This window comes from Anaerotignum faecicola (assembly GCF_003865035.1).
GTDB classification, from domain to species: Bacteria; Bacillota; Clostridia; order Lachnospirales; family Anaerotignaceae; genus Anaerotignum_A; species Anaerotignum_A faecicola.
Map to the genome: position 1 here is coordinate 863072 of NZ_BHVZ01000001.1, position 230686 is coordinate 1093757.

Consider the following 230686-nt stretch of genomic DNA (forward strand, 5'->3'; position numbering starts at 1 on the left):
GGGCGGTCATTGTCCGGCTGATTATCTACACCAAAGGCAAGAACGCGAAGAAATACCGCCGCGGGACAGAATACGGTTCGGCGCGTTGGGGCGGGGCTGACGACATAAAGCCGTACACCGACCCGGTATTTGAGAACAATATCCCCTTAACGCAGACGGAACGGCTCACCATGAACAGCCGACCGAAGCAGCCGAAATATGCAAGAAACAAAAATATCCTTGTAATCGGCGGTTCCGGCAGCGGCAAGACCCGGTTCTTTGTGAAACCGTCGCTCATGCAATGTACGTCAAAGGATTTTCCAACGTCGTATATCGTCACTGACCCGAAAGGAACACTGATTTTGGAAACCGGGAAAATGTTGCAGCGGTACAAATACCGTATCAAAGTGCTAAATACGATTAACTTCAAAAAATCCATGAAATACAATCCCTTTGCCTATCTGCGGAGCGAAAAGGACATTTTGAAATTAGTCAATACCATTATCGCCAACACCAAAGGCGACGGGGAAAAATCCGGCGAGGATTTCTGGGTGAAAGCGGAAAAGCTCTACTACACCGCACTAATCGGCTATATCTGGTATGAAGCCCCAGAGGACGAGAAGAACTTCACGACGCTGCTTGAAATGATAAATGCGTCGGAAGCCCGCGAGGACGACGAGGATTTCCAGAACCCGGTTGACCTCATGTTTGAACGTCTGGAAGAAAAAGACCCGGAACATTTTGCAGTCAAGCAGTACAAAAAATACAAACTGGCGGCGGGTGATATATGCTCTAAGTGACTTCTTAATCATGATTTTGTCATGGTTAGTGAAGCAGTCACTTAGAGTATTTTTGTTTCAGGAGGTACAGCCATGAGAAATGAAAAAATTACCCCACTGTACGAGCGCCTGAGCCGGGACGATGAGTTACAGGGTGAGAGCAATTCCATATCCAACCAAAAGCAGATGTTAGAGGATTTTGCCCGCCGGAATGGGCTGCCCAACCCTACGCACTTTACCGATGATGGTATCTCAGGCACCCGTTTTGACCGCCCCGGATTTTTGGCGATGATGGAGGAAGTGGAGGCAGGGCGTGTAGAGGCAATCGTCATCAAGGACATGAGCCGGTTGGGGCGCGACTATCTAAAGGTCGGTCAGGTCATGGAGGTTTTGCGGCAGCGCGGAGTTCGGCTGATTGCGATCAATGACGGTGTGGACAGTCTGAAAGGCGATGACGATTTTACCCCGTTCCGCAACATTATGAATGAATTTTACGCCCGTGATACCAGCCGGAAAATCCGCTCTGTGTTTAAGTCAAAAGGCATGAGTGGCAAGCACCTGACCGGCACTGTGATTTACGGCTACTTATGGGACGAAAAACGGGAGCATTGGCTGGTAGATGAGGAAGCTGCCGAAGTGGTACGCCGTATATTCTCCCTCACGCTGGAGGGATATGGGCCTTACCAGATCGCCTGCAAATTATCCACAGACCGGATTGAAATTCCTGTCGTACACCTTGCCCGCTTCAACGAGGGTGTGAACCGTTCAAAGCCGGTCAAAGACCCCTATGGATGGGGATCATCTACCATCGTGAACATTTTGAAAAAACGAGAGTATTTAGGGCATACCATCAATTTCAAGACCCGCAAGCACTTTAAGGACAAGAAAAGCCACTATGTTTCTGAGGATGAATGGACGATCTTTGAGAATACCCATGAAGCCATTATCGACCAGCAGACCTTTGATTTGGCGCAGAAAATCCGCAGCAATGTACGGCGTTATCCAAACGGCTGGGGCGAAGCGGCTCCCCTCACAGGTTTGCTCTATTGTGCCGATTGTGGCGGCAAGATGTATGTCCACCGCACCAACAATGGCAGGCGGATTTCTCAATATACCTGTTCCAATTATACCAAAGTTCCGTGTGGGACACTATGCCCTACACAACACCGTATCAATGAGAGTGCTGTTCTGACATTGGTTTCCGACACGCTCCGGGCTATCGCTGAATATTCCAAAAATGACCAGACGGAATTTATTCACACCGTTCAGGAAACGCAGGTTGTCCAACAGAGTGCCGATATAGCGAAAAAACGCAGGCGTCTGGCCGCTGCTCAAAAGAGAGCCGGAGAACTGGAAAAACTGATTTGCAAAATCTATGAGGACAATGCCCTCGGCAAGCTGCCGGATGCACGATATAAGGCGCTTGATGCACAGTATGCCAAAGAACAGGACGCACTTGAGATTGAAATTGCGGAGCTGGAAAAGGCTGTTACCGGCTATGAGCAGAGCCAGAAATCCGCAGAGAAATTTATAGCCCTAATTGATAAGTATGAGAATTTTGACACTCTGACAAACACCATGCTCAACGAGTTTGTAGAGAAAATCCTTGTCCACGAACGCGCCCGAAAAGGCAGTCAGGACACCACGCAGGAAATTGAAATCTACTTCAATTTTTTAGGACGCTATATCCCACCATCCTTACAGCCGGTTCCTTTAACCCCGGAGGAACAGGAAGAATTGCGAAAAAAAGAAGAACGCAAGGACAGGCTCCATCAGAACTATTTGAAACGAAAAGCCAGCGGCGCACAGAAACGGTATGAGGACAAAATCAAGGCGCAGAAAAAAGCGGAAATGGACGCTAAGAAAGCCCTGATCCGGGCTGAGGATATGAAAAAAGGTGTTTTTTCTACTATCGGTCAGCTGCCGAAAGAAGAACCGCGCAAAGGCAGCATAGCAGCCAGCGCAGCAGTCTAATCATCACGAAGCAAAGGAGAATGAAAATGAGTAAGTTGACTTACATTCGTTGTGGAGATTATGATATACCCAACCTAAAACTTTCTGAACAGCCGGAAACTTCTATCGGCAAGTACGGCAGGATGAGAAAATCCTACCTAAAGAAACATCGCCCCATTCTCTACAACCAACTGCTGATGAGCGAGAAGCTGTATCCACACCTGTTAGAGATTGACCGGACAGCGCAGGAGCGCGTGGACACCATGTTGCCTCACATGATGGAAGTTGCGGGTGTCACGGAGGAACTGAAAGCCTGTGACCCTATGCGGTGGGTGGGGCTGATGAACACATTAACGGCACAGATTGAGGAAATTTTAATCAGGGAACTGATTTGCAGCTGAATGGGAGGTGCGGGAAATGCTGACCTTTGAAAAGATTTTGAAAGTGTTTCAGGCATATCTGGATGATGATCCACTGTATGAGGTGGTTCAGACCAGCCACGGTTATACATTGATGGCATGGGAACCCCACCGGAATGACTGGTACAGCGCTGAAATACAGAAAACCCCGGAGGATTTACGGAACGCCTTGCTGGGTACATACGCCAACTTTCTGGAAGATAAGATTACTGGAAATGACCGTGACCTGACTGTGACAGAAACCGGAGAAATCCAGCAGAGGTGTCGGGAACTTTTGGAAAAGTGCCGGGAACCTTGATATAGAAATGCCAGAAGGAGGCCGCGATTATGCGTCCTCCTTCTGCTTCGCAGTCTGTTCCATTTTGAGCGCCCCGTCTATGGCACCTTCGATAATCGGCAGGTATTCTTCAGGGCAGAGCTTCAACTTGTGGCTGACCCGCTGCCGCTGTTCGCTTTCTTCCCGCATGATTTCCGGGTTGAAGTAGCGTTCCACAGGAAGTCCGCAGACCTTAATCAACTGGATCATCACAGGCAGGCTCGGAATCGCACCTTGATTCTCAATGTTGGCAAGATACCACCATTCAATCCCAACCATTTCTGCCAATGTTTTTCGTGCCAGACGCTTTGCCTCTCGTGCAGCTTTGACATCTGCGCCGAAGGTTTCAAAACCGGGACAATCTTCAACTTTCGCCATATAGCATCACCCGGTTACATTGTATAATTCATACTTCGCCCGTGAAATGTTGCTATATGCAGGTTAGTTGAAGTTTATAATTCATATTCCATTTCTTGCATTGTTCGAAAAAGAGAACTATAATGTATTCTGTGAAGGTGCGAAATGGACTATATGACATTGAAAGAGGTCGCCGAAAAGTGGGGCGTGACACCTCGTAGAGTAAATTATTATTGCGCTGGTGGGCGTATCCCAGGCGCTGTGAAAATGGCTGGTGTTTGGCTGATCCCTAAAGCTGCGGAAAAGCCGATTGATGGCCGGACAAAACAAGGAAAGGAGCAAAAGCATGAGTAATATATTACTTCTTGAAGATGATTTGAGCCTGATTAACGGGCTTTCTTTTGCGTTCAAAAAACAAGGATTTGAATTAGTTGTTGCCAGAACCCTCAAAGAAGCAGATAGTTTGTGGGTGGATGGAAAATATGATTTGCTGGTGCTTGATGTATCCCTGCCGGATGGCACCGGATTTGAATTTTGCAAAAAGGTGCGGCAAGTTTCCAAAGTCCCCATCATTTTTTTGACGGCGGCAGATGAAGAAATGAACATTATCATGGGTTTGGACATTGGTGGAGATGATTATATTACAAAACCGTTTAAGCTGGGAGTGTTAGTATCCAGAGTAAATGCACTGCTTCGTCGGGCAAAAGATTTCAGCTCCGCAGATACACAACTGGAATCCAACGGAATGAAAGTGCTTTTGCTGCAAGGGCAGGCGTTTAAGAATGGAAAGCTATTGGATTTGACTGCCGCAGAATATAAGTTGCTGTGTCTATTTATGAAAAACCCGAACATGGTACTTACCAAAGAACAGATTTTAGATAAGCTATGGGACTGCGATGGGAATTATATTGACAGCAGTACCCTTACCGTATATATGAGGCGGCTGCGTATAAAGATTGAGGATAATCCGAGTGAACCGCAAATGCTCCTGACAGTTCGGGGAATGGGATACAAATGGAATGTGATTGGGTGAGGTAGTCTATGAAAATATTTGCAAACAAAGAAATCAAAAAATTGTTTCTTGCAATATCCGTTATTTGGGTAGCCTCCCTTCTGTTGACACAAGGGTTTTTATGGTTGTGCTATCAGCGGTTTTCTTTGTTCCTATTGCTTGTTTTCGTATTGTCAGGAGGAGCGATATTGGCGGTGGGTTGTTCTTATTTCAAAAAGCAAAATCAAGTCATGGAACAGGCGGTATCACAGATCAATGCGTATCTTGACGGCGATCACAATGCCCGTATTGAATGTGATGATGAGGGCGAACTATATCGGTTGTTTCATACCGTCAATTCTCTGGCGGCTGTCTTAAATGCTCACGCAGATAACGAACTCCGGGAAAAGGAATTTTTGAAAAATACAATCTCTGATATTTCCCATCAACTGAAAACACCGCTGGCTGCTTTGAATATTTATAATGGTCTGCTTCAAGACGGGGATATGGAATTAAGTGCTGTAAAAGAATTTGCTGATTTATCCGAACAGGAACTTGACCGCATTGAAACGCTGGTGCAAAACTTGCTCAAGATTACAAAACTGGATGCCGGTGCCATTGTGCTGGAAAAGGCCACAGAGAATGTGGCGGATATGATGCGGGATATTGAACTGCATTTTGCATATAGAGCCAGACAGGAAAAGAAGAAAATCATTCTGTCTGGCTCGGATTATCTTTCTCTTTTCTGTGATCGTGATTGGCTGTCTGAGGCAATCGACAATATTGTGAAAAATGCGTTTGACCATACGGAAAGTGGTGCTGTCATTGGCATTACATGGAGGGCGTTGCCATCAGGTATTCAAATTGTGGTAAAGGACAATGGATGTGGCATCCACCCGGAAGATATACACCATATTTTCAAGCGTTTTTATCGCAGCCGTTTTTCAAAAGATACACAGGGTATCGGTCTGGGCCTTCCGCTTGCGAAAGCAGTCATTGAAGCACATGGAGGAGCAATCGAGGTAGACAGTGAATTGGGCAGAGGGACAAGTTTCACGATAAATTTTCTGATTCCTACAAAATTGTAGGATGATTGTAGGGTTACAGTAATATTTCAGTGCTATTCTTTCAATCGTAGACAGGAAATGAACTTACCTGTCTACATCGCAAGAACATAAGAAAGAGGTGTTTGCACTATGAATTTATTAGAGGTCAAGAATATTTGTAAGACATATGGCAGCGGTGAAACTGCTGTAAAAGCGCTTAGGAATGTTAGCTTTTCTGTTCCTAAGGGAGAATATGTGGCAATCGTCGGAGAATCTGGTTCGGGTAAAAGCACACTGCTGAATATGATCGGTGCGCTGGATATGCCAATTTCGGGAAAGGTGCTGATTGATGGTAAGGACATTTTTTCCATGAATGACCGAAAACTGACGGTATTTCGCCGCAGGAATATCGGCTTTATCTTTCAGGCGTTTAACCTTATCCCGGAGTTGACGGTGGAACAAAATATGATTTTTCCGCTGTTGCTGGATTATCAAAAGCCGGACAAGAGATATTTGGAGGAACTGCTGACGGTTTTGAATTTGAAAGATCGTCGTAATCATTTACCCAGTCAGCTTTCCGGCGGTCAACAGCAGAGAGTGGCGATTGGCCGCGCATTGATTACCCGTCCTTCTCTGATTCTGGCAGACGAGCCAACAGGAAATTTGGACTCACAAAACAGCAGTGAGGTCATAGCATTGCTCAAAGAAACATCGAAAAAATACGAGCAGACCATCATTATGATTACCCACAACCGCAGTATTGCGCAAACGGCAGACCGGGTATTACAGGTGTCGGATGGCACTTTGACTGATTTTGGGAGGTGCCGTGAATGAAAAGCTATCTTAGTCTCATTCCCATCTCCGCAAAGGTGCGCAAGCGGCAAAATCGTATGACTGTCTTGTGTATTATCATTTCGGTGTTTCTTGTCACAGCTATTTTCAGTGTTGCTGACATGATGATACGAACAGAAAGCGATTTTATGATAAGTAACCACGGAAACTGGCACATTGCAATAAAAAATATTTCACAGAACAATGTGGATGAAATCAGTAATCGTTCAGATGTTACAGCAGTTGGTGTAGCTTCTCAATTTAATTTTGAAGGAGAACAACCGTACCGAGTCAACGAAAAACGAACTGTTTTGTATGGCACCGATGAAGTCTATATTACTCAGATTTCAAATGGAATTGTAGAAGGAACATTTCCGGCAAATGATGAGGAAGTTATGCTTACACCTAATTCTGTAACTGCTTTAGGAGTACAGCTTGGGGATAGTGTAACCTTACATACCCCTGCTGGAGATCGGACATTTACAATCTCTGGCTTTGGCACAGATGATGAAAGCTATTATAACAATCAGACTTATTTGATAGGCTCGTATCTGACACAAAGTGCATTTACTTCTGTTATGGCACAAAACGGAGTAACAAACAATGAGTTGACTTATTATGTGCAGTTTGAAAGTGCAGCGAAAGCGGCAAATGCAATAACAGAACTACAGACACAGTACCAATTATCCGATGGGAGTATTTCTGAAAATACCGGCGTTATGGGCATGGCTGGGCAAAGCAACAATACAGCGATGCAGAGTATGTACGGATTGGCAGCAATTCTATTTGTTTTAGTGTTGTTGGCAGGAATATTGATGATTTCTGGCAGTATGAATAGCATCATTGCGCAACGAACTCAATTTTTTGGAATGTTGCGTTGCATTGGTGCAAGTCGTCAACAAATTATCCGCTTTGTCCGTTTGGAGGCATTGAACTGGTGTAAAACCGCGGTACCTATTGGAGTGGTTTTTGGAACAATAATTAGTTGGATTATTTGTGCCACACTTCATTATGGAATTGGTGGAGAATTTTCTACAACACCAGTCTTTCAGATCAGCCCTGTTGGACTTATCAGTGGTGTAGTTGTTGGAGTGGTAACAGTATTTTTAGCAGCACAATCCCCAGCAAAGCGGGCTGCTAAAGTTTCACCCATATCTGCGGTTTCTGGCAATGTAGATAATAAATCTTCTGTTAAACACGCTATCAAGTTTAGCTTAGGAAAAATTGATAATTCACTTGGCATACATCATGCGGTTGAAAAAAAGAAAAACTGGTTTCTGATGACGGCTTCCTTTGCACTGACTATTATGCTGGTTTTTTCTTTTTCTGTAATTTTAGATTTTGCAAAGCAACTTGTTCCATCGTTGAGTGTCACATCAGCCGATATAGCATTATCCAGTTATGCAAATAAAATGGATATTGAGCGCAACCTGGTCGATGAAATCAAAAAAATAGATGGGGTTGCAAATGCTTATGGAAGTAGCTATGTAGAAAACATTCCTGCAACATCTTCAAGAGCAGGAATAGACCATATCAATATTGTTTCTTATGATGATACACTTCTGGATTACTCAAAAGGTAGTATTGCTCAGGGATCATTAGATACAGTTTACGGGAACAGTAACAAAGTGGCAACCGTATTTAATAGAAACAATTCCTTGCACATCGGTGATACCATCCAGTTTGCAGGCGAAGAAGTTGAGATTACTTGCGCTCTATCACAAGGGTTATTCGGAGATGATTTGATTATTATTTGCTCACAGGAAACATTTGACCGTATCATGGGCGGTACAAAGTATGGTCTTATTGGAATTCAGTTAGATTCAAACGCTACTGAAGAAACAATAGCAGAAATTAGAAGTCTTGAAAACGATGATATTATCATTACAGATCAGCGTGAAGGCAATAAACAAAATAATGCTACATATTGGGCTGCACGAATTGTTTGTTATGGCTTCTTAGCTATTATCGGAGTTATTTCGCTGTTTAATATCGTCAATAGTATCTCTATGAGTGTATCTGCACGAATTAAGCAGTATGGTGCAATGCGAGCTGTTGGTATGGATAATAGGCAGCTTAAACGAATGATTTCTGCGGAAGCGTACACCTATGCAATTTCTGGTTTGATAGTTGGATGTGGCATTGGACTCCCGCTTAGTCGATTTTTATATAATCGTCTAATTACACATTATTTTGGAATTGAGTGGAGATTTCCTATCCTTTGGTTTGGAATTGTCGTTGCCTTTATCTTCATATCTGCTATTGTGTCCGTTTATGCTCCTGCAAAGAGAATTCGCAATATGCCAATTACTGCAACCATCAACGAATTATAGTTTCATATGTTAATCTGCCGGACGACGGCAAAAGAAAAAAAGCCGTCGTAGAGCAGACAATTTGACACGCCCATTTGAAACGGCGGCTTTGATTTTCAGAGCCGCCGTTTCTTTGGTTTGCGCGCCATGGGCGCGCTCTAATGGGTGCGAGTCCCGAACATGCCCGGGTGGTGGGAAATGTATAGCCGAACAGCAAGGGTGTTCATCGTGAGGTGGAATCTGAAGGAAGCTGTAGGCAAATCTCTGGTCCGACGGACAGAAATCGCATATAAGGCTAGGCTACGAGAGATAAGTTGGCCAAAAGCAACAAAGTCTAATAACTACCACATTTGTAGTAGCAGAGTAGATGCGGCGGATATATGGAGAGAAAGAGCGTGCACCTTAAGCGTGGAGGTCTCACAGGGGTTTCATTAGCCTAGTAATAACGAACTGTGAGAAGTCAGCCGAGCCCATAGTAGTGAAGAAGTTTCTGTAATGGAGATGGAGCGAAGGGGCGAACAATCAATAAGTTTGAGTATGTCTCGCATTGCAGAAATGACAACATCTGCCGTAACCAATCGGGTAAAGGGTGGTCAAATCAAGCGAGGCGGAAAGGAAAGAACGCATGGACACAAGCAATCTAATGGAGCAGATACTCTCTAGCGATAATCTCAACAGAGCATATCTGCAAGTCGTACGAAACAAAGGTGCAGAGGGAGTGGACGGAATGAAGTACACAGAACTCAAGGAGCATCTGATAAGGAGCGGCGAAATCATCAAGGAACAGTTGAGGACAAGAAAATATAAACCTCAACCAGTACGAAGAGTGGAGATACCAAAGCCTGATGGTGGTGTCAGAAACCTAGGAGTACCAACAGTAACAGATAGATTCATACAACAAGCTATTGCACAGGTCTTAACACCAATATATGAGGAACAGTTCCATGACCATAGTTATGGATTTAGACCGAATAGATGTGCACAGCAAGCAATCCTAACAGCACTAGATATAATGAATGACGGTAATGATTGGATTGTAGACATTGACTTGGAAAAGTTCTTTGACACGGTAAATCATGACAAACTTATGACTATCATAGGTAGAACCATTAAAGATGGAGATGTTATTTCTATCATTAGAAAATATCTTGTCAGTGGAATCATGATTGATGATGAATATGAGGATTCCATCGTGGGAACACCACAAGGAGGAAACCTTTCGCCACTATTGGCAAATATCATGTTAAATGAACTCGATAAGGAAATGGAGAAAAGAGAGCTTAACTTCGTACGATATGCAGATGACTGTATTATTATGGTTGGAAGTGAAATGTCTGCTAACAGAGTCATGAGGAATATCTCACGATTTATTGAAGAGAAACTAGGGCTTAAGGTTAACATGACCAAAAGTAAAGTAGATAAACCGCAAGGATTAAAATATCTCGGATTTGGATTTTACTTTGACCGAAGAGCACAACAGTTTAAGGCTAAACCACATGCAAAATCAGTAGCAAAGTTTAAGCGAAGAATGAAAGAACTCACATGCCGTAGCTGGGGTGTCAGCAACAGTTATAAAGTTGAGAAACTCAACCAGCTCATCAGAGGGTGGATTAACTACTTCAAGATAGGAAGTATGAAAACACTCTGTGCAAAGCTTGATTCGAACATTCGATATAGACTGCGCATGTGTATATGGAAACATTGGAAAACTCCACAAAACCGTGAAAAGAACCTTATAAAACTTGGAATTGACAGAAATACGGCAAGGCGGGTTGCTTATACAGGACACAGAATCGCTTATGTTTGTAATAAAGGAGCCGTAAATGTTGCAATAAACAACAAGAGATTAGCCTCGTTTGGATTAGTCTCAATGTTAGATTACTACACCGAAAGGTGTGTTACTTGTTAAGTTGATTGAACCGCCGTGTACCGAACGGTACGCACGGTGGTGTGAGAGGTCGGAATTTCTCAAATTAAGAGAAATTCCTCCTACTCGATCGTCTACGCTAAACCAACGACGACCTAACACCGTGTAAATCCACGGCGGCACATAGGAGGATTGCCGCCGTGTCTATTTTTGCCTTTTTTCACAGTCCCCATGACCTGCACCAGCTAAAAAAAGCCTGTTCCCAGCAGCGGAGCAATGCGGTCAGAAGTATGCACTATACCATGTAACTAAACAGCAAAATATACTCTATTACGCTCGTATGGCTTTATGCCGTCCGGGCGCTTTTTTGTCTCTATGGAGCCGGAACATCGGGTCAGCATGGCCCGAACTTTATCCCCGGTGCCGTTCTCCGCCGCCCCATTCAGATTTTCCCGAAAAAATCTGAATGGAGGAAAGGCAGATGGAAGTTACCATCAATTATAACGGACAAGCTGTGGCCGTGGAGGTCACGCTGGAAGTCTATGAATTTCTTGACCGGGCCGATCACAAAACGGAGAACCTGTTCCATGAACAGCGGCGGCATTGGGATGGCCGGGAGTTTGACGAGTACATCATTACCACCGAGGGTATAGGAGCCTACGGCGAAACGCCGGAAGAATACCTTTGCCGCATGGAAACGCTGCATGAGCTGATGGCTGTTCTGGACACCTGTACCGAGGCCCAGCGCCGCCGGTTCCTGCTCTATGCGCTTGACGGGCTGAGCCTTGCAGAGATCGGTGTGCTGTGCGGCTGCTCCAAAGTGGCTGTTTATCAAAGTGTGGAGGCGGTCAGAAAAAAATTTATAAAATTCTTTGAAAACAGGCTTAACGAATGACCTGTTTTCTGGCTACCAAGTGAAAGGGATCAGTTCCCTTATCTCAGCGAGGGGCGGACAGCGGACGAGCTGTCCGCCTCTCCGATTTTCAGGAGGTAAGCCTATGAAAACAATCAATCTGCGGTGGATGTATCCACACTACCGGCATGACGAGTTTGTGGATGTTACGGACGAGGTATGGGCAGCGATGTATCAGGCCCAGCGGGAGATGGAGAACTATGAGCGTCGGAAAGTCTACCACCGCGCCTACTACTCTCTGGACGCATACAGCTGGCTGGAAAATTACGCACTGGAACACAGCAGATCACCGGAAGATATTTTGCTGGAACGAGAAGAAATGACCACGCGACTGCGCCTGATTGCAGCTCTGCCGGTGGCTCTGGCTCATGCCACTCCGGCACAGTCCCGCCGTGTTCACGCCTACTACATTGCTGGTATCAAGCAGCCGGAAATCTCTCGGATAGAGGGCGTCCACAGCAGCAAGGTTAGCGTTGCCATCCGCCGGGGTCTGCGGAATATGCGCCGCTGCTATGATGACCTTTTTCAAACAGAGTGAGGGCATGCCTATGCAGACCATCAATCTCAAACAATATTATCCATTTTGCAAAGAGGACATTTTTGTGGAGGTGTCCGATGAGATCATCGAAGCGTTTCTTCTGGACAAGAGAGCCGAGGCCGCCAGAGATCGCAAGATGTTCCGGTATAAGGCGTTTTATTCCCTCGATTGTAACGATGGAATCGAAAATGCCGCCATCGGCTGGGCGCAGCCATCGCCGGAGGACTACCTGATAGAAAAAGAAGAATTAGCCGAATACGAAGAACTGATACGGCGATTGTATGAAGCAATTTCTTCCCTGCCGCCTATGCAGGCCCGCCGTGTCCACGCCCGCTATATGCTGGGTATGAAAGTGAAAGATATTGCCGCAATGGAGGGTATCACGCCATCACAGGCGGGAAAATCCATCCATGCCGCACTGCGGAGGCTGCGCCGGTACTTTGCTCGACAGAAATGGACGGTCAATCTATGAGTATTTCCAAAGAAAAGAGGTGCCTGACATGAACGAAAAAATTACAGCCCACTCCTCAAAAGAAGAACGGGAGAAAGTCCTGAAGGAGATTCGGCAGCTTGAAAACCGAAAGAAGATTTTGGAGAACAAGCAGCGGAACGAAGAACGCAGGGTTCGCACCCGCCGCCTGATTGAGCGTGGGGCCGTTTTGGAGGGCATTTTCCCTCTGGCCCCCGACCTTCCCGGCGTAGAGGTCAAAGCGTTCCTGATTGCCCTGTCCCATCTTCCGGGGGCGGCAGAACTGGCCGCAAAACTGCCGAAATCCGGGGACAAGCCGTAAGTCCCTTGTTTACAAGGGCGCACTTATACACCGTTGCCGGTGTCGTGCGCCCTGCCGGGGGCTGTTGCGCTCTCCGAGCGCGATGGGGCGCTACACTCCCCAAACCCCTTGTGCGCTCTGCGCAGCCAAACACCCGCTTTGCGTTTGTCCGGCTCCACAGAGCCTGTCATCCCTCACTGAAAGGAGGTGTTCCCCATAGATTTCTGTCATATCCCCGTCAGTATTATCAAACGCAGCGCGGGCCGTTCTGCCGTTGCCGCAGCTGCTTACCGCAGCGGAACCAAGCTGATAAATGAATGGGACGGCATGACCCACGACTACACCCGGAAAGGCGGCATTGTCCATGCGGAAATCATGCTGCCCGCCCACGCCCCGCCGGAATTTGCAGACCGTTCTATCCTCTGGAACAGCGTGGAGCAAATCGAGAAAGCAAGGGACAGCCAGCTTGCCCGCGAGATTGAAGCAGCCCTGCCCCGTGAACTGTCCGGCGAACAGCAGCTTGCCCTTGTGCGTGCCTATGTGAAGGAGAACTTTGTAGACAAAGGAATGTGCGCCGACTTTGCTATCCATGACAAGGGAACCGGCAACCCCCATGTTCATATCATGCTGACCGTCCGGCCCTTAAAAGAAAACGGCGCATGGGGCGCAAAGTGCCGCAAGGCATACGATCTGGACGAAAACGGCCAGCGTATCCCGGATGGGAAAGGCGGCTGGAAAAATCACAGAGAGGATACAACCGATTGGAACGATAAAGGAAATGTGGAGATTTGGCGGGTAGCGTGGGCGGCCTACACCAATCGAGCGCTGGAATCTGCCGGCAGACCGGAACGCATTGACCATCGCAGCTACAAGCGGCAGGGCATTGATAAAATTCCCTCTGTCCATCTGGGGCCAGCCGCCAGCCAAATGGAAAAGCGCGGTATCCGCACCGACAAGGGGGAAGCAAACCGGCAGATTGCTGCTGACAACAAGCTGCTGAAAGAAATCAAAGCCCGCATTACCCGTCTTTATCGCTGGTCGAAAGCCGAAACGGAAAAACCACAAACACAGCAAAGCAGCTTGACAGCTTTGTGGGAGGCCCAGCAGCAGTTGGACGATCCCCACACCCGCACCGGCAAAATCCGGGCTTTGCAGGAAAGCGCTGCACTATTCAGCTTTTTGCAGGCAAACGGCATCCAGTCTATGCAGCAGCTTCATGAAAAAATCGCTGATATGAACAGCCGTTACTATGACCTGCGCGGAAAGATCGTCAAGGCCGAGCGCCGGATCACTACCCTCACCGAGCGCGGGGAGATGTGGGAACAGTACAACCAGTACAAGTCCATCCACAAGCAGCTTGCCAAAGTAAAGCCGGAAAAGCGGGAACAGTTTGAGCAGCGCCACAGCCGGGAACTGATTCTGTATGACGCAGCGACCCGGTATCTGAAAGAACTGAAAGACAACGGCGAGGCAATCACCCCGAAGGCATGGCAGCTGGAAATTGACCAGCTGGCCGCTGGAAAGCAGACGGACACGCTTGCCATGAAATCCATGCGGGAGGATTTGAAAGCAGTGGAACGGCTCCGCAAAACCGCCGAGCAGCTGTCCCGACAGGAAAGGGACAAGCCTCACGACCGTGGGCCGGAGCGGTAAAGGCTACCGCGTTTTGGCGTACCCCTGTCAAGTGCGTCGCATTTCACGACATACTTTTGCACACAGAAAAACCGCCGTACAGGTTTCCCCATACGGCGGCAGACTGTTTATTTGCCGAACAAGTCGCTGTGTGTGCCGGTGCGGGCCAGCGTCAGCACCAGAACATCATCTTCTATGCGGTAGACAAGCAGCCAGTCCGGGAGAATGTGACATTCCCGATGGCCTGCCCAATCGCCGGACAGGTCATGGTCACGGTTCTTATCCGGCAGCGGTTCGCCCATCGCCAGCAATGCTACGACCTGCTCCAGCAGCTCAATCTTCAAGCCACGCTTGATGGCTCGTTTGTAGTCCTTTTTGAAACTGGTCGTGTACTTGACGGTATATTTGGTTTCTTTCATCTTTTCAGGTCAGCAAACAACTCGTCAAGGTCATTGTAGCCCTTTACAGACGGGTCTTTTGCAATCCTTTCCGCTTCCAGCATGGCAGCAACCGTTTCTTTGTTCGGCTGTTCCAGCCTTACTTCAAAGGGAATGCCGCCTTCACGAAGCGACTGGCGCACAAAGATGTTAAACGCCGTAGTCAGGTTCATGCCAAGTTCAGTAAACAGTGCGTCCGCCTGCGCTTTCAAATCTGCGTCCATGCGGATACTGATGTTTGTGGTATTTCCAGCCATACGATCAACCCCTTTCTGCTGGCAATTATAGTATATGCCTTTTGCACGAAGAAAACAATACTTTGCACGAATATTTAACAATAAATTCATTCAAGGAGGTTACCTGCTTTGTGAGAGAAATCATTTATGAAGAACGACAAGACTGAACCTATCCCCGTCATGGATTACCGCCAGTACCGCAGAGCGCGGAGGCTGGTGCATGAGTGCTGCAACTACATCGACGGAAATTGTATCGCCCTGGACGATGGGGAGGAATGTGTCTGTGTCCAGTCCATTTCCTATTCCCTGTTGTGCAGGTGGTTTCGGACGGCGGTATTGCCGCAGGATAAGGAACTGGAAACGGCGCTGTTCCACCGGATGAATGCGAAGAAATGCGCCGTATGCGGGGCGCTGTTTACCCCCGGTTCCAACCGGGCCAAATACTGCCCGGAATGTGCCGCACGCATGAAGCGGATCAACGCCGCAAAGCGCAAGCGGAAACAACGGGAGAAATGTCACGCTTTAGGGGCTGAAAAACCCTTGTAAATCAAGGATTTTTTCGAGGGTGTCAAAGGCAGGCTGATAGATTTATCCTCCGACCCCTAAAACGGCCTTAAAATGCGTACAGAATCCCAAGAGAAACCCCAAGGAGGAACCCTATGTCAGACAACCGAAAATATTATTACCTGAAACTCAAAGAAAACTATTTTGACGATGATTCCATCGTGCTGCTGGAAAGTATGCAGGATGGTGTGCTGTATTCCAACATTCTGCTCAAGCTGTATCTGAAATCGCTGAAACATGGCGGGCGGCTCCAGCTTGACGAGGACATTCCTTACACGGCGCAGATGATCGCCACCATTACCCGCCAGCAGATCGGCACTGTGGAGAGAGCCTTGCAGATCTTTTTGAAGCTGGGTCTTGTGGAAGTGCTGGACAGCGGCACATTCTACATGAGCAACATCGAACTTTTAATCGGCCAGTCCTCTACCGAGGCCGAGCGAAAGCGGGCTGCAAGGCTCCAAAATAAGGCTCTTTCTGCGCCCCGGACAAACGGCGGACATTTGTCCGACATTCGTCCACCAGAGATAGAGATAGAGTTAGAGAAAGAGATAGAGATAAAGAGAGAGATAGAGAAGGGACACCCCGCCCCCGCCTATGGCCGTTACCAGAATGTTTTCCTGACGGACGGGGAACTGGCAGACTTGCAGGCCAGTTTTCCCACTGTATGGGGCCAGTACATCGAAAAGCTGTCCGAGTACATAGCTTCTACCGGCAAGCGGTATCAGAGCCATGCCGCCACCATCCGGCGCTGGGCCGGTGAGGACGCTAGGAAAGCGGCCCCGCCCACCCGCAACCGGGATTACAGCGTAAAGGAGGATGAAACCGTATGATTGAGATTACCGCAGAAATCCGGGCGCTGATCGACAAGGCAGCCGCCGGTGTGGAACTGGCCGGGGACGAGTATATAGACCCGTCAGACGGGCTCATTCACTGTAAGAAATGCGGCGGCCAGAGGCAGACCGTTGTGCCATGCTTCGGGAAATCCGGCTACTTTATGCCGCGCTGCATCTGCCAGTGCCAGCGGGAGGCTGAGGAGCAGCGCAAGGCTGCTGAAGAACGGCAGCGCCGCATGGAGCGTATCAAACGCCGAAAGGCACAGGGCTTGCAAGACCGCTATCTCTATGACTACACCTTTGCCAACGACAACGGCGAAAACCCATTGATGGACAAGGCCCGCGCCTATGTGGAGAACTGGAAGGAGGCATATAAGAGCAATATCGGGCTTTTGCTGTTTGGAGATGTGGGAACCGGCAAGTCTTTCTTCGCCGGATGTATTGCCAACGCTTTGCTTGACCAGGATGTGCCGGTGCTGATGACAAACTTCCCCATCATTCTGAACCGCCTGACCGGGATGTTCTCTGAGGACAGGTCGGAGTTTATTGCCAGCTTTGACGAGTATGACCTGCTTATCATTGACGATCTGGGCGTAGAGCGCAGTACCGAATATGCTATGGAGCAGATGTTTTTCGTCATCGACAGCCGCTACCGCAGCCGCAGGCCCATGATTATCACAACAAACTTGAAACTGTCCGAGCTGAAAAACCCGCCTGACCTGGCCCACGCTCGTATCTATGACCGTATTCTGGAACGGTGTGCGCCGATTCTCTTTGACGGGAATAATTTCCGGGAAGAAAATGCCGGTGCTACCCGACAGGCAGCAAAAGACATTGTAAACAGTAAGCACGATTGATTTTTTACCGGGCGGCACAGACCCGTTCGGAGAAAGGAGCGCCATGAACAAAGAACCCCGTACTATGCAGGCGGCAGACGCCGCTGCTGTGTCCAGAGCGCCGGAAAACACGCCAGCGATTGTAAAGAAAATCGGCAAGACAACCTACAAGGTTCATGTCCATTTCAGCAATACCAGCACAGAAACCATGAGCGATAAAATCAAGCGTATGCTCAAAAAGGAAATTCAGCAGATGTGACAGACTGATAAACGAAGCTGCCTTGTGCTAAACTGATGATGGTACGCACCAAAATTTTTGTCAAGGAGGACACGAAAATGCTTTACACAGAAAAAGAGAAGCATGAAATTGAACGAGTAAAGGAGGTCTTTGCGGAACATCTGCGGCAAAGCCCTGATTTTGAACTGCTCTGGTCGGACAAGGTAGGCTATGTTTGGCTGACGATTGGCGTAAATCCAGTCTATGTGGATACCGGCATCAGGATAGAATCTGCCGCCGATCTCTGCTGCAAGTGTTTGGATGATGTTACTATGGATGTTTTGTATATGACGGGCAACGATCATGCACTGGAAGCAGCCGATCCGCTGGAATTGGCCGAAATCAAGCGGCGCTGGGAGCCATATATCAACCAGCTGCCAGACTATGCCTATCTCTGCAAAGACCTGCTGAACGGAAAAATGTAATCTATCAAACGAGGTGTCAGGAGCCATACGGTGCTTCTGGCACCTTTTTTGTAGATTTTTGTGAATTTGATTAAAAAGTCCTTGACAATTTGTCTCTGGCAAGACCGCAAAAAGCATACTTATCTCATGCGGCGCGAGGTTAGCCCCATTCGACATTAAGGAGCTGCGGGAGCTTATGGAAACCGACGAAATGGAGCTTGACACCATAGGTGACAGAAAGACCGCCCTTTTCGTGATTATCAGCGACACCGACGACACCTTTAACTTTGTCGTGAGTATTCTCTACACACAGCTATTCAACCTCTTGTGCGACAAAGCAGATGATGAATACGGCGGGCGGCTTCCCGTCCATGTACGGTGCTTACTTGATGAATTTGCGAATATCGGGCAAATCCCCAAATTTGAGAAACTAATCGCAACCATACGGAGCCGGGAAATCTCCGCGTCAATCATCTTGCAGAGCCAGTCACAGCTAAAGGCAATCTACAAGGACAACGCCGATACCATAGTCGGCAACTGCGACACCACGCTTTTCTTGGGCGGCAAGGAAAAAACCACGCTCAAAGAAATATCGGAGATTTTAGGCAAGGAAACGATAGACAGCTTCAACACTTCCGAAACAAGGGGGCGGGAGCTTTCGCATGGGCTGAACTATCAGAAATTGGGAAAGCAGCTTATGACGGAAGATGAAATCGCAGTCATGGACGGAGGGAAATGTATCTTGCAGCTACGCGGGGTGCGCCCGTTCTTTTCGGACAAATTCGACATAACGAAACACCCGAAATACAAGTACCTATCCGACGCAGACCCGAAGAACGCCTTTGACATGGAAAAGCACCTTAAACGCCGCCCCGCCATTGTCAAGCCCGACGAGGTTTTTGACTATTACGAGATTGACGCAGCAGACTTACAGGAGGACGCAGACCATGAGGAAACGTAGCGCAGAGGAAAAACAAAAGCAGCTTGAACGGTTTTTAATGAATGTTGCGGAAGCCGCCGACGCTGCATTATGGGAGTATTGGCGGGAAAAGGAAGCGGAACACCGCCGTTTTGCAACGGAGTATGTCACGCGCCGGGGGCTTATCCCTCAACAGTGACAGCATGGCAGACCGCCGGGGAGGGGGGGACAGGGGAAGCTACACTTCCCCTACGCTGCCTTGCGGCAGCTACCCCTTTGTGAACTTGCGGGAAGCGAACACCTTGCTATGCAAGCTATTCACTTCCCGCAAGTCTGAATAATACCCGTCCGGCAGCACAGCGGGACACCGAAAGGAGGAATCGAAGCAATCACATATATCAATATCGGCTACATGATACGCGCCCCTACTTTCCGGCGCAGCACACAGCGGCAGGAGCCGCACCCCCCTACAACTGAATACCGCCGCGCCGCAGAACTTACGCAGCGCGGGGACAGCCGCCTTTACCAGAGGGCGGTTTTTTTATGCGGCGGCATACGCTGACCGCCTTTTGTCCGCTTGCCGGACAGCCGCAGACGCGGCAGAAAGGATTTATTTATGGCATTTTTCAATAGCGCAGTAGACGTTTTGCAGACCCTTGTTGTAGCACTTGGAGCCGGGCTTGGTATCTGGGGCGTTATCAATCTCATGGAGGGCTACGGCAACGACAATCCGGGCGCGAAGAGCCAGGGCATGAAGCAGCTTATGGCGGGCGGCGGCGTTGCCCTTATCGGCATGACCCTTGTACCGCTGCTTTCCGGCTTGTTCGGTTAAGAAGCGCGGGTAAAGGCTTATGCAGAGCATACTTGACGCGATTAACGAATGGATAAAGGAAATCCTCATAGGAGCCATAAACGGTAATCTGTCAACTATGTTCGGGGACGTAAACGAGAAAGTCGGCACTATCGCCGCAGAGGTAGGGCAGACCCCGCAAGGGTGGAACGCAAATATATTCTCCATGATACAGACCCTTAGTGAGAATGTAATCGTACCCATTGCGGGGCTTGTCATTACCTACGTCCTATGCTATGAGCTTATCAGCATGGTAACGGAAAAGAACAATATGCACGACGTTGACACTTCCATGTTCTTCAAGTGGGTGTTCAAGGCGTTTGTGGCAGTCTACCTTGTGACGCACACCTTTGACATCACTATGGCGGTGTTCGATATGGCGCAGCACGTTGTTTCCGGCGCGGCGGGGGTAATCGGCGGCAGCACAGAGATTGATGTTGCCGCCGCCCTTGCTTCCATGCAGGACGGGCTTGACGCTATGGAAATCCCCGAACTGCTCTTACTTGTCATGGAAACAAGCCTTGTGAGCTTGTGCATGAAAATCATGTCCGTACTGATAACCGTTATCCTCTACGGGCGCATGATAGAGATTTACCTTTACTGTTCGGTATCGCCTATCCCGTTTGCAACAATGACGAACCGGGAATGGGGGCAGATAGGAAACAACTACCTCAAATCCCTGTTCGCTATCGGTTTTCAAGGCTTCCTCATTATGATATGCGTCGGCATTTACGCGGTTCTGGTAAACAACATGATAATAGCGGACAATCTGCACAGCGCGATATTCTCCCTTGCAGCCTATACCGTTATCCTCTGTTTCTCCCTGTTCAAATCCGGCGCACTGGCGAAGTCGATATTCTCCGCGCATTAGCGGCGTGTCAAGGGCAGGGTGGAGATTTTCAGAGCGAAGCGGCGAAAATACGACCCGACCTTGACGCGGATAACCCCCATATAATACGGGCGGGCAAAGGGCATAGATTGACCTTTGCCTTGATTACCCTTATGGGAAGTTACAGCAACACCAAACCCAGAGAAAGGAGGTTTTCACTTGGCGTATGTACCCGTACCCAAAGACTTATCCAAAGTCAAGACAAAAGTAGCGTTCAACCTTACCAAACGGCAGATTGTATGTTTTGCGGCGGCTCTCCTGTTCGGCTTGCCGCTTTTCTTTCTGCTCAAAGACAGCACAGGCACAAGCCTTGCGTCTATGGCTATGATTGCCGTCATGCTGCCCTGTTTCCTCTTTGCCATGTATGAGAAGCATGGACAGCCCCTTGAAGTGGTGGTGAAGAACATCATTCAGACGAAATTCATAGCCCCCAAAGAACGACCATACAGGACAGACAACTTTTATTCCGTCTTAGAACGGCAGAGAAAACTTGAAAAGGAGGTATCAGCGATTGCAAAAGGAAACACGAAGAAACAGCGCGGCGGGAAGCGCAAAGCCTAACCCGCCCCGCAAGCTCACCCGCGCCGAGAAAAAGCAGATTGCGGAAATCATCAGACAGGCAAAGGGCGACGGGAAAGCGCACACCGCGCAGCAGACAATCCCTTATATCCAGATGTACCCGGACGGTATCTGCAAGGTTACGGGACGGAAATACTCAAAGACCGTCGCCTTTGAAGATATTAACTATCAGCTTGCACAGGCAGACGACAAGACCGCCATTTTTGAGAACTGGTGCGACTTCCTCAACTACTTTGACGCTTCCGTTTCGGTGCAGCTCTCTTTCATCAATCAGGGGACGCAGCGCGGCGAAGCGGAAAAGGCGGTCAATATCCCGGCACAGGAGGACGCTTTCAATTCTATCCGCACAGAATACCGGGATATGCTGAAAAACCAGCTTGCAAAGGGCAACAACGGGCTTGTCAAAGCAAAATATATCACCTTTGCCATTGAAGCCGACAGTCTGGGCGCGGCGAAATCCCGCCTTGCCCGTATCGAAACGGACGTACTCAACAACTTTAAGCTCTTGGGCGTGTCTGCCCGCCCCATGACAGGCTATGAACGCCTTAAAATGCTGCATGGCATTTTCCACCCGGAGGGCGGGCAGTTTGCCTTTGATTTTTCATGGCTTGCCCCGTCCGGGCTTTCCACAAAGGACTTTATCGCCCCGTCCTCTTTCCGTTTTGGCGAGGGGCGGTATTTCCGCATGGGGCGCAAAATCGGCGCGGTTTCATTCCTTGAAATCCTTGCGCCGGAATTAAACGACCGTATCTTATCTGACATTCTGGACTTGGAAACGGGCGTTATCGTCAATCTGCATATCCACAGTATCGACCAGACCGAAGCCATAAAGACAATCAAGCGGAAAATCACCGACCTTGACAAAATGAAAATCGAAGAACAGAAAAAAGCGGTACGCAGCGGCTACGACATGGATATAATCCCGTCCGACCTTGCCACTTTCGGCAGCGAAGCGAAGAACCTCTTACAGGACTTGCAGAGCCGGAATGAAAGAATGTTCCTCTTGACGTTCCTTGTGGTGAACATGGCAGACACAAAAAGGAAACTGGAAAATGACGTATTCGCGGCGGCGGGCATTGCACAGAAGAACAACTGCGCCTTAACCCGCCTTGACTACCAACAGGAAGCGGGGCTTATGTCCTCTGTACCGCTTGGGGAGAACCTTATCCCCATTCAAAGAGGGCTTACCACGTCAAGCACCGCTATCTTTATCCCCTTTATCACGCAGGAGCTTTTTCAGACGGGCGCGGCTTTGTACTATGGCTTAAACGCCCTTAGTAACAACATGATACTCTGCGACCGCAAGCAGCTAAAGAACCCCAACGGCTTAATCTTGGGTACGCCGGGAAGCGGGAAATCCTTTGCCGCCAAACGGGAAATGACAAACGCTTTCCTCATTACCGACGACGACATAATTATCTGCGACCCGGAAGCAGAGTATTTTTCCCTTGTGCAGCGGCTTGACGGGCAAGTGATACGGTTATCGCCTACGGGCAAGGGCATTGACGGGAAGCCCCAGTATGTGAACCCTATGGATATTAACCTCAATTACAGCGAGGACGACAGCCCCCTTGCGCTGAAATCCGACTTTATCCTCTCCCTCTGCGAGCTTGTCATAGGCGGCAAGGAGGGCTTGCAGCCCGTCGATAAGACCGTCATTGACCGCGCTGTTAGGAACGTGTACCGCCCTTTCCTTGCAGACCCCGACCCGGAGAAAATGCCTATCTTGGGCGACCTCTACAACGAGCTTTTGAAGCAGCCGGAGCCGGAAGCGGCGCGTATCGCGGCGGCGTTGGAGCTTTATGTTTCCGGGAGCCTTAACGTCTTTAACCACAGGACGAATGTAGAGCTTTCAAACCGCCTTGTCTGCTTTGACATCAAGCAGCTTGGGAAGCAGCTCAAAAAATTAGGTATGCTCATTGTGCAGGACCAGGTATGGAACCGCGTCACCGTCAACCGGGCAGAAAGGAAATCCACCCGGTATTTTATGGACGAATTTCATCTTCTCTTGAAAGAGGAACAGACCGCCGCCTATTCCGTTGAAATCTGGAAGCGTTTCAGAAAATGGGGCGGCATACCCACAGCAATCACGCAGAACGTCAAAGATTTGCTTGCTTCCCGCGAAGTGGAGAATATCTTTGAAAACTCTGATTTTGTCCTCATGCTCAATCAGGCGGCGGGCGACCGGGCTATCCTTGCAAAGCAGCTCAACATCTCCCCGCAGCAGATGAAGTATGTCACCCACACCGAAGCGGGCGAGGGGCTTATCTTCTACGGGAACGTGGTGCTGCCCTTTGTAGACCGCTTCCCGAAAGACACCGAGCTTTACCGGGTAATGACGACGAAGCCGGAGGAAGTGGGCGAAGCATGAACGGGCTGAAAACTGACACAATCATCAACCGGGACGCGCTCTATGCCTTGCGGGAGCTTCCAGAGGAAAGCGTACACTGTTGCGTCACAAGCCCGCCCTACTATGCGCTTAGGGATTACGGGCTTGATATGCAGATTGGGCGGGAGGACACGCCGGAGCAGTACATTGACAGGCTGACCGAGGTTTTCCGCGAGCTGCGCCGGGTACTGCGTTCTGACGGTACGCTCTGGCTGAATATCGCGGACACCTACTGCGGCACAGGAAATAAAGGCTACCATGCAGACCCGAAGAACCCGAAAGGCAGAAACGGACAGCAGATTGCAAGAAACAACCGCGTTTCCGGCTGCAAACAAAAGGACTTAATCGGTATCCCTTGGCTTTTAGCCTTTGCCCTACGCGCTGACGGGTGGTATTTACGGAGCGACATTATCTGGCAGAAAGAAAACCCCATGCCGGAGAGCGTGAAAGACCGCCCTACCCGCTGCTATGAACATATCTTTCTGCTTACGAAGTCAAAGAAGTATTTTTATGACGCAGCCGCCATAGCCGAGCCGTTAGCCCCCACAACGGCGGCGCGGTACCGCACCGGGCGCAGCGCGGGACAGAAATATGCGGACGAAGTACCCGGACAGGGGAACGTACAGGGGCTTAACCGGGCGCGAAGCGGCAGCTACTACGACGAAGCCCTCATGCCGACCATGCGGAACAGGCGGGACGTGTGGCTTATCAATACCGTTCCCTACAAGGGCGGGCATTTCGCCGCGTTCCCGCCAAAACTTGCCGAAACCTGTATCAAGGCGGGCTGTCCGAAAGGCGGCGTTGTGCTTGACCCCTTTTTCGGCAGCGGCACGACGGGGGCAGCCGCAAAGCAGCTTGACAGGCATTATATAGGCATTGAGATAAACGCCGAGTATTGCGCCCTTGCAAGGGCGCGGATTGGAGGGACAGACACATAAAACAATATAAGGCGCGTGAAAAAGTCACGCAGAAAATGACCCGCGAGGGGGCTGTCGAGGTAAACGCCGCTACCGGGAAAAAGAAACGTATCAGCAAGCGGATAAGGGACGCGGACTTTGCAAAGACCGAAGCCCCACCGCAGCCGGAACAGGCAGCGCAGCCCCTACCGGGCGGCGCAACTTCCCCGCCCTTAACCGACACGCCGCCGCTTCCCCATGCGCCGGGGGCAGAACGGGAACAGGACACCGCAGCAGCCGAGCGCGTCTTGGAACGTATCGACGGGGCGCGTACCAGAAAGGCGAGCAAAAAGGCGGCGAGGAAAGCACAGGCAGAAGCCACAGCAAAAGAAAAATCTTCCCGCTTGCAGTTTACCGACGAGGAACGGGCAACGCCGGAGCTTGAAAGGTATATCCGAAAATCGGACAAAGCAGCCGACCGTCTGGACGCGGCAAAGGCGGCTATCCCCAAAGAAAAGAAACTTGTACGGGAGCGCACCTTTGATGAAGCCACCGGGAAAGGCAAGACCCGCCTACATTTTGAGGAACAGGAAAAGCCCATAGGAAAGAATAAGCCCCACAATAACCCGCTATCCCGCCCCGCACAGGAAGCGGGTATTTTCGTCCACAACAAGATACATTCCGTTGAAAAGGACAATTCCGGCGTTGAGGGGGCGCACAAATCCGAAGAACTGGCAGAGCGCGGCGCAAAGTACGGGGCGCGGAAAGTCAAGGAGGGCTACCACAGCCACAAGCTCAAACCCTACCGGGCGGCGGCAAAGGCAGAGAAAGCGGCGTTCAAGGCGAATGTGGATTTTCAGTACCATAAAGCCCTGCATGACAATCCGCAGATTGCGGGCAATCCCCTTTCCCGCTTCATGCAGAAGCAGCAAATCAAGCGGCAGTATGCAAAGTCGGCAAGGAAAGGCGGCGCAAAAACGGCGCAGAAAGCCGCAGAGAACACCCGCAAGGCGGCAAAAAAGACCGCCGAGGAAACAAAAAAGGCAATCGCTTTTGTAGGGCGGCACCCGGCGGGCGTATGTATCGCCGTTGCCGCGCTACTCTTATTCATCATGGTATCGGCGGGGCTTTCCTCTTGCGGTTCCATGTTCTCCGGCTTGATGAACGGCATACTTGGGACTTCCTACACGTCGGAGGACAGCGACCTTGTGGCGACGGAGAACAATTACGCCGCAAAGGAAAACGAGCTTCAGCAGCAGATTGACAATATCGAAAGCACCCACCCCGGCTATGACGAATACCGCTATGACCTTGACAGTATCGGGCATAACCCCCATGAGTTAGCGTCCTACCTCACCGCCCTTTTACAGACCTACACCCCGCAGAGCGCACAGGCAGAGCTAAATCGCGTCTTTGCCATGCAGTACACTTTGACGCTGACAGAAGAAACGGAAATCCGCTACCGCACAGAAACAAGCACAGACCCGGAAACAGGGGAAACGACCACCGAGGAAGTACCCTACGAGTACCATATCCTCAACGTGAAGCTGACGAACAAGCCCATTTCCGAGATTGCGGAGGAACTTCTAACGCCACAGCAGCTTGAAATGTACCGCGTCTATCTGGAAACAAGCGGAAACAAACCGCTGATTTTCGGCGGCGGCTCCCCCGATATGGGCGCGTCCGAGGATTTAAGCGGCGTACAGCTTGTAAACGGCACACGCCCCGGCAACACCGCCGTTGTAGACCTTGCGAAGCGGCAAGTCGGCAACGTGGGCGGGCGACCCTTTTGGAGCTGGTACGGATTTAACAGCCGCGTGGAATGGTGCGCCTGTTTCGTTTCATGGTGCTACAATCAAGCCGGAAAGAGCGAGCCGCGCTTTGCCGGGTGCCAGTCACAGGGCGTACCCTGGTTCCAGTCACGCGGGCAATGGGGCGCGAGGGGCTATGAGAATATCGCCCCCGGCGACGCTATCTTTTTCGACTGGGACGGGGACGGGAGCGCAGACCATGTGGGGCTTGTTATCGGAACGGACGGGGAGCGCGTCTATACCGTCGAGGGCAATTCCGGCGACGCCTGCAAGATAAAGAGCTACCCCGTCAATTACTCCTGTATCAAAGGCTATGGGCTGATGAACTGGAATTAACATATTTTTGAGCAAAGAAAGGAGAAATTTATTGATGGCTATGAACAAAATTGAACGTATCGACAAAGAGATTGCAAAGACCCGCGAGAAAATCACCGAGTACCAGAACAGATTAAGGGGGCTTGAAGCGCAGAAAACCGAAGCGGAAAACCTGCAAATCGTACAGCTTGTGCGCTCCATGCGCCTTTCCCCGCATGAGCTTTCCGCTATGCTTTCCGGCGGCGGTATTCCGGGCATGGAAGCCGCGCCGGGCTACCCCGCAGAACCCGCAGACCACGACACCGAAGAAATGGAGGACACCGAGAATGAATAAGAAAATCCTTAGAACCTTGACCGCACTCTGCGCCGCCCTCATGCTGACGGGCGGCTTTTCCGTCACCGCCTTTGCACAGACCCCGGAGGGACAGGACGCGACCGACGACAGCGGCGTTGTCTATGAGGAACCCGAAAAGGAAGAACCCCTTACCCCGGACGGGAACGCGACCCTTGTAGACGATTTCGGCGGCAACAAGCAGCTTATCACAGTGACGACCAAAAACGGCAATTACTTTTATATCCTTATCGACCGGGACGACGAGGGCGAGGACACCGTACATTTCCTTAATCAAGTGGACGAAGCCGACCTTATGGCACTCATGGAGGACGGAAGCACCGAAGCAGCCCCGCCCGCCGTTTGCAGTTGCACCGATAAATGCGAAGCCGGAAAGGTAAATGTGAGCTGCCCTGTCTGCAAGGACAACATGACCGCTTGCAGCGGCAAGGAAGCGGAGCCGGAAACCGAGAAACCAACAGAGCAGCCCAAAGAGAAAGGCAATACAGGCGGGCTTGTGCTTTTCCTTGTCGTGGCACTTCTTGGCGGCGGGGGCGCGTTCTATTATTTTAAGTTTATGAAGCCAAAGCAGAACGTCAAGGGCGACACCGACCTTGAAGATTTCGATTTTGACGATTACGACGAGGACGAGGGGGACGGGCTTTCTGATGAAGAACAGGAGGACGAGGAAGCATGACGCTTTTTACCGAAAACCCTTTAGAAAAAATGATGGTACAAAGACCCACCGGGCGGCGTGACAGTGCGCCGCCCGTTCCAAAATCCCCGGCGTGTATGCGTTGCCCTTATAAGGCGCAATCCCCCTGTATCGGCTATTGTCTGAAACAGGCACAGGAGAAGAAGCACACCGCGCCGGAACGCTGAAAGGAGGATTTTTTCATGGCATTTAGACTTGTGATTGCAGAAAAGCCGAGCGTGGCGCAGACTATCGCCGCCGCGCTTGGCATTAAGGGGAAACAGGACGGGTATATCGAGGGCGGCGGCTACCTCATTTCATGGTGCGTCGGGCATTTGGTACAGCTTGCGGAAGCTGCCGCCTACGGGGAGCAATATAAAAAATGGAGTTTTGACAGCTTACCCATTCTGCCGGAGGAATGGCAGTACGCCGTTGACCCGGACAAGGGGAAGCAATTCAAAACCATTAAAGAGCTTATGCACCGCGCCGACGTTTCCGAAGTGGTAAATGCGTGTGACGCGGGGCGCGAGGGTGAATTGATTTTCCGCTTTGTCTACGAAGTGGCGGGCTGCAAGAAGCCCATGCGCCGCTTGTGGATTTCTTCAATGGAGGACGGGGCGATTAAGGCGGGCTTTGCTTCCCTCAAAGACGGGCGGGACTATGGCGCGCTCTTTGCGTCCGCCCTCTGCCGCGCAAAGGCTGACTGGCTTATCGGCATTAACGCCACCCGGCTTTTCTCCTGCCTGTATGGAAAGACCTTGAACGTGGGGCGCGTCCAGACCCCGACCTTAAAAATGCTCACCGACCGGGACGCGGCTATCTCCCATTTCCAGAAAGAAAAATATTATCATGTTCGCCTTGATTTATCCGGCGCGGACGCGGCAAGCGAAAGGATTTCGGACAAGGCAGAAGCCGACGCGCTGAAAGGGGCTTGCGAAGCGGGAAAGGCGGTATGCGTTTCCCTTACCAGAGAGAAGAAAACCGCAGCCCCGCCAAAGCTCTTTGACCTTACCTCTTTGCAGCGGGAAACGAACCGCATTTTCGGTTACACCGCAAAGCAGACCCTTGACCTTGCACAATCCCTTTATGAAAAGCGGCTCCTTACTTATCCGAGGACGGACAGCAGCTTTCTTACTGACGACATGGGCGGCACCGCAGCGGACATTATCGCGCTGCTCTGCGAAAAGCTCCCCTTTATGGCGGGCGCGGACTTCACGCCGGAGATTGCAAAGGTATTAGACAGCAAGAAAGTATCAGACCACCACGCAATCATTCCCACTATGGAGCTTGCAAAGGCTGACCCGGACGCGCTGCCGGAAAGCGAGAAGAATATCCTTACCCTTGCGGGGGCGCGTCTGCTTTTTGCCACCGCCGAGCCGCATATTTATGAAGCGGTTACGGCGGTTTTCTCATGCGCCGGGACAGACTTCACCGCAAGGGGAAAGACCGTACTTGCGGAGGGTTGGAAAGAGCTTGAACGCAGATACCGGGCGACGCTGAAAGATAAGCCCGAAGCAGAGGACGGGGAAAATGAGGGCGTGACGCTGCCGGAGCTTTCCGAGGGACAGAACTTTCCTAACCCCGCCGCAAAAGTAACGGAGCATACCACAACGCCGCCGAAGCCCCACAGCGAAGCGTCGCTTCTCTCTGCTATGGAGCGAGCCGGGAACGGGGACACCGACCCGGACGCGGAACGCCGGGGGCTTGGCACTCCCGCCACCCGCGCCGCCGTCATTGAAAAACTGGTAAAGGGCGGCTTTGCAGAGCGCAAGGGGAAGCAGCTTATCCCCACGCAGAACGGAGCCGCCCTTATATCAGTCTTGCCGGATATGCTCACTTCCCCGCAGCTTACCGCAGAATGGGAAAACAATCTGACGCAGATAGCAAAGGGAGCCGCAGACCCCGGCGAATTTCTGTCCGGCATTGAAGCTATGGCGCGGGAGCTTGTGCAGACACACGCCGCAGCACTGGACGGGAAAAAGGATTTGTTCCGGGAGGAAAAGCCCTCTGTCGGCAAATGCCCCCGTTGCGGTTCCCCCGTCCATGAGGGGAAGAAAAACTATTATTGCAGCAACAAAGAATGTGCCTTTGTCATGTGGAAGAATGACCGCTTTTTCGAGGAACGCAAGACCGCTTTTTCCGCGAAGATTGCCGCCGCGCTCCTTAAATCCGGCAAAGTGAATGTGAAGAAGCTCTATTCCCCGAAAACAGGCAAGACCTATGACGGAACTATCGTTCTGGCTGACACTGGCGGGAAATACGTCAACTACCGTATCGAAGTACAGAAGAACTAAAAACTTGAATAGCAAGCATAGGAAGCGGGTACCCACTTCCGTAAATCCCTGTCCTGCCGCTGACGCGCCGGACGGGGATTTTGCTTGTTGGGAAGTTTCCCAAACCCTCTAAAAAAATGAAAAAATTGTTGGCATAACGCACAGCCCACCGTAGTACGGGGCGAACCCCAAAAGCGCGGCGGTGCGCCGCCATTTCAGAAAGGAGCGAATGAATGGAAAAGAAAAAAGGTTACTCCATGTTTGAGCGTGACAAGTTAGACCCGGCTGACAGTATGCGGATAGAGCGAAATATTTATTTTGAGGAACAGACCGCTGACCTTTCCGGGCTTACCGCCCTGCCCTTAGAACAGTTACAGGCATTGCGGGAAGAATACGCGGCGGCTGAACAGGCAGCTTTTGAAGCCTTGCAAGAACAGGCGGCGGCATGGGACGAACAGGCGGGAAAGACCCTTGCCATTGACAAAGCCATTGAGTATGTGAGGACACCCGAAGCTACGCATACCGCGAACCAGTGGGAAGCTACGGACTACGGGAAGCACATCAGCAACCGCGTCTACCAAATGCGCTACCACATATCCGAGAATACCCGGTATGACAGGGAAAAAGAGAAATCCATTCCCTATTCGTGGACGCTTTCATGGAGTATTTACACCAACAGCCCCCACAATTACGGACAGGCAAAAATCGCCGGACAGGAAAGGAAAGTCTTTGCAGACAAGGCAGCTATGGAAAAATATCTGAATGGGCGTATCAAAGCCTATCAGCATTTATTCACCGAGGTATCGCCGCCTATCCCGCCAGAGTATGCAGAGCATTTCAAAGTAAACGGGCAGCTTTTACCGGGCTATGCTATCGAGGGCGAGGAACGGGCGCAGCCTACCGCTGAAAAAGCAGCCCCCACCACAGCAGAGCCGCCACAGGACACCGAACAGAGAAAGGAGCGTGAAACCATAAACGAGCAGTTTTCAATTCTTATCGACAGCCGCAGCCGCTTTGAAACAGGCAAACCGGGCGGCGTGTGGCTTCCCATGCCGACCACAACAGAGCAGCTTCATGCGGCTATGGAAAGCGTCGGCATTACCGCAGACAATCCGCAGGATTTTTTCATCAACGGGTATTCTTCTACGGAGGACTGCCCCTTTGACTTGCCGCTTTCCGTTATCCAAAGCGCAAGCATGGACGAGCTGAATTATTTTGGAAAACTTCTGGAAATGCAGAGTGACGGGGACAAGGATAAATTTGCGGCGGCGGTTACACATGGCGAGTATGCCGGAAGCATGAAAGACCTTATCAACCTTGCACAAAACCTTGACTGTTACTGGCTCTATCCCACTGTCCGCAGCGAAGAAGATTACGGTTATTATCTTATCGACGAACTGGACGAGCTGGAGCTTCCCGAAGAAGCAAAGAAATATTTCAAGTATGAAGAATACGGGCGGGACGCAGTTAGCAAGGATAAGGGGCAGTTTACCGAACAGGGCTATATCTATAACAATCAGAACACCTTTACCGAATGGTATCGGGGAACGGAAAACGAGATACCCAAAGAATACCGCGTTATGAGCTTCCCACAGCCGGAACGCGGCGGACAGGACAAGACCTTTATGGACGCAGCCGCCACAGAGCAGACCGCCCGAACCGCCGCAGAGCAGCCACAGGAGCCGCACCCGGTTATCCCTATCGTGCTGACAGCCGGGAAGCCCGCCGAGAAATTAAAAGAGATTACCGACCGTCTGGAACAGGGCATTACGGAACTCTTTGACAGCGAGCGTTACAAGGAATATCTGAAAGTCATGTCAAAATTCCATAATTACAGCTTCCGAAACACCGTCCTTATCGCCATGCAGAAGCCGGACGCTTCCCTTTTGGCGGGCTTTTCCGCTTGGAAGAACAACTTTGAGCGAAATGTGATGAGAGGGCAAAAGGGAATTAAAATCATTGCCCCGTCGCCCTATAAAATCAAACAGGAAATGCAGAAAATCGACCCGCACACGCAGAAGCCCATAATCGGCAAGGACGGAAAGCCCGTCACCGAGGAAAAGGAAATCACCATACCCGCCTACAAGGTGGTATCCGTCTTTGACGTTTCCCAGACCGAGGGAAAGGAACTGCCGGACATTGCCGTTGACGAACTGACAGGCGACGTTGACCGCTATAAGGACTTTTTCGCAGCCCTTGAAAAGACTTCCCCCGTTCCTATCGCCTTTGAGAATATCGAGGGCGGCTCTCATGGCTACTACCACTTGGAGGACAAGCGCATTGCTATCAACGAGGGCATGAGCGAATTACAGACCTTAAAGACCGCCATTCACGAAATCGCCCATGCGAAGCTGCACGACATTGACCTCAACGCGCCAAAGGACGAGCAACCCCGCGTTGACCGCCGCACCCGCGAAGTCGAAGCGGAAAGCGTCGCCTATACCGTCTGCCAACATTACGGGCTTGACACGTCGGACTATTCTTTCGGCTATGTCGCCGGGTGGAGCAGCGGGCGGGAGCTGTCCGAGCTGAAAAGCTCCCTTGAAACGATACGCAGCGCAGCCGCCGAGATTATCAATTCCATAGACGCGAATTTTGCGGAGCTGCAAAAGGCACAGGACAAGGAGCAGACCGCCGGACAGGAGCAGCCCACCAGAGAGGGACAAGAAGCCGCGCCACAGCCGGAAGCCCCGAAAAAAGCAGATACAGCCGGGAAAGAAAAGCCGGAAGCAGCCCCGAAAGAAGCCTTTACCCCGGAAACGATTTACAGAGTGCGCCGGAACCCTTACAGCGACAGCCGGGAAAACAGCCACCTCTTGCAAGCCTATGTGACACAGGAGAACGGGCGGGCGAAAATGGGCGACGTGCTTTATACGGGAACGCCGGAGAAATGCCGCGAGCTTATGGGGCAGCTCAAAAGCGGCGAGCTGACCGAGGGCGACGTAAAGCAGCTTTACGCAAAGGCACAGGAAACGGCGCAGACCACCGGACAGGACAAGGACACCTTTTCCATTTACCAGATAAAGGGCGGGGACGAAACAAGGGACTTCCGCTTTGAGCCTTACGACCGCCTGCAGGCGGCGGGAAATGTGGTTGATAAAGCGAACTATGAGCTTGTCTATTCCGCGCCCCTTGCGCCGGAAACTTCCCTTGAAGATATTTATACCCGCTTCAATATCGACCACCCAAAAGATTTTAAGGGACACAGCCTTTCCGTTTCGGACGTGGTAGTGCTTCATCAGAACGGACAGGACACCGCGCATTACGTTGACAGCGTAGGCTTCCGGCAAGTGCCGGAGTTTTTACAGGAGCAGAAGCAGCTTACCCCGGACGAGCTGACAACGGGCGAAACAATCCAGACACCGAGGGGGACTTTCCATGTGACCGCCATGAGCCGGGAGCAGATAGAAGCCGCCGGATATGGCTTTCACCACCAGTCGGACGACGGAAAGTATCTGATTATGGGGAACGGGACGCGGGCGTTTGCTGTTGCCGCAGAGCAGCCGGAAAAGGCAAACCCCTTGAAGCATATCGAGGACACCGTAGAGCAGAACGACAACAACTTTGACGGTATCATCAACAACACCCCTACCGTTGACGAACTGGAAGCAAAGGTTAAGGCGGGAGAAACAATTTCCCTTGTTGACCTGGCTAACGCGGTCAAAGCCGACAAAGAGCGCGGCAAGGAAGCGAAGCCGGAAAAGAAGCCCTCTATCCGGGCGCAGCTTAGGGCTGACAAGGAAAAGGCGCAGAAGAAAAACGCAAAGCAGAAATTACAGGATTTGGAAAGGAGCTGACCCATGCCGAAACAGAGTAAATTTGAGAACGTGGATTTGTTCGCTTCCCTCAATGCGGTTATGAAGCAGAACACAGGCTTTTACCAGAGCGACTTGGAGATTGACAAGGAGATTATCGCAAAGGCGGCGGCAAGCCCCCGCAAGGAGGACAAGACCCTTTTGTGGTTCTGCCGCCCGTCCGGGACGCATTGCTTCCGGGAGCGCGACGTTTTCCTCAAAGACACCGCGCCCCACAACACATGGCGTTTCTACATGGAGCAGACGAGCGACCGCGTCCTTGCCTATGCAATCGAGCTAACGGGGACGGAGCGCGGGAAAATCAAGGGCAATCTGTACGAACTGGACTACGCTAAACATTATGAGCGCGTCAAGGAAAAGGAGCTGCCCGCCGATACGGTGAAGCTGATTTATGAGCATGGGGAACGGGAGATACCCGCCGGACAGTTTTTCAACGGCAATCCCGATTATGAGCTTGGAAAGTTTGAACGCTTTGAAGCCGTACCCAACGACCCGGACGCGCTGCAATCGCTCTTACAGGAAGAACGGCGCAGCCGGGAGCAGCTTCCGCCGGGGGATTTCAAGGCGCATATCGCCGCATTGCGGGACGGGCTGATTGAAACGGAAGCGCGGCGCATTGTACGGGAAATGAAGCGGCACGACACGCCGAACAGCCCCAACAAGACCCATTTCATGGTAGAGCTTTCCCCGGCGTTCATGCAGCTTGCAGCCACAAAGGACACTGACCGCCTTTTCTCCATGCTGCCCTACAAGACCCTTGCCTTTTCCAAAATCGAGGGCAGACATGGGACGTATGCGCTGATTGACAAGGGGGAGAACCGGGACAGGAAGATAAGGAAGCCCCGCCCCTCTATCCGGGCGCAGCTTAAAGCAGACAAGGCAAAGACCGCCCCGAAAAAGGCGGCGGCAAAAACAAAAAATCACGATATGGAGGTATGAGCATGATTAGACTGACTGTTGAAGAAACAAACCTTTTGAGCATTTACAACGAGGGCGGCAAGCGGGCTTTGATTGAGAATGTCAACGCCGCGCTGCCCTACATGGACGCGGATATGCGGGAGCTTGCAAAGCGCACCCTTTCCAAAGTGGACGCTTTGACCGAAGCGGAATTTGCAGAGCTTCCCATTTACGCCGCTGATGAAGTATGAACGGGGTTAAGCGGCTGACGCCGCCCCAGAGCCGGAAAGTCAACGCCCTTGTGCGCCGGACGTGCTGCAATTATGATAACGGGAACTGTATCTTACTGGACGACGGGGACGAGTGCGTTTGTCCGCAGCTCATTTCCTATTCGCTTCTCTGCAAGTGGTTCCGGGCTGCGGTGCTTCCCGCCGACAGGCTACTCTATGCGGAGCTTTACCAGACAGGGGACAAGAAGAAGTGTACCGAGTGCGGCGCGTTCTTTGCGTCAACCTCTAACAGTGTCAAATACTGCCCCGTCTGCCGGAAGCGTATCACCCGCAGACAAGCTGCCGAGCGCATGAGGAAAAGACGCACCCCTGTTACGCAGTAGGTGCGGAAAATCCCTTGATTTACAGGGCTTTCCGGGCGTGAAAATCGGATAGGCGATACTTTATACCTTTACCCCCGAAAATGGCGTTCTACTGCGTAACATTCACGAAAACAGCACCCATAAAAAGACAGGGCGCGGAAGTCATATACTGGCTTCCGCGCCCTGTTCTTTTTTTGCCTATCTGACATTTCCCTTTTCCATTTCTTCAAGCGGGAACTGCGGGAGGGCTTCTATCAGCTTCTTTGTGATAGACTGGCGCATATCTTCGTTGATTTCCTGTTTCGTGCTTCCGTCTGGCTGTCTGACCGCTACCGTCGATAGCCTGTCGATTTCGTCCTTGTAGCAATCCACGACTTTCTCCACCGCCCATTTCTCCCCGGCAACGGCGGCGCGTATGGTTTCATATTCCGGCATTTTCTGGTTTTCCATGCTCAACGCTCCTCTGCTTTTTGATAGCCCTATCATAGCACAGCGGCGGGGATTTTGCTATCCTTATCCGCGTTCTGTTTCCTTTTCCCGTTCCGGCTGTCTGTCTGCCTGTAAAATGCTGTCAATGTTCTGCTTGATAATATCATATTCCCGGACTTTCTTTTTCAATTTTCCATAGTCGGCGTAAAGGGCTTCTTTCTGCGCTTGGAGGGCTTCATACTCCGATTGCAGCGCGGCGAGGTTCGGGAGCTTCGCAATGCCCGCCGCTTTCAGTGACCTTACGGCGGCTTCATGGAGGATAATTGCCTGTTCCTGTCCGGCGCGGTACTTCTCCCTGTTCCTTGCCTTGCGGTATGCGTCATAGACAGGCTTTGTCTTTTGATAGGTGGAAACATTCTTGATAAGCACCGCCATTTCCGCAAGCCGCTTTTCGGCGTTCTTCAATGCGTCTGCCGCCTGTCCGCTTTCCGCTGCCATTTCCTCAATCCGGCTGACTAAATCCGCGTACTGCTCAATCTTATGTTCCGTCAAGAAATTCATTGTTTTAGCTGCCTGTTTCAGATTGTGGATTTTCGCCCACTGTTCATAGCCCTTACTCTGCGCTGCCTTGATACTGTTCTCAATGTCGATAAGCAGCGACACGCCGCGCTGCTCTCTGGGAGCTTTCGCCACCTTTGTCCGTCTGCCCGCTATCCGTTCCCTTACGGCTTCCTCTGTATAGTCTGCGCCGAGGGTTTTAAGGCGGGTGAAGCGTTCCTGTCCGGGGGCGCGGCATGATACATATTTCCCCGGCTTTATCTCATAGCCCGCCGCCTGTAACCGCGTTAGCAATTCCTCAAAACTGGAAACTTGGGGGATAAGCGCGTCAACAGTGGTTTTCAGCTTGCCTTTCCAACTTGTACCCGTCTTTTCTGCCTGGTACTCCGCATAGCTCTTTCCCTTGCTGCCCTTGCCGGGGACGACAACGGACAAGCCATTTTCCCGGCACAGCTTGTCGCTCATGTTCCGTATGCCGTAATAGCTCCTTTTGTTGGAATTGTATTTATGGTGGTCTACAAAGTTCACCGCGCAAAAAATGATATGGTTATGGACGTGTCCTTTGTCAATGTGCGTCGTGAGTACATACTCATGCTGCCCCTTTGTTACCGCGTCGGCAAGCTGCTTTCCGATTTCATGGGCTTTCTGATAATCGACTTCCCCCGGCTCAAAGGACTGTATCAGATGAAAGGCTAAATTGTTCCCCTTTTGGAGTGCTTGCGACAGGGTATATTCAAACTCAATATCTGCCGTTTCATAGGAGCAACCGAAAGAGGACACAAGCATTTTCCCGTCCGTCTTGTCCGGGTTTTCGATATAGTCAAGGGCTTTGCTTAGAGTGCTTTTAATAGGCTTAATCTTTGTAACCGCCATATCTCCGCAAGCACCCCCTTTATTTCCTCTATGTCCTCTTGGTATGCGTTCCCCGTCGCGTTTACGCGGCGTGCTATCTGGTTGACGTTGACACCGATTTTCTGTATCTCTGCGGTCATAGCCTTTATATCGGCGTGGTCTATCTGAATGATATACCCGTCAATGGCAATCTTCCGCAGATACGCCGCCATGTTCCGGGTGGGTACGAGCTTCATTTTTTCCAGTATTAAATCCCGTTCCGCTTCCGTCACTCTGAATTTGATTTGCACTGTCCTTTTGCGTCCGTCCATGTGTTCGCTCCTTTCCTTTCCGTTCCGAGGGTTTGGGACACTTCCCAACAAGCAATTTTCAACCGACGCGCCGCAGCGCGGGAGGGCGAAAATACGGAAGTGGTACCCGCTTCCTATGCTTGCTACGAATGTTTTTATCCTTTAGGCTCTTATCACCTACTACGGAGAAAAAGCGATTTTGCCAAACTTACGCAAAAGAAAAACGCTGCAACCTCAAAAAAGATTACAACGCTTTCTAAATCCTGTTCAGTTTTAAGTCGGACATTCCTATTCGCCCTCTTTTTCGACTTCGGAAATCTCCTTTGCCGTTGCGGTTACAATCCGTATGCCTGTATCGCTCATACCGTCAAGAAGCGCGTCAAGCTGCCGCCGCTGCGTGTTCTTCTCCGGCGGCGTTTCTAAAAGGAATTGGTCTACGGATATATGGTAACGCTGTATCAGCTCAAAGAATATCTGTAAACTTGGGTGCTGCCCCTTGTTCTCAATGTTCGCAAGGTAGCGCGGCGAGATAAACATTTCGTCGCCTACTTTCTTGCGGCTCTCCTTGCATCCCTCACGCGCTGCCTTTATCGCTGCCCCAAAAGCCTTAAAGTCGTATCGTGGTACTGGTCTTTTTGCCATAGTTATTCACCCTATTACATTTTACTGTTCCCCTTTCTTCTTGGATATGTCTACGTAGTTCTATCAGTTAGCCAAAATAATTCATATATATATATGTTGACAACAAGCTGCTTTTGTATATAATATTATATAAAAGGGGGGGAATGTTTATGTTACATAGCATGCGTATTCGATAAGCATTGAAATCAAAAAAGATTTTTCCCATTTTCAATATGGGCTTTTTTGTCATGCTTATTTTGCGTATGCTATACAACAAAACTAACGACGTATAGACATAGTATAAAAACTATGCCTTAATTTTGTTGTAGTATTATATGTATAAATGCAGGTCAATGCTCATGTTGAGAATTGACCTGCATTTTTTTGCGCAAAAGGAGAAATATTATGCTTGAAAAATATTGGATAAAATGTCCAATTTGTAACGGAAAGACGAGGGTTCAAGTATTTTATAATACGGTATTAAGAAATTTTCCTCTTTTCTGCCCTAAATGTAAATTAACGCATATCGTTGATGTTGAAAAACTAGAAATCATAATCAAAAACTCTGAAAAACAAACTTTTTAATTTTGAAAAGGAAGGATATTTAAATGAAACACTTACCTAAAAGTACACCTACGGAAATATTGAATGACCCATACGGATTTACTTACAAAGAAATGTCGGAAGTAATTGGAGAGGATAAAGCAAGAGCCTTATATACGGAATTGTATAAACAGCCATTTCACAAAGAAAATCTATCAATATCAACAAAAAAAGTCTATAAAAGTAGCGATACTGAAAAGTATGTTTATGAATTGAAAGATAACAGGTATATTGAAACGGTTTTTATTAAACGGCGAGATGGTGGGACTGTTTGCGTAAGTACGCAAGTTGGTTGTTCTGTTGGCTGTATTTTTTGTGAGTCCGGACGCAATGGTTTTGTTCGTAATCTAACACCGTCTGAAATTGTGCAGCAGGTTGTATTGATACGTCAAAAAGTAAATCGTATCGTTTTTATGGGAATGGGAGAACCTTTATTCAATTACGACAACTTGATTGCAGCAATCCATATTCTTCGAGATAGAAATGGACTTAACTTTCCAACCGACGGCATTACCGTATCAACAGTTGGTCCAGTTAATCAATTAAAAAAATTGCGCGAAGAACATCTAAAAATTCAGTTGACAATATCTTTACATGCAGCAACACAGGCTGCGAGAAACTGTATCATTCCTCATATGCACATGTACGCTATTGAAGATGTTGTTAAGCAAGCATTGTCCTATTCTCAAAGGCATAATCGAAAAGTGGTATTTGCGTATTTGCTTTTACCAGGTATAAATGACCGTTCCTCAGATATAAGGCAACTTGCAAAATGGTTTAAGGGCAAAAATGTTATGATTAACGTGCTGCAATACAACCCGACGAGTAATTCAAAAATTAGAGCACCACAAAAACAAGAAATGGTTGCGTTCAAACATCAATTAGAGCAAACAGGACTTGAAGTTACCATGAGAGTTTCTCATGGTAGAGAGATTAAAGCAGCTTGTGGACAGTTAGCTAATACATATAATAAAGCCAAAAAACAACAGAAATAATTTAATTAAAAGAGCCAGACGCACAGACGCAGAGCCGATAATATGCAGTTTGAAATACTGCTGTTATCGGCTCTTTTTTGATTTTAATTTGTGCCCCTAATAACCATATTGGAGCAAAATCAGAACTGTTGCTTGTCGTTCTTTGATTTCCGCAGCAGCTTTGAAAAATCAAAGCCGCCGTTTCTTTTTATCTTCTAATGAAATGACGCGGTATCACTGTTGAAATCGGCGGCTAAAGGAGGTAGCCGCCATGAAGCAAAAAGCATATCGACAAAATCCGACAGTTATTGACTTATCAAAAAAAGCCCGCCCACCACCGGGGGAAACTACGCTTATATATATGAACTGTCTAATCATCTGGATACTGCTTACAATGCCTATGCGCCCGTCCGGGCTTTTCGGACGGGCGCATTTTGTACGTTCAAAAAATTTTTGAAGAAATTTCAAAAAATCTTCGGCGTTTTTGAAAAACGCCGTATTGCCCCGCGAAAAGGGGGGAAGCACCACCAACTTTCCAACGAGAAAGGAGGTGAGAATGTGGAACCTAATAGCAGGGAGTTTTACAAACAGTGTGCTTTTCAGAAGTTTTGTAATACGGTATTGCACAATGAAGCTTGCGACACCCATAGAGAACTTCGCAGACACAAGGCAAAGGAAGTGACCTTTTCCGACATGACCTTAGACGAAGCGCGGCAGCTTCATACGTTTGATGAATATTTCAAACGTGAAGCCGCCGAAACCGTCTTTGAGAAAGCCGGGAAGAAAATCACGCCAAAGCTGCTTCTTGAAGCAATCCGTACTTTGCCGGAAGAAAAGCGCAAAGCCATATTGCTGTATTACTTCGAGGGAATGAACGATACCGAGATTGCGGAGCTGTTCAACACGTCGAGAAGCACGATACAGTACAGGCGGACAAGCTCTTTTGAGAAATTAAGAAAATATCTGGAGGAAAATGCTGATGAATGGGACGAATGGTAACGAACCCGGCTACCCGGAAAATGCCCTTGTTCCTTATCCTGTCATTGTGGCAGCGACAAAGGGCGACCCGGACGCCATGAAGATTGTCTTGCAGCATTTCAGCGGCTACATAGCCCGCCTCTCCATGCGGAAGCTGTACGACGAGCGCGGGAACGTCTATTTTGGCGTAGACCACGACATTCGGGAACGGCTGCAAGCAAAACTGATGATGGCTGTCCTCACCTTTAAGGCAGAGGAATAAACCGCAGCGGCGGCGGGACGCTTTCTCTCTCCCCCTTTTCCGTTCCGCTGCTGACGCGGCAGCAAAGCCATTCTGAACCTTGACAAAGAAAGCGGCGCAAGATAACGGCGGCGCAGCATAGGGCAAATCGGATACGTTCCTTTTGCGCCGAGCCATACGGCGGGTGCGCCATGACGCTATCCGGGTGAGGTTATCCCCGCCCGGACAGCCGAGCGACCAACACCGCGCCGGAAAGCAAGTGTAGCGGCTTGCGGGCGACGACACGCAGAATATACAATGATACTTCCTTACAGCCACAGTCCGAGCGTTAAGAGCGTCGCAGGCAATGGGTAGGGCGGCATGAGAACCATGCCGGGGTGAAATTCCCATGAGGTTATGCTAATAACCGTCCGATTAAAGCCTTTGTTTTATTGAATAGTGGACTTGCTGCTATTCATAGACTATATTATATGTTTGCGAAAGAAAGGGGGATTTTCTTTGACGCAAAACCAAACGCCCGTTACCACAACGGAGCATAAAATAGGAAAAGTTACTTACCTTGTATGTTCGTCCGCAAGTGAACGCGCAACGGACACACTGGATAAAAAGATAAAAAAACTCATTCGCAAAGACATGGAACTGAACCCCGCAAACGCCCGGAAATAGGGCGTTTCTTCACATTTTATACATGACACAGGCAGCGGTATGTGGTATAATATAGACAGTACAAATACCATGCTTGTCTGTCGTCGGAAAGGAGGACAAAATGTTACAGACAGACAAGATTACCGCTTTATATTGCAGATTGAGCCAGGAAGATATGCAAGCCGGGGAAAGCGAGAGCATACAGAACCAAAAACTGATTTTACAAAAGTATGCTGACGAACACCACTTTTTCAACACGCGCTTTTTCGTAGACGACGGATTTTCCGGCGTGAGCTTTGAGCGTGAGGGGCTTCAAGCCATGCTGCATGAGGTTGAAGCCGGGAACGTGGCGACCGTCATAACAAAAGACCTTTCCCGTCTGGGACGTAATTATCTGAAAACCGGGGAGCTGATAGAGATTGTCTTTCCCGAATATGAAGTGCGCTACATTGCCATTAACGACGGTGTAGACACAGCAAGGGAAGATAACGAGTTTACCCCTCTGCGGAACTGGTTCAACGAGTTTTACGCCCGCGACACCTCAAAGAAAATCCGGGCTGTCAAACAGGCAAAGGCGCAGAAAGGCGAGCGCGTCAACGGCGAAGCTCCTTACGGCTACCTTATCGACCCGGATAACCGCAATCATCTGATACCCGACCCGGAAACGGCGCACGTCGTAAAACAGATTTTTGCAATGTATGTACGGGGCGACCGTATGTGTGAAATCCAGAACTGGCTGCGGGACAATGAAATACTGACCGTCGGGGAACTGCGCTACCGCAGGACAGGGAGCAAACGCCACCCCCGCCCACAGCTCAACGCATGGTACAACTGGCCGGATAAGACGCTGTACGACATTCTGACAAGGAAAGAATATTTAGGGCATACCATAACCGGGAAAACCTACAAGGTATCTTATAAGTCGAAAAAGACGAAAAAGAACCCGGAGGAAAAAAGGTATTTCTTCCCCAACACTCACGAACCTTTGATTGATGAAGAAACCTTTGAACTTGCACAGAAGCGGATTGCCACCCGGCAACGCCCGACAAAGGTTGATGAAATTGACCTGTTTTCCGGGCTGCTCTTTTGCGGGGACTGCGGCTACAAAATGTATGCAGTACGCGGAGCCGGGACGCTTGAACGGAAACACGCCTACACTTGCGGCAACTACCGCAACCGGGCAAGAAATGATATGCTCTGCACTACGCATTATATCCGCAAAAGCGTATTGAAAGAACTTGTCCTTGCAGACTTGCAGCGAGTAACGTCTTATGTGAAAGAGCATGAACAGGAGTTTATCGAAACAGCCAACGAGTGCAGCGCAAAGGCAGTACAAAAGACGCTGACACAGCAGCGGAAAGAGCTTGACAAGGCGCAGAACCGTATTAACGAGCTGAACATCTTATTCCGCAAGCTCTACGAGGACAACGCTTTAGGGAAACTTTCAGATGAACAATTTGCTTTTCTGACTTCCGGCTATGATGAAGAAAAAAAGACGCTGACCCGGAGGATTGCGGAGCTGTCACAGGAAATCGACAACGCCACCGAGCGCAGCGCGGACGTAAAAAGGTTTGTCGCACTGGTACGCAGATACACAGCGATTGAAGAACTGACCTACGAAAACGTCCATGAATTTATTGACCGTATTCTTATTCACGAACTGGATAAGGAAACGAACACCCGCAAAATCGAAATCTTTTATAGCTTTGTCGGCAGAGTTGATACAGGTGACAAGCCTACCGAAAGTATCTCCTATTTCAGACAGATAGGAGCCGACGTAAAGAGTTATGCTATCTAACATACATCAAAAAGAGGTAAGATAACACCCTCTGCAAAAAAGGTATCGTTATCTTACCTCAACAAAATTTGTACCAGAATAACCATCGTCCACATACGTTTTTGCTATGTGCCATCCCTGCTTTTTCACATAATCCGTGAGGATGGATTTCTGTGTCGCAATGCTCGCACTCTCGTTATCCGTACCATCGTCTTTAGATAAGCGGCAATAAATGCCGACTAAATAGATTTTCTTTTCTTCTTTGATTCCTGCCATACTGTAAAACCTCCGTATCTGTCCTATCTGTTTTCATGTCCCATTGCGTACATTCTAAGCGGACAGCCCCTCATTGTCGAAGGTGTCGCCCTCGGCAATCTTCTTCCGAATATCCTCGGAGATAATCGGGACAAACGCTTCTGTAACGGTCTGTGTGCCGACATATTCACGGCTGATTATCATCTGCACTGGTGCTTTTGGCACGATACGCTTTCTCTTTTTATCTGCTTTCTTATCCTCGCCCATACTTAAATCTTCCTTTCCAGACAGGGCAGGGAAGAGTTTGGAAATGTCCCCGCCCTGCCAATCAGATACCATTAATCCTCGCTGTTTAATTCTTTCTGTAATGCTTTAAGGAGTGCCGCCGCTTCATCAGCGTTCAGCGTGATTCCCTTGCCGCACTTTTCACGGTTCGGGGAAAAGCTGCGGATGTCATACTTCGGCTCTTTCCCATTCCATGAAATGAGATTGATTTCCTTTGTGTAGCCACTGTCGCCCGTAGACAATACTGCGATTTCCTTTACGATTTCATACTGGATTTCTCTCATTCTCCATACCTCAACTCTCTGTATTTACTTCCCGAAAAAAGAAGATTAGCGGCTGTCACGGTTGCGTTTCCTCTGCAACTCACGCTCCAAAAGTTTGATGATGGTTTCCTCCATCTGCTTCGGCGTTGTGTTCTTCGGAAAGTATTTTTTCAGCTTGCTTGTGTTGATTTTCAAGGTTTCTTTCTGGTTGCCCTTTTCCTCCGTCATAATCGCAAATATCGTATCCATGTCAAGCCGCCCGCTCTGGCTTAACTGTTTCATCCGCTGTGCCTGTGAGAGTGAGGGCGTTGCTTCTTCGCTCTCCATCGTGGCAAAGAGGTTTTCCTGCTCGTCTTTCTTCAAGAAGGACAGTTCCACCGCAGGCGTGAGGGCGATTTTCCCCTCGTCCACCATCTGCAAAATCGGCGGTATCAGTTCCGTCAGGCGGATAAAACGCTGCACGGTCATCCTGCCCACGCCGAAGCCCTGTGCCACCTTGTCGTCCGTCCGCAACTTCGTCACAACTTGTGACGAGGTTAAGTCTGTGCGGAAACCCTGCCGCTTCATGGCTTCGGATTTCATCTTGTAAGCAAACGCCCGCTCCGATGGCAGGATATTCTCACGCTGCAAATTGCTGTCTACAAGGGTGATGATGGCTCGGTCACGGTCTAAGGGCAGGACAAACGCAGGCACGGTATTTATCCCTGCAAGTTCAGAAGCACGGACACGCCGCTGTCCTGCAATCACTTCATAACCGTCCCCGTCCTCTTTCGGGCGTGTGATTATCGGCGTGACAATGCCAAATTCCTTGATGCTTTCCGCTAACTCTGACAGTGTTTCATCTTCTGCCACATGAAACGGATTGTCGGGGAACGGGTACAAGTCTTTGGTCTTTAACACCTTAAAATCCTGTTTCTTCATTCACATATCTACCTTTCTTTCGCTCTGCTTCTATGATTTTTCTGCAATTCTTCCAACACTTCGGGCGGTATTTTTGACAGCAGCCGCCCCATCTGCTCGTTGGTTCTCTGCAATTCAAATATCTTCTGATTCGCTTTCTGCACCTTTAGTTCCTGCTCGTACTTTTCATCACGCATACGCCCCGCATAGTCTGATTCCTGCCCAATTCTCTCTTTCAAACTGTCGATATACGCCTGCTGTTTCCCGATTTCCTTAGAGAATTTCTCCACGTCTGGCAGCCATGCAGAGAGTAAATCTAACGCTTTATCCCTTTTCTTCCCTGCGTTAAAGGCGTTGATGTCGGATAGGGCAGACACGATTTCTTCATACTGTTTATCAAGCCTGCCGCCTAATTTATAGAGCCATGTGGGGACGTGTTTCCGCTTGGTTTCCATTGAGGACTGCCCCCGTTCAAGCTGATTCCACCGTGAGGACATCCGCTCATGGTAGGCGGTCTGCCACTCGGATAATGATTTCTGGTTGCCTAAGATAGCTTTCGCTGACAGCTTATTGTCTGGCGTAATCGGCACAAAGCAGAGGTGCATATGGGGCGTTCTCTCGTCCATATGGACGACAGCGGAGAGGATATTCTGCTTTCCAACACGCTCCGAAATGAAGTCAAGAGCCGTCTGGAAATACGCTTTTTGTTCTTCGGGCGGTAACTGGTTCATAAATTCTGGTGAAGCTGTGATGAGCGTTTCCACCATCATCACGCTGTCTTTCCTTGTCCTGCACCCCGCTTCGGCTACCATGCGGTTAATCTCTTTCTTGTAGGTGTACTTTGGTGGTGCTATGAGATGGTAATTGTTTTTAGAGCGTTCCATATCTATATCTGGGTTGCTTTTGTAGGCTTCTTTCTTCCGCTCGTTGTGGCGTTCACAAGCCGCAACGCCGCCCGCTTTTCGTTTCTGGAAACGCAGGATTGCATAAGGCATAGGCGGATTCCTCCTTTCTTTCGGCGGGTGACCGTCCTTTGGGGTGACAGCGGTGACGGTGGTGACAGCAGTTTTGGGATACCCCCTGCCGACTGCCGCAACTGTCACCCTCACCCCCTGCATGACGGTCATGTCGATGATGACGGTGTTTTTGGGATACCCCCCCCCCTCGCAAGAGCCGTCACCGTCATGCCGCCATTCTTTTATCCGAAGCCGTAAGGCGTAGGATAGCAGGGCACAGCCCTGCCTTAAGGGAGTCCAGAGGGAACGTCTGGCACACGACTTTGCAGGGCAAAGTGTAGTGTGTTACACCCTGTAAACGCAGTCGGAAAAATCGGAATGATTTTTCTGACCGCAGGGGTGGTTTTACACGACCGAAAAGGGCGAGTAAATCTCACGCCTGCATTTTGCGTTTACGGGGTGTTCTCCCGTAGGGATGACAGCGGCAGGGTATCCTAAAATCACTGTCACCACCGTCACTGCTGTCACCCGCAGGGCAGAGCCGCCAGCTTTACATGGCTTTAAGCGTCAATGACAGTAACAGGGGGGTATCCTAATATCGCTGTCACCACCATCACCGCTGTCACCCGCCCTCCTTGCAAGGGCAATCCGCCTGCCGTCTTTCCTGCGGCTGTACTGGTAGCAGATACGGTTCTCGCTTAAAAATGTGGTGCGGTATTCATTCAGCCATTTCGTAATCACCGTGGGTATGGTTTCCGTTTCCCCCATAGCGGCTAACAGTTCCGTTGCCGTGCCTATCCATTCTTCCTTATCCCTCATAAAATCCACCAACCGAAAAAGGACATCTGGTATCGTTTCTTTCGCAAGCTGCTCCTGCGTTTTCCGCTCCACAAGCTCCCAACGGCAATCACGGAAACGCAGCGTGTATTCCTGATAAGGCGTGTCCCTGCCCGTCACATACAGCTTGGCGGTGTCAGACGCACGTTTCTCCTTTTCCAGAACAAAGGTAGCGTCCGCACTCCCCGTTAATCCTGTCGTCCCAGACACCTTGTTGAACACGTCGCTGTCATTCTGCTTTCGGATGTGGTGTACGACAATGACCGCCAGAGAGTGCCTGTCGGCAAAGTCTTTGATGAGGGAGATGTCCCCATAGTCGCTTGCATAGGCATTGTCTTTTGAAGCTGTACGGACTTTCTGCAAGGTATCAATGACAATGAGCCTGCTGTCTGGGTAATCTTTCAGATAATCTTCAAGCTGCACGATAAGACCGTCTGACAGCTTGCAGCTTGCCACGGCAAAGTGGAGCCGCCCGCTTGCTTCGTCCGTCAAACGAAATAACCTGTCCTGTATGCGGCAGAACGTGTCCTCAAGGCAGAGGTAAAGCACATCGCCCTCCATTGTCGGCATATCCCATAAAGGGATTCCCTGCGACACGCATAAGCATAGCTTCAGCATGAGCCAGCTTTTGCCTATCTTCTGTGAGCCGCAGAACAGCGATAAGCCTGTCGGGATAAGGCTGTCCACCACAAAGGATGGTTTCTCAAGCGGTTCATAAAGGAGCGTTTCGGCGTTGACTGTCTGTAACTTCTGCATGGCTTTCCTCCTTTCGGGCGGTGTCTTTGTTTTCGTTGCACATAGGCGTTGACCTCCTTAAAAATAGATTTACTCCCACGGAAAAAAGTGAGAGTATGTAATGCCGCCAATCCCACACAAATAAAAAACAGATTTCTTTTTCGGGCGGTGTCGGTCACGGTTGGAGATATTTCTTCAATTTCCGCCTTTACTTTCTCCTTTGCAATCGCAACAGATTTCTGTATTGCCGAAGCGGTGCAATGCTCCATAGCGGCGATTTGGTAAAAATTGAACTCATACTCGTAGTAGAGCAGGAAACGCCGCCTTTGTATCTCTGGAAGGCTCCCAACCGCCTTATAGAGCGTTTCATTCCGTTCTTCCTCAACCATGCGTTCATCAAGGCTCTTAGGCACACGCAACGCCCGTCTGTAAAGGGTTTCGTCCCATACCTCGTTAAACTCCCTGTGCCGCTCGTCCCATTAGAAAAGATTCCTGTTCCTGCGCTCCATCTGCCGAAACTCCATAAAGAACTGTTCCGACACTTCCAACTCGTGGGATTTGCCCTGCCCGTCCTTAAAGCTGATAAAATACCTTGTGCCGCTTTCCGTGGATTCCTCCCGAAGCGTGTACGCCTTAACTCTGTATGCCATCCCGCTTGCCTCCTGCAAAAAATAAGTGAGGGGATTTCCATCCCTCACCCAGTAGCCCGCAGGACGGCAGGCTGTTTTAGACGCTATAAAATTTTCGTAGCTTCTTCCGCAGATGGTCTAACCTCGCATAGATGGCACCAGTCGTCAAATGCACGAGCGGGGCAATCTCCTTTGTGGAATACCCCTGCATTTTCAGCAGGACGATTTTCAAGGTACGCCCGTCCACCGCGACTAATACTTGATAGAGATTTTCGCTCTCAATCTCGTCCAGTAACTCCGCAACCGTACCCACTTCCGTCTGCCGCTCCCTGTCTGCCATGTCCTCAAGGTATTCCGCAATGTCATTCGTCCATCGGTAAAACCGCCTGTTGGAATTGAAGTCTGCCCTGTCCGCAATGCGTATCTGCTCAATGGTCGCTTCATCAACGCCGCACTCACGCAGCAGCTTTTCCTCCGCTTCTTTCCAGATACGCCATTTCCTGTCCTCCCGTCCGTGGTTATATGCCATGCTTCTTTTCCTCCAATCAGAATTGATTGAGAGGGCAGAGAAAAACCCCCTCATTTTCCCAAAGGAAAAAACAAGGGGGCTGAACGCCTTAAATTTTAATTTTCTATTATCTTTCTTAGTTTTCTTAGGATTCTGGCTTTGCGTTTGTTCACAACGCTCTGGGTTATGCCGAACCTCGCCCCGACTTCACGCTCAGAAAGTCCGTCAAAAAAGATTGCCTGTATCAATTCCTGTTCACTATCCGACAGCAAAGGCAGGGCGGCTTTCAGCCTGTCCACCATAACCGCATTGACAACGGTTTCCGCAATGTCTGCCGCTTCATCAGCGATAAAGTCTAAAGGCTTCCCCTCGCTGTCCGTAAATCCATCCAGAGAAAGCAGGCTGTTCTTCGTATCTAATTTTTTCAGATAACGCCACCGTTCCTTATCTCGGTAGAAGTCCGTGTATTGCTCCCTCACGACTTCAAGCAGACAGCCTTGAATGGGGATAAACAGCTTGTCCATATAGGTCTGGTCGGATTCCCTGCGGCGGCAGAAATCCGTATAGGACAGTTCCACATATCTGCCGCTTTCCTTGATATATACCTTTCTCGGTGCGTATTTCACTGTAAGTACCTCCCATCTGAATTTTTGAAATGTTCAAAATCCAGATGGAGAGGTGGCGAACGACACCTAACACCACTAATAGCCCTATGGCACTTTCCAACAAAAATCGACAAAAGAAAAACCGCAAAGGCTCTATGACCTTTACGGTTATGGGAAATATTAATTCTGTTGTATGGAGATTGTACTTCTACATTCAAGGCAGGAAGTGCCGTTGCATAGGCAGAAATTTTTTTAACTGGTTTCCTGCCGTTCTCTGATATGCTATGTATTGATAAATTTTGCTTCGTATGAGCAGATAGATAACTGCCCGAAAAAAGGACATAAAAAAATCCCTCCAAATTTAAAAACAAATTCAGAGGGTAATTTAGGGTATAACAAAATAACCCACCCGAATATCGTTTTTTTTATTTGGTGAGTTTGTTCTTTCAAATACGAAACAAAAAGAGCCGATGATTCGTGAATTGTTCCACAATTTCATCGGCTCTGCGTCTTAAGCGTCTGGCTCTTTGATGACAGTTATCTTCAAGTTGTCAACTTTAATCAATCTTTCTTGTCTGCATTTTGGACAATAAAGGGGATAATTCTCCAAAACAGTGTCCTTCCTAATTTTATTACGGGTTTTGTTCCCACAAACAGGACACAATATCCATTCGCATTTCATCATAATTAGTCTCTAATCCTTTCAAATCTCATTTTATATGACTTTTGCAAGCTGTTAAGCTAACTTGTGGAACATATGCCGAACCTTATCTATACGGCTATTCGGGCGGCGGGGTTGGCAAATAAATTTACCAATAGCTGGCTGGTATCCTTTTAACTCTGTCAAGCAGACTCCCTGCCCATTTGTGAAATAAGTTAAATCGTTCCTGTATTCTTGAATACATCTAGCAGGGATTTCTCCTTTCAGAATGACCTCGTCATTCTTTATCTGAGTACTTACAATATCTGCACAATACCTTGGAGCATCATGATACGCCCGTGAGAGATATTCCTGCGGTGCATAAATTTCAAAGTGGAGATATGGCTCTAATAGTTCTGTCCCTGCTTTTTTTAAAGCCTGCTCCAATACGATAGGGGAAAGCAGCCGAAAGTCTGCGGGGGTACTTACAGGACTATAATACAATCCATATTCAAAACAGATTTTACAGTCTGTCACTTTCCATCCATACAGCCCCTGCTCGCAGCCATAAAGAACCCCCTCCATAACCGCATTTTGGAACGATTGGTTTAAATATCCAAGTGAAACTCTGCTTTCATACTGCACTCCGCTTCCAATAGGGAGCGGCTCTATGGACAACCCGACAGAAGCCCAGAAAGGATTTGGCGGGACTTCTATGTGGATGGTATATTCTGCTTTTCTAAGCGGTCTTTCCATATATATAACAGTAGGCTCTTTTATTTCTGCCTCCACATGATATTTTTCCTCAAGGATGGCACAAATGACTTCCATCTGCACTTTCCCCAAAAAAGAAAGTATAATCTCATGCGTTGTAGTATCCACATAATATTTTAAAAGAGGGTCGCCATCTGAAATTTCTGTAAGTGCCCCAAGCAATATTTCCCGCTGTTCAGATTTCTTTGCCGCAATCGTTGTTTGGAGCATAGGGAGAGGATTTTCAATAAATGTTCTCTGCGGCAACAGCATTTCGTTCCCCAAAATACTGTTTAGCTGCAAAACATCATTTGGTAAAATTACAATATCACCAGAGCAGGCTATATCGGATGAACATAATTCCCCGTTTATCGGAACACACATCTCTGTGATTTTTATTTTCTCTTTTTCAGATATTCTAATAACATCCCTCAAATGCAATGTTCCGCTATATATACGCACATAAACAAAACGCCGCCTTTTCTCTGAATATTCAATCTTAAAAACCTGCCCGCATAGTTCAGATTGACCTTCAGGCGTTGATGAATAAAACTTACTGGCAATCACTTCTATAAGCTTCCGAATCCCCAGATTGTTTTTAGCGCTTCCGTGATAAACGGGAAATAACGTTCCGTTTTGGAATCTCCTGTTTTCTTCCTGTTCCAGTTCTGACATTTTAAACGGTTTCCCTGACATATATTTCTCTAATAGTTCATCGTTTCCCATAATTACCGCATCCCACTGTTCCATATCGTCATTGTCCGTTACATTTATATGGGGATGCTGCCCAACCTTTTGCTTTACTATAATTTCCGAAGAAAGCTTTGCTTTCATTTCCCGATATACCATTGGCAAATCAATCCCCTCTTGGTCAATTTTATTGATGAAAAAAATTGTCGGAATCTTCATTGTCTGTAGTGCATGAAACAGTATGCGGGTCTGTGCCTGTATGCCATCCTTTGCAGAAACTAATAATACTGCTCCGTCTAATACGGATAAAGAACGGTATACTTCCGCCAAAAAATCCATATGGCCTGGCGTATCTATAATGTTGACTTTTACATCCTCCCACTGAAAAGATGTCACTGCTGTCTGGATAGTGATTCCCCTTTGACGCTCCAAATTCATTGTATCTGTCCTTGTTGTGCCTTCATCTACGCTCCCTAGTTCTGCAATTGCACCACTGGTATACAATAAACTTTCCGTTAATGTTGTCTTTCCTGCGTCAACGTGAGCCAGAATGCCTAAGTTAATTATTTTCATGTGATTTTCCTCCTATCAACACCCAAAAAAGGGCATAAAAATACCCAGTGATAAATACTCCTATCACTGGGTAAATAACTCCAATAGCCCCAAAACACTTATATGTTTTCGGGCATATAAAATTACATGATAAAAGTATTCTTAAACTGGGTACAAAAAACTAAGCCCCATATTAAAAGTGAAACGAGACTGCTACTTTTTGTTCCCACTATCAAATTGACAGTTTATTTAAGAATACCTTGCCGCATATTTATTAACTCCTTGTATAATACTGAATCTAATTATATTCCTTAACCCTTTATTTGTCAAGCTGACAAACTAAAGCAGAAAAAGCGGCAGGATTTCCCCCTGCCACTAATCATCTGTTTATGCAAAAATAATTTCCTTTTCCACAATCTCCCTCGCACAAGCCCTTATGTTATTGAGGCATCCTGTCCATTCTAAGGCGTTTTCTGCCTTTAGCTGTTCCGTTATGCCCTGTGCCTGTTTCATACCCTCTATGAGCCTTTCAAAGCGTTCCTGTGCCTGTCTGTTGATGTCGGCAAGGTAGGCGTTTAGCCTGCCGCTTGTAAGAAGATTGGTGTATGTAACTTTACGGTACTGTTTTAGATAATCTAAATGCCGTTGCCCCCAGATGCCTATTGCCTGTTCTTCTTCGGCGGGTACAGTTAAGCACGGTATCAAATAATCCCCTTGCCTTTCGTATTTGCCGCCCAGTTCCTCAAATAATGATTTTGCCATTGTCTGTTACCTCCACATTCTTTTTTATTTTGAATGTCCGCAAAATCCGTCCTACATCTCCGGGTCTCCACGGACAATCCAGATCATGAAGTGCCACCAGACGGTCCTGCACATTGGTGCCTGCGCCCATCTTGGCGGTGCTGCCCACAAGCACACGCACCTGACCGGTACGGACTTTAGAAAACAGCTCCTTTTTCCGCACTTCGGTGTTTGCTTCATGGATAAAAGCGATCTGGTCGGCAGGCATCCCCTGAGCAATGAGTTTCTGACGAATATCGTCATATACCGTAAAGGCCGGTTCCTGCTCCGGCAAAGGCACAGTGCTTTCCAGTGCGTGAAGCAGTGGATTATCCAGCGTTTTCGCCGCCTTGCTTGCAGGAGCTTTTGCCTGTGGTGTAGAAATGTCGCAGAACACCAGCTGGGTCAGCTTGTCCGCTTCGCCGTCCCGCCAGATCTGCATGATGTTGTCCACACACTGATTGACCTTTGTGCCGGGTTCATCCGGCAGCATCTGGTTGACGATCCTCTGGTCAAGCCCCAGCTTGCGGCCATCCGAGGTAATCTTGAGCATATTGTCCTGGGACGGGTCAACGGTTCCGCTGTGTACCAGCGATGCGCGCTCCGAAAGGGCCTTGACCATTTCCTGCTGATGTTCGGTAGGCTGCGCCACGATGTTGTGGTATTCCACTTCCGGGGTAGGTAGATTCAGCTGGTCGGCAGTCTTAATGTCGGCCACTTCTTTGAACAGGTTCATCAGCTCCGGCAGGTTAAAGAACTTGCTGAATCTCGTTCTTGCCCGGTAGCCGGTGCCTTCCGGTGCCAGCTCCAATGCGGTAACGGTCTCCCCAAATCGGGAAGCCCAGCAGTCGAAGTGGGTCATGTTCAGTTCTTGCAGGCGTTCATATTGAAGATAACGCTGCATGGTGTAAAGCTCGGTCATAGAGTTGCTGACCGGTGTGCCGGTGGCAAAGATCACGCCACGGTTTCCGGTGATCTCATCCATATAGCGGCACTTGGCAAAGATATCGGAGGATTTCTGCGCGTCCGATGTGGAAAGACCAGCCACATTCCGCATTTTTGTGTATAAAAACAGGTTCTTGTAGTTGTGGGCCTCGTCCACAAACAGCCGGTCCACACCCAGCTGCTCAAAAGTTACCACATCATCTTTTCGCCCCTCGGCTTGCAGCTTTTCCAGTCTGGCTTCCAGAGACTTTCTGGTACGCTCCAGCTGCTTGACGGTAAAACGCTCGCCGCCGCTGGTCTGCACCTCTGCGATCCCCTCGGTGATCTCGTCGATCTGCTCATAGAGAAGCCGTTCCTGACGCTCCCGGCTGATGGGGATACGCTCAAACTGGCTGTGTCCCATGATGATGGCGTCGTAGTCACCGGTCGCGATACGGGCGCAGAACTTCTTGCGGTTATGGGTCTCAAAGTCCTTTTTGGTGGTAACTAAGATGTTGGCGGAGGGATAGAGGCGCAGAAACTCCGACGCCCACTGCTCGGTCAGGTGGTTGGGAACCACAAAGAGAGATTTCTGGCACAAGCCCAGGCGTTTGGCTTCCATCGAAGCAGCCACCATCTCAAATGTTTTGCCTGCGCCTACTTCATGTGCCAACAGGGTATTTCCTCCATACAGCACATGGGCGATAGCGCTTTTCTGGTGTTCCCGCAGGGTAATGGCCGGGTTCATGCCGCCAAAAGTGATATGGCTGCCATCATACTCGCGGGGACGGGTAGAGTTCATTTCTTCGTTGTACTGGCGCACCAAAGTCTGGCGGCGCTCCGGGTCTCTCCAGATCCAGTCCTTAAAGGCTTCCCGGATAGCCTGCTGTTTTTGTGCAGCCAGGGTGGTCTCCTTGGCGTTCAGCACGCGGCGCTCTTTTCCGTCTGCGTCCTCTATGGTGTCATAGATACGGACATCTCGCAGGTTCAGGCTGTCCTCCAAAATCTTGTAGGCATTGGCACGGCTGGTTCCGTAGGTGGTGTAGGCTGCCACATCGTTGTAGGATACGGAAGATTTCCCCTTGATCTGCCATTCAGCGGTAAAGGACGAATAGTTGACCTCGATACTGCGCTGGAGATAAAACGGGGTGTTGAAGGTCTCATACATAAACTGCTGGATATATTCCTTGTCGATCCAGGTGGCACCAAGGCGCACCTCGATCTCCGACGCGTCCAGGTCTTTGGGCTGGGCGGCGGTAAGAGCTTCCACATTGACTGCAAAAGAAGGGTCCTGCTGCGCCGCCCGCTGCGCCTGACGCAGTTTGCGGCGTACATTGCCGGAAAGGTATTCATCAGCAGTCACAAAATGGGGTGTGCCGTCTTTCTCCAACTGTCCCGGTACACGGAAGATCACGCCTTGCAGCTCTCCGGCCAGTTCTTCTTTTGTTTTTCCGGTAAGCCGACTCATATAGCTCATATCTACGCAGGCCTTTTCCGAGATGGACACCGCCAGTGCTTCGCTTGCCGTATCCACAGTAACCACTGCCTGATGGGGCTTGATGGTCCGTTTGGTGAACATATCCGCCTTGCGCTCCAGCTTTCCGTCCTCGTCGATAACTTCCAGCGCACAGAGCAGGTAATAGGAAGAATCATCTGCATAGGCCAGCCGATTTGCACGGTCGTTGATGAGACCGTATCTGGCAGAAAAGCTATCATAGAGCCGGTTCAGTTCCGCCTGTTTTTGGGTAATGGTGCTGTCTGGAACCGCTGCATCCATCTGAAGGTCGATCAGCTCCTGCACACAATCACGCAGTCCCACAAGACCTTTCACGCGGGCTTCGGCGGTGGCGTTGAGGTCAGGGCGCACCATACGACTGTTTTCCCGGTAGTACACCTGCCCGTCTACAATGGCATAGGAATAGTTCTTCACATTGGGGTCGGCAGGAATGGAGGTGTCAATGGCTTCGCCTTCGCCCAGCTCCGGCAGCTCTGCCTCCTGATAAGTGCCATGAATATACTTCACCGCATCATGCAGCTGGTCGGAAAGCTCCAGTCCCTCGATAGGGTTCACGGTGTAGTCCATACCATGAGCAGTGCTTACCGGCTCCTGTCTGCCCAGCACCATTTCCGGATGGTCGATAAAATACCGGTTGATGGCAAACCCATCCTCTGTCTGTCCGGTCTGGGTCCATTCCGGCACGATGTCCAGCGGGCGGTCCCGCTTTTGGAGGAAGATGATGTCCGATACCACCTCGGCACCGGCATTCTTTTTGAACGCGTCATTGGGCAGACGGATCGCTCCCAGCAGCTCGGCACGCTGGGCAAGATAGCGGCGCACGGTGGAATCCTTGGCGTCCATGGTATAGCGGGAGGTTACAAAAGCCACCACACCACCGGGACGCACCTGGTCCAGTGATTTGGCGAAAAAGTAGTTGTGAATACTAAAATTCAGCTTGTTGTAGGCTTTGTCATTGACCTGATACTGACCGAAAGGCACATTGCCGATGGCAAGGTCAAAGAAGTCACGCCTGTCGGTGGTCTCAAAGCCGCCTACTGTGATGTCCGCCTTGGGATAGAGCTGCTTTGCGATGCGCCCGGAAACCGGGTCCAGCTCCACACCGTACAGACGACTGTTTCGCATTTCCTCCGGCAGCATACCGAAGAAATTGCCCACACCCATAGACGGCTCCAGAATATTTCCAGTCTCAAACCCCATACGGCCCACCGCTTCATAGATGGCCTGAATGACCGTAGGGCTGGTGTAATGGGCGTTGAGGGTAGAGCTTCTGGCGGCGGCATATTCCTCCGGGGTCAGCAGCTCTTTCAGCTGGGTATACTCGGAAGCCCATGCCGGTTTCTCTGGGTCAAAAGCATCAGGAATACCGCCCCAGCCCACATAACGGGAAAGAATCTCCTGTTGTTCGGGGCTTGCCTGCTGCCCGGCAGCTTCCAGCTCTTTCAGCAAACGAATGGCATTAACATTTGCCTGGAACTTGGCTTTTGGACCGCCTTCACCCAAATGCTCATCGGTAATGCGGAAGTTTTTTGCATTGCGGCGCAGGTTAGCCTTGTATTCCTCATAAGATGCTTCCTCGGCAGCTTTGGCATTGGGGAAGGTCTGCCACTGGCCGTTGACCTGAATGGAAACCGGGTGTTCATCCAGAACTTCCTCAAAGGTTTTCTCCGGCTCTGTTACAGGGGCTGGCGGCTCCGGCTCCTCAATATGCAACCGTTCCACCACCACATCATAAGGTAGATGGTTCTTATCGCCCGGATAGACGGCCATGGTCTCGGAATGGAAGGTCGGGGATTCGGTAGCCGGTTGGGGCTGTTCCTGTCCCAAACCGTCCTGCTGACGGGCGTACATCCCGCGCAGCAAAGGTGCAACCTCATCCCAGCGGAAATACAGCATAGCCAGACGCTTTTCCTCTGCATCCATGACTTCCAGCTCTATGCCCTGTGCCGTGGTACGGTAATCGGCAATATCGCCAGTCTCCAGATTCAGTGTCTCGATCTCACCGGAATAGGCTCTGCTCAGCCAGTAGGCGATCTCGCTGTTGCTCCTGCCGGATTGCAGCAGCGTGGAAATCTGCTTTTTATCCGCTTCATCCATCAGTCCATGAGCCAATACATCCCGCAAGTCCTGATCTGCCTTGTCCGGGTCAATAGGAAGAAACTCGGTATAGTAAGCATTGCGGCGGTCTGCCCGAAGCAGCTGCTCGAACTGTTCTTTGCGCTCTGCCCGGTAGATGGGATATACCATCCCGGTGGGCAGAAGCTGTACGGTGTCCTCCCGCAGCTCTGTGATCTGATAGGCGTCATCCTCGATATACACGGTATCGCCCACGGCATAGACCGGGGCGGCTGGGTCATAGGAGGTTCTTTGCGGAATTGGACTGCGAACGGCATCATATTCCTCATCGGAAATGGAAATCTCGGAAGTCTGCTCTGCCTCGGCAGCTGCGATCTGCTCTGCATCTGACATCACCTGTTGGATAAATGGGTCATTGTCCAGTTTTTCCGAGTCTGCCACCTGGCCGTTGACGATGCCCCTTTCCTCCAGGGCTTCCCGGATGGCGATGGGGTCGATATTGTCAAAACGGTCCTGTTCTTCTTCGGTATAGAACCGGTCCTCCTGAATGAGCTGGGCAAGCCTGCGCTGTACCTTCGGCCAGGGCAGCTGCGTTTCCTCCGGGCTGCCGGCACGGACAACAAACAGGCTGTTGCTGTTACTGCCGCCGTATTCCTGAGCCAGCCATGCGGCGGTATCTTTTTCTCTTGCATGGTCTTTCATATAACGGACGACAGCGTGTTTACTCTCGATATTGCCGTTCCATGCACAAAGGGCAGTATCAATATCTTCCTGAGAAAGAGGGCGCAGAAGCTCATGGAGCTTTGGATAGGTTTCGTCGATCACTTCCCGGTGCAGGCGCTGGCGGAACTCCGGCACATCCGAATAAAGGCGGATCAGCTCCATATCCTTAGAGCCAAGAATCGCACGGCGCACAGCGGCATTGCCCTCGATGACAGCATTTTCACGGTCGGAATGACCGCAGGCATTGCGATATGCGGTATCCTCGTAAATGGCGGCAGTCACCACAGGCTTATACTGCTCAAACTGCTCCCCAAGGGTAGGCTTTGGTGTTCCTTTCTCCATCTCCGGCTGCTGGGCTTGAATGGCATCTTCTTCGGCCAGTTCCTGTTCAGACTGGATCTTGTCATACTGTGCCTGTTCCTGTTCGGTAAGATAGCGGTCTTTCTGGACAAGTGAGGTAATGCGCTTGGCAACCTTTTCCCAGTTCAAGTGAACATCCGGGCAGTCCTGCTTTTTATAGTGCAGTCCTTTCCCATCGTGATCTTCGCCGCTGTGTGTTGCGCCGGACAGGGCATGAGAGCGTCCGCCAATGCCATACTCGTCTTTGAGGAATCTCACTTTCTCCTTATCCGTATGGTTTGCCATGAAGAACGCATAGATACGGCCTTTTCCTCCGGCGAAACTGCTGCCGCCGGTCATAGCGGCGTCGATCTCATCCTCGGTAATGAAGTGCTGAACGGTTGGCACTTGAGAAAGATCCGAAGAAAAAGTCCTGCGGGGCAGGTCAAGGTCCTTCAGGTTCTCCCAGATTTCCTTTGGTCTGTGGTAGTGAAAGCGCAACAGGTCACGGTCCTGCTGATAGGCAGTCCAGAAGGCGGCATATTCTTCCTTGAGGGTCTGGCGGAAAGCCGGGTCACTCAGCTGCTCCGTCAGGCGGCGAGTCTCCTCCGGGAAACCATTGCCTTTGATCTCTGACAGGCAGGACAAATATCCGGCTTCTCTGGCACCCTCACTAAGATCGTGATACAGATACCAGAGTTTTTCTGCAAGGAGGGAGCGTTCATAGCCTGCCACTTCTGCAAGCTCCACATTGGAGGCAAACTGGCCGCTCTCCAAAAGCTCCCCGATACGCTCTGCGGCGCTCTCCCAGGAAATGACCTGGGCAGACCTGTCATAACGGACAGACTTCCCATGTGAAAGATGGATACCATCCTCGGCATACCATGCGCTCACACTGCCAAGACCATTGCCGCCGTGGTACAGCGTTTTCAGTATCTCGGCAATCTCAGCGGTGGTTTTCTGCTTTTCAAAGGCTGCAACCACACGCTCCCTTTGACGGTCTGTATTGCCGCCCAAACGCAGCACATGGTCGATGTCATTTTGGGCAAAAGAAAAAGCAGAGGATGTATGCGCTACATTCTCTGCTTCATCTATGGATTGGATCTGTTCCGCTTCGGAGAGGAACAGGTTTAGGGTCAGCTGTTGATAAGCTCCGCCATCAGGATTTCCTCGGCCTGAGCTTTGCAGGTGTTCATCAGCCCCACCCACTTCATGGGATCGCTGGCTTTCAGTTCCTCGGTGGCTCCCGCTTCCTTCGCCAGCTGGGGCATCATCTGCTCCAGTCTGCTCTGGGCGGTCTCGTCGATCTCCAGAAGGTGCGGGTACAGCTTCTCGCTCAGCAGCATCTGGTTGTAGAGGATGGGACGGTGTTCCTTCAGATAGGTTTTCCTCATCCTGCCGTACTTGCCCAGGGATTTCTCCGGCTGCTGGCTCAGCTTCAGGTCGGGAATCAGATAGTCTCCGTTCTGGATATAGGTCATGGGATTGTTCATCTTGTTTGCTCCTTTCTTGGTTGGCTTCGCGCTCTGCATTTCGGACGGTGACGCCGATCTGCCGCAGCACCTGCTGGTTGATCTGACTGACCGCTGTTCCCAGCGCCCCGATGGTGGACGGGGTGTTGAAATCAAAGATCGCCATGAAATCTTCGTGGTCGAAGTAGCGTTCCGGCTCCAGTCCACAGCGGGACATCAAAGCGTAAGTGATGCTGACGGTGGCGGCTGCCTTGAACTGCACTCCGATGTTATACTCATCATATTCCTCCAAAAAGGAACCGTCAACGATATAGAAGAAGTCCTGCTGATGCTCCGTCCAGTATTCCTCAGCCAGTTTTCCGGCTACCTCAGTGAGCTGTCCGGCAAGGTCATCACCGGAAACATCATAGATGCGCTCCAGCATGGCCTGCACCGAATCCAGATGGCGCTCCTCCAGCTGCCACAGCCAGGGAGTGCGGGAATGTTCACGGGTTCCGGTGTCAGAAATATCAAAAACATAGCGCAGGCGGGGCCTGTCCCCGGAATCGTCCACCAGAGCGATTCCCTTGGAGCCGCGCCTTACATACCGGCCCATCTTTTCATTCCACAAATCGTACTCTGCACAGGCGGTAGCGTCCGGGCGCTGGGCATAGATCATCAGTTGCTCATGGAACGGGTACTTGTAAAGGCGGGAAGCAGTAGTGAGAAACCCTGCCCATTCCTGCCAGCTTCCCGTGAGTTGCGTCGCCACCTTCTCCGCCATCTGTGCATATAGTTCAGCTTTGGTTGGCATGGTATTCTGTCCTCCTTTCAGTTTTGGGGTAAAAGGTGGGGTGGCAAATTGCCACCCCATCCCTGCGGTTATGGTGTTTACTGGTCAAAATCCGGGTACAGCTCCAGCTGGGCAAAGTCCTCATCGGTCATCGCACAGAGCTTCGTAAGGGCGCTGTCGGTTAGCTCCCTCAGTTCCGTTTCCTCCGGCGAAAGCTCGCCGCGCATCTCACGCAGGCTGTCGATCAATCCGGTGCGGCTGCCGGTATTGTAAATGCACATCAGGTTCATTTCCTCAAAAGTAAAGTTTCCCATATCAAATCTCCCTTTCCGCACTCTTTTTTGGTGCTGTCTTTTTGTGTTCTGTCTTGGGCTGGCCTTTCAGCTGCTCCATGACGGACTTTTTCTTTTCCCGTTCCTCCCGATGGGTGGCGGCTGCCAACTCCATCAGGGAAATGGGCTGACCGCTTCGGGCCTGCTGTTCCAGCTCTGCCACCGTAGGCTCTTTTGCGCCATTGTTGATGATACCGTCGATCATGCCATAATCGTCCTCCAGGGCCATTTCCGCATTTTTCAGCGGATTTTCCGGCAGGAATCCGGGGATCTGGGTAAAACCAACGCTGTCGCAGTAATGACAGGATACCTTACCGTCCTGTTTGATCGCAACGATGTCGCTGACGCTCATGGAGGGACTGTGAAAGTCTACGGGTTTTTCCAGATTGAATTGCTGATAGAGTTTTTCCAGCTGCTCCGGCACAGTGCCAGACTCACTCAGCGGAGCGGTGTAAATGAGGTCATAATTGCTGCGGTCTACGGAAACATCATGGGACTCTAACCAGTCCAGATTCATAAAGCGCACATTTTGCGGATCGTTACGGCTCACCTGGTAGATGGCAAAGCAGTTTCTGTTCTGGGAGAGAAATGCCTGTTCTCGTTCCTGCTGATGTTCCTGACGCTCCATGACCTTTTCGTGGAACTGAGGGCTTTTCTCCCATTCCTCGCGGTCCACACCGAAAAGACCGCCATGCTCCATGATTTCCTGCGGGTCAAACACCATGCTCTCCGTATTGTCCTCATGCAGCACATAGACGGTCAAACCGGCAGCATCCAGTTCCAGCGCCCGTTCTCTTGTAACAGGGAGCATCCCGTCATAAGAGTAACCGTATTTCTGCATATCCGGTGTGGAGACCTGCTCATCGGGCGTTGGGTATTCATCCAGCGCCTGCTCCTGTGCCTCCGGCAGCTGGGAAGAAGCGGCCATCTGACCGACCTCTGCCTGCATCTGCTGATAGGCAGCTTCCTGCAAGGTCTCGATCATAGACAGGGGAGCGTGTCTAAGTGAAGTGCTGTCCAGATCGTTGTCATCACAAATCTGGAGAACTGCCTTCATGCGGGAAAGCTCCGGCATATCCAGCTGACCGCCATCCAGCTCTTTCATGGACGCGGCATCGTAAAGGGTGTAGTCCCAGCCGCTGTCACAGGGCTGAATATGAAGATAGGTGGCATCGTCAATTAGAAACAAAGCCTCCTGCTGGTTTGCCTCCGCATCAAGAACCGCCATTTCCGGCTCTTTTTTTGCATTGGGGTCAATTCCACGCTCTTTGCAGATTTCCTTATAGTGGTGCTCAATGTCAGAGATCAAAGTGCCGGAGGTCTTATTGATGGTCTCCAAACTGGCTCTCAGCTCTTTCAGTTCCTTGCCCTGACTCCAGCTGGCAATATAGCCGAAGCTGTTTTCTCCGGTTTCAATGCCAAAATATTTGCAGACTGCATAGGAGATGCTTTCAGCCTCTACTTCTTCCGTGTGACGGTCTTTCTTCTGTTCCTGCAAAAACTGGGCGAGAGTAGAAAAGCCGCCAACAAAATTCAGTCCTTCTTCCTCGGTCAGCATCAGGCGTCCATTTTCCGCCAGCTCCAGCGGATCTGTCAGCAGAACGGAACCTGCATGGTTTACAACCACTCGTTCTTCTACACAGACCGGCTCTCCGGGGTCGTAGTCAGAACCGCGCAGGTCATAGCAATAAACGCCCTCCGGCAGATTATCACGGGCAATCCGTCCGTTGGAGAACAGACCGGGTTTATCAAACAGCTCGATCTCCTGATATTGCTCGTCATTGGCAATCTGAATCTTTTTCTGATTGTGGAGCTTGCTGTGGGCAATCTCGTGAACCGTGGCCGAAACCGTCTGCACCTCGCTCATGCCCTGACGAATGGCGATTTTCTGATGATCGGCAGAAAAATAGCCGTCCGTATCGGCGGCCATTGCTTCAAAAGTGATCGGCATCGGCGCACTGCGGCGCAGGGCCTCCATGAATGCCTCATAATTGGGCACATTGCCGGAAAGGGAGGAGGCAAGCTCCGGCAAAGGTTTCCCATCGGTCTGGCTCACATCAAAGACCTTGACCGGGCGAAACATGGGGATCTCGATTTCTTTTTCCTCTGTGATGATCTTTCCGTCTTTATCCAAAATCGGAGCCTTGGTATCCGGGTCCAGTTTCTGCTCCTCGATTTTCTTCTTGTACGGTGTGGGGGCGATGATGGTAATGCCATGTTCTCCCTTTTTAACATGACGCTCAAACTGGTCTTTCCACTTATTGTATCCGGCTACCAAAGTGGCGTCCGGCTTCTGCATATAGATGAGCATGGTGTTGTTTACCGAATAGCGGTGGAAGCGGGACATAACGGACAGATAGCGCATATACTTTTCACTCTCAAACAGTTCCTTGATGCCCTGCTCGATGCCGTCTGTGATTTCCCTTAGCCGCTCTCGGTTGGTGGGTTTGTTCTCAGCCATGATTTTCAATCTCCTTTCCAAGTGTGTGATTTCTGCTGTGTGTTCTGCAATCCATGCCTTTTGTTCTTCTTCACTTTCATAAAGAAAAAGATCCAGCAGGTACTCCACATAGATTTTCTTATGGATTGCTTCCACAAAGCGGGGGTGCGGTTTCTCCTCCGGTGTCCGGGGAGAATGGTCGGCCTCCCATTTTTTCAGCAGATAGTAGTAATCGGACAGTACGCGATAACACTGCTGCCGGTCCTCCCGAAACTTTTGTGCCTCGGTTTTCTGCCGGACATACCTCCTGCGGGGAGGGGCCTGACTGTCATAGATCAGGCCAAAGTCCTGTGCCAGTTTCTCCGCCGCTTCTTTTGGGGAGAGGTCAAAGAGCTTTGCGGTAAAGTCGATCACATCCCCATCTGCACCGCAGCCAAAGCAGTGGAACCGCTGATCTACCTTCATGCTGGGGTTCTTATCATCGTGAAAGGGACAGCAGGCCATACCATTTCGTTTGACCTCGATCCCATAAAACGCTGCCGCTTCTCTGGTGCTGACCGACTGCTTGACTGCTTCAAATACATTCTCTGCCATGTGCCTTTAACTGCTGGACTTTCTCACAGGGGGCTGGTATCCGGCAGCTTTCGCACGCTCACTGGCAGCTTTGCGACGCTCGGCGCTGTATGGCTCCCTGACTGATACACACCGCTTGGGGACGGTAAAGTTATGGGCGTCCTTTCGGGTGATCTGGTCGGGGTGCTTTTTTGCCAGCAGTTCCAGCTTCTCCATCAAACGGGGATCGTGGGTGTAGACCTCAGCCATTGGTTCTGCCTGGTTATAGAGGAGAATGGTTTCCCGTTCCGCTAAAGAGAGCTTCATCGGCTGCCTCCTTTCCGCTGGTCAAATTCCAGCTTGAAGTTGGCGTACTGTCCATCGTCCTCCAAAACCACAGTGGCATCGTAGGTCTTGCCGGTTTTCTCCGAATATAGGCCCGTTACACGGACACGGCCATCTTTCAGCAGTGCAGACACCACAGCCTTGGTCGGCTGTTTTTTCTTGGCAGCCCACCATTTGTTATTTTTCCAGATTGCAAATTTGCAAGAATCATTCTGACAGAAGAAGCCTTTTTGCAGTTCTGCAACTTCACCGCCGCAGCGGGGGCATTTGCCTACCACCTCACGGGGCGGGGAGAACAGGTACTCGGTTCCCTTGATGACCTGATAAGTCCCCACCAGGTCTCCCAACATGGTGCTGATCCCGTCCAAAAACTCCTCCGGGGCAAGCTGCCCGCGCTCGATCTCGCCCAGGCGGTACTCCCACTCGGCAGTCAAAAGCGGCGATTGCAGCTGTTCCGGCAGAACGGTGATAAGGGAAACTGCATCGTGGGAAGGGAGAAGCTGCACCGTTTTCCTGCTCTTTTTTCGTTCCAGAAAACCGGCAGATACCAGCTTTTCCAAAATACCGGCACGGGTGGCCGGTGTCCCCAGACCTTTTCGTTCGGCATCCTCCGGCATATCTTCTTTTCCGGCAGTCTCCATCGCGGACAATAGGGTGTCCTCTGGTACGTTTTGTCAAGGGTGTTTAAGAACTTTTTTCGCTGTCATTCAAAATCAGACGCTTGATTTTGTCGCTCATGGTTTCTTTGCTCGTTTCACTGAAATGGATTTTGACGCGGTAGGTGGTCTTTCCAATTTTCTTTATCATTACAGGTGGCGCGGCTTCCTTTACGGTCAGAGGGGAAGCGGTTGCGGGGGTGCTGCGGTTGCTGGTGTCGTTGTTCATAGGCTCTCCTTTCCATGAGAAAAGCCCCATGCGGTCATACATGGGGCGGTGGTTTTGAGGTTGAAGTGGCGAAGTGGCAAAGTGGCAAGGTATCTGGGTTTTGCCACTTGGATTTTGCCGTTTCACTTTTTAAGAGCGTGATACCATGCCGCGCCAATGCGCTTTGAGGTAATGCGCCCGTCAAGGTTTCTCTTTGCCGCCCGGACGGTACGGGCGGATATGCCCGCTTCTGTGGCGGCTTTCTCTATGTCCTCGCTGGCAAGCTCTTTCCCGTCTGCCAACAGGTCAAGTATCAGCCTTTCAGCCTGTTCGGTCTTGGTGGCGGTGTTGCCGCCCGCGCCGGACAGCAGCTCATCGGCGGTAATGTCATACTCGCCCATCCACTCAAAGCCTGTTTCCGGGTCAAGGCAAAAGGCAACGGGCTTGCCCTCCGGCGCAAGGGAAGATTTGTCATGGACGATAACGCGCACATTCGGTTCTCGCTTCACGCGCCCGATCAGCAGGACGCTCCTTGCTGCGGCGCGGAAGTCGATAGAACCTAAGCCCCGGTATGCGCTCTGCCCTCCGGCTGATTTGTTTAAGTGTCCGATAAGCACAACGGCGCACCCGGTACGCTCGGCAACATCGGCAAGGCGGCGGAACATGGGGCGCACTTCGTTCGCCCGGTTCATGTCGGTTTTCTCACCCACATACGCCTGTATGGGGTCAAGAATAATCAGCCGCGCCCCGGTCTGCATGATGGCTTTCTCAATGCGTTCATCGGATAGGGATAGCTCGCGCTTGGCTTCGTCAATGACAAGTACCCGGTCAAGGTCGGCGGCGGCTTCGATAAGGCGGGGCTTGACGGTATCTCCCAAACCGTCCTCGGCGGTCTGGTAAATCACATTGAACGGGGGCAAGGGCTGTCCTGTGGGAAGCTCGCGCCCGGTGGTGCAGGCGGCGGCAAGGCGCAGCGCAAAGGTGGTCTTTCCCTCACCGGGGTTGCCCTGTACTATCGTAACCTTTCCAAAGGGGATATAGGGCTTCCATAGCCATTCAACCGCCTGTGTGTCAACCTCGCTCATGCGGATAATCTCAATGGTTTCCTCCTGCGGCAGCGGCTCACGCAAGCCATAGACAGCTTCCCGGAGATACTTCCCGTCTGTGATTTCCTGTCGGCGCGTCTGTACCTCGTTCCAATCTTTGAAAAGAGGGATAAGGCGGTGGACGGTCAAGCCCTCCGGCATGAGCTTCACAAGGCGGCTGCAAGCATCGTTTCCGGCGTTGTCGTTGTCAAGGCAGAGGTAAACGGTCTTGATGTTTAGACTGTCAGAGAGAAAGCGCAACAGGGCTTTTTCTCCCACGCCGCCCAATGACAGATAGCTTTGCTTTTGCCAGTCCTTTTTGAACAGGCAGAGGAAAGATAAGAGGTCTATCGGGGCTTCAAAGACAAACAATCTTTCGCCCTCGCCACGGTAGCAGAAGTTAAAGGCTTTGTCGCTGCCTTTCACATCAAGCCGAAAACTCCCGGCTGTGCCGCGCTGATGGGCGTATCGCGGTATGCCGCTTTCATCTCTGCCGACGAATACGGCGTTATGGTGGGTGGCTTCCTCGTAAATATCCCCGGTGGAAAAGAAAAAGCCCGTCACATCTTCATCAATGCGGCGGGCGGCTGTGAGGTAGTTCCTCGCTATGCTGTTGTCGGTGTTGCGGGGCGGTAGTCGGAAGTCAGAAAAGGACGCGGGGCTTGGTCTGTCCGGCGGCGGGGCGGCTCCTTTTTCGCCTGTGAGAAGTTCAACGGCTTCGGTGAAGCTCTTGCCGAAAAACTCCATGGCAAAATCAACGGGGCCGCCGCCTTTGCTCTGGCTGTGGCGATACCATTTGTTTCCCCGGACGGTCAAGCTGTCGTGCCGCTTCCAGCGGTATTCATTCCCGGCGCGGGTAAGCTGCTCGCCCTGTGATTGCAGGAAAGAAACAAGGTCGGCTTGGTTGGCGTGGTCTATCTGTTCTTGGGTGTAATACATGGCTGATACCTCTCTTTCTGTGGTTGAATTGTTCATAGTTTTGATGTAGAATGAAACCGAAAAATCGGAAGTTAGTGAGGTGCTGGATTGTGAATGAAAGAGAAAGAATTATTCACTTATGGTTTGAAATGTGGCTTACAAAACAGGATTTAGGTATTGATAATATTTTTGCAGAAGATGTAATTTATACTGAAAGTTGGAGTCCAAAATATAATAACCGTCAAATCGTAAAACACTGGTTTCAGGAATGGAATACTCGTGGCAAAGTCGTTGCTTGGGAAATCAAACAATTTTTCCACAAAGGAAATCAGACGATTGTGGAGTGGTATTTCAAAAATGAAATGAACAATGGGAGCATAGAGGAATTTGATGGAATTTCCCTAGTTGAATGGACAAAGGATAATAAAATAAAATCATTGAAAGAGTTTGGCTGCAATTTGAATAATTATAATCCTTATGAGCATAGTGACCTGCCCGAATTTAGGGACGAAAGAGCAAGTTGGTTTTAATATTAGGAATCAATAGCGTCCATTTTATCGGAAAACATTTAGGACGGACAGGCAAAGTAGCTTGCCCGTCCTTTTCTTTATCGCTCCTGTTCCTGCCGCTTGGTGCGGCTCTGCGTCTGCTCCGGTTGGTCGGCGCGGAGTGCAATATCCACGCACCTGCGGATTTTTTGAAGCTCGGCAACCTCGGCGCGGGTATCTTTCAGTTTGGTATAATCGCTGTCCCTCTGCGTTTTGAGGTCAGCATATTCCTGTTCCCATTCCGCAATAGGCAAGGTCTTTGTTCCTTTCGGCAGATTTGCATGGAGATAGCGGTTTGCCGCGTCCCATAGGGTAAGCTCGGCGCGGCGGGCTTCCGCAAACTTCTCCTGTTTTCCTTTCCAGCGGATTTGCCTATACTCGTCCTGTATGGGCTTGTAGGTTTGATAATTTCTGCCGTACTCCATGAGTTTTTGCAGTTCTTTCATGCGCTGCTCGGCGGTTTTCATTCCCTCCCGGATTGAATAGGCTTTATCGCTGACAGAGGAAAGAGAAGCGTCCAGCTCGTCAAGATTAGAGATACCATGCTCGGAAAGATAGTTGACCGCCGCCGCTATGGTTTTCAGTTCATCGGCTGTGTGCTGCTGTTGCCAACTCTGCGAATACTTCCGGCTCTTTTCTCTCTGAACGCTCAAATACTTCATCAACAGATTTGCAAGGTTGGGAGATTGCGGCGGCTGCTCTGGGGCGGTTTCCCGCGCTTTGAACAGGTCGGCAATCCATTCCTTGAGCTTCCCAATCTGCGCCCGGATTTCCCGGATAAGGCGGTTTGTCTTTTGAATACTGCGGTTCAGTTCGCCTTTCTCGGTGGCGATACCTTTCTTCTCCATCTGGCAAGCCGCCACGCCCATGTGGACGGTAGGCAGCTCGTCAATTCCTCTCTCGGCGTTGCTGCGGTGGTCGATACGCTCCGGGCTTCCGTTCCTCTCCAAAAAGTCGTTGGTATAGTCAGCCCATGCCTTGCGCCACAAGAGGGTGTTGTCCTTGTCGTTCCAGCCTGTAAGGTCAATTTTGTGCGTCTTGTATCTGCCACTTGGCAAGCGGATACGCTCGCCGTTTTCGTCAAGGTCATATTCCTTTTTGGATTTCGCCGCCCATGCTCCGCGTTCGTCAAGGGGGCGCATAGTCAGCATGATATGACAATGGGGGTTGCCGGTGTCGGTGTCGTGGATAACAAAATCCACACACATTCCTCTGGAAACAAATTGAGAGGAACAGTATTCCCGGACAAGCCGGATCTGTTCCTCTCTGGATAATTCTATGGGGAGCGCCGCGTCAATCTCACGCGCAAGCTGGGCGTTCCCGGCTTTCTCGTAAAGCTCCACGCTGTTCCACAAGGTTGAACGGTCAGAGAATGAGGGTGGCGCGTGGGGTGGCAGCATGATTTCTGTATGGACAACGCCGCCTTTGCGGGTGTAGTCATGTGTCATTCCGTCCCATTCGTTTGTCAGCTTTTCGCCGCTTCGGTAGGCGGCTGCGGCAACGGCTGATTTGCCTTTTCCTCGGCTCACAATGCCGATGTTCCAATGATAAATGGCTATGGGTATCACCTCCCGGATAGGATAATAAAACCCGCAAAAAAGGTACAGACGCCAACGGCGGGTGTACTGTTTTTGTGGGTGTGCAGGGATAGCCGCGAAGCGGCGCAAGGGGTGCAGCCCCTTGTTGCGGCAAAGCCGCCATATCGGAGCGCGGGGAAATCTCCCTGTGCGGAGATAAGCCCTCGGCAGAGCGCACACGCCCGTAAGGGTGTATAAGTGCGCCCTTAGTTCCTAAGGGATTTATTCGGCGTTCCTGCTTTCGGCTCGTTTTTTCAGATATTCCCGCGCTGGTTCACTCGTCAAGGCAAACCTAAGAAGTGCTGCGGCTTCCTCGTCGGTCATGTTCTTTGCTTTCGGCACAATGCTTTCAAAGACCGCGCCCCGGACAATAAGGCGGTGGCTGCGCGTTCTGCGTTCCTCTTTGGATAGCTTCTGACGCAACATCTTTTCTCGGTTCTCAAACTGCCGGATTTTCTTCTTTCCGTCCTCAATCTCGGCTTGCAACTCCTCGCGGGTTTTCTCTCTCGGTTTCGTCATGGGTGTCGCTCCTTTCTGCCCGTAGGCATGGAAAAGGGCAGTCGATTTTCTCGGCTGCCCTTGTAAAATAGAAAACTTATTTACTTTGCAAGAAGGTTTTGTTCGGATACTTTTTCATCAGAAGTATGGCTTGTTTGGGCGTGGGGCATATCAGTCTGAGTTTCCGTCAAAGTCTGTGTTATGATAGTGTTCATATAACCAGTATTTTCCCTCAAACTCAACGACAATGTTATCGCCGTACTGATAAACCGCAGCTCCTACAATATCATCATTTGCTTGGAAATTTTCTTTTGGTTCTTCCGAAGAACTAACTGTGTTTTCGATTTTTCCTAACAAATTGAAAGAACTTTTTTCATCTGCGAAGTTGGGTTGAGAGTCAACGATTTGATAAAGCGTATCATTTACATAGACCATAGGAGCAATATCTCCAGAAATGGGAACCAATGCCTTTAGCAAATCTTCTCCTGTTACACCTAATTGTGCTTCATCGCTTGCAAAAGGAATACGCAGCAGGTATTGTTGGTCTACTTCGTAAAGATATATATAAATGCCTGAGCCAACATCTTGTGTGTCACCTAAAAGAGAAAGAACATCTTCTCTTGTCATGGTCGGTGTTAGTTCTTTAATTTGCTCAGATGTTACCTGCGTCGGTGTATCGAGCGGTTCTTTGTTTTCTGGTATTAGACTAAGGATTTCTTCAGTCAACGGGTTACTTTCTCCTGCGTCAATCGTTTTTGCAGCTTCTTTTATTTCTTTATGAGAATAGTCGCTCAAATCTTCAACAGCAATGCCGAGAGAATTGAGATAATCAACCGCTGCATTATATTGAATTATATCAACGGCAAATGCGGTCAATGGTATCATCAAGCACAAGCAAGCTGCAATAGCCCCCCACTTTACCCAAATGGGTTTTTTGGCTTTCTTCTTGTAGTTGAGAGCTTCATCGACATATTTTGTGTCAAGCTCGCTCATAGCGTCGGAAAACTTCTTTGCATTCATACGAATACCTCTCTTTCAATCAAATATTGCTTCATCTTCTCGCGGATACGGGTCAGCCGGACAGAAATGTTTTTTTCTGAAAGCCCCATAAACTCGGCTATGTCCTTATAGCTGTCGGAAAACCAATAGCGGCGCATGAAAATAACGCGGTTTTCGGTAGTCAGCGTGTCTAAAAATGCTTCAATGATACGGGCTAACTCTTTGGCTTCGATTTCTGCTTCTACTGTATTCGGGGCTGCTATACAGGCTTCAATTTCTTCCAAAGCAATCGTGTAATGGCTGCTCCGTTTGGCTGCTTCCTTTCTCCAATAGATTTTGAGTGAAATGTTCCGAACGATTTTAACAAGATAAGATAGCAGCGGGTTAGGTCGTGCCGGGGGAATGGCGTTCCATGCGCCTAAATAAGCGTCGTTTACACATTCCTCCGCGTCTTGTCTGCTGCCTACGATATGGTAGGAAAGATTGTGGCAGACCTTTCCGTATTTTATATCCAGCTCTCGTATGCCTTGTTCTGAACGTCCAAAAAACATTTCTATGATTTTTTCGTCGTCTATCATCTCACCGCCTCCTTTCGGGCTTCACCTATGTACTACGGTTTCAGCGGCAAATACTACATCTAATCCGAAACTTTTTCAAAAAAATTATAGCACATCTTTTTGAATAGGGTGTGTCAAGTTGCCGGAATGTTTCTTTGCCGCTTTGCTGGCGGCGTTCCTCCGTTCCTCGCTGTATGGGGCGGTCAGACGGAAAGAGAAACGCCCCTTGCGGATTTCAAACTCCATGCAGCCCGTGTCCGGGTCTGCGTCGGTCTGGCGGCACTGGTCAGGGTGCTGTCCGGCGTAGGCGGCAAGCCGCTTCTTTAAGTCGGTGTTGTGGGTGCGGATATGGATAAGCGGTTCTTTCTCGTCAAACCAAATGTCGGTAGTCTTTTCCTGCTTAGTAAGCCCTGTTCTCATAAACTCTCCTTTCTGCGCCCCTGTTACGGGGTAGGGGCATTTTTCGGGTGTTTTTCCCGGCTCTTGACTTGGGGAAAATGAGGATTTTCAAATAGAAACCGCCCGGACAGGGAAAGGTTCGTCAGGGCGGCTGTTATCGCAAGATTTCTGTTTTTTCCGGCTCTTGACCGTCAAGCATAGATTAGCTCATATTTTACGATTTCTTCTGCCTGTGCTTTGCAAGCGTTCATCAGTCCTACCCACTTCATAGGGTCGGCGGCTTTTAATTCCTCGGTGGCTCCCGCGCTCTTGGCAAGCTCCGGCATGATAAGGTCAATCCGGCTCCGCGCTGCTGCGTCGATCTCCGCACAATGCTCATACAACTTTTCACTGGCGGCAAGGGCGGTATAGAGGTCGGGGCGGTAGCCCTCAAGATAGGATTTCCGCAAGTGTCCGTAATGTCCGATATGGGGCAATCTGGCGGGCGGGGTAGTGCCATTGTCAATCAATCTTCTCATGCGCTTTTTTCTCCTTTCTTGTCTGCGACAGGGGGAAGTTCATGGGGCTTTTGTTCCTGCTCCCGTTCCCGCTGTTCTCTCCATTGTCTGCGTTTTTTCTCCATATAGCGGCGGTTGTATTCGGCTTTTTTTGCTCTGCGCCGTTCCTGCTCTGCCAATGCCGCTTTTTCTTCCTCTGTCAGTACGATTTCCTCATGGGGGATTTCTACCTTGCCGACAAAGTTAAAGAAAATCTCAACCTCCTGTGTGCGGCTCGCCCCTTTTCCCTCTGCTTGGTGGACAAGGATTTTTTCAACAAATTCATTTATCATGGCGGGGGTAAGCTCGGAAAAATCCGTATATTTTTTGACAAGGGCAAGAAATTTTTCAGCGTTGACGGTTTCCCAGCTTATACGGTCAAGCTCCTGCTCGTCTTGGGTAACGCTCTCGGTTAAACTCTCTAACTCCGCTTCAAAATCATGCAGCATTTGTTCAAAGAGCTTATCGGAAAGTCTGCCGTTTACATTGTCCTCATAGAGCTTGCGGATTAAGCGGCTCAATTCGTCGGCTCGTTTCTCGCTGCGCTGTTTTCTCTGCCGGATTGCCTTTGCCGCTTTCGCCTGCCGCTCGCTGGAAGCAGAGCAGACCTGCTCCATAAATGCCGCTTCATTGTTCAGCGCGTAGTCGCATACTTCCTTGATAGCTTCGAGCAGAAGCTCATTTACAACGGCTGTGCGGATAAGGTGCGTCGTGCAATATCTATCATAGTGCTGGTTGCCTAAATCATAACGGGAACAGTTGTACTCGTCGCGTTCTGGACGCTTCCTGCCGTTGGGTCGCCCCGCCCAGTCCCGCGCCAGTCCAGCCCCGCCCCTGTGGTTATACATCTTAGCCCCGCAATCCGCGCAAAACATCAAGCCCGTTAAAGGATTTGCCGCGCCTATGGTGTCCGTCCGGCGTATTGTTTTTCGTAAGCTCTGGACGCGCTCCCATGTTTCCTTGTCAATAATGGCTTCCTGCGTATTTTCAAAAATGACTAAATCCTCTTTGGGTGTCGTTCTGGAGCGTTTGTCTTTGTAGCTTTCTTTATAGGTACGGAAGTTTACTGTATGCCCCATATACTCCGGCTTGGACAGAATATCGGCAACTGTGCCGCCGCGCCATGTGTACCGTTCAGCGGGGTTAAAATTAGACTGATGTTTCCCCACGCCGCGCTGTGCAAGGTAATAGGACGGCCTTTCAACCTTTTCCAAAGCAAGGATACGGGCAATTTCATACGGACCTTTGCTCTCCAACGCCATGCGGTAAATCCGGCGTACTACCTCGGCGGCTTCCTCGTCGATAATCCAGTGGTCTTTGTCGTTGGGGTCTTTCTTATAGCCATAGATACAATGGCTGTTTGTATGCTTGCCGGACATTCCTCTTGCGCGGAGAACGCTTGTTATTTTTCGGCTGCTGTCACGCACATACCATTCGTTCATAATGTTCAAAAACGGGGCAAACTCGCTGCTTTCGCGCTTGTCGCTGTCAACTCCGTTTGCTATGGCAATAAAACGGACGCCCCGCTCCTTGAACATGACTTCTGTGTAAAATCCCACTTGCAGATAATCTCTGCCGACACGACTTAAATCCTTTACCAGTACATAGCCGATTTCGCCGCTTTCAATTCCCGCAATCATGCGTTTCCAGTTCGGACGCTCGAAGTTTGCCCCAGACCAGCCGTCATCGGTAAAGTGGACGCAATTCGTAAAGCCATGTTCCCTTGCATAATCTTCAAGCAGCTTCTTTTGATTGATTATGCTGTTGCTGTCGCCTGTGAGGTCGTCGTCGCGGCTCAACCTCTCATATAATGCGGTTATTTTGCCTTTATCGGTTTTCCTTGCTTTCATTAAGACATCTCCTTTCTATGGGCGATTTCTTATCCCCCTTTCATAGCATATAACTTCCGTAAAGTGCTGGGGCGGACTGCTTTTGCCTTCTTTGACGATTGCCGCAGAAACCGAAAGGGTCTGTCCTTCGGTCAGCTCCGGCAGGGCTTTCTCTGCGCCCTCTTTTTTCGGCTCTGCATCCTTCATTTTGGCACGGTAAGCGTCCTCCAGTGCTTTCCATCCGGGGTGCTTCACTGTTTTTCCTTTGGCGGTAAACTCCCCACCGGCACAGTCGGCAATCACAACGGTTTCCGAATAGATATGGGGCTGGGCTACGGCACACAGCAGACGCAGGGCCACCAGCTCCAGCACCGCTTTTTCTCCCGCAGGAAGGGCAGAAAGGTCTGCATCCTTGAGATTTCTGGTAGGGATTACTGCGTGGTGGTCGGTTACTTTCTTATCGTTGATGACTGGCTGCGGATCACAGGTAATGGCGATCCCTTTGCGAAACGGCATAGCATTGGCAACCAGATTGACCAGCACCGGCAGGCTGTCTGCCATATCACCGGTCAGATAGCGGCTGTCAGTACGGGGATAGGTGCAGAGCTTCTTTTCATACAGGCTTTGCAGATAGTCCAGGGTCTGCTGGGCTGTAAATCCAAGCAAGCGGTTGGCATCTCTTTGCAGAGTAGTCAGGTCATAGAGGGCGGGCGGCTTTTCGGACTTTTCCTTGCACTCCACCTTTTTGATCGTGACGGCTGCACCCTGGCAGACTTCTTTCAGCTGCTCGGCAGCGGCCTTATCCGCCATGCGCTCCCCGGATACGGTAAGACCGGGTAGCTCCAGTGCCACGGTATAAAAGGGAACCGGCTTAAAGGTGTCGATCTCAGCTTCTCGCTGGACAATGAGTGCCAGCGTAGGGGACATCACGCGCCCGATGTTGAGGGTGCGGTGGTACAGCACGGAAAAAAGCCTTGTGGCATTGATCCCCACCAGCCAGTCGGCCTTGGCACGACAGAGAGCAGCATCCCGAAGTCCGTCATAGTCCGCACCGGGGCGGAGGTTTGCAAAGCCCTCCCTGATGGCGGAGTCCTCCATCGAAGAAATCCAAAGCCTTTTCATCGGCTTTTGGCAGCCTGCCAGCTCATAGACACTGCGGAAGATCAGCTCGCCCTCGCGTCCGGCATCGCAAGCGTTTACCACCTCCGTCACATCCGGGGCATTCATCAGCTTTTTGAGAATATCAAACTGCTTTTTCTTATCCTTTCCCACCACCATCTGCCAATGCTCCGGCAGAATAGGCAGGTCATCATATCGCCACTTGGCATACTTGGGGTCATAGCTGTCTGCATCTGCAAGCCCGGCCAGATGGCCCACGCACCAGCTGACACGCCAGCCGTTTCCCTCCAGATACCCGTCCTTACGGGCGGTTGCACCAATCACCGCCGACAGACTTTGTGCAACCGATGGTTTTTCAGCAATCACCAGCTTCATAATCTTCAACCTCCCATTCATTCTGCCAATTATCAGACAGTTTTTTTGCAATGCTGTGTTCTGAGGCAAGTGTAATGTCATAGCCAAAGCGATAATCATATCGGTACAACCTGCCAATCAAATCATTGATTATGATATTGCAGGCCATAATCACACGCTCTTTATCCACCTGCATCAGTTGATAGCGTTGATAATTGTTGTAATATTCTCGATGTCTGTGGGTTCTGCTGACCGTATCTTCCATCAGACAATCTATGGCATCTTTTTCACCATCTTCTTTGCTGCCCTGTGTATAAGACAACAGTTCCTTAACCATGGGAAAACTTTGTTCATCTACCGTTGCTTCTTCGCTCAAAAAACCGATATAAGCTTTTAGTAACAGGCTAACTGCTGTTTTTTCAGCTTCAGATAAAGCGTTCATGGTCTCCGCTGCATCAGGCAACAGTTCCTTTTCCACAAATTCATCTATCTCACCAGAATAAAGCATTCGGATTGAGTCCACACATAAAGAGCGTTTTTGGGGTGCGGTCTCAATTTCAAAATCATAAAGATCCAAGTCATCGTCCTTCTTTGATTTTTTTTGAACTTTGCTTATAGCAGTGAAAAGAATGTCTCCTCCAAAGTAAATTCCGAAGGCGACCAGATCAAAAATAATCAGAAAGTGTAATAACAAGTTCCAGGTGTTCATTGTGAGGTCCTCCTTTCTTTGACCATGTGCTGATTTTGGGTGTAGATTTGCAGTAAGAGAGTGAGTAGAGCAGCAGAGGACAGGAATTTCTCCCTGTCCTCTGTCCCTTATCCCGCAATGATTTGAAATATGCTACGCTCAAACGGTTCAATCTGTTCTATCACTTTCCTCATTAGGGTCAGAACCCTCAAAACCATCCTCAAGGACTTCCTCATCCTCAGTTTCCCATTCCTCGGAATCTTCCTCGCCATAATCATAATCGTCCAGACTGTCATTGCCCTTGGTCTTAGGCTTATTTTTAACGAGCTTCAAGTAGGCAAATACGCCACCGCCGCCCAGCAGAGCCAGCAGAAGGATCAGGGCAGCCGGGTTCAGTCCGGCAGGCTTCTCTTTTTCCGGCTCCGGTGTTTCTGCCGGAGGTTCCGGTGCTTTGCCCGTACATTTGCTCATATCGGTTGCACAGACCGGGCAGACCGTATTGACTGTCCCTGTTTCACATTTTGTCGAACAGCTGCACACAGCAGGCGGCTCCTCTTTGGGTTTTCCATCTTCCATCAGTGCCATCAGGTCCGCTTCATCCACCTGGTTCAGAAAGTGAACAGCAGTCTTTTTATCTTCGTTGGCCCTGTCGATCAGGATATAAAAATAGTTGCCTGCCTTGGTGGTAACGGTAATGAGCTGCTTGTTGCCACCAAAATCATCCACCAGAGCGGCGTTGCCATCCGGGGTCAGCGGAGGTGCTTTTTCCGCTTCTTCCACCACCACATTGCTGTCATTGGTGGTATCCTCTGCCGGGGGCGGCGCTGCGCCCTGGGCAAAAGCGGGAACAGTAAAGCCCGATGCCAGAACCAGCGTCAGGCAAAGGGCGGAAAGTGTTCGGAGCAATCGTTTATTCCTCATAGCTGTTTTCCTCCTGTTCGTTGTTGTCATCCACCATACTGCCGGAAACTGTGCCGCCGGACAGCATGGCGCTCAGCTGGGCAGGGGTCATACGCAAAGCGCGCACCATCTGGACGATCTCCAGATTTTCTGCCTCGATTTTCTGTGCCTCCAGCGCCTTGAGCTTTTCCTGATATTCTGCGATCTTCTCGCGGACCTTTGTAATCTCCTGGTCAATGCGTTCAATTTTGTTCTTTGCCATCGTCTATCACTCCTTCTAAAAAATCTCTGTTACCAGTTCATCAGGCCGTAGCCCTTGATACTCTGATAATTCAGGTCATAACTTTTGATCTTGCAGGCATCGCCGGAATTTCCCTCCACGGTATAAACACGGCTGCCATCGGTGCCGACAACAATTCCCACATGGTCTGCGGAACCATCCAGATCCCAATCGAAGAAAATGGCATCACCGGGGGCAATGTTTTCATATCCTCGTGCGCCCCACTGTCCATGAGACTGGAACCACGGAACACCCTGAGACTGACAACCAGCAAAGCGTGGTTCCGTTCGACCGGATTGACCATAGCACCATGATACAAAGCAGGCACACCATTCCACACGGGAGTCAAAGCCGTACCAGCTCCAATAAGGTTGTCCTCCCACATTGCCCACCTGACTTTTCGCCAGTTCCACCAGCTGCGGATTGCCGGGGCGGGAGCCATTGATAAATTCAACACCAGTCAAATCTTCAGAAACACCTGTATCGGGGGAACCGCCACCAAATAACAGCGGCTTATTGCCCATAGTCTGTCGGTAGACCTGGTACATCTCCATCTGCTCCGGAGTCAGTAGTTCTGGCGCAAGAGAGGCAATGGAACGGCTTGTTAAAGTTACATGGAGAATACGATATTCATATTCATGCTCATCCCCGTCTTCGTCAGTGTAAGTGCGAATCTGAATTTCTTCTCTCAGCGTGAGCTGATACTGTGCATCAAACACACGACTCAACTCTGCCTGTGCGCTGTGGCGTGTATAGCCTTGCAAGACAGCAGAGAGAACTGCCGCCAGCTCATGGGGGTCATGGCCAATCATATCCAGGTTATAGCGATACTCGTCATACCCTGGGTGGCTGCTTTCGATGTTGTCGATTTTCTCCTGCAACCGAGCTTCTCTGTCTGCATAATCTGCCTCCACCGCCAGCATTTCCGGGTCATCCGATGGATAGGTAGTGCCGGAAATTACAGAACCAATACTCTGTGCCATCATAGAGCAGGAGGACATGGTATTCATCAGCATACAGACGATGAGGAACAAAACCCCTGCGATCAGGAAGCCCTTCTTGTGGCGCATGACGAATGCCCCTGCCTGCTGTGCCTTTTCTTTTACCGTCCTTGCGGCTTTTCCGGTTTTGGACGCAGCCTGGGCGGTATTTCCGGCAGTCTGACCGGTGCGCTTGGCGACGGCATACTGCTTTTTGATACTCTGTTTTTGCTGCCAGCGGGAGAGAGGGTTGCTGGCAAACTGAGGATTTTCCCGTAGGGACTTCTGGTACAGGGCATTTACATTTGCCTTTTCCAGCTTCTGCTCGGCCTGGGCTGCTTTGCGGTACGGCTTCAGCTTGTGGCTGCGATAGCCCTCCCGCACCAGATAAGCGCTGGTCTCCACCGCCTCCTCGGACTTGTGGGCGCTTTCCACACCCACATTGTCCTGTTCTGTTTCCCGGATCTCTTTGTGAAACTTGCCCGCGACCAGATGGACGGGAGCTTCCTTAACCCCTTGAGAAAGTTTGGAAGGTGGTTTTTTCTTGTCCTCAAAGGTCAGCTTCGAGGTCTTTTTCCCTGTGTCCGGGTCAATGACCGTCTGTCTGACTTTTTTCTTTGGAATATTGGCCTGCGCCTTATCTGCTCTGGCCGTAGCTTTCTCCGTTTTGCGGATCGGCTTTTCCAGTGCAGGGTCAGCCCGTTCCTCATCAGTAAAGCGCAGGCGCGGCTCTTTATTCAAACCAATCACCCATTAGGATAGCATCCATCATGTGGTGCAGCTCCACATAGAGGGCCAAACCTTCCGGATCATATAGCGGATGCACGGTGAGATACGCATGGACTTGCGCCAGAATCTCAGAGAGCATTGTGATAGGTCTGCACCCTACAATGGTTGCTGCACCAGGGGCACACATCATATTCGCCCAAATCGAAAAGAGACGGGCAAGACCAATTTCGCCATCCTCATTCAAGGTTTTGAGTTCTTTGTCAGCGGTACGACACTCAACAACAGCGGAGGCCATTACCGGAAGCAACATGAATTCGTGAGCCTCCAATGCCTCACGGAAAAAAATCATGGTATCAAGTTCGCAAATATTCTGTTTCATAGTTATTCATCCTCCTTTTTCAGTTCCTGGGGTTTGGTGGTCATAATGCGGTAAAGCTCAGTATTCTTCGGGAAGTGGTCAACGAAGGGCAGGATGGTGGAGCCATAGAACAGCAGACCCTCGCCCTCACCGGAGTGGGTCACATAGCTAAGCTGGTGCGTGGAAATGCCCAGCTGCTTGGCGAGAATCTGACGGTCTCCGCCTGCCTGGTTGAGCATATACACGAAGTCGGAGTTTTCAAAGATGTTCTCCACCTCGCGGCTGCTCAAAAGGTCTTTGACATTCTGGGTGATACCTGTCGGAATACCGCCCCATTTGCGGAATCGCTTCCAGATTTCCACCGTATAAGCGGCGGTCTGCTCCTCCTTCAAAAGCAGGTGCATCTCGTCGATGTAATAACGAGTGGACTTGTGGGCAGCGCGGTTAATGGTAACGCGGTTCCACACCTGATCCTGGACCACCAACATACCGATTTTCTTGAGTTGCTTGCCCAGCTCCTTAATGTCATAGCAGACAATGCGGTTATTGATGTCCACATTGCTCTGGTGGTTGAACACATTGAGGGAGCCGGTTACATAGATTTCAAGGGCCGTGGCGATATACTGGGCTTCCTTTTCCTCCTGTGAACGGAGCAGGTTATATAGGTCCTCCAGTATGGGCATATTCTCCGGCTTTGGGTCATTGAGATAGGTCTGATAGACCAGACGCACACAACGGTCGATGATGGTTTTCTGCACCGGCTGCAATCCGTCCTTACCGCCCACGATCAGCTCACACAAGCTGAGGATAAAGTCAGACTTGAGCGACAGCGGGCTTTCATCATCCGAATAGTCCAGGTTCAGATCCATCGGATTGATGTAGTTGGTTGAGGTAGGCGAGATCTTGATGACCTGCCCATGCAGACGCTCCACCAGAGGTGCGTACTCTGCTTCCGGGTCACAGATGATGACATCATCATTGGTAAGCAAAAAGCAGTTGGCGATTTCTCGTTTTGCGCTAAAGGACTTGCCACTTCCAGGTGTCCCAAGTATCAGACCGTTGGGGTTTTTTAGCAGCTTTCTGTCCACCATGATGAGGTTGTTGGACAGAGCATTGATGCCGTAGTACAGGGCTTCTTTGCCGTTCTGGAACAGTTCCTGTGTGGTGAATGGTACAAAGATAGCCGTAGAACTGGTGGTCAGCCCTCGCTGGATCTCGATCTGATTGAGTCCCAGAGGCAGACAGCTCATCAGCCCTTCTTCCTGCTGGAAGTCCAGTCTGGTCAGCTGGCAGTTATACTTCTGGGCAATAGAGCCTGCCTGAAAGATGTTGTTGCCAAGCTGACGGGGATTGTCCGCTGTGTTCAACACCAAAAAGGAGACCAGGAACATTCTCTCGTTTCGGCTCTGCAAATCCTGCAACAGTTTTTTGGCTTCGCTGCCATAGGTGGCAAGGTCAGAGGGAATGATGTCCATGTCGTATCCGGCACGGACTGCTTTTTTCTGTTCCTCGATCTTACTGCGGTCCAGGTCGGTAATCTTGCGCTTTACCGTTTTGATGGCTTTCACCTGATTCACCGACTGAATGTGCATACTCACAATGAGCGAGCTTTCCATATCCAGAAAATCAGCCAGCAGACGGTCATTCAGCTCCGGTGCAAGGATCTGCAAAAAAGAAACAGCCCCGTATTTCTTGCCCATACGGAACTGCTTACCGGTGCGGAACTCAAAGGAGCTTGGTGCGATGAAGTCCTTGGTAGATAGGCCGGAAGGAGCCAGCCAGTCCCATTCAAACTGAAACGGGAGCTGTTCATCCATGTGAAATACCGCATGAAGCTGGGAAAGCCTTTCCTTACCGTCCAGTGTTCTGGCGGCTACGCCAAGACGCTTGAAGTTATTGAGTATATCAGTCTCAATACGCTCCAGACGGGGCTTGGCGGCTTTGATGCTGTCAGCGTCGATACCAAAGGTCAGGTATTTGGTCTTGATGAGACCGTTGTTCCCTCTGGCCAGCTGATTTTGCAGCATCGTGGTGTATTCCTCACGGATACTGTCAAAGTCATCCCCCTGGGGCGGGATGGAAATGGAGTTGGCAAATGTCTCCTCCGATGCAGCAAGGTTCAAAAAAGACAGCTGGAAGTGAATCGAGCTGTCGAAATAATTGAGGAAATCACACCAGCCCTCAAAGATTGCGGTCTTATCTTCATTTTGGGAGAGCTGATAGTTGATGTCCTGAAACTGAATGGTCTTTGTGTAGTGGCTGTCCGATACGCGGCAGATCCCGTCCGGCCACATCCGTTCATAGGGGATACTGTCCTGTGCCGATTTTCCTTTTTTGTCCGTGCGGTTGGCACGGGCAATGGCCGCTTCGATCTGCTTCTTATCGGCGCGGGACAGCTTTTTCTTTGTCTTTACCGGCTGCACGGTCTTTTCTTCCGGTTTTCCCAGCAGACGGCGCAGCCATTTTTTTATTGCGGTGAACAATGTCATACACCTCCTTATCGAGCATTTCCTGCCGCTTTAATACGGCATAAAAGTTATTGGTCTGGTAGGGACGCTGCTTGGGACGGATCACAGCTACTTTGAGAATGTTGCCCACGATCTTTTCCAGGGGCTGTCCATGCTTTTCGTACATAGCCAGCATAAAGAAGGGCAGCATAACCAGCATCATACACATAGCCGCTACACTGTTTCCGGTAGGTTTTCTGAGCAAAAGGAAAAGCGGTACGCCAATAAGCGCTCCGCCCGTGAAGCAGATAAGCTGCCGCTTGGTCAGATTGAACATGACCTTTGTTTTGACTTTTGTTAAGTCCTTGGGTACGGGTACATAAGCCACAATTACACGCTCCTTTCTGACAACACCTGATAAATCCCTTGCATGATGTAAGCAACACAGGGAACAGCCACGCTGTTATGTGAAGCTCAACATAACAGTGTTTATTTAATCATGGTCGTTATGAGAAGAACAGATGTGAAAACTGCGCCAGGAGAGGATTCCTGGCGCAGTTGCTTCACATAATGTGCTATGCTTTTTGAGACCCAAAACTTTTCAACCACTCCATTGTACTCCGGCTTTTCTGCCAGAAAGGCATTGAGGGAACTGGAGAATCCGAAACTCGTTCCAGAGCTTTCTGCTTCATTGTAAGACTTGAACGGGCATATATGTCTGTAGTTTTAATGTCGGAATGTCCGAGGAAATCGCGCACATGAACGAGATCATTATCCGCGTCGTAAATGTGCATTGCTTTAGTATGGCGCATCAAATGCGGAGGAATTTTCTCCGGTATGGAAGGATCAATCACTGAAGCGGCCTTGGCATATTTGTTCAGGATGTACGTAACCCCTGCACGAGTTATCTTTTGCCCGTTGCGGTTCATAAATAGCGGCAGATGACTTTTTTCCGGTGCAAGCATGTGCATTTCAGTAAGATATTTTTTCAAGTTCTGCGCCGTTGCCGGCAAAATGGGAACTACCCTGGTTTTTCTGCCTTTACCAAGGATCTTGACACTTGCAGGATAATCAAGACGGACATCTTCAATACGTAAGTCACAGATTTCCTGCACACGGGCTGCTGTATCATAAAGAAAACACAGGATAGTGGCATCTCTTCTGCCACTGAGAGTGGATGTATCCGGCTGGCGCAGGATCAGCGCAATGGCCTCTTTTGTCAACGGATTAATCGCTTTGCGCTCAGCTCTTTTCACTGGGATTGCCAGTATTTGCTGGAAATTCAGCAAAAGGCGCGGCTCTTTTATCTGCAGGTATTTAACAAATGAGCGGATGGCTGCAAGACGTTGGCTACGCGTCGCGGTTCCATTGTTTCGCTCTATCCTCAGCCATTGCAAAAAATGGTCAACGAGTTCCGGCGTCAGATCATCTATGGAAAGCTTTTCAATCCTCATCCCCTCTACATCCTGGCAATAGCCAAGGAATAGCCGAAATGCATCGCAGTATGATGAAATCGTGTTCGTACTGATATTTTTAAGTTCGGGCAGGTAATGGGAAAGAAACTCCGTCAAATGTGCGGCAAAATCAGCAGTTTTCATTCGGCGCCTCCCACGTTGGAATCGTATCGCCAAGATAATCGCACTGCTTTTGAATAAATTCAGGGTAACATTCCGCTGTTAAATGCAGATAGATTTGCGTCGCACTCATGTTGCAATGGCCGAGATACGCCGAAAGGTATGGAAGTGTAGTCACGATGTCGCTCTTGGATTTTTTCAGCTTTTGCATAGAACGAACGGCAAAGGTATGACGAAGGTCATGAACCCTCGGACCGTATCCACGTCCTTTATGCGCAATTCCACAATGCCATAGCGCATCCCGAAACCGGTTGTAGACTGTGGTTGTATGGTAGCAGCTTTTTCTGGGATTGGGGAAGAAATAGTTGTTACCAGAACTTTCCGCATGGATTTCTTCAAAATATTGTTCGTAGTCCGCCCACAGACTTTTAGACAGAGGAACATATCTTGGTTTGTCATGCTTTGTTTCCCAAATCTGCAAAACGCCGTTTATAAGATCTACATCTTTTACACGGAGCCGGGTTGCCTCTCCGGCACGTAATCCACAGCAGATCAGAGTCTTAAACAGCAAAGGAAAGACAAGGTGCGCAGTAGGGCATTGCCTGCTTGGAACCATCGTTTCAAAATATTTCATAATACGTGCCAACTCATCGCTCGTAAAAATGCAGGGAGAAAAGTCAGCATCATCTCGAGATGAAATGGTAAGTTCGGGGTAGTACGCGGCATAGCCATTCAATTGAAGATATTTGGCAAAGCGTTTTGTGAAATTAAGCCGCCATTTTTGATTTTTACGCTTTTCATTGGGCCGCTTTTCAATCCATTTCTCAACGACCAATTCCGGCAACACTGGAGTATTGATTCCTTGTTCTACGAGAAACCGGTCCAATGTTTGAAAGGTTTTGGCTTCTTTTTCATACTTACATCCGCAGGCCCGCTTTTCTGCAATAAAAGCACTTATTTGACTTGCCAGTCCGCTTCTGTACTCGTAAGTTCTGCTCATAAGAGATCACCATCCTCAAACGACAGGGCGCATTCACGCAGGTTTTCAATATCCAGACGGATGTAATGTCCCAGAGATTCTCGGTCCGAATGGCCAAGAAATGAAAAAATGATATCTGGAGACACATCGGCAGATAGCAGTTTTGTCGCAACGGTTGCCCGAAGAGAATGCAGGCCGTGATGCGCATGAATTGGCACTTTTACCCCTGAACGCGCGACATACCTATGGAACGCTGAATGGATTGATTTCATCTTGCCATATGGAGGGTTCAAACTGACAAACAGGTATTCGCATTTTGTTTGCGGACGAATATGCAGGTAGTCAATAATAGCAGATCCCACTTTTTCGCTGAGAGGAAGTGTGTTCGGCTTGCCCGTCTTGCTTTGCACAAAGGAGATTGAACAAAGCTCCCAGTCAATATCGGACAACTTCAAATTGCAGATATCTTTGCTTCGCACACCAAGTTCAGCGGCAATAGTAATGAAAGCATAGTCTCGTTTTCCTTTTGGGCTGGCTCTGTTCACGGTTTCCAATACTGCATTGATTTCCTCTGACTCCCAGATTTTAATTATGCTCTGTGCTTGTCCCAGACGATATTCAGGTACATGAGGTGCAAGATTTTCGGATGTATATCCAAGCAGATACAGATACGACAGGAACTTCCGCAGTCGGCTGAGTTCACAACGCACTGTACTTTTTGCATGGCCTCTCAGAGTCAGCAGATATGCCGAGACATGTGAGCTGTTAAGTTCTTCCAGCTTTGTTATACCAGCATTCTGAAAGTACCGCATAACTACGGAGATATAATTTCGCATCGTTTCTCTGGTGCATTCTGAATAACCGGTTTTGATGAGATATTCTTCCTGCGCATCAAGAAAGGAGTTGAATTCCGGCAACAACTCTTGCAGAGGATTGAGCATCCCCTTTCCCCAGGTACCTTTGGTGGCAAGCAGATCAAGCATTTTCATGCTTCCGGCTTTACGGTCAATTGTGGACTGCCTTAAAGGTGGAGTGCACTTGCCGAGTTCTGTGATGAATTCATCTTTATGCGAGGGCAAATATGTTTCATATCCCTTTTTATTGCAGAACTCTTGAAATTGCTTCCATGTCAATAGGGCGTATTCGCTACTGCGTATGGAATATCCCTGTTCTTTTAGAGTTACTGCACCTTTGTCAATGAGGTCTTTGATTAGCTTGTTTAGCAATATACCCACCGCCCTTCATGTAGAAATTTCTCCTATTACAATGACAATTCTACTTGAACAAGCGGAAAAAGTAAGCCCTTACTTTAAAGGTTTTAGCTGCTATGATTAAAGGTTGAAATGTGGAGTATTATGTGCAGTAAAATCCACAGAAGCCTTGTATTCATGCCATTTTTGTGCCCATCATTAACATAATGGCTTTGTCCCAATAAACGCTGTTTCCTAACATCTCATATCGCTTTGAATCACTGATTATCCCATGCTCAAAATCGTATGCGGTCCATCCATCCGGGAATCCCTGCAACCGCTCACACTCCATAGGGGTTAGCCGACGCACAATATATTTTCTCTCTGGTTGGGCGACCAACGCTCCGCAAGGTTGATATGCCATAAGAGTTGGAGCCAATTCCTCCTGATACCCTATACTGCCGGCCGCACTTCCTGCTTTATAGCGGAAACCGGCACTGACCATGGCGGGAGGAGATTGTGACATAGCAGCTATGATTGGCAGATTTCCGTGTGTTTGGCTTCGCAGAGTAGGAGAAATATTACTGCGCTCCACGCTCATAGAAGCTCCGCCCTGGTCGTTGAGTATGACAAGCGGCGCAACAACCGCATGACGGTCTGCCCCTGTCAGGGTATAAGAAATGTCACTTTGGTATCCAGCTCCATTTCCTCCGTTATGCGGCTGGCGTCCAATGATATTGCCCACAATGCAGTACACTTCGGTATCGCTCAAATATCGGTCTTGCGGGACTGTTCCTCCAGCGCTGCTTGCAGCAAAGGAGGTAAGTGCTTGCCGCGGCGTTCCGCCCGATTCAAAATACCCTCGCAGGCTTTTGGGGACAAAAAGTATTTGTCCGGCGCATTTTCCTCTAAAATCAGCGACAAGGAACATGCGCCTGCGTCGCTGTGCTGTTCCGAAATATTGGGCGTCGTACACGCACCAAGCGAGATCAATTCCTCGGCTTCGTACCATTCCGGCGTTGGCCCATCGCCCAGAATAAGGCATTGGAACCGGGGTTTCTGTGAACGCTTGCAGCACAGCCGCAAAGTCACATCCTCCTGCGGATGACAAAGCTCCGGGGACGTTTTCCCATATTGCGATTTGCGGATATTGTCCATGTGTTACCTCCTGCATTTCTCGAATAATACGGATTGCTTCAGAAAACAACCCGCTGCGCTCATCCGCTAACCCTAACCTGCGTCCGCTGATGGATAGTCCCTGACAGGGTGAACCAAAAGTGATGATGTCCACAGGTGGCAGCTTGCGTCCGTCCAGTTTTGTAATATCTCCTACATGGACCATTTCTGGAATATGCCGTTTTGTGACCGATATGGCTGTCGGCAGAACTTCACTTGCCCAGACAGGACGGATTCCATAAAATAAGGCGGCATAGGGGAAACCCCCTATCCCGTCAAAAAGTGTTCCTAAAGTTATCTCTTTCATAATGTACCTCCCGACATAGTTTAATGAGCCTGAAAGACTGATTTTGCGAGACTGCCGGTTTTGAACAGCGTAAAACATAGCAGCACGGTGTAGCCCACGCAGCTCCAGATCGCCATGATGATGTCATCTTCCAGAGCGATGTTCTGCACCAGCACAGCATAAATTGCCACGCAGACGATGATGAGAAACGCCTGAAAGCCCAGCGCCAGCAGGGAGCGCAGATAGTTCTGGCCCATGCCGCCCCATTCCTTGCCCATCATGGCAGCCATGGGGATGGGCGCAACGGATGTCACAAGGTAAATTTCAATCATACGGCCATAAATCACGATGAAGATGCAGATATACAGCGCCCACATGGTAACGCCGATAAACATACTCTGGAACCAAAGCCCGAACAGCGGTCCCAGATCCATTTCCATCAGCCTCGGTTCCAGATCGGTCATAACTGAGGAAATGTCAATGGACGCATCCGAACCGATGATCCCTGCTGCCTGCGCTACTACGCTCTGAGCCATATCAAAGACGCCCATCACGATATTCCATGTGTTTGTGACAATGAGGATGGCGGCGGCTGATTTGAACACCCACTTAAAAATCATCCAGGTGTCCACATCATGCAGGTTGTTCTTGTCTGCGATCATCTGGATCAGATCTACGGTCATCACGATAGCCAGGATCACGCCTGCAATCGGCACCATAATGGAGTTTGACAGGTTCTCAATCATGCTGAAAATACTGCCATTCCATCCCTGTGGGGTCTGGCCTACCTGTACGGATATATCCGCGACTTGTTGGTTTACGCTGTCAAACATCCCCGAAAGGTTGCTCATAATACCGCCCACCAGCATTTCTTTCAGCCAATTTGTCAGGGCTTCAAGTAAGAAATCCATACGGTGTCAACCTCCTTTCCGCCGCCCCCGCAAAACTGCGGGAGCGGCAAGGATTTCATACGGAGACGCTTAGACAGAGAAAAGCCCGGAGAGCAGAGGTACAAGGACCATGCCTACCACGACTACACCAGCACCGGCCATGAGCTGCTTCATGCCCTGGCTCTTGGCGCCGGGGTTGTCGTTGCCGTAACCTTCCAGCAGGTTGATAACGCCCCAGATACCGAGACCGGCACCGAGCGCGATAACGAGGGTCTGAAGAACGGTGATTGCCTGTTCAAAAAATGCCATATAGTTTGTTAGCCGGAATCTGATTAAAAAATAGGTTTGTCATGTTTCATAGGCATACAAAAGCCGGAACAATCTGCCGCCCGGTTTCCGGGGGCATGATTCCGGCTGTCCTCCTTTTTCATTATTTTTTCTCGCGATTGTCCGCTTTGTACGCCAATGGCCCATAGAGGGCAGATGCGGCGAATAGATAAGATCACTCCCTTCTAAAGCGGAACGAAATTAAGCGCCCTTTGTGTCTACTTCATATACATCGCAGACCTCATTGGGCTTGAGTTTCAGCCTTGCGGACAAGAATGCTTCAATATCAAAAGCGTTCTTGTCATCCGCGTCGGCAGTGTACTTGAAATTGGGGTGCTTGGTGATGTCGTACTTATCCGAAAGGAAAGGACGCACACCGCGCAGCTGGAGGATACACTTGCCGCCATCCATAACAGCAAGCTCATCCTGGCTCATCAGCTCTTTCCCCAATTTTTGATAGTTGAGTGAATGGGATGTTTCCCTCCCACGGCTCTCTCCGGTGTTGTAGGTGTCGATGGTTTCCTTACCCAGCACGGCGGCCAGCTCCTTGAGAGTGGTCGGCTCCTTACCGCCCAGAAAGATGGAAGTATCCATGTTTCCGATAATGGTATCTGCGTTATCCTTATAAATCGCCTTGAGCTGACTCTGCGCCTGCAACACCAGACAGGCGGAGATCTCACGGCTTCGGATGGTGGCCACCAGCTTTTCCAACTTGGGTATCTGGCCAATGTTGGCGCACTCGTCGATCAGACAGCGCACATGAACCGGCAGTCTGCCGTCGTACACATCGTCGGCCTTTTCGCAGAGCAGGTTAAACAGCTGGGTATAACACATGGATATAAGGAAATTAAAGCTGTCATCAGTGTCACTCATGATGAGGAACAGGGCAGTTTTCCTGTCTCCCAGAGTATCCAGCTCCAGCTCATCATAAGCCGTGACCTCACGCAACTCTGCAATGTCGAACACGGCAAGGCGAGCGCCGCAGGAAATCAAAATCGACTTGGCTGTTTTTCCGGCGGCCAGCTTATATTTCTTATACTGGCGCACCGCAAAGTGGTTTGGCTTCTCGGCTTCCAGCGCATCAAACATCAGGTCTACGGGGTTTTTGAACTCCTCGTCATCCTCACGGACTTCCATGGCGTTGATGAACTCAATGAGGGTGGAGAAGTTTTGTTCCTCCACCGGAGCCTCATAATGGATATAGCCAATAAGCGCGCAGTACAACAAGGTTTCTGCTTTTACCCAGAAATCGTCTCCGGCCTTGCCTTCGCCTTTGGTATTGGCGATCAGCGTTGTTACCAGCTTCAAGATGTCCTTTTCGCTATGGATATAGGCGAAAGGGTTATAGTGCATGGACTTCTTGAAGTTAATAGTATTTAGGACCTTGATTCGGTACGGCTCATAAATGACCTTGCCGTGCTTATCCTTCATAGGCTTTCCGTCTTTCCCCAGCTTGGGTGCGCCCCTTTGGAGCATTTTTCCGCACTCCACCAAAATGGTTCCCTTCGGGTCTGTGACCACATAGGAACTGTGCATCTGCATCAGATTCGGTTTGAGCCAGAAGCGGGTCTTACCGGAACCGGAGCCGCCAATCACCAGCACATTTTTGTTTCTGGCGGTCTTTGGGTCCTTGGGGCGGCTGTTCATTGTCAGGCTCTCCGTTTTCGTCAGAATCACATTGTTCTGGAATACCGGGTCGATGTAGGGTGTAATGTCCTCATGGGTTCCCCACCGGGCGGAACCGTATTCCATGCCGTGCCTGTACTTCTTGGCGTTCTTGCTTTTCAGGTACACAGCCAGCCGCAGGCCGCCGCAGCAGCACAGGCCCACCAGCAGGTCCAGCGGGTGCAGGCTGGGCCACCAGCTGGCCAGCGCCACCGGCAGCGTGGAGAAGAACGAGAGCATTTTTGCCGAAGCGTCCGCACCCACGGCCATCCGCCACGCTTCACCGAAGTTGGTGGAGAAAAGCCCCATCAGGATATACGGCAGATTCAGCAAAATGAGCTTTTTGATGTTCAGCTGCTTTTTCATCGTTCCAGCTCCTTCCGCTTGTTCCGGTCCACGACGGCGTGTTTTACCAGTTCTTTGAACTGGCTCAGCTTTGCCAGCACGGACGGGCGCTCGGATTTCTCCGCCTTTCTGACCTTTTTCCCGGTGTACTCGGTAAAAGCAGCGGTCAGGGCATCCGCGTCCCGACCCTTGAAAAAGATCAGGTACTTGGGTGGGGAGCTGCTGCGGTCCTTCTTCACCGCATAGTCCACGCCGTATTTCCGGGCGATCTTCTCAAACTCCTTGATGGAGGGGTCGGTGATCTCGATGTTGGAAACCCCTTGGTTTTGACCAATCAGCTGTTTCACCGTCTGCTTGCCCTGGGGCTTCACAGGCGCGTCACGGCTTCTCTGCTTTTGCAGCTTCTTTTCCTTGCGGTGGGCAAGGTACTTGCTGATGGCGGCTTTGAGCAGCCTGCCGGTGAACTTTGTTCCGCTGACAACCAGCGTTAAAGTCCTGTTTTCCACTTCTTCCTGCATTTTCATCGCCTCCTTTCCACAAAATGTGCAGGGGTGGTGCATTTATTTCTAAGGCGGGACCACCAGCCGCCGGAGAAGGTATTTCTTCATCGAACCGCCCTCAACGAATTTGCTCAGAACGGTCATAGAGCAAATCTCCATTTCTGACCTTTGCATGACTGAGAATCTTGATCTGTCCCTTTGCCTGACTGTCCAGAGCTTTTTCATAGCCCTTATCTGACAAAAACAGGCGGGTTCGTTCACCTTTCCAGCCCACCGGGGAGTCATGCGTCAGCACATCAAAAATAATCATGTGCCGGGTGTTCTCAGCAAATCGCTGGAGATCCATGTAGTCATGGCCGTGATAGTTCTGCGCTCCAGCTTTCTGGCGCATTTCTTCCATCAGCTGACCGATTGTTTTGCCTTCTGGCATAAAACTCACTTCCTTTCCCACTCTCATACAACCATCAAAATCATGTCTCTCAGCTGAGCAAAGTAGAGTTTGCCTTGCGGGGTTATCAGCGTATAGGAGCCGATATGCCCGTGATTGCAGTAGTCTTTGACACAAAACAGTCCTTCATTGGCTGGCTTTGCATAGGGCAGTACATTACCGGATGCGGTGCGGTACACAAAACGCTTTTCCAGAAGGAAACGGACAAACCGACGCTCCGGGACAAGCAACTCTTTGGCGGTGGTGCGGAGGTTGGTACTGTGATTGAGGTCGATGAACAAATCATAAAAGGCTGCCTTACTCTCCAGCAGGGCATTTTCCTCTCGTAGCGACGCATTTTCTTCCCGCTCAGCAAGCAGCTCGGAGCAGAGCTTTATCAGAGCTTCCGGAGAAGTGGCTATCTCCCACAACTTCTCTTTTGTGAGATAGGCTCCGTGCTTGCGAATGGCAGGTAGAACTTCATCAAACACCCATTGTTCAAACCGTTCCGCTGACGGCAGTTTACTATGGGCGATCAGACGATATAGATCACCTTCGGGGATAAAGAGCATTTCGACCATTTGTACCGCGGGGCTTCCATCTGCCTTTTTCCCAGTCTGGACCCCTATGGAACATTTCGTTCCACCCCTGGTATGGTCGCGGACGGCTTTGCGTGGATTGGTATATCCCAGCGCTGTTGCCACATCTGTACCGCAAAATAATACTTTGCCATTCTGTTCCAAAGTGCGAATGCTTCCGAACTCTGGACTATTGAAAATTTCAATCTGATTCATGCTGTGCCTCCTTTGGTGTAATACAAAAGCGGCTGATTACCAGCCGCCTGCGTGCATATCGTGATTTACCAGTGAAGTGTAGTGGTTATTCATGGTGGTAGGAGCGTTGAACAGCACTGCAAGCAGGTACTGCTTGATGTTGTGTACCTGGGTGGTGTTCTTTTGCAGACAGTCCATGACAAACTCGATGTGAGAGCTGTCCAGCTTCAAAAAGCGGGAGCGTACAATTTCATGAGGAAAGTCCGCACCAGAGATCCGGGTGGTCTTTCGTTTGGCACAGACCGTTTCTACCAACAGCTCTACGATCTCATTCAGGTCATCCAGGTAGAGAGGATAACGCTGCTTCAGACAATCATACTCGATATTCTCCAAAATCAATTCCCGATAATTTTCTATCTCTGTGACAGACATCGCATCCCTTCCTTTCCGTTCCGGCGGTATTACCGCCGCTGTTTCCCGGAAGGGAATGGAATCGGTATTTGATCCATGAGTATTTTGTTTTTGGGTATTTGATTTCTTAGTATTTAATTGTGTTGGATTTTCCGGTAACGGATTTACCGCTGACGGGTTTACCGTTATCGGGTTTTCCGACAACGGCTTATCCAACATTGGTTCTCCCTCGATGGGACGCTCAAAAATGGTATACTCATTGGCTGCGAATTTACCAGAAGCATCAGTTGTCTGTCTGCGCCGAATGTATCCGGCTGTTTCAAGCTCATTGACAGCAGAGCGGATTGCATCTTTGCTTTCTCGATTGATATAGCTGAGTCCTGACAGCGTATAATCCCAGTCATCAGGCAGAGATAACATTTGCGACAAGAGACCCTTTGCCTTCAAAGAAAGTCGTTTGTCTTTTAGATGAAAATTGCTCATAACCGTGTAATCGCCAGTGCGTTCTACACGAAAAACAGCCATTTACTTCACTCCTTTCATTTCTCAGGTATGAAAAAAGCCGCAATTCATAAAAGAATTGTGGCAGCGGTTAGGGTCTGTCTGTATCTTTTTTCTTGCGTCGGTAGGGGCGTTTTGGCATTGGTGGTTTATCAAACAGATCCCTTTCCTGAGAAAATGGTAAGGTTTGAAAAACACGGTCAATCTCGGTGGATTCCATATCACGCTGTGAGCGGCAATCTTCTTGAATAGCTTCTCGGATTTCTCTTACAGTACACATATTCATTCCTTTCCTTTCGTTGTATCGGTTATGAACGACGGTGTTTTTTAGGCTTGAAGTCGAGGATATGCCCCTCAATAACATGGGCATATCTCTTAATTTTGATTTCTCGACGCTGCTGGCTTTGCAGAGCTGACTGATACCCGTCCTCTGTGAGAAAAAGCCTCATTTCGTCACCAGGTTCTCCATAAGCAGTAGGGCGCAAGACAGTAAACTCAATCATCCAGAAAGTGCTGTCCCAAAATCGCTCCACTGCAAGAATGTTGTGGCCTTTCAGTTCCCTTGCTGCAATATCTTTCATAGGCTCTCCCTTCATCGTTCCTGATCTCGTTGGCGTTTTTTCTGCCATTGTTCCAGCAGTTTAATAATGGTTTCCTGCATTTTGGCCGGTGTATAGCTTTTGGGGAAATACTTTCGCAAGGTATCGCTGCTCAAGGTCACTTTATCCAGATCACCCTTTTTTTCCTCTGACATGATGGCAAGCATCACATCTTCTGACAATTTCCCTTCCTGGCTGAACTTTTTCATTCGCTGAGCCTGAGAGAGAGAAGGGGTAGCCTGCTCATAGTCCATTGTTTCCACCAGCATTTGCTGTTCGTCCGGTTTCAAAAAAGAGAGTTCATAGGCTGGGTTAAATGCGATTTTCTTTTCATCCACCATATCCAAAAGCTCTGGAATCAGTTCAGTCAAACGAACATATCGCATTACCTGGATACCGCTTCGTTCACCGGCTTCTTTTGCCACCTGGTCTCTGGCGCTCAACTTCTGTTCAACTTGAACAGAAGTCAGGTCTGTTCTTGCTCCTTGATGTTTAATGGCTTCCAGCTTCATTTTGTAGGCAAAAGCCCTTTCACTGGGGAGCAGATTTTCTCGCTGCAAATTGCTGTCAACCATAATAATTGTGGCAGCATCGTCATCCAAGTCGCGCACAATGACAGGCATGGTTTCTTTTCCGGCCAATTCGCTGGCTCTGCGGCGTCTGTGACCGGCTACCAGCTCATAACTGCCATCAGGCAGTGGTCTGGCAATCGCAGGAACCAACACACCATACTTTTTGATGCTGTCTGCGGTTTCTATCATTGCATCATCATCCTTGACCTTGAAGGGGTGATCCTTGAACGGATGCAGTTCAGATAGGGGAATTTCCTGAATTTTTTCCAGTTGCTCGTCTTGCCGACTTTCTTCTGTAGAAAACAGGTCATCTACTGAGGCCAGCTCTATTTTTTTCGCGCTGCTTTTCAAGTTTCAATACCTCCTTCGTCAGATTTTTGTAGCCCTCAGCCACTTTGCCATTAGGATCATGGGCATAAATGCTTTTTCCTTCAGCACTGATTTCTTTAGCCCTGACAGAATGAGGAATTTCTGATGTAAACACCTTGATCTTACTGCCATAGGTTTCGCGCAGAAGAGCGGAGATTTCTTTGGCAAAATTGGTTCGGCTGTCTACCATCGTCAGCAGAATCCCATCAATTTGCAGCTTGGGATTGATTTGTCTGCGAACCTTATTGATAGTTTGCAAAAGCTGCTCCAAACCTTTAGCTGGAAGATACTCTGCCTGGACGGGGATTATAACCCTATTAGCGGCAGCCAGTGCATTGACCGTAAGCATACCCAGGGAGGGCTGGCAATCAATAAGGATATGGGAGTATTGCCCCTTCAGCGTGTCCAGATATTGTCGCAGAATGGTTTCTCGGCTCATAGCGTTTACCAGAGATACCTCCATACCAGATAGCTGGATGTCCGCAGGCATCAGGTCTACGCCCTCAGGGTGGTGCAGGATACCCTCGCCGGGACGAATTGGTTCATCCATCAAAATACGGCCCATAGCGTCTGACAGTGTAAAGGGCAGCTTATCAGGCTGAGGATTGCCCAAGCTGATGGTCAGGCTTCCCTGTGGGTCTCCGTCAATCAGAAGGACTTTCTTCCCGGACTGCGCCAGACCAATTCCAAGATTGGCACAAGTGGTTGTTTTGCCGACACCACCTTTTTGGTTGGCTATGGCAATAATCTGTGTATTCATGATTTCACCTCATTTCTTTCTAAGTTTAGATATGAAAAAAGTGCCTGCTCTACCTTTCCTGAGAAAGATAAAACAGGCACTTTTACTGGCTCAATACCTCTTGTAATGAGCCTCTATGTAGGGTAGACTATGTCCACGATACCATAAATATAATTAAGTCCCGACGGGAATTGAACTTTTGGCTAACGCTAAAATTCGCGCCTTTGCAAACAGAGTGCAAACAATAGGGGGCTAAAATCCTTTGTTTTTGCTTGATTTTACTTGTACGAGGTTTACAGTGAATGTGGAGAAATGCCTTGATATAACTGCATTTTCTTTATCTCCGTTGATAGGGAATATATGCACTGGGTCCATCTCCTAAGGGGAAGGCCGGGGGTTCGAATCCCTTTTGGCGCGCCAGATAATAACGCCGAAAGCCTTTGTTCTCAAGGGCTTTCGGCTTTTCTTATATAAAAAGCTGCTAATCAAAAAAAGCGGATGTTTTGAGTACCATGCTGTTATAGTGGATAAAATTGAATATCGTTATGTACATAGAGCGTCTATTTGCTCCGCATTGGGGATGGATAGACGCGGTGCCCCGGGCAGTCTTCGGGGTGCCTTTACATATAGAAGTGTTTTTTTAAAAACCGATGTGATATAATTTGTGGCATAACAGATTAGCAAATCGGGATTTATCTAAGACCGTGGGACTCTGTCCCACACCCTGCAAGCCTTTGAAAAGGCTTGACCTAAACTTTTATCAAAACGCAATTACATTGCGTTTTTCGGAGAAATATATGACAATGCAGTTGAAAATTGGCGATACTTTAACTGACTACCGACTACTGTACACTGACCGCTAAATTCCGGTTTGTGGATTGGAGGAATAAAATGAAAAAGTATTTTCTACCGCTTGGTGTATTGGGAATATTTATGACTATTGCAGTAACATTATGGCTGACACAGGACAATATATTTTACCTTTTTAATTTTAGCTATATCGGAATATCAATTTTTTTCGGGATATTTCTTTATATAAAAAAATACAAATATGCCCGCAGAGTTGCACAGCTTTTAGTCGGACTTTATATGTTGGTGTATTTGGGCTTTATTTGCGGTGAAAATATGCAGATTGAGGGATTTTGGTATTATCTTTTTACAGGGGTATTTGAAGCCGCAACAATTCATTATGCGGTGGCAAAAATTTTTGGACCATTGCTTTTTGGCAGAGGTTGGTGTGGGTATGCCTGTTGGACGGCAATGGTGCTTGATTTTCTTCCGTATAAAGTTCCCAAAACACCACGGGAAAAGATTGGGTGGATAAGGTATATAACATTTGCAATTTCTCTTATATTTGTTTCGGTGCTATTTCTTGCTCATATCGGTAACATTGAGAGGATTATGTTTTGGGCGTTTATCATTGGAAATGCCATATACTATATAGTTGGGATAATATTGGCTTTTGTCTTTAAGGATAATCGTGCATTTTGCAAATACATATGTCCTATCACTATATTCTTAAAACCTATGAGTTATTTTTCGCTGCTCCGAATTAAATGCGATAAAAGCAAATGTGTTTCATGCGGCAAATGTAAAAATGTGTGTCCTATGGAAGTAGATGTTACAGATAATTCCAGAAAACGAAAAAACGGTACGGAATGTATTCTTTGCTTTGAATGCGTGAAGAATTGTCCGAGAGATGCACTATAAATTCATGTTTGTCTAAGCGGTACCATTCACATTCCGCTACGCTTCATGTTCATGTCGCGCTGGCGCGCTATATAAATGCAGTTGAATATGTCTGAATGTGAGCAAGCTCCCATCAGCCATTTCATTGCATTTATGCACCGCTTGTAGGAACACGCAACTTCCAATTTGTCAAATTGAATCAATTTTACAGAGTGCTCCTGCACTACGGTATGCGGCTGTGCATTTATTCCCACGGACAGCCGCACACCCACGCAAAAAGCCGAGAATCAAATGATTCTCGGCTTTTCTTATATCCTCGTTTGTTTTTTATTTCAATTTTATTCTTTCCCGTTCCAGCAATAGGTACATACCTTTTCTTTGGGCAGACCGATTGCCTCCAGCAGACCATCCAGAGACTGGAACCCAAGGGAAGCAAAGCCAAGCTTTTCACAAATGCGCTTCAGCATGCACTGCCCTCTTTCCGTGGAGGCATCCGCATATTCTTCCAGATACGCATCCCCCTGCAACCCTTCCAATTCATGAATGATGCGGCGTGCAAGCAAATCATCCTCACTGCTCTTGCTTGTGAAATTCAGATATTTGCAGCCATACATGATGGGAGGACAGGCAGAACGCATGTGAACCTCCTTTGCATGGGTGCTATAAAGGAATTCAACGGTTTCTCCAAGCTGCGTACCACGAACGATGGAGTCATCCACAAAGAGCAGCTTTTTGCCTTCGATCAGCTCGGGTACGGGAATCTGTTTCATCTTCGCCACGCGGTTTCTGATTTTCTGGCTCGCAGGTGTGAAGGAACGAGGCCATGTCGGGGTATATTTTACGAAGGGGCGCGCATAGGTATAGCCGCTTTCCTGCGCATAGCCCATGGCATGAGGCACGCCGGAATCGGGGATACCTGCGACATAATCGACCTCAGGGAGTGTTCCTCTTGCCGCTTCATCCCGCGCCATAATCTCGCCGTTTTTATAACGCATCACTTCTACATTAACGCCCTCATAATTGGAGTTAGGGTAGCCGTAATAGCTCCAGAGGAAGGCACAGATTTTCATATCCTCGCCGGCAGGCTGTAAGGTTTTGTAGCCTTCGGGGGTAATTTTCACGATTTCGCCGGGGCCAAGCTCATAATCCTTTTCATAGCCCAGCTTCTGATATGCGAAGGATTCAAAGGAAACGGCATAGCCCTCCTCATCCTTCCCGATGAGAACAGGGAGTCTGCCCAGTCTATCTCTTGCGGCAATGATTGCATCATCCTCCGTCAGAATCAGAAGGGTAACAGAGCCTTCGATCGCCTCCTGTGCATATTTGATGCCGCTGATGAGATCGCTCCTCTGGTTAATCAGGCTTGCAACCAGCTCCGTCTCGTTTACGTTGCCTGTGGAACGGGACATAAACTGATGCCCTTTATCAAATTCCGCCTGCAGCAGCTCCTCTGCATTGTTAATCGCACCGATGGTGGTAATAGCGTAGGTGCCCAGATGGGAACGCACAAGCAGGGGCTGAGGGTCGTTATCGCTGATACAGCCGATGCCGGAAACGCAGCCCTCAAATTCATACAAATCATCCTCGAATTTTGTACGGAAGGGTGTGTTTTCAATGTTATGGATTTCTCTCTGAAATCCCTTTTCCTTACTATGAAGTGCCATACCGCCTTTTTTTGTGCCTAGATGAGAGTGATAATCTACGCCAAAGAAAATATCCAGAACGCAGTCATTTTTACTTGTTACGCCAAAAAAGCCGCCCATGATGTGCCTCCTTATGTATAAAAAACAAACCGTATTATTTTGTAGTCCGCAGAATTTTTTCCGCTAGTTTTATTTTAAACGAAAAAAAAAGGTAATACAACCAAAACAACGGCATAGAAACAGAGAAAAATAAAGGGGATTTTTGCCGTATGATAGCAGATTTTCCAAAAAAGATAAGGATTTTTTATCAGTAGGATAAGTTTTTCTGATTATGGCTATTATACGGCGGCGAAAGGATGGTTTTTCCTTGCAAAGCGGCGGCAGATTTGTTATCCTTCTAGGTAGTGACCGAACGAAGGGTTCGGCGTATTCTTTGGATACCGTTTTATGAAAATAAGGAGGAAAAACCTATGGAAAATCGCATTTCCGTTATCAGCATTATCATTGAGGACACAGCGCAGGCGGCAGCAGTGAACGATCTTCTGCATGAATACGGCAGCTACATCGTGGGGCGCATGGGGATTCCCTACAGAGAACGCAAGGTTTCCATCATCTGCATTGTGATGGATGCCCCCGGCAGCGTGACAAGCGCACTTTCCGGCAAGCTGGGGATGCTTGACGGCGTTTCCACGAAAACCGTTACCACAAAGGCAAGCGAAGCCTGAGCAGCTTCAGAAGCTATCACAAAAGAGGAATGAAACATGCTTCACCTGATTATTTCAACGCAAAGCTTCGTTTTTCTGATGCTTGCAAGCTTTCTGGCAGGCTTTCTGGATGCTATTGCAGGGGGCGGTGGTCTGATTACCATTCCCGCCTACCTCATCAGCGGTCTGCCCGTCCACATGGTCTATGCCTGCAATAAATTTGCATCCTCCTGCGGCACAGCAATCGCCACCCTGCGGTACTACCGCAACAAAATGGTGGATATCCCCGTGGGGCTGCTGGCAGCGGCAGGGGCGTTTGTCTGCTCCGCGATTGCGGCAAAAATCGTGCTGGTACTGGATGCGCATACGCTGAAAACCATGCTTCTCGTGATTCTGCCTGTTGCGGCAGTGATTACGCTCATCAACAAAAACATGGGCAACGATAACCATTCCGACCGATTCGGCAAGCGGAAAAAATATGCCCTTTCCGTGCTGATTGGCGGCTTGATTGGGCTGTATGACGGTCTATTCGGACCGGGGACAGGCACATTTGCACTGATTGCCTTCTGCCTGATTCTGAAATATGATATGCGGACAGCAACAGGAAACGCAAAGTTTCTGAACCTTGCGTCCAACTGTGCTTCTCTGGCAGTGTATATTCTGGCAGGAACGGTATATTGGAAGGTTGCGATTCCTGCGGCAGTGCTGAATATCTGCGGCAATTATGCAGGCGCAGGGGTTGCCATAAAAAAAGGCGCGGCGGTCATCCGCAAAATGCTGATTGTGGTAATCGTGCTGCTGTTTATTAAAGTAATTTATGATATGTTTTTCTAAATAAAAAAGAGATGTGAAACTCACATCTCTTTTTTTCGTGCAAGTCGAAATCCTGATTTCGACTTATAAGTCTTTTTTATTGACGATGGAAAGATAAAATCCACTGCAGCAGCCAAGCACCGCCGTGCGGCAGGTGAACTGCTCCCAGCCGTTTTCTGTCCATTCGGCTGCGCCCTGCTCCAGATAGGCATTGATTTTCTCGCTGCCCTCCTCTATGGACTGCTCCGAAAAAATATGGATACAATCCTTCAGGCTGCCGTCAAACACAAGCTGTTCAGGCAAAGCCTCACCGATGGCAAGCCGCCCCCTGAGCTGATTGGCAGAGAAAATCAGTGCCGGTTCTCCCCCGCCCGCAAGCCATGCCTGCTTGCCTGCGTCATTGCCTAAGCAAATCAGTCTGCATTTTTCAAACATTCCTCTCACCCCTTTGAAGCCTTTACCTTAATCCAAAGCTCGGCAATCTTCTTTTTCAGAATGGGATTATCCTGGAATACCTCATCCTTTTCGTAGCCGGAACGGGGGATATAGGCTTCGTATGCGCCGTACATGCCCTCCTCGCCGCTCAGCTCCAGCATAACCTCCTCATTGGGAGAGCTATAGCCGACATATTCGGAATTCCCCAGTGCCGCTTCATAGGTCAGTGTATAATTGATGAATTCCTGCGCCAGAAGGGGATTCTGTGCGTTTTTGGGAACCACCATGGCATCATACCAGAGGTTTGTGCCTTCCTTTGGCATCCAGTAGCTCATGTCCTCATTTTCGGACTGGACATAGGTTGCGTCGCCGCTGTATACAATCGCGATGTCCTTATTGCCATTCGCCATGCCATCGATAACCTCATCTGTGACGTAGGTCGGGTTCATGGTGTTATTCATATCCAGCAGCCACTCATACGCCGCTTGAATTTCATCAGCATCGCTTGTATTCATGGAATAGCCAAGCGCCTTGAGCGCCACCATGAAGGCATCACGCTCGGAATCGTACATATAGATATGCCCCTTATATTTCGGGTTGCGCAGGATATCGAAGCCCTGCTCCTCCACCTCGGCAGGGTCTACGTTGTTATGGTTATAGATAATGCCGACGCTGCCCCAGAAATACGGTACAGAATAGGTATTGTCGGGGTCATAGGGGAGATTCTTCACCTCGGGGGTCAGGTTATCCAGATTGGGAATCAGGTCTTTATCCAATTCCTGCAGGGCATCATCTGCAAGCATACGCTGAATCATATAATCAGAGGGAACGACAACGTCATAGGAATCCCCTGCCTGCAGCTTCGTATACATCATCTCGTTGGAATCGAAAAGTTCCACAATTACCTTTACCCCATATTCCTTTTCAAAGTTTGGAATCAGCTCCTCGCTCATGTATTCCCCGGGGATATACAGCTTTAAGGTATCAGAGCCATATTTCGCAATGGCATCCTGCGGAGAAGCACCGCCGCCCTTTCTGAGCATGGCAATGCTCACGCCTGTGATGGCAACCACAACCGCCATGCAAACCGCCATGCCGCGCTTGCCGAGGGCTGCACCGCTTTTGCCCTGCTTTTCGCGGATAACGGGAATGACATTCACAACCGTCAGCGCAACGGTAATCAGCACAATCACCAGAGTGGACAGCGCATTGATGGACGGGTTGACACGCTTAGACATGGTGTATACCAGAATAGAGATATTCTGGACACCGTTGCCCGTTACGAAATAAGAAATGATGAAATCATCAAAGCTCATGGTAAAGGCAACCAATGCGCCGGAGATAATACCCGGCAGAATCTGCGGCACAATAACCTTTGTCAGTGCCTGAAAGGGCGTTGCGCCCAAGTCCATGGCGGCATCCGCAAGGTTCGGGTCAAGGGAGCGCAGCTTCGGCATAACAGACAGTATCACATAGGGGATACAGAACATAATATGCGCCAGAAGCAGCGTCACAAAGCCCTTTTTCACGCCAAGGGCACTGAAAAACATCAGCAGCCCGATAGCGGTTACAATCTCAGGGTTGAGAATCGGCAGATTATTCACCTGATCTACCAGATTGCGCAGAATTTTTTTGGAACGGGACATCCCGATTGCCGCCAGAGTGCCTGCAATCGTAGAAATCACCGTTGCCAGCACCGCAATCACGATGGTATAGACAACAGCTTCCATCATATTGCTGTCCGCGAACATCTTTTCATACCAACGGAGAGAGAACCCCTCCAGATGTGTCAGCGAACGGGAGCCGTTGAAGGAAAATACAATGATATACAGAATCGGCAGATAGAAAAAAATCATGGTCAATGCCAGAAGGACTTTCCCGCCGATGCCTGTTTTTCGGTTATCCTGCATCCCTTACGCCCCCTTTCCGTTTGCCGCAGGGTCTGTATCGACCTTGCGCGTCAGCCACATGGAAAGCATAATGATCACTGCCATAATCAGAGAAATGGCAGAGCCGAAGTTCCAGTCGCCGCTGGTTAAGAACTGTGTTTCAATGACATTGCCGACCAGTACATACTGTCCGCCGCCCAGAAGCTTCGGAATAAAGAAGCTGGACACCGCAGGCAGGAACACCAGCGTAATCCCACTCAGCACACCGGGCAGGGAAAGGGGCAGTGTCACCTTCAGAAAGCTCTGCATGGGCGTTGCGCCAAGGTCGCTTGCCGCCTCCAGCAGACTTTTATCCATCTTCGCAAGGGAGGAATGAATCTGCAATATCATAAAGGGAATGAAGTTATAGACCATCCCCAGAACAACTGCAAAGGTGGTATAGAGCATGTGGAAGGAGCCAATGCCGAGCATCCCCAGAAAACGGTTCACCAGACCATCATCCTGCAAAATACCCACCCACGCATAGGTACGCACCAGCATGTTAATCCATGTCGGCAGAGTAATCAGCATAATCCAGAAGAAGCCGCTGCGTTCAGGTCCCTTTGCAATCGTATAGGCGATAGGGTAGCCTAAAAGCACGCAGACCACCGTTGTCACAACTGCAATCAGCAGGGAGCGCTTCAGTACATCCAGAAAAACCGTATCCGTCAGAAAACGGGAGAAGTTCTCCAGAGTGAAGCGGAAGGTGGTTACCTCATTGCCTGCGGTTGTGAAGGCATATAATAAAATCATCAGCATGGGGACTAAGACCATGATAAACAGCCAGACCACATACGGATAGAGCATATTACGAAATTGTTTCACTTATCACGCCCCCTTTCTTAATAATTGTTCTTCGACATGATATGGATATCTTCGGGTTGGAAGGTCAGCCCAACCTCATCGCCCACCTCGAACTTGTCCGTGGTGTCAATCTTATATTCATACCCCTTTGTGGCAAAGGTCACATCATAAATGCCGGGGGTAATGGTTTCGGGGTCAAAATCATATTTGACATCCGTAATTTCAACAGCTGTGTCATCCTCAAGGCTCCATGCGGAAGCATTCGCCCATGTTTTCAGGTCGGTATCCAGTGCAACCGCTTCCTGAATTTCATCCACCTTCTTAAAGAAGTTCATGGCATAGATTTCTTCCTCGTTTTCGGTGCTTGTCACGCGGTTTTCATCCTTTACAATCATATTGACCGTAACGGAGGTGCCTGCGGCTGTGGAGAAGGTAACGGGATATTTGCCGTTTTCCTTTTTGATATCATAATCCACCTCCTTGATGGAGATAAATTCATCCTCATCGGGATTCCATGCCTGCGCGTCCGCACGGGCAATGATGGTTGCTTCGTCCAGCTCCTCTACGTCCTCCATATCCAGATAGAAGTCGTTGGCGGACATTTTTTCGTTTGCCGCTTCGTTATAAACGGGGCTGTCGTTGGAAACTGCCATTTTTACGGTGATTTCCGTACCGACCTTTGTTTCCACCATGGTTTCATAATGCACGCCCTTAAACAAAACGGATTTCACAACGCCCTTCAGCTTGCCCTCGCCGCGGGGGACAATATCCAAATCCTCCGGACGGATGACAACATCAACCACCTCATTTTTACCAAAGCCGTTATCCACGCAGTCAAAGCGTCTGCCGCCGAACACAACCTTGTAATCATCCACCATCATACCTTCAATGATATTGGATTCGCCGATGAAGTTCGCAACAAATTCATTGACAGGCTCGTTATAAATATCAGTAGGGCTGCCAATCTGCTGAATTTCGCCCTCTCGCATGACAACGATTTTATCGGACATGGTCAGCGCTTCCTCCTGATCATGTGTCACATAAATAAAGGTGATGCCAACCTCCTGCTGAATTTTTTTCAGCTCCTGCTGCATTTCCTTTCTGAGCTTTAAGTCAAGCGCGCCAAGAGGCTCATCCAAAAGCAGTACGCTCGGCTCATTCACTAAGGCACGGGCAATGGCAATTCTCTGCTGCTGCCCGCCGGACATGGCAGTGACGCTTCTGTCCGCAAATTCCTCCAGATTTACCAGCTTGAGCATACGCTTTACCTTCTGCTCGATGATGTCCTTCGGCTCCTTTTTCAGCTTCAAGCCGAAGGCAATGTTATCATACACATTCATGTGGGGGAAAAGGGCATATTTCTGGAATACCGTGTTGATTTCTCTTTTATAGGGGGGCAGCTTGGAAATTTCCTGCCCGTCAAACAGCACCTCGCCCTGATCTGCCTGCAAAAAGCCGCCCAAAATACGCAAAAGCGTTGTTTTCCCGCAGCCGGAAGGGCCGAGGAGCGTCACAAATTCATTTTCGTAAATATCAAGGTCAATTCCCTTCAGAACGACCTTGCCGTCCTCATAGCTCTTGACGATATTTTTGAACTGAATCAGCTTTTTCTTCATTTCATATCCTCCTTGTACTCAATACTTAAAACAAAGGCGGCGTGGAAACCCAAAGCACCTTTGCGGTTGTTTTCTTCTCGTTTTTCAGATAATGGCGGCTTTTGCCCGAAAGATAGAAGGTTTCGCCCTTATGGACGATATGCTTTTCCTCCCCGACCATAAGGATAATCGCTCCCTCCAGGACATAGCCGAATTCCTCGCCGCTGTGGGGGTCCATCACGAAGGAATCTCCGCCCTGCGGCAGCTCTATCAGAATGGGCTCCATGGCGTTTTTCTGCGTATTCGGCACAATCCAGTTGATGGTGTAGATTTCGCGCTCATCCACAAAAAAATCCTTTTTATGAAAGACAAGCTGCTCCTGCTCCTCCTCCTTGAAAAACTCCGCTAAGGAGCTGCCCAACGCCTCTACAATATCGTTCAGGGTTGCGATGGAGGGCGAGGTCAGCTCTCGCTCTAGCTGAGAAAGAAAGCCCTTTGTCAGCTCGCTGCGGCTGGCAAGCTCCTCCAGCGTCAGCCCCTTCTGTATGCGTAATTGCTTAATTTTCCTGCCAATTTCCACAGCAGTCATCTTCCTTTCCTGTTTTAGTATTGCTAAACTTTCAGAATATTTTTACTAAACCCAGACTATTATATCGAAAATAGGAAAAAAATCAAGAGAAAATAAACAAAAAGTTTAATATTTTAAACTTTTATAGAAAACAGCGAGAACAGAAAGAGGGGTTCGGGGAATTCTTCCCCGAATTAACTCCGCAGGCGGAATTTAGTTCCGCCGAGGAAAACGATGGGTTTCCAGGCTCCGCCGCCGGAACCCATTCGTTTATTCCTCTGTCCCCCAAGTCAAAAACCTGTTTTTGACTTAGCCGCAGGCAAAAAAATACCCCTGAACGGTACTTCAGGGGGGAAGGTAAGTAAATTGTATATATGGAAGCTATTACTTTTAACGTCTACAAGTATAACTAAAATATATTTTAGTGTCAACCAAATAAATGCACAAATTTTCATCATTAAACAAACTATTTTTTATTGTCTGTCAACAACAAGACTGACAAATCTTTCATTTTTCATAAAAAAAAGTGAAAAACCGTTCATTTTTTGACAAAAAGCATCCGCTTCAATTCCTGATAGACTCTGCCAATCGGCAGACCCACCACATTATAGTAATCTCCTACGATGCGCTTCACATAAATCGCGAAATCGCCCTGTATGCCATACGCACCCGCCTTATCCATCGGGTCGCCGCTTGCAATATAGGCATCCGCCTCCGCATCGGAAATCGGATAGAGGCATACGTCTGTTTTTTCCTGAAAGGTGACGCTTTGGGGATGCGCACCCGTGCGGATAAGCGTGACACCCGTATAGACCTGATGGCAGTCATCGGCAATGCTTCTGAGCATCTGCTTTGCATCCGCCGCGTCCTTCGGCTTGCCCATGATTTTCTCGCCCTTAGCAACCACCGTATCCGCCCCGATGATAATGCAATCCCCGGTCTGCGCTGCTGCGATTTCCTCTGCCTTCTGTCGGGATAATTCCATAACAACCGCCGCAGGGCTTTTCTGCGTGATGCGTTCCTCGCCTTTGGCAGGCTGTACCGTAAAGGGCAGCCCGATTTTTTCCAGTAATTCCTTCCTGCGCGGTGAGGCCGAAGCCAATATCAGTTCCATAATATCCTCCTTTTTGCATTGTATCGTAAAGGAGAGAAACGGCTTAAGCCAAGGGATAACAAATCAATTCCTCTCCGTCCAGATTTTCCTTGTGCAGTTCCACTGCCGTAATGCTGTGATTGTCATAGGTCTTATAATAGTAAATCCCCTTCTCCAGATTGCAGCAGGAGCTGTATATGGTAATCTCATATTTTCCCTCGCCCAGATAGCAGCATCCTCTCTGCTGCTCCACTGCACCGAGAATATGGAAAAACTGGCTGACACTCTCTTTTTCGCCCTCTGCGGAACGAGAGTTTAATTTCACAAAGGCAGCCCGCACAAACCGAGAGGCAGAGCTAAGGTCGCCCGGCAGTCCAAACCCACCCATGCCACGGCTGAAGGGGGAAAGCAGCTCCTGTCCGCTGAAGCGATCCTGCGCCGGATCTGCGGTAACATTCAAATATTGCCTGATATTTTCTCTGTGAAAGGGAAAGGGCGGATTATTCGCCAAAACACCAATCGGGTTATCATAAAGATGCAGTCCGTCTGCCATTTGTTCTATCACAAGGCATTGCGCCGCATCCGCAAGCATCCAGTGCATCGGGCTGGGCTGTAAGGCCTCGCTGAACGGCTCATCTGTCACTGCAATCCGCTCCAAAAGCTCCCTTGCCTCTGCTACGGTTTCGCATTGCCCCAAAATCCAAGGCAGCAGCGCCCACGAGGGAATGTTGTCCTTCCCCTCCTGCCGCTTCTGATAGACTGCATTGCCCGCGAACAGCAGGCCTGCCATGGCAAGCCCCTTTTCGTTGACCACATCATAATATAACGGCGTTCCCTCAGCAACGTGCGCCATGCCAATCATGGCATACTTTGTCCGAAATTCCGCCCCTTCGGGAAGGCTAAACAAAAAGCGTCTGGGGGTAATCGTCACGCTCTCCCCATAGGAGCATTCAAAATCCAGATTTCTGCCGAAATAATGGTCTTTGGTGTGATAGCTCACTGCGGTACACATCCGCACTCCCTCCTTTTTTCTTTTATTTCTCTATTTTTCGTAAAAAATTCTATTTTATGCCTTCTTCTTAAATCTGATATGCAATTTCAAAGGACACCGCACCCGTTGCCGCAGGGGCAATGATGCCGGGGGAGAGATAGAAAACAATGCCGCTATCTGTCAGGTAGAACTGCACCTGATTCAGACTTCTTGCCAATCTGCTTTCCGCATCGCTGTAGAACGCATCCTCGTCCGCTTCAATCAGCGCTGTAAAGGATGCCTTCCAGAGTGCCTGCAAATCCGCCTGACTATCGGAAACCAGCTCGCTCAAGGCGCACTCCCTGCCACTGCTCATGGCATAGGTATGAGAGGTATACTGCGCCTGCTCTGTGCCGCCTGCGTAGGAGGAAACCGTTCCCAAGAAGGATGCATAGCCGTTTGTGCTGCGTGTCACGTTATACGCACCCACGCAGTAATAGGGCTGGAAGCCGTTGGGATCATTGGCGTATGCCTGCAACGCCTGCGCCTTATAGGTCTGCAAAAAGGCTTTGCCTTCGTTGAAGGTAGCCTGTGCCATGGCAGTATTGACTGCCGCCTGCCCCGCAACCTCGTCACATTTCAGCTCCACATGCAACACCTCTGTGCCGTCCGCCGCAAGGACAGAGGACGTATAGCCGCCAACCTGCGGTGCTTGCTGCTCACTGCCCGTAGGCTTTTTGGAGGTGCCGTCCGAATGGATATCAATGACATATTTCACGCCATCCCACGCAACGGATGCGCCAAGGCTTTCCGCAACGGCGCGCAGAGGCACCAGTGTGCGGTCATTGATAATCTGCGCAGGGACAGACATGGTATAAACCAATTCGCCGTTTTTATACAGACCTGCTTCGCCAATCTGCAGCATAATGATATCCTCATTGTGCATTGCCATAACCGTCTGGTCTGCTTCATCCCAGATTACCTGTGCATCCAGTGCCTCAAAGATTTTCCGCATGGGTACCAGTGTGCGGTCATCCTGAATGATGGGCGGCTGGTCGAAGCTTAACTGTTCTCCATCTACATAAACCGTAATCAACGGATGGGCAAAGGCAGGCACGGTAAGCATCAGTGCTGCCAGAAGCCCCAAAAATACTTTTTTCATCTCAATCACCAAATCTTATGTTCGTTATTACAATATTCCTTTTATATTACGTTATAATTGCTTTTTATTTCTGCGCTTCTTCTGCATATTTCGCCGCCAGATTTGCGCAGTGCATAATCATAGTCATGCAGTTTTTCTTTCTTTCCTTGCATGCGAAATCACCGAAGGGATTAGAAAGCTCAGAGCAGATCAGTGTGCCGTATTCATCCTTGATTTCATTTACCATTTTGCCGACAATGGGATAAATGCCCTGCTGCAATTCGGTAATTCTCTCGCCTACCGTTTCCTTTGCCGCAGGATTTTCTCTGCCCACAATGGCACTCAGCGCCATAACCGCGCCCGTAATCGCGCCGCAGGTGTTTTTTGTATGCCCCATGCCGCCGCCGAAGCCGGTTGCAAGCTTTACAACCTCCTTGGGCAGCCCTGTGTCAAAATGATTCAGAAATGCCGTCATCACACATTCCGAACAGTTCAGACCCTGCTTGAAACATTCCTTTGCATCCTGCTCCACAATCTCCGCTCTTGTCAATTCTCTATTTTCCTCCATTTGCAAAACCTCCTTAAAATTCCTAAAAAACCCCATAACTCATTTTTTTCATCATACCACAAGCACCGAAAAAAAGAAAGAAATCGTGCAATTTGTCATAAATCTGTTGTAAATCTGTTAAGCATTTGTAACGGATATAACAGATTTGTTTCGTTGCTTTTCGGCATAGAGAAAGGGCACTCCAAACGGAGTGCCCTAACATGTGCAAAGCCAATGCTTAACTCAATTTATGTAGCTTGAATTATTTGCCGCCTTTTGCTTTGTATGCTTCGATACCTTTGCCCAGCAGTTCAATACCTCTAGCCATATCTTCAGCTTTCAGGATGTAAGCGATACGCAGTTCGTCTCTGCCCAGACCGGGTGTTGCGTAGAAGCCTTCAGCGGGAGCGTACATAACTGTTTCATTGTTTTCTCTGAATTCGTTCAGCAGGAACAGCAGCAGATCTTCTGTATTTTCAACAGGCAGTTTGCATGTGATGTAGAAAGCGCCGCCGGGTTTCTGGCAAACAACGCCGGGAATCTTCATCAGTGCATCATAAGCAACGTCTCTTCTGTGTTCATATTCTGCTCTTACGCTATTGAAGAAGTCAGCAGGCAGTTTGTACATTGCTGTTGCGCCAACCATGTCCAGAGTAGGAACACACAGACGGCCCATAGCAATCTTGAATACCTGTGCCATGAATTCTTTGTTTTTGCAAACCATGCAGCCGATACGAGCGCCGCAAGCGGAGAATCTCTTGGAAACGGAGTCGATGATGATAACTCTGTCTTCGATGTCAGCCAGCTGACCGAAGGATGTCATTTCTCTGCCGTCGTAAGCGAATTCTCTGTAAACTTCGTCAGCCAGGATCCACAGATCATGTTCTTTAGCGAAGTCAGCGATCACTCTCATGTCTTCTCTGGACAGGATGCAGCCTGTAGGGTTACCGGGGTTAACGATGGAAATCATTTTTGTCTTATCTGTAACAACTGCTTCCAGTCTTTCCTTGATTGCATATTTGTAGCCTTCTTCAGCGTATGTTGTAACGGGTTTTACAACACCGTCAGCAGCCTGAATGAATGTCAGGTAGTTTGTGTAGTAGGGTTCAGCTACGATAACTTCATCACCGGGGTTGATGATGGACAGGAATGTCAGTGTCAGCGCTTCGGAACCACCTGCTGTGATCAGAACATCGTTTCTTTCCAGATTCATGTCGAATCTCTTGAAGTAATCAACGATAGCGTCCTGCAGTTCGGGCAGACCCCAAGAACCAGCGTAAGCCAGTACCTTCTGGTCAAAGCCTTTAACTGCTTCCCAGAATACGGAAGGTGTTTCGATATCGGGCTGACCGATGTTCAGGTGGTAAATCTTAACGCCTGCTGCTTCAGCTGCGTCAGCCATAGGGTTAAATTTTCTAATAGGGGAGTTCTGCATTGCCTGCACTCTGTCGGAAATTCTCATGTTTTTCACTTCTCCTTTTGATATAGATATTTTGTATTTGAAGAACTGCGTACTCTTCTCGGAGGATCTTCGGCTCATTCTGCAGATACGCGCAACCCACATCCTGAAAAAAAGTTCAGCGTGTATCCAATCGCACAATGAATTCCTGAAAATCCCTACCCGAATACAGTATCAGTATACCACTTTTCCGGAGAAAGGCAAGGGGTACTGTGAAATTTTCTACAAACTCAGGTATTTTTGTATAGTTTTTCGTACATTTTTTTGAACGATGCGAAAAAATGTCCAACCGCATTCTGTGAAAAAGAGGAAAACAGACTGAAAAATAGTTCATTTTCTCTTTTTTGGGTAAAGTAAAATACGCTTTTATTGGCAAAAATGAAAACTGAACAATATCAGATGAAAAATTTTCCTGCTCTTTGTTTCCTTCGCACAGGAAAAACAAAAAATCGTACTGTTATATTTTTATTCAATTAAACAAAAAATCCCTTTCATCTGAAAGGGATAAAAATATTGACAAAGTTATTTTGATGCCGCGGAAGGGTTCGGGAAACAAACTGTTCATTACTTTGCTACGCAAAGCAGGCTTTGCCTGCCGCCCCTTCTTGGGCGGTAAGTAGTTTCCCGAATAAAATCCGCAGGCGGCATGGCAGTTTGCTGACAAACCAGCCCAAAGGGCTGCTGCTACGCAGTGCCAGTAGTTCCGCTGAGGAAAACGGGAAGTTTCAAGGCTTTTAGCCGATGGAACTTATCCGTTTATTCTTCTGTTTCAACAAGTCGAAATCCTGATTTCGACTTAGGGGGCGACTGTGTCGACCCCAGTAGGCTTGTCTGCCAAGACCGGTGCCTTTCCCCTGTTGCCGACCGCTAAGCCTAAAATCTCCGCAATATCTCTGGTCTTCAGGTATGTTACGCCGTCCTTGCGGATGAGGCTGACGGTATACGCCTTATCATTATAAAAAATCGTTTCCTTTGTAACCATTTCGTCCTCCTTTCTTTCATAGGCAATGTCCTTCAAGCGGAACCAATGCGTAAAGCCGCTGCCCGCAACAGCGCCGATTCGCACGCCATAGGCACTGCCGTCCGCCGCGATGTATTTTCCGCCGCCGATGTAAATGCCGATATGCCCCTTGCGCCAGACCGCCGCCCCAATGGGTGCCTGCCCGATGGTCGCGATGGGGAATACCGCATCTGCTGTGTCATGATAGCCCTGCGAATTGCGGAGGATGCCTGTCCCCCACGAAATCAGACCACTGCAATCTACACAAACCTGCCCGATTTTCGCCGCGTCGCTCTCCCAGACCAGAGGACCAAAGAGGATTCTCAGTCGGTCATACGTCTTTTGTGTCAGCACCTCGCCCTTCATGCCATAAACATAAGGCGTGCCAAGCTTTCCTCTCGCAAATGCAACCAATTCATGCCCCGTCATTCCGCATCCCCCTTTTCCTGTGTCACTTCCTGTGTCATGCTTTTCCTGTGCTGTGTGCCGAAATAAAATGCAATCACAATCGAAAAAATATTCAGAAACTGCCCACCGTCAATGCGGCTTGTGACTGCCAGAACAGAAAATACCAGCGTCAGCACCAATGTTACAATACTTTTCACCGTCAGCAGATTTCCGACGGCTTCTCTCCAGAATTCCTTCATTTCATTTCCCCCTTTCATTCGTGCGCCGATTGATTCAGATGCTTTTCCAGTCTCTGATAGGCATCACTGACATTGCCGTTTGCGCCAAGCTGCTTGAGCCCGTCCAGTGTTGCCAAAAGCCCGTAGCATATAACGCACTGCTCCTTTTTGATGTTCTCGATTTCCGCCTGCTGTGCCTTCTGCTGCTCCATCCAGTGAAAGCTGCGGTAAAGCAGGGCTCCAAGCGTGCCTAATGCTCCCAGAACGGTCGCAAAGCGGATAATCGTGTCCCCTGTAACATACATTTTGCTCTCCTCCTTTCTGTCATGGAGAATAGCAGCTGCCAAGTCTCAGGGAGTCTCAAGGTATAAAAAAAGACGTTTCGGGGAATCGAAACGCCAAAAAGCTTCCTATTAAAATATGATTTGCATTGCGCCACAAAAAAGGGTTCTTTTTTCACAAAAGAAAAAAGGCTACCATTTTTGATAGCCTTTTCCATTACGGAGATGGAGGGATTTGAACTGCCCACCTCGAAATATAGTCGCGCATTTTCCCTCGCTTTGCTCTGTCGTTGCGCTCCTTATTTCTCGCAGTTTCGGGCTCCCTCCTCCTGCCACCGGCAGCGGTCGCCCTCTACTCCCGCGCCACCGTGGCGCAAAGGTGTGCCCCAATAAGAAAACATGAAGAAAATGAAATAGCGGAAAGGCTACGGATACAAGGAAGTTTCCCGCAGGCATCCTTTGACTTAGGCTGTCAAGGAAAACTGACGTAGTAGACGTACCTTTCAGCATTTCAGAATTCATGGTTTCTTATCTGGGCGCACCTTATGGGTTCCATTTTGCAAAATAAAAAAGACTATCCTTCGATAGTCTCTTTTCTACGGAGATGGAGGGATTTGAACTGCCCACCTCGAAATATAGTCGCGCATTTTCCCTCGCTTTGCTCTGTCGTTGCGCTCCTTATTTCTCGCAGTTTCGGGCTCCCTCCTCCTGCCACCGGCAGCGGTCGCCCTCTACTCCCGCGCCACCGTGGCGCTTCGGGTTCCATTTTGCAAAATAAAAAAGACTATCCTTCGATAGTCTCTTTTCTACGGAGATGGAGGGATTTGAACCCTCGCGCCACGTTAATGACCTATACCCTTAGCAGGGGCACCTCTTCAGCCTCTTGAGTACATCTCCACAAAACGCCTACTGCAATAGTTAGTATATCAAAAACACCCCCTGTTGTCAAATACTTTTTCGCAAACGGGACAAAAAAATGGCGTTCACCATTTCTGATGAACGCCGAATTGCCTTATCGAGCGGTTTTGATTGTCACTGTTTTGGTTGCCTCATCCCAAGCAACCTCTGCGCCAAGCTCATCTGCCACGAAGCGCACGGGTACGAAAGTACGTCCGTCGATGATAACAGGTGCAACGCCGTATTTTTCAAGCATCTTGCCGATGGTCATCTTGATTTCCTTATCGTTGATGGAGAGCGTAACCTCTTTGGTCGCGCCGTTCCAATCCACCTTGCCGCCCAGAGCCTCGGTGATAATTCTGATAGGCACCAGAGTTCTGTCATTGCGGATGACGGGTGCAGCATCGTAAATCACCGCTTCGTTATCCACGTTAACGATACGGCTGCCGATTTGCAGCTTAATGGTCTTGCCTGCTTCAGCCGCGTTGCTGTCATCTGCCGCATCCTTCTGCACGAATGTCGCATCCACGGAAACCTTGCCGACGGGCATGGTAAATGTGTATTCGTTATTGTTCACCTTTTTCAGCTTTACGGCGCTGTTGTTTTTGTCCTTTACCGTCATCTTGTCCAGCTGATAGCCGCTGTCGGGGGTTGCCTTGATGGTCACTGTTTCGCCGGCTTCTGCCTTCGCGGGGGTAACGGAGATTTCGCCGTTTTCCGTCTTACCTGTGCTTACGCCGTAGGTCGGGGCGGAGGTGTCAGAGGAAGAAGAACCGGATTTTCTGCGTGTTACGGAAACAACACAGCTTGCAGGTTCATAATTGCCGCCCATGTCTGTTGTAAATGTATACTCCATAGTTGCATTCGGCAAAGAAGCCTTTAAGCCCTCTACCTTAATGCTGTCAACGTCGCATACAACCTTTGCTGTATCTCCGTTGCAAACGCCGTCAACCGTAAATGTAACACTGCCTGCGCCTTTCAATGTGCTATTATCTACAGTTAATTCTACCTTCTTGGGTGCAACTGTAAAAGGAATCGTTTTTGCAGCTTCTTCGCTGTCAGCCCACTTATAATTATCTGCATCCTTCAAGGTTAAAACAACATCATACACACCGGCATTCTTTCCGCCTTCATTCTTTGTAACATCATAATCAGCTGTTGCGGTTACATCTGCTTTCAATACTGTGCCGTTATAGATCTTGCTTTCCACCGTAGGCACTGCCACTTCTTTCTTTGTAATGGAAATTGCTGTCGCACTGCTTACGGCTGTTTTGCCTTCTGCATCCGTAATCTTAACGGTATAGCTTCCGCTGTCCGCAACATTTTTCGCGGTATATGTAGCTTTTGTTGCGCCTTCAATAGCTACGCCGTTCTTCTGCCACTGATATGTAACACCGGAAACAGACGTTGCCGCTGTGAGAGTAACATTCCCGCCGTCATACTGCTTTGTCGCATTGCCTGTTACGGAAACTGTAGGTGCATTCAGCTTCCACTGCGCATAAACGGTAATATCCGCGGTCGTGGGAATAATATCACTAACCGCATAGGCAGTGCCTTTGCCATCTTTCGCTGTGTTCCATCCGGTAAATGTATAACCGGCACGTCTAAAGCTGCTTGCTTTTGCAAGATGCTCATTTCCTTTAATTTCAGCATACGTTTTTGCCGTTACACCGCTGATATTCGCATCATAAGTAACTTCAATCGTATTTGTAGAATCCTTCAAAGTCCATTTTGCATAATAATTTTCGCTGTCCTTAGGCTTACCTGTATATGCCGCATCGGAAAAGTCTGCGTTTTTGTGCCATTCCACAGTATAGCCCGGACGAGAAACAGCCTCAAAACCTGTCTTTGTCATATCAACTGTTCCGCCGTTTGTCACATAGCAGGTTTTAGTCACAGAACCGGCTTTATTTTTAGCTAATAAGGCATTTAAGATGTCGTTGTTATTTACATAAATATCCTTATGATTATTTGCCCATTCAGGTGCCACTTCGCCTTCTTTAGTATTATACCAGTTATTGATGCACCAATCCCCGATGGTAAAATCAGAAGAATAGACATCACTCATATCATAAATTTTCACAGGTGTTCTCTGGAAAGCACCGACACCAAGCGTTTTTACTCCGCCGGGAAGATACATTTTCAGCACCCTTGTATCATAAAACGCACCGTCTTCAATTGTTTCAAGTTTAGAATTCTTTGAAATATTTACCTCTGCAAGAGAAGTACATCTATTGAATGCCTGTTTCCCAATAACTGTTACGCTGTCCGGAATTGCAATGCTTGTAATGCTTGTCTGTTGAAAAGCACGATTCCCGATTGTTTCAAGTTTAGAATTCTTTGAAATATTTACCTCCGTAAGAGAAGTGCATCCGTTAAATGCCTGTTCCCCGATAGCTGTTACGCTGTCCGGAATCGTAATACTTGTAATATTTGTATGTTCAAAAGCATGGTTCCCGATTTTTGTAATACCGTTTCCGATTTCAAGAGTTTCCAAATTGGTACATTCACTTAAGAAATTATTGGGAATATTCTTTACACCGTCACCAAGCTTTACCTCTTTAAGAGTAGCCTTTTTCTCTTTCAAATTGAAATTGATTGTCCCTGCTCCCAGTTCAAAGGTTTCCAAGGGTGCGGCACCGGGATAGTCTTTTCCCCAAGTCCCTACAGTATCAGAAGAAAGAACCAAGCCCTCATCCCCTTCGATTTTAAGGGATTTCAGAGAAGGACAGTTGATAAATACACCCCTCCCCATGGATTTCACTTTACCAAGCTCTACGGATTCCAGCTTTTCGCATCCGCCGAAGGCATTCGAGCCCCAATACTCTCTACTTCTCCCTCAAAGATAATTTTCTTTAACTCTTTCAGCTGATAAGCGAAAAGGTCGGGCAGTTCCTTTACATCATTCCGAATAATCAGAGTTTTTACGCCGCTTCCAGTTAATACAACACTGGACGTTTTGCCGCCGTTTGGATTCTCGCCGCTATAAAAGTCCACATTCCCCGGATAGGTAAATGTATCAATATTTGCCAGATTACTCATACCATAGGGGCCTACTTCTTTTATATCCTTCAAACCATCGTCAAAATTGATTGTGTCAAATCCCGTTCCGCGGAATGCTGCTGTACAGATGGTATCAATCCATTCCGGCAGAGCAAGCTCACCGGTGTAGGTTTTTCCATCTACTATACAGGTATTCAGACTTTTATCTTTGTCAAAAAATCCGTAAGGAACGGCACTGCCTGTCAGCATTTCATGACCCGGTATCCAATAATCCGAAACATTTTTAGGCTTGAAATTTGTAAAATCAACCGTCGTAATCAAAGGGCAGTACGAATAAACACCGCTGCCGTAATGGGTTACGTTTTCATTAAATGTAATTGTCCCATTCAGCGCCAAATAAGAAAATGCATCTGTACCGATTCCTGTAATGCCATCTTCTACAATAACCTTTGTGATTGGAACAACCTCCTGTGTTGTTCTGTCAGCCTCGACATCGCTGAGTAAGGCTCTTCTCCAAGGAGCAATATCCCCCTCAAAGCTATCAATCGTAATATTTTTCCCGTAGTAATCTGCAATGTTGCCTTCGCCCGAAATGGTTAGGGTATAGCCACCTACTTCTTCGTATCCGTCCTCGGCTGTTGTTGCGTAGGAATATCCGTTTTCTTCCGCCTTGCGGTATAATGTATCGTTATTCTTTACCAGTTCCCACGAAACCTCATCTTCTTCCGTTGCACCGCAGTCCCCTTTTGCAAAAACTTCCCCTTCTGCAACGGCAGTTTCTTGGTCATCATCAGAAGCTGCGGAAATTCCATCTTCTATCTTTTCTTCCTTTACGGACTGCTCAGTCTTTTCCTGCTCTTCCTTCGCAGATTTTTCCCCTTTCTGCTCGTCCTGCTCCACCGTTTTCTCCTGTGCCTGAGGGTCGTCCGTCCCCTCCGCCGCGAATGCCGGCACAGAAACCATACTTGCCGCTACGGTCAGCGCAAGTGCCTTCGCATAATAATTTTTCTTCATATTTTTTCCTCCCTTTATCTGTACTTTCTTTATACCCAATGCGAATAAATTCCTTTTTTCTTCACAAACAGAAAAAGCACCGCCCCTATCCGGCAATGCTCGTTTTTTTGCAGCTGGCTGCCAGTTGAAAGGCCCTGTAGCTTTGCGTCATAGGCTTTCGCCTACTTTGCCGAATTATGCTTGTTTTCTGCGGAATTTATTATTTTATGCAATTTGAATTATGGCAAAAAGGGATTTCTATTACAACCTTAATTTATAAAAAATATCCTAATTTGTAATATTTTTTCGTAAGAGGGTGGTTTTGTTTCGTTTAAAGGCACTACAATAAAAAAGAAGGCAACCCATTTGGGTTGCCTTTTCATGAGAGATATCTTATTTTACTGCAGCAGCTGCTTCAAATCCGCCTCCGGAGTCGTGATTGGTGCAATCCCGAAATTCTCCACAAGGTACTGCAGCACATTGGGCGAAACAAATGCCGGCAAAGTCGGGCCAAGGCGAATGTTCTTGATGCCCAAATACAGCAGGGTCAGCAGGATACACACCGCCTTCTGCTCATACCAGGAAAGCACCATGGACAGCGGCAAATCATTCACGCCGCAGCCGAACGCATCGGCAAGCGCAACGGCAATCTGAATCGCACTGTAAGCATCATTGCACTGCCCGATATCCATCAGACGGGGCAGACCGCCAATGGTGCCAAGGTCAAGGTCATTGAAGCGGTATTTGCCACAGGCAAGCGTCAGCACAACCGTATCCGCAGGGGTCTGCTTTACAAACTCCGTATAATAATTGCGCCCGGGACGTGCCCCATCGCAGCCTGCAACAAGGAAGAAATGTCTGATTGCGCCGGCTTTCACTGCCTCGATGACCTTATCCGCCACCCCAAGCACCGTGCCGCGGGCAAAGCCTGTCATCACTGTATTGCCGCCATTGATGCCTGTAAGCATCCTATCCTCGGCATAACCGCCCAGCTCCAGTGCCTTTTCGATCACAGGGGTGAAGTCCTTATCCGCGCCGATATGCGTCATTTCGGGATAGGATACCACCTCTGTGGTGAATACGCGGTCGGCATAGCTTGCCTTCGGCGGCATCAGGCAGTTGGTGGTAAACAGCACCGGCGCAGGCAGCTCTGCAAATTCCTTCTGCTGATTCTGCCATGCTGTGCCGAAGTTGCCCTTGAGATGCGCATATTTTTTCAATTCGGGATAACCATGTGCAGGCAGCATTTCGCCATGGGTATAAATATTGATACCCCTGCCCTCGGTCTGCTCCAGCAGTAGCTTGAGATCATGCAGATCGTGACCGGAAATCACAATAAACGGCCCCTTTTCCACAGTCAGCGGAACGGTAACAGGTGCCGGCGTGCCGTAGCTTTCGGTATTTGCCTGATCCAGAAGCGCCATGCACTTGAGGTTTTTCTCACCGACCTCCATCACGATGGGCAGCAGCTCCTCCATGCCCCAATCCTCGCCGACAGCAAAAAGCGCCTTTGCGAAGAAATCGTTCACCGCATCATCGGTATAGCCCAGCACCAGGGCATGATGCGCATAGGCCGCCATGCCGCGCACCCCGAACAGAATCAGGGATTTCAGGCTGCGGATATCCTCCTGCGCATTCCAGAGATTCGTCATATCGTAATCGGCAGCGCGACCGCACGGAGCAGCACAGTCCGAACAGTCGGGCACAAGCCTTGCCTTTTCCGCATGTACGCGGTCAATCAGCTCGCGCAGTGTCTTTTCGTTGAAGCTTACATTTGTAACGGTGGTAAATAATCCCTCAATCATCAGCCGCCATGTGCCGTCATTCACATCGGGGGCATTGTCCGTTGCGCGCGCAAGCCCAATCAGCGCCCCTGTCAGCTCATCCTGCAGCTGTGCCACATCAGCAGTTTTGCCGCAAACGCCTGCATTTCCCATACAGCCGGTACATCCTGCCGTCTGCTCACACTGAAAACAAAACATTTTGTTGCCCATTTGAAACCCTCGCTTTCTTCTTTGTCCTCTTTTTAATCCAGAATTCTGCCATCTGTGGAGATGGTCACAACCTGCCATGGAATAAATTTCCCACTCTGCTGTAATGCCGTTTTTGCCGCAAATTCCAGACCGCCGCAGCAAGGAACCTCCATGCGGACAATGGTGACGCTTTTGATATCATTCTCACGAATGATTTCGGTCAGCTTCTCGGAATAATCCACACTGTCCAGCTTCGGACAGCCCACAAGGGTGATATGTCCCTTGATGAATTTTTCGTGGAAGGCGGCATAGGCATACGCGGTGCAGTCTGCGGCAATCAGCAGCTTTGCGCCGTCAAAATACGGTGCGCGTGCAGGAACCAGCTTAATCTGCACAGGCCACTGGGACAGGCGGCTGACCGCCTCTGTATTGCAAGCCGCGGCGGATTCTTCGTGTGCGATTGTTCTGGACTGACTTCCCGGACATCCGCAGGGAAGTGTCATCCCTTCTGTCTGCATTTTTTCCTGTAGCCTTCTGCGCTTATTTTCCTCCACTGCCTTTTCATCATACGCTGCCGCTTCGCGCTCCACAAAGGTAATCGCGGCAGTGGGGCAGGTAGGCAGGCAATCGCCCAGACCATCGCAGTAGTCATCGCGCATCAGCTGCGCCTTCCCGTTTACCATAGCGATTGCGCCTTCGTGACAAGCGGCGGCACAGGCACCGCAGCCATTGCATTTATTCTGATCAATTTCAATGATTCTTCTTTTCACAATAAAAACCTCCTTGCTTTTTTGTTTTCATTATAGTATGCTAAATTCAACAAGTCTGTTGAATTTTCAACGAAAAGAGGGTTTTTATGAAAGAATTTTTTCCCATCATCCGTTCCTCTCAGCTTTTTTCGGGCGTTTCCGAGGAGGAACTGACCGCAATGCTCTCCTGTCTGGAAACAAGAAGGGAAAGCTTCCCCAAGGATGCCCTGCTGCTGCGCATTGGGGATACGGCAGATGCCATCGGTCTGGTGCTGTCCGGCAGTATTCTAATCATACAGGAGGACATCTGGGGCAACCGCAACATCATTTCCAAGGCAGGGGTGGGGCAGACCTTTGCCGCCGCCTATGCCTGCGCGCCCGGCTCTGTGCTGAATGTAAGCGTTGTAGCAGAAACGGCTGTTACGGTGCTGTATTTGAACATAAAGCGTGTGCTGCATGTGTGCTCCTCCGCCTGCACGCATCATAACCATATCATCCGAAATCTGCTTGGCGAGCTGGCAGAGAAAAACCTGCGCTTCAGCGAAAAGCTGACCCACATGGGGCAGCGCACAACGCGCGCAAAGCTGATGTCCTATTTTTCCGCAGAGGCACAGCGGCTCGGAAAATATGAATTCGATATTCCATTTTCCAGACAGCAGCTTGCGGATTACCTCGCGGTGGAGCGCAGCGGACTTTCGCTGGAGCTTGGGAAAATGCGGGATGAGGGTCTGCTGGATTTTCATAAAAACCATTTCGTTTTGAAGGTATAACGCCAATAAAAAAGCAGAAACTCCTTTTTCGCAGGAGCTTCTGCTTTTTGTTTGCTTATTTCATTCCGTTTTCAACGAAGCGGTGGAGCATCGCCGCAATCTCGGCACGCGTAGCAGTGCCATTCGGATAAAGGAGATTGCTGTCGCCCTTTACAAGGCCGATATTCACCGCCCACGCCATCGCGCCCATCGCATAATCGGAAATGCTCTCGTAATCGTCGAACTCCCGAATTGCCATGCCGCCCTGTGTGGTATCATAGCCCTTATACTGCGCGTAGCGATAGAAAATCGCCGCAAGCTGTTCACGGGTAATCGGATCATTCGGGGCAAAGCTGCTGTTGTCGTAGCCGCCCATAATGCCGTTTTGCTGTGCCCATGTCACCGCATCATAAAACCATGCCGTACCGGAGCCACGCACAACATCGGCAAAGCTGTTTTCTCCCTCGACAGCAGGGCTGCCCTCCATGCGGTAGAAAATTACCGCAATCTGCGCACGGGTGGTGTTCGCATAGGGTGCAAAGGCTGCCGCATCCATGCCGGACATCAGACCCTTTTCGTAGCTAAACAAAACATCCCGATAAAACCAATCGCCTGCATTGACATCCGCAAAGGGATTCTTCACTGCGTCCGGCTCTCTCTTTTTCCAGTCTGCATAAACCGTTTTGCTGCCGCTCAGCTTGATTTCCGTAATCCTCTGCGTCAAATCCTTGTCGGCATACCAGCCGCCGAAGTCATAGCCGTCGCGCATCGGGGTATAGGCGGAAAGGTCAAGCGTTTTGCCGCGAGCGGCGCGGATTGCCTGCATGCTGCCGCCGCCGTTGGTTTCAAAGGTCAGCGTGTAGTAGGTCGTGCCGCCGCCACCGCCACCGCTGCCGCTACTGCTTGAACTGCCGCCACTCGAACTCCCGCCGCTTGGACTGTCGCCGCTGTCTTTTTTCGGAATACTCTCACCTGTCGCAATCTTGGTCTTGCACCCCTTACAGTAGGTGTCACCCGTATAGCCGTCCGCACTGGTGGTGGCCTCAACTCTGCCGCGCACCTCAGTGCCGCCCGTATGATTGCTTGCGTTTAATTCGCCGTAGGCTGCATTGCAGATTTCGCAGACAGCCTTCTCCGTACAGGTAGCCGTACCGCCGGAACAGTTGCCCGTTTCGGTGTGACTGCTGTTGTTCAAGCAGATGTGGGTATGCGTCCCATTGCCGTTGGAAGTCCATTTGCCCCATTCGTGGATACATACTATCGGAGGTTCGGGGTCCGGTATCACTATGATCAGTGTCCAGTTGGCGTAAAGCACCACATCCTCCGTAACAGGGAAAACGTCACCCGGGCAGCCCGCTTTCTTTCCGTCAGAACTCTCCAGTGCCCAATATTCAAAAGCAGCCGTATCATATGTAAAGCCACAATCCGGAAGGGTATAATCTCCGGATGTCCCAACCGGTTGCATGTAGCCAGATGCGTTACCGCCGTCAAAAGAAACGGTGTAATTTTCGCCCTGTACATTCCACGCACCCCATGCCCCATTTGGATTGCTTTTAAAATTGTCCTTATACCCGTCAGGAACATATATCACTCGATTCTCGGGCCAGGAATCCCCATACTCATAAAATACGAATAATCCAAAGTTGATTTCATACGAATTCTTCCAATGGGTATGAACCTCCGTAAGTCTTGTGCATCCAATAAATGCGAACGATCCCACAGAATTGACGCTGTCAGGAATATCAATTTGCGTAAGGGCAGTACAGCCCTGAAAAGCAGAATCCCCTATCTTCTTGACTGTTTTGGAAATATGTACCTCGGCAAGTTCCGAGCATCCACGAAATGCGCTTTTACCAATATTGGTCACGCCTTCCTCTATAATTACCTTTTTAATCTTTTGCTTTTCGTTCTCCCACGGGCAAACCGGATAGCCAGCACCTCCAAAATCAGGCATTTCACCCTCACCTGATATGGTAAGCGTCCAGTCCGTAAGCACCCCGTCCTCGTATTGGCTGATCATCCATTCAACATCTGTTCCGGGAATAGGTATAGGGACACCCAAAAACGGCCCATATAGCACAGCAGCAACTTTCCTATAACGTGATGTATCAAGTTTCCTCTGTTCCTCGGCGGTAAGCTGCTGCATTGCATCTACAACGGCTTGAAACTGCGTCCTCACTTCCTCAATATTATCGTCATTGATATCTTTCGCATCCGGCAAAGCGTTAATCATAGCCTGTACGCTTTCCACAGTAACGACTTCCTTTGTATTTGACAGGGTAATCATTTCCTCCTCCTGCTCCGTTTCTGCCGCCGATACCGGCACAGAAGCCGTAGAAAACAGGAAGCAGGTGCAAAGCAGTGCCGTGTAAATCCGTTTTCTTTGTTTTTTCATTCGTTTTTCCTCCCTCCATTGCTGTCATGTCATTTCCTTTTCCGTGTCCCGCTCCTTCCTTTTTTCTGCGCCATGCAGACACCGCAGAAAGAGCCTTTCACTTATATAGGTACAAAAAAACAGAAAAACTCTCACCTAAAAATCAAATTTTTTTAAAAAAAATAAAAAAATCAGCTTGCCTGCCGCCAGAATCCCCACAGGCAAAAGATACGCAATATACTGCGCTGTGCCGCCGTAGGCAATCAGCAGGTTATAAATTGCATGAAAGGTAATCGCCGCCCCAAGCAGTCCGCAGGTTCCGGCAATTTTCAGCCACGTCCGCCGCCACACATACGCAAGCCCGCCGCCGACGATGGCTCCGCAAATGACATGCATTGCTCCCGTTCCGATGCCGCGGAAGAAAATAAAGGAGAAATGCGCGGCTCCGTTTTGAATCAGATAGCAAATATTTTCAAAGGTAGCAAAGGAAAGCGCAGTAATCACTGCGGCAATCCCAATCTGCCGCGCCTTCGGCTCAAATACCAAAAGATAAAAGAGCAGCGGCAGCAGCTTCATCCCCTCCTCCACCACAGGCGCAATCTCCACAGTGGCGGCAAAGGCATCCGCCCCATACAGCGCGGCGAGAAAGGTATTGAGATATGCAGAAAGCAGGCACATCCCCATTCCCGCAAAGCAGAACAGAAAAGCCCCTGTATGCCGTTTTCCCATGCACAGGGCGGCAATCAGCAGAGGTGATGCCATACAGATAAAAATATTTTCCATATATGTCATGCCTGCACCGCCCTTCCCGTGGCAGGCAGCAGCGCGAATATGCAGCCCGTCAGCAGAACATCAAACCCATAATAGAGAAAGAAAGCCGAATCCCCCTGCCGGAAGCAGCCGGAAGTCCAAAGGATATATTCCGCCGCCACATAGCACAGCACCCCGATATGGAAATATCGCAGCTGCCGTGCCGCTCCCGTCTGCGTTCGCGCGTAAGTAAGCCCCCGTATCGCATGATAGGAAACAGCAATCATCATGCCGCACCAAAGCAGATTCGAGAGAACATCCCCAAAGGTGCAGTAAAATATACATAAGGGAACGCCTATCAGAAAGGCAATCCGCGCCCTTCGGCACACAAAGCCTCTTTCCTCCGCAGAGGAAAGGGAGTATTGCAAAATAGAAAGAAAAATAACGCTTGCCACCCAGCCAAACTCCGATACATAAAAAACCTGCGGCGTTTTTGAGAACAGAAACAGATACAGCGTCCAGTACAGGGAGCCGAGCGCAAAACAGCCATAAAAGCAGGTCAGCAGAAAATACGCCTGCTTTCTGCCCTTCAGATATCGCATCCCGCTCAGGCAAAAGCCCAGCAGGGTAACAGAGAATTGCACAAAGTTATCGGCAAGTTCCATTCGCATTGTCCCCCTTTTGCTCCTCCGACTGTTCGTCCTTATGTAGCAGGCAGATACGGAAGCACGCGATTGTCACACACACACCAAGGACAAAGGCGAGCAGTCCGGTCACGATATATCCAAGCGCAGCACTGCCGCCCAGCATTGTTGCCGCTGTTCCAAAGCCGGAGGACATGCCCGGCTCCATTCGATTGACCACATCGGGCATAAAAAGAGAAACCCCAACGATTACCGCAAGGCACGCCGCCACGCCGAAAACGGCGGCAATCCGTTCCTGCTGCTGCCTTCTCCGACGCTCCTTTTCCGCAATCCGCCGTTTTACCTCTGCAATTCGTTCCTCATGACTCCGCATTTGTGATTCCCTCCCGTTCCAGTAATCCGCGCAGACGGCCCTTGCCCCGATACACCATATTGGTAATCTGCTTCTCGCTTTTCCCCATGACCTCAGCAGCCTGCAAATAGCTCATGCCCTCAAAATAGACCAGATAAAGCGCCTCTCGGTAATCCGGATTTAACGCAGCCATGCAGAAATGCAGAATCCGATCCCGCTCCTTTGTGCGGACAACCTCCTCCACCAGTGTCTGTCCGTCCGGCTCCTCGGTCAGGTTATCCAAGCTGAAGAAAAGCCGCCGTCTGCTTTTGCCGCGTAAAGCCATGTGCCGTGCCGCTTTATACAGATAGGCCTTTAAGCCGCCGTCTCGAATACGTGGCTTTTTCGTAAATAAATAGGAAAAGACTTCGATCATCAAATCCTCCGCTTCGTGAACGTCATGCAGATAGCCGTTGATATATAAGGTCAGCGGATTGCCGTATTTTTTCATCAATGCCACAAGCCCCGCTTCATCGCCGCAAAGATATTGCCTGTAAAGCTCTTCATCCATCGCCATGCCGTTCACTTCCTTTCCATCGCATCCTCTCAGCACAGAAAGGCATTGCGCCGCAAAAGGATGTCCTCTGTCTGAAATACTATCTCCAGTATATGCGAACATCCGCATAAATTCAAGATTTTCGTCATCAATCGCATCTGCATGCTGTCGGCAGATTTTTCTAAGATGCTCCGATGCGGAAATCTGCATCTTCTCCCCCGATCCCGTCAGAAATCCATAAAACCGCGGACTGACTGCAACCAACTTGCTTTTCTCGCAAAAATCCCCTATGATAAGCTTAAATCAGCCATTTTCTCGCAAAGGAGGAACTTTCTATGGATAAGGATTTTCTGAAATTTATGTCATTCGTTGCCTTTATGGAAGCGAAAAAGGAAGCGGAACGGGATTGCTCTGCCGAAGATACCGGATGGCAGGATACCATCCCTACTATCAGAAGAAAGCCTGATCCTGCCAGGGAAGCGCTTCTTCTCAGCCGCATCCGGATGCCCGAAAAGCCGGTAAACAAAATGGAATCCGGCGAAAAGGTTTTTATGGGTATCGGCATCATTGGTCTGTTTGATGCCGCTTTCGGTCTCTTTCTGATGGACGCTTTTTATTTTCTTGTCGGGCTTGTTGTCGGTGTTTCCTTTATCATCATGGCAACCTCAAATGCAAAAAAGAGATATGATGAAAAGCTGGCAGAATATGAGCTGGCACAGAGGGACTTCCCTGCTTATCAGAGAAAAATGCTCGCTAAGCAGAGGCTCGGAAAATAAACGGAATGATTGGAGGGGATCAGATAATGTCACAAAAAAGGAGTACCCTTCTTATCTGGGCCGCGGTCATTTTTATTCTCATTGTCACATGCTTGATTACCGACCGCAACAATCTTGCAGAAAGAACGCTTTATTCCTCACAGGAGGAAATGCAGTCCGCCCTACAGGATACCTTTGTATATTACACCGCGAGAGGGGAACGACAGGCATGGAGCATCCATGGCGATACCGCAATACAAACCTATGAAAACGGCGCAGTATTTTCTTATACCATTACGAAATGGCGTCCGCAGCGCGGTGCGCTGACGCTTACGCTGGATACTACAACGCAGAAGGAAAGCCTGTTTGTTTCGCTTGACGGTTCTCTATTCGATCAGCATAAGCATGTCTTTCGTCGGGAAGAACAGCTTGCCTCCTCCGACAGAAGTGCGAAGCGCAAGCCTGTTTCCGGACAGAATCAGCCTGCTGCGCAGAATAAACCCTCCGAGCAGAGTAAATCTTCCGAGCAGAGTAAGCCTGCTGAAACAACTCCCACCCCCGTATATACCGCCCCCAAATCGCAGAAAAAGCCCGAACTGCCCGATTGCGGCGATTATGAAAGCTATGAGGATTTCATGGATGACTGGGATGGCTATATGCCGGATGGCAGTGATGCAGAGGATTACTGGGAGGATTGGTAAGAACGGTATGCAGAAAGGGAGTATGCACATGAATGACAGAAAGATGGTCTTAGATGGCATGATGGGACTGGTGGTCGGGGACGCATTGGGGTGTCCCGTTCAGTTTCTCAACAGAGAGGAGCTTCGGGAGCGTGGAGCCGTCACCGAAATGGAGGGCTACGGCACCTATAACATGCCCCCCGGCACATGGACGGATGACAGCAGTATGGCACTTGCAACCCTCGCGAGCATCAACGAAAGGAACGGCATCGACCTGCGCGATATCATGGAACGCTTTCTCGATTGGGAATTTCATGGCGCATATACCCCCTTCGGCGAGGCGTTTGATGAGGGGAATACCTGCAGCAACGCCATCTATAAGTATCGTGACAGCCACGACCTCGCAACCTGCGGCGAAACGGGCGAATATTCCAACGGCAACGGCGCATTGATGCGAATTCTCCCTGTCTGCCTGTATTTCATTCAGAAGGAAGATATTTCGGATGCGGATGCCCTTCGGCAAATCCATCTGGCAACAGGGCTTACGCATAATCATCTGCGGTGTCATATCGCAAGCGGATTGTATTATTTTATCGCAAAAGCCATCGTCACAATAGCACCAAAAAATGCCGATTTGAAAACCTGTATCCAATACGGCTTAGAAAAAGGCTTTGCATTTTATCACACGCCTGAAAGCCTTGCGGAGCTGATGTACTTCCAGAGATTACGCGATTTAAATGAATTTTTCTCTCTGCCCGAAGATGAAATCGAGAGCGACGGCTATGTTCTGCATGCTTTGGAGGCGGCAATCTGGTGTCTGCTTCATACCAATCGCTTTCGGGACTGCCTGCTCCGCGCAGTCAATCTCGGCGATGATACCGATACCACTGCCGCAATCGCAGGCGGTCTGGCAGGGCTGTATTATCACTATGAAGCCATGCCTCAGGAATGGGTAAATGCCATCCGAAGAAAAGCATGGATAAAAAGGCTGTGCCTGCAAGAGCTTTAGCATAAAAACAGGACTTCCCCTGCGGGAAGTCCTTTGTAACCTACTCATTTTCAATTCTTCATCTTCTGCACTCAACTCGCCCATTTCCTCCAGTGCAACAAGGTACTGTCTGAAAATATTCTCTTTAGATTTTTCTATGCAGGATAAATATTGCGGCTCCTTCATCATTCTGAAAAGCTCCATTCTTGTCGGAACTTTTCCGTGCAAGGCTGCCTTTATTCGATAATACTCACTTCTTGTCCACGAATTTACTATCATTGCAATCACCCTTCATTTCGTTTTCTCAGAATCAGATTCAGCCACCGTTCGTCTCCTCTTTCCGGTCGAACATCGCCGGTAATCCATTTCCCCTCTATGTCAAAGCCATCTATTTCTGCCAATATCTTCGCAAATGCTTCCTCTGTCATATCAAGAAAATATCTTCCCCTTCGCTCTCCCTCAAAAGCCCCATATTTAAATGAAAGATAGGCAATCCCCTCTTTCTTGAGTGCAAGCAATATTTTTTTCAGCACCTCTTTTAATTCATTATGGGTTAAATGAAGAATGGACGCACACGCCCAAATCCCATCATACTTTTCATATTCCTCCAATTCCTGAAATAACATTTGCTTCACTTCAATACCCGTATATCGACTTGCCGCCCGACACATCTCGGCAGAACCGTCTACCGCCTCCACAAAATAACCTCTATTTAGAAAACATTTTGTGTCACGCCCCGAACCACAGCCAAAATCTAAAATCAAAGCACCCTTTTCCAGCTTACTCAAAAAAAGCTCTTGTACCTCACTAAAATCGACCTCTCTTGTTTCACGGATAAAATTTTCTGCATTTTGTTCATAATATAATAAGGTCTTTCTCATACTTTAACTCCCTCATATCAAATAGGCTTTTAAAGCATAATATCATCTTCACTGTCTCTCGGCAAGCCTTCTGCCGATAACCACATAAAAACAGGACTTCCCCTACGAGAAGTCCTCATTTTTTTCTCTCTATAAAATTAGTACAGCTTAGCACCTGCCGGAATGTGGTCATCTACCATCAGAAGGTTCAGTCCTTCGTGACCGTCTTCCTCGTGTACTGCCGAAATCAGCATACCCTCGGAATCAATGCCCATCATCTTTCTCGGCGGCAAGTTCACGATAGCGATTGCTGTCTTACCAACCAGTTCTTCCGGCTCATAATAGTCGTGAATACCGCTTAAAATCACACGATCCTTACGTTCACCGTCATCCAGTACAAACTTCAGCAGCTTTTTGGATTTTGCAACTGCCTCACATGCCAGAATCTTAACCGCACGGAAATCGGATTTTGCAAATGTATCGAAATCTACCATTTCTTCAAAAATAGGCTCAATCTTCACATTGGAGAAATCAACCCTCTCAGCGACCTTTGCTGCAGGTGCTGCTTCGGAAGTCTTGGATGCCTTCTTATCAGCGTCCAGAGGCTTCATTGTCGGGAACAAGATAACGTCTCTGATAGAAACGGATTCTGTCAGCAGCATAACAAATCTGTCGATACCAACACCCAGACCGCCTGTAGGGGGCATACCGTATTCCAGCGCAGTCAGGAAGTCCTCATCAATCATATTTGCCTCATCGTCGCCGTTTTCGCGCAGATATTCCTGATATTCAAAACGCGCACGCTGGTCGATGGGATCGTTCAGCTCGGAGTATGCGTTGCCGTATTCTCTGCCGACAATAAACAGCTCGAATCTTTCTGTAAATTCCGGTTTATCGGGCTTTCTCTTTGTCAGAGGAGAAATTTCTACAGGGTAATCAATGATGAAGGTAGGCTGAATCAGGTTCTTTTCTACGAATTCTTCAAAGAACAGGTTCAGAATATCGCCCTTTACATGGCGTTCTTCAAATTCTACGCCCTTTTCTGCCGCGATTTTCTTTGCTTCCTCTGTATCCTTCACCTGGTCGAAATCAACGCCTGTAAACTGCTTTACGGCATCTGTCATTGTGATTCTTGCGAAGGGCTGACCCAGATCCAGATCATAGCCGCCGTAGGTAATCTTTGTTGTGCCCAGCACGTTCTGTGCTACGGTGCGGAACATTTCTTCCGTAATATCCATCATGCCCTTGTAATCTGTGTAGGCCTGATACAGCTCCATCAGGGTAAATTCGGGGTTATGACGAACGGAAATGCCCTCGTTTCTGAATACACGACCAATTTCATATACTCTTTCAAAGCCGCCGACAATCAGTCTCTTCAGGGGCAGCTCCAGCGCAATACGGCAGTACATATCAATATCCAGTGTATTGTGGTGTGTGATAAAGGGTCTTGCGGACGCACCGCCGGGGATGGTCTGCAAAACGGGAGTTTCTACCTCTAAGAAGCCCTTTGCGTCCAAAAACCTTCTGATTTCTGTAATAATTTTGGAACGCTTGATAAAGGTATCTCTGGATTCGGGGTTTACAATCAGGTCTACATATCTCTGTCTGTAGCGCAGCTCCTGATCCTTCAGACCATGGAACTTTTCGGGCAGAACCTGCAGGCTCTTGGAAAGCAGAACAACCTCTTTTGCGTGTACGGAAATTTCGCCTGTTTTTGTTTTGAATACAAAGCCCTTAATGCCGATGATATCACCGATGTCATATTTTTTGAATGCAGCGTAATCCTCCTCGCCGATGTCATTCTTGCTGACATAGGACTGCATCAGACCGTTTCTGTCCTGAATATTGCAGAAGGATGCCTTCCCCATGATACGCTTGCTCATCAGTCTGCCTGCGATGCAAACATCCTTATTCTCCAGCGCATCAAAGTTCGCTCTGATTTCGTCGCTGTGGTGTGTCACGTCATATTTTACAATCTGGAAGGGGTCCTTGCCTGCTTCCTGCATCTGTGCCAGCTTTTCTCTTCTGATTCTATTCTGTTCACTCAGCTCCTGCTGGGTCAACTCCTTATTTTCCTCTGCCACTTTTCTTCCTCCTGTCCGTTCTTTTGTAATGGTTTTATTTTGTAAATCTCAGCACCTTGAATTCTACTTCGCCGTCAGGTGTTTCAATCATAATGATATCGTCCTTTTTATGTCCCAGAAGTGCCATGCCGACAGGGGATTCGTTGGAAATTCTGCCGTTCATGGGGTCTGCCTCGGCAGAGCCTACAATGGTGTATTCCATTTCCTCGTCAAATTCCACATCCAGTACCGTTACGGTTGTACCCAGGCTGATGGTATCCTTTGCACCCTCTTCTTCATCGATAACCTCTGCATTGCGCAGCATTTTTTCCAGCTGCACGATACGCGCTTCGATTTCTGCCTGTTCTTCCTTCGCTGCATCATATTCGGCGTTTTCGGAAAGGTCACCCTGACCTCTTGCTTCTTTAATTTTTTCTGCTACGTCTTTTCTGCGGACGGTTTTCAGGTTTTCCAGCTCCGCCTCCATGTTTTTCAGACCGTCATAGGTCAAAACAACTTTCTTTTCTGTCATGGGTGTGTCACTCCTCGTTTTAGTCTCATTTCATGCTTTCCTCGTTTTAGACAAGGAAAAAAGGAAGGCTTGCGATTACCCTCCCGAACTATCGTAATATTATATACTGATTCCGATCGGATTGTCAACGCTTTTTCCTTGAAAAATCAAGGCTTCTTATCCGGATACAGCTTTATTTTTACCCTTTTGCCGAAGGCGGAAAAGCCCGAAACGGAAAAGCCCTTCTCCTGCAAGGCGGAAAACAGCCGCTCCCCGTCCCAATCCTCTGCCGAAAAGCCTTCCCGAAACGCCGCGCAGCCAAGGTATGCCCTCGCCTCGGCAAGCCTGCCCTCCATCTGCTCACCGCCCTCTGCCGCCATGCGGAAAAAGAACCCCTCCGCCGCCGAAATATCCGGACGCAGACTCCTAAGCCGCCGCAGAACAGGGCGATTGCCTGCGAAATCCAGCCAGATGCACCCTCGCTTCAGAATATGCTCATAGGCACGCTGCTCCATGCCGCAGGAAAGCACCACATCCGCCGCCCCAAGCGCAGCATTTTTCGGGGAGGAAAAGACCTCCGCCATCAAGCCGCGCTCCGCATAAAGCCGCTGCACCACGCCCTCTGCCGTTTCCGGCTCCTGCGTAAAAATGGCAAGGCGGTTCACCTCATTTCCCAGAGAGGAAAGCACCCTCCCCCAGATATGCGGCTCGCCCCCTGCCAGAAGAAATGCCGATTCCTCCGGATTTCTGCCCTGCCGGCGCAATGCCTCTGCCGCACCTGCGAAGGCAAAAAGCTGTGCCAGCCTGCGCCCCTCGGCAAAGGGAAGCCGTTCTCTGGGAAATTCTCCCTCGGCAGGCGGCACAATGATGGCGGCACCCGCTTCCTCCAGGGCTGCCAGAAGGCGCACCGCCCCCCTTCTCCAATCTGCTGTCAGTACAGCTGTCCGCTCTGCCTGCAAAATGCCTGTCAGTACCCCGTCCACTCGTGTCAGTGTGTACGGGTAAGTGTCCACTGTTTTTCTCTGTCTCCACCGCTGCGGCAGCAGCTTTGTCCACTTAGGAAGGACAGGCTCCTCCCCCTCTTCCAGAAATCGCACTCTTGCCGATTCCATGCTCTATTCCCCCTTTTCCGATAGGCTTTTCCCTGTTTTGTCAGAGAAATTCGCCTGCTTTTTCCTTAAAACTCCATACGATTCCAAAAAATTACATCCGTTTGTACTTTTCTTAATGCAAAACTTACAAGTATTTAATTTTGTACACAAAATACAAGTTCTTTTTCTCGTACAGTATTGACAACAAAATTTCAATAATCTAACATTAAATTATACAAAAGATAGCAATTCCCCATTCAGACGGGAACCCGATACAGGATAACAAATCACTATTTCTATCCCTTACTATTTATATGAAAGGAGTCCACACCATGAACACAAAAATGATGAAAACCATGGATGGTAATGAAGCTGCGGCATACGTTTCCTATGCCTTTACAGAGGTCGCAACGATTTACCCCATCACTCCCTCCTCCCCTATGGCGGAGCACGTAGACAGCTGGGCTGCAAACGGCAAAAAGAATATCTTCGGTCAGACCGTACGTCTGCTGGAGCTGGAATCCGAGGCAGGTGCCGCAGGCGCAATGCACGGCGCTCTGGAGGCAGGCACACTGGCAACAACATATACCGCATCTCAGGGGCTGCTGCTGATGATTCCCCCGATGTACAGAATCGCAGGGCAGCTGAAGCCCGGCGTATTCCACGTTGCATCCAGAACCGTTGGTACACATGCCTTCTCCATCTTCGGCGATCACTCCGACGTTATGTCCTGCCGTCAGATTGGCTGCGCAATGCTTTCCTCCGCATCCGTACAGGAGGTTATGGACTTAGCAGGTGTGGCACACCTTTCCGCAATCAAGGGCAGCGTTCCCTTCATCCACTTCTTCGATGGCTTCCGCACCTCTCATGAGCTGCAGAAAATCGAAGTAATGGACTATGAGGATCTGGAAAAGCTGGTGGATCAGGATGCACTGAAGAAATTCAGAAAGAATGCACTGAATCCCGAACACCCCGTACAGCGCTCCACCGTACAGAACCCCGACGTATTCTTCCAGAACAGAGAGGCATGCACACCCTTCTACACCAGACTGCCTGAAATCGTAGAGGAATACATGAACGAAATCAACAAAATTACAGGCAGAAATTACAAGCTGTTCAACTACTTCGGCGCAGCTGATGCAGAGCATGTTATCGTAGCGATGGGCTCCGTAACAGGCGTTGCGCAGGAGGTTGTGGAAAGCCTGACCGCAAAGGGCGAAAAGGTTGGTTTCCTGCAGGTTCACCTGTACAGACCCTTCTCTCTGGCACACTTCGCAGCAGCTCTGCCCGAAACAGTAAAGGTTCTGACCGTTCTGGACAGAACAAAGGAACCCGGCGCACTGGGCGAGCCTCTTTACGGCGATGTTTGTTCCGCACTGATCGAAACAGGCAGAACCACAAAGGTTCTGGCAGGCAGATACGGTCTGTCCTCCAAGGATGTGACTCCTGCACAGATTATCGCAGTATTTGACAACATGAAGGGCGCACAGAAAAACCACTTCACCGTTGGTATCATTGATGATATTTCCAACAGCTCCATCGAGGTTGGCGCAGAGCCCGATCTGGCTGACGCAAGCACCGTATCCTGCAAATTCTGGGGTCTTGGCTCCGACGGTACGGTTGGCGCAAACAAAAACTCCATCAAAATCATCGGTGACCACACAGATAAATACGCACAGGCTTATTTTGAATATGACACAAAGAAATCCGGCGGTATCACACGTTCTCACCTGCGTTTCGGCGACAAGCCCATCCGCTCCAGCTATCTGGTAACAAAGAACGCAAACTTCGTTGCTTGTCATAACCAGAGCTACATGGAAAAATATGATATCGTTTCCGAAATCAAGCCCGGCGGCACCTTCCTGCTGAACTGCACATGGACACCCGAAGAGCTGGATCATCACCTGTCTGCGGAGGTAAAGAGAACCATCGCAAACAACAACATCCACTTCTACACCATTGATGCAATCAAGATTGGTAAGGAAATCGGTCTGGGTAACAAGACAAACGCAATTTTGCAGTCCGCATTCTTCAAGCTGGCAAACATCATCCCCGTTGATGACGCAGTTACATACATGAAGGCGGCTATCGTAAAATCCTACGGCAAGAAGGGCGAAAAGGTTGTCAACATGAACTATGCCGCTGTTGACGCAGGGCTTTCCGGTCTGACAAAGATTGACGTTCCCGCAAGCTGGAAGGATGCAAAGGATGTAGATCACGAAGCAATCAAGAAGGTTCTTCCCGAATATGTAGAAAAGCTGATGGTTCCCATGAACGCACTGAAGGGCGACCTGCTGCCTGTATCCGTATTTGCAGGCAGAGAGGACGGCACAGTTCCTCTTGGCACCTCCGCATTTGAAAAACGCGGTGTTGCAATTGACGTTCCCGCATGGGATGCAACAAAATGTATCCAGTGTAACCAGTGCTCCTACGTTTGCCCTCACGCTGCAATCCGTCCTTTCCTGCTGACAGAGGAGGAAGCAGCAAACGCTCCCGCATCCTACGCAGTTCTGGATGCAAACGGCGCAGGCGAAATCAAGCAGTACAAATTCCGTATGCAGGTTGACCCTCTGGATTGTCAGGGCTGCGGTGTCTGCGTAACAGCCTGCCCTGCAAAGGAAAAGGCACTTGTGATGCATCCTCTGGAAACACAGCTGCACGAACAGGATAACTGGGACTTCTCCCTGACCCTGTCTGATAAGAAGAACCCCATGAGCAAATTCACCGTAAAGGGCTCTCAGTTCGAACAGCCTCTGCTGGAATTCTCCGGCGCATGTGCAGGCTGCGGCGAAACAGCTTATGCGAAGCTGATGACACAGCTTTACGGCGACAGAATGTATCTGGCAAACGCAACAGGCTGTACACAGGCTTGGGGTGCAGCAGCTCCCTGCGTACCTTACACCACAAACAAGGAAGGCTGGGGCCCCGCATGGAGCAACTCCCTGTTTGAAAATAACGCACAGTTCTCCGTTGGTATGGTTCTGGCTGTAGAGCAGCAGAGAGACCGCGTAACCATGAAGGTAAAGGATCTGCTGGCAATGACCGCAGGCACAGATTTTGCGGCAGCAGCTGAAACATGGCTGGAAAACTGGGATAACGGCGACAGAAGCAAGGCTGACAGCCGTGCGGTTATCGCAGCACTGAAGGAACTGAAGGTTGACGGTGCAGCAGCAGAGCTGAAGGACTTCATTCTGGAAAACAGCGAACACCTGACAAAGAAATCCATGTGGATGTACGGCGGTGACGGCTGGGCATACGACATCGGCTACGGCGGTCTGGACCACGTTCTGGCAAGCGGTCGTGACGTAAACGTACTGGTTGTAGATACCGAGGTTTACTCCAACACAGGCGGTCAGTCCTCCAAGGCAACCCCCATCGGCGCTGTGGCACAGTTTGCCGCAGGCGGTAAGCCTACTGTAAAGAAGGATCTGGGTATGCTGGCAATGAGCTATGGCTACATCTATGTTGCACAGGTTGCACTGGGCGCAGACCCCAACCAGCTCATCAAAGCACTGAAGGAAGCAGAGGCATACAAAGGGCCTTCCCTGATTATTGCTTACGCACCTTGTATCAACCACGGTATTTCCAAGGGCATGGCAAATGCACAGCTGGAAGCAAAGCTGGCTGTTCAGGCAGGCTACTGGCATCTGTATCGCTTCAACCCCGACCTCAAGAAGGAAGGCAAGAATCCCTTCATTCTGGATTCCAAGGAGCCTACACTGGACTTCAATGAATTCCTGATGGGTGAAGTACGTTACGCTTCTCTGGTTCGTACCTTCCCCGAAACCGCAGAGGTTCTGTTGAAGGAAGCAGCAGAAAATGCAAAGGATAAATATGCATCCTATAAGAAGCTGGCAGAGGCTTAAAAAATAATTAAAAAAACGAAGGGCGGAACCGAAAGGTTCCGCCCTTTTCAGTGTGTCGATAGAGGGCAGCGTTTCCTTTTCGGCAAGTTTTCAAGAAGTCATTACGTTGCGAGTATAGTCGAAGCGATGAAAAAGTTATCTATCATATTGTATAACTTTTTTATCAACTCTATTGACAAGAAAACTTGGCATGAATATAATGAAAGTATGCAAAGAAAACTTGGAACGGAGGTGTTCTATGAAAAAGGAAGAAATTTTAAATGCAAGCAGAAAAGAGCATCGCAACAAAGATTTGGCTGAAATGGAAGTGGCATATCAAGCAGGATGTCACGCAAGCAGAGTTGGTGCCTTAGTGTGTTGTCTGCTTTCTTGGTTATCATCTATGCTTGTCCATATTATGATTTATAGTCCATGGGTTATATACTTTAGCATTCTTGCAACACAATGGTTGGTCCGTTTTATCAAAATGAAACGAAAGAGCGATTTGGTATTGAGCGTTTTATTTTTCATTCTTGCAATTTTGGCATTTGTTGGATTTGTTTGCCGCCTTTTAGAGGTGAGGGTATGAAAGAACAATTACAACTGAAAAATCACTTGAAGGAATTTCGTACAGAAGCAAACCTTTCTCAAGCTCAACTTGCAGAAATGGTAGGCGTGTCAAGAAACACGATTAGTTCCATTGAAACAGGGCAATTCAATCCAACTGCAAAATTGGCTCTTATCCTTTGTATTGCATTAGATAAGAAGTTTGAAGATTTGTTTTATTTTTAGGAGGTTATTATGGAAAATATTGTGTTATTGATTTTGGGAGTGTTCATATCTGTTATGGGAATTGTAAATATCAAAGGCAATATCAGCACCATTCACTCTTATAACAGACGAAAAGTAAAGGAAGAAGATATACCGAAGTACGGAAAAGCCGTCGGCACAGGAACGCTTATAATCGGAGTATCTCTTGTGTTAGGTTTCATAGTTTCGTTTTGGAGTGAGGAAATGATAGCTTATATCACCCATCCGGCAGTTGTTGTCGGATTAGGCTTTATGCTATATGGACAATTCAAATATAACAAAGGTATTTTTTGAGAATATAGGTAATTTCAAAGATAATTTCAATTTTCACAAACATCAATCAGAATATATCTAACAAAAGGGCGAAATCTCTCGGTTCCGCCCTTTTTCATGCAAAATTCCTCTGCAATTTCTTCTAATTCTTAAGACTTTCTTTCAATTTCCGAAAGTCCCTTTTCTTTGCGGAAACTTTGTGCTACTATGTTATCCGAAAAGAAAACCTGAAAGGAGAAACACCCCATGAAAAAGAAATTTATCACCCTTTTGCTCTGTGCTGCTGTCGGCATTGGCGCGCTTTCCGGCTGCGGAGGCAATACCCCTGCAAAGGAACTGCCGGAGGATTCCGTTGCCGCCGATATTACAGTAGATAAGGAGAGCCTGCCTCCGCTGAGCGAGGATTTACAGGAAATTTACGAAGGTGCTTATAAAATTTATTACCAGATCAGCTTTGGCACATTTGATTATGATGAAAATGCCACATACGAGAAGGATGAATTGACATACTACAAAATCACTGATCCCCGTTTCCCGACCTATGAGGATTTCCGTACCTATCTGTTACAGTATTTCACGGAATTTTTCGTAGACAACAGCATCCTCAGCAAGGATAACCTGATGTTCACCAAGGGCGAGGACGGCGGTCTATATTACCTGGGCGGCGGCAGAGGCTCGAATATCTTCTATGCAGGGCACACCTTTGAAATAGATAAGGAAAGCGAGGACGAAATCGGCTTCGAGGCAACCGCATATTACACCAACAGCAACGAGGCATACAAGGGTGATTATTTCTACACCACCCCGGACAATCCCGAAGATTACACCACACAGAAATTTCTGTTTGTACTCTGGAAGGAAGATGCAGGCTGGAGATTTAATACCTTCCATCTGTTCTTCTGATTTTGATATAGCCCCCTTTATGAGAAAATGACTTGAGCGAAATGCTCAAGTCATTTTTGTTTTGGGGAAACGGCGATTGGGCACAGGGGAATCACCTCTCGTGTGCAAGAAAAAGCAGCGGCGCAAGCGCCGATTGGGCGCAGTCGCGCCAAAAATTCTTCTTAGACAATATCAGTCATTCGCCAGTTTGGAACTTTCTCGGCGAAACAGAGGATTTCTTCCTTACTTTTTATGCTAAAAAGTAACAAAAACTTGGAACCCGTTTCGCTATGGGTTCCAAACCTCCGCACCCGAGGAAAGGGCAACAAGGTTTCCCTTTCCAAACCCTTCCCCGCAGACCCGAAAGGGTATGGAGAAAAGCGGCGCAGGTGCGCCTGCAACCTTTCCTCTAAAGTTGAAGTGCTTTTATCAAATCCAATATACGATTCTGATTTTTTTCGCTTAATTTCTGAAATTCGTGTAAAAAACATTCTTCTTTTTTCGATGGATTTTTTCCAACCAATTCATCTAAAGAAATATCCAAAATAATTGCTATTTTTATCAAATCATCAATCGAAGGCTCATTTCGACCGCTTTCATAGTTCGCAATCGTCATATGTCCGTAATTTAATTTCCTTGCCAATGTAGCCTGTGAATATTTTTTTCTTTTTCGGAATTGCTTCAAATTTGCCGCAAACTCGGACATATCATCACCTCTCAAAATCCATTTAATAATATTTTAGAACAAATTATTCAAAATATCAATAGAACAAATCGTTCAATCTATAGTAAAAACGGTGATGAAAATGATTTATAAAAGAATCCGTGATTTACGAGAAGATAACGATATGACACAGGCGCAGGTTGGCGAGAAAATCAATGTTCCGCAGAGAACCTATGCCTATTATGAAACAGGCGAGCGTATGATTCCGCCCCATGTATTATGGGCGTTGGCGGATTTATATGACGTTTCTATTGATTATCTGTTGGGACGAACAGATGATAAAAAACGATGAAGTTTTGCCGAAAAGGCACTTTATACTGCCCGAAGGGGCTTGTGGGGAGGGGATATCCAAGGGGAACCTTGTTCCTCTTGGACCTCCTGTGGGGGTCCGGGACCCATTGAGGAGGGGTCCCGGGTTTTTGTTACTTTTTAGCATAAAAAGTAAGGAAGGAATCCTCTGTTTCGCCGAAAAGGTTCTAAACGGGCGAATTTCTTATCTTCACCAAGCCATATTTTTTGCGCAAATGCGCTTTCTTACATCCTTTTATCCTTTTCCAGAACGGCATCGAAGGCCTTTGTCAGTGTTGCCTCAAAGCCATTTGCCTGCAATGCGGCTACACCCTCGATGGTTGTGCCGCCGGGGGAGCAGACCTGATCCACCAGAGACATGGGATGCTCGCCGCTTTCGAGTACCATTTTCGCGCTGCCCTCTACGGTTGCCGCCGCGATTTCCAATGCCTGCTTTTTGGACATGCCTGCCTTGACTGCGGCGCGCGCCAATGCGTCCATATAAAGATAGGCGAACGCAGGGGCAGAGCCTGCCAGAACGGTGAAAATGCCGAATTGGCTTTCCTCCACCTCGATAACCGCGCCAATAGTTGCAAACATTTCCTTAACAACGGCTTTTTGTTCCGCCGTTACCAGTGCGTTGGCACAAAGACCACTGGTTGCTGCGCCGATTTTTGCATTGATATTCGGCATAATACGGACAACCGGTGTCCCTTCGGGCAATAGCTCCGCCAGATATGCCAGCTCCTTTCCTGCCGCAATGGAAACCACCAAGGGCTTCTTTGCCGCAATTTCCTCCTTTAACGCAGGCAGAACAGCCGCCAGAATATGCGGCTTCACCGCAAGCACCAGTACATCGCTCGCCGCTACAACCTCCGCCGCCGTTGTCACCGCAGTTGCGCCGCAGGTTTCTGCCAGCCTCTGGGCAGAGGTGCCGGATTTACTTGTGATGAAAATATCCTTACCGTCATAGCTTTTTGTACCAATGGTCATGCCCCTGATGATGGCGCTTGCCATATTGCCTGCGCCGATAAACCCGAATCGCATGGAATCTCCTCCTTCGCTTCTTCCTTTATAAAAAATATAAAAAGAAAAGGTCGGGAACACCGACCTTTTGTCTTTGTGACTTCCTAATGTAACGGTACTATAAACTACCCTTTCTGTCAATCACGGAAAATATATATTATTCGTTTGAAATCTTAATTTCTGAAGGAAATTGAAATTTCGTATCTGGTTCCAAGGGAATGATTCCCTTGGCAGGGGAATTGGGGACAGCGTCCCCAAGGTTTTAAGCTTAGCAGATTACATTCTGGGGCTTGCCATCCTCCCATTTCAGGATGTTTTCGCTCACAATCTGTGCTCTGGTAAACAGCGCTTCATGAGACGCGAATGCAACGTGAGGGGTTACCACAGTGTGCTTGCTGTGCAGCAGAGGATGCTCCGCAGGAACGGGAGGTTCCATTTCAAATACATCAATGCCTGCGCCTGCAATCCTTTCTTCATTCAAAGCCTTTGCCAGTGCTTCGCTGTCCACAACAGGGCCGCGCGCAGTATTCAGCAGGATTGCGTTTTTCTTCATCAGCGCGATTTCCTTTTCACCAATCAGACCCTTTGTTTTATCATTCAAAGGCACATGCAGGGAAACGATATCGCTCACCTTCAGCACCTCCTCCAGAGACAGATATTCGATGCCTGCACCCTGCATCTCAGGCTTTACGGTTCTGCTGTACGCAACAACCTTGCAGCCGAAAGCCTGTGCAATTTTTGCAACCTTGCTGCCGATGGCACCTGTGCCGACAACACCGAAGGTTTTACCGAACAGCTCGCCGCCAACCAGACCTGCCTTTGTGCCTTCCTTACGGCAAACCGCATCACACGCAGGGATATTTCTCAAAACGGAGATTGCCAGACCGAATGCCAATTCTGCAACGGCATTTGTGGAATAGCCTGCCGCATTGCAGACGCAGATGCCTTTTTCCTTGCAGAAATCCACGTCAATATGGTCTACACCTGTGAATGCAACGGAAAGCAGCTTCAGATTCTTGCATTTTTCGATAACATTTTTACGGAAGGGCTGATTTGCGATGATAATGATATCGGCATCCTTGCCGCGTTCTGCCAGCTTATCCTGATCCTCCTCCTTTGTGTCATACGCCACAATTTCATGACCTCTTGCCTTCACTGCCGCGGTTGCTTCTGCCAGCTTTTCGGGTGTGATACCCAAGGGTTCGATAATAACGATTTTCATTGGAACAAGCCTCCTTATTGGGTGTGTTTTTTTATAGTAACTGCAATAAATTTCACTGTATAATGGTATGATAACGCAGTTTTTTCAAAAAAACAATAGCACTTGTGGAAAAAACATAAAAAGTTTATACTATAGGAAAAATTCATGGAAAGGAAGCGAAAAAATGCGTATTTTGTTTTTAGAATACCCCAAATGCAGCACCTGCAAAAAGGCGAAGGCATGGCTTACGGAAAACGGCGTTGCCTTTGATGACAGACACATCGTAGAGGACAACCCTACAGCCGAGGAATTAAAGGCATGGTGGGAGAAAAGCGGACTGCCGCTCAAAAAATTTTTCAATACAAGCGGTCTGGTTTATAAGGAGCAGAACCTCAAGGAAAGGCTGCCCGATATGAGTGAGGAGGAACAGCTTGCCCTGCTGGCAACAAACGGGATGCTGGTAAAACGCCCACTGGTGATTGGGGAGGATTTTGTACTGATTGGATTCAAAGAGGCGGAATGGGAACGGCTGAAATAAGTTTCCGCTTGACATGGATTTTCTAAAATCGTATACTAATAAATAAGAAAAGGATTGTCGCTCGTGAGAAGGCGGTCAGTCCTAAGTTAGGTGTTTGACCGTCTAACTTTTGTTAGGCGGTCGTTTTATTTATCGCCCTGTTTTACACAGGGCGATAATCGCTACGATAAGTATTCCAAACTGGATCAAATCCGAGTATGTAACATAATTCATAGCATCACCCCCTTTGCAGAGAGTGACTGAACCGCCAGAGCAACAATCCTCTGTCCCTATTCTACATAAAATTTCCTATTTCGGCAAGGGGCATCAATCCTCCGCCGCTGTAATCTGCACAAGCTGACCGCCCTTAGGGTCGGCGGCAATCTGCCAGATCTGTCCATCCTTTTTCGCTTGAAAAACGTAGTATTTCTTCTCGTTATTTTCATCCAAATCAAGCCAACGGCCATACATCCATGTATTATATTCCACATCCGTAAAACCTTCCGCCGCAATCTTCTTTTCCACGGCGGGCAGGGTTGTCAGCCCCATCAGCTTTACGCCGACAAAGGTGCCGACCAGAACCATGACCGTCATCAGGATAAACATGCAGGCAAGCAGGCAATTTTCATCGCAATCCGCTTTCCGTTTTTTGAGAATCCAAAAAATCGGAATGTAAGCACACAAAAGCTGTACCGCCGCCAGTCGAAATTCCTCCAAAAAGATTGCTCCACCAATTACCAGAACAATGAAAATACCAATAAGAGCCATCTCGAATTTCTTCCGTTTTTCCGATGACGTTGCCCATGTTTCCCCTGTTGTACTTCGCACAAAAAGCCCGATGGCCACGCCGATAAAGCTACAGCCATAGGCAGCCGCGCCTGTCCGCACCACATCCCCGTAAAGCTTATCCTGCACGAGCCAAAGCACCGCGCACATCGCAATGACGCAGACAATGGCAACACTCATCAGCCGAGATTGCTTCTGCTCCTGTTTCGCTACGGTTTCTTCCCATTGTGTCAGTTTTCGTAAACCCATACGCTCTCCCTCCGTTTCGCCTCGTTCTCATTCTTCCGCAAAATACTACAGTAAGCCCTCCTTCTGCAAAAATGCCTTCAGCTCCAGTAAATCCGCATCATACACCGCCTGCAACGCGCGGTTATAAATGACCGCCGCAGGGTGATAAAGAGCAAACAGGATACGTCCGTCCGCCAGCGCGACAGGTCTGCCATGATAGTCCCCGATGACGGCTTTTTTCTCCCCTGTGACCGCCTTGAGGGGGACATTTCCCAGTGTAACAAGCACCTTCGGCGCAATCGTTTGGATTTCCGCCTGCAAAAAGGGCAGGAAAAACACAATCTCCTCCGCAGAGGGGGGACGATTCACCGCCTTGCCCGTTTTGGGGCTTTCCTTTGTTGGGCGCAGCTTGACTACGTTGGAAATATAAATCTCCTCTCGTTTCAGACCGACCACCTCCAGAAAGGCGGAAAGGTTCTTCCCTGCCTTGCCGACGAAGGGGCGGCCCTGCTTTTCCTCATCACCGCCGGGGGCTTCGCCAATCATCATCAGCAGAGGGGCTTCGGCACCCTCACCAAAGACGATGGTCTTTTCCCGATAGGGCGAGGTCTGCACAGCTGTCAGCAGGTTTTCCTGCAATTTTGTGATATGGTTCATAAAATTTCTCCTTTTTTCCACAGTTCAGATGGGTTATCCACAGGATGTAGGGGTTATCCACAATATTTTTGGGGATAACTGATTCTGTAAACCCAAGATATAGTGTCTGTTTTTTCTTTTTCACGCAAAACTAACCGAAAATTCCTTGATTTTACGGCAAATCATAATATTCATCTTGTATTGCATAATTTTTCTGGGGATAAATACCCCCTTATCCACAGCTTTTTTGGGGATAACTCCACAGGTTATCCATAGCTTGTCCACAGCTTTGCTCATTTTTTGCGCAGAAGCAGGGAAAACACTGCAATGCCGCCCAGAAAACCGCCGATATGCGCGAAGTTATCCACGCCCTCCTGCAAAAAGCCGAACCCAATCGCCGTTGCCGCCAGAAGAAGCATGGTGGAATAATTCATACCCGTATACCGTGCGCCGCGCTTTTTGGTGAGCAGGAGCATTGCGCCAAGCAGACCATAGATTGCCCCCGATGCGCCGATGGAAACGCCTGCATTGCCACTGAACAGCACGCTGAACACGCCGCCGCAAAGCCCCGAAACCAGATACAGCACCAGAAATTTTCCCGTACCCAGAAGGCGTTCCGCCCGCACGCCAAAATAATACAAATAAATGCTGTTGGATGCCAGATGGAGCAGTCCTGCATGGAGGAACATACAAGTAAAAAAGCGGTAATATTCGCCTGCGAGAATCCCCTCTCGGCTCAAACCATAGGCGGAAAGAATTTCCTCTCTCTGCCCCGAAAGCATGCACCACGCCAGAAGCGCCGCACAGATGACGAAAATCACTGCCGTTGCAACAGGCGTTTTCTGCTCCTTCGTATCCCTGAGAACGAGAACCTCCGGCTCCCTGCCTGCCGCCGCCGCGCGCAGAAGCTTCTCCACACCAAGAAGCTGTGTCGGCTGTCCCTGTGCGGCGGAAAGCCTGCCCGTTTCGGGCGAAAAATGCCAAAAAACACGATAAAGCCTGTTATCATAGGCCTGAAATGCAGTTTCCACAGAATCCACAGGCAAAGTCCCTTCCTGGTTATCCACAAGGACGCTCAGCGCGACCACCCTTGTGCAATGAAATTCCTCGACACTGCCTTCCATTTTTCCCGCAAAATCGGCAAAGGTCATGTTTTCCTCGCGCCAGCCTTCCTCTGCCCCATCCAGCAGGCAGATGAGATACAGAACAGGGTTTTCCTCCTGCCAGTACCAGTTCTTTTTATTTTCTACCCTGCAAAAGCCCTTATGCTCCAGCTGCATTTGCAGGTGATTCCAAAATTCCACGGAGTTCTCTCCTCCTTTTGCTTGTTTTCCCCTATTTTATCATAAGAAGCACCTGCGTTTGTGAACAAAATTTAAAAATAGACGACAAAACAAAAAAACCTGCCGGGCGACAGGTTTATTCAGGTGTTACTCACAAGCTTTTTTCAGTTATCCACAAAGTTATCCACATTTTCAACAGATTTCTCCACAATGCCCTTCCGCTTCTACAAGAAAAAACTCAGCAGAAAAATACCTGCCACGCCGGGCAGCCCCAGAAATGCGGAAACCGCAAGCGTTGCGGCATTGATACCCACCGCCGCGCCAAGGCTTTTGCCCAGAAAGAGCAAAAACGCGCCCAAAACGGCAGAAATACCGCATTTGCACAGCATCCGCAGAGGTCTTGCCAGCGCAAGAAGTGCAAGCGCAAACAGACAAACAAAAATTGCACAGAACATGATTGCTTCCCCCGGTGTGTAATTCGCCATAAAGCCTTCCCCCTTTTAAATTGCCCTTCTCTGCACCCCGTTCGTCAGCCCCATTTTCTTCGCCGCCCTAAGAAAATATTCATATTTCTTCTGCAAGGCAATGATTTCGTAAATATAGCTGTCGATGAGGCTCTCATCCGTCACATCCTCGAACGCACTTTGGGCACATTCCAGCTGTAATTGAATCCGCCGCAGGGTGGAAAGGATTTCCTCTCCTTCCAATTTAAGCCGTTCTCTTTGCATGGAAAAACCCTCCTTTTCCCTTTTAATATAGGCGAAAAAGGGGGTTTTTATTCCAAAAAATAATGGTGCCGACAAAGTCGGCACCGCAGACTGTAGACAAAGTAATTTTTGAGGTAGCGGAAGGGCTTGGGAAACAAACTGTTCATTACTTTGCTACGCAAAGCAGGCTTCGCCTGCCGCCCCTTCTTGGGCGGTAAGTAGTTTCCCAAATGGAATCCGCAGTCGGAATTCACTTCCGACGAGGAAAACAGCGAGTTTCAAGGCTTTTAAGCTGATGGAACTCGTCTGTTTATTCCTCTGTTTCAACAAGTCGAAAACCTGTTTTCGACTTAGGGTGCCGACAAAGTCGGCACCGAAGTCAGAATCAGGATTCGTGCATTTGCAGCCGGTTCAGCTCCTCTGCGGTCAGCTCTCTGCATTCCCCCTCGGGCAAATCCACAGGCAGATAGAGATTTCCCATCGCCAAACGGTGCAGGGAAACCACCTTTGCGCCGAAGCAGCCGAACATCCGCTTAATCTGGTGATAGCGACCCTCCTGCAGGGTTACCTCGGCGGTTTTTTCGCCAAGAATGACAAGCTTTGCCGCCTTGCAGACACCATCATTGAGTGCCACGCCTGCCGCAAAGCCCTCCTGCATTTCCTTTGTAACGGGAATATCCAGCTCCACACGGTAAACCTTTTGGACATGCTTTCGGGGAGAAAGGATATTGTGCGCAAGAACGCCGTCATCCGTCAGAATCATCAGCCCCGTGGTGTCCTTATCCAATCTGCCGGCAGGGAAAAGCTCTCTGCCCTTATATGCCTGTGGCACAAGCGCGAGAACGGTCGGCTGTGTTTTATCCTCGGTTGCGGAAACATAGCCCTGCGGCTTATGCAGCATGAGGTAAACCTGCTTTTTGAAAATGAGCGGCTTGCCGTCAATGGTAATGACGCTTGCTTCGGGGTCTGCCTTCCGAGAGGAGGAGGTCACAGCCTCCCCATCTACAGCAACCCGCTTATGCTTCACCAGATATTTCACATCACTGCGGGAATAAAGCCCCTGTGATGCTATGATTTTATCAATTCTTTCCATGCCGTTTCTCCTTTATTCCGCTTTTATTCCGCTAAAAACGCCTGCAAGGCAGGAAACGCCTTTTCCGCCTGTGTATAACCATGCCGATAGAAATTACTCAGCTTCTGATAATCCTTCTCCAAACGCTTGACCTCAGGCTGCTCAGGGCGGATGACAAAGACCCTGCCTGCCGCTTCCATCTCGTGAATGAAATCAAGCGTCGCATTATATCGTTCGGGGCGATTGCGCATTGCCGCCGCAAAGGCAGGATATTTCTTTTCATTGCGCTTCGCCAGAAATTTTGTTCCCTTGGAAAGCTGCATCCGAAATTCCCTTCTTCTGGTTTCCACAATGACCACCTTATCACAGCCCCTTGCGAAGGCACGGCGGACAGAAATGGAATCCGCAACACCGCCATCTGCGTAGGGAATCCCATTGATGACAACGGCAGGCGTTGCACCGGGCAGGGCGGAGGATGCCATGCCGATATTCATCAGATAGCGGCGGTCTGTGCCGTAATCCGTCAGATATTCCGCCTGTCCCGTCAGGCAGTTTGTGGCGGTATATTCCCGTTCTATGGGGTTTCTGAAATACGCATCGAAATCAAAGAGATTATATTCTGTGGGCACCCTCCAGTAGATATTTTCCATATCGAACAGATGCCCTGTCCGAATGATATTTTTCAAGCCAAAATAGGCATATCGCTTATCCTTTGTGATCGTGGTATCACGGGAGCGCCCATGCTGTCCCGAAATAAAATTCATGGCATTGCCTGCGCCGGCGGAGGTGCCGATGACATACCGAAACGCCTTTCCCAAATCCTGTTCCATAAAATAATCCAAAACACCGGAGGTAAATACGCCGCGGTTTGCGCCTCCCTCCAGAACCAAGCCGATTTTCATAAGACCCTCTGCTCCTTTTTTCTATGTGAAATCAAATTTTTGTTTACGAAAAAGCCGTCGGGAAAAGCTCCCAACGGCTTCATTATACCATTTTCTATCGGTATTTTATACCGGTTTTGCATTGTTTTGTGCAGCTCTTTCCCTTGCCAGCTCCTCAGCATGCTGCTTTGCGTTTTTCGCAATCCGCTTTGCTGTTTTTCTGGCATTGGATTTTCTCTTTCTTTCATTCATCCACATATACAGAACGGGGATGAAAATCAGCGTAACCACTGTGGACAGCGTCAGACCGAAGATAACCGCAATGGCAAGCGCCTGCATCATTTCGGAGCCTTCGCTCGTTGCCAGCGCCATAGGCACCATGCCCAGAACGGTTGTCAGCGTTGTCATGAGGATGGGACGCAGACGGCGCGGCCCTGCACTGGTCAGCGCGTCATAGCAGTTCATGCCGCGATCCATCAGCTGATTCGTATAGTCTACCAGAACGATACCGTTATTTACTACCATACCAATCAGCATGACAAAGCCCATCATGGCAGGCATGGTGATGGTATTGCCTGTAATCAAGAGACCGATAATCGCACCCGTAATCGCCAGAGGCATGGAGAACATCACGATGAAGGGATAGCGCAGGGATTCAAACTGGGATGCCATAATCATGTATACCAGCAGAACCGCTACCACCATTGCAATTTCCAGACTGCGGAAGGTATCATTCATTTTTTCCATCATGCCGCTGAATTGATAGGTGCAGCCATCGGGCAGCTCGATATCCGCCATGGCCTTCTCTACCAGCTTCTGTGCCTCACTGGTGCTCATGTTATCGGCATTCGCGCTGATGGTAATATAGTTCTTCTGATTTTCACGCATGATGGTGGTTGCACTTTCGTCCATCGTTATGGTAGCGACATCGCTCAGAGGAACCTGTGTGCCGTAAGCAGAGGTTACGGTCAGATTATTCAAATCCGTCAGATAATTTACGCTGTTCGTATCATAGCGGATAACAACGTCGATTTCTGTGCCGTCCAGCTTATACTGGGTTGCAGTAGAGCCGGAAATGGCTGTACTCAGCGCGCCGGCAACAGACGCGGTCGTGATGCCGTACTGGGATGCCTTTGCGCGGTCAATCGTTACCTTTGCTTCGGGAACGGTATCCCCTGTAGAGCCTTCCACATCGGAAAGACCATCCACCTGAGAAAGCTTATCAATCAGCTCATCCTCCACATCAACCAGCGTTGCGGCATCGTAGCCATATACATTCATCGTCACATCGGCAGATGCCAGAGAGCCCATTGCGGAATCGGAGGAGGATACGGTAATATCCGCACCGGGGATATCCGCCAGCAGCTTTTCGATATCGTCACAGACCTCCTCTGTAGAACGCTTTCTGTCCTTCGCATCCACAAGATTCATGGTGATGGAGGCGGAGTTTGTGCCGGAGCTGAGCATACCGGAGCCAACATTGGCATAAACCACATCCGCTTCAGGGATATCCTGCAGGCGATACAGCACCTCAAGGGTGGTTTCCTCTGTGGTATCCAAATCCGTACCGTTCGGCAGGTCTACGGAAATGGTGGCAACGCCTTCATCCATGCTCGCCATGAAGTCCATCCCTGCAAGGGGAATACTGCAAAGGCTGAGAATGAATACCAGAAGCACCGTCAGAACCGTTTTCTTTCTATGGCGCAATGCCCATTTCAGCAGCTTTTCATATTTTCTGGAAAGGGTATCAATCGCGCCCTCCCAACGATCCAGGAAGGAAAGGAACTTGAGATTCTTCCAGACGAAGGTTTTTGTTTCTCTCTTTAACAGGAGCGCACATGCCATAGGCACGAAGGTCAGCGCAACCACAACGGATGCAATCAGCGCATACATAATGGTAAAGGAAAGGTTTTTCATCATGGCACCAGTTGTACCGCCGATGAGTGCCATAGGCAGGAATACGGCTACGGTTGTCAGCGTCGAGGCGATAATTGCCATGGAAACCTCTTTCGCACCGATTTCCGCCGATTCTGCGGCAGTGTAGCCTCTTTCGTAATACTGATAGATACTATCCAGAACAACGACGGAGTTATCTACCAGCATACCGATACCAATCGCGACACCGCCCATAGAAATCATGTTCATATTGATATCTGTCACATGCATCAGGGCGAAGGTTGCCATGATGGACGTAGGGATGGAAACGGCAATGATGCCTGCCGTTACTGCGTTTTTCAGGAACAGCAGCAGAACGAAGAACGCAATGACTGCCGCCAGCAGCGCTGTCTCTGTGATATTGGACAGGGACATTTCGATATAATCGGAGGTATCGGACAGCATATCAATTTCCAGTTCGGGATAATCCCGCTGTAATTTTGCAATTTCATCCTTCAGGGACTGGCTGACCTTAACCAGATTTGCCGTGGACTGCTTATCTACAGAAAGCAGAATCCCCTTTTCGCCGTTGATATAGGTGAAGGAATCTCTATCCGCTTCGACCTGCTCAACCCTTGCAACGTCACTCAGATGGATGACTGCGCCGGTAGAGGTGGGAATCGGCAAATTATTGATTTCCTGCACGGAAGTAAATTCACCGATGGTACGCACGGCAACGGTTGTGTTGCCCTGTGTCAGGTCACCGGAGGGCAGGTTCATGTTTTCTGCCGCCAGCAGACCGGAAAGCGTAGAGGTTGTCAGTCCGTAGCCCGCCAGCTTGACAGGGTCAACGGTAATGCGCACCTCATTGGTGATACCGCCGGAAAGGCTGACAGAGGCAACGCCCTCAATACGCTCCAAACGATTGGCTACATTATCCTCCAGAAGGTCATTCAAGGCCTCCAGATCCATATTTTCCGCCTTTACGCCGATGGTGATTGGCATGGCATTGATATCCATTTTAATCACCATTGGGTCGCCTGCGGCATCGGGCAGGGTGGACTTCATTTGGTCGATTTTATCTCGCATATCCACCGCAGCCATGTCGATGTCCGTACCGTCCACAAACTGCAGCAGCACCATGGACGAATTGGTTGAGGAATAGGAGGTAACTGTATCCACATTTGCGATGGAGCCAAGGCTTTCCTCCATTGGCTTGGAAATAAGCTCCTCGATTTCCTCAGGGGATGCGCCCACATAGGTTGTCATAACAACGGCAATGGGCAAATCCATATCGGGCATCAATGCCTGATCCAGATTAAAATAAGAAACGATACCCGCGATAAATACCATCAGCGTTACCATGATGGTCGTTACGGGCTTTCTAATACAAAGCTTGGAGAACATTTATTTTATTCCCCCTTTTCTGTTGTTTTTGTTTTTTCTTTTGTTTTAGCAGCAGTATTGGCAATGGTAACCTCCTCGCCATCAGAAAGGTAGGTCTGCCCTTTGGTTACAACATTATCGCCCTTTTTCAGCCCGCTTTTGATTTCGATGGTATCCTCTGCTTCGATACCCAGTTCAACTGCTGTCTTTTTCGCCTTGCCGTTATTGATGAGATAAACATAGGTTTCGTTATCCTTTTCAATGACTGCATTTCTGGGCAGAAGGATGGTATCATCGGAGGCTGCCATGGTGAAGGAAACCTCTGCCATCATGCCGGATTTGATTTTGCCGTCCTTATTATCCAGCTCCACCTTTACGGTATACATGCCTGTCTGCTCTGCGGCAGGGGCAATCGTTGCAACCGTGCCTGTCAGCGGTGTTTCGGATGCTGCTGTCATAAGAACGGATACTTTATCACCAACCTGAATGGTATTGAGAACCTGTTCGGAAACGCTGACCTCAACCTTGATGGTAGACAAATCCATAACCGTATATGCAGGGGCCGCCTGAGAGGCAAAGCTGCCCTTCTCTACTCCTCTTGTGGCAATGACACCCGTCATGGGAGAGGTAACGGTGCAGTCGCTGATATTCTTTTTCAGGTTATCCATCTGCACCTGAATGGAGGCAAGCTGTGCATCCGCGGATTCATACGCATATTTAATCTGATCAAATTCATTTTTGGAGATAATCTCCTCATCATACAGGAGTTTATTGCTATCGTATGTACTTTTTGCATTATCGCGTCCCAGCTTTGCGGCATTGTAGCTTGCCTGCAGGGAGCGCATGTTATTTTGCAAATCGGTGCTGTCTACGGTAAAGAGAACCGCGCCCTGACCAACCTTATCGCCAACATCATAATTGAAGCTCAGCACCTTGCCGGGAACGGTAGGCACAACGGAAACCTCCTTCGCAGGGGCTGCCTTGCCGGTATAGGAAAATTCACTTGCAATATCCCCCTTGCCGACCGTTGTTACCTCAACAGAGCGCAGGGTCTTTTCCTCCTCTACCTCTTTCTTGCCGCAGGCTGTGCCAAGTGCCATGCACAGCGCAAGTGCAATCAAAATACGCTTTTTCATTCTCTCCATCCTCCTGTATTGAATAATTCCAATAATTCCTGTACTTTTGTATAAATCTGCATGCGCCGATGCGCATCCATACGGTCAAACACAACCGCAGCCGCTTCTGCCAAAAGCTCTACCATTTCCTGAACTGCCGATTCGCCCTTCGCCGTCAGGGAAATATAAATCTTTCTGCCGTCATCGCCATCCTTTGCCGCTTTTTTCTGCACAAAGCCGCCTGCCTCCAGCTTGGAAAGCATTAAGGACAGACTGCCCTTGCTGACATGCAGCCGCGCGGATAAAGCCGACACCGTATCCAACTCCGGATTGCCGTATAAAAAGCCAAGAACCTGCGCCTGATGCTGTGTCAGCCCCAGCTCCTCTATCCTCTTGGCAACCTTATCCTCTGTGGCATACGCTTTATTCCAGTTGGACATTTCCGTAGCCAAACGCATCATGCTTGTCACGATAGCCTTACCTGTAACAGCCTCCATTTTTTTGCTCCTCTCCCCGAAACATTAAGCCGAAATAAAATTTCGACTTGTTAAAAAGGAAGAACCTTCCTTTTCTTAACACAATATGAATTGATTTTAATATAAAACTAATTATAAGTCAATTACTTTTAAAGTAAAACTAATTTTTCTCTGGTAAATCGGAAAATAGTATGCTAATATGGGTTACAATTATAAATGGAACTAGAAGAAAGTACCAAGAAGGGGCAAGCCAAAAGGGAAATTTTTCTCATTTTTTCGGCAAAATCCCTACGAAACCCTTACCAACCCTTATTTTATTATAACCTACACTTATCGGAGGCTTGATTTTTATGAAATTTCGTGTGCTCAGCGACAGCTCCTGCGACATCACAAAGGAGCAGGAGGAACAATACCACATCGGCATCATTCCATATTATGTTTCCATGGATGGCGTGCATTATAAAAAAGACCGTGTAGAAATCACCGCGGAGGAATTTTACAGGGAAATGGCGGAAAATCCCGGCGTTTATCCAAAAACCTCCACCCCCACGCAGGTGGATCTCTATAATTTCTTTCTGCCCTATGCAAAGGCAGGCGAGCAGGTGCTTTATTTCAACCTGACTGCAAAATTCAGCAGCTCCTATCAGAGCATTACGCTGATTGCTGAGGAGCTGATGGAGGAATACCCTGCCTGCAAAATCATCGTAGTTGACAGCTATTCCGCGACGGTGCAGGAGGGGCTTCTGGTGACAGAGGCGGCAAGAATGGCGGAGGACGGACTGACGCTGGAGGAAGCGGCAAAGCGCATCGAAACGCTGAAAATGACCTCCCGTATTTTCTTTACCACCGCAGACCTTTCCTATCTGCAAAAGGGCGGACGCGTGGGCAAGGCAATGATTCAGGTGGCAAGCATGCTGAAAATCAAGCCCATGATTCAGCTGTACGAAGGGGAGTTGCAGGCGGCAGGCATTGTGCGCAGCAGAAAAAAATCCCTGCAGCGCTTTATTGACGATACCAAGCGATTTTTCAAGGATAAGAATATCAACGATTACCGCATCTGCACAGGCTACGGCTATGACAAAGAGGAATTTGATGCCCTTTATGCGGAAGTGGTTGAGGAAATGCGGCAGCTTGGCTTTCAGGGCGAGGTGGAGCAGTATCACATCGGTTGCACGATTGGCGTGCATACAGGGCCTACACCCATCGGTATTGCGGTCATCAAAAAATATGACGCATAAAGATACGCCGAAAACAGGATTTTGACTTGTTGAACGTCTGAAGGATATGCTATACTTTTTATCAGACAACGAAACAGACAAGAAAGGGATGGACATAACATGAAAAAAAGAGGCTTTGTACTGCTTGCAATTCTGACACTGCTGCTGACCGGCTGCGGCAATGATGATACAACGGTTTTTGATAAGGTGAATACCATTGACGGCGTAACGCTGACCCTGAAGGAGGATACGCTGAAGGCATCCAAGGCTACCTTTGTTCTGAAAAACGATTCCGACAGGGATGTGGAATTTGATCCTGCGGAATATCATCTGGAAACGAAGAAGGGTGATGTTTGGAAGGAAAACATCGGCACAAGGGTGTCCCAATGGAAACGGGACGAAACGGAAACCCTGCCCGCAGGCGAATCTCTGGAAACAACAGTGGAATGGAAGGGGCTTTGCGGCACAATCGGCAAGGGTGAGCATCGGATTATTCTGATTGTAGATGAGCAGCCGATTGCATGTGAATTTGAAAAGGATTAAAAATTAAGCTGAAAAAAAGCTCCTATCCATTCGGATAGGGGCTTTCGTTATGTAGCTGATTTCGACTTAAGCGTTAGCCTTCAATCGCAATCTGGCTTCTCTGTTCGATTGCTTCGGGAGCCTTCTTGGACAGGCTGACTACCAGAACACCGTCCTCATATTTTGCCTTGACATCATCGGGTTTCAAAGCATCGCCTACATAGAAGGTACGGCTGACTGTGCCGGAATACCGTTCCTGACGCAGGTATTTGCCCTTGCCTGCCTGTTTATCGGCATGCTTTTCTGCGGAAACGGTCAGATAGCCATTTTCCAGATGTACCTGAATTTCGTCTTTCTTGAAGCCGGGCAGGTCAATGTCTGCCTCAATCGCATCTTCTGTTTCTCTTACATCGGTACGCAGCAGATGTTTTGCGTGCTTGCCATACAGGAAATTGCCTTTCCCGAAGTACTCTCTCATCAGTGGAGTATCTGCCCAATCTTCATCAAATAAGTTGTCGCCCAAATAATTATGCATCATCATAAGTCATATCTCCTTTCAAAAGATACTTAAAAATTGATTTGCACAATCGGTTCAAATCCGATGTGTTGATTGAGAACAAGAGAAGATATCTTCTTGATTTTTCTCTCTCTCTTTTGTTCGAATACAATATATCACCGGATATTAGCACTGTCAATAGGCGAGTGCTAATATTAACAAAAACTTAACATAATTATTTTGATAAAGAAATGGTGAGAATTCTCCATTGAAAAAGCTTTGTATTTCCTACAATTTTATTCCATATTCCTCTCATATTGATTTACATAATATTATATTTTGCCCTATGAATTTTTCGGAAAATTTTCAAAAAAACGAAAAACAACGGAACTATTTTCATTTTCCCTCGTCCAATAAAAAACCAATATTCGATATTTGAAAGGAGTGTATGTATTATGAAGAAATGGGCAAGAGGATTGGTCGTATGTGCGGCGACGGCAGTATTATCCATCGGGGCGGCGTGCATGGCGTATGCGGCTGAAGGCGAAATCAACGTAAACGGTACAGGTGTGGTGCAGGCAGACCCCGATACAGCGGATATCTCCCTTGAAATCAGCACGGACGGCAAAGCAGCACAGGCGGCACAGAAGGAAAACAACCGCATTACCGCGGCAGTGACAAAAGCCATGACCGACCTGAATGTAAAAAAGGACGATATCGTAACGGCGTATACCTCCGTATACCCCACCTATCGTTACAATGACGAAACAGGCAAGCGCACCATCACAGGCTACCATGCAGAAACCCATTTGCAGGTGAAAACAAAGGACATCAACAACACAGGCAAATATATTGATGCGGCATTGCAGGCAGGCGCAACCGGCACAAACGGCGTTTCCTTCTCCATCGCAGACCAGAGCAAATATTACGGGCAGGCATTGCAGGCAGCTGTGAAAAATGCAGAAAAATCCGCAGCCGCAATCGCACAGGCATACGGCAAGCCTCTGGGTGCCGTGAAAAATGTCAGCGAGATTTCCAGAAATTACTATTATATGAATACCGATTCCAATGCAAAGAGCAGCATGATGGCAACAGAGGATGCTGTGGCAGACGGCGGTCTCGGCACAACCATCAGCTACGGCAAAATTGAAATTACCGCGAATATCTCCGTTACTTATGGGTTTTAATGGATTTCGGACCGATTGGAATTGAATTTTGGACGACAGAAAGCCCTCTCGGTTCTCACCGAGAGGGCTTTTTTATGTGCCGATGCTGATTTCCGCTCCATCGGCACCCTTCCCCTTTTCCGTCCACAAAGCTGCCCATAAAAACAAAAGGCTGCCAAAATTACACCCGAACAGGAGCCTCTTTGTTCTGAAAGGAAACCACTTCTGTTTCTTGCTTTCCACGATCCTCCGGGCTTCTTTTCTATAAAGCTCCATTTTCTCTTGCATTTTGGGCGAAGCACTTTGTATAATGCTAGTATACATCGTACACCGATGTACGATACAAGTCCTTTTCTGCATTTTTGGGGGTACCTTTTATGAAAAAAGAGAAAAATTTATTTTCGATTGGCGAAATTGCAAAAGCACTCGGTGTGACACGCCGCATCATTCTCAACTATGAGCAGCGCGGACTGATTCAGCCGGATATCAAGGAAGGCACTACCGGCAACCGCTACTATACCATCGACAGCTTCACGAAGCTGCGCAGCATCCGCATCTTTCAAAATCTGGGGCTTTCTCTGGATGAAATCCGCGCATATTTCAACGATTCCTCCGATATTCTGCCGCTGATCCGCCGTCTGGAAAAGCTGCGTGATGAGCTGAATCTGAACATCGAGAAGCTATATGAACGGGTGCAGACAGGCGAGGCACAGATTAAGACCATCCGACTGGAGCGGCAGCGCATCTACCGCCGCAGCTATCACAGCGAAACGATTGCAGAGCGAACGGTGGCACTGCGGAATACCGCCTTAGAAGCCATGCATGCCTACGGAACAGATACCACGCGGCGGATGTACTTCACAGAATACCCTGTCACCGCAAAGGCAGAGGTTTCCTTCTGCGTGGCGATTCCGCCCGAAAGCGAGGGGGAATTTGTCGAATGGACAGAGTCTATGCCTGCGCTCTGCATTTATCACCACGGGGCGTATGAGGAGATGTATGACGTGGTGCAAAAGCTTTTGGAATATGCCAAGGAAAACGGCTTAGAGCCGCGCGGTATGGTGCGGAACACCTATCTGGAGGGGCCGCCGCAGCATAAGGACCCACACAAGTTTATCACACAGGTGGCACTGCCATTAGGCTAAGTCGAAATCAGGCTTTCTCTGCAGCACAAATCAGGGAAAGCCTTTTTTAATATTCCTGCTTCAGCCTTCTGAGGATTTCCACATCCGCAGGGCAGAAGGGGTAAGCATCAATCTCCTTTGTGGTGATCCAGCGGATATCGTGATGCTCCAGCTTCTGCGGCTCGCCCTCTGCGATTTTCGCATGAAAGAGCGTCAGATGGACGGTCAAATCGGGGTATTCATGCACAACCTCCATGAAAACCGCGCCGACTGCGACCGTAATGCCGAGCTCCTCCCGACATTCGCGGATGAGCGCCGCTTCCTTTGTCTCTCCCTGCTCCACCTTGCCGCCGACAAATTCCCACAAAAGCCCTCTTGCTTTATTTGCAGGACGCTGACAGGCAAGAAATTTATTTCCGTTCCAAATGAGTGCCGCTACCACTTCTGTCATGCCTTTCTCCCCTTCCGTTTTTCCTTTCATTATAAAAGCCGCAAGGGGGAATTGCAAGGCTCGCCTTTCGTTCTGTTTTCCGCCCCTTTCTCATAGAATAGCAAGAGGAAAGGAGGCAGCTATCGTGCAAAAAAAGAACAAAGGAGCCTTAAATCTGGCAGGTCTGGTGCTTTTTCTGCTGGCACTGCCCTTCTTCTTCGGCATGGGGGGCGGCGCATTTGCCATGGCGGAGGTTCTGCCGGGACAAGCTGCGGCTTCCTTCCTCCCTTACACAGAAAAGACAGAATCGCTTTCCGCAAAGGTTTTCGGTACGAAGGATGTGGAATTTTCCCAAACACCTGCCGTCACCAAGGGCGGACGCACGCTTTCTGTTTCCGCAGAGGAGATGGCAAGGCTCAGGGATTTTTCCTACCTCAGAAGCAGCTATTACATCATTGACAGCCGTACCGCCCTGCTTCCCTCGGACATTGACGCAGAAGAAGCATTGGCGCTTGATTTTAGCATAAAAAAGACCACGAAGGAGCCAAAAATATTGATTTTCCACACCCATGCCCATGAAGGCTTTGCCGACAGCGACATGAGTAAGGGGCTTTCCGAGGGCATCTGGGGCGCAGGAGAGGAGCTGAAGCGGATTCTGGAGGAGGAATATGGCATCGGGGTACTGCATGATGACGGGCAATATGACGTGGTGAACGGCAAGGGGCAAATCACAGGGGCATACGAGCGGATGGAGCCGCCGATTCGCAAAATTCTGGCAGAGCATCCCTCCATTGAGGTCTGCATCGACCTGCATCGGGACGGCGTGGGAGACAGCACACGGCTTGTGACGAACATAAACGGCAGACCCTGCGCGCAGGTGATGTTTTTCAATGGGCTTTGCCGCCTGAATAAAAACGGCACAACGCAGGCAATCAGCGGCTTGGAAAACCCGTATTTAAAGGAAAATCTTGCCTTCAGCCTACAGATGAAAAAGGCGGCGGATGCGCTTTACCCCGGCTTCAGCCGCAAAATTTATCTCAATGCGTATCGGTTCAGCCTGCACATGCTGCCGCGCTCCACGCTGATTGAGGTCGGCGCGCAGACAAATACGAAGGCGGAAATATGGAATGCTATGGAACCGTTGGCAAAAACGCTTGCAAGCGTGCTGACGGAGCAATAGGCGAAAGCGGATTTCAGCTTGAAAAACAGTTTTTGCTAAAATAAAACGAACCGATTCTGCCATATTAAAATTATGACAAAAAGATTTCTGATATTCGGCTGCTTAGGCTGGTGCATCGAAATCCTCTGGACGGGATTCCATTCCCTGCTTCTGGGAGATGGCGCACTCACAGCGAAAACATATTTATGGATGTTTCCCATTTACGGTGCGGCGGCGTTTGCTTCGCCTCTATTTCTGGCGGTACGGAAAAGCTGTCCGCTTTGGCAGAAGCTTGGGCTATACAGCGTGACCATCTTTCTGGTGGAATTTGCCGCAGGAGGGCTGATTCGTCTGGCAACAGGCGTTTGCCCCTGGGATTATGGGAACAATCCCCTTTCCGTTCTGGGGTTAATCCGTCTGGATTACGCGCCGCTTTGGGCAGCCTTGGGGTGTTTTTTCGAGGAGGTCAGCTTGCTTCTGGCAAAGAAAGGAGAATTGGCGTAGGGCATTGCAGTTCCGATTGATTTCTGCTAGAATAATGCAGGTTACAGAGCAAAAAACAAGGAGAAATTGATATGGATACATTGAAGCAAAGCATCATCCTCTTCGATCTGGACGGCACATTGACCGATTCTGAGGAAGGCATCATCCGTTCCACGCAGTATATGCAGGAAAAAATGGGACAGCGCATCTGGTCTGCTGAGGAGCTGCATTTTATCGTAGGGCCGCCGCTGATACAGTCCTTTACGAAGGAATTCGGCATGGCGCAGGAAATGGCGGAAAAAGCCGTTGCCATCTTCCGCGAACGCTATGCAACGATTGGGCTGTTTGAAAACAGCGTGTTCCCCGGCGTGGTAGAGCTGTTGCAGGCACTGCGAAAAAAGGGGAAACGCCTTGCCGTTGCAACCTCGAAAAAGGAGGACTTGGCAGTGCGGATTCTGGAGCATTTTGAAATTGCGGACTATTTTGAGGTCATCGGCGGTGACAGGAGAGAGGTCGGCAGGGACAATAAGGCGAAGGTCATTGATTATGTGCTGGAGACCATGCAGGCGAAGAAAGACGATGTCATCATGATTGGCGACAGAAAATTCGATATCGAGGGCGCACATGCCATCGGGATTCCCTGCATTGCTGTGGAGTACGGCTATGGGGACAGGGATGAGTTTGAGGCGCATGGCGCGGATTATATTGCAAAAACCACGGAGGATGTGGAAAAACTGTTTTAAGAGAATTTACAAAAAAGGAGTCTTTCGACTCCTTTTCTTTATCTCTTTTTATACACATCGAAGGAAAACCTTACTCCCTTCTCCTCCTGCATTTCGCCCTTTTCCTCCAGCTCCCAATCGGGGTTTTCATCCAGATTCGGGAAGGCGGTATCCGCGGGATAGGTCTGATAAATCTTCGTGACATAGGCACGTTCGCACTGTGGCAAAAGCTGTGCATAAACCGTGCCGCCGCCGGCAACAAAAACCTGCTTCCCGGCGTAATTTTCCAGAACGGCAGGCAGCTCTGCCAAATCATGGCACAACACAACGCCCTCCGCCTGATAGTCCTTATTTTTCGTCAGCACGATATTCACCCGATTCGGCAGGGGCTTTTTATTCGGAAAGGATTCCAGCGTTTTCCGCCCCATCACAAGCACATTTCCCGTCGTTTTCTCACGAAAATATTTCATATCTGCGGAAATGCGCTGCAAAAGGTCTCCATCCTTGCCAATACCCCAGTCTGCATCAACGGCAACAATTATATCCATGTTTTTCCTCCTTATCGGCAATCAAATCGCAACAGGCACACGCCCCATGGATTTGCCGTACTCGTAATCCTCCACAATGAAATCGTCCACGGTGAAATCATAGAAATTCTTTACCTCCGGATTTAGGCGCACCTTGGGTGCAGGCAATGGCTCACGGTCAAGCATGGTCTTTACCATATCAATATGTCTGTCATAAATGTGCATATCGCTGATGACATGCACCAGCTCGCCCGGCTCTAAGCCGCTCACCTGCGCGAACATCATCAGCAGCGCGGAATACTGTACCACGTTCCAGTTATTTGCGGTCAGCGTATCCTGCGAGCGCTGATTGAGAATCCCATTCAGACGATTGCCCGTTACATTAAAGGTCATGCTATAGGCGCAGGGCTCCAGACCCATTTCCGTCAAATCGGCAAAATTATAGATATTCGTCATGATACGTCTGGAGGCAGGTGTATTTTTGAGCTGCCACAGCACGTTATCCACCTGATCCATTTCACCATGAGGGAATTTATACTTCACGCCAAGCTGATAGCCATACGCCTTGCCGATGGAACCGTTTTCATCCGCCCAGGAATCCCAGATATGGCTGTTCAAATCGTTTACATTATTGGATTTTTTCTGCCAGATCCAGAGGATTTCATCAATCGCCGCCTTCCAGTTGGTATAACGCAGCGTCATCAGCGGAAATTCCTCCTGCAAATTATAGCGATTCACCACGCCAAAGGTCTTAATCGTGTGGGCAGGGGTGCCGTCCTCCCAGACTGCACGCACCTTTTCATTTTCCGTTGAAAAGCCATGCTCCAGAATCTGTCTGCAGTTTGCCTTAAAAATTTCATCTACCTTAGCCAAAAGCAATTCCTCCTTTTTTCCTTTTCATCTCTGTCGTTTACAAAAAACCGACCAAATTCCCCTTTTATTATACTGAAAAAAAATGAACTTTACCAGTCCCAAGATATCCGTTTCTTGCGCCGAAGGACATCTTATGGTAATATTTTTAGGAACACAAAAGCATCCCTTCTTCCGGTTTGGGCAAAGAAGGCCCTTCGGTTCCTTTCAAAAACGACATTTTCCGGTTTGATGCTTTCCGGAATCCATTTATGGGAGGTTGTAAGAATGAAAAAAATGACTGCGCTTCTGCTTGCCTCTGTGATGACAGTTTCTCTGGCGGCATGCGGCGGCAATGACGATGACGATGCGGCTTCTTCCGGCCCCGGCACGCAGATTACGGCGGCAGAGAAGGATGAAACCGAAGCCACGCACACCATCAAAATCGGCGTATTTGAGCCAACCACGGGCGAAAACAGCAACGGCGGCAAGCAGGAGGTTCTGGGCATCCGCTATGCCAATGCAATCGTGCCAACCGTGGAGCTAAACGGTACGGTATACAACATTGAGCTGGTGGAGGCAGACAATCAATCCGACAAGGTAGCGGCTGTTGCTGCGGCAGAAAGCCTGATTGTGGAAGGCGTTGCAGGGGTAATCGGCTCCTACGGCTCAGGTGTTTCCAATGCCGCAGGACAGACCTTTGCGGACGCAAACGTGCCTGCCATCGGCGCATCCTGCACAAATCCGCAGGTAACCGCAGGCAATAAATATTATTTCCGCACAACATTCATGGACCCCTTTCAGGGCAGAGTAATCGCATCCTATGCGGCAGAGCAGGGATATCGGACTGCGGCTGTTATCAGCCAGAACGGGGATGATTATTCCACAGGGATTGCGGCTTATTTCCGACAGGCATTTACAGATGAAAAAATCGGCGGCAAGGTGGTTGCAGACGAGGCCTACCACGCAGGCGAAACCGAGTTTGACGAAATTTTGCAGAAAATTCAGAAAACCAATCCCGACTGCATCTTCCTGCCCTGCTCCACAGCTATGGCGGAGGTTCTGCTGCCCCAGATTCGCGAAAGCGGCATTACTGCACCCGTTCTTGCGGCAGATACCTGGGAAAACCTTTCCATGGTAAAGGCAATCGGCGAGGCGGCAGAGGGCGTTGTATTCTCCTCCCCCTTCGAAGTAAGCGCGACCACGCAGGCGAAAACCTTCGTCCGCGGCTTTCAGTCCTACCTGCGGCAGAACGCGGAGCGCATTGCGCTGAACGGCGGCACAGACGAGGTTGCGGCGGTTTCCGCGCTGGGCTATGATGCCTATATGACGATGGTGACAGCACTGGAAAGTCTGGACGGGACGAAGGATGTGCTGACAAGCGTGGATCTGCGAAACGCACTGTATGAGGTGGATTATGAGGGCGTAACGGGGGATATCAGCTTCGACGATAACGGCGATGCCATCCGCGATACGGCTTATCTGAAACAGATTCAGAACGGAAAATTCGTGTTCCTGAAAAAACAGGTGGATGAAACAGAGTAATAGAAAAGGAGTTCGCAATTTCTGCGAACTCCCTTTTCTTTTTTATACCTTTTCAAGCATTTCCTTCAGCGTTTTCTTTTCCTGAATTGCGGTTGTTACCTCTGCCATGCGGGAGGTATCTCCCAAGAGGATTGCACCGCAAAGAATTCCGTGGTGGAAATAGGCTCTTCTCAGAACCTGATTCTGTTCATCCTTGATTTCAACGGTTTTATAGGGGATTTCCGCCCTTGTGCCGATATCTCCGATGGCATAAAGGGAAGTACCCATGCCGTGGAAGCTGAGTGCGTTTATCTCAGGCTGATAGGAAAGGGCTTCTCCTGCCGCATTCGCCCCTGCAATGCGCCCCATTTCCTGCGCTACAGGCCAGAGGGCAATATTTGCGCCTGCGTACTGCGCACAGTCCCCTGCGGCATAAATGCCTGCCACGTTGGTTTCCATATTTTCATTTACGATAACGGCTCTGTCTGCTGCCAATCCTGCCGCCTGCGCCACTGCGATATTTGCTCTCACACCGGTGGAGAAAATCACCAGATCCGCCGCTACGGTTTCTCCGCCTGCCAGCTTCACGCCTGTCACACGCTCCGTGCCGCTAATTTCCGCAATCTGTACACCTGTCAGAATGGAAATACCCTTACATTCCGCAATGCCTGTCAACATTCTGACTGTAGGCGCGTCAATCTTGCCTGCCATCAGCACAGGTGCGCTTTCCAGAACCGTAACATCCAGACCGAAGCGACGCAGCTCCCAAGCCGCCTCCAGCCCAAGCACGCCGCCGCCGATGACAACGGCATTTTTTGCGTCCTGCACCAACGCATTGACTCTTTCCACATCTGCAATGGAACGCACAACGGCTACCTGCGGCAAATCATTGCCCTTGATGGGCGGCACAAAGCTATGCGCGCCGAGTGCATAGATGCACTTATCGAAGGGATAAACCGTGCCGTCTGTGAGGACAACCTCTTTTTTCTCCGCATCCAGAGCTGCAACCCTGCTTTCCAGCTGCAGGTTAATGCGATTTTCTTGATACCATTTTGCAGAAACGCTTGCAATCGCGCCGCCGCTGACTGCGCCGAACAGGTTCTTTGTCAGCATAGGGCGATCATAGGGCAGCTCCTTTTCCTCGGAAAGCATGGTAATTTCTGCGGTTCGGTTGCGTAGACGAATCGCCTTTGCCGCCTGCAGCGCCGCTGTACCGCCGCCCAGAATCACAAAGCGTTCCTCTGTATCCCTGCAGAAATCTGTATCCTGCGATGCCACAGGCACGAAATTTTCAGCCCCAACGCCGCAGACAGGACAAGTTTCGATGGAGGAATCGAAAATTTCACCGCAGACCAGACATTTCACGAGCGTCCCTCTTGCAGAAGGCTTTTTCTTTTCCTCGCCCTTTAACAGCTTCAGACCGAACTGATAGCCGAAGGAAACCGCTTCTGCCAATTCCCGCTCAGAGGGCTTGAAGCGCACGCGGAACCCATCTACCACACGCAGATGAATCTGCTTCAGACGTGCAATGATATGCGGCACGCCTTCGCCGCTCCAGCCATAGCTGCCGAAGGCAGATGCCAGCTTGCCGCCATGAATCGGCGGATACATGCCTGTTGTCAGATCCCAGATGGGCTTTAATGCCTCCTGCAGAATGGTCGGCGTACCGAAAAGGATACCATCCGCTGCGCCGATTTCTGCCGCAACCTCTGCCGCGTCTGCCGTAACTAAATCGTAACGTTTGACCGCGATGTCGCCCGCCTCAAGGATACCCTCGGTAATCTTTTCCGCCAGCTGCTCTGTATAGCCATACGCACTGACATAGGGGATGACAACGGTTGTTTTCTCATTCGTGGGGATTTTGCACCATTCGGCATAGATTGCCAGAAGCTCCGGAATATGGCTATCCAGAACGGGACCATGCCCGGGACAAATCATGTCGATATCCAGGGAATGCACCAGCTCCAGCGCATTTGTCATATAGGGCTGCTTGAAGGGGCCGAGGATGTTGTCAAAATAATATTTTGTTGCTCTGAGGTAGCCCTCCGTATCGGTTACGGTGCTTCTGAGAATCCCCTCATGGGCATAATGAGAGCCAAAGGAATCACAGGTAACAAGGGTTTTATCCTCCTTGATATAGGTATACATGGTATCGGGCCAATGCAGATTCGGCAGAAGGAAGAACTGCAGGGTTTTATTGCCGATTTTCAGCTCATCTCCATTTTTGACGGGAATGCTGTAGAAATCCTCATTCACGATATTTTTCAGAAAGCTGATTGCCGTAGGGGTCGCGATGATTTTCGCCTGAGGGTTTTCCGCAATGATATGGGCGATGGAACCGGCATGATCCGGCTCGGTATGATCTACAACAATATAATCAATCTGCGCGATATCCAGCTGCTCGGACAATGCCGCTCTGTAATCTCCGAAGAATTTTTCCTTCGCGGTTTCAAAAAGAATCGTTTCATCCCCCGCCTTGAGAATGTAGGAATTATAGGTGGTGCCGAATTCCGTATACATGATGATGTCAAATACACGCAGGTTCTTATCCAAAATCCCTGCCCAATAAAAATCCTGTTTCAGCTGTAAGGTTTTCATGCTGCCGCTCTCCTTTCAAATACGCGTTTTCTCTCCGTCTATCTTCTCTTTTCTTTTTTTATTTTCTGCTTTTCTTTTGTTTATTTATATGATATCATTGTTTTAGAAAAAGAAGTGTTGCATTTGCAACAAGGAGCGAAAAAATATGGAAAATTTATTGAAAAATGAACTCTTTACGCACGTTTCGACAGAAGAACTGGAAAAAATGATTCCCTGCTTTGAAATGACGAAGCGCAGCTTTCGGGAAAAGGACATCATTCCCACGCACGAGGGGGAAAAAAATTATATCTGCCTGCTGCTTTCGGGGACAGTTTCTGTCAACCGCATCAGCATAGACGGCTCGTTGGACTTACTGGAATACCTGGAGGATACGGGCGTATTCGGGGCAGCGTTTGCCTTTGCCAATCAGGAGGATGCGTTTCTGACCATCTGCGAAAAGGACTGCACGGTGCTCTTTATCGAAAAGCACCATATTTCCAAGCGGTGCCTGAATGCCTGTCCGCACCATACGCAGGTGGCGGAAAATATGCTGCAGCTGATGGGGAATAAGGTTGTCACGCTGACGGAAAAGGTGGATATCCTCAGCCATCGCTCCATTCGCGGCAAGCTGATGAGCTATTTCCGCATCCAGAGCACAAAGACGGGGGAATTGAGCTTTTTACTGCCCTTTTCTCTGCTCAAGCTTGCGAATTATCTCTGCATTGACCGCAGCGCCATGATGCGCGAAATCAAAAAAATGAAGGAGGAGGAGCTGATTGCAATAGAAGGAAAACGGGTGACACTGCTGTGAAAAAATAAGGCTATATCAGAAAAATCTGAGATAGCCTTATTTTTTATTTCGTTTTATTGTGCAGGTATTTCTCTCTCGTTGCCAAGCCGCCGCGGATATGCCGCTCCGCTTTATTGACCTCCAGAACCGCACGGACGGATTTTGCCAGCTCCGGGTCAATGCGCTCCACACGGTCGGTGATATCTTTATGCACGGTAGATTTTGAAATGCCAAATTTTTTCGCCGTTTCTCTCACTGTTGCATTGGTGTGTATCATAAATTTCGCAACCTCAACCGCCCTTTCCTCAATATACGTTTTCAAGCCAAGCACTCCTCTGATTATCGCTTGGTTATGTATATGCAGGCAGTAGGAAAGATATGAAAAGCGGCTATCCGAGGAGATAGCCGCTTTCTATATGAGTTAGGGAATTTAGAATAGTTTTCGTTTCTTTATTGTTTATACACAAGCATAATGTTTTTGAGGTTTTTGTTTCTTATTTTAAATCTTTAAATTTGAATGGAGAAGGTATTTCATTGCGGTGTCGACTGAGTCGACACCTTAAGTCGAAATCAGGATTTCGACTTGTTTGAAACAGAGGAATAAACTGACAAGTTCCGTCAGCATAAATGCTTAGAAACTTGCAGTTTTCCTCGAGTGAGCAAAGCCCCCTCTGCGGATTCCATTCGGGGAATAAAACTTCCCCGAACCCCTCCGCAAATTCCGTTCTTTTTTATTTAAAGAACAGTTCGTATACTTCCTTGGTGGGCATATCCTTACCTGTAAAGAGGTTGAATGCCGCAGCACCCTGCCACATCAGCATACCTGTGCCGCCGACAGCGACCTTACAGCCTGCCGCCTTTGCGGACTGCACGAATTTTGTTTCCTTGGGATTATAAACCGCATCTGCTACCACCAGATCGGGGTGGAATACGGATACATCCTCAACCAGAGACTGGTCATCCAGAGGCTTCATGCCAACCTTTGTTGCATTTACCAGAATATCGCTATCCTTGATTGCGGCATACAATGCATCTGTTTCCTCCAGAGGATGGATGCTGACCTCGCAGTCGGGCACCATCTGCTGAATTTTTTTCACTGTTTTTTCGCCGTTTGCGTAAAATTCATCTTTTCTGTTGAAGATGGAAAGCTTCTTTGCGCCATCCAGTGCGCACTGCACCTGAATTGCAGTTGCGGCACCGCCTGCACCCATCACGGTGATTTTCTTACCCTTCACATCAACACCGTTTTCCTTCAGGTTTCTGACAAAGCCCATGCCGTCTGTGTTATTGCCGTAGAGCTTGCCATCCTTTACCACAACGGTATTGCAGGCACCAATCAGCTTTGCCGCATCGGAAAGCTCGTCCACCAGCTCCGCAACTCTTGTTTTGCAGGGCATGGTTACGTTAAAGCCCTTGCAGCCCAGCACCTTCAGTGCATTGACTGCCTCCTCTGTTTTTTCCAGAGGCACATCGTATGCCAGATAAGCATAGTCCAGACCGGTCTGTGCGAAGCTGTAGTTATACATGGCGGGAGAGCCGCTATGCCCTACAGGAGTACCGATCAAACAAAACATGCCTGTTCTGCCTGTGATTCTTTTTTCCATTGTATTTTTCCTCCTTTATTTTTTTCTTTTGTTAGATTTCCAGTGCGGCATTCAGCCCTTCTGCGGTTGCATCCAGTGCCTTTCTTGCCTTCACTGCGTCACCGATGACATAGGTCTCCGCAACGATTTTCTTGATTTCCTCGCTGATGGTATCGTTATTGCGATAGCCCATCGCCAGAACCACGTTGTCGAAGCCTTCCAATCTGCCCTCGGTGCCGTCTGCCAGTGTGTAGGATACGCCGTCTGTGAAGAACTGCGCTACCTTTGCACCTGTTACACCCTGTACTTTATAAGTATCAAAATCCTTCATGAGGAATTTGCGGTGTTCGGGAATCACATCGGGGCCAAGCTGATCTCTCAGTTCGATTACGGATACCTCGTGACCCAGCTCGCCCAGGAAATCTGCAACCTCGCAGCCAACCATGCCGCCGCCGACAACCAAAACCTTTTTGCCCACAGCTGCCTTACCATCCAGAAGGTCGCCTGCATGGATGACACCTGTATCATTGATACCGGGGATAGGCAGTACCAGAGGATTGGAGCCTGTTGCAACGATAACTGCATCGGGCTTTGCTTCTGCAACCATAGCAGGAGTCACTTCCGTGTTCATAACCATTTTTACGCCATATTCTTCGCATTTTGCGATATAGCTTCTTACCATATTTGTGATATCGCCCTTTCCGGGAGGGTATGCAGCCAGACGCATATTGCCGCCGAGAATGTCGCCTTTTTCATACAGGGCTACAGCATGACCTCTCTGTGCCGCAGTGAAGGCTGCGTACAGACCGCCGGGGCCGCCGCCGATAACCATAACGTTTTTCTTTGTCTGTGCAGGCTTGAAATCTGCTTCTCTGCCTGCCAGAGGGTTTACCAGACAGGTGATGGGTTCGCCCTTGAACATATTGGGAACACAGCCCTGCAAACAACCGATACAGGGGTTCATCAAATCCAATCTGCCTGCCTTTGCCTTATTGGGCATTTCGGGGTCTGCGATGCTCTGTCTGCCGAAGGCAACCAGATCTGCTCTGCCCTCTGCAATCATCAGCTCCGCAAACTGGGGTTCTGTATAACGACCGACTGTGATAATGGGAACGGAAACTGCGCGCTTGATTTCTGTGACATAATCTGCGCTGAAGCCGCCATGAATCAGGCTGGGAGCCCACATACATTCATCATGCAAATGTACGGCTCTGGAAAGGTGCAGTCCATCTACGCCACATTCCTTCTCCAGATAGGAGGCAACTGCTGCGGCATCCTGTGCAGTCTGACCGCCCTCAACGTCATCTGTTGCATTGATACGGCAGAGGATTGCCAGAGAATCGCCTGCTTTCTTACGGATATTTTCGATAATCAGCTTCGGCAGACGCATACGGTTTTCAAAGGAGCCGCCGAATTCGTCCACACGCTTATTGGTTCTTGCGGAGATAAATGTGCTGACCAGATAGCCATGTGCGCAATGAATTTCTACGGCATCTGCGCCTGCTTTTTTTGCTCTGACTGCTGCATCACCGTAGCATTCAATCAGGCGATAAAGCTCTTCCTTTGTGATGGCTTCGGGTGTTTCTCTGCCACAGGAGGCAGGGATAGCACTTGCTGCCTTCAGAGGGTAGCCTGTGATTTTTGTATTGCCTTCGGGGCCTGCGTGCTGCAGCTGGATGGAAACCTTCGCCCCTGCCTGATGACAGGCTGCGATGGCTGCCTGAAAGCTGCTGACTGTGCTGTCATCATACAGACAGGGCTTTCTGGGGCCGCCCTTTGCTTCTTTATAAACAACGGTTGCCTCGAATGTAATCAGACCAAAGCCGCCCTTTGCTCTTGCGCCGTAATAGGATGCGGAGCGTTCGCTCATGGTGCCGTCTGTGTTTGCGAAGTTATTGCCCATGGGAGACATAACAAAGCGGTTTGCCACTGTCATGGGACCAATCTGAATGGGCTGAAACATAGCTTCAAATTTCATGTTTTCTCCTCCGTTTCTTACTCTCTTTTTGTTTTTTCCTTCGTGCTTCAGTTCCGTTTTTCTTTTATTTATTGTTATTCCACAACGGTGCAGGTGCTGACCTCGGAGGGCTTCACACGCAGCGCCGCAATTTTTGGTACTAAGGTTTGGAAATACTCGGTTGCCCGATGAAATTCCACCGCCTTTTCATCCTGATATTTTTCGATAAAGTAGAACACCTGCGTATCGTTTTGGTCGCCTGCCAAATCATAGCTGATACAGCCTGCTTCCTCTCTGGTTCTTGCAATCATTTCCTTCGCAATTTCCAGAAATTCCTCCTGCAAGCCTTCCTTTACGGTGTTTTTCGCAATCAGTACAACCATCTTTTTTCCTCCTTTTATTTTTCGGGCATTGCCTCGGGCCAGCCCTCCTGCAGCACCTTTACGGTATTGTCAAAGTTAAATTTTGCCGCTTCCGCTACACCCTTTGCCAGAATAGCGTCGCTGATAACCTCAACGCCCATTGCCTTGGGTTCGATGCCCTTTTCCTTCAGCATACGGCAGAATGCTGCTGTATTGCCGCAGCCTGTGCCGGGTGCCAGTCTGTCATGCATGGATTCATCTCTCAGAATGGATGCCGCATAGGGTCTTTCATAAACGTCGTTAATCTGTACGGAAACGATTTTTTCTGCGGGAATCCCTTCCAGAACGGAGAGATCTACCGGCTGATTTGCTCTCAGCCAATGCCAGCTATCCAGAATCAGCTTTGCATTTTCGCAGCCGCTTTCCTTTACCACTGCCCACGCCTTTTTCACATCGGGCAGGCCGCTGTAAGGCATAGGCTCAACGCCGATGGTGTATTTGCCTGCTCTGTGGCACAGCTCCTTCAGCTTCTGTGCAGTATGTGCAACGGAATAATTTTCCATCAGACCACAGTTGATGTGGTTCACGCCGAACAGCTCGCACATGTGGAAGCACATCTGTTCCTTATATTTCTGTTCATAGGAACGGTGATCCTCCGCCCACTGCACGATATATTCCACTTCTGTAACCTTCATATCGTATTTTTCAAGAATTGCCAGAATATCTGCATCAAACAGACCTTCGTTCAGTGCATCCACATAGGTTTCCGCACGCAGACCGATACCTTCAAAGCCTGCCTCCTTGGCTGCTTTTACTCTTTCCTCAAAGCTGCACTGATCGCCCAGTGTCCAAGAGCTGACTGTGATGGGATATTTTTTAGACATAAGATAGTTCCTCCTTTGTATCTCTCTTTTGTAGTTTTTTTATTTTCTTAGTGCGGAAAGCTTTTGCAGCAGTTCCTCACAAATCGACTCAATTTCCTTTCCGGTAGTATCAATCACGATATCTGCCGCTCTTTCGTATTTTTCTCTGCGGCTTTCCATCAGGTTTTGAATAAAGGGCACGTTCATATTGCCATTTAAAAGAGGACGCTCTGTGCTGTCCTTTACTCTATCGTAGATGGCTTCGGGCGTTGCCGTCAGCCAGACCACATAGCCGCTGTTTTTCATCAGCTCCACGTTTTTCTCTCTGAGGGGTACACCGCCGCCGCAGGAGACAACCATGTGCTTTTTCTCGCGTAATTCGATGAGGGTATTGCTTTCGCAGTTGCGGAAATATTCCTCCCCGTTGACTGCGAAGATTTCCTTGATGCTCATGCCCTCCTTTTCCTGAATATGGGCATCCATTTCCATGATTTCCATTGCCAGAAGCTCGCTCAGCTTGGCGGAAACAGTGCTTTTGCCTGCACCCATGAAGCCGATGAGCAGGATATTTTTATCAAACAGCGTTTTCGCCTGAATCCGCTTGCTGTTTTCGATAATGCCCTCGAAGATATGCAGGATTTCCTCCTCAAATATGGTACCTGCTACCTCAGCGGCAACCCGTTCCAGCTGCTTTTTCTCCTGCTCCGGCTGCAAAACGGGCAGACCGTTTTCTCTTTTGTATGTAATGATGCCTTCGATACATTCCATTCTGGTTTTCAGTGCGGCGGTGATGCGCTCATCGCAATCCGCAATAATGCTTCTCAGGCAGGTAAGCTCTTTTTCCATTTGGTTCCTCTTTTCTGCTGCAAGGTTTTTCTGTAATTTTTATCTTTTGTAAAAGGTGATTACTGTGCGTCCTTTTCAAAGCGCAGGTTCAGAATGATGGCAAACACAATCCCGATTGCCGTTACCACTGCATTGAACAGCAGGATATATCTGGGGCCCTGTACGCCGCCCACCTTGGAAAGCAGGCTTGCGACATTCAGCACCGCATAGTTTGCAATGGAGGATGCAATCATAACAACTGCTGTGATTTTCCCTTTATCTCTGGGGAACATTTCATTCGCCGTAGAGGTTGCCAGCTGCAATACGCCGCCTGCCGCAAAATAGCCGATTAAGAAGCCGCCGATCATACAAATTTGCGGAATCTGCACGAAATACATCAGCAGCAGTGCGCAGAACGCAACACAAGGATAGATAACCAGAACGCGGATGGGCTTCAGACCCTTTTTCATCAGTGCCGCTGTCAGAAGGACTGCACAAATGATGCCTGCGGAATAGAAGGACTGAATCATGGAGGGGTTTGTCATGCCGTAAAGCTTGCCCAGCTCCTGATTGCAGTTCATAAACAGCATGAAGGTTGTGGATGCCGTAAAGCCGATGCAAACCAGCAAAATTGCGGAGGGTGTCAGCTTCATTTTTCTCTTTTCCACAGTGCCGTCTGCCGCCTTGGGTGCCTCCTCCTTGGGAGGGAAGGGCAGAATTGCCAAAAAGATACCGTCTACGATGATGATGCCTGCCGCCAAGAAATACAGTGTGCGGAAGGACATATCTCTTGCTGCAACGAAGGTGATTAGGAATGGCAGCAGGAACTGTGCCATAGAAATTGCGAATTTTGTAAACAGGTTTGCAATCGCACCGTTTTCCTTGAAGATTTCCATGCAGGAGGGCGTAATGCTTGTATCCAAAAAGGAGTTTGCCATGCCGCTGCAAATCATCAGGATGTATGCCAAAACCGTGCTGTGTGTAAAGGTAATGCCGATAAAGAAGATGGCAAAGAACACAACGCCAACCAATGCGCTCAGTCGTCTGCCGTATTTATCGGAGAAGGGCCCTGCAAACGGGAAGGCAATTAACCGCCCCAGACCGACAGCCGCAATGATTGCCATAACCTTGCTGACATCGAAGCTGCCGTCTGCAAGCTGATTTGCGCCCCACATGGCTGCAAAACTTTGCTTATACTGACCCATAATCGTTACGGCAATACCAAGAATGAAGTAGGTGATGTATAACGCCACCGCCGTAGGATAATACTTTTTCTGATTCATTTCTTCCCTCTTTTCTCAAATTTCTGACTCTCTTATTTTTGAAGCATTTTATTTTTTGAAAAATTTTTCCTTGACCTCTTCTACAGGCATATCCAAGCCGGTATACAGCTTTGCTGCCGCTGCGCCCTGATAGATGAGCATCCCCAGACCGCCGACTGTTTTGCAGCCTGCCGCTTCGGCATCCTGTAAAAGCTTTGTTTTTTCGGGCTCATAGACCACATCGGTGACTACCAGCTCCTTACGGAACAAGGAGTGGTCTGTGATGATGCTGATATTCTCCAAGGGGTGCATCCCAACCCTTGTGGCATTGGAAAGGATATCGCTTGTGCGGATTTCCGCTGCCAGCCTTTCGGCATCGTCCATATCGTATACCGTAATCTTCTGAGAAGGAAAGGCCTTCTGATATTCCGCCGCCTTCGCAACCGCCTTCTCCCAGAAGGCATCCTTCTTATTAAAAACGGCAATCTCTCTTGCGCCGTCCAGCAATGCCTGTGCCTGAATGGCGGAGGAAACACCGCCTGCCCCCAAAAGGGTAATTTTCTTTCCCTTGACCTCTACGCCCTCGTGGCGCAGGTTTTCAATGTAGCCCTCGCCGTCTGTGATGTAGCCTGTCAGAACACCGTCGTGGTTCACAATGGTGTTGCACGCGCCGACCAGACGTGCCGCCGGGGAAATTTCATCCAGATACTTGAGTACCTCCTGCTTACAGGGCATCGTGATGTTTGCCCCCTTCATTTGAAAGGTACGGAAGGCTTGGATGGCATCCGATGTCTGATTTTTGTCTACATCAAACGCAAGATACTTATAATCCAATTTCCACTTATCAAAGCAATAATTATACATGGCAGGGGATTTTGAATGTTCTACGGGAGAACCGATTAACCCGAAAAGCCTTGTTTTTCCTGAAATATCCATGAGAGGATTCTCCTTTTCTTTCGTGTTTTGAATTCTTTTTTTGCGCGCTTTGTCTTACAGGCTCAGTGTATCGCAGAAATTAAAAAAGCACAAATTGATTATTTTATATGTTTTGATAGATTTTGTCTATAGCGTATGGTATACTGAAAATAGAAAAATCAGATGGCATATTATTTGCTGATTCTAAAATTATTTGAAAAATGGGGGGATCTCTATGAATCTGTATCAGCTGCGCTATTTTGTCACGCTGGCGGAAACGAAGCACTTCGGCAAGGCAGCGGAGCGTCTGTGTATTGCACAGCCAAGTCTGAGCCATGCCATCGCACAGCTGGAGGCGGAGCTTGGGGTAGTGCTTTTTGAACGCAAAAACCGCTCCTCCACGCTAACCAAGGAGGGACTGCAATTCCTTTCCTATGTGGAAAAATCCTTGGAAATCCTCGATAACGGCATTTCATCCATGGCGCATATCTCTCGTGGGGAGGGCTGTATTGAGCTTGGCTTTCTGCGTACCTTGGGGCTTTCTCTCATTCCGGAGCTGGCAAACGGCTTTTTACAGGAGCAGAGGGACAAGCACATCCAGTTCAAGTTCTACACAGACGTGACACAGCCGCTTTTGCAGGGCCTAAAGGATGAAAAATACGACATGGTTTTCTGCACACAGCTGGAAAACGAGAAAACCATTGAATTTATCCCTGTTTCCAAGCAGGATTTAGTCCTCATCGTGCCGAGAAATCACCCTCTGGCGAACCGCTACACCGTTGACCTGACGGAAACCCTGCCCTATCCGCATGTTTATTTTGCGGAAAAATCGGGTCTGCGCATCGTCATTGACCGTCTGTTTGAAAAAATCGGAAAACGTCCGAATATTGCTTACGAGATTCAGGAGGATCAGGTAATCGCAGGGCTGGTAGCGCAGGGGTTTGGCATTGCCGTTGTGCCTTACATGGAGGAGCTGCTGCGGCTGAATGTCAAAATCATCCAGATTTCCTACCCCTATTGGGAGCGAAATTTCTATATGGCAACCCTCAAGGACAGATATCTCCCCCCTGTGGTACAAAGATTTAAGCAGTTCGTGATTACGCATTGCAGGGTATAAAAAGCAGCTAAAAGCGGGATAAAAATAGACAAAAAAAGCAGCACTTTTTTGACATATCGAAGGTGTCTATAAAAGAATAGATACTTTCTATCAAAAAAGTGCTGCTTTGCCGTGTGTCAGCACGCGTCAGTTGAAAACAGGGTTCCCGAACCCCTCCACAGTGAAAATTTCGACTTAAGCGCATAGCCGCGCTAAGATGGCAACCAGCTCCTCCATGCAGAGCGGCTTTGCCAAATGCACATTCATCCCTGCAGCAAGGCATTGGCGGGCATCCTCCTCAAAGGCATTGGCGGTCATGGCAATGATGGGGATGGTTTTCGCATCCGCACGTTCCAGTGCGCGAATGGCTCTGGTTGCGGTCAGCCCATCCATCACAGGCATCATAATATCCATAATGATGCCTGCGTAGGTGCCGGCAGGCGCTTCACGGAACATCCGCACCGCCTCACTGCCATCCCTCGCAAGCTCCACGCTGACACCGCGGTCAGCAAGAAGTGCCGCGGCAATCTCCGCATTCAGCGCATTATCCTCTACTAAGAGCAGGTGCAGACCGCTGATATCCTTTGCCTTGGCAGGGGCAGGCTGTTCTGTCTGCGGCTGCTCTGCTGCAATTTCAAAGGGCAGCGTGATGGTGAAAACAGAGCCTACGCCCTCCTCGCTTTCAATCGTAATCGTTCCCTGCATTTCATCAATCAGGCTTTTCACAATCGCCATGCCAAGCCCCGTTCCCTGACGGGTGCTGTCGCTGCGCTCCTGCGAGAAGGGCGTGAAGATATGCTGTAAAAAGTCCTTGCTCATGCCGATACCCGTATCACGGATAACCCAACGATAGGTAACCCTTCCGTCCGCAACGCCAAGACAGCTGACAGCCGTTTCCACCCTGCCGCAGCTTTTATTATATTTGATGCAGTTGCCATAAATATTCAGGAAAATCTGCCGCAGATGGAGGGGACTGCCATAGACTCTGCTGATTTCCATGCGCTCGAAGCCTCCTTCATATCGCAGCGTGATGCCTGCTTCCGCGGCACGCTGTTCCATAATGGTCAGAATATCCCTCGCCAGTTGATTTAAGTCAATGATTTCATGGGAAAGGATAACCTCGCCGCTTTCCAGCTTGCTCATCTGCAAAATATCATTGATGAGAGAAAGCAGATGCTTGGCGGCAACCTTCATTTTCTTCTGATTAGAACGGATGAGGGCATGATCCTCCGCATGCGCTTCATCAATTTCCAGCAGACCGATGATGCCGTTTAAGGGCGTACGAATATCGTGGCTCATGCGCGAAAGAAAGCTTGTCTTTGCGGCATTGGCACGATCTGCCTGCTCCACCGCTGCATAAAGCTGTTCATTTTTCAGCTGCAGCTGCTCTGTATATTCCTTTTGGATGGCAAGCTGCTCTTCTCGATAGCTTTGTGCCGTTTTCCAGCGCACCATACGAATAGCCGCAAGAATAACAAGATAAATCACCATGGCGAAAAGCATATTTTCAGGCGTGGTGCGGAAAACAGCGCGTTGCGGCAGGTAAGCATAAACATACACATCCCGTCCATGCTCCATCAGCCCAAAATAGCGCACGCCGTTCTCCCTCGCAGAAACAAGCCTGTCGCTTACGGCGGCGGCTCTGATTTCTTCAAGCACTGCGGATGCATCCGTATTTTCACCAATGAAGCTTTCCTCATTCGAAGCAATGATTTCATTCCCACTGCTGACCACAATCGTCCCGTTTTCCGCAGGGTCATAGCCCGAAAGAAGCGAGGAAATCGAAAGACTGAAGGAATTGATATAATCCAGAGGTGTATGATAATAGGCAACAACAATGCCGGGTGCATCCAGTCTTTGTACTGCCGCCAGATCCAGATAACACCCCTCAGGGCAGAAAAGCCGCACGGCATAGCGCTTTTCGGGATACTGCGCCGTATTCAGCAGGGCTTCGGAATCCAGATTTTCATGCACGAAAGCTGCCATATCCGCCGCTTCGCTTGCGGCAGTAATATTTCCCGCTTCATCCAGAAGCAGAATCCCCGAAACGTAGCAGTCCTTCACACAGGTATGCAGAAAATCCGCACTGACAGGCCTTGTGGCTTCCTCCAATCGGTGCGCCGTCTGGTTTGCGCTTTCCACAATCCGCATCAGGCTCTTGGATTCATCCGCAAGCCCAATGCGGCTATAGCGGTTACACTGCTCCTTCACATAATTGACCGTATTCACCATGGTGCGCTGTGTGGTAGCGATATCCTCATTTACGGCAAGCAAAAATACGCCGCCCAAAAGCAAAACGCCCAGTAAAATCTGTAAAAAAAGGATACGCGTGCAGGGCTTTGCAGAGGATTCATTCCACATCTGCAATCACCCCCATATCATTTTCATCCAGATACCTCCCGATGATTTCCTCCATCGTGCCATCCGCACGCATTTCTTCAAAGGTTTCGGAAAGCTTCTGTTCCAGACCGCGATCATCCTGTTTGGAAAACGCCACGCCCAAGCCGACCGTCAGCAGCGGTTCCTCCAGAATCCGATAATCCAGCTTATAATCGGACATGCACTGCAAAATTGCCGTTTCGTGCGCGGCAATCGCATCCGCATAGCCCTTGCTCAGACAGGGATAAATCAATTCCCGATTCTGCATGGAAAACACCTCGCGCAGAGCAGGAAGCCTTGCATCCGTATGCGAAAGAAAAAGCTCCTCCGGCTTTGTGGTGGACTGCACCGCAATGCGCTTGCCCTCCAAATCCGCCAGTGTTTTTATTTCGCTGTCCCGATTGACTGCCACCACCTGACGGCTCATCATATAGGGCGCACTCCAACGGTATTCCTCCTCGCGCCCATCGATGGAAAAGCTGCCCCAGATGCAGTCGATTTTTCCGCTGTCAACCAGCTCCTTCTTTTTCTCCCAGTCGATATAGGTAAACACCGCCTGATACCCCATGCGTCGAAAGGCTTCTGTCGCTAAATCCACATCTATCCCCGTTGGTTTGCCGTCCACATTCTCATAATTATAGGGCGGATAATTATCACTGCCGATGATAATATTCGGCAAATCTGTCTGCTGTGCCGTTTTTTCCGCCGCGCCGCAGCCGGACAGGCTGACACAGCAGACCACAGCCGCCAAAACCATGCCCCTGATTTTCTGTTTCTGCATAACACCCTCTCCTCTTTTTTATGCCCATTTATAAATAATAAGGCAGTCAGCGGACTGCTGACTGCCTTATGATCCACAGGATTGCGATTTGTCCGTTTCCCCTGTCCATATATCACAGTTCGTGTATATTAAAATTATATGAAAGAAATTTGTCTATTTCAAGTATTTCTTGTCAAAAAACAGACAGAAAAGGAGGCTTTTTATCAAATACAATATCATGTTTTGCAAAAATCCATCGCCTTCAGCAGTTTTTTTGACAAAACCTGCTAATTTAGCATTGTCCGCCGCGCGCAGATATGGTATGATGTGGTAAATTTCTCCGCACAGCAAGCCACGCGCTTTCTGCAAGGAGACAAAATAAAAATCAAACAGCTGCTGACACAAAGAAAGGCTTCTGCGTGAAAGGGTAGGTCATACATACGTTTTACAGAATTTCTGCGCCCTTTCTCCATATTTTTTCGGGGCGTTTTTTATTGTCTGCAAAAAAAAGATAAAAAGAAAGGAAGATAAAGCAATGTATCCCTACAACCCCCACTCCCAAAAGGCAGAGGAATTCATCAACCACGAGGAAATTCTGGAAACCCTTGCCTATGCAGAGGAAAATAAGCACAACATTCCCTTAATCGACAGCATTATCGAAAAGGCAAAGCTCCGAAAGGGACTTTCTCACAGAGAGGCAATGGTGCTTCTGGACTGCGATATTCCCGAAAAAAACGAAGAAATTTACGCGTTGGCAAAGCAGATTAAGCAGGATTTTTACGGCAACCGTATTGTGATGTTTGCGCCGCTGTATCTTTCCAATTACTGCGTCAACGGCTGTGTATACTGTCCGTACCATGCGAAAAATAAGCACATCCGCAGGAAAAAGCTGACACAGGAGGAAATTGTCAGAGAGGTAACGGCTTTACAGGATATGGGGCATAAGCGTCTGGCACTGGAAACCGGCGAGGACCCCGTCAATAACCCCATTGAATATGTACTGGAAAGCATTCAAACGATTTACAGCATCAAGCATAAAAACGGCGCAATTCGCCGCGTGAATGTCAATATTGCGGCAACAACCGTTGAAAACTATCGTAAACTGAAGGAGGCAGGCATCGGCACCTATATCCTCTTCCAAGAAACCTATCATAAGGAAAGCTATGAACGTCTGCACCCCACAGGCCCTAAGCATGATTATGCCTACCACACCGAAGCGATGGACAGAGCCATGGAGGGCGGCATTGATGATGTCGGGATTGGCGTTTTGTTCGGCTTGGAGCTGTATCGCTATGAATTTGCAGGGCTTTTGATGCACGCAGAGCATCTGGAAAGCGTATTCGGCGTAGGCCCGCACACCATCAGCGTACCCAGAATCCGCCATGCCGACGATATTGACCCCTCCGCCTTCGATAACGGCATTGATGATGATACCTTTGCAAAAATCGTTGCCTGTATCCGTGTTGCCGTTCCCTACACAGGCATGATTGTTTCCACAAGAGAAAGTCAGGAAAGCAGAGAACGTGTGCTGAGCCTTGGGGTATCCCAAATCAGCGGCGGCTCCAGCACGAGTGTCGGCGGCTATTATGAAAAGGAGGCAGAGGAGGATAATTCCGCGCAGTTTGATGTCAGTGATAACCGCACACTGGATGAAATCGTGAAATGGCTGATGGATTTGGGCTATGTCCCCAGCTTCTGCACCGCCTGCTATCGTGAGGGCAGGACGGGCGACCGCTTCATGAGCCTTTGCAAAAGCGGACAGATTCAGAATTGCTGCCTGCCTAATGCGCTGATGACGCTCAAGGAATATCTGATTGACTACGCCGCACCGAAAACAAAGGAAATCGGGGAAAAGCTGATTTTAGAGGAAATCAAATCCATCCCGAAGGAAAAAATTCAGGAGATTGTACGGAAAAATCTGGTTGAAATCGAAAAGGGAAATCGGGATTTCCGCTTCTGAAAAAATTCTATGTAGCAAAAAAGAGGATGTTAAAAAACATCCTCTTTTTTGTTTCCATTATTTCTTTTTGTTGGGAATCAGCTTCTTTGTGCCGCCCATATAAGGCCACAGAACTTCAGGGATATTTACAGTACCATCTGCCTGCAAATTGTTTTCAAGGAAAGCAATCAGCATACGGGGAGGTGCTGCAACGGTGTTGTTCAGTGTGTAAGCGAAGTATTTCTTGCCTTCTGCATCCTGTACGCGGATACCCAGTCTTCTTGCCTGTGCATCGCCCAGGTTGGAGCAGCTACCGACTTCAAAGTATTTTTTCTGTCTGGGAGACCAAGCCTCAACGTCAACGGATTTTACCTTCAGGTCAGCCAAATCGCCGGAGCAGCATTCCAGTGTTCTTACGGGGATATCCATGGAACGGAACAGGTCTACGGTGTTCTGCCACAGCTTATCATACCACATGGGAGCTTCCTCAGGATTACATACAACAATCATTTCCTGTTTTTCAAACTGGTGAATACGGTAAACGCCTCTTTCTTCAATACCGTGTGCGCCTTTTTCCTTACGGAAGCAAGGGCTATAGCTTGTCAGGGTCTGCGGCAGGTCTTCTGCTTTATTCAGCGTATCGATAAATTTACCAATCATGGAATGTTCGGATGTACCAATCAGATACAGGTCTTCGCCTTCGATTTTATACATCATTGCATCCATTTCCGCAAAGCTCATAACACCTGTTACAACGTTGGAACGAATCATGAAGGGAGGAATACAATATTTGAAGCCTCTGCCAATCATGAAATCTCTTGCGTAAGCCAGAACTGCGGAATGCAGACGCGCAATATCGCCCATCAGGTAATAGAAGCCATTGCCTGCAACCTTTCTTGCGCTATCCAGATCGATACCGTCGAAGGTTTCCATAATATCTGTGTGATAAGGAATCTCAAAATCGGGAACAACGGGTTCGCCGAATCTTTCTACCTCTACGTTTTCGCTGTCATCCTTACCAATGGGAACGGTTGGATCAATGATGTTGGGAATGGTCATCATGATAACCTTGATGCGTTCCTCAACCTCTTTTTCTCTTGCGGAAAGGGTTTCTACGCGTTCTGCGTCTGCGCCAATCTGTGCTTTTACCTTTTCGGCTTCTTCCTTTTCGCCCTTTGCCATCAGCGCACCAATCTGCTTGGAAAGCTTATTTCTCTGCGCTCTGAGTGCTTCAACCTCCTGCTTGATGGTTCTGTTTTCCTTATCCAGCACCAGAACCTCATCTACCAGAGGCAGCTTTGCATCCTGAAATTTTTTGCGGATGTTTTCCTTTACGATATCAGGGTTTTCTCTTACAAATTTAATGTCTAACATTTCATGACCTCCTAAAAATAGTATTTTTTCGGATGGAAGTTTTTCGTATATCTTATGAAAGGTTTTTCAATCAGAAAAAAGAATTGTAAGCAATTCTTCTCTATAAACAGCAATAAAAAATATCTGCAAGCAGCTATTTTTTCATCACCGCTTACAGATATGCTTTTCTGTTGCAATCGCTTATGCTTTCATAACAAAAAAACTCCCGATCCCGGTAATAAAACAGGGACGAGAGTATATTTCCCGCGTTGCCACCCAGATTGCTCGGAGCATCCTCCGAACCTCTTGAACAGCTATAAAGGGCTTACCCTTCCGACTTTCATCGGCAGCTTGGAAAGTGGAACATTCTCTTTTCTCCGCCGATTCGCACCAACCACCGGCTCTCTGTGGGAGTTTTACAAGAACTTAGCTTTCCTTTCGGCTTTCGCCTGCGCTATTTTGTCTTGTTTGACTTTTTGGTGTATATTATATCATATTATTTTAAAATTGCAAGCCTAAATTTTTTTCTTTTTTTTGTACAATTTTTTCCATAAATCCTATCTTTTTGCTAAAATATATAGAAAATGTTAAAAAAATTATATTTTTTTCTATGTGCAAAATAGCGTCCATTGTGGTATACTATGTGAGTACAAGAAAACCCCTTTTCCTGTACCACAATATGCCCCGGGGTTTGTGCGCACAACCCCATAGAATGGTGTCTCCCCTGGCACCATTCTTTTCCCTAGTCAAAAAGGACAATCAAGCATGATTGTCCTTTTTTTATACTTTTCCATCATGAAAATTCCCGCACCCTTTTTATTTCAGAATAAATTTCTCAATGACCTCTGCCACGCCGTTTTCCTCACAGCTTCGCTCCGTTATGTAATCCGCGGCAGCCTTCACATGCGCCTCGCCGTTTTTCATTGCAACGCCAAGCCCTGCCTGCAATATCATAGAAAGATCATTATCACTGTCACCAATGGCAATCGTTTCGGCAAGCGGCACATTTGCCTCCTGCGCAGTCGCAGCCAGTGCATTGCCCTTGCTTACGCCTTTTTTCACCAGCTCCAGATAGGTTTCCGAGGAATAAAACAAATCAAAGATATCCCCTGCCGTTTTCTCCACATAGCGCTTCAGCGCCGAAAGATTTTTCCGCTCTCCGCTGATTAAGCATTTTGTAAACTCGCCCGCATAATCGGTCGGCTCCTGCAAAATGCGCGGATTTGCTTGCATCATCCAGCAATAGGATTTCACCTCGTCTGTCAATTTTTCAATCATAAAATTGCGATCATCATAGTAAAACAGCTCCAAGCCAAGTGCTCTCGCCCGCTCTGCGATTGGTTGCACCACAGACGGTGAAAAGCTGCTTTTCAGCACCAGATGCATATCCCTTAAATCATACACCGCCGCACCATTCTGGCAGATGACATAGCCCTTTTTGCCCAGAAGATGCAATTCCTGCAAATGCTTTTCCACGCCAAAAACACCTCTGCCTGTGCAGATGACAAACTCCACGCCTTTATCCACAGCCTTTCGGATTGCAGCAGAGTTTTCCACAGAAACCCGTACACCTTTCCATAATAATGTGCCATCCATATCGGAAAATACCATTTTATAGCCCATTTTCTCCTCCTTTGTTTACATAATACATTACCCACAGCCTGTGGATAACCTGTTGATATTGTGGAAAACCCTCTGGACAACTTTTCTTTTTCACAAGTTATCCACAAAATGTGGATAAGATTTCAACTTATCCACAGAAATTTTCCTGTATCTGATAAGGAAAAAGGAGGAAAATCTCCTCCCTTTCGTCTGTTTTTGCTTTTATTTTTATTCTTCTTCGTCTGTTTCTTCCTGTTTTTCCACGAAAACGGGTTCCTGAAAAATCGGTTCGCTGATTTTTGCTTCCGCAATCGCGCGTTCCACGGCACTTTCCATGGCATCCCCCAGATTTTCCTCCTCAGGCAAATGCGCCTTCTCCGCAGCCGCTCTTGCTTCCTCTCTCTTTTTCAGAATGGATTCCGCAGCCGCAATCTTGCCTGCAAGCGTTTCCTCCTTCAAAATCAGCTCTTTTTCCGCCTCTGTTACATCACCGATAGAGGATTTCGCCTGTTTTTCCTTCGTTTCATCCACTTCGACCATTTCCACCTGATCCAGTGTAATCTGCTCATCCATGGCTCTGTCCTTATCCTTTTTGCGGAAGGTCGGCTTAAAGCGCACCTTAACCACCTTTTCATGCTCCGGCTGATAGGTATTATTTTTTGCCACCTCAACCGCTTTTAATTCCTCCTCGGAAAGCATGTAGGTGCTGACACCCATTTCAATCGGCTTCGCATAGGTAAAAGAGCCTGTACGGCTATGAATACCGTTCAGCACCACGCCGTTGTCATTCCCATCCAAAAGTGCCAAAGCAAAACAAAGATTGCCGCCCATTTCATCAAAGGGGTTATAGCGAATCAGCCCAACCTTTTGGATTTTGGATTTATCGGTTTTATCCATATCCGTCACCATATCCAACAGCTTAGAATATTGCGATTCAATTTTCTTTGAGGTTTCAAAATATTCTTCAATTTTCATTTCCAGGTTATGGGTTGGTCTGCGATTAGAGCCCATAAAATAATCATATCGTTTCTTCTGCCCGTTCAGCTTCACAAACAGAACAATGCAGAGTATAAATAATATGAATATTGCTGCCGCCAGAGCGGCAAAAAGAATCAATATCGTTTGCTGCGTCAATTCCATCATATTTCACATTCCTTATCGTTTCAGGAGCACCAAAAGGCGTTCCAAATCTTCCTCAGAATAATATTCTATTTCTATTTTACCCTTTTTCCGCTTACCGATAGGCTTCAGATTTACCTTTGTGGCAAACAGAGATTTCAAATCCTCCTCTATCGCACGATAGGCGGTTTCATCCGCTTTTTCGGCTTTTTCCGCAGGCGCGGGTGCATCTTCCTTCGCCAGATATGCCTTGACCAGAGCCTCAACTGCGCGCACACTCAGCCCTTCCTCGATGATATGCTCTGCCAATTCAAACTGTGCGTCCCCATCGGATACAGGCAGAAGCGAACGGGCATGTCCGCCTGTCAGCTTATTTTCCGTCACAAAATTACGCACACGGGCATCCAACTGCAACAAGCGCAGGGAATTTGTAATCGCGGAACGGCTTTTCCCGACCTTTTCTGCAATTTTTTCCTGACTGAGCTGAAATTCCTCCTGCAAACGCTGATAGCTTTCGGCTTCTTCAATGGGATTTAAGTCCTCACGTTGGAGATTTTCCACCAGTGCGGCTTCAAAGGCTTCACTGCCTTCCCATGCCTTCAGCACAACAGGCACCTTTTCCATTCCGGCGATTTTTGCGGCACGCCAACGGCGTTCCCCTGCAATGATTTCATAGTATTCCCCATTTTTCTTCACAACAATGGGCTGAATCATGCCATAGGCCTTCAGGGATGCCGCCAGCTCCTCCAAAGCGATTTCATCAAAATATTTTCTCGGCTGCTTGCGGTTGGGTTCGATTAAATCCAAATCCAGCTCCGTCACCGCTTCATTCGATTTTGCTGTTTTCAGATCCTGTACTTCTGTATTGATGAGGGCGTTGATTCCAAGACCTTTTGCACCAAGACCTCTTTTCTTTTCTGCCATATCAATTCCACTCCTTTTCCATGACTTCCTCTGCCAGCAATGCGTAAGCCTCTGCGCCCTTGGATTTCGGGTCATAGAGATTGATAGGCAGACCATGGCTCGGAGATTCCCCAAGGCGCACATTTCTGGGGATAATTGTGCGATAAACACTCTGCCCCAAAGAACGCTTGACCTCCTCCACAACCTGCAAGGAGAGGTTTGTTCTTGCGTCATACATGGTGAAAACAATTCCCTCAATTTCCAGTTCTGGATTCAAACGTTTTTTCACCAGATTCACCGTATGCAGCAGCTGCTCCAGACCTTCCAACGCAAAATATTCGCACTGAATGGGAACTAAAACCGTATTTGCCGCCACAAGTGCATTCACGGTAATCATATTTAAGGAAGGCGGACAGTCGATGATAATAAAATCGTATGCGTCCTTTACCTCTGCCAACGCCTCCTGCAAAATATATTCCCTGCGGTCGTTGCCAATCAGCTCAATCTCTGCTCCTGTCAAATTGATATTTGCAGGAATCACCTCCAAGCCATCCATACAGGTCGGCTGCTTCACCTCTGTAATCGTGGCTTCGCCCAAAAACACATCATAAATCGTCAGAGGGACATCATTTTTATCCAGACCAAGTCCGCTGGTGGTATTTCCCTGTTGATCTGCATCAACGGCAAGCACACGCTTTCCCTCTGCGGCAAGGCAGGCGGAAAGATTGATGGCTGTGGTGGTCTTTCCCACGCCGCCCTTCTGGTTCGTCACTGCAATGACTCTAACTTTGCTCATAAATTCCCGCCTTTCCTTCTCGTTTTTCCTTCTCGTTTTTTCTTCTTTTTATATAATAGTATAATCAATATGAAAAAGCAATGCAAAAACACGATGTTTCACGTGAAACATCAGAAATTTATGTAAAAATAGAAAAAGCCACTCTATTTTGTGAAATAAAATGGCTTTTGTTTGTCGTGCGCTATGTTTCACGTGAAACAATTATAGTTTTGCAGGCTTTGCAGGGCTTTTCAAAAGAGACATGATAATATTCTCCTTCGGTTCCTTTTCAAATTTCCCAAAAACAGGGATTGCCTTCGGAATCACCTTAATTTCAAACGGCATATCCGGCCCCAGCTCCCCATCAACCGTAGATTCCATAATTTTGAAATCGGGATCTAAGCACTCAATCTTAAAATAATGATCTCTGAGATACAACACATTCTTATCATGAATATGTTCCCCAGTCAGCATTTTCATCAAAACAGGTGTCATTTCAATCAGAGGCTTTCCTTTGATAGCAATAAATTCAAACTTCCCATCCGTAATGGATGCTTCGGGGGAAAGGTTCGTAAAACCACCCGTCCCTGCTGAATTCATAATCATATAGAAATACAAATCCTCCTTTATGACATCTTCGCTTGTCGTAATGCGAAACGGCACCTTTCTGAACTGCGGCAGCTGCTCCACGCCCTTTAAATAATAGGAAAGGCTGCCAAGTGCGTTTTTCACATCCTTATCCACAATCTGTGAAACATTTGTGAAAAAGCCGCCTGCGCAGACATTGATAAAGAAAATGGAATCATTCACCAAACCCAAATCAATATCCACCGGCTTTGTAGAAACAATCGTTCTGCAAACATCCTCCACCTCGCCGCTTTTGAAGCCAAGGTAGGTCGCAAAATCATTTGCCGTGCCGGAAGGAATGATACCCAAAGGAATATGCAGACCACGGCGCATCATAGCATTCAGCACAATATTCACTGTACCGTCACCACCGGAGGCAACAATAATATCATAATTCGGGTCCATTGTGGCAATATGCGTGTCAATGTCTCCGGGATGGAGCGTGCGGAAGGGATGCACCTCATAGCCGCCCTCCTGAAAGATACCAATACAAACATCTAAGTCAAATTTAAAGCTTTTATTCCCCGAAAAGGGATTATAAAATAATTTCAACTTTTTCATACAAATACCTTCCTTTATAAAGAGAATTTCTATTTTAAGATGATTAAAAGCCCCTTGGTTAGGTTTTATAATCTCTGAAAACAAAATCCTGCAAGCAGTTTTTGTTTCAGAAGATTGAAAACGCTTTTATAGCACATCACATTTGTTCGGGTGCTTCGATACCTAAGAGTGCCAGACCCTTTTTCAGCACTGTTTTTACAGAGAAAACAACCGCCAGACGCGCCTGTCTTACCTCAGGTTCACTGCTGAGAATCGGGTTATCGTGATAAAATTTATTGAACGCCTGTGCAATCGCAACCAAATGTCTGGTAACAACAGAGGGCTCCAGCTTTGCCGCCGCATCCTTAATTTTATCAGGGAATGCCTCCAGCAGCTTGCAGACATCCAAAGATGCCTCGTCAGAAAGTGCCTCAAAATGGATATCACTGAAATCCGTTTCACCTGCACGCTTCAGAATGGAGCAGGCACGCGCATGCGTATACTGCACATAGGGGCCTGTTTCACCATCGAAATTTAACATCCTTTCCCAGCTGAACACAACATCCTTGATTCTTGTGTTATACAGGTCATTGAAAATGACCGCGCCAATGCCGACTTGCTTCGCGATTTCCTCTTTATTTTCCAGATTGGGATTCTTTTCCTCAATAATACGCTTTGTTTCCGCGCACGCCTGATTTAACAAATCCTCCATCAGCACAACATGCCCATGACGGGTAGAAAGCTTCCCACTATCCAGAGAAACCAGACCGAAAGGCACATGAATCAAATCCTTGTACCAATCATAGCCCATTTTATGAATGACCTCAAACCACTGTGCGAAATGCAGGTTTTGGTCAAGCGCAGTCAGATAAATGCACTTGTCAAAATTGTAGGTTTTCTTGCGGTAAAGCGCCGCAGTAATATCTCTGGTTGCATAAAGCGTGCCGCCATCCTTACGGATAATCAGGCAGGGAGGCATATTTTTATCCTCTAAATCCACAATCATCGCGCCTTCGGATTCCTTGAGCAGGTTTTTGTCCTTTAATTCCTGCACAACCGCATCCATCTTGTCATTATAGAAGGACTCTCCTGTGTACGCATCAAATTTCACACCAAGCATTTCATATACACGCTCGAATTCCTTGATAGAAATATCATAGAACCATTTCCACAGCGTCAATGCTTCTTCATCGCCCTCCTGCATTTTTACAAACCACAGGCGCGCTTCATCGTCCATTTTCAGCTCGGGATGCTTTTCTGCTTCATCATGGAACTTTACATAAATCCGCATCAGCTCCTGAATCCCGTCCTTCTCTACTGCTTCCTTGCTGCCCCATTTTTTATACGCAACAATCAGCTTGCCGAACTGTGTCCCCCAGTCCCCCAGATGGTTGATGCCCTCGCAATGGTAGCCCAGCTCCTCGTGAATTTTATAAATCGCGTTGCCGATTACGGTAGAACGCAGATGCCCAACATGGAAGGGCTTTGCAATATTGGGAGAGGAATAGTCGATCACAACGGTTTTGCCTGCACCCATATCGCTCTTGCCATAGCTTTCCTTCTGCTCCAGAACGGCAGAAAGCACCTGCTCCGCGTATACACTCTTGTCCACAAAAAAGTTGATATATGCACCGACCACCTGCATCCTTGCGATAAACGCAGGCTTTTCGATTTTTTCGATTAACTCCGCAGCAATCATCGGGGGTGCCTTGCGGAATACCTTCGCCAAACGAAAACAGGGATACGCAAAATCGCCCATTTCCTTTTTGGCAGGAATTTCCACTGCCGCCGCCGCATCCTCAACGGAAATTTCCGCTGCCGCCGCCAAAAGTTTTGCAATTTCTATTTTAAAATCCATAAATTGATACCTCCAAAAACCCTGTAAAAAAGGGACATACTTCTATTTACTATAGCATGAAAAAAGGGGAAAAACAAGGGTTTTAGGGCGAAAAGCGGCGCAGGTGTGCCTGCAAACTTTTGTGCAACAGAATGAAAGCTTTCAGAAAAATTCAAAACAGCCTACCGGAAGGATATGACAGCAAGCCATGCCGGAAAGGCACTTTATACTGCCCGAAGGGGCTTGAAGGGAAGGGTTTGGAAAGGGAAACCGTGTTGCCCTTTCCTCGGTTGCGGAGGTTTGGAACCCATTGCGAAACGGGTTCCAAGTTTTTGTTACTTTTTAGCATAAAAAGTAAGGGAGAACGCCTCTGTTTCGCCGAAAAAGTTCCAAACGGGCGAACTTCTAATGTTGTCAAAGAAACTTCCTTGACGCGACCGCGCCCAACCAGCCGCTATTCCACAAAAAAAGACCCTTTTCGGGTCTTTTTCCATCAACCATACTTCACCGTCAGGTTCACATAAGAAATATGCTCCCGCATGGCAGTATACGCCGTCTGATAATCTCCGCCCTTAATCGCTTCGATAATCTTTCCATGCAGCTCAATCGTCACATCAATGACTCTGGGGTTCTGCGTCAGCGATTCACGCATTGCCAGACGAATCCCGTTTTCAAAGGAATCCTTCGATGCAAGCATCGTGCTCATCAAGAGCTTATTATGCGTTGCCACCGCCACCTGCATGTGAAACATAGAGTCATAATCCACGAACTGATTCACGTCATGGCGAAATTCCTTCATTTTTTCATAATAATACTCCAGCTGGGCAATGTCATCCTTCGTTGCGCGCTTCGCGGCATAGCTCGCCGTTTCTCCCTCTAGCATATAGCGAAATTCCAGCAGGTCATTCAGGTCAGAATTTTCAACCGTAATGCTGAAAGGCGCAATATTTACGATATTATCAATTTCATTTACAAACGTGCCTGCCTTCGAACGGCGAATAAAGCCAAACACCGCCAGTGCCGTATATGCCTCGCGCAGCGTACTTCTGCCGATGCCAAGCTGCTCGCTCACCACATTTTCATTCGGCATCATATAGCCTGCCGGCAGCTGTCCGTTTGTAATCAGCTCCTTAAAACGCTGAAATAAATTCTGGGAGATATTATTTTTTCCCAAATCTTTTTTCAGATATGCGGCATTTTCTGCTAAATAGTCTCTTTCTTCCATTCAGGATGCGCCTCCCCTTTCTCATTTGTGTTTTGTATTTTTATACATACCTCATGGTATCATAAATATACTTGCATGACAAGAAATTTTTCATATTTTTTTATAAATATCTCTTATGTTTTCAAAAAAATTCCTAATATCCCTGTCTTTGCAAAGCACTGTGTTTACACGAAAAACAAAGCCTTCTATTTGTATTTTTTCCTGTTGTCTGATAAAAAGAGGACTTCCTTCCCTTTCTGCAATAAAAAAAGCCTTGGTATTCATTAGCCAAGGCTTATTATACAAAAATTTCAATTCTTTTCCATTTTTTTAAGTTCTTCCTCAATCAGTCCGTCCTTGTTATATTTTATGCCCTTCGCAATATTTTTTTCTCTTGTCTTTCTGGCAATGAAAAACGCAATCAGGCACATCGCAACAGGAATCAGCATAAAGACGAAGAAGCTGATATCGTGGAACATAACGCCGACAAAGACCGCCAGCAGGAATACCAGAAAAATAAACACCAGCCCCGGCTTTGCCGTTTCGGATTTTGCGGCAATCATGCCCTCAAAAATCACAAAGACCAGAAACAGAGAAATCATCTGCCCATAGGACAAAACAACCTCTAATATACCATCAACGGGAAATAAAAACATACCCAACACCTCAATTCTCAATTTTATCACTTAAAAGACATTGTAGCATTTCGTATACATAATGTCAAATCGTTTGGGTTTAAAACTTTCCGCCGCCCCCGCCGAAGCTTCTGCCGCCGCCGGAAAAGGAGCCGCCGCCGCTGAAGCCGCCTGTATGGTGGTGATTGTTGTCATCCTCCCGCGGAATCGGCACCATAGTCGTATGCGTATTTGCAAAGGTATCCTGATTCGTCCGCAGGTAACAGCCGTTTTCCTTCAGATACGCTCTGCCGTCCGTAAAGGGATGCACATTTTTACAAGCCTTACGCATGCTCATAACCGAAACGCCGGCAATCACTGCAGAAAAAGCTGCCGCAAGCAGAATAATCATCGCAATGCCGCCACCACTCGAAACAGGACTTTCCGAGAAAAACGCATCCGATTTTGGTCTGCCTTCTGCGCCGTAGGTCTGATAATCCGCACAAAGGGAATCCACGTCCCACCAAAGCTGCTCCATGCCGCCATAATAATCTCCATTGGAAAAATAGCCGCTGATTTCGTCCCAGATGGCATCTGCATCCGCATCCGTAATCATTTCCATTGCTTCGCCGCAGGTCACAAGCTGCCCTTCTCGCTCGCCCATATCCAGAACGAAAATTGCGCCGCTGTAATCCTCCCCAACGCCCAGATTCTGTTCTATATAAAATTGTGCGCCGTATTCCCTTGTTGATAAGCCTTCGGTATCCTTCGTGGTGAGGTATGCAAAATCAATATCATATTCCTCCTTCGCATCCTCACAGAACTGCTGCAAATTCTGCTCCTCCTCCGCCGTCAGCAGGTCAGCATTGTCAAATACCCTCTGCTCCGCCGCAGAAGCAGGCAGAACGGAAAGCAGGAGAAACACCATCATCAAAAGCACAAATCCTTTTTTCTTCATCACAGCACACCTCCCATCGCCAGCAGAGCAAGCACAATCATAACAATCACAAAGGAAATGCAGAAAATAATCACAAACCATTTCGCGCTCCGGCTGTTGCTGACAGGCAGCTCCCCGACGATTTTCCCTGTCTGTCCGTTCATCGCAAAGAGATATTCCTTCCCATCATATTTGCTCATCAGCATCCAAACGGGCAGGAGCATATAGCTTTGCTGCTTAGAGGAAAAATCCGTATGACATTTCACGCCGTAAACACGCTGATAGCTTTTGCCGCCCTCCGCCGCCTTATGCTCCACGCCGGGGGTAATGCGTTTTGTCATGCGGTCATACAAATCCTTCGGCTCGTATGTATATTTTTCCGCCAGAAAGCCGCTCAGATAGCTCATGTCAAATTGTTTTTTCTTTTCCAGATGAAACGGTTCCAACGCATCCATCAGGTCATCCTGCATTTTTTCCGAAGCATCCAGAGGAATATTTTCAAATTCCATCGTTCCCGCGCGATGAATGTGATACAAATCCGTTTTCGTATAAATAAAACGCGTATCCGACCATGTGATGACATTTTCGCCCGTCGCATGGTAATCAAAATCCGCTTTGCAGTCAAAGAGCCAGAACGGCACATATACGCCCGTAATCTTTTCCAACCGCTGCTCAGAGGTATAGCCCTTCGGAAGCAGCCTTTTTCCCTTGCAAAGCTGCAAAAACGCCTTTCTTGCGTCCTCCTTATCCGTCTCAAACGGCAGAATCGCAGAGGGGCGGTATTCCCCCTCCAGCTGTGTCGGCAGAATCGTCGGGTTGCCGCAGAAAACGCAGAAGGTTGCCGCCGTTACATCATCCGTCACAATCTCGCCGCCGCAGGAGGGGCAGTGATACGCGCGCAGATGGCTCAGATCTTCGTCCGTCTCAGTAATATTTTCCTCATAATGATAGGAAATCTCCGCCGTATTTTCCGCAGCCTCGGCTCTGGGCTTGACTTCATAATCATCCTGCTTCGTCTCGGCCCCTCTCTGCTCCAGCTCCTCTCTGGTAAATTTGCCGCCGCAGTAATCGCAGACCCATTTCTGCTCCTTCCCATCATAGCGCAGATACGCCATGCAGTCGGGGCAAAGGTAGGTCAATGCTGTCTGTTCCATTTTTTATTCACATCCCTTCGGATTCCCGTTATCGTTTATGCTTTGGTTTCAGCTCCGCCAGATAGCCTGCCGTAATAATGCCTGTCGGCAGAGCGAACACCGCAATTCCCACAAAAGAGGTCACAATGGCAATGATTTTGCCGATGCTCGTCGCAGGGCAAATATCCCCATAGCCGACCGTTGTCAGCGTGATGGTCGCCCAATAGACCGCATCCAGAAAGCTTGCGAAGGTATCCGGCTCAACCTGAAACAATATCAACGCCGACAGAAGGATATACCCAACTGCCAGAAGCCCTATCGTGAAAAGGTTATCCTTTTCCTTATGAATCACCTGCATCATCAGATGAAATCCCTTAGAATAGCGCAGAATCTTTAAGGGCTTCATGCACTTCGGCAGACGCAGGATACGCACCGCCTTCAGCGTCGAATACAGCGGTGTCAGAGAGGAAAGAATCGCAATCAGATCAACCACAGCAAAAAACGTAAACGGATAACGCAAAAAGGGCTTTTCCCCCTTCAGCTTAAAATCCGCTGTGCCCCATCTGAGCAGATAATCTATGATGAAAATAAACACCGTTATGCGGTCAATCCGATAAAATACGGGATTTGTGCTGTTTTTCACACAAAGAGGCAGTACGCTTGCAATAATGCAGAAAATCATAAATCGGTCATAATACAGGCTGATTTTGTCCTCCTGCTCTCCCTTTTCAATCATTTCATAAATCCGCCGCCGCATGGGCTTTCCTCCTTTTTCTGCCGTTTCTTCTGTTCGTAAAAAAGGATATCGGCATACTTCACCGATATCCCTTTGTTTTTTTGCTTATTCTACTTCTGTTTTCTCTGCTTCTGCGGCTGTTTCTTCGGCTTCCTCCTCAATATCCTCCTCAGAAATCTTCGCAATGCCGACCACGCTCACGCCGTCATCCAGATTCATCAGCTTCACGCCCTGCGAATCCCTGTTGTAGCTGGAAATTTCTCTGCCGCGCAGGCGGATGATAACCCCTTCGGAGGTAATCAGCATCAGCTCATCATTTTCGCCGACCATCAGCACGCCGGTCAGCTGTCCTGTTTTTTCCGTCAGCTGATGAACCTTCAAGCCCTTGCCGCCGCGGTGCTGCAAATTAAATTTATCCGTTGTGGTGCGCTTGCCGTAGCCGTTTTCGGTTACATTCAGAAGCTGCCCTTCGGGGTCAATCTTCACTGCGGAAACAACATAATCGTCCTCCTTCAGTGTAATCGCCTTTACCCCTGTTGCGGTTCTGCCCATGGGACGCACATCCTCCTCGGAAAACTTAATGCCCATACCGCTGCGTGTTGCCACGAAAATTTCATCCCTGCCGTCTGTTGTCATTACGGAAATCAGGTCATCCTCCTCGCGCAGATTCAGCGCAATCAGACCGCTCTTGCGGATATTTGCAAAGCTGGTCATATCTGTTTTCTTGATTAAGCCTTGCTTTGTCACCATCACAAGATACTGATCCTCGCGGAATTCATTTGCAGGAATCACCGCCATGATTTTTTCATCCGCATCAATCTCCAGAAGGTTCACGATGGCAACCCCTCTTGCCGTTCTGCCGGCTTCGGGAATTTCATAGCCCTTCATGCGATACACCTTACCGCGGCTGGTAAAGAACAGCAGGGTATCATGTGTGGATGCAAGGAACAGGTCTTTTACAAAATCCTCCTCCCTTGTCTGCATCCCGATAATCCCTCTGCCGCCGCGGTTCTGGCTCTTATAGGTATCCAAAGGGGTACGCTTTACATAATTCAGATTCGACAGCGTAAATACGCAGGTTTCCTCCTCAATCAAATCCTCAACATCAATTTCGCCGGGATTCTGCATCAGCTTTGTACGGCGTTCATCGGCATATTTCTCCTTAATCGCCGTAATTTCATCCTTGATTACACCAAGCAGCAGCTTTTCATCCGCCAGAATGGTCTTGTAATATGCAATCTTCTTTTGCAGCTCTGCATATTCCGCATCGATTTTTTCCTTTTCCAGACCCTGCAAACGGCGCAGCTGCATTTCCAGAATCGCCTGTGCCTGCAAATCAGACAGGCTGAAGCGTTCCATCAGTCGTTCCTTTGCATTATCATAACTTGTGCGGATGATGCGAATCACCTCATCAATGTTGTCAATCGCAATCCGCAGACCCTCCAGAATATGCGCTCTTTTTTCCGCCTTATCCAGATCAAAGCGTGTTCTTCTGGTAACAACATTTTCCTGATGCTTCAGATATTCCGCAAGCATCTGCTGCAAATTCAAAACAACAGGCTTGCCATCCACCAGTGCAAGCATATTTGCACCGAAGGATTCCTGCAAGGATGTATATTTATACAGCTGGTTCAGAATGACATTTGCGTTATAGTCCTTCTTGATATCAATGATAATCTTGATATCATCGCCGGCAGAGGCATCGTTCAGATCGCTGATGCCCTCCACACGCTTTTCCTTCGCCAGCTCGCCGATTTTTTCCAGCAGACGCAGCTTATTGACCATATACGGAATTTCAGTGATGACAATACGTTCTCTGCCGTTATGCGTTTCAATCTCCGCTGTGGAGCGCACAATAATCTTGCCGCGCCCGGTGCGGTACGCCGCACGAATCCCGCTTTTCCCAAGGATATTTGCGCCTGTGGGGAAATCGGGCCCTTTGATGTATTGCATCAATTCTTCCACATCGGTTTCTCTGCCCTCGATTTTATTCTCAATCATGCAGACTACGCCGTCAATGACTTCGCCGAGGTTATGCGGCGGAATATTCGTCGCCATACCAACCGCGATACCGCTTGAGCCGTTTACCAACAGGTTTGGAATACGCGCAGGCAGGACTGTGGGTTCTTTCTCGTTTTCGTCATAGTTCGGCACAAAATCAACGGTATCCTTCTCGATATCCGCCAGCATTTCCGCCGTAATCTTGGACATGCGCGCCTCGGTATAACGGCTGGCAGCTGCGCCATAGCCGTCAATAGAGCCGAAGTTCCCGTGTCCGTCTACCAGCATATAACGCATGGAGAAATTCTGTGCCATACGCACCATTGCCTGATAAATGGAGCTGTCACCATGAGGGTGATATTTACCCATGGTATCCCCGACAATACGCGCGGATTTACGATAGCCCTTGTTCGGGTCCAAATTCATTTCATTCATAGAGTACAGGATACGCCGCTGTACAGGCTTTAAGCCGTCACGCACATCGGGTAATGCACGGGCAACAATAACGCTCATCGCATAGTCGATGTAGCATTTCTGCATCTCTTTATTGATGTCTATGGTTATGACCTTGTCTATCTCTTTATTTTCGTCACTCATACGTTCACCTCTTAAGACCGTGAGGCTCTGCCTCACCCTCCGCAAGCCTTTGAAAAGGCTTGACCTAAACTTTATACAAATCTTACATTTCTTTCAGAAATATAAGATTTAATTCTGATTTATCACGCCGCAGGCAAATCGGGTTCCAAGGGGGTAACCCCCTTGGTGGGGTTTGGGGCAACGCCCCATAAAAAACTTGCCCACAGGCGGTTCTTTGAAGGGGTGCGATACATTTTGTATCGCAGGGGAAACTTTCACCAAGAAAAGAAAGTTTCCCCTTACGTCACCCGTTAAAAATCCATCTCAGCATACTGCGCATTTTCCTCAATGAAAATCTTTCTGGGTTCTACCTCATCCCCCATCAGCATACTGAAAACCTGATCCGCAAGCACTGCATCATCAATCGTCACCAATTTCAGAATTCTATGCTCCACCGCCATTGTCGTATCTCTCAGCTGGTCGAAGTCCATTTCCCCCAGACCCTTATACCGCTGTACGTCCTTAATGCCTGTTCTGCCGATTTCCTGATACAGCGCCTCAAGCTGCATATCGTCATACACATAATAATGCTGTTTATTCTTCTCCACGCGATACAGCGGCGGCTGTGCCACATATACCTTACCGCCCTCGATGAGCTGCGGCATATAGCGATAGAAGAATGTCAGCAGCAGGGTTCTGATGTGTGCGCCGTCTACGTCGGCATCGGTCATGATAACGATTTTATGATACCGCAGCTTAGACATATCAAAATCATCGGAAATCCCCGTACCAAAGGCAGTAATCATATTGCGGATTTCCTCGGAATTGAGAATTCTGTCCAGTCTTGCCTTTTCCACGTTCAGAATCTTGCCGCGCAGGGGCAGAACCGCCTGTGTTCTGGGATCTCTCGCCTTAATGGCAGAGCCGCCTGCGGAGTTCCCTTCGACGATATAAATTTCACATTCATAGGGGTCGCGGCTCGTGCAGTCTGTCAGCTTACCGGGCATACGCGTATTTTCCAGACCCGTTTTGCGGCGCACCAGCTCTCTTGCCTTTCTGGCAGCGTCTCTGGCTCTGGAGGCCATCATGCCCTTTTCGATGATGGTTTTGCCGATGTTCGGGTTTTCCTCCAGAAAATAGGTCAGATATTCGCTCAGAACGCTTTCCACCGCGCCCTTCGCTTCGCTTGTGCCAAGCTTTGCCTTCGTCTGCCCTTCAAACTGCGGGTCCTCTACCTTAATGCTGACAACGGCGGTGATGCCCTCTCTGACATCCTCGCCAGAAAGCTTTTTATCTGCATCCTTTATGATGCCTGCCTTCTTGCCATAATCGTTCAGTGTCTTTGTCAGCCCCGATTTAAAGCCCACCAGATGCGTGCCGCCATCAGGGGTATTGATATTATTCACGAAGGTGAAAATGCTTTCCGTATAGCCGTCATTATGCTGGAATGCAACCTCAACCAGAACGCCATCCTTCTTGCCGGAAGCATAGAAAATCGTATCATACAACGGCTGACGGCTATGATTCAGAAAATGTACGAATTCCTTGATGCCGCCCTCATAGTGGAAGGAATGTTCCTGCTCCATGCCCTCGCGCAAATCGGCAAGGTTGATTTTCAGCCCCTTTGTCAGAAAAGCCGTTTCGCGGAACCGCTGCTTCAGCACATCATAATCAAAAACGGTTTCCTCAAAAATCGTATCATCCGGCAGAAAATGCACATACGTCCCTGTAATCTCGGTTTCGCCCACAACGGTCAGCGGCTCTGCAACATCCCCACGGGTATATTTCTGCTCATGAATTTTCCCATCCCGATGCACCTGCACCACAAGCCATTCGGACAACGCATTTACAACAGACGCACCAACGCCGTGCAGACCGCCGGAAACCTTATATCCGCCGCCGCCGAATTTACCGCCTGCATGCAAAATCGTAAATACCATCTGCAGCGCGCTCATGCCCTTCTGGTCATTGATATCAACGGGAATACCGCGCCCGTTATCCATAACGGAAATGGAATTATCGGGGTGGATTTTTACGGTAATCTCGTTACAGAACCCTGCAAGCGCTTCATCCACGGAGTTATCTACAATTTCATAAACCAAATGATGCAGACCCTTTGCGCTGGTGGAGCCGATATACATACCGGGGCGCTTTCGCACCGCCTCCAGCCCTTCCAGAACCTGAATTTGATTTGCATTATATTCAGAAGACATCAAATCCCTCTCTTTCGATTCATTTTTTCGCATAATTTTTTGGGCAAGAAAAAAAGAAAGAACAAAAATAGACTTTCTCTTTCCATCAATTCCGCCTCAAAATAACATAGTGGAATTATAGCATTTTTTCATTGATTTTTCAATGTTTTGCGTGTATTTTTATACTATTTTTTTCAAAATTCCTACTTTATTATAGCCGCTCTGCCGGAAAAATTTTCAGACTGCTGTTTTTTTCCTGTTATGCCATCCCTTTTTCTGTTATAATGCGTATCAAAAAAACAAAAAACAGGCATTGAGACATGTTTTTCTCAGTGCCTGTTTTCCTTTTGCGGTATGATAGTTCCGTTTTCGACATAAAATAAATTATCCCTGCTGATATATTTTCGGACAGAATCCTCAATCCCTGTGCAGGTCACAAACGCCTGCAGACCGTCAATGCTTTCCAGAAGGTATTTCTGGCGGCTTTCATCCAGCTCCGAAAACACATCATCCAGAAGCAGAACGGGTAATTCTCCCGTTTCCTCCCGAATCAGGTCAATCTCTGCCAGACGCGCCGCAAGGGCGGTTGTCCGCTGCTGCCCCTGAGAGCCGTAGACCTTCGCCTCCCTGCCGTTCACCAGAAAGCTGATGTCATCCTTATGCGGGCCACTCTGGGTTGCCCCAAAAAGAATATCGCGCTCCAGATTGCGGTGCAGCCGCTCGGCAAACGAGCCATCCTCGCAGTTTGGTTTATAAAGCGTTTGCAGGCTGTCTCTGCCGCCTGTCAACCGCGCAAGCTTTTCCGCCGCAATTTCATCCAGACGCACCAAAAAACGCCTTCTGGCGGCAATAATGCGCTCGCCGTATTCCACCATCTGTCCGTCCCAGACAAAAAGCGTTTCCTGCAAGGATGGCTTTTTTTGTATTTCCTTGAGCAGATTATTCCGCTGCTTCAGAATCCGATAATACTGCTGCAAATCGTAATAATAGACCCTGCTCAGCTGGCAAAGCTCCATATCCAGAAAGCGGCGGCGCTCCGTCGGAGCATCCTTTACCAGAGATAAATCCTCCGGAGAAAAAATAACGGCATAAAGCGTGCCGAACAGCTCTCCCAGACGCTTGACGGGCAGACCATTGACGGCAATGCCCTTTTTTTCATTCTGCTTTAAATGCACATCAATTTTATCCCTGCGATTCTGCGTCTGCACCAGAAGGCGGATATGGCTTTCCTGTGCATCAAAGGCAATCAGCTGCTGATCGCTTTTGCCGCGCATGGAGCGCCCCATCGCGCAGAAATACAGCGATTCCAGAAAATTCGTTTTTCCCTGTGCATTGCTGCCGTAAATCACATTGATTCCCTCAGAAGGCTCGATATGCAGTTGTGAAAGATTGCGGAATCCCTGTAGGAAGATCTCCGTGATATACATATTGCTTCACCTGTTTTTTATAAATATAAATTTATTCCGTATATTTTTGCAGTGCCGCCTCCAGTGCAGCAAGCTTTTTCTTCAGCATTTTTTCTCGTTTTTGATAAATTTCCTGCGCCTCGGCTTCCTCCTCGGCATAGGCGTAGTCCTCCGAAAAGGTCACCCAGTCGGAAAAATATTTCTCGATATCGTTTTTTATTTCACGAATTAAATCCAGCTTGGCGCATTTAATATGGTATTCCTCTGCGCCGAAGTTACCCTCTGTGACAATTTTTGTCTCCTCGTCAGCTGTCAGTGTAAAGGCGGACTCCTCCTCGTCAAACCATAGTTTTAAGGGTGTCCGCTCCTGTACAGACTGGACACCCCTGTCCAATACCATAACAGGGATGTCCTGTATATAACTGCCCAGTCCCTCGAAGTCCTCCAGATGGATTTCCGTCCAACCGTTTTTCGGTTTTGTAAACATCCCGATTCACTCCTAAAAATACATAATTAACGCATATTTATTCTTGACATAAATCAAGATTTTCTGCTTTTCAGGCTTCCAGCTCCACCTCAACAGAGCCGACACCCTTCAATTCCACAATATCCCCATGGCGGATTTTTTTACCGCGTTCCGTTGCAACCTCGCCGTTTACAAGCACCTTTCCCTGCGAAAGAAAATATTTCACATCGGAGCCCTGGTCAATCAGCCCTGCCAGCTTCAGTACCTGCTGCAGCTTGATAAATTCTGTATGAATATACACCTTGTTCATATTGTTCTCCTCCTTTTACATCCGTAGCGGCAAAATCAGATATTTAAAGGAATCCCCTTCCTCCGGCAAAATCGTGCAGGGGCTGAGGGATGCCATGAAAATCATTTTTACGGTTTCCTCCTCGATGGAGCGCAGTGCTTCAATCAGATATCTGGGGTTAAAGGCGATTGCCAGATCGTCTCCTTCGACCTCTGCGGTTACGTTTTCATGCGCGGTCCCCATATCACTTCTTGCGGTGATATCCATGCCATTTGCGCGAATCATCAGACGGACAGGCGTTTTGCGGTTATCTCTGGAAACCAGAGAGGCACGTTCCAATGCCTGAATCAGCTCGCTTTTGTTGATAACCACCTTTGTTTTATAGTCCTCGGAGAAGGACTGTGCATAACGGATGAAATCCCCCTCAATCAGGCGGGAAACCATAACAGCCGTCCCTAAATCGAAAAGGATGTGCTTTTCTGTCAGATAGATGGAAAGAGTATCATCATCCTCCTGAGAGAGGATTTTGTTCAGCTCGGCTAAGGTCTTGCCGGGTACAATAACATCTGTATCTCCGCTGCCGGTCAAAAGGCTGTTTTTGCGGAAGGAAATACGATAACCGTCCACAGAAACCACATGAACGGAATTGCTCCGCAGCTCAAACAATTCCCCGGTCAGTACAGGCTTGGAGCCATCCTGCGCAATAGAGAAAATCGTCTGCCGAATCATGTCGCGCAGCTTTGCCTGCTCCATAGAATACAGCCTTTCCTGTTCCACCTCCGGCAGGGTCGGGAAATCCTCGCCGCTCTGCCCCATAATTTTAAACTCAGAGGAACCGCTGACAATGGTTACGGCGTAGTCTTCATCTGTGGCTCAATCGTCACGCGATTCCCCGTTTAAACGGCGGACAATTTCGTTGAAGATACGCGCTTCAATGGCAACCTCACCGGCTTCCTGAATTTCTGCTTCGATTGGTGCGGTACGGATGCCGATTTCCAGATCGTTGCCTGTCATGATAAAGCCTCTTTCGTTGGCGGTTAATAAAATACATTCCAGAATGGGTAATGTTGTGCGGTTGGAGACCGCTTTATTTACAATATTGATATACTGTAACAGTAAATCCTTGCTGCATGTTAATTTCATAGTTGTGTACAACTCCTTTGTTCACATGTGTAAGTAAGATATAAAAGATTTGATCCGTAGTCGTAGTAGTAGGGGCTGTGAAGTTGTGGAAAACTCCGCTTTAGCCCGAAACGACAGGGAAAACCATATTTGGAAAACCCTGTGGACAACTTAAAACAACAGCTTCGGTTATCCACGTTTTCCACAATGCGTTGATTTTTCGTTTATTTATCCACAGGTTATCCATAGTCGGCTAACAGTATGATTGTGGATGAATTTCTTTTCGGGGAAACTTTTTTCACTTGTGAAAAGTTTCCCTATGGTACGTTCCGTACCTACCCTTCAAAAACACGCTTGGAAGGCGCTTTTTATGGGGCGTTGCCCCAAACCCCACCAAGGGAATGATTCCCTTGGAACCCCATTTGCCTACGGCGTTTTATTCCTATTTATCTCCCTTCACAAAACGCAGTTTTGTGAAAGTATAGGGTTCTAAGGGGGTTACCCCCTTAGCAGGGTTCTTAGGGACGGAGTCCCTGAGGAATTATTTGCCTATGGCGTTTTATTCTTATTTATTTATTCCGCAGAAACGATAGTTTCTGCAAATCGGGGTGCAGGGGAATGATTCCCCTGCCAGGGTTCTTAGGGACAGCGTCCCTAAGGAAAGCTTTTACGATTCCTTGATTTCCTTCTCTAACGCATGGACGGTTTTCTGTAAGCCCTCGTCACTCTCCAGCTGCTTCTCAATCTTTGAGATGGCATAAATCACCGTTGTATGATCCCTGCCGCCAAAGCTCTCGCCAATCTTCGGCAGGGAAATATCCAATAGCTTCCGGCAAAGATACATCGATACCTGTCTTGGAAATGCGATATTCTTCGGCTTTTTACTCCCCTGAATATCCTCCACACGAATGTTATAATACTCTGCTACCACCTGCTGAATCAGCTCCGGTGTCAATGGTGTCGCGGAATTTTCACTGAAGATATCCTTTAAGCTGTTCTCCGCCAGTGCAATGGAGATATCCTGATTTGTCAGCGTTGCAAAGGCAACAATTCTGGTTAAAGCACCCTCCAGCTCTCGGATATTCGATGCGATATTCTTTGCAATATACGCCATTACATCATCCGGCACGGTCAGGTTATCCCGCTCTGCTTTTTTCTTCAGAATCGCGATTCTTGTCTCATAATCCGGCGGCTGTACATCCGCAATCAGACCCCATTCAAAACGGCTGCGCAGTCTGTCCTCCAGTGTCTTAATCTCCTTCGGCGGACGGTCGGAGGAAATAATAATTTGTTTATTCGATTCATAAAGCGCATTAAAGGTATGGAAAAATTCCTCCTGTGTCCCTTCCTTTTTGGAAATAAACTGAATATCGTCAATCATCAGCACGTCGATATTGCGGTATTTATTCCGAAATTCCTCGTTTTTATTGTTCTGGATGGAGTTAATCAGCTCATTCGTGAAGGTTTCGCTTGTGACATACAGCACCTTCGCCTGTGGATTACGATCCAGAATAAAATGCCCGATGGAGTGCATTAGGTGCGTTTTGCCAAGCCCGGAATTGCCGTATAAAAACAGGGGATTATACGCCTGTGCCGGAGATTCCGCAACGGCAAGGGATGCGGCATGCGCCATACGGTTGCTGTTGCCGACAACAAAGGAATCGAATACATATTTCGGGTTCAGGTTTCTTGCAAGCTCATTTTCTGCGGGCTTTTCCGCCGCGAGGTTATGGAGATTGCCTGCCTTCTGTTCCTCCTCCGTCGTAATCATGATGTCATATTCATTTTTTGTTACCATTTTAATCGCAGTGCGAATCAGCGGCAGGTGCCGTTTTTCAATGATCTCCTTGAGAAAGGATTCCTTTACCTGCAAAATAATTTTATTCCCGATAATGCCACAGGGGACAATCGGCTGAATCCAGGTTGCGAAGCTGACAGGAGAGGTTTCTTCTTCAATCATTTTGAGTGCTTCTTCCCAAATCTGTTCCAGTTCCATGCAATGACCTCCTCTTTTTATTTTTTTCCTGCTGCTTATCCACAGATAGAGGGGATATCCCTGTGAAAAACGGGGAAAACCCTCTTTTTTTTCAATGTTATACACAGCTTCCTTTCTTTTCCTTCTGCACAGAATTCACAATGCTGCAAAGCCTGTCTTTTTCAGGCTTATCCTATAATTTACCGAACGGAAAGTCCACAGTTTTTTTACAAAAAAGAAAAAGTTATCAACAAAGTTATACACAAGCTGTGGATAACATAATCTGGTTGCTGTGAATCCTGTGGAAATATACAGAAGGGCGTGATTGTCTTTAGTATAGCAAAAGTTATCCACAGGTTCAATGAAAAACTTGTCCAAAAAAATCAGAAACAGATATTGTATACAAGATATAGTAAAACTTTTTTGAAAAAATCTAAATATACCTTTTCTGTCGAAAATTTTTTATGAAATTCCTGTGGAAATGTGGACAAATCCGCAGAATACAGGGCTTTTCTGAAAAATTTTTTCTTGACGTGCCATGCTTTTTTTACTATAATAGGGGCAGTGCTCATAAAAAGGGTGAGCAGAACCCGGAAATTGAAGGAGGTGCAACAACCATGAAAATGACATTCCAGCCTAAGAAAAAACAGAGAAGCAGAGAACATGGCTTCAGAAAAAGAATGAGAACAGCAAACGGCAGAAAAGTGCTTGCTGCAAGAAGAAGAAAAGGTAGAAAAGTATTATCCGCATAATTTTTTTCATGTGTATTTAAGGCCGCAGCGTATTTCGTGTGGCCTTTTGTTCATGATGGAGAAATTTTTCGGCGGCCGTAAAGGGGGGTTGCGTGATGCAGTTTACAGAATCTTTAAAGAAGAATTTTCAGTTTCGCCATGTATATCAGAAGGGCAAATCCATCGCCAACCGCCATTTGGTATTATATATGGTAAAAAACGGAACACATGACCACAACAGGCTGGGGATTTCCGTCAGCAAAAAGGTGGGCAAGAGCGTGGTGCGCTCTCATGTGACACGCCTGATTCGGGAAAGCTACCGCAGCATGGAGGAGGAAGTGAAGTCCGGCTATGATTTTGTTGTCATTGCCCGTGTTTCCTGCGCTGCTGCGTCCTATCATGAGGTGTGCCGTTCCCTGCGGCATCTTTTCAAAAAACAACAGCTTCTGCTGAGCGCGTCTGAAAGAAAGGACCGTCAGGAAAAATCAGAAGCAGGCAGAAAGGAAGAGAAGGAAGAAGGGACACAATGAAGGAGAAAATCATCTCTCTTGTAAATCTGGTTTCCTTATTTTTTCAGAAGCTCTTTCTGCTGATGATTCGTTTCTATCAGGCAGCAATATCGCCGCATCTGGGAAAAAACTGTAGATTCACCCCTACCTGCTCCCAGTACGCGTATATTGCCATCACACGGTTTGGGCCGATAAAGGGCACATATCTGGCCATTAAGAGACTGTTGAAATGCCACCCCTTCCATGCGGGCGGCTATGATCCCGTGCCTGAGAAGAAAGAAAAATAACTGTCCTTCGGGGCGAAGATCTCGTATTGTTTGTTGAAGGAGGAAAAAATGTCCTATTTACCCTATTTGCTGGAAGCATTGCCTTCCGTAAGACAGCCCGGTAAGATTGTCGGACCATTCGCCGATCTGATGGGGAAAGTGTATAATTTGCTGTTTGAACTTTTGCACAGCAACACAAGCGCAGGCTCTTTGGGTCTGGCAATTATTATCTTTACTTTAATCGTGAAACTGATCCTGTTTCCTCTGATGGTGAAGCAGCAGAAGTCTTCTTTTAAAATGCAGGCACTGCAGCCTGAGCTGATGAAGATCAGGAAGAAATATGAAGGCAAAACAGATCAGATGTCACAGCAGCGCATGGCTTTTGAAATGCAGGAATTTCAGAAGAAAAACGGCGTAAGCATGGTCAGCGGCTGTCTGCCGATGCTCATTCAGCTGCCGATTCTGTATGCACTGTTCTATCTGTTCCAGAATGCCTATGTTTATGTAGACGTTATCGGTCATAATTATACCGATATTGCAAATGCAATCGTAAATATCCCCGTTTCCTTGAGAATGGAGGTATTCCATCCCTACGCACAGGAATTTGCCAATGCCTATAAGAATGTTGCTATCATCAAGGATGGCATTGATATGAGGCAGGTCAATGAGGTGGTTATGCTGGTTAACTATCTGAAGCCGGATGATTGGAATGTTATCCTGCAAAACCTCGGCGATGCAGGCAGCTCTCTGGTGCCGCTTCTGGCAACCAAAAGCAGCATTGAAACCTTCCTGACCATTCCTCTGGTAAGTAAGGCAGGGCTGCATTTCCCCGGTATCATCATCCCCATTGCGGCAGGTGTCACCACATGGCTGCAGTCCAAAATCATGATGATGATGAACCCCCAGAACAGCGACCCTGGCAATCCTGCGGCAGCAATGACCAAATCTATGCTGTATACCATGCCTATCATGATGGGTGTATTCGCAATCAATATGCCTGCCGGTCTGGGTCTGTACTGGACGATTTCCAACCTGTTCGGTATTTTGCAGCAGGTAATTTTGTCTAAGCATTATAAAAAGAAATTTGCAGAGGAGGCAGCACAGTAATGGAAGAAATTAGAAAAAGCGCAAAGACTGTGGATGATGCCATTGCGGCTGCTTTGGCAGAGCTGGGCGCAGCTCGCGAGGAAGTAGATATCACAGTCATTGATGAAGGCTCCAAGGGATTTCTGGGAATGTTCGGCAGCAAGGATGCCGTTGTTCTGGTAAAGAAAAACTTCAATCCCGAAAAGGAAGCGGAAACCTTCTTAAAAGAAGTATTTTTGAGCATGGGGCTGATTGTAAAAATCAAAACAGAGCAGAAGGACAAGCACCTGTATATTGATCTGACAGGTGATGATATGGGCATCCTCATTGGCAAGAGAGGGCAGACATTGGATGCTTTACAGTATTTAGTAAATCTGGTTGTCAATAAGAAAAGCCCTTATTATATCAGCGTTATGCTGGATACGGAAAATTATCGTCAGAGAAGAAAGGAAACACTGGAAAGCCTTGCCTTCAATCTGGCGAAAAAGGTAAAGCATACAAAGAGAAATGTTGTGCTGGAGCCTATGAATCCTTATGAAAGAAGAATCATCCATTCTGCATTGCAGAATGACAGATTCGTTACAACATATAGTGAGGGCGAAGAACCTTATAGAAATGTTGTTATCACCTTGAAATAAGACACTCGAAACCCGTTGTTGGATACAGCGGGTTTTTGTTTTAAAAAAGAGCGATAACTGAGAACCTTTTTGTCTTCAAAAAAGGTTCTCAGACTCTCTAAAAATCAGCCTGCAAGGCGAAAAAGACTTTGAGGGCGCTGCCCTCAAACACCTGCAAACCTTTGAAAAGGTTTGATCCAAACTTTATTTGCCTGCGGCGCAAAAATATAATTATTCTCGCAGAAACGGCAGTTTCTGCAAATCGGGGTCAAGGGGAATGATTCCCCTTGCAGGAAGTTTGAAGGACAGAGTCCTTCGAGAAAGGAGGTTTCTATGAAAAGAGAATATATGCTTGATGATGTGATTGCGGCAATCTCCACGCCCATCGGCACAGGCGGTATCGGTATTGTGCGCATGAGCGGGGCAGGCTGTATCGCATTGGCGGACAGCATTTTTATCGGCAAAAAGAAGCTGACGGAAAAGGCAACCCATACCTTATCCTACGGTAAAATCACAGACGGGACAGGCGGTGAAATAATTGACGAGGTACTGGTTTCCGTTATGAAAGCGCCCCATACCTATACCAAGGAGGATATCGTGGAAATCAACTGCCACGGCGGTTCTCTGGTGACGAGAAGGGTTCTGGAAGCGGTGCTGAAAACAGGTGCGCGTATTGCACAGCCGGGTGAATTTACCAAGCGCAGCTTTTTGAACGGGCGCATCGACCTGACGCAGGCAGAGGCTGTCATTGATTTGATTGAATCCAAAACGGAATTATCCCGTCAGGCGGCGGTCAATCAGCTGGAAGGCAGATTAAAAACAGCCGTTCGCGAAATGCGCGAGGAAATTCTGGATATGATTGCGTCTATCGAAGCGGTGATTGATTATCCGGATTATGATGTGGAGGAGGAAACCTACGGCACGATGGAGCAGGGCGCAAAAAAGCTGCTTGCGAGAATGGAAAAGCTGCTTGAAGGCGCAGACCGCGGCAAAATCATCCGCGAGGGCTTACAGACTGTCATTGTCGGCAAGCCGAATGTCGGGAAATCCTCTTTGCTGAACTGGCTGCTGGAGGAGGATCGTGCGATTGTGACCGATATCCCCGGCACAACGCGGGATACCGTTGAGGAATACCTCAATATTGACGGGATTCCCATTAAAATCGTCGATACCGCAGGGATTCGAGAAACGGGCGATGTGGTGGAAAAAATGGGCGTGGAAAAATCCAAAGCCTACGCCGAAACTGCCGATTTGGTCATTATGATGCTGGATGGCTCCCGTCCTCTGGAGGAGGAGGATAAGGAAATTCTTTCCTTCATCCGCGGAAAAAAGACGATTGTGCTGCTGAATAAGGTGGATTTAGCACAAAAGCTTTCTCTGGAGGAGCTTGCGGAATATGTGCCGCAGGAGCAGATTTTATTTATCTCCGTGAAGGAAAACGATGGCTTTGATGCGCTTCTGGATGCCTTGAAAAATATGTTCTTAGACGGGCATACCGCAACGGCGGAGGATGCCATGCTCGGCAACACCAGACATAAGGATGCGCTGTATCGTGCAAAGGAAGCCATGGAGCATTGCATGGAAACCATCACCATGCGTATGCCGGAGGATTTTATCTCTATGGATTTGCAGGATGCTAACCGTGCGTTGGGCGAAATCACAGGGGATACCAGTGACGAAGAAATTATAGACAGAATCTTTACCAAGTTCTGTTTAGGTAAGTAAGGTGAAAACATGGAACAGGAAAATGAATTGGGCGTAAAGCCCGTCAAAAAGCTGCTGTGGAAGCTGGCGGTACCTGCCATCACGGCGCAGATTGTAAATGTGCTTTATAACGTGGTCGATCGTATTTACATCGGGCATATTCCCGAAGTAGGAAAGCTGGCGCTGACAGGTGTCGGCGTTTGTATGCCGCTGATTATGCTGATTTCCGCCTTTGCCATGCTTGCAGGGATGGGCGGCGCACCGAGAGCGTCGATTATGCTTGGGAGAAATGATGCGGAGGAAGCGGAGCGGATTCTGGGAAACTGCGCGGCACTGCTGATTCTGGTTGCCGTTACGCTGACGGTGCTGTTTCAGCTGTTCGCAAAGCCGTTTCTTTTAACCTTTGGCGCAAGCAGGAATACGATTGGCTTCGCTATGGATTATATCCGCATTTACGCCTGCGGTACGATTTTTGTGCAGCTGACGCTAGGTCTGAATGCCTTCATTACGGCGCAGGGCTTTGCCAAAATCAGCATGAAAACCACCCTCATCGGCGCGGTGACAAATATCATCCTCGATCCGATTTTTATTTTTGTGCTTGGCATGGGGGTAAAGGGTGCGGCATTGGCAACGGTGCTTTCGCAGGCACTTTCCGCCACATGGGTGCTGACCTTCCTGCTGGGAAAGCAAACCACGCTGAAATTAAGGCTGAAAAATTTCCGCTTGCAGGGAAGGGTTATTCTCCCCTGTGTGCTGCTGGGGTTAAGCCCCTTTGTGATGCAGTCTACGGAAAGTATTCTGAATATCTGCTTTAATTCCTCTCTGCTGAAATACGGCGGAGATACTGCGGTTGGTGCGATGACGATTCTGACAAGCGTGATGCAGTTTTCCATGCTGCCGCTTTCGGGGCTTTCGCAGGGCGCACAGCCTATTACAGGCTATAACTTCGGGGCAAGAAAGCCGGAGCGCGTGCGCGAATCCTTCGCCATTCTGCTGAAATGCTCTCTGGGCTATTCGGCGGCGTTGTGGCTGATTGTGATGCTCTTTCCCCGCCTGCTTGCCACGCTGTTTGCACAGGATAGTGCTTTTCTGGATTATACTGCCTGGGCACTGCGTATTTTCATGGCAACGAGCGTTGTTATGGGGATTCAGATTGCCTGCCAGCAGACGTTTATTGCCATCGGCAATGCGAAAACCTCGCTGTTTCTTGCGATTTACAGAAAAATTATCCTGCTGATTCCGCTGATTTATATTCTGCCGTATTTCTTTGAAAATAAGGTTATGGCGGTATTTCTGGCGGAGCCTGTCGCGGATGTCATTGCCGTTACGACTACTTTGATTTTATTTGTATGGCAGTTTAAAAAGGCATTGCAGGAGCTGCGGGAATAATGAGAAAGGGTTCGGGAAACGCAGTGTCCTGAATGGAATCCGCAGAGGGGGCTTTGCTCACTCGAGGAAAACAGGAAGTTTCAAGGCTTTTAGCCGCTGGAACTTATCTGTTTATTCTTCTGTCCAAACAAGTTGAAAGCCTGCTTTCAACTTAAAGGGAATATTGTGTTTCCCTCTTTTTTCGTGTAAAATAAAGTATTAGTGAAAAAAATATAACCAATCCAAAAAGAGAGGAATTTTGAATATGTATCATGCAGAAACCATAGATGTTGCCGTTATCGGCGGCGGTCATGCAGGCTGTGAGGCGGCACTTGCGGCGGCACGCCTCGGCATGCGAACGGTGCTGTTTGCCATTTCTCTGGACAGCATTGCTATGATGCCCTGCAATCCCTCCATCGGGGGCAGCTCCAAGGGGCATCTGGTGCGTGAGGTGGATGCTCTGGGCGGCGAGATGGGCAAGGTCATCGATAAAACCTATATCCAGACAAAAATGCTGAACACAGGCAAGGGCCCTGCGGTCTATTCCCTGCGCGCGCAGGCAGATAAGCAGGCGTATCAGTCCGAAATGAAGCACCGCTTGGAGAATACCCCCAATCTGAAAATCAAGCAGGCGGAAATCGTGGATATCCGTATGGAGAATGGCAGAGTCAGCGGCGTTGTGACTGCCGCAGGTGCGGTATACGATTGTAAGGCGGCTGTGCTTTGCATGGGGACGTATATGAAGGCGCGCTGCCTGACGGGTGAGCATATCACCGAAAGCGGCCCCAATAACCTCATGCCTGCCATGAAGCTTTCCGCAAGGCTCAGAGAAATGGGCATTGATTTATTCCGTTTCAAAACGGGCACGCCTGCCAGAATGAATAAAAATTCTCTGGATTTAGAGAAAATGCAGCCGCAGTACGGAGATGAAAATATCGTGCCGTTTTCCTTTTCGCATACAGCGGAGGATATTGCGAAGCCGCAGGTGCTTTGTTGGCTGACCTATACCAACGAAAAAACACATCAGATTATTCGGGATAACCTCGACCGCTCGCCTATGTTTGGCGGCGTGATTGAGGGAACAGGCCCTCGCTATTGTCCCTCCATCGAGGATAAGGTGGTGCGCTTTGCGGATAAGGAACGCCATCAGCTTTTCGTAGAGCCCGAAGGAGAAAATACCGAGGAGATGTATATTCAGGGCATGAGCTCCTCTCTGCCGGAGGATGTGCAGATTGCTATGTACCGCACGATTCCCGGTCTGGAGCATTGCGAGATTACGCGCTTTGCCTATGCCATTGAATATGACTGCATTGATGCAACACAGCTGAAATTGTCTCTGGAATTCAAGGATATTCCTGGTCTGTTCAGCGCAGGGCAGTTCAACGGCTCCTCCGGCTATGAGGAAGCGGCGGCGCAGGGGCTGATTGGCGGCATCAATGCGGCGCATTTCGTACAGGGCAAGGAGCCTCTGGTTTTGCAGCGTTCCGATGGGTATATCGGCGTGCTGATTGATGATATCGTGAATAAGGGCACAAGAGAGCCGTATCGCATGATGACAAGCCGCGCGGAATTTCGTCTCTTGCTGCGGCAGGATAATGCCGACCAGAGATTAACGCCCATCGGCTACAGAATCGGCTTGATTTCGCAGGAAAGATATGATGCCCTTCTGGAAAAGGAACGTCTTGTTGCGGCGGAAATCGACCGCGTGCAGCATGTAACCATGGGGCCGAGTGCACCTGTGCTTGCCCTTCTGGAAAAATACGGCACGGCACCGATTAAAAACGGCGCACGCCTTTCCGATTTGCTGAAGCGTCCGCAGTTAAGCTATGAAGCATTGGCGGAAATCGACCCCGAACGCCCCGATTTGCCGCAGGATGTGCAGGAGCAGGTCAATATCCAGATTAAATATGCAGGCTATATCGACCAGCAGCTGAAGCAGGTGGAGCAGTTCAAAAAGCTGGAGGGCCGCCTTCTGCCGATGGAGCTGGATTATGAAACCATACAGGGACTGCGTCTGGAGGCAAGACAAAAGCTGAATCTGGTGCGTCCGGAAAATCTGGGACAGGCCTCCAGAATCACAGGGGTATCCCCTGCGGATATTTCTGTTCTGTTGATTTATATGGAGCAAATGAAGCGTAAGCATTAAAAATATGAGAAAGGAAGGTGATGGGATGAAAGGATTTTTTTTGCCTTGGAATGAAAGGGAAAAACAGGTGAAACGGGGAGAGAAAAAGCTCTATCTGCCGAAGGAAACGCTTTCCCTGACGGATGCCGCCTTTGATACCCATAAGCCTGCCTATGTTTCCCTGCCAAACCCAAGAGGGACACTCCGTTCCTTTTTGCAGGCGGTGGAAAGTGGAAAAAAGGACGAAGCTATGGGCTATTTTTCCGAAAGAGTCGCTGAGGTGGTGGATTATGAGGAAGTGGCAGGCTTCTTAAAGGATTTGAAGGAATATCATTGCTTTCTGGAGGACGAGGGCGCAGGTATCCGCCGCGTTTCTGTTGCCAAGAAAAGCAAAAAGGACAGAGAGGTGTTTGCCTTTCGCATGGTGGCGGAGCCAAACGCCTTCGGCACATGGAAAATTTTCAGTATCGAGAGAGAGGGGAAGGAATAAATGGAAAATCGGGCATTGCTCAGGGATTGCTGTGAACAGATGGGTGTTTCTCTGGGAGAGAAAGAGACGGAGCAGTTCATGACCTATCTTTCTCTGCTGTTGGAATGGAATGAAAAAATGAACCTGACTGCTATCACCGAGCCGCGTGAGGTGGTGCTGAAGCATTTTGCCGATTGCCTGAGCCTTGTTCCCTGCGTGGAATGGAGGGACGGCATGCGCGTGATTGATGTCGGCACAGGTGCAGGCTTTCCGGGGATTCCCGTAAAAATTGCCTGCCCTGAAATTGAACTGACCCTTCTGGATTCCCTGCAGAAGCGCATTGGCTTTTTGCAGGAGGTCGGCAGTCAGCTTGGTCTGGAGGGTGTCCACTATGTCCATAGCCGTGCGGAGGATGGCGGACAGAACCCGCAGTACCGTGAAGGGTTCGATTTGTGCGTTTCACGCGCAGTTGCAAATCTTTCTGTTCTGGCAGAATATTGCCTGCCTTTTATTAAGGTCGGCGGCAGGCTTGCGGCACTGAAGGGCCCTGATGCCGCGGCAGAGGCAGAGCAGGCAAAGGGCGCACTGAAAAAGCTGGGCGGCAGATTGGTAGAAATTAAGGATGTTGCGATTCCCCATACCGATTTGTCCCATAAGCTTGTGTTCATCGAAAAAATCGCACCTACCCCGAAAAAATACCCCCGAAATGCAGGGAAAATTAAAAAGGAACCTCTTAGTTGAGTCTGAAAAAGCCTTTGTCGGCACGGTTTGTGTCGATATGGGCTTTTTTTTGTGGAATGGTTTTTCTCCAAGCGGAATTTTGCTGTGATATTATGAAAAAAAGAAGGAGGGAAATAATTTCCCTCTAAGTCGAAATCAGGATTTCGACTTGTTGAAACAGAAGAATAAACTGATGCGTTCCATCGGTAAACCTTGAAACGCACAGTTTTCCTCAAGTGGGCAAAGCCCCCTTTGCGGATTCCATTTGGGAAACTGCTTTGTTTCCCAAACCCTTCCGCGGCGTATAAATAGCCTTGTCCACGGGTTTATTAAATATATATTTTGTACCGGGTTCCAAGGGGGTGACCCCCTTGGCAGGGAGTTTGAGTGTTACGCACCGCCGAACAGATGCGGCGGTTGCCCGAAGGGCAAGGGTGCAAACCCTGCTTGAACCGGAGTCCCTCAAGGGAAAAAGGAGGTAAAAATATGGAGGTTTTGAAATTTTCGGAAATGCGGCTCAAAAAGGATAAGGTGGTCTTTCAGCTGCCCATACATAAAATCCGCTCTAACCCCTATCAGCCGCGAAAATACTTCAACCGCACTGCACTGGAGGAGCTGGCGGACAGCATCCGCGCCTACGGTATTTTGCAGCCGATTACCGTCCGTAAAATGAGCGGCGGTGCCTATGAATTGGTCGCCGGAGAACGCCGCCTGCGCGCCGCCGAGCTGGCAGGTCTGGAAACTATCCCTGCAATCCTCATGCAGGTCAGCGACAGCGATAGCGCCGTGATGGCATTCATCGAAAATATCCAACGCCAGAACCTCAGCTTTTTGGAGGAGGCGGAGGGCTATCGTAATATGATGGAGGACTACGGACTGACACAGGAGGAGCTTGCGGCAAAGCTTTCTAAAAGCCAGTCCTCGATTGCCAATAAGCTGCGGATTCTCAAGCTGGAGGACAGCGTCAAAAAACTCCTGCTGGAGCATCATTTTACCGAACGCCACGCGCGCGCCCTGTTGAAGCTGCCCGATGAGGAAAGCCGCCTGTTCGTCCTCGCACAAATGATACAGGAGGAAATGAACGTGAAAAAAACAGAGGAGCTCGTCGAGGCAACCTTGGAGCAGATGCGCCCCCGTTTCCCCGAAAAGGGCGAGCAGAAGGAAAAACGCTATGTCCGTTCCTCCGATTTTCGCCTGTTCACCAATACCATCAAGCAAAGCGTTGAGGTCATTCGCCGTTCGGGTGTGGATGTGGTCTATGAGGATAAGCAGGATGCCGATTGCTGTGAAATTCTGATTCGGATTCGCAAAAACGCCGTGGAATCGGCTTGAAATTTTCCCATCTGCGGTTTATAATCGTTACCATATAGAACGTAACGAAACACCATGGAGGGGGAAAGCCGCATGAAGGAAAAAGGGATTCTCATTCGTGCCGATTATGGGCATATTGCACTGCATTTGAGAGAAATTATGGAGGAAAGAGACATCACGCGCAATCAGCTTGCCAAACGGATTGATGCACGCTTTGAGGTTGTGAATAAATGGTATCAGGGGGAGCTGGAAAAAATGGATCTGGATATCCTCGCGCGTATCTGCTATGCACTGGACTGCACAACAGAGGATTTACTGGAATACATACCGGCGAAGCCTTGCTAAGTCGAAATAAAAAGAAACCTCGAGGGATTCCCCGAGGTTTTCAATTTATATTAAATTGGATGATCGAATGTTTTATCTAATTTCATAAACGTAGCGGTTGCTGTTCCGATGAGGACATCCTTCCCCTTGCGGTTCACATGTCCTTCTGCCATCATGCTGACGAGCGTCCGCCCCAGATGGGTAATCCGCACGCGGTATTCCACCACATCGCCCAGAAATACGGGCTTGAGAAAGGTGGTTGTCAGATTGACGGTGGTAATCTGGTGCTGCTTTGCGTAATAATGGCAGGTTAAGCCGAAGGCAACGTCAAAGCAGGTGATGATGATGCCGCCGTGCAGGGTGCCGCCGGGGTTCTGCTCCCAGGGAAGTGCCTCAAATGCAATGCAGTTTTCTCTTTTTTCAAAATCGCAGGAAACAAACTGCGGCTGCAGCCGCACCAGTACGCCCTTGTTGGAAATGGGGTTTTCGGGATGTCCAAGCTGAGACATCCATTGCTCCATGTTTTCCTGCGAGGAAATTTCGTCTTTTAATGTAACCATTACCTGTCCTCCCTTATTCGTTCACAGCCATAAATGTTGCTGTTGCAATCCCTGCCAGAATATCATCCCGCTCTAAGCGAACCTCGGCCTTTACGGTCACGAGGGTGCGCCCAAGGGAATCCAGCTGGCATTGGATATGGAAGATATCTCCTGCAAGGACAGGCTTGAGGAAGGTGACATTCATTGTAACGGTAACAACGGTTGGGGCGCTCAGATGTGTATAATAATGCGCCAGAAGGCCCATGGAGGTATCCAGTGCGGTAGAAATGATGCCGCCATGCATGATATTTTCAGGGTTCAGCTCCCATTCCTGTGCGTGATACGCCATGTCTATCGTGCCTTTTACAAAGTCACAGGTGACAAAAACGGGGTCCATCTGCGGAATTACCCCATGGTGCTTGAGTTCAGAACCGGGCAGCAGGGCATTTTGAAAAAAGGTTTCCATGTCCTCCTGCGAAAGCCCGGGTATTTTGGTCCAGTGTTGCATGTATCAGTTCTCCTTACTTAAAAAATATGTGATTGGTTTAAAAATTCATTGAGATTTTCCAGAAATGCCTTGCTGTTTTCCATGTGGGGCAAAGCACCTGTGTTTTCAAACAGTGCGAAGGAACCGAAGTCCTTCATTTTTTCTGCCGTATCGAAGGCAGAGGTCGGGTTCAGCCTGTTTTCCTCGCCCCAGATCATCAGAAACGGGACAGAAAGCTTTTCAAAGGAAGGCTTGGTATCTGCTGCCCAGAAGCGTGTTTTCAGGCAGGCAAAGGTTGCCTGTGCATGCGTGCCGAAGCGTGCCGCCCGCGCATATTGCTGCACCAGCTCCGCGGAAACGGTTTCCTTTGCGAAAATCGCCTGCTCCAGTGCGGCTCTGATTTTCCATCTGCTTGTGCCGATGAGAAAATGCTCCGTGCCTGCAATGGGGGAGAGCAGGAGCGAAAGCTGTTTCGTGTCCTCGTTGGTCGCAAAGCCGTTCCCGATGCCCTCCGGGGAAATGAGCACCATGCGGCGGACATCCTTCGGGTACAGCAGAGAAAGCAACAAACCAAAATCCGCACCGCCATTCGCACCGCAGAAGCAGACGGGATGACCGATGACATCCTCGATAAATACATGCAGCAAATTTGCATATTGATATGCTGTCCATGGCTTTTCGGGACAGAAAGAATTGCCGAAGCCGGGCAAATCCGGAACGTATACATGGTAATCCTCCGCCAGGGCATCAATCACTGCATCCCATTCTCTGCCGGATGCACCAAGCATCATGCTGTGTACCAGAACCAGAGGCTTGCCGTGCCCTACAGAACGATATGCAATTTCGCCTTCCTTTGCATGGTATGTTTCCATAACATGGGTTTCATCTTTCTTTTTGCGTGCCATCCGCAGGCAGACCTGCTGATAGCCGGCAAGACCTGCAAGCAAAGCGCCGATTGCGCCGAAAAAGCCGAGAAAATATTTTGCAAGTGCATTTTTCATATCAAAAACCTCCTTATTTGGAAGAAATTATCCTACTCTATATTATGCGCCCAAATTCTGCATTTGAAAAGAGGAAAATTCATAAGATAGTCTGAAGAATTTTTTAAGGGGTGGCGGAGATGGAAGGATTTTCGATTTTGGCAGGACAGCTGTTTCTCATCCTCTGCGTGCAGTCGGTTCTGGAGGCAATGGCATCCAAATGGCAGAGCGGCTTTATGCAGAAGCCCATTGAATTGGGATGCTATATCGCCAGCCTTGCGGTGGTTTTGCGGTTCATGGAAACCTATCTTCTGGATATTCTGCGCGCCCTGACGCATTTTTTCTGAAAGTATAAAATTTTTATAAAAAATACTTGACGAAAGGTGGAAAGAATGATAATATACTTCTTGTACTCAGCACGAGTTACGCCGATGTGGCTCAATTGGCAGAGCAGCTGACTTGTAATCAGCAGGTTATCGGTTCGAGTCCGATCATCGGCTTTTTTCTTGCTTATCAGCAGGAGAAAAACAAAAATAACTACACTATAATAAGGTAAGTTTTTCTTCCTATCGGAAGAAAACCGTTTCGTTATTTTTTATTCGATTCCTTGCACAATGCCAAAGCATTATGAGACGGAATCTCATAAACAAAAAATAACTACACTACTATGGGTGGATTCCCGAGCGGCCAAAGGGGGCAGACTGTAAATCTGTTGCGATAGCTTCGAAGGTTCGAATCCTTCTCCGCCCATTTTATACTGCCGCGGAGTAGAGCAGTCCGGTAGCTCGTCGGGCTCATAACCCGGAGGTCGCAGGTTCAAATCCTGTCTCCGCAATCGAAAAGAGAGATACAAGAAAAAATCTTGTATCTTTTTTTTATGCCCTGCGACCGACGGGTTCCCGGGGCTGCAGCACCGACCGCTGCCGGTGGCAGAAGAAGGAAGGTGATGCAGGCGAGAAATCGGGAGTTCCGCAGACTGAACGCAGAGAGGGAGAGCGGACGACCAGATTTCGAGGTGGGCAAGGCAGGTTCAAATCCTGTCTCCGCAATCGAAAAGAGAGATACAAGAAAAAATCTTGTATCTTTTTTTATGCCCTGCGACCGACGGGTTCCCGGGGCTGCAGCACCGACCGCTGCCGGTGGCAGAAGAAGGAAGGTGATGCAGGCGAGAAATCGGGAGTTCCGCAGACAGAACGCAGAGAGGGAGAGCGGACGACCAGATTTCGAGGTGGGCAAGGCAGGTTCAAATCCTGTCTCCGCAATCGAAAAGAGAGATACAAGAAAAAATCTTGTATCTTTTTTTTATGCCCTGCGACTGAAAAAGCGGTGTTTCACACCGATTGGGCGCAGGTGCGCCAAAATAAAGCCCGATGAAATATGGGATTCGCCCGTTTAGAACTATCTCGGCAAAACAAGACATTTCTTCCTTACTTTTTAGCATAAAAAGTAACAAAAACCCGGGACCCGTTTCGTAATGGGTCCCGGACCCCCGCAGACGAGGAAAGGGCAACAAGGTTTCCCTTTCCAATCCCTTCCCTACGAGCCGGAAACGGCATGGATAAAGAGCCTTTCCGGCAAGAAAATCCGGATATTTCTGAGAATTATCTAAATAGATGAAATACTTATATTCTTAAATCATGACATATTGCGCGACTGCCCCCGTTTTCCCAACAAAAAAAGCTGCCAATGGCAGCTTTTTCATTGTTTAAATCGTTTTGAAATATTCCTTATTTGCAGCAATCGCGGCAGTTGTTACTTCCTTCGCAGGGCCGCCGATCACCTTTCTTGCCTGCGCACATTCGTTTACATTGATAGCGGCGTAAACGCTTTCATCAAACACAGGGGAGATTGCCTTATATTCCGCAAGGGAAAGGTCATCCAGATTGGTGTTATGCTCGATGCAGTACAGTACCAGCTTCCCGATGATGGCATGTGCATCACGGAAGGGAACGCCCTGCTTGACCAGCCAGTCTGCCGCGTCGGTTGCGTTGGTGAAGCCGCCCTTTGCCGCATTCAGCATTGCGTCCTTCTTTACAGTCATGGTCGCAATCATGCTTGTGAATACGGGCACGCACATTTTCACCGTATCAATCGCGTCAAACAGACCCTCCTTATCCTCCTGCATATCCTTGTTGTACGCCAGAGGAAGACCCTTCATCGTAGTCAGAAGCGCCATCAGATGCCCATATACACGCCCTGTTTTCCCACGGATCAGCTCCGCCATATCGGGGTTCTTTTTCTGGGGCATAATGCTGGAGCCTGTGGAATATGCGTCGGAAAGCTCGATGAAATGGAATTCATGGCTGCTCCAGAGGATGATTTCCTCGCAGAAGCGGCTCAGGTGCATCATCAGGATAGAAAGCGTGGATGCCAGCTCAATACAGAAATCTCTGTCGGAAACGCCGTCCATGCTATTCATGGTGATTGCGGCAAAGCCAAGCTCCGCAGCAACGGCATATCTATCCAGAGGGTAGGTGGTGGTGGCAAGTGCGCCGCTGCCCAGAGGCATTACGTCTGTGCGTTTGTAGGTATCGCAAAGGCGGTCGTAGTCGCGCTTGAACATTTCCACATACGCAAGCAGGTGATGCGCCAGTGTAACAGGCTGTGCGCGCTGCAGGTGCGTATAGCCGGGTAAAATCGTTTCGGTATGGTTTGCCGCGAAATCGTTCAGTGTTACCATCAGATTTTTCACCAGTTCTTTAATCGCGATGATTTCCTTTTTGGTATACATACGGATATCCAGTGCCACCTGATCGTTACGGCTGCGGCCGGTATGCAGGCGTTTGCCGACATCACCGATACGGCTGATGAGGATGGTTTCCACGTTCATGTGGATATCCTCTGCTTTTTCGTCAAATGTAACCTTGCCGGCTTCGATATCGACGAGGATTTCCTTTAAGGTTTTGATGATTAAGGCAGCGTCATCGGCGGGGATGATGCCCTGCTTGCCGAGCATGGCGGCGTGTGCCATACTGCCTGTGATATCCTCTTGATACATTCTGCTATCGAAGGAGATAGAGGAATGGAAGTGGTCTGTAAAGCTGTCTGTGGACTGGGTGAAGCGTCCGCCCCAAAGTTTCGCCATGATGTTTCTCCTTTCTTTCTGCAAAGGGCGTTGCCCTCTGCACTCCTACCAAGGGGATCATCCCCTTGGAACCCGAGTTGCAAACAGAAATACTTCTGTTTGCGGTTCGATTTTTCTGATTTTTTCTGTAATATTAGAAATACTCCCATCAAGTCTGACAGGAGTATTTTTTTGTCTTTCGTATTTTTAATAATTTATCTTATCTTCTTACCCTCCCTCCGCAAAACCATATACATGGTTTTGCAAAATGGGGTTCCAAGGGAGTCACTCCCTTGGCAGGTGCAGGACAGCGTCCTGCAAAAAGGTTTTTATTTGTTTTTGTTGTTCTCCATCATCATCGCACGAACCTTCATGGACAGACCGAACAGGTTGATGAACCCGTCTGCGTCCTTGTGGTTGTAAAGCTCGCCTGTTGTAAAGGAAGCGATGGATTCGTTATACAGGCTGTAAGGAGATGTAGAGCCTGCAGGGATGATATTGCCCTTATACAGCTTCAGCTTAACTGTACCTGTTACCGTTTCATTTACCTTATCGAAATAAGCGCTCAGTGCTTCACGCAGAGGTGTGTACCATTCGCCGCTGTAAACCAGCTCTGTGAATTTGTTGCTTGCCACTTCGTTGAACGCCTGTGTTTTTTTGTCGGAGCAAAGATATTCCAGCTCGCGGTGTGCATAGTACATGATAGTACCGCCGGGTGTTTCATATACACCACGGGATTTCATACCAACCACACGGTTTTCGCAGATATCTGTGATACCAACACCGTTTCTGCCGCCGATTTCGTTCAGCTTTGTCAAGAGAGCAACGGGATTCAGCTTTTCACCATTGACTGCAACGGGAATACCCTTTTCAAAATCCAGTGTAACATATTCGGGCTGATCGGGTGCCTTTTCAGGTGTCACACTCATCTGCAAAATGTGTTCGTAGTTGGGTTCGTTTGCAGGGTCTTCCAGCTCCAGACCTTCATGGCTCAGGTGCCACAGGTTTCTGTCACGGCTGTAGGAGTTGTCATGGCCTGCTTCAAAGGGGATACCATGGTCAGCCAGATACTGCATTTCATCCTCACGGGACTGCATCTTCCATGTATCCAGTCTCCAGGGAGCGATAATCTTCATTTCGGGTGCCAGTGCCTTGATGGTCAGCTCAAAACGAACCTGATCGTTGCCCTTGCCTGTTGCGCCGTGGCAGATTGCAGTTGCGCCTTCCTTTTTTGCAATTTCAACCAGTCTCTTTGCAATGATGGGGCGTGCCATGGATGTACCAATCAGATATTTGCCTTCATAAACAGCGTTTGCCTTTACGCAGGGGTAAACTGCATCTGTGATGAATTCTTCTGTCAGATCTTCGATATACAGCTTGCTTGCGCCGGTTTTCAGTGCCTTTTCCTCCAGACCGTCTGTTTCCTTGCCCTGCCCAACGTCACCGCATACGCAGATTACTTCACAGTCATAATTTTCTTTCAGCCAAGGGATGATTGCGGATGTATCCAGACCGCCGGAATATGCCAGAACGATTTTTTCTTTTGCCATGATTTTTCTTCCTCCTTAAAAAACAAACCTGAAACAAATCATATTGTAATGGGTTTTGTGCAAAATGAATTTTATAAATGGATTATACATAGAAAATGCAATAAACGCAATAGAAAATAATAAAAATACATAAATTTGTGTATATTTTTGAAAATACGGGAAACGGCACGCATCTTTTTGGGCATTTTTCTTTGCGCTAAATAATAGGTGATGTATATTTATGCACATTTAGGTGAATAAGCGTTTAGAACTACAGTATCTTGTATACATACGGTGCGGAATCCTTTTTTTTCTTCCTAAAAAGAGGGTTTTGTGATATGATGAAACTGGTATCATTATAGAAAACATACCGTTTTTACGAAAGAAAACAGAGAGCCAAATCGCATGTGAGGAGGATGGAAGAATGAAAATTTTAACATATAAGCATGGCGGCGAAACAGCGGTCGGCGTTTTAAAGAATGACGGCTCCGAAGTGGTGCCTGTCAATTATCTTGGCTGCAGTGCCATTGATATGAATACCTTTCTGGATGTGCAGAATGAGAAAAAGCTGGAAAAGCTGGATAGAAACAAGGAGCTGATGCAGGGGATTCCTCTGGATGAGGTGCAGATTCTTTCGCCCATTCCCCATCCCAAGCAGGATGTTGTCTGTCTGGGTATCAATTATTATGCACACGCGGAGGAAGCGGCGCGGTTCCATGATGAGGCCTTTGGCGGCGAACGTCCTGTGCCGATTTATTTTTCCAAGAGAATCAATCGTGCCTTGGCGGATGGCGAGGAAATCGACGGGCATCTGGATATTGTGGATAGCTTGGATTATGAAGCAGAGCTGGCGGTTATCATCGGCAAGGATGCAAGGAATGTAAAGCCGGAGGAGGTTTTTGAGTATGTCTTTGGCTATACGATTCTCAATGATATGAGTGCGAGAAATTTACAGACCTCGCATAAGCAGTGGTATTTCGGCAAGAGTCTGGATGATTTTACGCCGATCGGTCCTTGGATTGTGACGAAGGATGAATTCAAGAATCCACCTGCGCTGCCGATTCGCTCCTATGTGAATGGCGAATTACGGCAGGACAGCAATACGGATCTGATGATTAACGGCATTGAAAAGGTTATTTGCGAGTTAACGCAGGGCATGACCCTACAGGCAGGCACGATTATTGCCATGGGGACACCGGCAGGGGTTGGCATGGGCTTTGAGCCGCCGAGGTTCCTGAACAGTGGCGATGTTGTAACGTGCGAAATTGAGGGCATCGGCACCATGACGAACAAAATTAAGTAAAGACCCTAAGACCTTGGGGGCTTTGCCCCCAACACCCCCAGCAGGAGCTCAGCCCCTGCACCCGATACCGCAAAACCATGTACATGGTTTTGCAAATGGGGGTCAAGGGGAATCATTCCCCTTGTGGGAGTTTGAGGGTGAAACCCTCAAGGTTTTGTCCCCAAGGTCTTAAAAAGGAGATATAATATGGATAAAATAAAGGTAATGAGCGTGTTCGGGACACGCCCCGAGGCGATTAAAATGGCACCTCTGGTAAAGCAGCTGGAAAAAACCCCCGAAATCGAGAGCATCGTCTGCGTCACCGCGCAGCACCGTGAAATGCTCGATCAGGTACTCGAAATCTTCGACCTGCATCCGCAGTATGACCTAAATATCATGCAGTCCCGTCAGACATTGGCAGGCATCACCACCCGCGCATTAACCGGTCTGGAGGAGGTTATGGGTCAGGAAAAACCCGATATCGTCCTCGTCCATGGGGATACCTCTACCACCTTCGCAGGCGCACTGGCGGCATATTATAATCAAGTGAAGGTCGGTCATGTTGAGGCAGGCCTGCGCACCTATGATAAATATCAGCCCTTCCCCGAGGAAATGAACCGCCGCCTTACCGGCGCATTGACCGATTTGCATTTTGCACCCACCCCTCTGGCAAAGGAGCATCTGCTGAAGGAAAACATCAGTCCGGACGGCATTTTCATCACAGGCAATACCGTTATCGACGCATTGGCACATACCATCGAGGAGGACTATACCTTTACTGTCCCCGAACTCAATCAGATTGATTTTAAAAACAAACGCGTCATCGCCATGACCGCCCATAGAAGGGAAAATCTCGGCGAGCCCCTGAAAAATATCTGCCGCGCCGTGAAGCGTCTGGTGGAAGAATATCCCGATGTGGAAGTGGTCTATGCAGTGCATAAAAATCCTGCCGTGGTAGAACCTGTACATGAGATTCTCGGCGGCAACGACCGTATCCACCTCACCGACCCTCTGGATTTAAAGGATATGCATAACCTTATGTGCCGTTCCTTTTTCGTGATGACAGATAGCGGCGGTCTGCAGGAGGAGGTGCCTTCCATGGGCAAGCCTGTTCTGGTGCTCCGCAACGTAACAGAACGCCCCGAGGGTGTGGAAGCAGGCACCCTGAAGCTGGCAGGTACGGATGAAAACGTGATTTATTCCATGGCGAAGGAACTGTTGGATAACAAAGAGGAATACGAAAAAATGGCGCAGGCGAAGAACCCCTTCGGCGACGGACAGGCAAGCCGCCGCATCGTGGAAAGCATCCTGTATGCCTTCGGAAAAAAAGCAGACAGACCCGATGAATATGTCCTGCGCATAAAGTATGAGAAAACACCTAAGGAGGGAAAACCGATGAAAGAAGAAAGAATGGCAATCCTGAATATGCTCGAAAAAGGCATCATCAGCGTGGATGAGGCAGAACGTCTGCTTACAGCGCTGCATAGCGGCTTAGGTACCGAAAAGGACGGCATTACAAAAGCCGTAGGCGGTATGCTGAATAAGGCAGGGGCTGCGCTGAGCGCCGTTGCCGATAAGGTAAAGGAAAATCCCGCGGTGAAAAACGCCGCAGATAAGGTAGCCGATAAGGCGGATGATTTGCAGCCCAAGGTAAGCTCCGCGGCATTCCGCATGAAGGAAAAGCTGGCAGATAAGGCAGATGAGCTGCAGCCTGCCGTGCGCTCCGCAGCCTTCCGTATGGTGGAAAAGGCAAGCGAAATCAAGGAGGATATGGCAACCTACCGTGAAAAGCTGAGAGAAAAGAGAAACCGCGACGAAGCGGAGGATTGGGATGACATCGATCTGGAGGAGCTGGATGCCGCAGAAGCACCCACAACAGAAGAAGCTCCCGAAGCCGCAGAGGCAGCACCTGCTGAGGGCGAGGAAGCAGTAGAGCCCATCTCCCCCGAAATGAATAAATACCTGAATAAGGTGGAGGATGTTCTGGACGGCATGAGCGACCAGATGGAGCAGCTCAATGATATGGAGGCATTTCTGAAGGCCTCCTTCGGAGAATATAACCCTGCCGATTTCGAGGATGACGAGGAAGAACCCGCAGATGAGAAAAAAGACGCTGAGTAAAGGCGCGCCCGAATAATCTTCATGTTTTCTTATTGGGACACACCTAAGCGAGAAGCAGCAAAAAGCCGCAGATAAAATCTGCGGCTTTAAATTACTCAAACAGATGAAGGAGAAAAAATGGAGAAAAGGAAATATGAGGATATTCAAATCATTGAAGTTTTTCATGAAAGCAAAAGGCAGAAGATATGTGCATATAAATCTCTTATAAAAGAGAACTGCTTCGAGGGAACGCAGGTATTTGAATATGACGAAGCAGGAAATCTCTTGAAACGTACTGTTATACAAAATCATAGTGGTTCCGGTCAGCTGAGAGAGTGCTGTTTTGCATACGATGAAGAGAAAAGGATTATTGCATATAAAGAAGTGGTAAATCAAGATAACGGGGAGCAAATAGTAACGATCAATAGAGTATATACGTATGAAGCAGATGGCAATGAATATATCCTTGAAAAAGGGGAAGCACTTTGTAAAAGATATTTTGTATATTGCAAAGACTCTAAGGGATTGAAAGAGGACATGCCTTCTGAAAGAGCGTTATTCTTTAAAATGGATACCATTATAATGAAGGATAGGCAGAAACAACTTTACTATTTACCGAATGGAGCATTATCTTTCCAAAGAATATTTTATAAAGAAAAAGGGAAATTTGAATTTTTAAATCCGGCAGGAGAAGAATATAAGTGGGCTTTGGGAGATATTGATGATAATTCAGCATTGGTTTACTTATATGAGCCAATTTTAACGTTAGAAATTTATCAGCAAATTGTCCTATATTGTAAAAAGATTAGTCCGAAGTTAGATTTTATTTCTTTTTCGCCGAAGTGCTTTGTTGAACCGAATGAAGAGTGCAATCGAATTATGAATTGGATTGCAGAGGTTGATGTATGGTATGGGATTTGCTAATGAAAAGGGTTGGAATAAGCAAATATTTTTAGGTTATTTCAGTAATGGAGAGGGTGTCGACTTTGTCGACACCCTAAGTTAGTTTCGTTAGCGCGCGTTATACAAACGCCGTATAAGGTTCCATGTCGCAGGGCCGACATTCCCCGTCGGCGGCAAATCGTTCTGCGCCTGCAATGCCGCTACAGCGTCTCTTGTCGCCTCGTCAAACACCCCCGTCACCGCAATCGGCGGAATCACGCCGCTGTAGTCCGCAATTCCTTTGAGATAGGTCTGTAAATTCCGCACATCCTCATTTTCCATGCCCGGGGAAAGGAAATATCCCGGATAAATCCCTGCGTTGTTTTCCTTCATCCCCGGCGGCAGCATTGCCAGAATATCGTCATACGCCTGCCGCAGCCGCAGCCACGTCTGCAAGCCCACAATCCCGTCCGCAGGCAGTCCGGCGAGCGTTTGAAAGGCACGCACGGCGGCAGTGGTCGCAGGGCCAAAGTATCCGTCCTGGTCGATATCGGGAATGGCATCATTAAAATATGAAATCACATCCAGATAATACTGCAAAGACCGCACATCCACACCGTTGCTCCCCTCGCGCAGCACCGCAGGGAAGGGGCGTGTCACCTCATCCAATGTCAGCCCTTCGCTCGTCAGCTCATTCAGCCGTTTCACCCCGTTGTAAATATATTTCAGCTGATACCACGTTGGCTTCCCGACAATTCCGTCCGGTGTCAGGTTGAAAATCCGCTGAAATTCCCGTACCGCGTTTTCTGTTGCTATGTCGAATACCCCGTCTGCCGGCTCAATTTTCGGAATCGCAGGGTAGTTATCCGCAATGCGGTTCAGCTCTAATTGTATCGTTTTTACGGTATTGCCGGCATCCCCCAGCCGTAACGCGGCACCCGGATAGGATGGCACATTTGCGGAAATCGGTACATTTTCCAGAATCCCGATGTCCTGCCCGTAAAATTTCTGCAAAATCTGATAGGGTGTCAGCCCCTGCTCCGCCAATGCAACCGTCTCCCATTGGGAAAGTCCGTCGCAGACGGTGGTTGTGCCATTGCAGTAGGCGGTGAAAAACGGATCAACACGCCCCTGCCGCACCACATAGTTGTTGAAAATTTCATCCACAATGCGGCTGATGTTTTCATAAATATCCCGTCCCTTGATGTAGGTCTGGTCATACTGCGTGGTCGAGGTAATATCAAAATCATACCCCTGACTGCGGTAAAATTCGTTAAATATGCGGTTCAGCGCATAGGTAATCTGTGCGTAGATATTCGCGCGAATTGCGGCTTCGGGCCATGTGGGGTAAATCTCGCTGGAGGCCACATTTTTGATATAATCGGGAAACGGCACGGTTACGTTTTCCGCAGGCTGATTCGGCAGCCCCAGGTGTACCGTAATTGTTTCGGGAATGGTTGGAACCTGCTGTAAAGCCATGGTGTGCTTCCTCCTTTTTTATAAATTCGGTTCGGTATCGGTGATGCTTTCTGCCTCGTCCCTGCGCGCTCCGCTGACATCAAAGGAAAGTGCGACAGGCTGAATTGTGGTAATCCCATCAAAAATGGGGATATCATGCACCACAACAGGAACCGTTCCGGGGGCGGAAATCAGTGCGTCGTATGTCGCAAAAACATCTGTGCCGCCCGGTGTCTGCGATTTATCGCGGCGCGGCGCAGGCAGTGAAATTTCTGCCGTTTTGCCGCTTTCATTCGTCATTGTGGTAACGGAAAGCGTATGCCCGTTGGGTAATGCCTTGCTGATGACAACCGTTGCCCTCTCGATGGGAACAGCTCCCTGTCCGCCCGTCACCTGAAACAGCAGTGTGCCGAAGGCAGGGTTTTCCGCCAGAAATTGCCGCAGAGGATCGGCAGGGCTTGCTTCTCTGACAGAAAGCTTGGAAGAATTGGAAGGATTGGGTTTCTGGTTTTTCTGAAAATAAGGATACATAGAAAAAACTCCTTTCTCTGTTTTTTATGGACTCCTTCCATACTATGCAAAAGGCAAATCCCCTTTTTCTTTTTTTTCGGGTATGCTATGATAAAGGCAAAAAGAAGGCAGATAGGAGGTCTGTGGAATGAAAGTAGCTTTATTGCAGTTAAAAACCCTGCCGACACCTGAGGAAAATCTTGAAAAAATAAAACAGATGCTTGTGCAGGCAAAGCAGGAGGGCGCGGATCTGGCAGTTTTGCCCGAAATGTGCTGCTGCCCCTATGAAAACAGTGCCTTTGTGCGCTATGCCATGCCCGAAAACGCCCCGTTTTTGCAGGGCATCGCCGAAATGGCAGGGGCTCTCGGCTTGTATGTGGTTGCAGGCTCTGTTCCGCTTGCGGCGGATGGCAGAATCTATAACGCCGCCTTCGTCTATGATAATAAGGGAAGCTGCATCGCAAGACACCGCAAAACCCATCTGTTTGATATCAATGTCCCCGGCGGACAGTATTTCATGGAATCCGATACCTTTACCGCCGGCAGGGATGTCACCACCTTCGACACCCCGTGGGGCAGGATGGGGTTGATGATTTGCTATGATATCCGTTTTCCGGAGCTGTCCCGTCTGCTTGCGCTCGAAGGCGCAAGGGCAATCCTTGTCCCTGCCGCCTTCAATATGACAACAGGCCCTGCCCATTGGGAAATGTCCTTCCGTATGCGTGCCTTGGATAATCAGGTTTTTCTGGCAGGCTGTGCCCCTGCGCGTGATTTGCAGTCCTCCTATACCGCATGGGGTCATTCTATTGTTACCGACCCTTGGGGCAGTGTGGTAGCGGAGCTGGACGAAAACGAGGGCATCCTCACAGCGGAGCTGGATTTTGCAAGGCTGGAGCAGGTGCGGGCGGAGCTGCCGCTGTTAAAGCACCGCAGAACGGATTGTTACGATATCATCAGAAAATAAGGAGAGATGGCACTTAGGAAAGGAGAGAGGACTCTTATGAAAAAAGAAACGATTTATCTGGCAGGCGGCTGCTTCTGGGGCACGGAAAAATATATGCAAGGTGTTGATGGTGTTCTGGAAACAAGGGTCGGCTATGCTCTGGGCGAAAAGCCCCTCTGGAATCCGCCCCTCAAGGAAAGTGTCACCTATGAGGAGGTCTGCAATCACAGCGGACACGCCGAAGCGGTCGAGGTTGTCTTTGATGCGGAAAAAATCTCTCTGACAGAAATTCTCAGGGAATATTGCTATACCATCGACCCGACCTCTCTGGGCAGGCAGGGCATGGATATCGGGATTCAGTACCGCACGGGCATCTATTCCCTCACTGAGAAGCAGCGGCAGACGGCACAGGCATTTCTGGATACCCTGCAAAAGGACTACAAACAGCCGATTATGATTGAAAATCTCCCCCTGCGCCAGTTTATTCAAGCGGAGACGTATCACCAGAAATATCTTGAAAAAAATCCCAATGGCTATTGCCATATCAATTTTGAGAAAATTGCGGCGCAGAAGGCGGCGAAAGCGGAAAAGCAGGATTGATTTTTCCGATAAATCCGATAAAAAGGTTGTCTTTTTCCCTTGAAACGGCTACAATAGAAGTATTATGGACAGAAAACTCAGGAAAGGATGTAACATCATGGATTTGACAACAGTAAAATCTATCTACCGCAATACTGCGGCGTATGCAAATAAAGAGGTCACACTGGGCGGCTGGATTCGCACCATGCGTGTCTCCAAGAATTTCGGCTTTATCGAGCTGAATGACGGCTCCTTCTTCAAAAATATTCAGATTGTTTTTGAAGCGGAAAAGCTGGCAAACTATGAAGAAATTTCTAAGCAGAATGTCGGTGCGGCACTGATTATCAAGGGGCTTTTGGTGGAAACCCCCGAAGCAAAGCAGCCCTTCGAGGTAAAGGCAACACAGATTGATGTGGAAGGCACCTCCACCCCCGATTATCCCCTGCAGAAAAAACGCCACTCCGTAGAATTTCTGCGTGAAATCGCATATCTGCGCCCCAGAACAAATCTGTTCTCCGCAACCTTCCGCGTGCGCAGCCTGATTGCAATGGCAATTCATGAATTTTTCCAGGGCAAGGGCTTTGTATATGCCCATACACCCATCATCACAGGCTCTGACTGTGAGGGTGCAGGCGAAATGTTCCGTGTTACCACATTGGATTTGGAGAACCTGCCTCGCACAGCCGATGGCAAGGTAGATTATTCCAAGGACTTCTTCGGCAAGGAAACCAATCTGACTGTTTCCGGTCAGCTTTCCGCGGAAACCTTTGCAATGGCGTTCCGCAATATTTATACCTTCGGGCCTACCTTCCGTGCGGAAAATTCCAACACAACCAGACATGCGGCGGAATTCTGGATGATTGAACCCGAAATGGCATTTGCCGATTTGAATGATAACATGGAAATCGCAGAGGAAATGCTGAAATATATCATTCAGTATGTACTGGACAACGCCCCTGAGGAAATGGAATTCTTCAACAGCTTTGTGGACAAGGGTCTGCTGGACAGACTGCATAACATTCTGGATAACGAATTCGGCAGAGTGACCTACACAGAAGCCGTTGAACTGCTGAAAAAATCCGGTCATACCTTTGAATATCCCGTAGAATGGGGCATTGATTTGCAGACAGAGCATGAACGCTATCTGACAGAGCAGATTTACAAGAAGCCCGTATTCGTAACCGATTACCCCGTAGAAATCAAGGCGTTCTATATGCGTCTGAATGATGATAAAAAGACCGTTGCGGCAATGGATTTGCTCGTGCCCGGCGTTGGCGAAATCATCGGCGGCAGCCAGAGAGAGGAAAGACTGGATGTGCTGGAAAACCGCATGAACGAGCTGGGTCTGAAAAAAGAGGACTACTGGTGGTATCTGGATTTGCGTAAATACGGCGGCACAAGACACGCAGGCTTCGGTCTGGGCTTTGAACGTGCGGTAATGTATCTGACAGGTGTCGGCAATATCCGCGATGTCCTGCCTTACCCTCGTACCGTAAATAACGCAGAATTCTAATCTGATT

Annotated in this window: 222 protein-coding genes, 4 tRNA genes, 9 pseudogenes and 1 riboswitch (1 of these 236 only partly in view); of the genes and pseudogenes, 94 read left to right on the forward strand and 141 right to left on the reverse strand. The window is 48.7% G+C overall.

Annotated features, from left to right (window positions below; genetic code table 11):
• The 4 genes and pseudogenes from EJE48_RS04165 to EJE48_RS04180 form a co-directional block, all read left to right on the forward strand.
• A pseudogene (locus EJE48_RS04165) lies at positions 1 to 761 on the forward strand (type IV secretory system conjugative DNA transfer family protein); its annotated part reaches 208 nt to the left of the window's first position; the annotation flags it as partial.
• A gap of 90 nt (positions 762 to 851) precedes the next feature.
• Positions 852 to 2732, forward strand: coding sequence for a recombinase family protein (locus tag EJE48_RS04170; RefSeq protein ID WP_124984314.1), 1881 nt, complete (start codon positions 852 to 854; stop codon positions 2730 to 2732).
• A 26-nt stretch (positions 2733 to 2758) separates the two neighbouring features.
• Positions 2759 to 3112 carry a TnpV protein gene (locus EJE48_RS04175; RefSeq protein WP_124984315.1) on the forward strand — a complete coding sequence of 118 codons (354 nt, stop codon included), beginning with the start codon at positions 2759 to 2761 and terminating at the stop codon, positions 3110 to 3112.
• Positions 3113 to 3128: 16 nt separating this feature from the next.
• Positions 3129 to 3428, forward strand: coding sequence for a hypothetical protein (locus EJE48_RS04180; protein ID WP_004612693.1), 300 nt, complete (start codon positions 3129 to 3131; stop codon positions 3426 to 3428).
• Between the two features lie 27 nt (positions 3429 to 3455).
• Here the strand turns inward: EJE48_RS04180 and EJE48_RS04185 are convergent, their stop codons facing one another.
• The gene (locus EJE48_RS04185; protein ID WP_124984316.1) at positions 3456 to 3824 is read right to left on the reverse strand and encodes a helix-turn-helix transcriptional regulator; all 369 of its coding nucleotides are present in this window, start codon (positions 3822 to 3824) and stop codon (positions 3456 to 3458) included.
• Positions 3825 to 3968: 144 nt separating this feature from the next.
• Here EJE48_RS04185 and EJE48_RS04190 point away from each other — a divergent pair, with 144 nt between their 5' ends.
• The 11 genes from EJE48_RS04190 (at position 3969) to mobQ (EJE48_RS04240) (ending at position 14724) form a co-directional block, all read left to right on the forward strand.
• Positions 3969 to 4157, forward strand: a complete 189-nt coding sequence (locus tag EJE48_RS04190) for a helix-turn-helix domain-containing protein (protein ID WP_124984317.1) — start codon at positions 3969 to 3971, stop codon at positions 4155 to 4157.
• On the forward strand, positions 4150 to 4836 hold the full coding sequence (locus tag EJE48_RS04195; protein ID WP_118254091.1) for a response regulator transcription factor: 687 nt from the start codon (positions 4150 to 4152) through the stop codon (positions 4834 to 4836). Before EJE48_RS04190 ends, EJE48_RS04195 begins: the two co-directional genes overlap by 8 nt.
• An 8-nt stretch (positions 4837 to 4844) precedes the next feature.
• Positions 4845 to 5882 (forward strand): sensor histidine kinase, encoded by a 1038-nt coding sequence (locus EJE48_RS04200; protein ID WP_124984318.1) that lies wholly within the window; start codon positions 4845 to 4847, stop codon positions 5880 to 5882.
• 108 nt (positions 5883 to 5990) lie between these two features.
• Positions 5991 to 6674, forward strand: a complete 684-nt coding sequence (locus tag EJE48_RS04205) for an ABC transporter ATP-binding protein (RefSeq protein ID WP_124984319.1) — start codon at positions 5991 to 5993, stop codon at positions 6672 to 6674.
• Positions 6671 to 9004 carry an ABC transporter permease gene (locus EJE48_RS04210; RefSeq protein WP_124984320.1) on the forward strand — a complete coding sequence of 778 codons (2334 nt, stop codon included), beginning with the start codon at positions 6671 to 6673 and terminating at the stop codon, positions 9002 to 9004. The genes EJE48_RS04205 and EJE48_RS04210 overlap by 4 nt, the downstream gene beginning before the upstream one ends.
• Positions 9005 to 9608: 604 nt before the next feature.
• Positions 9609 to 10892 (forward strand): group II intron reverse transcriptase/maturase, encoded by a 1284-nt coding sequence (gene ltrA, locus EJE48_RS04215; protein ID WP_124984321.1) that lies wholly within the window; start codon positions 9609 to 9611, stop codon positions 10890 to 10892.
• A 439-nt stretch (positions 10893 to 11331) separates the two neighbouring features.
• On the forward strand, positions 11332 to 11745 hold the full coding sequence (locus EJE48_RS04220) for an RNA polymerase sigma factor (RefSeq protein ID WP_124984322.1): 414 nt from the start codon (positions 11332 to 11334) through the stop codon (positions 11743 to 11745).
• 103 nt (positions 11746 to 11848) lie between these two features.
• Entirely contained in the window at positions 11849 to 12301 is a 453-nt protein-coding gene (locus tag EJE48_RS04225) for an RNA polymerase subunit sigma-24 (protein WP_118623787.1), read from the forward strand.
• A gap of 10 nt (positions 12302 to 12311) precedes the next feature.
• A complete protein-coding gene (locus EJE48_RS04230; RefSeq protein WP_124984323.1) occupies positions 12312 to 12773 on the forward strand; it encodes an RNA polymerase sigma factor in 462 nt (153 codons plus the stop codon).
• Between the two features lie 28 nt (positions 12774 to 12801).
• Entirely contained in the window at positions 12802 to 13092 is a 291-nt protein-coding gene (locus tag EJE48_RS04235; RefSeq protein WP_124984324.1) for a DUF3847 domain-containing protein, read from the forward strand.
• Positions 13093 to 13278: 186 nt separating this feature from the next.
• Positions 13279 to 14724 (forward strand): MobQ family relaxase, encoded by a 1446-nt coding sequence (gene mobQ, locus EJE48_RS04240; protein ID WP_124984325.1) that lies wholly within the window; start codon positions 13279 to 13281, stop codon positions 14722 to 14724.
• Between the two features lie 107 nt (positions 14725 to 14831).
• Here mobQ (EJE48_RS04240) and EJE48_RS04245 read toward each other — a convergent pair whose 3' ends face one another.
• Positions 14832 to 15122 carry a type II toxin-antitoxin system YafQ family toxin gene (locus tag EJE48_RS04245; RefSeq protein ID WP_002596328.1) on the reverse strand — a complete coding sequence of 97 codons (291 nt, stop codon included), beginning with the start codon at positions 15120 to 15122 and terminating at the stop codon, positions 14832 to 14834.
• Complete coding sequence (locus tag EJE48_RS04250; protein ID WP_005924829.1) at positions 15119 to 15397, reverse strand: type II toxin-antitoxin system RelB/DinJ family antitoxin; 279 nt, start codon at positions 15395 to 15397, stop codon at positions 15119 to 15121. The genes EJE48_RS04245 and EJE48_RS04250 overlap by 4 nt, the downstream gene beginning before the upstream one ends.
• 126 nt (positions 15398 to 15523) lie before the next feature.
• Here EJE48_RS04250 and EJE48_RS04255 point away from each other — a divergent pair, with 126 nt between their 5' ends.
• From EJE48_RS04255 to EJE48_RS04350, 21 genes and pseudogenes are all read left to right on the forward strand, one after another.
• Entirely contained in the window at positions 15524 to 15922 is a 399-nt protein-coding gene (locus EJE48_RS04255) for a cysteine-rich VLP domain-containing protein (protein WP_117962471.1), read from the forward strand.
• Positions 15923 to 16035: 113 nt separating this feature from the next.
• Positions 16036 to 16770, forward strand: a complete 735-nt coding sequence (locus tag EJE48_RS04260; protein WP_119244328.1) for a phage replisome organizer N-terminal domain-containing protein — start codon at positions 16036 to 16038, stop codon at positions 16768 to 16770.
• Entirely contained in the window at positions 16767 to 17630 is an 864-nt protein-coding gene (locus EJE48_RS04265; protein WP_119244327.1) for an ATP-binding protein, read from the forward strand. Before EJE48_RS04260 ends, EJE48_RS04265 begins: the two co-directional genes overlap by 4 nt.
• A gap of 43 nt (positions 17631 to 17673) precedes the next feature.
• The gene (locus EJE48_RS04270; protein WP_119244326.1) at positions 17674 to 17868 is read left to right on the forward strand and encodes a transposon-encoded TnpW family protein; all 195 of its coding nucleotides are present in this window, start codon (positions 17674 to 17676) and stop codon (positions 17866 to 17868) included.
• Positions 17869 to 17903: 35 nt separating this feature from the next.
• Positions 17904 to 18311 (forward strand): hypothetical protein, encoded by a 408-nt coding sequence (locus EJE48_RS04275; protein ID WP_456297937.1) that lies wholly within the window; start codon positions 17904 to 17906, stop codon positions 18309 to 18311.
• A gap of 94 nt (positions 18312 to 18405) precedes the next feature.
• Positions 18406 to 19251, forward strand: a pseudogene (locus EJE48_RS04280) (VirD4-like conjugal transfer protein, CD1115 family); the annotation flags it as partial.
• Entirely contained in the window at positions 19238 to 19408 is a 171-nt protein-coding gene (locus tag EJE48_RS12355; RefSeq protein WP_002569167.1) for a hypothetical protein, read from the forward strand. The pseudogene EJE48_RS04280 and the gene EJE48_RS12355, both read left to right, overlap by 14 nt.
• A gap of 417 nt (positions 19409 to 19825) precedes the next feature.
• Positions 19826 to 20041, forward strand: coding sequence for a Maff2 family mobile element protein (locus EJE48_RS04285; protein WP_002569168.1), 216 nt, complete (start codon positions 19826 to 19828; stop codon positions 20039 to 20041).
• 19 nt (positions 20042 to 20060) lie between these two features.
• Entirely contained in the window at positions 20061 to 20930 is an 870-nt protein-coding gene (locus EJE48_RS04290; RefSeq protein WP_002595174.1) for a VirB6/TrbL-like conjugal transfer protein, CD1112 family, read from the forward strand.
• Between the two features lie 177 nt (positions 20931 to 21107).
• Entirely contained in the window at positions 21108 to 21509 is a 402-nt protein-coding gene (locus EJE48_RS04295; RefSeq protein ID WP_002569171.1) for a PrgI family protein, read from the forward strand.
• Complete coding sequence (locus EJE48_RS04300) at positions 21460 to 23898, forward strand: VirB4-like conjugal transfer ATPase, CD1110 family (protein WP_002569172.1); 2439 nt, start codon at positions 21460 to 21462, stop codon at positions 23896 to 23898. Before EJE48_RS04295 ends, EJE48_RS04300 begins: the two co-directional genes overlap by 50 nt.
• A complete protein-coding gene (locus EJE48_RS04305) occupies positions 23895 to 24854 on the forward strand; it encodes a DNA-methyltransferase (protein WP_002569173.1) in 960 nt (319 codons plus the stop codon). The genes EJE48_RS04300 and EJE48_RS04305 overlap by 4 nt, the downstream gene beginning before the upstream one ends.
• Before the next feature lie 35 nt (positions 24855 to 24889).
• Positions 24890 to 26959, forward strand: a complete 2070-nt coding sequence (locus EJE48_RS04310; RefSeq protein WP_002569174.1) for a C40 family peptidase — start codon at positions 24890 to 24892, stop codon at positions 26957 to 26959.
• Positions 26960 to 26993: 34 nt separating this feature from the next.
• Positions 26994 to 27272 carry a DUF4315 family protein gene (locus EJE48_RS04315; RefSeq protein ID WP_002569175.1) on the forward strand — a complete coding sequence of 93 codons (279 nt, stop codon included), beginning with the start codon at positions 26994 to 26996 and terminating at the stop codon, positions 27270 to 27272.
• Positions 27265 to 27966 (forward strand): DUF4366 domain-containing protein, encoded by a 702-nt coding sequence (locus EJE48_RS04320; protein ID WP_002569176.1) that lies wholly within the window; start codon positions 27265 to 27267, stop codon positions 27964 to 27966. The genes EJE48_RS04315 and EJE48_RS04320 overlap by 8 nt, the downstream gene beginning before the upstream one ends.
• Positions 27963 to 28151, forward strand: a complete 189-nt coding sequence (locus EJE48_RS04325) for a hypothetical protein (protein ID WP_002569177.1) — start codon at positions 27963 to 27965, stop codon at positions 28149 to 28151. The genes EJE48_RS04320 and EJE48_RS04325 overlap by 4 nt, the downstream gene beginning before the upstream one ends.
• A gap of 15 nt (positions 28152 to 28166) precedes the next feature.
• On the forward strand, positions 28167 to 30257 hold the full coding sequence (locus EJE48_RS04330; protein WP_002569178.1) for a DNA topoisomerase 3: 2091 nt from the start codon (positions 28167 to 28169) through the stop codon (positions 30255 to 30257).
• Positions 30258 to 30469: 212 nt separating this feature from the next.
• Positions 30470 to 34033, forward strand: coding sequence for a YodL domain-containing protein (locus tag EJE48_RS04335; protein WP_002569179.1), 3564 nt, complete (start codon positions 30470 to 30472; stop codon positions 34031 to 34033).
• A 3-nt stretch (positions 34034 to 34036) separates the two neighbouring features.
• Positions 34037 to 34990: a hypothetical protein gene (locus EJE48_RS04340; RefSeq protein ID WP_002569180.1), complete on the forward strand. Its 954-nt coding sequence runs from the start codon at positions 34037 to 34039 to the stop codon at positions 34988 to 34990.
• Positions 34987 to 35199, forward strand: a complete 213-nt coding sequence (locus EJE48_RS04345) for a transposon-transfer assisting family protein (RefSeq protein WP_004607965.1) — start codon at positions 34987 to 34989, stop codon at positions 35197 to 35199. The genes EJE48_RS04340 and EJE48_RS04345 overlap by 4 nt, the downstream gene beginning before the upstream one ends.
• Entirely contained in the window at positions 35196 to 35561 is a 366-nt protein-coding gene (locus tag EJE48_RS04350; protein ID WP_002569182.1) for a cysteine-rich VLP domain-containing protein, read from the forward strand. Before EJE48_RS04345 ends, EJE48_RS04350 begins: the two co-directional genes overlap by 4 nt.
• Before the next feature lie 177 nt (positions 35562 to 35738).
• Here the strand turns inward: EJE48_RS04350 and EJE48_RS04355 are convergent, their stop codons facing one another.
• The 4 genes from EJE48_RS04355 to EJE48_RS04370 form a co-directional block, all read right to left on the reverse strand.
• Positions 35739 to 35990, reverse strand: coding sequence for a helix-turn-helix domain-containing protein (locus tag EJE48_RS04355; protein ID WP_002569183.1), 252 nt, complete (start codon positions 35988 to 35990; stop codon positions 35739 to 35741).
• Positions 35991 to 36053: 63 nt separating this feature from the next.
• Positions 36054 to 37400 (reverse strand): relaxase/mobilization nuclease domain-containing protein, encoded by a 1347-nt coding sequence (locus EJE48_RS04360; RefSeq protein WP_002569184.1) that lies wholly within the window; start codon positions 37398 to 37400, stop codon positions 36054 to 36056.
• The gene (locus EJE48_RS04365) at positions 37361 to 37690 is read right to left on the reverse strand and encodes a plasmid mobilization protein (protein WP_002569185.1); all 330 of its coding nucleotides are present in this window, start codon (positions 37688 to 37690) and stop codon (positions 37361 to 37363) included. Before EJE48_RS04365 ends, EJE48_RS04360 begins: the two co-directional genes overlap by 40 nt.
• Before the next feature lie 267 nt (positions 37691 to 37957).
• Positions 37958 to 38311, reverse strand: coding sequence for a helix-turn-helix transcriptional regulator (locus EJE48_RS04370; RefSeq protein ID WP_002569186.1), 354 nt, complete (start codon positions 38309 to 38311; stop codon positions 37958 to 37960).
• Positions 38312 to 38695: 384 nt separating this feature from the next.
• Here EJE48_RS04370 and EJE48_RS04375 point away from each other — a divergent pair, with 384 nt between their 5' ends.
• The 7 genes from EJE48_RS04375 to EJE48_RS04415 all read left to right on the forward strand — a co-directional run bounded on the left by EJE48_RS04375 (position 38696) and on the right by EJE48_RS04415 (position 43529).
• The gene (locus tag EJE48_RS04375) at positions 38696 to 38875 is read left to right on the forward strand and encodes a cysteine-rich KTR domain-containing protein (protein WP_002588768.1); all 180 of its coding nucleotides are present in this window, start codon (positions 38696 to 38698) and stop codon (positions 38873 to 38875) included.
• Positions 38876 to 38898: 23 nt separating this feature from the next.
• A complete protein-coding gene (rlmN, locus tag EJE48_RS04380) occupies positions 38899 to 39888 on the forward strand; it encodes a 23S rRNA (adenine(2503)-C(2))-methyltransferase RlmN (RefSeq protein ID WP_002569187.1) in 990 nt (329 codons plus the stop codon).
• Positions 39889 to 40138: 250 nt separating this feature from the next.
• A complete protein-coding gene (locus tag EJE48_RS04385) occupies positions 40139 to 40324 on the forward strand; it encodes a hypothetical protein (protein WP_009243795.1) in 186 nt (61 codons plus the stop codon).
• A 101-nt stretch (positions 40325 to 40425) separates the two neighbouring features.
• Positions 40426 to 40866: an RNA polymerase sigma factor gene (locus EJE48_RS04390; protein WP_002569188.1), complete on the forward strand. Its 441-nt coding sequence runs from the start codon at positions 40426 to 40428 to the stop codon at positions 40864 to 40866.
• The gene (locus EJE48_RS04395) at positions 40847 to 41107 is read left to right on the forward strand and encodes a helix-turn-helix domain-containing protein (RefSeq protein ID WP_002569189.1); all 261 of its coding nucleotides are present in this window, start codon (positions 40847 to 40849) and stop codon (positions 41105 to 41107) included. Before EJE48_RS04390 ends, EJE48_RS04395 begins: the two co-directional genes overlap by 20 nt.
• 417 nt (positions 41108 to 41524) lie before the next feature.
• A complete protein-coding gene (locus EJE48_RS04410) occupies positions 41525 to 41752 on the forward strand; it encodes a transposon-encoded TnpW family protein (RefSeq protein WP_004613661.1) in 228 nt (75 codons plus the stop codon).
• A gap of 100 nt (positions 41753 to 41852) precedes the next feature.
• Complete coding sequence (locus EJE48_RS04415) at positions 41853 to 43529, forward strand: recombinase family protein (RefSeq protein ID WP_002569190.1); 1677 nt, start codon at positions 41853 to 41855, stop codon at positions 43527 to 43529.
• A gap of 63 nt (positions 43530 to 43592) precedes the next feature.
• Here the strand turns inward: EJE48_RS04415 and EJE48_RS04420 are convergent.
• From EJE48_RS04420 to EJE48_RS12535, 14 genes and pseudogenes are all read right to left on the reverse strand, one after another.
• Positions 43593 to 43784, reverse strand: a pseudogene (locus EJE48_RS04420) (recombinase family protein); the annotation flags it as partial.
• Between the two features lie 54 nt (positions 43785 to 43838).
• A complete protein-coding gene (locus EJE48_RS04425; protein ID WP_001820669.1) occupies positions 43839 to 44030 on the reverse strand; it encodes a hypothetical protein in 192 nt (63 codons plus the stop codon).
• Between the two features lie 71 nt (positions 44031 to 44101).
• Positions 44102 to 44332, reverse strand: coding sequence for a YdbC family protein (locus EJE48_RS04430; protein ID WP_001206986.1), 231 nt, complete (start codon positions 44330 to 44332; stop codon positions 44102 to 44104).
• Positions 44333 to 44377: 45 nt separating this feature from the next.
• Positions 44378 to 45232, reverse strand: a complete 855-nt coding sequence (locus EJE48_RS04435) for a ParB/RepB/Spo0J family partition protein (RefSeq protein ID WP_000743700.1) — start codon at positions 45230 to 45232, stop codon at positions 44378 to 44380.
• 8 nt (positions 45233 to 45240) lie between these two features.
• Positions 45241 to 46206 (reverse strand): MobV family relaxase, encoded by a 966-nt coding sequence (gene mobV / locus EJE48_RS04440; RefSeq protein ID WP_001820668.1) that lies wholly within the window; start codon positions 46204 to 46206, stop codon positions 45241 to 45243.
• A gap of 521 nt (positions 46207 to 46727) precedes the next feature.
• Positions 46728 to 47760 (reverse strand): annotated as a pseudogene (locus tag EJE48_RS04445) (AAA family ATPase).
• A gap of 154 nt (positions 47761 to 47914) precedes the next feature.
• Positions 47915 to 48389, reverse strand: a pseudogene (locus EJE48_RS04450) (RNA polymerase sigma factor).
• Positions 48390 to 48465: 76 nt separating this feature from the next.
• A complete protein-coding gene (locus EJE48_RS04455; protein ID WP_002596253.1) occupies positions 48466 to 48897 on the reverse strand; it encodes an RNA polymerase sigma factor in 432 nt (143 codons plus the stop codon).
• 95 nt (positions 48898 to 48992) lie between these two features.
• Positions 48993 to 49502, reverse strand: coding sequence for a sigma-70 family RNA polymerase sigma factor (locus EJE48_RS04460; protein WP_002596252.1), 510 nt, complete (start codon positions 49500 to 49502; stop codon positions 48993 to 48995).
• Positions 49503 to 49992: 490 nt separating this feature from the next.
• Positions 49993 to 50166 (reverse strand): cysteine-rich KTR domain-containing protein, encoded by a 174-nt coding sequence (locus EJE48_RS04475; protein WP_008724758.1) that lies wholly within the window; start codon positions 50164 to 50166, stop codon positions 49993 to 49995.
• Between the two features lie 51 nt (positions 50167 to 50217).
• The gene (gene tet(O), locus EJE48_RS04480; protein ID WP_118257471.1) at positions 50218 to 52137 is read right to left on the reverse strand and encodes a tetracycline resistance ribosomal protection protein Tet(O); all 1920 of its coding nucleotides are present in this window, start codon (positions 52135 to 52137) and stop codon (positions 50218 to 50220) included.
• Positions 52138 to 52503: 366 nt separating this feature from the next.
• Positions 52504 to 52878 (reverse strand): TnpV protein, encoded by a 375-nt coding sequence (locus EJE48_RS04485; protein ID WP_001129922.1) that lies wholly within the window; start codon positions 52876 to 52878, stop codon positions 52504 to 52506.
• Positions 52859 to 58834, reverse strand: a complete 5976-nt coding sequence (locus EJE48_RS04490; protein ID WP_456297938.1) for an SNF2-related protein — start codon at positions 58832 to 58834, stop codon at positions 52859 to 52861. Before EJE48_RS04490 ends, EJE48_RS04485 begins: the two co-directional genes overlap by 20 nt.
• 776 nt (positions 58835 to 59610) lie before the next feature.
• On the reverse strand, positions 59611 to 59955 hold the full coding sequence (locus EJE48_RS12535) for a TnpV protein (protein WP_430413569.1): 345 nt from the start codon (positions 59953 to 59955) through the stop codon (positions 59611 to 59613).
• Between EJE48_RS12535 and EJE48_RS12540 the strand changes: the two genes are divergently transcribed.
• Positions 59954 to 60721, forward strand: coding sequence for a hypothetical protein (locus EJE48_RS12540; RefSeq protein WP_118583102.1), 768 nt, complete (start codon positions 59954 to 59956; stop codon positions 60719 to 60721). The two genes, EJE48_RS12535 and EJE48_RS12540, sit on opposite strands and share 2 nt — an antisense overlap.
• A 95-nt stretch (positions 60722 to 60816) precedes the next feature.
• On the opposite strand, the gene EJE48_RS04495 is transcribed toward EJE48_RS12540, so the two are convergent.
• The 6 genes and pseudogenes from EJE48_RS04495 to EJE48_RS04520 form a co-directional block, all read right to left on the reverse strand.
• The gene (locus EJE48_RS04495) at positions 60817 to 61032 is read right to left on the reverse strand and encodes a transposon-transfer assisting family protein (RefSeq protein WP_002570996.1); all 216 of its coding nucleotides are present in this window, start codon (positions 61030 to 61032) and stop codon (positions 60817 to 60819) included.
• A gap of 1 nt (position 61033) precedes the next feature.
• The gene (locus EJE48_RS04500) at positions 61034 to 64084 is read right to left on the reverse strand and encodes an LPD28 domain-containing protein (protein ID WP_124984328.1); all 3051 of its coding nucleotides are present in this window, start codon (positions 64082 to 64084) and stop codon (positions 61034 to 61036) included.
• A 6-nt stretch (positions 64085 to 64090) separates the two neighbouring features.
• Positions 64091 to 64369: a hypothetical protein gene (locus EJE48_RS04505; protein ID WP_006059586.1), complete on the reverse strand. Its 279-nt coding sequence runs from the start codon at positions 64367 to 64369 to the stop codon at positions 64091 to 64093.
• Positions 64366 to 65061 (reverse strand): annotated as a pseudogene (locus EJE48_RS04510) (DNA topoisomerase); the annotation flags it as partial. The pseudogene EJE48_RS04510 and the gene EJE48_RS04505, both read right to left, overlap by 4 nt.
• A 10-nt stretch (positions 65062 to 65071) precedes the next feature.
• Positions 65072 to 65272 (reverse strand): transposon-encoded TnpW family protein, encoded by a 201-nt coding sequence (locus EJE48_RS04515; protein ID WP_022473970.1) that lies wholly within the window; start codon positions 65270 to 65272, stop codon positions 65072 to 65074.
• Between the two features lie 122 nt (positions 65273 to 65394).
• The gene (locus tag EJE48_RS04520; RefSeq protein ID WP_118583051.1) at positions 65395 to 67275 is read right to left on the reverse strand and encodes an AAA family ATPase; all 1881 of its coding nucleotides are present in this window, start codon (positions 67273 to 67275) and stop codon (positions 65395 to 65397) included.
• Between the two features lie 89 nt (positions 67276 to 67364).
• On the opposite strand from EJE48_RS04520, the gene EJE48_RS04525 reads away from it, so the two are divergent.
• Complete coding sequence (locus tag EJE48_RS04525; protein WP_099571277.1) at positions 67365 to 67784, forward strand: nuclear transport factor 2 family protein; 420 nt, start codon at positions 67365 to 67367, stop codon at positions 67782 to 67784.
• A 77-nt stretch (positions 67785 to 67861) separates the two neighbouring features.
• Here EJE48_RS04525 and mobQ (EJE48_RS04530) read toward each other — a convergent pair whose 3' ends face one another.
• The 30 genes and pseudogenes from mobQ (EJE48_RS04530) to EJE48_RS04680 form a co-directional block, all read right to left on the reverse strand.
• Positions 67862 to 69370 carry a MobQ family relaxase gene (gene mobQ / locus EJE48_RS04530; protein ID WP_118583060.1) on the reverse strand — a complete coding sequence of 503 codons (1509 nt, stop codon included), beginning with the start codon at positions 69368 to 69370 and terminating at the stop codon, positions 67862 to 67864.
• A gap of 231 nt (positions 69371 to 69601) precedes the next feature.
• On the reverse strand, positions 69602 to 69898 hold the full coding sequence (locus EJE48_RS04535) for a DUF3847 domain-containing protein (protein WP_118583048.1): 297 nt from the start codon (positions 69896 to 69898) through the stop codon (positions 69602 to 69604).
• A gap of 150 nt (positions 69899 to 70048) precedes the next feature.
• Positions 70049 to 70897: a hypothetical protein gene (locus EJE48_RS04540; RefSeq protein ID WP_007887193.1), complete on the reverse strand. Its 849-nt coding sequence runs from the start codon at positions 70895 to 70897 to the stop codon at positions 70049 to 70051.
• On the reverse strand, positions 70894 to 71454 hold the full coding sequence (locus tag EJE48_RS04545) for an RNA polymerase sigma factor (RefSeq protein ID WP_005922902.1): 561 nt from the start codon (positions 71452 to 71454) through the stop codon (positions 70894 to 70896). Before EJE48_RS04545 ends, EJE48_RS04540 begins: the two co-directional genes overlap by 4 nt.
• Before the next feature lie 84 nt (positions 71455 to 71538).
• Positions 71539 to 71853: a hypothetical protein gene (locus tag EJE48_RS04550; protein WP_055200133.1), complete on the reverse strand. Its 315-nt coding sequence runs from the start codon at positions 71851 to 71853 to the stop codon at positions 71539 to 71541.
• A gap of 170 nt (positions 71854 to 72023) precedes the next feature.
• On the reverse strand, positions 72024 to 72350 hold the full coding sequence (locus EJE48_RS04555; protein ID WP_055200132.1) for a TnpV protein: 327 nt from the start codon (positions 72348 to 72350) through the stop codon (positions 72024 to 72026).
• Positions 72347 to 74218, reverse strand: a complete 1872-nt coding sequence (locus EJE48_RS04560; protein WP_118479778.1) for a recombinase family protein — start codon at positions 74216 to 74218, stop codon at positions 72347 to 72349. The genes EJE48_RS04555 and EJE48_RS04560 overlap by 4 nt, the downstream gene beginning before the upstream one ends.
• A 54-nt stretch (positions 74219 to 74272) precedes the next feature.
• Positions 74273 to 75691 (reverse strand): annotated as a pseudogene (locus tag EJE48_RS04565) (DNA topoisomerase); the annotation flags it as partial.
• Positions 75672 to 76379, reverse strand: coding sequence for a hypothetical protein (locus EJE48_RS04570; RefSeq protein WP_006059584.1), 708 nt, complete (start codon positions 76377 to 76379; stop codon positions 75672 to 75674). The pseudogene EJE48_RS04565 and the gene EJE48_RS04570, both read right to left, overlap by 20 nt.
• 147 nt (positions 76380 to 76526) lie before the next feature.
• A complete protein-coding gene (locus EJE48_RS04580) occupies positions 76527 to 77279 on the reverse strand; it encodes a DUF4366 domain-containing protein (protein WP_118583042.1) in 753 nt (250 codons plus the stop codon).
• Complete coding sequence (locus tag EJE48_RS04585; protein WP_008723337.1) at positions 77269 to 77520, reverse strand: DUF4315 family protein; 252 nt, start codon at positions 77518 to 77520, stop codon at positions 77269 to 77271. Before EJE48_RS04585 ends, EJE48_RS04580 begins: the two co-directional genes overlap by 11 nt.
• Positions 77521 to 77549: 29 nt before the next feature.
• Positions 77550 to 79259 (reverse strand): C40 family peptidase, encoded by a 1710-nt coding sequence (locus EJE48_RS04590; protein ID WP_118583039.1) that lies wholly within the window; start codon positions 79257 to 79259, stop codon positions 77550 to 77552.
• The gene (locus EJE48_RS04595) at positions 79252 to 79626 is read right to left on the reverse strand and encodes a DUF3851 family protein (protein WP_002569211.1); all 375 of its coding nucleotides are present in this window, start codon (positions 79624 to 79626) and stop codon (positions 79252 to 79254) included. The genes EJE48_RS04590 and EJE48_RS04595 overlap by 8 nt, the downstream gene beginning before the upstream one ends.
• Before the next feature lie 2 nt (positions 79627 to 79628).
• Positions 79629 to 82028, reverse strand: a complete 2400-nt coding sequence (locus EJE48_RS04600) for a VirB4-like conjugal transfer ATPase, CD1110 family (RefSeq protein WP_009298981.1) — start codon at positions 82026 to 82028, stop codon at positions 79629 to 79631.
• Entirely contained in the window at positions 81985 to 82440 is a 456-nt protein-coding gene (locus EJE48_RS04605; RefSeq protein ID WP_008723330.1) for a PrgI family protein, read from the reverse strand. The genes EJE48_RS04600 and EJE48_RS04605 overlap by 44 nt, the downstream gene beginning before the upstream one ends.
• A 187-nt stretch (positions 82441 to 82627) precedes the next feature.
• Entirely contained in the window at positions 82628 to 83650 is a 1023-nt protein-coding gene (locus tag EJE48_RS04610; RefSeq protein WP_118583036.1) for a site-specific integrase, read from the reverse strand.
• Positions 83637 to 84626 (reverse strand): tyrosine-type recombinase/integrase, encoded by a 990-nt coding sequence (locus EJE48_RS04615; RefSeq protein ID WP_015563767.1) that lies wholly within the window; start codon positions 84624 to 84626, stop codon positions 83637 to 83639. The genes EJE48_RS04610 and EJE48_RS04615 overlap by 14 nt, the downstream gene beginning before the upstream one ends.
• Complete coding sequence (locus EJE48_RS04620) at positions 84623 to 85831, reverse strand: tyrosine-type recombinase/integrase (protein WP_118583033.1); 1209 nt, start codon at positions 85829 to 85831, stop codon at positions 84623 to 84625. Before EJE48_RS04620 ends, EJE48_RS04615 begins: the two co-directional genes overlap by 4 nt.
• A 160-nt stretch (positions 85832 to 85991) precedes the next feature.
• Positions 85992 to 87278 (reverse strand): DNA cytosine methyltransferase, encoded by a 1287-nt coding sequence (locus EJE48_RS04625; RefSeq protein ID WP_118583030.1) that lies wholly within the window; start codon positions 87276 to 87278, stop codon positions 85992 to 85994.
• Between the two features lie 20 nt (positions 87279 to 87298).
• The gene (locus EJE48_RS04630; protein ID WP_008723326.1) at positions 87299 to 88168 is read right to left on the reverse strand and encodes a VirB6/TrbL-like conjugal transfer protein, CD1112 family; all 870 of its coding nucleotides are present in this window, start codon (positions 88166 to 88168) and stop codon (positions 87299 to 87301) included.
• A 69-nt stretch (positions 88169 to 88237) separates the two neighbouring features.
• Positions 88238 to 88456, reverse strand: coding sequence for a Maff2 family mobile element protein (locus EJE48_RS04635; RefSeq protein WP_124984329.1), 219 nt, complete (start codon positions 88454 to 88456; stop codon positions 88238 to 88240).
• 219 nt (positions 88457 to 88675) lie between these two features.
• The gene (locus EJE48_RS04640) at positions 88676 to 90505 is read right to left on the reverse strand and encodes a VirD4-like conjugal transfer protein, CD1115 family (RefSeq protein ID WP_006059575.1); all 1830 of its coding nucleotides are present in this window, start codon (positions 90503 to 90505) and stop codon (positions 88676 to 88678) included.
• Positions 90502 to 91002, reverse strand: coding sequence for a PcfB family protein (locus EJE48_RS04645; protein ID WP_008723309.1), 501 nt, complete (start codon positions 91000 to 91002; stop codon positions 90502 to 90504). Before EJE48_RS04645 ends, EJE48_RS04640 begins: the two co-directional genes overlap by 4 nt.
• A gap of 100 nt (positions 91003 to 91102) precedes the next feature.
• Positions 91103 to 91414 carry a DUF5720 family protein gene (locus tag EJE48_RS04650; RefSeq protein ID WP_008723307.1) on the reverse strand — a complete coding sequence of 104 codons (312 nt, stop codon included), beginning with the start codon at positions 91412 to 91414 and terminating at the stop codon, positions 91103 to 91105.
• Positions 91415 to 91437: 23 nt separating this feature from the next.
• Complete coding sequence (locus EJE48_RS04655; protein WP_002589066.1) at positions 91438 to 92205, reverse strand: BRO family protein; 768 nt, start codon at positions 92203 to 92205, stop codon at positions 91438 to 91440.
• A 36-nt stretch (positions 92206 to 92241) separates the two neighbouring features.
• Complete coding sequence (locus tag EJE48_RS04660) at positions 92242 to 93120, reverse strand: DUF6017 domain-containing protein (RefSeq protein WP_006059572.1); 879 nt, start codon at positions 93118 to 93120, stop codon at positions 92242 to 92244.
• 67 nt (positions 93121 to 93187) lie between these two features.
• A complete protein-coding gene (locus EJE48_RS04665; protein WP_008818008.1) occupies positions 93188 to 93382 on the reverse strand; it encodes a hypothetical protein in 195 nt (64 codons plus the stop codon).
• A gap of 22 nt (positions 93383 to 93404) precedes the next feature.
• Positions 93405 to 93677, reverse strand: a complete 273-nt coding sequence (locus tag EJE48_RS04670) for a DUF5720 family protein (RefSeq protein ID WP_007862445.1) — start codon at positions 93675 to 93677, stop codon at positions 93405 to 93407.
• 11 nt (positions 93678 to 93688) lie between these two features.
• On the reverse strand, positions 93689 to 94618 hold the full coding sequence (locus EJE48_RS04675) for a ParB/RepB/Spo0J family partition protein (RefSeq protein ID WP_118739668.1): 930 nt from the start codon (positions 94616 to 94618) through the stop codon (positions 93689 to 93691).
• Positions 94575 to 95396: a ParA family protein gene (locus tag EJE48_RS04680; protein WP_002569249.1), complete on the reverse strand. Its 822-nt coding sequence runs from the start codon at positions 95394 to 95396 to the stop codon at positions 94575 to 94577. Before EJE48_RS04680 ends, EJE48_RS04675 begins: the two co-directional genes overlap by 44 nt.
• Before the next feature lie 870 nt (positions 95397 to 96266).
• Here EJE48_RS04680 and EJE48_RS04685 point away from each other — a divergent pair.
• Complete coding sequence (locus EJE48_RS04685) at positions 96267 to 97085, forward strand: 4Fe-4S binding protein (protein WP_124984330.1); 819 nt, start codon at positions 96267 to 96269, stop codon at positions 97083 to 97085.
• 317 nt (positions 97086 to 97402) lie between these two features.
• Here the strand turns inward: EJE48_RS04685 and EJE48_RS04690 are convergent, their stop codons facing one another.
• Positions 97403 to 98827: an amidophosphoribosyltransferase gene (locus EJE48_RS04690; RefSeq protein ID WP_124984331.1), complete on the reverse strand. Its 1425-nt coding sequence runs from the start codon at positions 98825 to 98827 to the stop codon at positions 97403 to 97405.
• Between the two features lie 350 nt (positions 98828 to 99177).
• On the opposite strand from EJE48_RS04690, the gene EJE48_RS04695 reads away from it, so the two are divergent.
• Together EJE48_RS04695 and EJE48_RS04700 are read left to right on the forward strand one after the other, a co-directional pair.
• On the forward strand, positions 99178 to 99432 hold the full coding sequence (locus EJE48_RS04695; protein WP_016407323.1) for a TM1266 family iron-only hydrogenase system putative regulator: 255 nt from the start codon (positions 99178 to 99180) through the stop codon (positions 99430 to 99432).
• Between the two features lie 36 nt (positions 99433 to 99468).
• Positions 99469 to 100245 carry a sulfite exporter TauE/SafE family protein gene (locus tag EJE48_RS04700; RefSeq protein ID WP_016407322.1) on the forward strand — a complete coding sequence of 259 codons (777 nt, stop codon included), beginning with the start codon at positions 99469 to 99471 and terminating at the stop codon, positions 100243 to 100245.
• 63 nt (positions 100246 to 100308) lie between these two features.
• Here the strand turns inward: EJE48_RS04700 and EJE48_RS04705 are convergent, their stop codons facing one another.
• From EJE48_RS04705 to EJE48_RS04790, 18 genes and pseudogenes are all read right to left on the reverse strand, one after another.
• On the reverse strand, positions 100309 to 100659 hold the full coding sequence (locus EJE48_RS04705) for a hypothetical protein (RefSeq protein ID WP_124984332.1): 351 nt from the start codon (positions 100657 to 100659) through the stop codon (positions 100309 to 100311).
• Positions 100660 to 100664: 5 nt separating this feature from the next.
• Complete coding sequence (locus tag EJE48_RS04710; protein ID WP_124984333.1) at positions 100665 to 102569, reverse strand: extracellular solute-binding protein; 1905 nt, start codon at positions 102567 to 102569, stop codon at positions 100665 to 100667.
• Positions 102570 to 102572: 3 nt separating this feature from the next.
• Entirely contained in the window at positions 102573 to 103412 is an 840-nt protein-coding gene (locus tag EJE48_RS04715; RefSeq protein ID WP_118581303.1) for an ABC transporter permease, read from the reverse strand.
• A 581-nt stretch (positions 103413 to 103993) separates the two neighbouring features.
• Positions 103994 to 105007 (reverse strand): annotated as a pseudogene (locus EJE48_RS12850) (ABC transporter ATP-binding protein); the annotation flags it as partial.
• A gap of 25 nt (positions 105008 to 105032) precedes the next feature.
• Positions 105033 to 105566 (reverse strand): helix-turn-helix domain-containing protein, encoded by a 534-nt coding sequence (locus EJE48_RS04725; protein ID WP_118581514.1) that lies wholly within the window; start codon positions 105564 to 105566, stop codon positions 105033 to 105035.
• A gap of 526 nt (positions 105567 to 106092) precedes the next feature.
• Positions 106093 to 106671, reverse strand: coding sequence for a Maf family protein (locus EJE48_RS04730; RefSeq protein ID WP_118581306.1), 579 nt, complete (start codon positions 106669 to 106671; stop codon positions 106093 to 106095).
• A gap of 40 nt (positions 106672 to 106711) precedes the next feature.
• Positions 106712 to 107659 (reverse strand): choloylglycine hydrolase, encoded by a 948-nt coding sequence (gene bsh / locus EJE48_RS04735; protein WP_016407315.1) that lies wholly within the window; start codon positions 107657 to 107659, stop codon positions 106712 to 106714.
• 67 nt (positions 107660 to 107726) lie between these two features.
• The gene (locus EJE48_RS04740) at positions 107727 to 108779 is read right to left on the reverse strand and encodes a stalk domain-containing protein (protein WP_016407314.1); all 1053 of its coding nucleotides are present in this window, start codon (positions 108777 to 108779) and stop codon (positions 107727 to 107729) included.
• A 64-nt stretch (positions 108780 to 108843) separates the two neighbouring features.
• Positions 108844 to 109326, reverse strand: a complete 483-nt coding sequence (locus EJE48_RS04745) for a C-GCAxxG-C-C family protein (protein WP_016407313.1) — start codon at positions 109324 to 109326, stop codon at positions 108844 to 108846.
• A gap of 241 nt (positions 109327 to 109567) precedes the next feature.
• Positions 109568 to 110767 carry a pyridoxal phosphate-dependent aminotransferase gene (locus tag EJE48_RS04750; RefSeq protein WP_118581309.1) on the reverse strand — a complete coding sequence of 400 codons (1200 nt, stop codon included), beginning with the start codon at positions 110765 to 110767 and terminating at the stop codon, positions 109568 to 109570.
• A gap of 793 nt (positions 110768 to 111560) precedes the next feature.
• Positions 111561 to 112193 (reverse strand): NlpC/P60 family protein, encoded by a 633-nt coding sequence (locus EJE48_RS04755; RefSeq protein ID WP_124984334.1) that lies wholly within the window; start codon positions 112191 to 112193, stop codon positions 111561 to 111563.
• Positions 112190 to 112411 carry a hypothetical protein gene (locus EJE48_RS04760; RefSeq protein WP_124984335.1) on the reverse strand — a complete coding sequence of 74 codons (222 nt, stop codon included), beginning with the start codon at positions 112409 to 112411 and terminating at the stop codon, positions 112190 to 112192. Before EJE48_RS04760 ends, EJE48_RS04755 begins: the two co-directional genes overlap by 4 nt.
• 14 nt (positions 112412 to 112425) lie before the next feature.
• Positions 112426 to 112695 carry a branched-chain amino acid ABC transporter permease gene (locus EJE48_RS04765; RefSeq protein ID WP_124984336.1) on the reverse strand — a complete coding sequence of 90 codons (270 nt, stop codon included), beginning with the start codon at positions 112693 to 112695 and terminating at the stop codon, positions 112426 to 112428.
• A gap of 785 nt (positions 112696 to 113480) precedes the next feature.
• A tRNA-Ser gene (locus EJE48_RS04770) sits at positions 113481 to 113568 on the reverse strand.
• A gap of 115 nt (positions 113569 to 113683) precedes the next feature.
• A complete protein-coding gene (locus tag EJE48_RS04775; protein WP_148095970.1) occupies positions 113684 to 116323 on the reverse strand; it encodes a leucine-rich repeat protein in 2640 nt (879 codons plus the stop codon).
• 20 nt (positions 116324 to 116343) lie between these two features.
• Positions 116344 to 117585: a leucine-rich repeat protein gene (locus EJE48_RS04780; RefSeq protein WP_118581324.1), complete on the reverse strand. Its 1242-nt coding sequence runs from the start codon at positions 117583 to 117585 to the stop codon at positions 116344 to 116346.
• Positions 117586 to 117690: 105 nt separating this feature from the next.
• Positions 117691 to 117766: riboswitch (cyclic di-GMP riboswitch) on the reverse strand.
• Positions 117767 to 117962: 196 nt separating this feature from the next.
• A complete protein-coding gene (gene hcp, locus EJE48_RS04785; protein ID WP_174707767.1) occupies positions 117963 to 119558 on the reverse strand; it encodes a hydroxylamine reductase in 1596 nt (531 codons plus the stop codon).
• Positions 119559 to 119590: 32 nt separating this feature from the next.
• Complete coding sequence (locus EJE48_RS04790) at positions 119591 to 120307, reverse strand: ATP-binding protein (RefSeq protein WP_118581327.1); 717 nt, start codon at positions 120305 to 120307, stop codon at positions 119591 to 119593.
• 86 nt (positions 120308 to 120393) lie between these two features.
• On the opposite strand from EJE48_RS04790, the gene EJE48_RS04795 reads away from it, so the two are divergent.
• Positions 120394 to 121056, forward strand: a complete 663-nt coding sequence (locus tag EJE48_RS04795; RefSeq protein WP_118581330.1) for a Crp/Fnr family transcriptional regulator — start codon at positions 120394 to 120396, stop codon at positions 121054 to 121056.
• A gap of 55 nt (positions 121057 to 121111) precedes the next feature.
• Here EJE48_RS04795 and EJE48_RS04800 read toward each other — a convergent pair whose 3' ends face one another.
• The 5 genes from EJE48_RS04800 to EJE48_RS04820 all read right to left on the reverse strand — a co-directional run bounded on the left by EJE48_RS04800 (position 121112) and on the right by EJE48_RS04820 (position 125954).
• Positions 121112 to 123430 carry an S-layer homology domain-containing protein gene (locus tag EJE48_RS04800; RefSeq protein ID WP_118581332.1) on the reverse strand — a complete coding sequence of 773 codons (2319 nt, stop codon included), beginning with the start codon at positions 123428 to 123430 and terminating at the stop codon, positions 121112 to 121114.
• Between the two features lie 135 nt (positions 123431 to 123565).
• The gene (locus EJE48_RS04805; protein WP_118581335.1) at positions 123566 to 124201 is read right to left on the reverse strand and encodes a PrsW family glutamic-type intramembrane protease; all 636 of its coding nucleotides are present in this window, start codon (positions 124199 to 124201) and stop codon (positions 123566 to 123568) included.
• Positions 124198 to 124824, reverse strand: coding sequence for a histidine kinase (locus EJE48_RS04810; RefSeq protein ID WP_118581338.1), 627 nt, complete (start codon positions 124822 to 124824; stop codon positions 124198 to 124200). Before EJE48_RS04810 ends, EJE48_RS04805 begins: the two co-directional genes overlap by 4 nt.
• Positions 124808 to 125176, reverse strand: coding sequence for a DUF4179 domain-containing protein (locus EJE48_RS04815; RefSeq protein ID WP_118581341.1), 369 nt, complete (start codon positions 125174 to 125176; stop codon positions 124808 to 124810). Before EJE48_RS04815 ends, EJE48_RS04810 begins: the two co-directional genes overlap by 17 nt.
• The gene (locus EJE48_RS04820) at positions 125163 to 125954 is read right to left on the reverse strand and encodes an RNA polymerase sigma factor (RefSeq protein WP_243107958.1); all 792 of its coding nucleotides are present in this window, start codon (positions 125952 to 125954) and stop codon (positions 125163 to 125165) included. The genes EJE48_RS04815 and EJE48_RS04820 overlap by 14 nt, the downstream gene beginning before the upstream one ends.
• Positions 125955 to 126025: 71 nt before the next feature.
• On the opposite strand from EJE48_RS04820, the gene EJE48_RS04825 reads away from it, so the two are divergent.
• The 3 genes from EJE48_RS04825 to EJE48_RS04835 are packed head-to-tail and all read left to right on the forward strand — an operon-like array spanning position 126026 to position 128134.
• Positions 126026 to 126466 (forward strand): hypothetical protein, encoded by a 441-nt coding sequence (locus EJE48_RS04825; protein ID WP_118581344.1) that lies wholly within the window; start codon positions 126026 to 126028, stop codon positions 126464 to 126466.
• Positions 126467 to 126492: 26 nt separating this feature from the next.
• Positions 126493 to 127146, forward strand: coding sequence for a hypothetical protein (locus EJE48_RS04830; protein ID WP_118581347.1), 654 nt, complete (start codon positions 126493 to 126495; stop codon positions 127144 to 127146).
• 28 nt (positions 127147 to 127174) lie between these two features.
• Complete coding sequence (locus EJE48_RS04835) at positions 127175 to 128134, forward strand: ADP-ribosylglycohydrolase family protein (RefSeq protein ID WP_243107959.1); 960 nt, start codon at positions 127175 to 127177, stop codon at positions 128132 to 128134.
• A 263-nt stretch (positions 128135 to 128397) separates the two neighbouring features.
• Here the strand turns inward: EJE48_RS04835 and EJE48_RS04840 are convergent, their stop codons facing one another.
• The 4 genes from EJE48_RS04840 to EJE48_RS04855 all read right to left on the reverse strand — a co-directional run bounded on the left by EJE48_RS04840 (position 128398) and on the right by EJE48_RS04855 (position 132659).
• Positions 128398 to 128994, reverse strand: a complete 597-nt coding sequence (locus EJE48_RS04840) for a class I SAM-dependent methyltransferase (RefSeq protein WP_118581350.1) — start codon at positions 128992 to 128994, stop codon at positions 128398 to 128400.
• 137 nt (positions 128995 to 129131) lie between these two features.
• Positions 129132 to 131057: a lysine--tRNA ligase gene (lysS, locus tag EJE48_RS04845; RefSeq protein WP_118581353.1), complete on the reverse strand. Its 1926-nt coding sequence runs from the start codon at positions 131055 to 131057 to the stop codon at positions 129132 to 129134.
• Between the two features lie 34 nt (positions 131058 to 131091).
• Complete coding sequence (gene greA / locus EJE48_RS04850; RefSeq protein WP_016407294.1) at positions 131092 to 131568, reverse strand: transcription elongation factor GreA; 477 nt, start codon at positions 131566 to 131568, stop codon at positions 131092 to 131094.
• A 146-nt stretch (positions 131569 to 131714) separates the two neighbouring features.
• Entirely contained in the window at positions 131715 to 132659 is a 945-nt protein-coding gene (locus tag EJE48_RS04855; RefSeq protein ID WP_118581356.1) for a hypothetical protein, read from the reverse strand.
• A 311-nt stretch (positions 132660 to 132970) separates the two neighbouring features.
• Here EJE48_RS04855 and nifJ point away from each other — a divergent pair, with 311 nt between their 5' ends.
• From nifJ to EJE48_RS04885, 6 genes are all read left to right on the forward strand, one after another.
• Positions 132971 to 136504: a pyruvate:ferredoxin (flavodoxin) oxidoreductase gene (nifJ, locus tag EJE48_RS04860; protein WP_118581359.1), complete on the forward strand. Its 3534-nt coding sequence runs from the start codon at positions 132971 to 132973 to the stop codon at positions 136502 to 136504.
• Positions 136505 to 136742: 238 nt separating this feature from the next.
• The gene (locus EJE48_RS04865) at positions 136743 to 137072 is read left to right on the forward strand and encodes a DUF6442 family protein (protein WP_016407291.1); all 330 of its coding nucleotides are present in this window, start codon (positions 136743 to 136745) and stop codon (positions 137070 to 137072) included.
• Entirely contained in the window at positions 137069 to 137275 is a 207-nt protein-coding gene (locus EJE48_RS04870; protein WP_118581362.1) for a helix-turn-helix transcriptional regulator, read from the forward strand. The genes EJE48_RS04865 and EJE48_RS04870 overlap by 4 nt, the downstream gene beginning before the upstream one ends.
• 9 nt (positions 137276 to 137284) lie before the next feature.
• Entirely contained in the window at positions 137285 to 137587 is a 303-nt protein-coding gene (locus tag EJE48_RS04875) for a DUF3784 domain-containing protein (protein ID WP_016407289.1), read from the forward strand.
• A 225-nt stretch (positions 137588 to 137812) separates the two neighbouring features.
• Positions 137813 to 138469, forward strand: coding sequence for a hypothetical protein (locus tag EJE48_RS04880; protein ID WP_118581365.1), 657 nt, complete (start codon positions 137813 to 137815; stop codon positions 138467 to 138469).
• 32 nt (positions 138470 to 138501) lie between these two features.
• Positions 138502 to 138714 carry a hypothetical protein gene (locus tag EJE48_RS04885; protein ID WP_118581368.1) on the forward strand — a complete coding sequence of 71 codons (213 nt, stop codon included), beginning with the start codon at positions 138502 to 138504 and terminating at the stop codon, positions 138712 to 138714.
• A gap of 143 nt (positions 138715 to 138857) precedes the next feature.
• Here EJE48_RS04885 and EJE48_RS04890 read toward each other — a convergent pair whose 3' ends face one another.
• Positions 138858 to 139154, reverse strand: a complete 297-nt coding sequence (locus EJE48_RS04890) for a helix-turn-helix domain-containing protein (RefSeq protein ID WP_016407286.1) — start codon at positions 139152 to 139154, stop codon at positions 138858 to 138860.
• A 100-nt stretch (positions 139155 to 139254) separates the two neighbouring features.
• Between EJE48_RS04890 and EJE48_RS04895 the strand changes: the two genes are divergently transcribed.
• Positions 139255 to 139464, forward strand: a complete 210-nt coding sequence (locus EJE48_RS04895; protein WP_118581526.1) for a helix-turn-helix domain-containing protein — start codon at positions 139255 to 139257, stop codon at positions 139462 to 139464.
• Positions 139465 to 139706: 242 nt separating this feature from the next.
• Here the strand turns inward: EJE48_RS04895 and proC are convergent, their stop codons facing one another.
• Positions 139707 to 140507, reverse strand: a complete 801-nt coding sequence (proC, locus tag EJE48_RS04900) for a pyrroline-5-carboxylate reductase (RefSeq protein ID WP_016407284.1) — start codon at positions 140505 to 140507, stop codon at positions 139707 to 139709.
• 247 nt (positions 140508 to 140754) lie between these two features.
• Positions 140755 to 141708: a 2-hydroxyacid dehydrogenase gene (locus tag EJE48_RS04905; protein ID WP_016407283.1), complete on the reverse strand. Its 954-nt coding sequence runs from the start codon at positions 141706 to 141708 to the stop codon at positions 140755 to 140757.
• Positions 141709 to 141871: 163 nt separating this feature from the next.
• Between EJE48_RS04905 and EJE48_RS04910 the strand changes: the two genes are divergently transcribed.
• The gene (locus EJE48_RS04910) at positions 141872 to 142225 is read left to right on the forward strand and encodes an arsenate reductase family protein (RefSeq protein ID WP_016407282.1); all 354 of its coding nucleotides are present in this window, start codon (positions 141872 to 141874) and stop codon (positions 142223 to 142225) included.
• Between the two features lie 306 nt (positions 142226 to 142531).
• Here the strand turns inward: EJE48_RS04910 and EJE48_RS04915 are convergent, their stop codons facing one another.
• From EJE48_RS04915 to EJE48_RS04960, 10 genes are all read right to left on the reverse strand, one after another.
• Positions 142532 to 143239: a hypothetical protein gene (locus EJE48_RS04915; RefSeq protein WP_118581371.1), complete on the reverse strand. Its 708-nt coding sequence runs from the start codon at positions 143237 to 143239 to the stop codon at positions 142532 to 142534.
• Between the two features lie 45 nt (positions 143240 to 143284).
• Entirely contained in the window at positions 143285 to 143875 is a 591-nt protein-coding gene (locus EJE48_RS04920; RefSeq protein ID WP_118581374.1) for a uracil-DNA glycosylase, read from the reverse strand.
• A gap of 272 nt (positions 143876 to 144147) precedes the next feature.
• A complete protein-coding gene (locus EJE48_RS04925) occupies positions 144148 to 145158 on the reverse strand; it encodes a rhomboid family intramembrane serine protease (protein ID WP_118581377.1) in 1011 nt (336 codons plus the stop codon).
• A 203-nt stretch (positions 145159 to 145361) separates the two neighbouring features.
• On the reverse strand, positions 145362 to 145622 hold the full coding sequence (locus EJE48_RS04930) for a pro-sigmaK processing inhibitor BofA family protein (RefSeq protein WP_016407277.1): 261 nt from the start codon (positions 145620 to 145622) through the stop codon (positions 145362 to 145364).
• 15 nt (positions 145623 to 145637) lie between these two features.
• Entirely contained in the window at positions 145638 to 145865 is a 228-nt protein-coding gene (locus tag EJE48_RS04935) for a DUF2508 family protein (protein ID WP_016407276.1), read from the reverse strand.
• Between the two features lie 364 nt (positions 145866 to 146229).
• A complete protein-coding gene (locus EJE48_RS04940; RefSeq protein ID WP_118581380.1) occupies positions 146230 to 146937 on the reverse strand; it encodes a pseudouridine synthase in 708 nt (235 codons plus the stop codon).
• Positions 146938 to 146960: 23 nt separating this feature from the next.
• Positions 146961 to 147818 carry a patatin-like phospholipase family protein gene (locus tag EJE48_RS04945; protein ID WP_016407274.1) on the reverse strand — a complete coding sequence of 286 codons (858 nt, stop codon included), beginning with the start codon at positions 147816 to 147818 and terminating at the stop codon, positions 146961 to 146963.
• A 105-nt stretch (positions 147819 to 147923) separates the two neighbouring features.
• Positions 147924 to 151079 carry an efflux RND transporter permease subunit gene (locus tag EJE48_RS04950; RefSeq protein ID WP_118581383.1) on the reverse strand — a complete coding sequence of 1052 codons (3156 nt, stop codon included), beginning with the start codon at positions 151077 to 151079 and terminating at the stop codon, positions 147924 to 147926.
• A gap of 5 nt (positions 151080 to 151084) precedes the next feature.
• Positions 151085 to 152194: an efflux RND transporter periplasmic adaptor subunit gene (locus tag EJE48_RS04955; protein ID WP_160117317.1), complete on the reverse strand. Its 1110-nt coding sequence runs from the start codon at positions 152192 to 152194 to the stop codon at positions 151085 to 151087.
• Positions 152191 to 152670 (reverse strand): MarR family winged helix-turn-helix transcriptional regulator, encoded by a 480-nt coding sequence (locus tag EJE48_RS04960; protein ID WP_118581388.1) that lies wholly within the window; start codon positions 152668 to 152670, stop codon positions 152191 to 152193. Before EJE48_RS04960 ends, EJE48_RS04955 begins: the two co-directional genes overlap by 4 nt.
• A 329-nt stretch (positions 152671 to 152999) precedes the next feature.
• Between EJE48_RS04960 and EJE48_RS04965 the strand changes: the two genes are divergently transcribed.
• Positions 153000 to 153887, forward strand: coding sequence for a DegV family protein (locus EJE48_RS04965; RefSeq protein ID WP_118581391.1), 888 nt, complete (start codon positions 153000 to 153002; stop codon positions 153885 to 153887).
• A gap of 99 nt (positions 153888 to 153986) precedes the next feature.
• Complete coding sequence (locus EJE48_RS04970; protein WP_118581394.1) at positions 153987 to 154409, forward strand: immunoglobulin-like domain-containing protein; 423 nt, start codon at positions 153987 to 153989, stop codon at positions 154407 to 154409.
• A gap of 73 nt (positions 154410 to 154482) precedes the next feature.
• Here the strand turns inward: EJE48_RS04970 and EJE48_RS04975 are convergent, their stop codons facing one another.
• A complete protein-coding gene (locus EJE48_RS04975; RefSeq protein ID WP_016407268.1) occupies positions 154483 to 154929 on the reverse strand; it encodes an Hsp20/alpha crystallin family protein in 447 nt (148 codons plus the stop codon).
• A gap of 410 nt (positions 154930 to 155339) precedes the next feature.
• On the opposite strand from EJE48_RS04975, the gene EJE48_RS04980 reads away from it, so the two are divergent.
• The gene (locus EJE48_RS04980) at positions 155340 to 156071 is read left to right on the forward strand and encodes an SIMPL domain-containing protein (RefSeq protein ID WP_016407267.1); all 732 of its coding nucleotides are present in this window, start codon (positions 155340 to 155342) and stop codon (positions 156069 to 156071) included.
• 356 nt (positions 156072 to 156427) lie between these two features.
• Positions 156428 to 157195 (forward strand): MerR family transcriptional regulator, encoded by a 768-nt coding sequence (locus EJE48_RS04985; protein WP_118581400.1) that lies wholly within the window; start codon positions 156428 to 156430, stop codon positions 157193 to 157195.
• A gap of 46 nt (positions 157196 to 157241) precedes the next feature.
• On the opposite strand, the gene EJE48_RS04990 is transcribed toward EJE48_RS04985, so the two are convergent.
• Positions 157242 to 157625 (reverse strand): (deoxy)nucleoside triphosphate pyrophosphohydrolase, encoded by a 384-nt coding sequence (locus EJE48_RS04990; RefSeq protein ID WP_118581529.1) that lies wholly within the window; start codon positions 157623 to 157625, stop codon positions 157242 to 157244.
• Positions 157626 to 157749: 124 nt separating this feature from the next.
• On the opposite strand from EJE48_RS04990, the gene EJE48_RS04995 reads away from it, so the two are divergent.
• The 3 genes from EJE48_RS04995 to EJE48_RS05005 all read left to right on the forward strand — a co-directional run bounded on the left by EJE48_RS04995 (position 157750) and on the right by EJE48_RS05005 (position 159989).
• A complete protein-coding gene (locus EJE48_RS04995; protein ID WP_160117318.1) occupies positions 157750 to 158784 on the forward strand; it encodes a stage II sporulation protein P in 1035 nt (344 codons plus the stop codon).
• 72 nt (positions 158785 to 158856) lie between these two features.
• The gene (locus tag EJE48_RS05000; protein WP_118581406.1) at positions 158857 to 159267 is read left to right on the forward strand and encodes a putative ABC transporter permease; all 411 of its coding nucleotides are present in this window, start codon (positions 158857 to 158859) and stop codon (positions 159265 to 159267) included.
• 71 nt (positions 159268 to 159338) lie between these two features.
• On the forward strand, positions 159339 to 159989 hold the full coding sequence (locus tag EJE48_RS05005; protein ID WP_118581409.1) for an HAD-IA family hydrolase: 651 nt from the start codon (positions 159339 to 159341) through the stop codon (positions 159987 to 159989).
• Positions 159990 to 160027: 38 nt separating this feature from the next.
• Here the strand turns inward: EJE48_RS05005 and EJE48_RS05010 are convergent, their stop codons facing one another.
• Entirely contained in the window at positions 160028 to 160516 is a 489-nt protein-coding gene (locus tag EJE48_RS05010) for a dihydrofolate reductase (RefSeq protein WP_016407261.1), read from the reverse strand.
• 21 nt (positions 160517 to 160537) lie between these two features.
• Complete coding sequence (gene thyA / locus EJE48_RS05015) at positions 160538 to 161368, reverse strand: thymidylate synthase (protein WP_118581412.1); 831 nt, start codon at positions 161366 to 161368, stop codon at positions 160538 to 160540.
• A 264-nt stretch (positions 161369 to 161632) separates the two neighbouring features.
• On the opposite strand from thyA, the gene EJE48_RS05020 reads away from it, so the two are divergent.
• The gene (locus tag EJE48_RS05020; protein WP_243107960.1) at positions 161633 to 162889 is read left to right on the forward strand and encodes an ABC transporter substrate-binding protein; all 1257 of its coding nucleotides are present in this window, start codon (positions 161633 to 161635) and stop codon (positions 162887 to 162889) included.
• 42 nt (positions 162890 to 162931) lie between these two features.
• On the opposite strand, the gene EJE48_RS05025 is transcribed toward EJE48_RS05020, so the two are convergent.
• Positions 162932 to 165466 (reverse strand): FAD-dependent oxidoreductase, encoded by a 2535-nt coding sequence (locus tag EJE48_RS05025; protein WP_118581415.1) that lies wholly within the window; start codon positions 165464 to 165466, stop codon positions 162932 to 162934.
• Positions 165467 to 165611: 145 nt separating this feature from the next.
• Between EJE48_RS05025 and EJE48_RS05030 the strand changes: the two genes are divergently transcribed.
• A complete protein-coding gene (locus tag EJE48_RS05030; protein WP_124984339.1) occupies positions 165612 to 166256 on the forward strand; it encodes a Crp/Fnr family transcriptional regulator in 645 nt (214 codons plus the stop codon).
• A gap of 43 nt (positions 166257 to 166299) precedes the next feature.
• Here EJE48_RS05030 and spoIIID read toward each other — a convergent pair whose 3' ends face one another.
• The 8 genes from spoIIID to aroE (EJE48_RS05070) form a co-directional block, all read right to left on the reverse strand.
• Positions 166300 to 166557 carry a sporulation transcriptional regulator SpoIIID gene (gene spoIIID, locus EJE48_RS05035; protein ID WP_016407256.1) on the reverse strand — a complete coding sequence of 86 codons (258 nt, stop codon included), beginning with the start codon at positions 166555 to 166557 and terminating at the stop codon, positions 166300 to 166302.
• A gap of 409 nt (positions 166558 to 166966) precedes the next feature.
• Positions 166967 to 167839 carry a shikimate dehydrogenase gene (gene aroE, locus EJE48_RS05040; protein ID WP_124984340.1) on the reverse strand — a complete coding sequence of 291 codons (873 nt, stop codon included), beginning with the start codon at positions 167837 to 167839 and terminating at the stop codon, positions 166967 to 166969.
• Positions 167840 to 167870: 31 nt separating this feature from the next.
• Entirely contained in the window at positions 167871 to 169796 is a 1926-nt protein-coding gene (locus EJE48_RS05045; protein ID WP_124984341.1) for an oxidoreductase, read from the reverse strand.
• Between the two features lie 74 nt (positions 169797 to 169870).
• Positions 169871 to 170158: a putative quinol monooxygenase gene (locus EJE48_RS05050; RefSeq protein ID WP_124984342.1), complete on the reverse strand. Its 288-nt coding sequence runs from the start codon at positions 170156 to 170158 to the stop codon at positions 169871 to 169873.
• Between the two features lie 14 nt (positions 170159 to 170172).
• Complete coding sequence (locus EJE48_RS05055; protein WP_124984343.1) at positions 170173 to 171021, reverse strand: sugar phosphate isomerase/epimerase family protein; 849 nt, start codon at positions 171019 to 171021, stop codon at positions 170173 to 170175.
• A gap of 39 nt (positions 171022 to 171060) precedes the next feature.
• The gene (locus tag EJE48_RS05060) at positions 171061 to 171846 is read right to left on the reverse strand and encodes a shikimate kinase (RefSeq protein ID WP_124984344.1); all 786 of its coding nucleotides are present in this window, start codon (positions 171844 to 171846) and stop codon (positions 171061 to 171063) included.
• Between the two features lie 59 nt (positions 171847 to 171905).
• Complete coding sequence (locus EJE48_RS05065) at positions 171906 to 173108, reverse strand: MFS transporter (RefSeq protein WP_124984345.1); 1203 nt, start codon at positions 173106 to 173108, stop codon at positions 171906 to 171908.
• Between the two features lie 48 nt (positions 173109 to 173156).
• Positions 173157 to 174023 carry a shikimate dehydrogenase gene (gene aroE / locus EJE48_RS05070; protein WP_118581436.1) on the reverse strand — a complete coding sequence of 289 codons (867 nt, stop codon included), beginning with the start codon at positions 174021 to 174023 and terminating at the stop codon, positions 173157 to 173159.
• Between the two features lie 214 nt (positions 174024 to 174237).
• Here aroE (EJE48_RS05070) and EJE48_RS05075 point away from each other — a divergent pair, with 214 nt between their 5' ends.
• Positions 174238 to 175119: a LysR family transcriptional regulator gene (locus EJE48_RS05075; protein ID WP_118581439.1), complete on the forward strand. Its 882-nt coding sequence runs from the start codon at positions 174238 to 174240 to the stop codon at positions 175117 to 175119.
• Positions 175120 to 175293: 174 nt separating this feature from the next.
• Here the strand turns inward: EJE48_RS05075 and EJE48_RS05080 are convergent, their stop codons facing one another.
• From EJE48_RS05080 to EJE48_RS05090, 3 genes are all read right to left on the reverse strand, one after another.
• Positions 175294 to 177459, reverse strand: a complete 2166-nt coding sequence (locus tag EJE48_RS05080) for an ATP-binding protein (protein ID WP_118581441.1) — start codon at positions 177457 to 177459, stop codon at positions 175294 to 175296.
• Positions 177449 to 178258 carry a substrate-binding periplasmic protein gene (locus tag EJE48_RS05085; protein WP_118739669.1) on the reverse strand — a complete coding sequence of 270 codons (810 nt, stop codon included), beginning with the start codon at positions 178256 to 178258 and terminating at the stop codon, positions 177449 to 177451. The genes EJE48_RS05080 and EJE48_RS05085 overlap by 11 nt, the downstream gene beginning before the upstream one ends.
• Positions 178259 to 178411: 153 nt before the next feature.
• Positions 178412 to 178642: a hypothetical protein gene (locus EJE48_RS05090; RefSeq protein ID WP_118581443.1), complete on the reverse strand. Its 231-nt coding sequence runs from the start codon at positions 178640 to 178642 to the stop codon at positions 178412 to 178414.
• 130 nt (positions 178643 to 178772) lie between these two features.
• Between EJE48_RS05090 and hydG the strand changes: the two genes are divergently transcribed.
• Positions 178773 to 180197: a [FeFe] hydrogenase H-cluster radical SAM maturase HydG gene (hydG, locus tag EJE48_RS05095; protein ID WP_118581447.1), complete on the forward strand. Its 1425-nt coding sequence runs from the start codon at positions 178773 to 178775 to the stop codon at positions 180195 to 180197.
• A 57-nt stretch (positions 180198 to 180254) separates the two neighbouring features.
• Here the strand turns inward: hydG and serS are convergent, their stop codons facing one another.
• The 20 genes and pseudogenes from serS to dnaA all read right to left on the reverse strand — a co-directional run bounded on the left by serS (position 180255) and on the right by dnaA (position 203604).
• Positions 180255 to 181550, reverse strand: coding sequence for a serine--tRNA ligase (gene serS, locus EJE48_RS05100; protein WP_118581449.1), 1296 nt, complete (start codon positions 181548 to 181550; stop codon positions 180255 to 180257).
• 795 nt (positions 181551 to 182345) lie between these two features.
• On the reverse strand, positions 182346 to 183152 hold the full coding sequence (locus EJE48_RS05105) for a Cof-type HAD-IIB family hydrolase (protein WP_016407240.1): 807 nt from the start codon (positions 183150 to 183152) through the stop codon (positions 182346 to 182348).
• A gap of 207 nt (positions 183153 to 183359) precedes the next feature.
• The gene (locus EJE48_RS05110) at positions 183360 to 184274 is read right to left on the reverse strand and encodes a DUF4446 family protein (RefSeq protein WP_118581451.1); all 915 of its coding nucleotides are present in this window, start codon (positions 184272 to 184274) and stop codon (positions 183360 to 183362) included.
• A gap of 12 nt (positions 184275 to 184286) precedes the next feature.
• Positions 184287 to 185174 carry a ParB/RepB/Spo0J family partition protein gene (locus EJE48_RS05115; protein ID WP_118581453.1) on the reverse strand — a complete coding sequence of 296 codons (888 nt, stop codon included), beginning with the start codon at positions 185172 to 185174 and terminating at the stop codon, positions 184287 to 184289.
• A gap of 1 nt (position 185175) precedes the next feature.
• Complete coding sequence (locus tag EJE48_RS05120) at positions 185176 to 185949, reverse strand: ParA family protein (protein ID WP_118581455.1); 774 nt, start codon at positions 185947 to 185949, stop codon at positions 185176 to 185178.
• Between the two features lie 201 nt (positions 185950 to 186150).
• Positions 186151 to 187116: a YegS/Rv2252/BmrU family lipid kinase gene (locus EJE48_RS05125; RefSeq protein ID WP_118581457.1), complete on the reverse strand. Its 966-nt coding sequence runs from the start codon at positions 187114 to 187116 to the stop codon at positions 186151 to 186153.
• Between the two features lie 136 nt (positions 187117 to 187252).
• A complete protein-coding gene (gene argS, locus EJE48_RS05130; RefSeq protein ID WP_124984346.1) occupies positions 187253 to 188953 on the reverse strand; it encodes an arginine--tRNA ligase in 1701 nt (566 codons plus the stop codon).
• Between the two features lie 472 nt (positions 188954 to 189425).
• The gene (locus EJE48_RS05135; protein ID WP_124984347.1) at positions 189426 to 190157 is read right to left on the reverse strand and encodes a FadR/GntR family transcriptional regulator; all 732 of its coding nucleotides are present in this window, start codon (positions 190155 to 190157) and stop codon (positions 189426 to 189428) included.
• A gap of 290 nt (positions 190158 to 190447) precedes the next feature.
• Positions 190448 to 190792 (reverse strand): hypothetical protein, encoded by a 345-nt coding sequence (locus EJE48_RS05140; protein ID WP_148095971.1) that lies wholly within the window; start codon positions 190790 to 190792, stop codon positions 190448 to 190450.
• 79 nt (positions 190793 to 190871) lie between these two features.
• Positions 190872 to 191708, reverse strand: coding sequence for a TPM domain-containing protein (locus EJE48_RS05145; RefSeq protein ID WP_160117319.1), 837 nt, complete (start codon positions 191706 to 191708; stop codon positions 190872 to 190874).
• Positions 191708 to 192841 (reverse strand): hypothetical protein, encoded by a 1134-nt coding sequence (locus tag EJE48_RS05150; RefSeq protein ID WP_118581472.1) that lies wholly within the window; start codon positions 192839 to 192841, stop codon positions 191708 to 191710. The genes EJE48_RS05145 and EJE48_RS05150 overlap by 1 nt, the downstream gene beginning before the upstream one ends.
• Before the next feature lie 28 nt (positions 192842 to 192869).
• Positions 192870 to 193577 carry an ion transporter gene (locus tag EJE48_RS05155; RefSeq protein ID WP_016407230.1) on the reverse strand — a complete coding sequence of 236 codons (708 nt, stop codon included), beginning with the start codon at positions 193575 to 193577 and terminating at the stop codon, positions 192870 to 192872.
• Between the two features lie 84 nt (positions 193578 to 193661).
• Positions 193662 to 196154, reverse strand: a complete 2493-nt coding sequence (gene gyrA, locus EJE48_RS05160) for a DNA gyrase subunit A (protein WP_016407229.1) — start codon at positions 196152 to 196154, stop codon at positions 193662 to 193664.
• A 290-nt stretch (positions 196155 to 196444) separates the two neighbouring features.
• Positions 196445 to 198346: a DNA topoisomerase (ATP-hydrolyzing) subunit B gene (gyrB, locus tag EJE48_RS05165; protein ID WP_016407228.1), complete on the reverse strand. Its 1902-nt coding sequence runs from the start codon at positions 198344 to 198346 to the stop codon at positions 196445 to 196447.
• A gap of 308 nt (positions 198347 to 198654) precedes the next feature.
• Entirely contained in the window at positions 198655 to 199752 is a 1098-nt protein-coding gene (gene recF, locus EJE48_RS05170; RefSeq protein ID WP_124984350.1) for a DNA replication/repair protein RecF, read from the reverse strand.
• A 31-nt stretch (positions 199753 to 199783) separates the two neighbouring features.
• Entirely contained in the window at positions 199784 to 200218 is a 435-nt protein-coding gene (locus tag EJE48_RS05175) for a hypothetical protein (RefSeq protein WP_124984351.1), read from the reverse strand.
• Between the two features lie 70 nt (positions 200219 to 200288).
• Positions 200289 to 200507 (reverse strand): RNA-binding S4 domain-containing protein, encoded by a 219-nt coding sequence (locus EJE48_RS05180; protein ID WP_016407225.1) that lies wholly within the window; start codon positions 200505 to 200507, stop codon positions 200289 to 200291.
• Positions 200508 to 200522: 15 nt separating this feature from the next.
• Positions 200523 to 201338, reverse strand: a pseudogene (gene dnaN / locus EJE48_RS05185) (DNA polymerase III subunit beta); the annotation flags it as partial.
• 21 nt (positions 201339 to 201359) lie between these two features.
• The gene (locus tag EJE48_RS05190; RefSeq protein ID WP_124984353.1) at positions 201360 to 201629 is read right to left on the reverse strand and encodes a beta clamp domain-containing protein; all 270 of its coding nucleotides are present in this window, start codon (positions 201627 to 201629) and stop codon (positions 201360 to 201362) included.
• Between the two features lie 646 nt (positions 201630 to 202275).
• Positions 202276 to 203604: a chromosomal replication initiator protein DnaA gene (dnaA, locus tag EJE48_RS05195; protein WP_016407223.1), complete on the reverse strand. Its 1329-nt coding sequence runs from the start codon at positions 203602 to 203604 to the stop codon at positions 202276 to 202278.
• A 596-nt stretch (positions 203605 to 204200) separates the two neighbouring features.
• On the opposite strand from dnaA, the gene rpmH reads away from it, so the two are divergent.
• The 12 genes from rpmH (at position 204201) to EJE48_RS05255 (ending at position 214834) form a co-directional block, all read left to right on the forward strand.
• A complete protein-coding gene (gene rpmH / locus EJE48_RS05200) occupies positions 204201 to 204335 on the forward strand; it encodes a 50S ribosomal protein L34 (protein WP_118581535.1) in 135 nt (44 codons plus the stop codon).
• Between the two features lie 95 nt (positions 204336 to 204430).
• Positions 204431 to 204844 (forward strand): ribonuclease P protein component, encoded by a 414-nt coding sequence (rnpA, locus tag EJE48_RS05205; protein WP_016407222.1) that lies wholly within the window; start codon positions 204431 to 204433, stop codon positions 204842 to 204844.
• Positions 204841 to 205110: a membrane protein insertion efficiency factor YidD gene (gene yidD / locus EJE48_RS05210; protein ID WP_016407221.1), complete on the forward strand. Its 270-nt coding sequence runs from the start codon at positions 204841 to 204843 to the stop codon at positions 205108 to 205110. Before rnpA ends, yidD begins: the two co-directional genes overlap by 4 nt.
• Positions 205111 to 205158: 48 nt before the next feature.
• On the forward strand, positions 205159 to 206196 hold the full coding sequence (locus tag EJE48_RS05215) for a YidC/Oxa1 family membrane protein insertase (protein WP_016407220.1): 1038 nt from the start codon (positions 205159 to 205161) through the stop codon (positions 206194 to 206196).
• Positions 206196 to 206813 carry an RNA-binding cell elongation regulator Jag/EloR gene (jag, locus tag EJE48_RS05220; RefSeq protein WP_118581490.1) on the forward strand — a complete coding sequence of 206 codons (618 nt, stop codon included), beginning with the start codon at positions 206196 to 206198 and terminating at the stop codon, positions 206811 to 206813. Before EJE48_RS05215 ends, jag begins: the two co-directional genes overlap by 1 nt.
• 312 nt (positions 206814 to 207125) lie before the next feature.
• Positions 207126 to 208517, forward strand: a complete 1392-nt coding sequence (gene mnmE / locus EJE48_RS05225) for a tRNA uridine-5-carboxymethylaminomethyl(34) synthesis GTPase MnmE (RefSeq protein ID WP_243107962.1) — start codon at positions 207126 to 207128, stop codon at positions 208515 to 208517.
• A gap of 9 nt (positions 208518 to 208526) precedes the next feature.
• A complete protein-coding gene (locus tag EJE48_RS05230) occupies positions 208527 to 209885 on the forward strand; it encodes an MATE family efflux transporter (RefSeq protein WP_118581493.1) in 1359 nt (452 codons plus the stop codon).
• Between the two features lie 244 nt (positions 209886 to 210129).
• Complete coding sequence (gene mnmG / locus EJE48_RS05235; protein WP_118581496.1) at positions 210130 to 212010, forward strand: tRNA uridine-5-carboxymethylaminomethyl(34) synthesis enzyme MnmG; 1881 nt, start codon at positions 210130 to 210132, stop codon at positions 212008 to 212010.
• Positions 212011 to 212035: 25 nt separating this feature from the next.
• Complete coding sequence (locus EJE48_RS05240; RefSeq protein WP_118581499.1) at positions 212036 to 212479, forward strand: hypothetical protein; 444 nt, start codon at positions 212036 to 212038, stop codon at positions 212477 to 212479.
• Positions 212480 to 213199 (forward strand): 16S rRNA (guanine(527)-N(7))-methyltransferase RsmG, encoded by a 720-nt coding sequence (gene rsmG / locus EJE48_RS05245; RefSeq protein WP_016407214.1) that lies wholly within the window; start codon positions 212480 to 212482, stop codon positions 213197 to 213199. It begins immediately after the preceding gene.
• A 465-nt stretch (positions 213200 to 213664) separates the two neighbouring features.
• A complete protein-coding gene (noc, locus tag EJE48_RS05250) occupies positions 213665 to 214510 on the forward strand; it encodes a nucleoid occlusion protein (RefSeq protein ID WP_016407213.1) in 846 nt (281 codons plus the stop codon).
• A 72-nt stretch (positions 214511 to 214582) separates the two neighbouring features.
• Positions 214583 to 214834, forward strand: a complete 252-nt coding sequence (locus EJE48_RS05255) for a helix-turn-helix domain-containing protein (protein WP_016407212.1) — start codon at positions 214583 to 214585, stop codon at positions 214832 to 214834.
• A gap of 50 nt (positions 214835 to 214884) precedes the next feature.
• Here EJE48_RS05255 and EJE48_RS05260 read toward each other — a convergent pair whose 3' ends face one another.
• The 3 genes from EJE48_RS05260 to EJE48_RS05270 are packed head-to-tail and all read right to left on the reverse strand — an operon-like array spanning position 214885 to position 216840.
• Positions 214885 to 215373 carry a PaaI family thioesterase gene (locus EJE48_RS05260; RefSeq protein WP_118581502.1) on the reverse strand — a complete coding sequence of 163 codons (489 nt, stop codon included), beginning with the start codon at positions 215371 to 215373 and terminating at the stop codon, positions 214885 to 214887.
• A gap of 13 nt (positions 215374 to 215386) precedes the next feature.
• The gene (locus EJE48_RS05265) at positions 215387 to 215860 is read right to left on the reverse strand and encodes a PaaI family thioesterase (RefSeq protein WP_118581505.1); all 474 of its coding nucleotides are present in this window, start codon (positions 215858 to 215860) and stop codon (positions 215387 to 215389) included.
• A 17-nt stretch (positions 215861 to 215877) separates the two neighbouring features.
• Entirely contained in the window at positions 215878 to 216840 is a 963-nt protein-coding gene (locus EJE48_RS05270) for an alpha/beta fold hydrolase (RefSeq protein ID WP_118581508.1), read from the reverse strand.
• 119 nt (positions 216841 to 216959) lie between these two features.
• Here EJE48_RS05270 and EJE48_RS05275 point away from each other — a divergent pair, with 119 nt between their 5' ends.
• From EJE48_RS05275 to EJE48_RS05295, 5 genes are all read left to right on the forward strand, one after another.
• Positions 216960 to 217166, forward strand: a complete 207-nt coding sequence (locus EJE48_RS05275; RefSeq protein ID WP_016407208.1) for a hypothetical protein — start codon at positions 216960 to 216962, stop codon at positions 217164 to 217166.
• An 80-nt stretch (positions 217167 to 217246) separates the two neighbouring features.
• Positions 217247 to 217319 (forward strand) — tRNA-Thr (locus EJE48_RS05280).
• Positions 217320 to 217488: 169 nt separating this feature from the next.
• Positions 217489 to 217569 (forward strand) — tRNA-Tyr (locus EJE48_RS05285).
• Between the two features lie 11 nt (positions 217570 to 217580).
• Positions 217581 to 217654: transfer RNA gene (locus EJE48_RS05290), tRNA-Met, on the forward strand.
• 111 nt (positions 217655 to 217765) lie between these two features.
• Entirely contained in the window at positions 217766 to 218215 is a 450-nt protein-coding gene (locus EJE48_RS05295; RefSeq protein WP_148095972.1) for a hypothetical protein, read from the forward strand.
• Between the two features lie 309 nt (positions 218216 to 218524).
• Here EJE48_RS05295 and argH read toward each other — a convergent pair whose 3' ends face one another.
• Positions 218525 to 219904: an argininosuccinate lyase gene (argH, locus tag EJE48_RS05300; protein ID WP_118582458.1), complete on the reverse strand. Its 1380-nt coding sequence runs from the start codon at positions 219902 to 219904 to the stop codon at positions 218525 to 218527.
• 308 nt (positions 219905 to 220212) lie between these two features.
• Positions 220213 to 221433 carry an argininosuccinate synthase gene (locus EJE48_RS05305; protein ID WP_016406845.1) on the reverse strand — a complete coding sequence of 407 codons (1221 nt, stop codon included), beginning with the start codon at positions 221431 to 221433 and terminating at the stop codon, positions 220213 to 220215.
• A 403-nt stretch (positions 221434 to 221836) separates the two neighbouring features.
• On the opposite strand from EJE48_RS05305, the gene EJE48_RS05310 reads away from it, so the two are divergent.
• The 3 genes from EJE48_RS05310 to EJE48_RS05320 all read left to right on the forward strand — a co-directional run bounded on the left by EJE48_RS05310 (position 221837) and on the right by EJE48_RS05320 (position 225718).
• Positions 221837 to 222715, forward strand: a complete 879-nt coding sequence (locus tag EJE48_RS05310) for a fumarylacetoacetate hydrolase family protein (protein ID WP_118582460.1) — start codon at positions 221837 to 221839, stop codon at positions 222713 to 222715.
• 186 nt (positions 222716 to 222901) lie between these two features.
• Complete coding sequence (gene wecB, locus EJE48_RS12930; RefSeq protein ID WP_118582463.1) at positions 222902 to 224815, forward strand: non-hydrolyzing UDP-N-acetylglucosamine 2-epimerase; 1914 nt, start codon at positions 222902 to 222904, stop codon at positions 224813 to 224815.
• Between the two features lie 117 nt (positions 224816 to 224932).
• Positions 224933 to 225718, forward strand: coding sequence for a hypothetical protein (locus EJE48_RS05320; protein WP_016406848.1), 786 nt, complete (start codon positions 224933 to 224935; stop codon positions 225716 to 225718).
• A gap of 87 nt (positions 225719 to 225805) precedes the next feature.
• Here the strand turns inward: EJE48_RS05320 and EJE48_RS05325 are convergent, their stop codons facing one another.
• Together EJE48_RS05325 and EJE48_RS05330 are read right to left on the reverse strand one after the other, a co-directional pair.
• Entirely contained in the window at positions 225806 to 227155 is a 1350-nt protein-coding gene (locus tag EJE48_RS05325; protein WP_118582466.1) for a peptidoglycan-binding protein, read from the reverse strand.
• A gap of 18 nt (positions 227156 to 227173) precedes the next feature.
• On the reverse strand, positions 227174 to 227665 hold the full coding sequence (locus tag EJE48_RS05330; RefSeq protein WP_016406850.1) for a hypothetical protein: 492 nt from the start codon (positions 227663 to 227665) through the stop codon (positions 227174 to 227176).
• 127 nt (positions 227666 to 227792) lie between these two features.
• On the opposite strand from EJE48_RS05330, the gene EJE48_RS05335 reads away from it, so the two are divergent.
• From EJE48_RS05335 to asnS, 3 genes are all read left to right on the forward strand, one after another.
• Positions 227793 to 228608, forward strand: coding sequence for a carbon-nitrogen hydrolase family protein (locus EJE48_RS05335; RefSeq protein ID WP_016406851.1), 816 nt, complete (start codon positions 227793 to 227795; stop codon positions 228606 to 228608).
• 36 nt (positions 228609 to 228644) lie between these two features.
• Positions 228645 to 229187, forward strand: coding sequence for a peptide-methionine (S)-S-oxide reductase MsrA (gene msrA, locus EJE48_RS05340; protein ID WP_016406852.1), 543 nt, complete (start codon positions 228645 to 228647; stop codon positions 229185 to 229187).
• Between the two features lie 97 nt (positions 229188 to 229284).
• Positions 229285 to 230679, forward strand: coding sequence for an asparagine--tRNA ligase (gene asnS, locus EJE48_RS05345; RefSeq protein WP_124984355.1), 1395 nt, complete (start codon positions 229285 to 229287; stop codon positions 230677 to 230679).
• Positions 230680 to 230686 lie beyond the last annotated feature (7 nt).

Coding starts and splice junctions, on each gene's coding strand:
- EJE48_RS04185 (WP_124984316.1), bottom strand. CDS start 3,824: ATGGCGAAAGTTGAAGATTGTCCCGGTTTTGAAACCTTCGGCGCAGAT.
- EJE48_RS04810 (WP_118581338.1), bottom strand. CDS start 124,824: ATGGAACTTGCCGATAACTTTGTGCAATTCTCTGTTACCCTGCTGGGC.
- EJE48_RS04930 (WP_016407277.1), bottom strand. CDS start 145,622: ATGGCGAATTACACACCGGGGGAAGCAATCATGTTCTGTGCAATTTTT.
- EJE48_RS04960 (WP_118581388.1), bottom strand. CDS start 152,670: ATGGAGGCTGTTACAGGTAAGGCTATCGTGACAAGCATGATGCGTTTG.
- EJE48_RS04180 (WP_004612693.1), top strand. CDS start 3,129: ATGCTGACCTTTGAAAAGATTTTGAAAGTGTTTCAGGCATATCTGGAT.
- EJE48_RS04940 (WP_118581380.1), bottom strand. CDS start 146,937: ATGGAAAGAATTGATAAAATCATAGCATCACAGGGGCTTTATTCCCGC.
- EJE48_RS04305 (WP_002569173.1), top strand. CDS start 23,895: ATGAACGGGCTGAAAACTGACACAATCATCAACCGGGACGCGCTCTAT.
- EJE48_RS04555 (WP_055200132.1), bottom strand. CDS start 72,350: ATGAGAAGATTGATTGACAATGGCACTACCCCGCCCGCCAGATTGCCC.
- EJE48_RS04915 (WP_118581371.1), bottom strand. CDS start 143,239: ATGGGTTTACGAAAACTGACACAATGGGAAGAAACCGTAGCGAAACAG.
- EJE48_RS04550 (WP_055200133.1), bottom strand. CDS start 71,853: ATGAGAACAGGGCTTACTAAGCAGGAAAAGACTACCGACATTTGGTTT.
- EJE48_RS04665 (WP_008818008.1), bottom strand. CDS start 93,382: ATGAATATGTGTACTGTAAGAGAAATCCGAGAAGCTATTCAAGAAGAT.
- EJE48_RS04175 (WP_124984315.1), top strand. CDS start 2,759: ATGAGTAAGTTGACTTACATTCGTTGTGGAGATTATGATATACCCAAC.
- hydG (WP_118581447.1), top strand. CDS start 178,773: ATGTATCCCTACAACCCCCACTCCCAAAAGGCAGAGGAATTCATCAAC.
- rlmN (WP_002569187.1), top strand. CDS start 38,899: ATGAAACACTTACCTAAAAGTACACCTACGGAAATATTGAATGACCCA.
- mnmE (WP_243107962.1), top strand. CDS start 207,126: ATGAAAAGAGAATATATGCTTGATGATGTGATTGCGGCAATCTCCACG.
- EJE48_RS05010 (WP_016407261.1), bottom strand. CDS start 160,516: ATGGATATAATTGTTGCCGTTGATGCAGACTGGGGTATTGGCAAGGAT.
- EJE48_RS05005 (WP_118581409.1), top strand. CDS start 159,339: ATGGATACATTGAAGCAAAGCATCATCCTCTTCGATCTGGACGGCACA.
- EJE48_RS04560 (WP_118479778.1), bottom strand. CDS start 74,218: ATGAAAGCAAGGAAAACCGATAAAGGCAAAATAACCGCATTATATGAG.
- EJE48_RS05085 (WP_118739669.1), bottom strand. CDS start 178,258: ATGCAGAAACAGAAAATCAGGGGCATGGTTTTGGCGGCTGTGGTCTGC.
- greA (WP_016407294.1), bottom strand. CDS start 131,568: ATGACAGAAAAGAAAGTTGTTTTGACCTATGACGGTCTGAAAAACATG.
- EJE48_RS12535 (WP_430413569.1), bottom strand. CDS start 59,955: ATGACCTATATCCAGAACGGAGACTATCTGATTCCCGACCTGAAGCTG.
- EJE48_RS04985 (WP_118581400.1), top strand. CDS start 156,428: ATGAAAAAAGAGAAAAATTTATTTTCGATTGGCGAAATTGCAAAAGCA.
- rpmH (WP_118581535.1), top strand. CDS start 204,201: ATGAAAATGACATTCCAGCCTAAGAAAAAACAGAGAAGCAGAGAACAT.
- EJE48_RS04245 (WP_002596328.1), bottom strand. CDS start 15,122: ATGAAAGAAACCAAATATACCGTCAAGTACACGACCAGTTTCAAAAAG.
- EJE48_RS04355 (WP_002569183.1), bottom strand. CDS start 35,990: ATGGAAAACCAGAAAATGCCGGAATATGAAACCATACGCGCCGCCGTT.
- EJE48_RS05110 (WP_118581451.1), bottom strand. CDS start 184,274: ATGATGGAATTGACGCAGCAAACGATATTGATTCTTTTTGCCGCTCTG.
- EJE48_RS04920 (WP_118581374.1), bottom strand. CDS start 143,875: ATGAACCATATCACAAAATTGCAGGAAAACCTGCTGACAGCTGTGCAG.
- EJE48_RS04190 (WP_124984317.1), top strand. CDS start 3,969: ATGGACTATATGACATTGAAAGAGGTCGCCGAAAAGTGGGGCGTGACA.
- EJE48_RS04965 (WP_118581391.1), top strand. CDS start 153,000: ATGAAATTTCGTGTGCTCAGCGACAGCTCCTGCGACATCACAAAGGAG.
- EJE48_RS04750 (WP_118581309.1), bottom strand. CDS start 110,767: ATGAGAATTTCCGACAGAGTGCAGGCAATGCAGAACTCCCCTATTAGA.
- EJE48_RS04515 (WP_022473970.1), bottom strand. CDS start 65,272: ATGAACAACGACACCAGCAACCGCAGCACCCCCGCAACCGCTTCCCCT.
- EJE48_RS04645 (WP_008723309.1), bottom strand. CDS start 91,002: ATGCAGGAAGAAGTGGAAAACAGGACTTTAACGCTGGTTGTCAGCGGA.
- EJE48_RS04520 (WP_118583051.1), bottom strand. CDS start 67,275: ATGTATTACACCCAAGAACAGATAGACCACGCCAACCAAGCCGACCTT.
- EJE48_RS05335 (WP_016406851.1), top strand. CDS start 227,793: ATGAAAGTAGCTTTATTGCAGTTAAAAACCCTGCCGACACCTGAGGAA.
- EJE48_RS05230 (WP_118581493.1), top strand. CDS start 208,527: ATGGAACAGGAAAATGAATTGGGCGTAAAGCCCGTCAAAAAGCTGCTG.
- EJE48_RS04455 (WP_002596253.1), bottom strand. CDS start 48,897: ATGGCATATAACCACGGACGGGAGGACAGGAAATGGCGTATCTGGAAA.
- EJE48_RS04905 (WP_016407283.1), bottom strand. CDS start 141,708: ATGAAAATCGTTATTATCGAACCCTTGGGTATCACACCCGAAAAGCTG.
- EJE48_RS05105 (WP_016407240.1), bottom strand. CDS start 183,152: ATGGGCTATAAAATGGTATTTTCCGATATGGATGGCACATTATTATGG.
- EJE48_RS04895 (WP_118581526.1), top strand. CDS start 139,255: ATGATTTATAAAAGAATCCGTGATTTACGAGAAGATAACGATATGACA.
- EJE48_RS05180 (WP_016407225.1), bottom strand. CDS start 200,507: ATGAACAAGGTGTATATTCATACAGAATTTATCAAGCTGCAGCAGGTA.
- EJE48_RS05125 (WP_118581457.1), bottom strand. CDS start 187,116: ATGAAAAAGTTGAAATTATTTTATAATCCCTTTTCGGGGAATAAAAGC.
- EJE48_RS04835 (WP_243107959.1), top strand. CDS start 127,175: ATGAATGACAGAAAGATGGTCTTAGATGGCATGATGGGACTGGTGGTC.
- EJE48_RS04290 (WP_002595174.1), top strand. CDS start 20,061: ATGCAGAGCATACTTGACGCGATTAACGAATGGATAAAGGAAATCCTC.
- EJE48_RS05145 (WP_160117319.1), bottom strand. CDS start 191,708: ATGAAGAAAAAAGGATTTGTGCTTTTGATGATGGTGTTTCTCCTGCTT.
- EJE48_RS04500 (WP_124984328.1), bottom strand. CDS start 64,084: ATGGCAGAGAATGTATTTGAAGCAGTCAAGCAGTCGGTCAGCACCAGA.
- EJE48_RS04705 (WP_124984332.1), bottom strand. CDS start 100,659: ATGTTTGAAAAATGCAGACTGATTTGCTTAGGCAATGACGCAGGCAAG.
- EJE48_RS05265 (WP_118581505.1), bottom strand. CDS start 215,860: ATGCAACACTGGACCAAAATACCCGGGCTTTCGCAGGAGGACATGGAA.
- argS (WP_124984346.1), bottom strand. CDS start 188,953: ATGGATTTTAAAATAGAAATTGCAAAACTTTTGGCGGCGGCAGCGGAA.
- rsmG (WP_016407214.1), top strand. CDS start 212,480: ATGGAAAATCGGGCATTGCTCAGGGATTGCTGTGAACAGATGGGTGTT.
- EJE48_RS04780 (WP_118581324.1), bottom strand. CDS start 117,585: ATGAAGAAAAATTATTATGCGAAGGCACTTGCGCTGACCGTAGCGGCA.
- EJE48_RS04270 (WP_119244326.1), top strand. CDS start 17,674: ATGAACAAAGAACCCCGTACTATGCAGGCGGCAGACGCCGCTGCTGTG.
- EJE48_RS04950 (WP_118581383.1), bottom strand. CDS start 151,079: ATGTTCTCCAAGCTTTGTATTAGAAAGCCCGTAACGACCATCATGGTA.
- EJE48_RS05150 (WP_118581472.1), bottom strand. CDS start 192,841: ATGGAACAGACAGCATTGACCTACCTTTGCCCCGACTGCATGGCGTAT.
- EJE48_RS04880 (WP_118581365.1), top strand. CDS start 137,813: ATGAAAAAGAAATTTATCACCCTTTTGCTCTGTGCTGCTGTCGGCATT.
- EJE48_RS05330 (WP_016406850.1), bottom strand. CDS start 227,665: ATGTATCCTTATTTTCAGAAAAACCAGAAACCCAATCCTTCCAATTCT.
- EJE48_RS05030 (WP_124984339.1), top strand. CDS start 165,612: ATGGAAAATTTATTGAAAAATGAACTCTTTACGCACGTTTCGACAGAA.
- EJE48_RS12355 (WP_002569167.1), top strand. CDS start 19,238: ATGAGGAAACGTAGCGCAGAGGAAAAACAAAAGCAGCTTGAACGGTTT.
- EJE48_RS04825 (WP_118581344.1), top strand. CDS start 126,026: ATGGATAAGGATTTTCTGAAATTTATGTCATTCGTTGCCTTTATGGAA.
- EJE48_RS04345 (WP_004607965.1), top strand. CDS start 34,987: ATGAGCATGATTAGACTGACTGTTGAAGAAACAAACCTTTTGAGCATT.
- EJE48_RS04890 (WP_016407286.1), bottom strand. CDS start 139,154: ATGTCCGAGTTTGCGGCAAATTTGAAGCAATTCCGAAAAAGAAAAAAA.
- EJE48_RS04610 (WP_118583036.1), bottom strand. CDS start 83,650: ATGAAAACTGCTGATTTTGCCGCACATTTGACGGAGTTTCTTTCCCAT.
- EJE48_RS04235 (WP_124984324.1), top strand. CDS start 12,802: ATGAACGAAAAAATTACAGCCCACTCCTCAAAAGAAGAACGGGAGAAA.
- EJE48_RS04340 (WP_002569180.1), top strand. CDS start 34,037: ATGCCGAAACAGAGTAAATTTGAGAACGTGGATTTGTTCGCTTCCCTC.
- EJE48_RS04745 (WP_016407313.1), bottom strand. CDS start 109,326: ATGGAGGAAAATAGAGAATTGACAAGAGCGGAGATTGTGGAGCAGGAT.
- EJE48_RS04910 (WP_016407282.1), top strand. CDS start 141,872: ATGCGTATTTTGTTTTTAGAATACCCCAAATGCAGCACCTGCAAAAAG.
- EJE48_RS04310 (WP_002569174.1), top strand. CDS start 24,890: ATGACCCGCGAGGGGGCTGTCGAGGTAAACGCCGCTACCGGGAAAAAG.
- EJE48_RS04475 (WP_008724758.1), bottom strand. CDS start 50,166: ATGATGAAATGCGAATGGATATTGTGTCCTGTTTGTGGGAACAAAACC.
- EJE48_RS04840 (WP_118581350.1), bottom strand. CDS start 128,994: ATGAGAAAGACCTTATTATATTATGAACAAAATGCAGAAAATTTTATC.
- EJE48_RS04635 (WP_124984329.1), bottom strand. CDS start 88,456: ATGGCATTTTTTGAACAGGCAATCACCGTTCTTCAGACCCTCGTTATC.
- EJE48_RS04230 (WP_124984323.1), top strand. CDS start 12,312: ATGCAGACCATCAATCTCAAACAATATTATCCATTTTGCAAAGAGGAC.
- EJE48_RS04760 (WP_124984335.1), bottom strand. CDS start 112,411: ATGAAGGAATTCTGGAGAGAAGCCGTCGGAAATCTGCTGACGGTGAAA.
- EJE48_RS04585 (WP_008723337.1), bottom strand. CDS start 77,520: ATGGCAAAGAACAAAATTGAACGCATTGACCAGGAGATTACAAAGGTC.
- jag (WP_118581490.1), top strand. CDS start 206,196: ATGGAAGAAATTAGAAAAAGCGCAAAGACTGTGGATGATGCCATTGCG.
- EJE48_RS04200 (WP_124984318.1), top strand. CDS start 4,845: ATGAAAATATTTGCAAACAAAGAAATCAAAAAATTGTTTCTTGCAATA.
- EJE48_RS04990 (WP_118581529.1), bottom strand. CDS start 157,625: ATGACAGAAGTGGTAGCGGCACTCATTTGGAACGGAAATAAATTTCTT.
- EJE48_RS05055 (WP_124984343.1), bottom strand. CDS start 171,021: ATGTCTAAAAAATATCCCATCACAGTCAGCTCTTGGACACTGGGCGAT.
- EJE48_RS04955 (WP_160117317.1), bottom strand. CDS start 152,194: ATGAAAAAGCGTATTTTGATTGCACTTGCGCTGTGCATGGCACTTGGC.
- EJE48_RS04945 (WP_016407274.1), bottom strand. CDS start 147,818: ATGAAAATCGGCTTGGTTCTGGAGGGAGGCGCAAACCGCGGCGTATTT.
- EJE48_RS05295 (WP_148095972.1), top strand. CDS start 217,766: ATGCAGGCGAGAAATCGGGAGTTCCGCAGACTGAACGCAGAGAGGGAG.
- EJE48_RS05320 (WP_016406848.1), top strand. CDS start 224,933: ATGGAGAAAAGGAAATATGAGGATATTCAAATCATTGAAGTTTTTCAT.
- EJE48_RS04755 (WP_124984334.1), bottom strand. CDS start 112,193: ATGACGGGGCATGAATTGGTTGCATTTGCGAGAGGAAAGCTTGGCACG.
- EJE48_RS04570 (WP_006059584.1), bottom strand. CDS start 76,379: ATGAACACCTGGAACTTGTTATTACACTTTCTGATTATTTTTGATCTG.
- EJE48_RS05045 (WP_124984341.1), bottom strand. CDS start 169,796: ATGAAATTTGAAGCTATGTTTCAGCCCATTCAGATTGGTCCCATGACA.
- EJE48_RS05025 (WP_118581415.1), bottom strand. CDS start 165,466: ATGAAAACCTTACAGCTGAAACAGGATTTTTATTGGGCAGGGATTTTG.
- EJE48_RS04650 (WP_008723307.1), bottom strand. CDS start 91,414: ATGCCAGAAGGCAAAACAATCGGTCAGCTGATGGAAGAAATGCGCCAG.
- yidD (WP_016407221.1), top strand. CDS start 204,841: ATGAAGGAGAAAATCATCTCTCTTGTAAATCTGGTTTCCTTATTTTTT.
- EJE48_RS04430 (WP_001206986.1), bottom strand. CDS start 44,332: ATGAGAGAAATCCAGTATGAAATCGTAAAGGAAATCGCAGTATTGTCT.
- EJE48_RS05310 (WP_118582460.1), top strand. CDS start 221,837: ATGAAAATTTTAACATATAAGCATGGCGGCGAAACAGCGGTCGGCGTT.
- EJE48_RS05075 (WP_118581439.1), top strand. CDS start 174,238: ATGAATCTGTATCAGCTGCGCTATTTTGTCACGCTGGCGGAAACGAAG.
- EJE48_RS04260 (WP_119244328.1), top strand. CDS start 16,036: ATGTCAGACAACCGAAAATATTATTACCTGAAACTCAAAGAAAACTAT.
- EJE48_RS04350 (WP_002569182.1), top strand. CDS start 35,196: ATGAACGGGGTTAAGCGGCTGACGCCGCCCCAGAGCCGGAAAGTCAAC.
- EJE48_RS05120 (WP_118581455.1), bottom strand. CDS start 185,949: ATGAGCAAAGTTAGAGTCATTGCAGTGACGAACCAGAAGGGCGGCGTG.
- gyrB (WP_016407228.1), bottom strand. CDS start 198,346: ATGTCTTCTGAATATAATGCAAATCAAATTCAGGTTCTGGAAGGGCTG.
- EJE48_RS04205 (WP_124984319.1), top strand. CDS start 5,991: ATGAATTTATTAGAGGTCAAGAATATTTGTAAGACATATGGCAGCGGT.
- mobV (WP_001820668.1), bottom strand. CDS start 46,206: ATGCCTTATGCAATCCTGCGTTTCCAGAAACGAAAAGCGGGCGGCGTT.
- EJE48_RS05255 (WP_016407212.1), top strand. CDS start 214,583: ATGAAGGAAAAAGGGATTCTCATTCGTGCCGATTATGGGCATATTGCA.
- argH (WP_118582458.1), bottom strand. CDS start 219,904: ATGGCGAAACTTTGGGGCGGACGCTTCACCCAGTCCACAGACAGCTTT.
- EJE48_RS05000 (WP_118581406.1), top strand. CDS start 158,857: ATGACAAAAAGATTTCTGATATTCGGCTGCTTAGGCTGGTGCATCGAA.
- EJE48_RS04980 (WP_016407267.1), top strand. CDS start 155,340: ATGAAGAAATGGGCAAGAGGATTGGTCGTATGTGCGGCGACGGCAGTA.
- EJE48_RS05175 (WP_124984351.1), bottom strand. CDS start 200,218: ATGTTTACAAAACCGAAAAACGGTTGGACGGAAATCCATCTGGAGGAC.
- EJE48_RS04325 (WP_002569177.1), top strand. CDS start 27,963: ATGACGCTTTTTACCGAAAACCCTTTAGAAAAAATGATGGTACAAAGA.
- EJE48_RS04615 (WP_015563767.1), bottom strand. CDS start 84,626: ATGAGCAGAACTTACGAGTACAGAAGCGGACTGGCAAGTCAAATAAGT.
- EJE48_RS04250 (WP_005924829.1), bottom strand. CDS start 15,397: ATGGCTGGAAATACCACAAACATCAGTATCCGCATGGACGCAGATTTG.
- EJE48_RS04210 (WP_124984320.1), top strand. CDS start 6,671: ATGAAAAGCTATCTTAGTCTCATTCCCATCTCCGCAAAGGTGCGCAAG.
- EJE48_RS04805 (WP_118581335.1), bottom strand. CDS start 124,201: ATGACATATATGGAAAATATTTTTATCTGTATGGCATCACCTCTGCTG.
- EJE48_RS04595 (WP_002569211.1), bottom strand. CDS start 79,626: ATGAAACAGAATATTTGCGAACTTGATACCATGATTTTTTTCCGTGAG.
- EJE48_RS04365 (WP_002569185.1), bottom strand. CDS start 37,690: ATGGACGGACGCAAAAGGACAGTGCAAATCAAATTCAGAGTGACGGAA.
- EJE48_RS04855 (WP_118581356.1), bottom strand. CDS start 132,659: ATGGAATCGGCAAGAGTGCGATTTCTGGAAGAGGGGGAGGAGCCTGTC.
- rnpA (WP_016407222.1), top strand. CDS start 204,431: ATGCAGTTTACAGAATCTTTAAAGAAGAATTTTCAGTTTCGCCATGTA.
- EJE48_RS04690 (WP_124984331.1), bottom strand. CDS start 98,827: ATGGGCGGCTTTTTTGGCGTAACAAGTAAAAATGACTGCGTTCTGGAT.
- EJE48_RS04335 (WP_002569179.1), top strand. CDS start 30,470: ATGGAAAAGAAAAAAGGTTACTCCATGTTTGAGCGTGACAAGTTAGAC.
- EJE48_RS04800 (WP_118581332.1), bottom strand. CDS start 123,430: ATGAAAAAACAAAGAAAACGGATTTACACGGCACTGCTTTGCACCTGC.
- EJE48_RS12540 (WP_118583102.1), top strand. CDS start 59,954: ATGGGATTGTTCATCTTGTTTGCTCCTTTCTTGGTTGGCTTCGCGCTC.
- EJE48_RS04830 (WP_118581347.1), top strand. CDS start 126,493: ATGTCACAAAAAAGGAGTACCCTTCTTATCTGGGCCGCGGTCATTTTT.
- EJE48_RS04315 (WP_002569175.1), top strand. CDS start 26,994: ATGGCTATGAACAAAATTGAACGTATCGACAAAGAGATTGCAAAGACC.
- EJE48_RS04505 (WP_006059586.1), bottom strand. CDS start 64,369: ATGAAGCTCTCTTTAGCGGAACGGGAAACCATTCTCCTCTATAACCAG.
- EJE48_RS04275 (WP_456297937.1), top strand. CDS start 17,904: ATGATGGTACGCACCAAAATTTTTGTCAAGGAGGACACGAAAATGCTT.
- hcp (WP_174707767.1), bottom strand. CDS start 119,558: ATGGGCAACAAAATGTTTTGTTTTCAGTGTGAGCAGACGGCAGGATGT.
- wecB (WP_118582463.1), top strand. CDS start 222,902: ATGGATAAAATAAAGGTAATGAGCGTGTTCGGGACACGCCCCGAGGCG.
- EJE48_RS05020 (WP_243107960.1), top strand. CDS start 161,633: ATGAAAAAAATGACTGCGCTTCTGCTTGCCTCTGTGATGACAGTTTCT.
- EJE48_RS05260 (WP_118581502.1), bottom strand. CDS start 215,373: ATGGTTACATTAAAAGACGAAATTTCCTCGCAGGAAAACATGGAGCAA.
- EJE48_RS04495 (WP_002570996.1), bottom strand. CDS start 61,032: ATGGGAAACTTTACTTTTGAGGAAATGAACCTGATGTGCATTTACAAT.
- EJE48_RS05115 (WP_118581453.1), bottom strand. CDS start 185,174: ATGGCAGAAAAGAAAAGAGGTCTTGGTGCAAAAGGTCTTGGAATCAAC.
- EJE48_RS05325 (WP_118582466.1), bottom strand. CDS start 227,155: ATGGCTTTACAGCAGGTTCCAACCATTCCCGAAACAATTACGGTACAC.
- EJE48_RS04370 (WP_002569186.1), bottom strand. CDS start 38,311: ATGGCAAAAAGACCAGTACCACGATACGACTTTAAGGCTTTTGGGGCA.
- EJE48_RS04220 (WP_124984322.1), top strand. CDS start 11,332: ATGGAAGTTACCATCAATTATAACGGACAAGCTGTGGCCGTGGAGGTC.
- EJE48_RS04320 (WP_002569176.1), top strand. CDS start 27,265: ATGAATAAGAAAATCCTTAGAACCTTGACCGCACTCTGCGCCGCCCTC.
- EJE48_RS04700 (WP_016407322.1), top strand. CDS start 99,469: ATGCTTCACCTGATTATTTCAACGCAAAGCTTCGTTTTTCTGATGCTT.
- mnmG (WP_118581496.1), top strand. CDS start 210,130: ATGTATCATGCAGAAACCATAGATGTTGCCGTTATCGGCGGCGGTCAT.
- EJE48_RS04655 (WP_002589066.1), bottom strand. CDS start 92,205: ATGAATCAGATTGAAATTTTCAATAGTCCAGAGTTCGGAAGCATTCGC.
- EJE48_RS04545 (WP_005922902.1), bottom strand. CDS start 71,454: ATGATAGACGACGAAAAAATCATAGAAATGTTTTTTGGACGTTCAGAA.
- EJE48_RS04425 (WP_001820669.1), bottom strand. CDS start 44,030: ATGGGCGAGGATAAGAAAGCAGATAAAAAGAGAAAGCGTATCGTGCCA.
- EJE48_RS04935 (WP_016407276.1), bottom strand. CDS start 145,865: ATGCAAAGAGAACGGCTTAAATTGGAAGGAGAGGAAATCCTTTCCACC.
- aroE (WP_118581436.1), bottom strand. CDS start 174,023: ATGGATATTTCAGGAAAAACAAGGCTTTTCGGGTTAATCGGTTCTCCC.
- EJE48_RS05275 (WP_016407208.1), top strand. CDS start 216,960: ATGGAAGGATTTTCGATTTTGGCAGGACAGCTGTTTCTCATCCTCTGC.
- EJE48_RS04680 (WP_002569249.1), bottom strand. CDS start 95,396: ATGAATACACAGATTATTGCCATAGCCAACCAAAAAGGTGGTGTCGGC.
- nifJ (WP_118581359.1), top strand. CDS start 132,971: ATGAACACAAAAATGATGAAAACCATGGATGGTAATGAAGCTGCGGCA.
- EJE48_RS05240 (WP_118581499.1), top strand. CDS start 212,036: ATGAAAGGATTTTTTTTGCCTTGGAATGAAAGGGAAAAACAGGTGAAA.
- aroE (WP_124984340.1), bottom strand. CDS start 167,839: ATGGAAAAAAGAATCACAGGCAGAACAGGCATGTTTTGTTTGATCGGT.
- EJE48_RS04765 (WP_124984336.1), bottom strand. CDS start 112,695: ATGTATGTTACAGGGGACACGATTATCCGCTTTGCGACCGTTCTGGGA.
- EJE48_RS04870 (WP_118581362.1), top strand. CDS start 137,069: ATGAAAGAACAATTACAACTGAAAAATCACTTGAAGGAATTTCGTACA.
- EJE48_RS05065 (WP_124984345.1), bottom strand. CDS start 173,108: ATGAATCAGAAAAAGTATTATCCTACGGCGGTGGCGTTATACATCACC.
- EJE48_RS04865 (WP_016407291.1), top strand. CDS start 136,743: ATGAAAAAGGAAGAAATTTTAAATGCAAGCAGAAAAGAGCATCGCAAC.
- EJE48_RS04375 (WP_002588768.1), top strand. CDS start 38,696: ATGCTTGAAAAATATTGGATAAAATGTCCAATTTGTAACGGAAAGACG.
- EJE48_RS04695 (WP_016407323.1), top strand. CDS start 99,178: ATGGAAAATCGCATTTCCGTTATCAGCATTATCATTGAGGACACAGCG.
- EJE48_RS05140 (WP_148095971.1), bottom strand. CDS start 190,792: ATGTTTTTATTTCCCGTTGATGGTATATTAGAGGTTGTTTTGTCCTAT.
- EJE48_RS04815 (WP_118581341.1), bottom strand. CDS start 125,176: ATGCGGAGTCATGAGGAACGAATTGCAGAGGTAAAACGGCGGATTGCG.
- EJE48_RS04740 (WP_016407314.1), bottom strand. CDS start 108,779: ATGAAAAAAGTATTTTTGGGGCTTCTGGCAGCACTGATGCTTACCGTG.
- EJE48_RS04195 (WP_118254091.1), top strand. CDS start 4,150: ATGAGTAATATATTACTTCTTGAAGATGATTTGAGCCTGATTAACGGG.
- EJE48_RS04360 (WP_002569184.1), bottom strand. CDS start 37,400: ATGGCGGTTACAAAGATTAAGCCTATTAAAAGCACTCTAAGCAAAGCC.
- EJE48_RS04540 (WP_007887193.1), bottom strand. CDS start 70,897: ATGAATGCAAAGAAGTTTTCCGACGCTATGAGCGAGCTTGACACAAAA.
- EJE48_RS04395 (WP_002569189.1), top strand. CDS start 40,847: ATGAATGGGACGAATGGTAACGAACCCGGCTACCCGGAAAATGCCCTT.
- EJE48_RS04640 (WP_006059575.1), bottom strand. CDS start 90,505: ATGAAAAAGCAGCTGAACATCAAAAAGCTCATTTTGCTGAATCTGCCG.
- EJE48_RS04265 (WP_119244327.1), top strand. CDS start 16,767: ATGATTGAGATTACCGCAGAAATCCGGGCGCTGATCGACAAGGCAGCC.
- EJE48_RS05270 (WP_118581508.1), bottom strand. CDS start 216,840: ATGAAAAATGCACTTGCAAAATATTTTCTCGGCTTTTTCGGCGCAATC.
- EJE48_RS04535 (WP_118583048.1), bottom strand. CDS start 69,898: ATGACGAAACCGAGAGAGAAAACCCGCGAGGAGTTGCAAGCCGAGATT.
- EJE48_RS04670 (WP_007862445.1), bottom strand. CDS start 93,677: ATGAAAGATATTGCAGCAAGGGAACTGAAAGGCCACAACATTCTTGCA.
- gyrA (WP_016407229.1), bottom strand. CDS start 196,154: ATGAGTGACGAAAATAAAGAGATAGACAAGGTCATAACCATAGACATC.
- EJE48_RS04225 (WP_118623787.1), top strand. CDS start 11,849: ATGAAAACAATCAATCTGCGGTGGATGTATCCACACTACCGGCATGAC.
- EJE48_RS04285 (WP_002569168.1), top strand. CDS start 19,826: ATGGCATTTTTCAATAGCGCAGTAGACGTTTTGCAGACCCTTGTTGTA.
- EJE48_RS04630 (WP_008723326.1), bottom strand. CDS start 88,168: ATGGATTTCTTACTTGAAGCCCTGACAAATTGGCTGAAAGAAATGCTG.
- dnaA (WP_016407223.1), bottom strand. CDS start 203,604: ATGGAACTGGAACAGATTTGGGAAGAAGCACTCAAAATGATTGAAGAA.
- EJE48_RS04415 (WP_002569190.1), top strand. CDS start 41,853: ATGTTACAGACAGACAAGATTACCGCTTTATATTGCAGATTGAGCCAG.
- recF (WP_124984350.1), bottom strand. CDS start 199,752: ATGTATATCACGGAGATCTTCCTACAGGGATTCCGCAATCTTTCACAA.
- EJE48_RS05080 (WP_118581441.1), bottom strand. CDS start 177,459: ATGTGGAATGAATCCTCTGCAAAGCCCTGCACGCGTATCCTTTTTTTA.
- EJE48_RS05215 (WP_016407220.1), top strand. CDS start 205,159: ATGTCCTATTTACCCTATTTGCTGGAAGCATTGCCTTCCGTAAGACAG.
- EJE48_RS04775 (WP_148095970.1), bottom strand. CDS start 116,323: ATGGGGAGGGGTGTATTTATCAACTGTCCTTCTCTGAAATCCCTTAAA.
- EJE48_RS04330 (WP_002569178.1), top strand. CDS start 28,167: ATGGCATTTAGACTTGTGATTGCAGAAAAGCCGAGCGTGGCGCAGACT.
- EJE48_RS04490 (WP_456297938.1), bottom strand. CDS start 58,834: ATGACCGGCGGCAGCAGTTTCGCCGGAGGAAAAGGCCGTATCTATGCG.
- EJE48_RS05060 (WP_124984344.1), bottom strand. CDS start 171,846: ATGGAAAAAGAGCTTACCTGCCTGAGAAGCATTATTGCGGATTGCGAT.
- msrA (WP_016406852.1), top strand. CDS start 228,645: ATGAAAAAAGAAACGATTTATCTGGCAGGCGGCTGCTTCTGGGGCACG.
- EJE48_RS04580 (WP_118583042.1), bottom strand. CDS start 77,279: ATGAGGAATAAACGATTGCTCCGAACACTTTCCGCCCTTTGCCTGACG.
- EJE48_RS04660 (WP_006059572.1), bottom strand. CDS start 93,120: ATGGCTGTTTTTCGTGTAGAACGCACTGGCGATTACACGGTTATGAGC.
- EJE48_RS04795 (WP_118581330.1), top strand. CDS start 120,394: ATGAAAGAATTTTTTCCCATCATCCGTTCCTCTCAGCTTTTTTCGGGC.
- EJE48_RS04255 (WP_117962471.1), top strand. CDS start 15,524: ATGAAGAACGACAAGACTGAACCTATCCCCGTCATGGATTACCGCCAG.
- proC (WP_016407284.1), bottom strand. CDS start 140,507: ATGCGATTCGGGTTTATCGGCGCAGGCAATATGGCAAGCGCCATCATC.
- EJE48_RS05135 (WP_124984347.1), bottom strand. CDS start 190,157: ATGGAAGAAAGAGACTATTTAGCAGAAAATGCCGCATATCTGAAAAAA.
- EJE48_RS04385 (WP_009243795.1), top strand. CDS start 40,139: ATGAAGCAAAAAGCATATCGACAAAATCCGACAGTTATTGACTTATCA.
- EJE48_RS04970 (WP_118581394.1), top strand. CDS start 153,987: ATGAAAAAAAGAGGCTTTGTACTGCTTGCAATTCTGACACTGCTGCTG.
- asnS (WP_124984355.1), top strand. CDS start 229,285: ATGGATTTGACAACAGTAAAATCTATCTACCGCAATACTGCGGCGTAT.
- EJE48_RS04170 (WP_124984314.1), top strand. CDS start 852: ATGAGAAATGAAAAAATTACCCCACTGTACGAGCGCCTGAGCCGGGAC.
- noc (WP_016407213.1), top strand. CDS start 213,665: ATGGAGGTTTTGAAATTTTCGGAAATGCGGCTCAAAAAGGATAAGGTG.
- EJE48_RS04975 (WP_016407268.1), bottom strand. CDS start 154,929: ATGATGATGCATAATTATTTGGGCGACAACTTATTTGATGAAGATTGG.
- ltrA (WP_124984321.1), top strand. CDS start 9,609: ATGGACACAAGCAATCTAATGGAGCAGATACTCTCTAGCGATAATCTC.
- EJE48_RS05050 (WP_124984342.1), bottom strand. CDS start 170,158: ATGGTTGTACTGATTGCGAAAAACACCGTAAAGGAAGGCTTGCAGGAG.
- serS (WP_118581449.1), bottom strand. CDS start 181,550: ATGTTAGACATTAAATTTGTAAGAGAAAACCCTGATATCGTAAAGGAA.
- EJE48_RS04625 (WP_118583030.1), bottom strand. CDS start 87,278: ATGAAAGAGATAACTTTAGGAACACTTTTTGACGGGATAGGGGGTTTC.
- EJE48_RS04685 (WP_124984330.1), top strand. CDS start 96,267: ATGAAAAAGTATTTTCTACCGCTTGGTGTATTGGGAATATTTATGACT.
- EJE48_RS05305 (WP_016406845.1), bottom strand. CDS start 221,433: ATGGCAAAAGAAAAAATCGTTCTGGCATATTCCGGCGGTCTGGATACA.
- EJE48_RS04710 (WP_124984333.1), bottom strand. CDS start 102,569: ATGCAGGATAACCGAAAAACAGGCATCGGCGGGAAAGTCCTTCTGGCA.
- EJE48_RS04875 (WP_016407289.1), top strand. CDS start 137,285: ATGGAAAATATTGTGTTATTGATTTTGGGAGTGTTCATATCTGTTATG.
- EJE48_RS04435 (WP_000743700.1), bottom strand. CDS start 45,232: ATGAAGAAACAGGATTTTAAGGTGTTAAAGACCAAAGACTTGTACCCG.
- EJE48_RS05155 (WP_016407230.1), bottom strand. CDS start 193,577: ATGCGGCGGCGGATTTATGAAATGATTGAAAAGGGAGAGCAGGAGGAC.
- EJE48_RS05190 (WP_124984353.1), bottom strand. CDS start 201,629: ATGAAATTAACATGCAGCAAGGATTTACTGTTACAGTATATCAATATT.
- bsh (WP_016407315.1), bottom strand. CDS start 107,659: ATGTGTACCGCAGTGAGCTATCACACCAAAGACCATTATTTCGGCAGA.
- EJE48_RS04485 (WP_001129922.1), bottom strand. CDS start 52,878: ATGGCAAAATCATTATTTGAGGAACTGGGCGGCAAATACGAAAGGCAA.